Annotated in this window: 198 protein-coding genes and 2 pseudogenes (2 of these 200 running past the window's edge); 99 read left to right on the top strand and 101 right to left on the bottom strand. The window is 61.7% G+C overall.

Going from position 1 to position 230,686, the window contains the following annotated elements:
- The 5 genes from PPGU16_RS36150 to PPGU16_RS36130 form a co-directional block, all read right to left on the bottom strand.
- Positions 1-704, bottom strand: partial view of a fumarylacetoacetate hydrolase family protein gene (locus PPGU16_RS36150; RefSeq protein ID WP_180725631.1) — the 5' portion only. 175 nt of this gene lie to the left of the window's left edge; only the first 704 of its 879 coding nucleotides appear in the window; its start codon is at positions 702-704; its stop codon lies beyond the left edge, outside the window.
- 31 nt (positions 705-735) lie between these two features.
- Complete coding sequence (locus tag PPGU16_RS36145; protein WP_180725630.1) at positions 736-1,662, bottom strand: VOC family protein; 927 nt, start codon at positions 1,660-1,662, stop codon at positions 736-738.
- A gap of 51 nt (positions 1,663-1,713) precedes the next feature.
- Positions 1,714-2,259 carry a flavin reductase family protein gene (locus PPGU16_RS36140; RefSeq protein WP_180725629.1) on the bottom strand — a complete coding sequence of 182 codons (546 nt, stop codon included), beginning with the start codon at positions 2,257-2,259 and terminating at the stop codon, positions 1,714-1,716.
- A gap of 5 nt (positions 2,260-2,264) precedes the next feature.
- Complete coding sequence (locus PPGU16_RS36135; RefSeq protein WP_180725628.1) at positions 2,265-3,476, bottom strand: acyl-CoA dehydrogenase family protein; 1,212 nt, start codon at positions 3,474-3,476, stop codon at positions 2,265-2,267.
- Between the two features lie 325 nt (positions 3,477-3,801).
- The gene (locus PPGU16_RS36130; RefSeq protein ID WP_207795232.1) at positions 3,802-4,347 is read right to left on the bottom strand and encodes a TetR/AcrR family transcriptional regulator; all 546 of its coding nucleotides are present in this window, start codon (positions 4,345-4,347) and stop codon (positions 3,802-3,804) included.
- A 482-nt stretch (positions 4,348-4,829) separates the two neighbouring features.
- On the opposite strand from PPGU16_RS36130, the gene PPGU16_RS36125 reads away from it, so the two are divergent.
- From PPGU16_RS36125 to PPGU16_RS36105, 5 genes are all read left to right on the top strand, one after another.
- The gene (locus tag PPGU16_RS36125) at positions 4,830-6,170 is read left to right on the top strand and encodes an MFS transporter (protein WP_180725626.1); all 1,341 of its coding nucleotides are present in this window, start codon (positions 4,830-4,832) and stop codon (positions 6,168-6,170) included.
- A complete protein-coding gene (locus tag PPGU16_RS36120; RefSeq protein ID WP_180725625.1) occupies positions 6,170-6,778 on the top strand; it encodes a nuclear transport factor 2 family protein in 609 nt (202 codons plus the stop codon). Before PPGU16_RS36125 ends, PPGU16_RS36120 begins: the two co-directional genes overlap by 1 nt.
- Positions 6,779-6,904: 126 nt before the next feature.
- On the top strand, positions 6,905-7,963 hold the full coding sequence (locus PPGU16_RS36115) for a porin (protein ID WP_180725624.1): 1,059 nt from the start codon (positions 6,905-6,907) through the stop codon (positions 7,961-7,963).
- A gap of 14 nt (positions 7,964-7,977) precedes the next feature.
- Positions 7,978-8,331 carry a BON domain-containing protein gene (locus PPGU16_RS36110; RefSeq protein ID WP_180725623.1) on the top strand — a complete coding sequence of 118 codons (354 nt, stop codon included), beginning with the start codon at positions 7,978-7,980 and terminating at the stop codon, positions 8,329-8,331.
- 56 nt (positions 8,332-8,387) lie between these two features.
- Positions 8,388-9,383 (top strand): amidohydrolase family protein, encoded by a 996-nt coding sequence (locus PPGU16_RS36105; protein WP_180725622.1) that lies wholly within the window; start codon positions 8,388-8,390, stop codon positions 9,381-9,383.
- Between the two features lie 151 nt (positions 9,384-9,534).
- Here PPGU16_RS36105 and PPGU16_RS36100 read toward each other — a convergent pair whose 3' ends face one another.
- Positions 9,535-10,494: a helix-turn-helix domain-containing protein gene (locus tag PPGU16_RS36100; RefSeq protein WP_180725621.1), complete on the bottom strand. Its 960-nt coding sequence runs from the start codon at positions 10,492-10,494 to the stop codon at positions 9,535-9,537.
- Between the two features lie 234 nt (positions 10,495-10,728).
- On the opposite strand from PPGU16_RS36100, the gene PPGU16_RS36095 reads away from it, so the two are divergent.
- The 4 genes from PPGU16_RS36095 (at position 10,729) to PPGU16_RS36080 (ending at position 16,409) form a co-directional block, all read left to right on the top strand.
- Complete coding sequence (locus PPGU16_RS36095) at positions 10,729-11,973, top strand: DUF1479 domain-containing protein (RefSeq protein WP_180727190.1); 1,245 nt, start codon at positions 10,729-10,731, stop codon at positions 11,971-11,973.
- 78 nt (positions 11,974-12,051) lie between these two features.
- A complete protein-coding gene (locus PPGU16_RS36090) occupies positions 12,052-13,299 on the top strand; it encodes an ABC transporter substrate-binding protein (protein WP_180725620.1) in 1,248 nt (415 codons plus the stop codon).
- Positions 13,300-13,353: 54 nt separating this feature from the next.
- Entirely contained in the window at positions 13,354-14,370 is a 1,017-nt protein-coding gene (locus PPGU16_RS36085) for an aldo/keto reductase (RefSeq protein ID WP_180725619.1), read from the top strand.
- A gap of 146 nt (positions 14,371-14,516) precedes the next feature.
- On the top strand, positions 14,517-16,409 hold the full coding sequence (locus PPGU16_RS36080; protein WP_180725618.1) for a beta-galactosidase: 1,893 nt from the start codon (positions 14,517-14,519) through the stop codon (positions 16,407-16,409).
- On the opposite strand, the gene PPGU16_RS36075 is transcribed toward PPGU16_RS36080, so the two are convergent.
- From PPGU16_RS36075 to PPGU16_RS36020, 12 genes are all read right to left on the bottom strand, one after another.
- A complete protein-coding gene (locus tag PPGU16_RS36075) occupies positions 16,404-18,344 on the bottom strand; it encodes an alpha-galactosidase (RefSeq protein ID WP_180725617.1) in 1,941 nt (646 codons plus the stop codon). The two genes, PPGU16_RS36080 and PPGU16_RS36075, sit on opposite strands and share 6 nt — an antisense overlap.
- A 15-nt stretch (positions 18,345-18,359) precedes the next feature.
- On the bottom strand, positions 18,360-18,674 hold the full coding sequence (gene hmuQ, locus PPGU16_RS36070; RefSeq protein WP_180725616.1) for a heme-degrading protein HmuQ: 315 nt from the start codon (positions 18,672-18,674) through the stop codon (positions 18,360-18,362).
- A 111-nt stretch (positions 18,675-18,785) separates the two neighbouring features.
- On the bottom strand, positions 18,786-20,048 hold the full coding sequence (locus PPGU16_RS36065) for an MFS transporter (RefSeq protein ID WP_180725615.1): 1,263 nt from the start codon (positions 20,046-20,048) through the stop codon (positions 18,786-18,788).
- Between the two features lie 36 nt (positions 20,049-20,084).
- Positions 20,085-21,299 carry a YbfB/YjiJ family MFS transporter gene (locus PPGU16_RS36060; RefSeq protein ID WP_180725614.1) on the bottom strand — a complete coding sequence of 405 codons (1,215 nt, stop codon included), beginning with the start codon at positions 21,297-21,299 and terminating at the stop codon, positions 20,085-20,087.
- A 135-nt stretch (positions 21,300-21,434) separates the two neighbouring features.
- Positions 21,435-22,145: an SDR family NAD(P)-dependent oxidoreductase gene (locus PPGU16_RS36055; RefSeq protein WP_180725613.1), complete on the bottom strand. Its 711-nt coding sequence runs from the start codon at positions 22,143-22,145 to the stop codon at positions 21,435-21,437.
- A gap of 117 nt (positions 22,146-22,262) precedes the next feature.
- Entirely contained in the window at positions 22,263-23,189 is a 927-nt protein-coding gene (locus PPGU16_RS36050; protein WP_180725612.1) for a LysR family transcriptional regulator, read from the bottom strand.
- 97 nt (positions 23,190-23,286) lie between these two features.
- Positions 23,287-24,111, bottom strand: a complete 825-nt coding sequence (locus tag PPGU16_RS36045) for a serine hydrolase family protein (RefSeq protein ID WP_180725611.1) — start codon at positions 24,109-24,111, stop codon at positions 23,287-23,289.
- Positions 24,112-24,151: 40 nt separating this feature from the next.
- Complete coding sequence (locus PPGU16_RS36040; protein WP_180725610.1) at positions 24,152-25,171, bottom strand: M23 family metallopeptidase; 1,020 nt, start codon at positions 25,169-25,171, stop codon at positions 24,152-24,154.
- A gap of 297 nt (positions 25,172-25,468) precedes the next feature.
- Positions 25,469-26,089 (bottom strand): ubiquinol-cytochrome c reductase iron-sulfur subunit, encoded by a 621-nt coding sequence (gene petA, locus PPGU16_RS36035; RefSeq protein WP_180725609.1) that lies wholly within the window; start codon positions 26,087-26,089, stop codon positions 25,469-25,471.
- Positions 26,086-26,538, bottom strand: a complete 453-nt coding sequence (locus tag PPGU16_RS36030; RefSeq protein WP_180725608.1) for a carboxypeptidase regulatory-like domain-containing protein — start codon at positions 26,536-26,538, stop codon at positions 26,086-26,088. The genes petA and PPGU16_RS36030 overlap by 4 nt, the downstream gene beginning before the upstream one ends.
- 399 nt (positions 26,539-26,937) lie before the next feature.
- Positions 26,938-27,318: a VOC family protein gene (locus PPGU16_RS36025; protein ID WP_180725607.1), complete on the bottom strand. Its 381-nt coding sequence runs from the start codon at positions 27,316-27,318 to the stop codon at positions 26,938-26,940.
- 22 nt (positions 27,319-27,340) lie between these two features.
- Positions 27,341-28,618, bottom strand: a complete 1,278-nt coding sequence (locus tag PPGU16_RS36020) for an MFS transporter (RefSeq protein WP_243460680.1) — start codon at positions 28,616-28,618, stop codon at positions 27,341-27,343.
- Between the two features lie 101 nt (positions 28,619-28,719).
- Between PPGU16_RS36020 and PPGU16_RS36015 the strand changes: the two genes are divergently transcribed.
- Positions 28,720-29,592 carry a LysR family transcriptional regulator gene (locus tag PPGU16_RS36015; protein WP_180725606.1) on the top strand — a complete coding sequence of 291 codons (873 nt, stop codon included), beginning with the start codon at positions 28,720-28,722 and terminating at the stop codon, positions 29,590-29,592.
- 4 nt (positions 29,593-29,596) lie between these two features.
- Here PPGU16_RS36015 and PPGU16_RS36010 read toward each other — a convergent pair whose 3' ends face one another.
- Entirely contained in the window at positions 29,597-29,734 is a 138-nt protein-coding gene (locus tag PPGU16_RS36010; protein ID WP_180725605.1) for a DUF3563 family protein, read from the bottom strand.
- Positions 29,735-30,019: 285 nt separating this feature from the next.
- Here PPGU16_RS36010 and PPGU16_RS36005 point away from each other — a divergent pair, with 285 nt between their 5' ends.
- The 3 genes from PPGU16_RS36005 to PPGU16_RS35995 all read left to right on the top strand — a co-directional run bounded on the left by PPGU16_RS36005 (position 30,020) and on the right by PPGU16_RS35995 (position 34,305).
- The gene (locus PPGU16_RS36005) at positions 30,020-31,747 is read left to right on the top strand and encodes a serine hydrolase (RefSeq protein WP_180725604.1); all 1,728 of its coding nucleotides are present in this window, start codon (positions 30,020-30,022) and stop codon (positions 31,745-31,747) included.
- Positions 31,748-31,754: 7 nt separating this feature from the next.
- Complete coding sequence (locus tag PPGU16_RS36000; RefSeq protein WP_180725603.1) at positions 31,755-32,993, top strand: MFS transporter; 1,239 nt, start codon at positions 31,755-31,757, stop codon at positions 32,991-32,993.
- 493 nt (positions 32,994-33,486) lie between these two features.
- Positions 33,487-34,305: a flagellin domain-containing protein gene (locus tag PPGU16_RS35995; RefSeq protein ID WP_180725602.1), complete on the top strand. Its 819-nt coding sequence runs from the start codon at positions 33,487-33,489 to the stop codon at positions 34,303-34,305.
- 85 nt (positions 34,306-34,390) lie between these two features.
- On the opposite strand, the gene PPGU16_RS35990 is transcribed toward PPGU16_RS35995, so the two are convergent.
- Positions 34,391-35,203, bottom strand: a complete 813-nt coding sequence (locus PPGU16_RS35990) for a TlpA disulfide reductase family protein (protein ID WP_180725601.1) — start codon at positions 35,201-35,203, stop codon at positions 34,391-34,393.
- A 132-nt stretch (positions 35,204-35,335) separates the two neighbouring features.
- Positions 35,336-35,932 (bottom strand): nitroreductase family protein, encoded by a 597-nt coding sequence (locus PPGU16_RS35985; RefSeq protein WP_180725600.1) that lies wholly within the window; start codon positions 35,930-35,932, stop codon positions 35,336-35,338.
- A 259-nt stretch (positions 35,933-36,191) separates the two neighbouring features.
- On the opposite strand from PPGU16_RS35985, the gene PPGU16_RS35980 reads away from it, so the two are divergent.
- The 3 genes from PPGU16_RS35980 to PPGU16_RS35970 all read left to right on the top strand — a co-directional run bounded on the left by PPGU16_RS35980 (position 36,192) and on the right by PPGU16_RS35970 (position 38,898).
- Positions 36,192-37,688 (top strand): MFS transporter, encoded by a 1,497-nt coding sequence (locus tag PPGU16_RS35980; protein WP_180725599.1) that lies wholly within the window; start codon positions 36,192-36,194, stop codon positions 37,686-37,688.
- A 115-nt stretch (positions 37,689-37,803) separates the two neighbouring features.
- Positions 37,804-38,028: a hypothetical protein gene (locus PPGU16_RS35975; RefSeq protein ID WP_180725598.1), complete on the top strand. Its 225-nt coding sequence runs from the start codon at positions 37,804-37,806 to the stop codon at positions 38,026-38,028.
- Between the two features lie 39 nt (positions 38,029-38,067).
- Positions 38,068-38,898: a CmcJ/NvfI family oxidoreductase gene (locus tag PPGU16_RS35970; protein ID WP_180725597.1), complete on the top strand. Its 831-nt coding sequence runs from the start codon at positions 38,068-38,070 to the stop codon at positions 38,896-38,898.
- Positions 38,899-39,009: 111 nt separating this feature from the next.
- Here the strand turns inward: PPGU16_RS35970 and PPGU16_RS35965 are convergent, their stop codons facing one another.
- Positions 39,010-39,396 carry a MerR family transcriptional regulator gene (locus PPGU16_RS35965; RefSeq protein WP_180725596.1) on the bottom strand — a complete coding sequence of 129 codons (387 nt, stop codon included), beginning with the start codon at positions 39,394-39,396 and terminating at the stop codon, positions 39,010-39,012.
- An 83-nt stretch (positions 39,397-39,479) separates the two neighbouring features.
- Between PPGU16_RS35965 and PPGU16_RS35960 the strand changes: the two genes are divergently transcribed.
- The 5 genes from PPGU16_RS35960 to PPGU16_RS35940 all read left to right on the top strand — a co-directional run bounded on the left by PPGU16_RS35960 (position 39,480) and on the right by PPGU16_RS35940 (position 43,146).
- Positions 39,480-40,388, top strand: a complete 909-nt coding sequence (locus tag PPGU16_RS35960; RefSeq protein WP_180725595.1) for an alpha/beta fold hydrolase — start codon at positions 39,480-39,482, stop codon at positions 40,386-40,388.
- Positions 40,389-40,409: 21 nt separating this feature from the next.
- Positions 40,410-41,324 carry an alpha/beta fold hydrolase gene (locus tag PPGU16_RS35955; RefSeq protein ID WP_180725594.1) on the top strand — a complete coding sequence of 305 codons (915 nt, stop codon included), beginning with the start codon at positions 40,410-40,412 and terminating at the stop codon, positions 41,322-41,324.
- Between the two features lie 109 nt (positions 41,325-41,433).
- Entirely contained in the window at positions 41,434-41,787 is a 354-nt protein-coding gene (locus tag PPGU16_RS35950; protein WP_180725593.1) for a winged helix-turn-helix transcriptional regulator, read from the top strand.
- Positions 41,788-41,813: 26 nt separating this feature from the next.
- Positions 41,814-42,854 carry an aldo/keto reductase gene (locus PPGU16_RS35945; protein ID WP_180725592.1) on the top strand — a complete coding sequence of 347 codons (1,041 nt, stop codon included), beginning with the start codon at positions 41,814-41,816 and terminating at the stop codon, positions 42,852-42,854.
- Positions 42,855-42,942: 88 nt separating this feature from the next.
- Entirely contained in the window at positions 42,943-43,146 is a 204-nt protein-coding gene (locus PPGU16_RS35940; protein ID WP_180725591.1) for a hypothetical protein, read from the top strand.
- Between the two features lie 41 nt (positions 43,147-43,187).
- Here PPGU16_RS35940 and PPGU16_RS35935 read toward each other — a convergent pair whose 3' ends face one another.
- Genes PPGU16_RS35935 through PPGU16_RS35925 form a run of 3 tightly spaced genes read right to left on the bottom strand, consistent with a single transcriptional unit; the run spans position 43,188 to position 45,864 of the window.
- Positions 43,188-43,943 (bottom strand): ABC transporter ATP-binding protein, encoded by a 756-nt coding sequence (locus PPGU16_RS35935; RefSeq protein ID WP_180725590.1) that lies wholly within the window; start codon positions 43,941-43,943, stop codon positions 43,188-43,190.
- A complete protein-coding gene (locus PPGU16_RS35930) occupies positions 43,940-44,806 on the bottom strand; it encodes an ABC transporter permease (RefSeq protein ID WP_180725589.1) in 867 nt (288 codons plus the stop codon). Before PPGU16_RS35930 ends, PPGU16_RS35935 begins: the two co-directional genes overlap by 4 nt.
- Before the next feature lie 26 nt (positions 44,807-44,832).
- Entirely contained in the window at positions 44,833-45,864 is a 1,032-nt protein-coding gene (locus tag PPGU16_RS35925; protein ID WP_180725588.1) for an aliphatic sulfonate ABC transporter substrate-binding protein, read from the bottom strand.
- 264 nt (positions 45,865-46,128) lie between these two features.
- On the opposite strand from PPGU16_RS35925, the gene PPGU16_RS35920 reads away from it, so the two are divergent.
- From PPGU16_RS35920 to PPGU16_RS35900, 5 genes are all read left to right on the top strand, one after another.
- The gene (locus PPGU16_RS35920) at positions 46,129-47,313 is read left to right on the top strand and encodes an acyl-CoA dehydrogenase family protein (RefSeq protein WP_180725587.1); all 1,185 of its coding nucleotides are present in this window, start codon (positions 46,129-46,131) and stop codon (positions 47,311-47,313) included.
- Positions 47,314-47,482: 169 nt separating this feature from the next.
- Entirely contained in the window at positions 47,483-48,733 is a 1,251-nt protein-coding gene (locus PPGU16_RS35915; RefSeq protein WP_180725586.1) for an SfnB family sulfur acquisition oxidoreductase, read from the top strand.
- A 3-nt stretch (positions 48,734-48,736) separates the two neighbouring features.
- Positions 48,737-49,975: an SfnB family sulfur acquisition oxidoreductase gene (locus PPGU16_RS35910; RefSeq protein WP_180725585.1), complete on the top strand. Its 1,239-nt coding sequence runs from the start codon at positions 48,737-48,739 to the stop codon at positions 49,973-49,975.
- A complete protein-coding gene (locus PPGU16_RS35905; protein WP_180725584.1) occupies positions 49,975-51,336 on the top strand; it encodes an LLM class flavin-dependent oxidoreductase in 1,362 nt (453 codons plus the stop codon). Before PPGU16_RS35910 ends, PPGU16_RS35905 begins: the two co-directional genes overlap by 1 nt.
- Positions 51,337-52,287: 951 nt before the next feature.
- Positions 52,288-53,364 carry an LLM class flavin-dependent oxidoreductase gene (locus tag PPGU16_RS35900; protein WP_180725583.1) on the top strand — a complete coding sequence of 359 codons (1,077 nt, stop codon included), beginning with the start codon at positions 52,288-52,290 and terminating at the stop codon, positions 53,362-53,364.
- A gap of 27 nt (positions 53,365-53,391) precedes the next feature.
- Here PPGU16_RS35900 and PPGU16_RS35895 read toward each other — a convergent pair whose 3' ends face one another.
- From PPGU16_RS35895 to PPGU16_RS35875, 5 genes are all read right to left on the bottom strand, one after another.
- Positions 53,392-54,630, bottom strand: a complete 1,239-nt coding sequence (locus PPGU16_RS35895; protein WP_180725582.1) for an acyl-CoA dehydrogenase family protein — start codon at positions 54,628-54,630, stop codon at positions 53,392-53,394.
- 3 nt (positions 54,631-54,633) lie between these two features.
- The gene (locus tag PPGU16_RS35890) at positions 54,634-55,638 is read right to left on the bottom strand and encodes an NrtA/SsuA/CpmA family ABC transporter substrate-binding protein (protein ID WP_180725581.1); all 1,005 of its coding nucleotides are present in this window, start codon (positions 55,636-55,638) and stop codon (positions 54,634-54,636) included.
- 35 nt (positions 55,639-55,673) lie between these two features.
- Entirely contained in the window at positions 55,674-56,417 is a 744-nt protein-coding gene (locus PPGU16_RS35885; RefSeq protein ID WP_180725580.1) for an ABC transporter ATP-binding protein, read from the bottom strand.
- Positions 56,414-57,253, bottom strand: coding sequence for an ABC transporter permease subunit (locus tag PPGU16_RS35880; protein ID WP_180727188.1), 840 nt, complete (start codon positions 57,251-57,253; stop codon positions 56,414-56,416). Before PPGU16_RS35880 ends, PPGU16_RS35885 begins: the two co-directional genes overlap by 4 nt.
- A gap of 472 nt (positions 57,254-57,725) precedes the next feature.
- Positions 57,726-58,022 carry a hypothetical protein gene (locus PPGU16_RS35875; RefSeq protein WP_180725579.1) on the bottom strand — a complete coding sequence of 99 codons (297 nt, stop codon included), beginning with the start codon at positions 58,020-58,022 and terminating at the stop codon, positions 57,726-57,728.
- 296 nt (positions 58,023-58,318) lie between these two features.
- On the opposite strand from PPGU16_RS35875, the gene PPGU16_RS35870 reads away from it, so the two are divergent.
- Together PPGU16_RS35870 and PPGU16_RS35865 are read left to right on the top strand one after the other, a co-directional pair.
- Complete coding sequence (locus PPGU16_RS35870) at positions 58,319-58,570, top strand: hypothetical protein (RefSeq protein WP_180725578.1); 252 nt, start codon at positions 58,319-58,321, stop codon at positions 58,568-58,570.
- Between the two features lie 202 nt (positions 58,571-58,772).
- A complete protein-coding gene (locus PPGU16_RS35865) occupies positions 58,773-59,024 on the top strand; it encodes a hypothetical protein (protein WP_180725577.1) in 252 nt (83 codons plus the stop codon).
- 82 nt (positions 59,025-59,106) lie between these two features.
- On the opposite strand, the gene PPGU16_RS35860 is transcribed toward PPGU16_RS35865, so the two are convergent.
- Genes PPGU16_RS35860 through PPGU16_RS35850 form a run of 3 tightly spaced genes read right to left on the bottom strand, consistent with a single transcriptional unit; the run spans position 59,107 to position 59,931 of the window.
- Positions 59,107-59,373: a DUF1488 family protein gene (locus PPGU16_RS35860; protein ID WP_180725576.1), complete on the bottom strand. Its 267-nt coding sequence runs from the start codon at positions 59,371-59,373 to the stop codon at positions 59,107-59,109.
- Complete coding sequence (locus tag PPGU16_RS35855) at positions 59,374-59,559, bottom strand: hypothetical protein (RefSeq protein ID WP_180725575.1); 186 nt, start codon at positions 59,557-59,559, stop codon at positions 59,374-59,376.
- A 54-nt stretch (positions 59,560-59,613) separates the two neighbouring features.
- Positions 59,614-59,931, bottom strand: coding sequence for a hypothetical protein (locus PPGU16_RS35850; RefSeq protein ID WP_180725574.1), 318 nt, complete (start codon positions 59,929-59,931; stop codon positions 59,614-59,616).
- A 281-nt stretch (positions 59,932-60,212) separates the two neighbouring features.
- Here PPGU16_RS35850 and PPGU16_RS35845 point away from each other — a divergent pair, with 281 nt between their 5' ends.
- Together PPGU16_RS35845 and PPGU16_RS35840 are read left to right on the top strand one after the other, a co-directional pair.
- Entirely contained in the window at positions 60,213-61,088 is an 876-nt protein-coding gene (locus PPGU16_RS35845) for a transglutaminase family protein (RefSeq protein WP_180725573.1), read from the top strand.
- Positions 61,089-61,112: 24 nt separating this feature from the next.
- The gene (locus PPGU16_RS35840; RefSeq protein ID WP_180725572.1) at positions 61,113-61,922 is read left to right on the top strand and encodes a transglutaminase-like domain-containing protein; all 810 of its coding nucleotides are present in this window, start codon (positions 61,113-61,115) and stop codon (positions 61,920-61,922) included.
- Between the two features lie 48 nt (positions 61,923-61,970).
- Here the strand turns inward: PPGU16_RS35840 and PPGU16_RS35835 are convergent, their stop codons facing one another.
- The gene (locus PPGU16_RS35835; protein WP_180725571.1) at positions 61,971-62,420 is read right to left on the bottom strand and encodes a type II toxin-antitoxin system HicB family antitoxin; all 450 of its coding nucleotides are present in this window, start codon (positions 62,418-62,420) and stop codon (positions 61,971-61,973) included.
- Between the two features lie 201 nt (positions 62,421-62,621).
- On the opposite strand from PPGU16_RS35835, the gene PPGU16_RS35830 reads away from it, so the two are divergent.
- On the top strand, positions 62,622-62,798 hold the full coding sequence (locus PPGU16_RS35830; RefSeq protein ID WP_180725570.1) for a hypothetical protein: 177 nt from the start codon (positions 62,622-62,624) through the stop codon (positions 62,796-62,798).
- A 486-nt stretch (positions 62,799-63,284) separates the two neighbouring features.
- Positions 63,285-63,542 carry a hypothetical protein gene (locus tag PPGU16_RS35825; protein WP_180725569.1) on the top strand — a complete coding sequence of 86 codons (258 nt, stop codon included), beginning with the start codon at positions 63,285-63,287 and terminating at the stop codon, positions 63,540-63,542.
- Between the two features lie 23 nt (positions 63,543-63,565).
- Here PPGU16_RS35825 and PPGU16_RS35820 read toward each other — a convergent pair whose 3' ends face one another.
- From PPGU16_RS35820 to PPGU16_RS35805, 4 genes are all read right to left on the bottom strand, one after another.
- On the bottom strand, positions 63,566-64,132 hold the full coding sequence (locus PPGU16_RS35820) for a carbonic anhydrase (protein WP_180725568.1): 567 nt from the start codon (positions 64,130-64,132) through the stop codon (positions 63,566-63,568).
- 44 nt (positions 64,133-64,176) lie between these two features.
- Positions 64,177-64,923, bottom strand: a complete 747-nt coding sequence (locus PPGU16_RS35815) for an SDR family NAD(P)-dependent oxidoreductase (protein ID WP_180725567.1) — start codon at positions 64,921-64,923, stop codon at positions 64,177-64,179.
- Between the two features lie 77 nt (positions 64,924-65,000).
- Entirely contained in the window at positions 65,001-65,879 is an 879-nt protein-coding gene (locus tag PPGU16_RS35810) for an NmrA family NAD(P)-binding protein (RefSeq protein WP_180725566.1), read from the bottom strand.
- A 261-nt stretch (positions 65,880-66,140) separates the two neighbouring features.
- Positions 66,141-67,034, bottom strand: coding sequence for an NmrA family NAD(P)-binding protein (locus tag PPGU16_RS35805; RefSeq protein WP_243460679.1), 894 nt, complete (start codon positions 67,032-67,034; stop codon positions 66,141-66,143).
- A 261-nt stretch (positions 67,035-67,295) separates the two neighbouring features.
- Here PPGU16_RS35805 and PPGU16_RS35800 point away from each other — a divergent pair, with 261 nt between their 5' ends.
- The 3 genes from PPGU16_RS35800 to PPGU16_RS35790 all read left to right on the top strand — a co-directional run bounded on the left by PPGU16_RS35800 (position 67,296) and on the right by PPGU16_RS35790 (position 69,278).
- On the top strand, positions 67,296-68,240 hold the full coding sequence (locus PPGU16_RS35800; RefSeq protein ID WP_180725565.1) for a LysR family transcriptional regulator: 945 nt from the start codon (positions 67,296-67,298) through the stop codon (positions 68,238-68,240).
- Positions 68,237-68,668 (top strand): hypothetical protein, encoded by a 432-nt coding sequence (locus PPGU16_RS35795; protein WP_180725564.1) that lies wholly within the window; start codon positions 68,237-68,239, stop codon positions 68,666-68,668. The genes PPGU16_RS35800 and PPGU16_RS35795 overlap by 4 nt, the downstream gene beginning before the upstream one ends.
- 97 nt (positions 68,669-68,765) lie before the next feature.
- Positions 68,766-69,278 (top strand): CPBP family intramembrane glutamic endopeptidase, encoded by a 513-nt coding sequence (locus PPGU16_RS35790; RefSeq protein ID WP_180725563.1) that lies wholly within the window; start codon positions 68,766-68,768, stop codon positions 69,276-69,278.
- A 49-nt stretch (positions 69,279-69,327) separates the two neighbouring features.
- Here PPGU16_RS35790 and PPGU16_RS35785 read toward each other — a convergent pair whose 3' ends face one another.
- Positions 69,328-70,260: a LysR family transcriptional regulator gene (locus PPGU16_RS35785; RefSeq protein WP_180725562.1), complete on the bottom strand. Its 933-nt coding sequence runs from the start codon at positions 70,258-70,260 to the stop codon at positions 69,328-69,330.
- 133 nt (positions 70,261-70,393) lie between these two features.
- Here PPGU16_RS35785 and PPGU16_RS35780 point away from each other — a divergent pair, with 133 nt between their 5' ends.
- The 3 genes from PPGU16_RS35780 to PPGU16_RS35770 all read left to right on the top strand — a co-directional run bounded on the left by PPGU16_RS35780 (position 70,394) and on the right by PPGU16_RS35770 (position 73,918).
- The gene (locus PPGU16_RS35780) at positions 70,394-71,257 is read left to right on the top strand and encodes an amidohydrolase family protein (protein ID WP_180725561.1); all 864 of its coding nucleotides are present in this window, start codon (positions 70,394-70,396) and stop codon (positions 71,255-71,257) included.
- A 151-nt stretch (positions 71,258-71,408) separates the two neighbouring features.
- Positions 71,409-72,710, top strand: a complete 1,302-nt coding sequence (locus PPGU16_RS35775; RefSeq protein WP_180725560.1) for a dicarboxylate/amino acid:cation symporter — start codon at positions 71,409-71,411, stop codon at positions 72,708-72,710.
- A 146-nt stretch (positions 72,711-72,856) separates the two neighbouring features.
- On the top strand, positions 72,857-73,918 hold the full coding sequence (locus PPGU16_RS35770) for a porin (RefSeq protein WP_180727186.1): 1,062 nt from the start codon (positions 72,857-72,859) through the stop codon (positions 73,916-73,918).
- Positions 73,919-74,000: 82 nt separating this feature from the next.
- Here the strand turns inward: PPGU16_RS35770 and PPGU16_RS35765 are convergent, their stop codons facing one another.
- The 3 genes from PPGU16_RS35765 to PPGU16_RS35755 all read right to left on the bottom strand — a co-directional run bounded on the left by PPGU16_RS35765 (position 74,001) and on the right by PPGU16_RS35755 (position 77,145).
- Complete coding sequence (locus PPGU16_RS35765; protein WP_180725559.1) at positions 74,001-74,588, bottom strand: hypothetical protein; 588 nt, start codon at positions 74,586-74,588, stop codon at positions 74,001-74,003.
- 492 nt (positions 74,589-75,080) lie between these two features.
- Positions 75,081-76,481, bottom strand: a complete 1,401-nt coding sequence (locus PPGU16_RS35760) for a mercuric reductase (protein ID WP_180725558.1) — start codon at positions 76,479-76,481, stop codon at positions 75,081-75,083.
- Positions 76,482-76,605: 124 nt separating this feature from the next.
- Entirely contained in the window at positions 76,606-77,145 is a 540-nt protein-coding gene (locus tag PPGU16_RS35755; protein WP_180725557.1) for a carboxymuconolactone decarboxylase family protein, read from the bottom strand.
- Between the two features lie 111 nt (positions 77,146-77,256).
- On the opposite strand from PPGU16_RS35755, the gene PPGU16_RS35750 reads away from it, so the two are divergent.
- The 4 genes from PPGU16_RS35750 to PPGU16_RS35735 all read left to right on the top strand — a co-directional run bounded on the left by PPGU16_RS35750 (position 77,257) and on the right by PPGU16_RS35735 (position 82,417).
- Positions 77,257-78,222 (top strand): cupin domain-containing protein, encoded by a 966-nt coding sequence (locus PPGU16_RS35750; RefSeq protein ID WP_180725556.1) that lies wholly within the window; start codon positions 77,257-77,259, stop codon positions 78,220-78,222.
- 124 nt (positions 78,223-78,346) lie between these two features.
- Entirely contained in the window at positions 78,347-79,405 is a 1,059-nt protein-coding gene (locus PPGU16_RS35745) for a DMT family transporter (RefSeq protein ID WP_180725555.1), read from the top strand.
- Positions 79,406-79,519: 114 nt separating this feature from the next.
- The gene (locus PPGU16_RS35740) at positions 79,520-81,058 is read left to right on the top strand and encodes an ATP-binding response regulator (RefSeq protein ID WP_180725554.1); all 1,539 of its coding nucleotides are present in this window, start codon (positions 79,520-79,522) and stop codon (positions 81,056-81,058) included.
- 222 nt (positions 81,059-81,280) lie between these two features.
- Entirely contained in the window at positions 81,281-82,417 is a 1,137-nt protein-coding gene (locus PPGU16_RS35735) for a cytochrome d ubiquinol oxidase subunit II (RefSeq protein ID WP_243460678.1), read from the top strand.
- 66 nt (positions 82,418-82,483) lie between these two features.
- On the opposite strand, the gene PPGU16_RS35730 is transcribed toward PPGU16_RS35735, so the two are convergent.
- The 6 genes from PPGU16_RS35730 to PPGU16_RS35705 form a co-directional block, all read right to left on the bottom strand.
- Entirely contained in the window at positions 82,484-82,930 is a 447-nt protein-coding gene (locus PPGU16_RS35730) for a D-Ala-D-Ala carboxypeptidase family metallohydrolase (protein ID WP_180725552.1), read from the bottom strand.
- Between the two features lie 25 nt (positions 82,931-82,955).
- Positions 82,956-83,828, bottom strand: a complete 873-nt coding sequence (locus PPGU16_RS35725) for a hypothetical protein (RefSeq protein WP_180725551.1) — start codon at positions 83,826-83,828, stop codon at positions 82,956-82,958.
- Between the two features lie 56 nt (positions 83,829-83,884).
- Positions 83,885-84,241: a hypothetical protein gene (locus tag PPGU16_RS35720; protein ID WP_180725550.1), complete on the bottom strand. Its 357-nt coding sequence runs from the start codon at positions 84,239-84,241 to the stop codon at positions 83,885-83,887.
- A 24-nt stretch (positions 84,242-84,265) separates the two neighbouring features.
- The gene (locus tag PPGU16_RS35715; protein WP_224028979.1) at positions 84,266-84,853 is read right to left on the bottom strand and encodes a hypothetical protein; all 588 of its coding nucleotides are present in this window, start codon (positions 84,851-84,853) and stop codon (positions 84,266-84,268) included.
- Positions 84,854-85,267: 414 nt separating this feature from the next.
- Entirely contained in the window at positions 85,268-87,307 is a 2,040-nt protein-coding gene (locus tag PPGU16_RS35710) for a CHAT domain-containing protein (protein WP_180725548.1), read from the bottom strand.
- Positions 87,304-88,815, bottom strand: coding sequence for a metallophosphoesterase (locus tag PPGU16_RS35705; protein ID WP_180725547.1), 1,512 nt, complete (start codon positions 88,813-88,815; stop codon positions 87,304-87,306). Before PPGU16_RS35705 ends, PPGU16_RS35710 begins: the two co-directional genes overlap by 4 nt.
- Positions 88,816-89,324: 509 nt before the next feature.
- On the opposite strand from PPGU16_RS35705, the gene PPGU16_RS35700 reads away from it, so the two are divergent.
- Together PPGU16_RS35700 and PPGU16_RS35695 are read left to right on the top strand one after the other, a co-directional pair.
- A complete protein-coding gene (locus tag PPGU16_RS35700) occupies positions 89,325-90,398 on the top strand; it encodes an SLATT domain-containing protein (RefSeq protein WP_180725546.1) in 1,074 nt (357 codons plus the stop codon).
- 11 nt (positions 90,399-90,409) lie between these two features.
- Complete coding sequence (locus tag PPGU16_RS35695) at positions 90,410-91,189, top strand: N-acetylmuramidase domain-containing protein (protein WP_180725545.1); 780 nt, start codon at positions 90,410-90,412, stop codon at positions 91,187-91,189.
- A gap of 19 nt (positions 91,190-91,208) precedes the next feature.
- On the opposite strand, the gene PPGU16_RS35690 is transcribed toward PPGU16_RS35695, so the two are convergent.
- Positions 91,209-92,090 (bottom strand): aldo/keto reductase family oxidoreductase, encoded by an 882-nt coding sequence (locus tag PPGU16_RS35690; protein WP_180725544.1) that lies wholly within the window; start codon positions 92,088-92,090, stop codon positions 91,209-91,211.
- A 106-nt stretch (positions 92,091-92,196) separates the two neighbouring features.
- On the opposite strand from PPGU16_RS35690, the gene PPGU16_RS35685 reads away from it, so the two are divergent.
- The gene (locus PPGU16_RS35685) at positions 92,197-93,114 is read left to right on the top strand and encodes a LysR family transcriptional regulator (RefSeq protein ID WP_180725543.1); all 918 of its coding nucleotides are present in this window, start codon (positions 92,197-92,199) and stop codon (positions 93,112-93,114) included.
- An 81-nt stretch (positions 93,115-93,195) separates the two neighbouring features.
- Positions 93,196-94,896: a dihydroxyacetone kinase family protein gene (locus tag PPGU16_RS35680; protein WP_180725542.1), complete on the top strand. Its 1,701-nt coding sequence runs from the start codon at positions 93,196-93,198 to the stop codon at positions 94,894-94,896.
- Between the two features lie 11 nt (positions 94,897-94,907).
- On the opposite strand, the gene PPGU16_RS35675 is transcribed toward PPGU16_RS35680, so the two are convergent.
- On the bottom strand, positions 94,908-95,912 hold the full coding sequence (locus PPGU16_RS35675) for an aliphatic sulfonate ABC transporter substrate-binding protein (RefSeq protein ID WP_180725541.1): 1,005 nt from the start codon (positions 95,910-95,912) through the stop codon (positions 94,908-94,910).
- Between the two features lie 267 nt (positions 95,913-96,179).
- Between PPGU16_RS35675 and PPGU16_RS35670 the strand changes: the two genes are divergently transcribed.
- The 5 genes from PPGU16_RS35670 to PPGU16_RS35650 all read left to right on the top strand — a co-directional run bounded on the left by PPGU16_RS35670 (position 96,180) and on the right by PPGU16_RS35650 (position 101,729).
- A complete protein-coding gene (locus tag PPGU16_RS35670; RefSeq protein ID WP_180725540.1) occupies positions 96,180-97,175 on the top strand; it encodes an ABC transporter substrate-binding protein in 996 nt (331 codons plus the stop codon).
- A 26-nt stretch (positions 97,176-97,201) separates the two neighbouring features.
- On the top strand, positions 97,202-98,248 hold the full coding sequence (locus PPGU16_RS35665; RefSeq protein ID WP_180725539.1) for an ABC transporter permease: 1,047 nt from the start codon (positions 97,202-97,204) through the stop codon (positions 98,246-98,248).
- The gene (locus tag PPGU16_RS35660) at positions 98,242-99,060 is read left to right on the top strand and encodes an ABC transporter ATP-binding protein (RefSeq protein WP_180725538.1); all 819 of its coding nucleotides are present in this window, start codon (positions 98,242-98,244) and stop codon (positions 99,058-99,060) included. Before PPGU16_RS35665 ends, PPGU16_RS35660 begins: the two co-directional genes overlap by 7 nt.
- Positions 99,061-99,100: 40 nt before the next feature.
- On the top strand, positions 99,101-100,141 hold the full coding sequence (locus tag PPGU16_RS35655; protein ID WP_180725537.1) for an ABC transporter substrate-binding protein: 1,041 nt from the start codon (positions 99,101-99,103) through the stop codon (positions 100,139-100,141).
- A gap of 475 nt (positions 100,142-100,616) precedes the next feature.
- Complete coding sequence (locus PPGU16_RS35650; protein WP_224028970.1) at positions 100,617-101,729, top strand: sensor histidine kinase; 1,113 nt, start codon at positions 100,617-100,619, stop codon at positions 101,727-101,729.
- Positions 101,730-101,740: 11 nt separating this feature from the next.
- Here the strand turns inward: PPGU16_RS35650 and PPGU16_RS35645 are convergent, their stop codons facing one another.
- Complete coding sequence (locus PPGU16_RS35645; protein ID WP_243460677.1) at positions 101,741-102,373, bottom strand: DUF1003 domain-containing protein; 633 nt, start codon at positions 102,371-102,373, stop codon at positions 101,741-101,743.
- 305 nt (positions 102,374-102,678) lie between these two features.
- Between PPGU16_RS35645 and PPGU16_RS35640 the strand changes: the two genes are divergently transcribed.
- Complete coding sequence (locus PPGU16_RS35640; protein ID WP_180725535.1) at positions 102,679-103,500, top strand: alpha/beta fold hydrolase; 822 nt, start codon at positions 102,679-102,681, stop codon at positions 103,498-103,500.
- A gap of 93 nt (positions 103,501-103,593) precedes the next feature.
- Here PPGU16_RS35640 and PPGU16_RS35635 read toward each other — a convergent pair whose 3' ends face one another.
- The 3 genes from PPGU16_RS35635 to PPGU16_RS35625 form a co-directional block, all read right to left on the bottom strand.
- Positions 103,594-104,073, bottom strand: a complete 480-nt coding sequence (locus PPGU16_RS35635; protein WP_180725534.1) for a hypothetical protein — start codon at positions 104,071-104,073, stop codon at positions 103,594-103,596.
- A 133-nt stretch (positions 104,074-104,206) separates the two neighbouring features.
- Positions 104,207-105,412 (bottom strand): acyl-CoA dehydrogenase family protein, encoded by a 1,206-nt coding sequence (locus PPGU16_RS35630; RefSeq protein WP_180725533.1) that lies wholly within the window; start codon positions 105,410-105,412, stop codon positions 104,207-104,209.
- Positions 105,413-105,461: 49 nt separating this feature from the next.
- Complete coding sequence (locus PPGU16_RS35625) at positions 105,462-106,394, bottom strand: ABC transporter substrate-binding protein (protein ID WP_180725532.1); 933 nt, start codon at positions 106,392-106,394, stop codon at positions 105,462-105,464.
- A gap of 190 nt (positions 106,395-106,584) precedes the next feature.
- On the opposite strand from PPGU16_RS35625, the gene PPGU16_RS35620 reads away from it, so the two are divergent.
- The gene (locus PPGU16_RS35620) at positions 106,585-107,496 is read left to right on the top strand and encodes a LysR family transcriptional regulator (protein ID WP_180725531.1); all 912 of its coding nucleotides are present in this window, start codon (positions 106,585-106,587) and stop codon (positions 107,494-107,496) included.
- A 30-nt stretch (positions 107,497-107,526) separates the two neighbouring features.
- Here the strand turns inward: PPGU16_RS35620 and PPGU16_RS35615 are convergent, their stop codons facing one another.
- The 13 genes from PPGU16_RS35615 to PPGU16_RS35555 form a co-directional block, all read right to left on the bottom strand.
- Positions 107,527-109,134 (bottom strand): rhodanese-related sulfurtransferase, encoded by a 1,608-nt coding sequence (locus tag PPGU16_RS35615; RefSeq protein ID WP_180725530.1) that lies wholly within the window; start codon positions 109,132-109,134, stop codon positions 107,527-107,529.
- Positions 109,131-109,727: a cysteine dioxygenase family protein gene (locus PPGU16_RS35610; protein WP_180725529.1), complete on the bottom strand. Its 597-nt coding sequence runs from the start codon at positions 109,725-109,727 to the stop codon at positions 109,131-109,133. Before PPGU16_RS35610 ends, PPGU16_RS35615 begins: the two co-directional genes overlap by 4 nt.
- Complete coding sequence (locus tag PPGU16_RS35605) at positions 109,727-110,542, bottom strand: class II aldolase/adducin family protein (protein WP_180725528.1); 816 nt, start codon at positions 110,540-110,542, stop codon at positions 109,727-109,729. The genes PPGU16_RS35610 and PPGU16_RS35605 overlap by 1 nt, the downstream gene beginning before the upstream one ends.
- A 20-nt stretch (positions 110,543-110,562) precedes the next feature.
- Positions 110,563-111,639, bottom strand: coding sequence for an LLM class flavin-dependent oxidoreductase (locus tag PPGU16_RS35600; protein WP_180725527.1), 1,077 nt, complete (start codon positions 111,637-111,639; stop codon positions 110,563-110,565).
- A 170-nt stretch (positions 111,640-111,809) separates the two neighbouring features.
- On the bottom strand, positions 111,810-112,097 hold the full coding sequence (locus PPGU16_RS35595; protein WP_180725526.1) for a gamma-butyrobetaine hydroxylase-like domain-containing protein: 288 nt from the start codon (positions 112,095-112,097) through the stop codon (positions 111,810-111,812).
- Entirely contained in the window at positions 112,094-113,089 is a 996-nt protein-coding gene (locus tag PPGU16_RS35590; RefSeq protein ID WP_180725525.1) for a HEAT repeat domain-containing protein, read from the bottom strand. The genes PPGU16_RS35595 and PPGU16_RS35590 overlap by 4 nt, the downstream gene beginning before the upstream one ends.
- A 29-nt stretch (positions 113,090-113,118) precedes the next feature.
- Complete coding sequence (locus PPGU16_RS35585; RefSeq protein WP_180725524.1) at positions 113,119-113,910, bottom strand: ABC transporter ATP-binding protein; 792 nt, start codon at positions 113,908-113,910, stop codon at positions 113,119-113,121.
- Positions 113,907-114,752 carry an ABC transporter permease gene (locus tag PPGU16_RS35580; protein ID WP_180725523.1) on the bottom strand — a complete coding sequence of 282 codons (846 nt, stop codon included), beginning with the start codon at positions 114,750-114,752 and terminating at the stop codon, positions 113,907-113,909. The genes PPGU16_RS35585 and PPGU16_RS35580 overlap by 4 nt, the downstream gene beginning before the upstream one ends.
- Before the next feature lie 36 nt (positions 114,753-114,788).
- Positions 114,789-116,216 carry an ABC transporter substrate-binding protein gene (locus tag PPGU16_RS35575; RefSeq protein ID WP_180725522.1) on the bottom strand — a complete coding sequence of 476 codons (1,428 nt, stop codon included), beginning with the start codon at positions 116,214-116,216 and terminating at the stop codon, positions 114,789-114,791.
- Positions 116,217-116,243: 27 nt separating this feature from the next.
- Entirely contained in the window at positions 116,244-116,489 is a 246-nt protein-coding gene (locus tag PPGU16_RS35570; protein WP_180725521.1) for a 4Fe-4S dicluster domain-containing protein, read from the bottom strand.
- A 13-nt stretch (positions 116,490-116,502) separates the two neighbouring features.
- Entirely contained in the window at positions 116,503-118,269 is a 1,767-nt protein-coding gene (locus tag PPGU16_RS35565) for a fumarate reductase/succinate dehydrogenase flavoprotein subunit (RefSeq protein ID WP_180725520.1), read from the bottom strand.
- Entirely contained in the window at positions 118,266-119,057 is a 792-nt protein-coding gene (locus PPGU16_RS35560; RefSeq protein WP_180725519.1) for a GntR family transcriptional regulator, read from the bottom strand. The genes PPGU16_RS35565 and PPGU16_RS35560 overlap by 4 nt, the downstream gene beginning before the upstream one ends.
- A gap of 119 nt (positions 119,058-119,176) precedes the next feature.
- Positions 119,177-122,701: an efflux RND transporter permease subunit gene (locus PPGU16_RS35555; RefSeq protein ID WP_180725518.1), complete on the bottom strand. Its 3,525-nt coding sequence runs from the start codon at positions 122,699-122,701 to the stop codon at positions 119,177-119,179.
- Positions 122,702-123,301: 600 nt separating this feature from the next.
- Between PPGU16_RS35555 and PPGU16_RS35550 the strand changes: the two genes are divergently transcribed.
- The 4 genes from PPGU16_RS35550 to PPGU16_RS35535 all read left to right on the top strand — a co-directional run bounded on the left by PPGU16_RS35550 (position 123,302) and on the right by PPGU16_RS35535 (position 126,501).
- Positions 123,302-124,639 carry a tyrosine-type recombinase/integrase gene (locus PPGU16_RS35550; RefSeq protein WP_180725517.1) on the top strand — a complete coding sequence of 446 codons (1,338 nt, stop codon included), beginning with the start codon at positions 123,302-123,304 and terminating at the stop codon, positions 124,637-124,639.
- A 462-nt stretch (positions 124,640-125,101) separates the two neighbouring features.
- Positions 125,102-125,413 carry a hypothetical protein gene (locus tag PPGU16_RS35545; RefSeq protein ID WP_180725516.1) on the top strand — a complete coding sequence of 104 codons (312 nt, stop codon included), beginning with the start codon at positions 125,102-125,104 and terminating at the stop codon, positions 125,411-125,413.
- A 22-nt stretch (positions 125,414-125,435) separates the two neighbouring features.
- Positions 125,436-125,918: a hypothetical protein gene (locus PPGU16_RS35540; protein WP_180725515.1), complete on the top strand. Its 483-nt coding sequence runs from the start codon at positions 125,436-125,438 to the stop codon at positions 125,916-125,918.
- Positions 125,919-126,006: 88 nt separating this feature from the next.
- Positions 126,007-126,501, top strand: a complete 495-nt coding sequence (locus tag PPGU16_RS35535) for a hypothetical protein (protein ID WP_180725514.1) — start codon at positions 126,007-126,009, stop codon at positions 126,499-126,501.
- 139 nt (positions 126,502-126,640) lie between these two features.
- On the opposite strand, the gene PPGU16_RS35530 is transcribed toward PPGU16_RS35535, so the two are convergent.
- The 4 genes from PPGU16_RS35530 to PPGU16_RS35515 all read right to left on the bottom strand — a co-directional run bounded on the left by PPGU16_RS35530 (position 126,641) and on the right by PPGU16_RS35515 (position 134,016).
- Complete coding sequence (locus tag PPGU16_RS35530; protein ID WP_180725513.1) at positions 126,641-129,103, bottom strand: hypothetical protein; 2,463 nt, start codon at positions 129,101-129,103, stop codon at positions 126,641-126,643.
- A 442-nt stretch (positions 129,104-129,545) separates the two neighbouring features.
- Positions 129,546-130,931 carry an HlyD family type I secretion periplasmic adaptor subunit gene (locus PPGU16_RS35525; protein WP_180725512.1) on the bottom strand — a complete coding sequence of 462 codons (1,386 nt, stop codon included), beginning with the start codon at positions 130,929-130,931 and terminating at the stop codon, positions 129,546-129,548.
- Positions 130,928-132,655 (bottom strand): type I secretion system permease/ATPase, encoded by a 1,728-nt coding sequence (locus PPGU16_RS35520; RefSeq protein WP_180725511.1) that lies wholly within the window; start codon positions 132,653-132,655, stop codon positions 130,928-130,930. The genes PPGU16_RS35525 and PPGU16_RS35520 overlap by 4 nt, the downstream gene beginning before the upstream one ends.
- Entirely contained in the window at positions 132,652-134,016 is a 1,365-nt protein-coding gene (locus PPGU16_RS35515) for a TolC family outer membrane protein (RefSeq protein WP_180725510.1), read from the bottom strand. The genes PPGU16_RS35520 and PPGU16_RS35515 overlap by 4 nt, the downstream gene beginning before the upstream one ends.
- 1,547 nt (positions 134,017-135,563) lie before the next feature.
- Between PPGU16_RS35515 and PPGU16_RS35510 the strand changes: the two genes are divergently transcribed.
- Positions 135,564-136,835 (top strand): IS256 family transposase, encoded by a 1,272-nt coding sequence (locus PPGU16_RS35510; RefSeq protein WP_418016271.1) that lies wholly within the window; start codon positions 135,564-135,566, stop codon positions 136,833-136,835.
- A gap of 177 nt (positions 136,836-137,012) precedes the next feature.
- On the opposite strand, the pseudogene gcvA reads toward PPGU16_RS35510, so the two are convergent.
- Positions 137,013-137,882 (bottom strand): annotated as a pseudogene (gene gcvA / locus PPGU16_RS35505) (transcriptional regulator GcvA); the annotation flags it as partial.
- A gap of 200 nt (positions 137,883-138,082) precedes the next feature.
- On the opposite strand from gcvA, the gene PPGU16_RS35500 reads away from it, so the two are divergent.
- The 7 genes from PPGU16_RS35500 to PPGU16_RS35470 all read left to right on the top strand — a co-directional run bounded on the left by PPGU16_RS35500 (position 138,083) and on the right by PPGU16_RS35470 (position 146,882).
- Entirely contained in the window at positions 138,083-138,928 is an 846-nt protein-coding gene (locus PPGU16_RS35500; RefSeq protein ID WP_180725509.1) for a transketolase, read from the top strand.
- On the top strand, positions 138,925-139,923 hold the full coding sequence (locus PPGU16_RS35495) for a transketolase family protein (protein ID WP_180725508.1): 999 nt from the start codon (positions 138,925-138,927) through the stop codon (positions 139,921-139,923). The genes PPGU16_RS35500 and PPGU16_RS35495 overlap by 4 nt, the downstream gene beginning before the upstream one ends.
- 53 nt (positions 139,924-139,976) lie before the next feature.
- Positions 139,977-140,741, top strand: coding sequence for an SDR family NAD(P)-dependent oxidoreductase (locus PPGU16_RS35490; protein WP_180725507.1), 765 nt, complete (start codon positions 139,977-139,979; stop codon positions 140,739-140,741).
- A 159-nt stretch (positions 140,742-140,900) separates the two neighbouring features.
- Positions 140,901-141,944, top strand: coding sequence for a TRAP transporter substrate-binding protein (locus tag PPGU16_RS35485; RefSeq protein WP_180725506.1), 1,044 nt, complete (start codon positions 140,901-140,903; stop codon positions 141,942-141,944).
- A gap of 5 nt (positions 141,945-141,949) precedes the next feature.
- The gene (locus PPGU16_RS35480; protein ID WP_180725505.1) at positions 141,950-143,809 is read left to right on the top strand and encodes a TRAP transporter large permease; all 1,860 of its coding nucleotides are present in this window, start codon (positions 141,950-141,952) and stop codon (positions 143,807-143,809) included.
- Positions 143,810-143,922: 113 nt separating this feature from the next.
- Complete coding sequence (gene tkt, locus PPGU16_RS35475; protein WP_180727184.1) at positions 143,923-145,899, top strand: transketolase; 1,977 nt, start codon at positions 143,923-143,925, stop codon at positions 145,897-145,899.
- 26 nt (positions 145,900-145,925) lie between these two features.
- Complete coding sequence (locus PPGU16_RS35470; protein ID WP_180725504.1) at positions 145,926-146,882, top strand: D-2-hydroxyacid dehydrogenase; 957 nt, start codon at positions 145,926-145,928, stop codon at positions 146,880-146,882.
- A gap of 786 nt (positions 146,883-147,668) precedes the next feature.
- Here PPGU16_RS35470 and kdgD read toward each other — a convergent pair.
- The 5 genes from kdgD to garL all read right to left on the bottom strand — a co-directional run bounded on the left by kdgD (position 147,669) and on the right by garL (position 152,906).
- Complete coding sequence (gene kdgD, locus PPGU16_RS35465; RefSeq protein WP_180725503.1) at positions 147,669-148,586, bottom strand: 5-dehydro-4-deoxyglucarate dehydratase; 918 nt, start codon at positions 148,584-148,586, stop codon at positions 147,669-147,671.
- Positions 148,587-148,678: 92 nt separating this feature from the next.
- Positions 148,679-150,019 (bottom strand): glucarate dehydratase, encoded by a 1,341-nt coding sequence (gudD, locus tag PPGU16_RS35460; RefSeq protein WP_180725502.1) that lies wholly within the window; start codon positions 150,017-150,019, stop codon positions 148,679-148,681.
- A 98-nt stretch (positions 150,020-150,117) separates the two neighbouring features.
- On the bottom strand, positions 150,118-151,179 hold the full coding sequence (locus PPGU16_RS35455) for a lactonase family protein (protein ID WP_180725501.1): 1,062 nt from the start codon (positions 151,177-151,179) through the stop codon (positions 150,118-150,120).
- Entirely contained in the window at positions 151,176-152,069 is an 894-nt protein-coding gene (locus PPGU16_RS35450; RefSeq protein WP_180725500.1) for a 2-hydroxy-3-oxopropionate reductase, read from the bottom strand. The genes PPGU16_RS35455 and PPGU16_RS35450 overlap by 4 nt, the downstream gene beginning before the upstream one ends.
- Positions 152,070-152,120: 51 nt before the next feature.
- Positions 152,121-152,906 (bottom strand): 2-dehydro-3-deoxyglucarate aldolase, encoded by a 786-nt coding sequence (garL, locus tag PPGU16_RS35445; protein WP_180725499.1) that lies wholly within the window; start codon positions 152,904-152,906, stop codon positions 152,121-152,123.
- 229 nt (positions 152,907-153,135) lie between these two features.
- Here garL and PPGU16_RS35440 point away from each other — a divergent pair, with 229 nt between their 5' ends.
- On the top strand, positions 153,136-154,719 hold the full coding sequence (locus tag PPGU16_RS35440; RefSeq protein WP_180725498.1) for an aldehyde dehydrogenase (NADP(+)): 1,584 nt from the start codon (positions 153,136-153,138) through the stop codon (positions 154,717-154,719).
- Positions 154,720-154,794: 75 nt separating this feature from the next.
- Here the strand turns inward: PPGU16_RS35440 and PPGU16_RS35435 are convergent, their stop codons facing one another.
- Positions 154,795-155,556: a FadR/GntR family transcriptional regulator gene (locus PPGU16_RS35435; RefSeq protein ID WP_180725497.1), complete on the bottom strand. Its 762-nt coding sequence runs from the start codon at positions 155,554-155,556 to the stop codon at positions 154,795-154,797.
- A 538-nt stretch (positions 155,557-156,094) separates the two neighbouring features.
- Between PPGU16_RS35435 and PPGU16_RS35430 the strand changes: the two genes are divergently transcribed.
- The 16 genes and pseudogenes from PPGU16_RS35430 to PPGU16_RS35355 all read left to right on the top strand — a co-directional run bounded on the left by PPGU16_RS35430 (position 156,095) and on the right by PPGU16_RS35355 (position 178,454).
- A complete protein-coding gene (locus PPGU16_RS35430) occupies positions 156,095-157,246 on the top strand; it encodes a porin (protein WP_180725496.1) in 1,152 nt (383 codons plus the stop codon).
- A gap of 237 nt (positions 157,247-157,483) precedes the next feature.
- Positions 157,484-158,302, top strand: coding sequence for a flagellin domain-containing protein (locus PPGU16_RS35425; RefSeq protein WP_180725495.1), 819 nt, complete (start codon positions 157,484-157,486; stop codon positions 158,300-158,302).
- 92 nt (positions 158,303-158,394) lie between these two features.
- The gene (locus PPGU16_RS35420) at positions 158,395-159,558 is read left to right on the top strand and encodes a GGDEF domain-containing protein (protein ID WP_180725494.1); all 1,164 of its coding nucleotides are present in this window, start codon (positions 158,395-158,397) and stop codon (positions 159,556-159,558) included.
- A gap of 245 nt (positions 159,559-159,803) precedes the next feature.
- The gene (locus PPGU16_RS35415) at positions 159,804-162,941 is read left to right on the top strand and encodes a type VI secretion system Vgr family protein (protein WP_180725493.1); all 3,138 of its coding nucleotides are present in this window, start codon (positions 159,804-159,806) and stop codon (positions 162,939-162,941) included.
- A gap of 89 nt (positions 162,942-163,030) precedes the next feature.
- Complete coding sequence (locus PPGU16_RS35410; protein WP_180725492.1) at positions 163,031-167,677, top strand: RHS repeat-associated core domain-containing protein; 4,647 nt, start codon at positions 163,031-163,033, stop codon at positions 167,675-167,677.
- A gap of 16 nt (positions 167,678-167,693) precedes the next feature.
- Entirely contained in the window at positions 167,694-168,026 is a 333-nt protein-coding gene (locus tag PPGU16_RS35405) for a DUF7668 domain-containing protein (RefSeq protein ID WP_180725491.1), read from the top strand.
- Between the two features lie 492 nt (positions 168,027-168,518).
- Positions 168,519-169,013, top strand: a complete 495-nt coding sequence (locus PPGU16_RS35400) for a DUF4265 domain-containing protein (RefSeq protein ID WP_180725490.1) — start codon at positions 168,519-168,521, stop codon at positions 169,011-169,013.
- A 117-nt stretch (positions 169,014-169,130) separates the two neighbouring features.
- On the top strand, positions 169,131-169,520 hold the full coding sequence (locus PPGU16_RS35395) for an SMI1/KNR4 family protein (protein WP_180725489.1): 390 nt from the start codon (positions 169,131-169,133) through the stop codon (positions 169,518-169,520).
- A gap of 177 nt (positions 169,521-169,697) precedes the next feature.
- The gene (locus tag PPGU16_RS35390; protein WP_180725488.1) at positions 169,698-170,177 is read left to right on the top strand and encodes a nuclear transport factor 2 family protein; all 480 of its coding nucleotides are present in this window, start codon (positions 169,698-169,700) and stop codon (positions 170,175-170,177) included.
- Between the two features lie 319 nt (positions 170,178-170,496).
- Positions 170,497-171,711: an ABC transporter substrate-binding protein gene (locus PPGU16_RS35385; protein ID WP_180725487.1), complete on the top strand. Its 1,215-nt coding sequence runs from the start codon at positions 170,497-170,499 to the stop codon at positions 171,709-171,711.
- A gap of 107 nt (positions 171,712-171,818) precedes the next feature.
- On the top strand, positions 171,819-172,694 hold the full coding sequence (locus PPGU16_RS35380) for a branched-chain amino acid ABC transporter permease (RefSeq protein WP_035995333.1): 876 nt from the start codon (positions 171,819-171,821) through the stop codon (positions 172,692-172,694).
- Between the two features lie 8 nt (positions 172,695-172,702).
- Positions 172,703-174,630 (top strand): annotated as a pseudogene (locus tag PPGU16_RS35375) (branched-chain amino acid ABC transporter ATP-binding protein/permease).
- A gap of 46 nt (positions 174,631-174,676) precedes the next feature.
- Positions 174,677-175,405 carry an ABC transporter ATP-binding protein gene (locus tag PPGU16_RS35370; RefSeq protein WP_180727183.1) on the top strand — a complete coding sequence of 243 codons (729 nt, stop codon included), beginning with the start codon at positions 174,677-174,679 and terminating at the stop codon, positions 175,403-175,405.
- A 203-nt stretch (positions 175,406-175,608) separates the two neighbouring features.
- Positions 175,609-176,931 carry a TIGR00366 family protein gene (locus tag PPGU16_RS35365; RefSeq protein ID WP_180725486.1) on the top strand — a complete coding sequence of 441 codons (1,323 nt, stop codon included), beginning with the start codon at positions 175,609-175,611 and terminating at the stop codon, positions 176,929-176,931.
- A gap of 63 nt (positions 176,932-176,994) precedes the next feature.
- Positions 176,995-178,026: a histone deacetylase family protein gene (locus PPGU16_RS35360; RefSeq protein ID WP_180725485.1), complete on the top strand. Its 1,032-nt coding sequence runs from the start codon at positions 176,995-176,997 to the stop codon at positions 178,024-178,026.
- Between the two features lie 149 nt (positions 178,027-178,175).
- Positions 178,176-178,454: a hypothetical protein gene (locus PPGU16_RS35355; protein ID WP_035995322.1), complete on the top strand. Its 279-nt coding sequence runs from the start codon at positions 178,176-178,178 to the stop codon at positions 178,452-178,454.
- A gap of 35 nt (positions 178,455-178,489) precedes the next feature.
- On the opposite strand, the gene PPGU16_RS35350 is transcribed toward PPGU16_RS35355, so the two are convergent.
- Positions 178,490-179,098 carry a CDP-alcohol phosphatidyltransferase family protein gene (locus PPGU16_RS35350; RefSeq protein ID WP_180725484.1) on the bottom strand — a complete coding sequence of 203 codons (609 nt, stop codon included), beginning with the start codon at positions 179,096-179,098 and terminating at the stop codon, positions 178,490-178,492.
- A 288-nt stretch (positions 179,099-179,386) separates the two neighbouring features.
- Between PPGU16_RS35350 and PPGU16_RS35345 the strand changes: the two genes are divergently transcribed.
- The 8 genes from PPGU16_RS35345 to PPGU16_RS35310 all read left to right on the top strand — a co-directional run bounded on the left by PPGU16_RS35345 (position 179,387) and on the right by PPGU16_RS35310 (position 189,915).
- Positions 179,387-182,572 carry an efflux RND transporter permease subunit gene (locus PPGU16_RS35345; protein ID WP_180725483.1) on the top strand — a complete coding sequence of 1,062 codons (3,186 nt, stop codon included), beginning with the start codon at positions 179,387-179,389 and terminating at the stop codon, positions 182,570-182,572.
- Positions 182,573-182,621: 49 nt separating this feature from the next.
- Positions 182,622-183,860 (top strand): efflux RND transporter periplasmic adaptor subunit, encoded by a 1,239-nt coding sequence (locus tag PPGU16_RS35340; protein ID WP_180725482.1) that lies wholly within the window; start codon positions 182,622-182,624, stop codon positions 183,858-183,860.
- The gene (locus tag PPGU16_RS35335) at positions 183,857-185,368 is read left to right on the top strand and encodes an efflux transporter outer membrane subunit (protein WP_180725481.1); all 1,512 of its coding nucleotides are present in this window, start codon (positions 183,857-183,859) and stop codon (positions 185,366-185,368) included. The genes PPGU16_RS35340 and PPGU16_RS35335 overlap by 4 nt, the downstream gene beginning before the upstream one ends.
- Before the next feature lie 77 nt (positions 185,369-185,445).
- On the top strand, positions 185,446-186,132 hold the full coding sequence (locus tag PPGU16_RS35330; protein WP_007576885.1) for a heavy metal response regulator transcription factor: 687 nt from the start codon (positions 185,446-185,448) through the stop codon (positions 186,130-186,132).
- A complete protein-coding gene (locus PPGU16_RS35325) occupies positions 186,129-187,589 on the top strand; it encodes a heavy metal sensor histidine kinase (RefSeq protein WP_180725480.1) in 1,461 nt (486 codons plus the stop codon). Before PPGU16_RS35330 ends, PPGU16_RS35325 begins: the two co-directional genes overlap by 4 nt.
- A gap of 144 nt (positions 187,590-187,733) precedes the next feature.
- The gene (locus tag PPGU16_RS35320; protein ID WP_180725479.1) at positions 187,734-187,919 is read left to right on the top strand and encodes a hypothetical protein; all 186 of its coding nucleotides are present in this window, start codon (positions 187,734-187,736) and stop codon (positions 187,917-187,919) included.
- 116 nt (positions 187,920-188,035) lie between these two features.
- Positions 188,036-188,605: a DUF3280 domain-containing protein gene (locus PPGU16_RS35315; protein ID WP_243460676.1), complete on the top strand. Its 570-nt coding sequence runs from the start codon at positions 188,036-188,038 to the stop codon at positions 188,603-188,605.
- Positions 188,606-188,772: 167 nt separating this feature from the next.
- Positions 188,773-189,915: a cytochrome D1 domain-containing protein gene (locus PPGU16_RS35310; protein WP_180725477.1), complete on the top strand. Its 1,143-nt coding sequence runs from the start codon at positions 188,773-188,775 to the stop codon at positions 189,913-189,915.
- Positions 189,916-189,929: 14 nt separating this feature from the next.
- Here the strand turns inward: PPGU16_RS35310 and PPGU16_RS35305 are convergent, their stop codons facing one another.
- From PPGU16_RS35305 to PPGU16_RS35285, 5 genes are all read right to left on the bottom strand, one after another.
- Entirely contained in the window at positions 189,930-191,711 is a 1,782-nt protein-coding gene (locus PPGU16_RS35305; RefSeq protein WP_180725476.1) for a ShlB/FhaC/HecB family hemolysin secretion/activation protein, read from the bottom strand.
- Positions 191,712-191,790: 79 nt separating this feature from the next.
- On the bottom strand, positions 191,791-192,201 hold the full coding sequence (locus PPGU16_RS35300) for a hypothetical protein (protein WP_035995308.1): 411 nt from the start codon (positions 192,199-192,201) through the stop codon (positions 191,791-191,793).
- The gene (locus PPGU16_RS35295) at positions 192,198-192,464 is read right to left on the bottom strand and encodes a hypothetical protein (protein ID WP_180725475.1); all 267 of its coding nucleotides are present in this window, start codon (positions 192,462-192,464) and stop codon (positions 192,198-192,200) included. The genes PPGU16_RS35300 and PPGU16_RS35295 overlap by 4 nt, the downstream gene beginning before the upstream one ends.
- Positions 192,461-201,241 carry a two-partner secretion domain-containing protein gene (locus PPGU16_RS42585; RefSeq protein ID WP_243460675.1) on the bottom strand — a complete coding sequence of 2,927 codons (8,781 nt, stop codon included), beginning with the start codon at positions 201,239-201,241 and terminating at the stop codon, positions 192,461-192,463. The genes PPGU16_RS35295 and PPGU16_RS42585 overlap by 4 nt, the downstream gene beginning before the upstream one ends.
- A 230-nt stretch (positions 201,242-201,471) precedes the next feature.
- On the bottom strand, positions 201,472-203,814 hold the full coding sequence (locus PPGU16_RS35285; protein ID WP_180725474.1) for a TonB-dependent receptor: 2,343 nt from the start codon (positions 203,812-203,814) through the stop codon (positions 201,472-201,474).
- Positions 203,815-204,226: 412 nt separating this feature from the next.
- Between PPGU16_RS35285 and PPGU16_RS35280 the strand changes: the two genes are divergently transcribed.
- Positions 204,227-205,174, top strand: coding sequence for an ATP-binding protein (locus PPGU16_RS35280; protein WP_243460771.1), 948 nt, complete (start codon positions 204,227-204,229; stop codon positions 205,172-205,174).
- Here the strand turns inward: PPGU16_RS35280 and PPGU16_RS35275 are convergent.
- The 11 genes from PPGU16_RS35275 to PPGU16_RS35225 all read right to left on the bottom strand — a co-directional run bounded on the left by PPGU16_RS35275 (position 205,114) and on the right by PPGU16_RS35225 (position 215,668).
- Positions 205,114-205,830, bottom strand: a complete 717-nt coding sequence (locus tag PPGU16_RS35275) for a response regulator transcription factor (RefSeq protein ID WP_180725473.1) — start codon at positions 205,828-205,830, stop codon at positions 205,114-205,116. The genes PPGU16_RS35280 and PPGU16_RS35275 overlap by 61 nt on opposite strands.
- Positions 205,827-207,044, bottom strand: a complete 1,218-nt coding sequence (gene pqqE / locus PPGU16_RS35270; RefSeq protein ID WP_180725472.1) for a pyrroloquinoline quinone biosynthesis protein PqqE — start codon at positions 207,042-207,044, stop codon at positions 205,827-205,829. The genes PPGU16_RS35275 and pqqE overlap by 4 nt, the downstream gene beginning before the upstream one ends.
- A 4-nt stretch (positions 207,045-207,048) precedes the next feature.
- Positions 207,049-207,333 (bottom strand): pyrroloquinoline quinone biosynthesis peptide chaperone PqqD, encoded by a 285-nt coding sequence (gene pqqD / locus PPGU16_RS35265; protein WP_180725471.1) that lies wholly within the window; start codon positions 207,331-207,333, stop codon positions 207,049-207,051.
- The gene (gene pqqC / locus PPGU16_RS35260; protein WP_180725470.1) at positions 207,330-208,037 is read right to left on the bottom strand and encodes a pyrroloquinoline-quinone synthase PqqC; all 708 of its coding nucleotides are present in this window, start codon (positions 208,035-208,037) and stop codon (positions 207,330-207,332) included. The genes pqqD and pqqC overlap by 4 nt, the downstream gene beginning before the upstream one ends.
- A 51-nt stretch (positions 208,038-208,088) precedes the next feature.
- Positions 208,089-209,009, bottom strand: a complete 921-nt coding sequence (gene pqqB, locus PPGU16_RS35255) for a pyrroloquinoline quinone biosynthesis protein PqqB (RefSeq protein ID WP_180725469.1) — start codon at positions 209,007-209,009, stop codon at positions 208,089-208,091.
- Between the two features lie 70 nt (positions 209,010-209,079).
- Positions 209,080-209,646, bottom strand: coding sequence for a cytochrome b (locus PPGU16_RS35250; protein ID WP_180725468.1), 567 nt, complete (start codon positions 209,644-209,646; stop codon positions 209,080-209,082).
- 14 nt (positions 209,647-209,660) lie between these two features.
- Entirely contained in the window at positions 209,661-210,533 is an 873-nt protein-coding gene (locus tag PPGU16_RS35245; protein WP_180725467.1) for a formylmethanofuran dehydrogenase subunit C, read from the bottom strand.
- Complete coding sequence (fhcD, locus tag PPGU16_RS35240) at positions 210,530-211,489, bottom strand: formylmethanofuran--tetrahydromethanopterin N-formyltransferase (RefSeq protein WP_180725466.1); 960 nt, start codon at positions 211,487-211,489, stop codon at positions 210,530-210,532. The genes PPGU16_RS35245 and fhcD overlap by 4 nt, the downstream gene beginning before the upstream one ends.
- 13 nt (positions 211,490-211,502) lie before the next feature.
- Positions 211,503-213,203, bottom strand: a complete 1,701-nt coding sequence (locus PPGU16_RS35235; RefSeq protein WP_180725465.1) for a formylmethanofuran dehydrogenase subunit A — start codon at positions 213,201-213,203, stop codon at positions 211,503-211,505.
- Positions 213,200-214,600, bottom strand: a complete 1,401-nt coding sequence (locus PPGU16_RS35230; RefSeq protein WP_180725464.1) for a molybdopterin-binding domain-containing protein — start codon at positions 214,598-214,600, stop codon at positions 213,200-213,202. The genes PPGU16_RS35235 and PPGU16_RS35230 overlap by 4 nt, the downstream gene beginning before the upstream one ends.
- Positions 214,601-214,891: 291 nt before the next feature.
- A complete protein-coding gene (locus PPGU16_RS35225; protein ID WP_180725463.1) occupies positions 214,892-215,668 on the bottom strand; it encodes a HisA/HisF-related TIM barrel protein in 777 nt (258 codons plus the stop codon).
- 16 nt (positions 215,669-215,684) lie between these two features.
- Between PPGU16_RS35225 and PPGU16_RS35220 the strand changes: the two genes are divergently transcribed.
- From PPGU16_RS35220 to PPGU16_RS35210, 3 genes are all read left to right on the top strand, one after another.
- Positions 215,685-216,710: an ATP-grasp domain-containing protein gene (locus tag PPGU16_RS35220; protein ID WP_180725462.1), complete on the top strand. Its 1,026-nt coding sequence runs from the start codon at positions 215,685-215,687 to the stop codon at positions 216,708-216,710.
- Entirely contained in the window at positions 216,707-217,807 is a 1,101-nt protein-coding gene (locus PPGU16_RS35215) for a hydantoinase/oxoprolinase family protein (protein ID WP_180725461.1), read from the top strand. The genes PPGU16_RS35220 and PPGU16_RS35215 overlap by 4 nt, the downstream gene beginning before the upstream one ends.
- A gap of 158 nt (positions 217,808-217,965) precedes the next feature.
- Positions 217,966-218,556 carry an amino acid kinase family protein gene (locus PPGU16_RS35210; protein WP_180727181.1) on the top strand — a complete coding sequence of 197 codons (591 nt, stop codon included), beginning with the start codon at positions 217,966-217,968 and terminating at the stop codon, positions 218,554-218,556.
- Positions 218,557-218,581: 25 nt separating this feature from the next.
- Here PPGU16_RS35210 and PPGU16_RS35205 read toward each other — a convergent pair whose 3' ends face one another.
- From PPGU16_RS35205 to pqqA, 3 genes are all read right to left on the bottom strand, one after another.
- Entirely contained in the window at positions 218,582-219,289 is a 708-nt protein-coding gene (locus PPGU16_RS35205; protein WP_180725460.1) for a (5-formylfuran-3-yl)methyl phosphate synthase, read from the bottom strand.
- A gap of 11 nt (positions 219,290-219,300) precedes the next feature.
- Positions 219,301-219,894 carry a DUF447 domain-containing protein gene (locus PPGU16_RS35200; RefSeq protein ID WP_180727180.1) on the bottom strand — a complete coding sequence of 198 codons (594 nt, stop codon included), beginning with the start codon at positions 219,892-219,894 and terminating at the stop codon, positions 219,301-219,303.
- 870 nt (positions 219,895-220,764) lie between these two features.
- Positions 220,765-220,839: a pyrroloquinoline quinone precursor peptide PqqA gene (gene pqqA / locus PPGU16_RS35195; protein ID WP_007576927.1), complete on the bottom strand. Its 75-nt coding sequence runs from the start codon at positions 220,837-220,839 to the stop codon at positions 220,765-220,767.
- A 406-nt stretch (positions 220,840-221,245) separates the two neighbouring features.
- Between pqqA and PPGU16_RS35190 the strand changes: the two genes are divergently transcribed.
- The 5 genes from PPGU16_RS35190 to PPGU16_RS35170 are packed head-to-tail and all read left to right on the top strand — an operon-like array spanning position 221,246 to position 226,230.
- Positions 221,246-222,739 carry a form I ribulose bisphosphate carboxylase large subunit gene (locus tag PPGU16_RS35190; protein WP_180725459.1) on the top strand — a complete coding sequence of 498 codons (1,494 nt, stop codon included), beginning with the start codon at positions 221,246-221,248 and terminating at the stop codon, positions 222,737-222,739.
- A 44-nt stretch (positions 222,740-222,783) separates the two neighbouring features.
- The gene (locus PPGU16_RS35185; RefSeq protein WP_180725458.1) at positions 222,784-223,185 is read left to right on the top strand and encodes a ribulose bisphosphate carboxylase small subunit; all 402 of its coding nucleotides are present in this window, start codon (positions 222,784-222,786) and stop codon (positions 223,183-223,185) included.
- A 53-nt stretch (positions 223,186-223,238) separates the two neighbouring features.
- Complete coding sequence (gene cbbX / locus PPGU16_RS35180; protein ID WP_180725457.1) at positions 223,239-224,210, top strand: CbbX protein; 972 nt, start codon at positions 223,239-223,241, stop codon at positions 224,208-224,210.
- A 9-nt stretch (positions 224,211-224,219) separates the two neighbouring features.
- Positions 224,220-225,329 carry a class 1 fructose-bisphosphatase gene (locus PPGU16_RS35175; protein ID WP_180725456.1) on the top strand — a complete coding sequence of 370 codons (1,110 nt, stop codon included), beginning with the start codon at positions 224,220-224,222 and terminating at the stop codon, positions 225,327-225,329.
- A 28-nt stretch (positions 225,330-225,357) separates the two neighbouring features.
- Positions 225,358-226,230, top strand: a complete 873-nt coding sequence (locus tag PPGU16_RS35170; RefSeq protein ID WP_180725455.1) for a phosphoribulokinase — start codon at positions 225,358-225,360, stop codon at positions 226,228-226,230.
- Between the two features lie 859 nt (positions 226,231-227,089).
- Here the strand turns inward: PPGU16_RS35170 and PPGU16_RS35165 are convergent.
- The 3 genes in view from PPGU16_RS35165 to PPGU16_RS35155 are tightly spaced (at most 29 nt apart) and all read right to left on the bottom strand, a layout consistent with a single transcriptional unit that may run on beyond the window.
- On the bottom strand, positions 227,090-228,478 hold the full coding sequence (locus PPGU16_RS35165; protein WP_180725454.1) for a DUF6513 domain-containing protein: 1,389 nt from the start codon (positions 228,476-228,478) through the stop codon (positions 227,090-227,092).
- Positions 228,457-229,056, bottom strand: coding sequence for a flavoprotein (locus tag PPGU16_RS35160; protein WP_180725453.1), 600 nt, complete (start codon positions 229,054-229,056; stop codon positions 228,457-228,459). Before PPGU16_RS35160 ends, PPGU16_RS35165 begins: the two co-directional genes overlap by 22 nt.
- A gap of 29 nt (positions 229,057-229,085) precedes the next feature.
- A protein-coding gene (locus PPGU16_RS35155; protein ID WP_180725452.1) for a sigma-54-dependent Fis family transcriptional regulator crosses the window boundary here: on the bottom strand, positions 229,086-230,686 show its 3' portion. It continues 505 nt past the right edge of the window; the window shows 1,601 of its 2,106 coding nt (coding positions 506-2,106); its start codon lies beyond the right edge, outside the window; its stop codon occupies positions 229,086-229,088.

The following is a 230,686-nucleotide window of genomic DNA, read 5'->3' as shown; positions in this document are numbered from 1 at the left end:
TGGCTCAGGTACGCGATCTGTCGGGCGATGGGATACGTCATCAGGCTCGTCGACGATTGCTGGCGCACTTCGCCGTTCACCAGCAGACGGATGGCAAGGTTCTGCGGATCGGCGATCTCGTCTGCCGTCACGACCCACGGGCCGATGGGGCCGTGTGTATCGAACGATTTACCCAGCGTCCACGTCGGGCTTTTTGCCTGCCAGTCGCGCGCTGTCACGTCGTTCGCGACGAAATATCCCCCGACGTGCGCGAGCGCATCCTCTTCGGAAATGTAGCGCCCCGCCTTGCCGATCACGACGCCCAGTTCCGCTTCATAGTCGAGCTTTTCGCAAACGTCGGGATGATGTACGTCATCGAAAGGTCCGTTGATGCACGAGACCTGCTTGTTGAACCACACTTGTGAAGGCGGAATGGGTACGCCGTGGCGGCGCGCTTCCGCTTCATGATCCTTGTAATTCATGCCCAGCGCGAGGAATTTGCCGGGATGAATGATGGGCGCTTCGAGGCGCACTTCAGACAGCGCGACGCTGCCTGCCTGTTCGACCGTGAGCTGCCTGGCGCGGCTCAACGCTTCGGGCGACGAAAGCAGTGTCGTGAGATCGTCGGGAAGCCATGCGTCCGTTACGTGAAGGTCGATCACGCGATCGCCTTCGATCTTGCCAATCGAGGTCTTGCTCTTGTACGTATATCGTGCGAGTTTCATGTTGTGCCTGAAATCAGGTTGAAGAGAATAATCAAAGAAAGTCGGCGGGCAGCGGCGGCGCCCATTGCGCGAGCGCGTCGGGGGAGAGCGGCTCGTGTCCGACAGGGGTTTCTTCGTTGACGAGATCGCCGTCGGTCCAATGTTCGATCTTGTTGCCAAATGGGTCGCGCCAGTAGTCGAATACCTGACTGCCCTGCACATGACGCCCGATGCCCCACGAATGTCGATGGCCTTTCTCAGCGAGAAAGCGATTGCCGTTCGCGAGGTCATCCCAATCGATGACCTCGAACGCGCAGTGATCGAAATCGATGTCTTGCGCGCCGAGTCCGATCAGTGCCACCGTGTGGTGATCGGTGAAAGTGCGACCCAGGCCGCAGTGCAAAAACGCTGCAACGGTCGCATCGGGCTTTTGCGCGTAATAGCTGTCGGACACAGCGAAGCCGAGCACGTCCTGATAAAAGCGCATCATTGCGGGAAAATCGCGCGTCTTGAGCACGACATGTCCGAGGCGCATCACATGTGAGGGCCCAGCGGCGATGCGATTGGTCACGCCGCGACGGGTCCGTTGCCCGGTTGCATTGAGCGCGAGCGGCGCGCGCACCGCACGGGGCGCAATCACGTCGCCGCCATGCAGCAGATCGATTCTGAAGCCGTCGGGGTCTGAGATCGTGACGATCGAGCCAGCATCGAGTTCGTCATTCGGCCGCACTGGCTGGTCGAACTTTGCGGCGGCCGCGTCGAGGTCATCAAGCGAATCGACGATAAAACCAACGCCGAGCGCGCGGTTGTCGCCACGTTGTCCGATCCAGGCGGGATAGCCGCCGCCATGCGTCGCCATCTGTAGCGTGTCGTCGGTGTGGCGGTGCGTGGTCAGGCCGAAGTCGCCCAGAAACGCTGCCTGCACGTTCAGATCGGGCACCTGATAACGCACATAGGCGATGTCGCGTACTTTGATCATCTGCTTTGTCTCCCGGCGCGTGAACGCCTGTATGTTGTCGAATGCCAAAAGTCAGTGGTCGGCGTTCGCGTCGTTCCAGCAATGTGTCGGATCGAGGGCGAACAGTGCCTTGTATTTGCCCGTATAGAACAGCAATGGCGGCCCGTCTGACTCGTGCACGTGCAGCACGTGCGCCGTGTAGATCTGGTGATCGCCGCCCGTATGAATGGCGGCAACGCGCGCGACGATGCGAACCAGCGCCGCGCGAAGCAGCGGCGCACCGTCGATTCGCTCGAATGGGTCGGGCAATGCCGCGTTGGGCTGTCCGCCGAAATGACGGCTGAGTGCTTCCTGCTCCTTGTCGAGAAAGCTCACGCCGAATGCATCGCCGCTGGCGACCGACTGTGCAAAGCGCGACTGCGAACGCGCGGCGACCAGGATCATGGGTGGATCGACGGACAGCGACATGAAGGCGTTCGCTGTCATCCCCGCAGGCTTGCCCTGATGCTCGAAGGTGACGACGGTCACGCCCGTCGCGAACTTGCCCATCGCGCGCCTGAATTGCGTGGCGTCGAGCGCAGAGGTAGGCTCGTCGATGTAAGGGAGGGTCGTGTCCATGACGTTCAGATCAGCGGCGTGTCGGCGGGCTGGCCACACGCGAGCCGCCCGTACATCTCGAAGTTGGTGGCCGGCACGACGATGCCATGCAGGGACGCGACACGCGCATCGTGCCACACGCGCGCAAACGGATTGCCGAGCGACGCGAGCGAGCCGCCCGATGCCGTCGCGAGCGAATCGACGCCTTCCCACACGAGCTTTTCCGCGAGACCGACGTCGCGCCGGACTTTCGCGCGCTCCATATAGGGCATGTACTCGCCGGATGCGGCATAGCGATCCATCGCATCGGCGTGCCGCTCGATGATCGCGCGCGCGGCGTCGAGTTTCGCCGACGCTTCGCCGACCTGCAGATGGGTGACAGCCGCTTCCGCCTGGCGCGTGTACCACGTGTACTGGATGCCGCGGCGCGGCAGCAATTCCAGGAAGGTGTCGAGCGCGGCGCTGGCGATTCCGAGCGCCGGAAACGTCAGAATGATCGAGAGCATCGGCATGCAGGCGACACGATAGAGCGGCTCATCGGCGAGATGGCTGGCGCCGTATTTGCCTTCTATCGCTGCGCTCATCGAGGCGACGCGCGAGTCCGGCACGAACAGGTTGCTGACGGCGACGCTCGAGCTGCCCGTGCCGCGCAATGCCATCACGTTCCAGTCGTTGAGGATGCGCAGATCGGATGCGGGAATGAGCGCGATACCCTGATCGACGACTTTGCCGCTCGCGTCGACAAGTGGAATGCCGAGCATGTCCCAATTCGCGTGGTAAATGCCCGAATTGAAGCCCCACATGCCTTCTTCGATCAGATAGCCGCCGTCGACCCTCTTGACGATCGCCTTGCGCGGCGACAGCACGCCCGCCACGCGGGCAGGTTTGGCGCCGCCAAAAACGTCGTCTGCTGTCTTTTCGTCGAACAACGCGGCGGCCGCCCAGGTGGTGACGTTCAGCAGCGCAGCAACCCAGGCGGTCGATGCATCGCCGCGTCCCAGTTCCGAAACGACTTCGAGAAAGGTCCGCACCGATGTCTGCTGACCGCCATAGCGTCGCGGCGTGGTCAATGCGAACAGGCCGCCGTCCGAGAGTTCGTCGATGGTCGCCTGCGGTAGTCGGCCCAGCTGGTCGACTTCCGCAGTGCGGCTCTTGAGCGAAGGCACAAGGGAGGTTGCATAACGGATCAGATCGCTTTCCGACGTGGTGGTACCGAAGAACTGTGGATTTGCATTCAAGGTGTCGTCTCCTGACGTAATACAAGACCGGGTTGGCTTCGTGTTTTTGATATTGTTATCAAATATGATGTAAACATCAATGTAGCGGTTCCCAGGGGTTTCCCGAACGACAGCGTGTTCTGTGGGCGCGCAAAGGGGCACACGTGCAGGAGTACGTGTGCGGCGTGGGTAGTGATGTGTCGAGTGCGCGCGGGTGCTGCGCAGAGCGAAGATGCGGCAGGGCGCTGAAGAAAACGGGAAGACGCGTCTGCCGCGTCATCCGGTAATGGCGGCGTGTGAGCCGCGAAGAATTGCTGGAGGGTGCGTTGCTAAACCGGGTGCGCCGTCACTTTACGTTCAATTTGCGCGACGCTTTCACGACGCGGGCCGCTTCTTCCTGGCTGACGCCGAGGCCGCGCAGCGCGAAAGCAACGAACTGGTCGATAGCCGTAGCGGGGCGGCGCTCTTCCAGTACCTGCCGAAGGATGCGTAATGCACCGCCCAGGATGCTGTCGGCGCTGGTCGGGACGTCGGCGGAACAGAACTGGCCGGACTTCACGCCAGTACGGATATCGCGTGCGAGCCGCTCCAGCATGTCTTCCATCAGATCGCCCACGCTCGAGGCGGTGTGAATCAGGAACCAGCCCCAGATCGGGTCGGTGATCGCATGGCGGAGCGTCCACTGGATATTGAATCCCGTGATCAGGACGATGTCTTCTTCGGTTGGACGATTCCGGTCCAGCATGTCGGCGACAGCCGTCACGTCTTCGACGAAGATGGCGCGCGCGACTTCTTCCTTGCTGGAAAAGTAGTTATAGAACGAGCCGAACGCGACTTGCGCTTCGTCGGTGATGTCGTTGATCGCCGTGCCTTCGATTCCCTTGCGGGACATCACGGCCCGTGCGGCGGTCATGAGCCGGGAGCGCATCCGCGCCCGCACTTTTTCGTTTGGCCGCCGTGTGGGCTGAGCGGGTGTATCCGTCGCGGCCGGCTCCACGACCGTGGAGCCCGATTTCCTTGGCCTGGCGGTTTTAGCTGCGACCGCTTTGCGTTGCGTCTTCTGTTCCGGCATCTCTCTCACGTTTCCAGGTAGTCCGCTTGCGTTCTGGCGAAGCCCTTCTGGCTTGCGAGGTCGATCTTACCATCGGCGTAATTCTCGTCGTCCCCACGCCGAGCGAACTGCCGACGCTTGCGGGAATACACCTAAACGCTTTTTATTGATGTAATCATCAAAAATGACAAGAATATCAACCGTGCGGAATGCCGGTCCGGCACGGATGAAAATCGCGGGTAAGAACGGCACAGGACGCGCGAATCGCTGCAGGCGGCGTTACATGCATGCAGACCATCGCCAATGAGGAGCAGGAGACAACAATGCTGAACAGACGGGAAGCACGCATGGTGGGCCTCGCAGCCCTCGGCGCGATGCTGGAGTTTTACGATTTCGTGGTGTATCTCTTCGTCGCCACGGCCTTGGGTGACGCGTTCTTTCCACCCGACGTCTCGCCGTGGACCCGACAGATCGAAACGTTCGCGATCTTTGCGATCGGTTATCTGGTGCGTCCTGTCGCAGGTATCGTCATGGCGCATTTCGGCGACACCGTCGGGCGCAAGAAGATGTTTATTTTCCTGATCATTCTGATGGCCGTGCCGACCTTCCTCATCGGCGTGCTGCCGACGTATGAGCAGGCGGGCATGCTGGCGCCCATCATGTTGTTGACGCTGCGCGCTTTGCAAGGTTGCGCGGTAGGCGGTGAACTGCCGGGTGCAGCCGTGTTTGCCGCTGAGCACGCATCGCCGACGCGGCTTGGCGCGACGAGCGGCACGCTGCATGGCGTCGTGCATCTGGGTCTTGTACTGGGCACGGGCGCCGCGGCGCTGGCGGCGATCATCGCGGCAAAGCTGGACATGCCGTCGCTCGCGTGGCGTCTGCCGTTTCTCGCGGGTGGCGTGTTCGGGCTGGCGGCGGCCTGGCTGCGCAGGCATCTCGAAGAATCGCCTCTGTATGCGCAGATGCGTCAAGTGGAGCGGAAACCCGCAGCGACGCCATTGAAGGCGGTGCTGACCGACCACGCAGGGGCGTGCCTGTTCGGTCTTTCGCTGATGTTCGTGATGGCGGTTCTGGTGACGCTCTTTTTCCAGTTCGTGCCTGCAATGATCGTCACGGCCTGGCAGGTGCCACGCCAGGATGTATTGCATGCCAATATCTGGGGCACGCTCGCGCTCGCAGTCAGCATGCCGCTGTGGGGGCGCGTCAGCGATCGTCTGGGATGGGCGCGGATGCTTGCAATCGGCGCTGTGCTGAACCTGCTGGCTGCCATCTGGTTCTTTCACATGCTGCCGGGTGTCGTGGCGGCGCACGACGCGCTGGCTCCGTTGTTCTGCGTGGAAGGCGCGGCGGTGGCCTCGATCATCGCCCAGGTTCCGGGGCTGACGGCATCGCTGTTTCCCACGAGTGTCCGGCAAAGCGGCTACGCCGTGCCTTATAACGTCGGCGCTGCGCTGTTTGCCGGCTTGTGTCCCGTCGTGCTGTCGTGGCTGGTTCGCGAGTTTGGATTATCCGCGCCGTTGTATCCCGTGATCGTGGCTGTCATCGTGAGTGGCTGTCTCGCGATCGGATTGCCGCGTGTGCGCCTGTATCTGGGAAGCGGCGCGTTACGCATGATGCCAGTCAGCACCGAGACAACCCTACCTGATTATAAAAAGGAAATGTGATGGAGACGAAACTGCAACAACTCATCGACAAGGCCGAGATCACCGAGGTCGTGCAACGCGAACGCGCATATCGCGATCAGTCGCGCTGGGACGACATGCAGAGGATGTATCACGACGATGCAGTGGTCGATCTATCCTGGTTCCAAGGCAGCGGTGGGGAGTTCGTCGCGGCATCGCGGCGCTTATACGAAGCGGGCCGTCATTCGGCGCATCAGATGGGGCCGACGCTGGTGTCGCTCAACGGCAAGCGTGCGCTGGCGATGACGGGCTGCGCCGTGTGCCTGCGTACGCAACTGGATGGCGTCGAACTCGAGTTGACGGCGCATTCGCGACTGCACGAAAGACTGGAGAGGCGCGACGGCGAGTGGCGTATTTCGCGGATGGGCATTGTGTATTTGCGCGATCTTCTGGTACCCGTCAGTCCGTCGCAGCACGTCGCACTCGACGAGGTGCGGCTTGCACGCTATCGCTCCAGTTATCGCTTTCTGTCATATCTGCTGGAGCAAACGGGCGTCGCACCACGCGACGATCTTCCCGGCGAAGATCGCCCCGAGACGGTTCAGCCGCTTCTCCTCGCCGACGAGCGTTGGCTCAAGGAAACCCGCTGATGTAGCAGCCTGTTTCGACGGCCGGTATTCACAACCGCGAATACCGGCGCCATAAACGCAATATAGAGCCCGATCGCTCCCGTTAAAACGTGGGGCAGGTATCGTCACGTTCGTTAGGATGACTATATGAATAAGCGGATGCTGGTGTTGTCGTTGGTGATGGTGGCAGGAAGCGGACACGCGCAGTCGATCGTCACGTTGTACGGTGCGGCGGGCGGCGGCGTCCGATGGGTGAACAACCTGAAGGGCGGCAGCGCGGTCCAGTTTTCGAGCATCGAGAGCAAGAACCGCTTCGGGCTTCGCGGCGTCGAGGATCTCGGCGACGGCATCAGTGCGATCTTTCTGCTGGAGAACAGCTTTTCGACGGGCACAGGCGCACTCGGCAAGACCGACACGCTGTTCGACGCCGCTGCTTATGTCGGTGTAACGGGCAAGTTTGGGCAGCTGACCTTGGGGCGGCAGCTGAACGTCGCAGAAGATCTGATTGTCGATCTCGACCCGAGCCGCGTGATCGGATCGACGGCTGCGATCACGCCGGACGCTTTGACGGGGACGAACTTCTTCGTCGGCGATACGCGTTTCAACAACATGGTGAAGTACAAGACGCGGATTGGCGGCGCAGGCCTCGGCGCGAGTTACTCGTTCGGCGGCGTCGCGGGCAACACGCGCGCGGGGAGTAATTACGCGGTGTCGCTCACCTATCAGACAGGACCGTTGTATGGCGGCGCGAGCTATCAAAGAACGTATAGCGCCGATGCGTCACAGTTCGCGCAAACCTGGCAGGCCGGCGGCTACTGGCAGATCGGCCCCGCGCGTCTCTACATGTCGTATTTCCAGTTGATGGTGAGCGGCGGCGAGGGCGCCAACAGTTCGCAACGCCGGGACAGCGTGCCGCAGGGCGGGGTCATGTGGCAGGTGACGCCCGCGCTCGTGCTGACGGCTGCGTACTACGACGATATCGCAAGCAATCTCGGTAACGTGCGCGGCGCGAGCGGGCACAAGAACACGTACTACGGCATCGTCGACTATTTTCTGTCGAAACGCACCAACGTCTATCTGGAGGTGGATCGCAACACGTTCACAGGCGCCTACCGCACGGAGCCGCTCAATCTCGCGCTGTTCTCGCGCAGCCCGTCGAGCACGGCGAGCACAGGCGTGACGATCGGCATGACGACCCGCTTCTGACACACAGGACCAACATGAAAACAATCAGACTTCTGACGATGACTGTCGTCCTCATTGCCGCATCGGCCGGCCAGCTGGCGATGGCGCAACCGGCATCAGCGGGGGGCAACGCCGCATCCGGCGCGGTGTCCGGGAAGGCGGCCCGTGCGGAGAACCGTCTTCTCGCGAAGCGTGTGCTCAAGGCGCTCGCTCGCACACGCGGCCTCGATTCGACGGGGCTGTTCGTCAAGGCGGTGAATGGCAATGTGATCCTGACGGGTGCAGTGCCCGACGCCAGCCAGATTCCGCTTGCTGTCGAAAGCGCACGTCGCGTCGATGGCGTAAAGGCGGTTCGCGACGACATCCGGCTGCAGGACCGGCCTTACTGACGCCAGGCGCGATCCACTCAAGCCTCATCGCTGATCATTCAACCCGGAGATAACGTATGAATCATCCCACAGCGTCCGCGCACGACGCATCACCGAAGCCGCAGAAAAAGATCGACGTCCACGCGCATTTCATTCCGTCGTTTTATCGCGAGGCGCTGATTCGCGCGGGGCAGCAGAACCCGGATGGCATGCCCTATTTGCCCGAGTGGACCGCGGAACAGCATCTGGAAACGATGGACAGGCTCGGCGTGTCGACATCGATATTGTCGGCATCGTCGCCGGGTGTGCATTTCGGGAATGACGAGGATGCGCGACGTCTCAGCAGACGCATCAACGAAGAGGGAAGGCGGCTTACCCAGGCACACGCGGGGCGGTTCGGTTTCTTCGCCTCCGTGCCGTTGCCGGATACCGGGAGCGCCGTTACGGAAGCGCTCTACGCGCTCGACGTACTGCACGCCGATGGCATCGTCGTGGAAACGAATCATCACGGCATGTATCTGGGCGATCCGCGTCTCGAACGGTTTTATGCCGGGCTGAATAGCCGGCGCGCGGTGGTGTTCGTGCATCCGACGTCAGCGTCATGCCAGTGCTGTGCGCGCCTCGACGAACGCTATCCGCGTCCGATGCTCGAATTCATGTTCGAAACCACGCGTTCGATTACGGACCTGGTGCTTTCAGGTGTGCCGCTTCGCTATCCCGAGATCCGATTCATCGTGCCGCATGCGGGCGCTGCGCTGCCTGCGCTAGCCGAGCGTGTCGAAATGTTCCGTCCGCTGCTACAGAAAGGCGATGAGGAAGTGCCGTCGATGCGCGACGCGATGCGAAAGCTGCACTTCGATCTCGCGGGCGCGCCAGTTCCGACGTTGTTATCGGCGCTGCTGCAAGTCGCCGATCCGGCGCGCGTGCACTATGGCAGCGACTATCCATTCACGCCTGCGCCCGTGTGCGAGGCATTGCTGGCGCGTATCGACGGGACAGATGTACTCGATGCCGCAACTCGCACGAGCATCTTCTACGACAATTCGATTCGCCTGTTCCCGCAGTATGCATAGCCGTTGAACGCGCGCGTGTCCGCTTTGGCTTTCTGCGATGGCCTCTTCCGGGTCGCGCGTAGTCGTTCACTCGGTACCTGACATTCGAGGCTACGATAGCGTGAACGGCGGCCAAGCGCGTCTCAACTGTCTCACCCTGGTTCAGGTACGGTTACGTGGGAGCGCGGCTGCGTCGTTTCGACACTCTTTGCTTCGAATCAAGAGAAGGTGATCGCTCTGTGAGCGACGGTGACGCTTCGTTCTTCGTTCCGGAAAATTGCTTCCTGTATACGATTGGAGTCATCTGTTTCGTCATCTTGAACTGGCGGTTAAAGTTTGCCAGATTTGGAAACCCCGATCGACTAGCGACTACCGATATTGGCAACGCTGTGTCTGCCAACATCCGACACGCGTGACCGATGCGCACGCGAGCAATGTATGCGCCTACGCTTTCCCCGAGGTGCTGAGTAAAGTGCCTCGTCAACGTTCGTTCAGACATCCCGGCGGCCTTCGCGAGTGTCCCGAGCTTCAGTGGATGCGTGAATTGCGTGTCGATCAACGACAGCACCCGGTTGAGCCGGTCCGGCCCGTATGCCGAAGTCGTGCCTGCGCGCGCGTCGAAGGCGCTTGGCGACGTTAGCGCTTCGCCTGGCAAGTCCGAAAGCAGGATGAGAATATCGAGCACAGCGGTCAGCCGTTCTCGCGCGTTGGCCGAGAGCAACCGGTCGAGCTGCGCGCGCATCTGCGTACCGGCGCCTTGCTGGAAACTCAGTCCGCAAGCGGCGCGCCGGAGAAGGTTGCGCAGGTCGGCGTACTCCGGGCACAGGTCGGCAAGCCGTTGCACCCACCCGCCATCAAACCATACGACGATAGCTACTTGCGGCTGTAAAGGGTCGATGGAGCGGTTCGACGACCATGTGTGAGGCAAATCTGGCGGGACAAGCACCAGATCGTCGTCGCCATAGACTGCGACCGAGTCTCCGATGTAGCGCTTGCCCTGGCTGTTCATCGTCAGAGTCAGCTCGTACTCAGGGTGGTGGTGCCGCTCGAATGGAATTCGAGGCAGGCGGCGGTTGTACACCCTGACTGAACAACTTGCGCCGAAGTCGACGTGTTCATAGGTGGCTTTCATGGACGGAAGAGAGTTTTCGTCGATTTACTTCCCGAAACGCTAAAAATTCAGTCTCCCGGGCTGGAATACGCGGAAGCCGCCGATGGTAAACCCGGACCGAACAGTCCTCGCCGACTCGACATGCTCGTAGGCCGGCTTTATGGCCGAAAACGCAAATGAATTGCCTGAATAGTATCACTACGGCTTGCGTACGCGTCTTATGCTACCGGACACGAAATGCAAACGGAGACGATCATGGCGCTGGAAATCGATGACTTGCCGGGCGCAATCCGGCAGGCAAAAAAGGAGCTACGCGCGGCATTGCCGAATTACCGCGAGGTCTTCGCCGAAGTCGAGAAAGCGATCGGCGAAGAGGCGAAGCGGATTGCCGGGCAGCGCGATCGTGGGGAAAACGTCATTCCCGAGATTCAGTTCTCCGACATCGCCGGGCAATGTGTGACTGCGGAGCAGATCGCGCTCGTCAAGTCACGCGGCGCGTGTGTGATTCGTAATGTCTTTCCCCGCGCGCTGGTGCAGAGCTGGGACGACGATATCGCCCACTACGTCGAGCGAAACCATCTCGACAAGCGCCTCGAAAACCGCGCCGAGGACAAATATTTCGGCCAGTTGGCATCGAGCAAGCCGCAGATCTACGGCGTGTACTGGTCGAAGCCGCAAGTGCTGGCGCGTCAGTCGGAATCGCTGACGGCCGCACGCGTGTTCCTCAACAAACTCTGGCGAAACGAAAGCGACGGACGTGTTCATTTCAATCCGGAGCATGTGCCCGTGTATGCCGACCGTCTGCGTCGGCGGCCGCCTGGCTCGGCGTCGCTCGGCTTGTCGGCGCACTGCGACGGCGGGTCGGTCGAGCGTTGGATCGAGAGCAATTTTCGCAAGGTGTACCGCCACGTGTTTTCGGGCAACTGGCGCGATTACGATGCGTTCGACGCCGCTTTCCGGACCGATGTAGAGGAGATCGCGTCGCCCGCCGTCTGCTCGATGTTCCGCACCTTCCAGGGCTGGACGGCCTTGACGCCGCAAGGCCCTGGCGACGGCACGCTGCAACTCGTGCCGATTGCGAATTCGATGGTGTACATCCTGCTGCGAGCACTTCAGGACGATGTCGCCGAGGACGATCTTTGCGGGGCCATGCCGGGGCGGGCGCTCTCGATCAAGCCGGAATTTCATGCACCCCTGTTCGAGGCGCTGTCGTCGATTCCCAAAATGGAAGCGGGCGACACCGTGTTCTGGCACAGCGACGTCATCCATGCAGTCGAAGACGAGCATAAGGGCGCGGGTTACAGCAATGTGATGTATATCGCCTCGGTGCCGGCGTGCGCCAAGAACGACGCGTATCTGAAGCGTCAGTTGCCGAGCTTCCTGAAAGGCGAAAGCCCGCCTGATTTCCCGACTGACCATTTTGAAGTCGATTTCACCGGCCGCGCGGCAACCGACGACCTGACGCCGCTTGGCAAGGCCCAACTCGGGTTCGATCTGTAATTGAAATGGGCACGCACGCGGGGTCATTCTGATTGCGCATGCGTCGCTCAAACCATAAAGAAAAATTCGGAGACTGCAATGAAACGATCACTGACATCGGTGGCGACGGCTGCCGCGCTGCTTATCGCCGGTACGCATGGTGTACTCGCCGCCGAACAGATCTCGGTATTGCACTGGTGGACCTCGGGCGGCGAATCGAAAGCAATCCGGGTGCTCAAGGACGATATGAGCAAACAGGGCTACGAGTGGAAAGACTTCGCCATCGCGGGAGGCGCGGGTGCGGCGGCCATGACGGCACTGAAGACGCAGGTTATCTCGGGCAACGCGCCGTCGGCCGCGCAGATCAAGGGGCCGCTGATTCAGGACTGGGCGGAGCAGGGCTCGCTGGTCACAATCGACCAGTCCGCGACCGATTGGAAAGCGCATACGCCTGCGCGTATAGACAGTTCCGTGAAGGCGGGCGGTCACTATGTGGCCGCGCCTTTCTCCGTGCATCGTATCAACTGGCTGTGGATCAACAAGGCGGACCTCGACAAAGTCGGCGGTAAGCCGCCCACGACGTGGCCGGAGTTCTTCGCGCTCGCGGACAAGTTTCGCGCCGCGGGCATCACGCCCGTCGCGCACGGCGGTCAACCCTGGCAGGATATGACGATCTGGGAGACGGTCGTGCTGTCACAGGGCGCGGACTTCTACCGCAAAGCACTCGTCGATCTCGATCAGAAGACGCTGACGTCACCGCAGATGGTGCAGGTGTTCGAGACTGTCCAGAAGATCCGGACATACTTCGATAAGGGGTATCACGGCCGCGACTGGAATCTCGCAACGGCGATGGTGATTTCCGGCTCGGGCGGCATGCAGTTCATGGGCGACTGGGCAAAGGGCGAGTTCGCCAATGCGAACAAGAAGGCGGATGTCGACTATATCTGCGCGGCGGCGCCCGGCACGTCGAATGCCTACACATACACGGCGGACACATTCGTGTTCTATCAGCAGAACGGCAAAAAGGATGCGACACCGGGACAGCTTGCGCTTGCCAAAACGATCATGTCCGTCGATTTTCAGCAGCAGTTCAGTCTGTACAAGGGTTCTATTCCTGTGAGGCTGGATGTGCCGATGGACAAGTTCGATAGCTGCGCAAAAAAATCACGCGCAGACGAGCAGGCGACGATTCAATCTGGCGGGTTCCTGCCGTCGTTGGCCTTCGGTGAACTCCAGTCGCCGGTTACCGCGGGTGCCATTACCGACGTCGTGACGAATTTCATGAACTCGAACGAAGATCCCAAAGAGGGCGTGCGCAAGCTGGCTGCCGCTGCAAAGGTCAAGTGAAGGGCGTTTGTACCATCACACAACGCGCAACTTCAACCATGAAAGAGGACAAGGATGAATCCCGTAGCGAAGCGTAAATGGCCACGTTCAGGGCTTGAGACAACCGTAATGGGCTTCGGCGCCGCGCCGATCGGCAATATCTTCAGGCCGATCAGCGAAGAGGATTCGGCCTCGTTGATCAAGGCGGCGTGGGATGCGGGCGTACGCTACTTCGACACCGCCCCGATGTATGGGCATGGGTTGAGCGAGGCGCGATGCGGGCAGGGACTGCGCTGGTATCCACGCGACCAGTTTGTGCTGTCCACGAAGGTAGGGCGAATTCTGAAGCCGCGCAAGCGCGCCGAAATCGACTTCGCGCCGTGGGTCGATGGGCTGCCATTTGAACTCGTTTTCGACTACAGCTACGACGGTACGATGCGCTCTATCGAAGACAGTCTGCAGCGTCTTGCGCTGGAGCACATCGATATCGCGTTGATCCACGACATCGATGTCTTCACCCACGGAGCGCGCCAGCCCGAGATGTTCGAGGCTGCGATGGCGGGCGCGTCGAAAGCATTGCTGAAGCTCCGTGATGAAGGTGTCGTGAAGGCGGTAGGGCTCGGTGTCAACGAGTGGCAGGTCGCGCACGAAGCCATTCGCCGCCAGGATTTCGACTGCCTGCTGCTGGCCGGCCGCTACACGCTGCTCGAGCAGGACGCGCTGGACGGCTTTCTGCCGCTATGCGAAGAGAAGCAAGTGTCGGTGATTCTCGGCGGCGGCTACAACAGCGGCATTCTCGCGACGGGCGCGGTGCCCGGCGCGAAATACAACTACGCGCCAGCGCCGGAACCCATTCTGGAACGCGTGCGCAAGATGGAGCAGGTGTGCCGGGATTACTCGGTCCCGCTCAAGGCCGCTGCACTGCAATTCGTCCTCGGCCATCCTGCGATTCCTACCAACATTCCTGGTGTGCGCACGGTTGCACAGCTCGAAGACAACCTTCAAACCTTCCGGGCCGACATACCAGCAGAATTCTGGGCCGAACTGAAGCGCCGCCAATTGATCCGTGAGGACGCACCGACGCCTCAATAGCGTTTGCCCAAGCGTGCTGTAGTTGCCGTCGCCGCCGACGGGTTTATCCTGATACTCTGCTCGAACATGCGTTCTGGCATCGCCGGCTTTGCAAGCCGATTGCCAATGCAACGTAAGTCAGTCTTCCGTCTGCGGAGCAGAGTGACATGAAAAAACAAGCGTCCACGCAAGAGGCAAGCACGGTCGGGCCGAATGGACCGCACGTCTTCAGTTTTGCTGCGAACGGCGATGGCTTCTTGCTCGACGGCACACCATTTCAGATCCGAAGTGGTGAATTGCATCCTGCGCGCATTCCCGTTGAATACTGGCGGCATCGCATCCAGATGGCGAAGGCAATGGGGATGAACACCATTGCGTTGTATGTGATGTGGAATTATCACGAGCCAACCGAAGGTACGTTCGACTTTCACACGGACAATCGCGACATCGAGGCATTCATCCGCCTTTGCCAGGCGGAGAACATGTGGGTGCTGTTCAGACCCGGTCCTTACGTGTGCGCGGAATGGGATCTTGGCGGCATTCCGTCCTGGTTGTTGAAGTATCCGAATATCCGGCTGCGCACGGACCGCGCTACGGATCCGCGCTACATGCACGCTGTCGAGCGCTATATCAACGAACTCTCGCCGCGCGTCAAACCCCTGCTGGCGGAAAATGGTGGCCCGATTCTGATGATCCAGATCGAAAATGAGTTCGGATCATTCGACAGTAATGCCGCGTATCTGGAGGAAATAAGGCAATTCTGGATTCATGGCGGAATCCATGGACCGTTCTTTACGGAAGACGGTCTCGTTCAATTGCAGCAGAACCGGTCGAATGTCGCCGGTGGCGCGATTGCATTGAGCAACGGCAACGCGGCGCAGATCGAAGCCGCGCGCAAGGCGTTTCCGTCCGTGCCGGCGATGGCCGGCGAGGTGTATCCGGGTTGGCTCACACACTGGGGCGAGCATGCATTTCAAGGCACCTCCGTCGATCTTTCCGCCACGCTCGATGAATTGATGCGCAAGAACCTGTCGTTCAATCTCTATGTGATTCATGGCGGCACGAGCTTTGGCTTTTATGCAGGCGCGAACGTGGATGCGGACTCGGGCGAGTATCAGCCCGACATCACCAGCTACGATTATGCGGCGCCTGTCAGCGAACAAGGTGTGGCCACAAAACGCTATATGAAGTACCGCAGCATCATTGCCAGATATCTGTCGACGCCTTTGCCGCCAGTGCCTTCGCCTATCGCAACGATTGCTGTGACGGACGCGAACGGGACTCGCCAGTTGATGCCGCAACGCTATGCATCCATCTGGGACAATCTTCCCGTTGCTCTCCCTTCCGCACAAACAACGCATCCGCAGTCATTTGAAATGTATGGTCAGGCGTTTGGTTTTGTACTGTATCGAAAGAGTCTTGTGCTCAATGAAAGCGGTTCTCTCGACATCAGCGATGTTCACGACTACGCGACCGTTTTTATCGACGATCGATACGCAGGAGGCGTGTCGCGCACGCGTATGCCGGAAGAACGCGCGTTGCCGCTGAAGGTGGTGTATCGCGAGCCGGTTACGTTGCCTGGTGCTTCATCAGTGGCGGATGAATCCCCAATGCTGGAGATTCTTGTCGAAGGCATGGGGCGGGTGAACTACGGGCATTCGATGATCGACCGGAAGGGCATTACCGGACCGGTCGTCCTGCATCGTGCCACGGGTGCGCGCGAGGTGCTGACAGAGTGGAAGGTCGTGCTCCTGCCGATGGATCGAACGTTTGTCGAGAACTTGCGCCCGCTGTGTTCAAAGCCCGATAAAGCGGGACTCTTCTTCATTGCGACACTGTCAATCGATACGATCGGTGACGTCTATTTCGACGTGAGCGAATGGACCAAAGGCATGGTCTGGGTCAACGGGCATAATCTCGGCCGCTACTGGAATATTGGCCCGCAGAAGCGGCTCTATTGCCCGGCGCCGTGGCTGAAGCCTGGCGACAATACGGTGTTGATCTTCGATCTGCATCAGTTGGAAGCAAAGCCGGTCAGTCTGGCATCGACTCTCTCATAGGCCGCCAGATGATATTGGTGACAATTCGATCGTCAGAACCTGAAATGGATCGAGGCGAATCGCTTGCGGGCGGTCCGCGCTCCATAGCGTCGGCACGTTCGCCTCACGGTCGAAAAACGGAAAGCGTGCGGAGAACGGGCCTTGAACACCATCCGGCAGTTCGAGATGCGTCCTCAGATCGAGCACAAAGTCGTTCGCGCGATCATCCGGATTGCGCAATGTGACGATCGCCTTAGATGGCGTCCACGCAGCCCATCCGTAGATTTCAAGCTCGTCCGGCGCGCCGCCGATCCAGTGGCAATCGCTCAGTACGTCAGCATTGGCGCGCGCCCAGCGGGCAGCCTGCGCGAGCACGTCCCAGTCATGCTCATCGAGCAGGGACGGCGTGACATACAGTTCCTGCAATTGCGTGCCGCTGCCGAAATACGATTGCACTTCATGCGGAAATGCATGAGTGGGATCGCTATTGAGACGGGTATTTTCCTGTGCGTAGATGATGCCGTGAAGCATCAGCGAATTGAGTGGGAACAGCGAACTTCGACACACGACATTCCGATACGTTTGCGCATCACGATACGTGATCCAGCGCTCGCGATCACTGCCTGTGCCGGCAAAACCATAATCCGCGCCGTCGCGCCAGATCGAATCGACATGGCGCAGCCAGAACGGCGACGCCAGTGTACCTGTCGAGAGATTGACGAACACATCGTGCTTGACGCGGCGCATTGCTTCGATGAGTTCGACAGCCGCGTCCCAATCGCTGTTGAAGCGGCTGCCTGGCACGACCGTGTTCGCGTTGCCCGTGCCGTCGAGCTTGAAGTGATTGACGCCGTGCCGCGTGAGCAGATCCATCGCAACTTCATGGAAGCGGCGATAGTACTTCGGGCCCGAGAGCGGGAATCCGTCGCCAATGGTCTCGTATCCGGCTGCACGGCCACGCGTCACGCGTTCCGTTCGCGGCGGCCCGTAGCCGCCCCATGGCGACAACCAGACGCCAGGCTCGGCGCCATATCGCGCGGTGGCGTCTTTCAAAGGCAGGAAACCATCGGGAAACGCAGGGCTGAATGACCAGTTGCCGCTGTAGTCGTCCCAGCCATCGTCGAACAGGAAGGAATCGAGTTGCACGCCGCGCTTTTCGTGCAGTTCATGGCCGATGGCGTGAATGCGTTCGATGGCCTGATTCTGCGTGTACGTCGTCAGAAAGCCGATGTCGTACCACGAGTTGTAGTGCAGAAACGGACGGTAGGGACGCGCCCGTTCGCGCTCGATATAGACCGCGAAGTCGCGGCGCAACTGGCCTTCGCGAAACACACCGGCGACTGTCGAATAAGCGAGCGTTTTCCCTTTTTCGAGCGGCAGCGCGCGGCTTACGGTGAAGCGGGCAACGCCGTCACGCACCTCGGCTTCCGACATCGGAAGCTCCAAGCCCAGGTAGAGATTGCCGTCGATAATCGGCACGGCTGCGAGGTCGCCGGCTTTTCTTGCATCGGACGTCTGCGCATGCAATAGCGAAACAGACGCGATCTGCTCGTCCTGCGATAGCGCAGTAATGGACAGACACTGACGAAGATAGCGCGAGTCCTCGCGCTGCTCCACACTCCATTCGACACGCAAACGACGCTCGTTATCACCGAGCGTGGCAATGACGCGTGTTCCAGCAACCCGTTCGGCTTTCCTCAGCGCATCTGGATTCGCAGGCAGTGCTTCTTCGCGCAGCGGCGCGACGAGTCGCAAACTGGCTGCGTCAAGCGTGCGGCCATCGGCAAAGGTGAGAACGAACGGTGCATCGATAACCGACGTGCGTTCGTGCGCGCGATCGACCAGGGAAACATCGCATAGAGAGCGGTCGGCAATCGTCCAGTGCAGCGCAATCGCGGAATTGCCGAACGCGTAACGATCGTCTTGCGTCTGAAAAACGGGAGGGCCCGCGTGCACGATGTCCGCCACGCGTCACTTGACGGTCTGAAGCACCTCGAATCCCTCGAACTCCGGATGCCCGAGATAGAGCGCACGCGTCTCGGTCCCCGCATTCCGGTGTGCGGCGCGAAACGCGTCCGACTGCGTCCACGCCTCGAACGCCGGGCGATTCGCCCACACGGTGTGACTCGAATACAGCACGTGGTCGTCGCGTTGCGGTCCCTTCAACAGATGAAATTCGATGAAGCCGGGCACGTCCTTCAAATGCGTGTCCCGCGTAGTCCATACTTCCTCGAAGGCGCTTTCCGAACCCAACGCCACTTTGAACCGGTTCATTGCAATGAACATGACTGTCGCTCCCGAATGACTGCGATGTCGCGAAGTTGCGGATGCTTCGAAAGTCTACCCGCGAAGTATACGCACAAGATCGCCAACGCGTGCATCCAGGAGCAAACGCAGTTAGCGTCCGCGCGCCCATTGCGCGAACCCCGCGCACACCACCAGCAGCGAGCCGGTGACGAAGAACACGGAATGCATGCCGAAGTGGACGGCAATCTGTCCACCGATCACCGGGCCGATCACCTGTCCGCTGAACTGCGCGGATTGCAGATAGCCAAGCATCTGACCCGTCTTGCTTTCATCCACGGCATGGCGCGCGAGCTTCGCGATGGCGGGCAACAGGCCCGCGAGCGACATGCCCATCAACGCGCGCAGCGCCGCCAGCTGCCACCATTGATGAACGAACGCTTGCGGCAGCATCACGAGGCCCGTAACGATCAGGCAACCAATGATCACATTCCACCCGCCGATCCGGTCCGCGAGCGCGCCGAGCCGCGCTGCCGTCAGCATGCTGCCGAACGCGGAGCACGCCATCACGACACCCGCGATGCGCGCCAGTTGATCCGGCCCGACGCCGAGGCTGCCGACGTACACGGTAATCACCGGCTCGATCGACATGTTGGCGAGCAGCACCATCATGGCCGTCGCGAGCAATGCGCCGATTACCGCATAGTGAGTGCGAGTCGAGTGCGCGGCCGTCGCGCCGCTGGCGGCTTTGCGCTTCGAATCGGTAGCGGGGCGGAAGTCTTCCTTGACGACGAAGATCGTCAGCAGCGCCGCCACGGCGATCACCGCGCCGCCCGCGAAAAACGTGCCGCGGATGCCGAGCCAGCCCGGCAGAAAACCGCCGATCAGCGGTCCGACCAGCGCGCCTGCGAGCGCGCCCGTCGACAGCAGGCCGAGCGCCCAGCCGGCGCGCTCGCGCGGCGCCTGCGTGCCGACCATGACGGTCGATGCCGACGCGTAGCCGCCCACCAGACCCGCGATCAGACGCAGGCCGACGAGTTCGTACACGTTGTGCGCCATGCCGATCAGCGACATCACCACGGCCATGCCGACGGCGGCGCGAATCAGCATCGGCTTGCGGCCATAACGGTCGGCCAGACGTCCCCACAGCGGCGCGGTGACGGCCGTGCCGAGGAACGTTGCGCCGAACGCGACGCCGGACCACTGGATGACTTCCGCCTGCGATTCGACGCCGAGCTGCTTCACATAGAGCGGCAGAAACGGCAGCAGCATGCTGAGGCTGACAAGCGTCGTGAAAGAGCCGAATACGCAGACAAACAGGTTGCGCATCCAGTGCTGCTGATTGCGCTCCGTGTAGCCGGGTGAGGCGACTTCCGGCGCGGTGCGCATCGCAACGGTGGTCGTGGGCTGGTTCATGCTGAGATTCCTTCGATCAAGTGTTGCAGGAAAGCCTTAACTGTTCTTCGGGTCGCCGCGCAGCGCGGCGAACAGGTCGAGGGACAGCGCAAGTGCGAGCGCCGCCGCGCCGATCGCGAACAACATCTGATAATTGCCGCCGTTCTGCGTGAAGAGGAATGACATGCCGTAGGCAGCGCCCGCCTGCAACACTGCGAAGCCGGTGGTGGCCGTGCTCCATGCGCCTTTTTGCGCGGCAGGATGATGTGCGAGCAGTTCGTTCACGCGGCCGAGCGCGAGCGGCACGATGCCCGGCACCGAGGCGCCCATCAGCACGCTGGACACGATCAGCAGAGGAGGGCTCGTGCCGATCAGCGGCAAAGCGACAGCGACGATCTGGATCACGAACGCGACACGCAGCGCAGGGCCGAAGCCCGCGCGGTCGGCGAGGTGTCCGCTCAACAGCGGACCGGCGATGGCGCCGAGGCCGAACAACACCCAGTATTGCGCGCCCGTATCGAGCCCCTTGCCGAGACCGCGCGACACGAAATCGACGAGAAACAACATGTGCGGAACGAGGCCGATCGCGTTGAGCGCGTACTCCGCGTACAGCGCGCGCAAGGTGAAGCCGCTGTGCTTCCGGTGCTTCGTATGATGCGTGGGCGCTGCGTGAGCCGGCGTGTCATGCTTCGGCCAGCCGTTCCATGCGGCAAGGGTCAGCAGCAGTGCAATCGCTGCGAGGCCGAGCCAGGTTTGCGTGACGCCTTCGCGAAGCAGCAGCGGCACGATCGTGCCGGATGCCGCGATGCCAAGGCCGATGCCCGCGAAGATCGCGCCGCTCACCAGGCCGCGGCGCGACGGCGGCACATGCGCGAGCACGGTCGGCGCAGCCAGCACCATCAGTGCGCCGCCCGAAAGACCCGACGCGAAGCGCCATACGAAGAACCACGAGAACGACAGCGGAAACGCGCACGCGACGAAGGCAATCGTCGCGAGCAGCATCATCACTCGCAATACGTGTGTCGCATTGGCGCGCTTCGCGAGATAGCCGCCGAGCAGCGCGCCCGCCAGATAGCCGCCCAGGTTCGCTGCGCCGAGATATGCGGCCGTCGATGCTGCAAACCAGTGCGCGTCGATGATGGCAGGCAGCAGTGGCGTGTACGCGAAGCGCGCGAGGCCAATCCCGACGAGACTCGCGCTCGCGCCTGCCACAGTGCCGCGCGCAATGTTGAAGGTGGGTGGCTTCGTGATCCTGATCGCTGCGTCCTGCATGGTTATCTCCGTGCTGCTGTCGCGACTGCCTGCTGCGACTCCTCAAAATTAAACATTTACTTCAAGTGAGGGCTAAATAATATGGCATCCGAACTAACTAACAACGAGGATGCCATTCAGGGGATGTTCGATCTCTCAGGAACCGACGTTGCTGCCGCCGTCGACGTGCAAGATCTCGCCCGTCACGAAACCCGCCGATTCCAGATAAAGCACGGCTTCCGCAATATCCGTCACTTCACCGAGATGCCCGATCGGATGAAAGCGCGCGAGGGCTTCGTGGCGTTCGCGCGGATGCATCGGCGTTTTGATGACGCCGGGCGCGACGGCATTCACGCGAATGCCCAGCGGCGCATATTCGATTGCCAGCGATCGCGTCACGGCGTTCAACCCGCCTTTGGTCAACGCGGCCATCGCTGCGGGCAGTCCAGCGCGCGGCCGGTCCACGAGGCTCGCCGTGATGTTCACCACATGGCCGCTGCGTTTCTTTTTCATCTCCGACAGCACGCGCTGCGTGATATGAAAGAAGCCATTGACGTTGGTCGCCATGACGGCGTCGTAGTCTTCGGGCGTGTAGGCGTCGAAGGGCTTCGCGATGAAAATGCCGGCGTTGTTGACCAGCGTATCGATCCGGCCAAAACGCTCCAGCGCGATCGCGACGACCTGCTGCGCGGTCTTCGCATCGGCGATGTCGCCTTGCACGGTGGCGATGTCAGGATCGTCGCCTGGCTTGATCGAGCGGGACGTCGCGACGACGCGGAAATTGCGGTCGCGATACGCTTTGACCAGTCCCGCGCCAATGCCTTGCGACGCGCCCGTGACGATCACCACTTTCTGTTCGGCACCCATTCACCTGCTCCTTTATCCAGTTGGGCCGCGCGGCCCGATGTCGATGGAGCAAGTCTAGATTGAGTCGATCACAGAGAGAATCCACGCGACACGGCAGACATTCTTCCGTAAAACGGTTCAATGTGCGTCGGTGATGCGCTGTAACTGCTTGAAATGCCGGCGCAAACGCGGCGTGGCGAAATCGACGAAAGCGCGCACTTTCGGTACCGAGAGTCGCCCGTGCGGGGTCAGAAGATGAACGGGTAACGGCGCGTGTTCACTGTCGCGCAACACGATGCGCAGCTGTCCGTCCTTCACCTGCTGCGCGACGTGGTAGGAGAACATGCGCGTGACGCCACGCCCTTCGACGGCGGACGCCACGGCGGCGTCGATGCTGTTGACGATCAGACGCGGCGAGAAATGGACGACCTGCGCGACGGTCGAGCCCTCGGCAGACGGGAAGCTCCACGAGTCGACGCCGAAGTGCGTCATCGAAATGATCTGATGCTGTTCGAGGTCCGCTGGCTCGCGGATCTGCGGGTGTTTCGACAGATAGCGCGGCGACGCCGTCACGACGCGCCGCACTTCGCCGACGGGAATCGCGATCAGCGTCGAATCGGGCAGATGCGCGATGCGCAGCGCGACGTCGATGCCTTCGTCGACGAGACTGACGGGGCGGTCGAGCATATGCAGGCGCACCGACACGGCCGGGTACTCGTCGATGAAGTCGTCGAGGATCGAGCGGAGCATGTCCTGCCCCGCGGCGACGGGCGCGGTGATGTTCAGCAGGCCGCGCGGCGCGGAGCGCTCGGCCGCCACCAGCAGGTCGGCTTCTTCCAGATCGGTCAGGATCCGCCGGCACGCGGCGGCATAGCGTTCGCCCGCCTCGCTGAGCTTGATGGTGCGCGTGGTGCGGTGCAGGAGCGGCGAGCCGACGTGCGCTTCGAGAAAGGCAATGGCGCGGCTCACCGCGGCGGGCGAACGGCCGAGCCGGCGGCTCGCGCCCGCCAGACTGCCTTCGTCCAGCGTCGCGACGAACACCTTCATTGCGTCGATGCGGTCCATGGTGCATTGCTCGGGGAAATCGTCGGCGAGCGACGTTGCCCGGAAGTGTACAGCGGCGCGCGTGTTCAGGCCCTTCAAAGGCCGCGCGGTGCGTCCGCTAACGCTGCGCCGTCATGAGCCAGCGGCGCAAAGCGACGGCGTCCTGGAAGTGCGCCTGCGCGTTGGGGGCGCCGAGCACGACGATCAGCACGGGATGGCCGCGCACCATCGTGACGACGATCAGGCAGTGTCCGGCTTCGTTGGTGAAGCCGGTTTTCTGCAGCCCGACGTGCCACGACGCGCGATGCACGAGCGGGTCCGTGTTCCGGTAGATCAACGGACCGTCGCCGCCCAGCACCAGCTTCTGGTGCGCCGTCGAATACTGGCGGATGACGGGGTAGCGGTACGCGGCGCGCACGAGCCGCGTGAGGTCGCGCGCCGTCGATACGTTGTGCGGCGACAGGCCCGTCGGATCGACGAAATGGCTGCGGGTCATACGCAGGCGCTGCGCCGTGTGGTTCATCGCGCGCACGAAGCCTGGCCGCCCGCCCGGATAGTCGCGGCTCAACGCAAAGGCCGCACGGTTTTCCGACGACATCAGCGCGATATGCAACAGCGTGCTGCGCAACAGCAGCGAATGAACGGGCAGGCGCGAGCGCGACCATTTCAACCGGTCGACGTCGGCATCGGTGACGCGCAGCGGTTTGATCATCGGGCGTTTTGCGTCGAGCGTGACCATCGCTGTCAACAGCTTCGTCAGCGAGGCGATGGGCCGGCGTTCGTCGGCGTGTTTCGCGTAGAGCGTACGGCCCGTCGTCATATCGACGACGATAGCAGCGCGTGCCTGTACGGCGGGTTTGAAGGCGGCACGCTTTGCGTGCGCAATCGCGGGCAAGAGGCTCGCGATCAGCAAAAGCGTGAGGAACAGATGAAGTTTCAGCACGTCGGTGAGGGGTTTGCTGCGAATGAATAGATGCGCTCACTCAAAGCAGCGCGGCGAGACGGTCGGCGTCCTTTGCGAACTGCGCGCGTTCGGTCGCATCGAGCGGATTGTTGCCCGGAAGCGCGACCGTCAACGGGTCCTTCGGCACGGAATCGACATGCACCTCATAGTGCAGATGCGGACCCGTTGCCCAACCTGTCGATCCGACATAGCCGATCACCTGGCCGCGATGCACCTGTGCGCCACGATGCAGGCCCTTCGCAAAGCGTGACAGGTGCGCGAACACGGTCTGATACGGCGGCGGATTGCGCAGCACGACCACTTTCCCATAGCCCGTCTGCCGCCCGATGAACGCGACCGTGCCGCGTGCCGTCGCATGAACGGGCGTGCCGGCGGGCGCGGCGAGATCGACGCCGTCGTGGCTTTGCCAGCGGTGCGTGACGGGGTCGAGCCGGTGCAGCGCGAAATCGGACGACACGCGCTCGTAGGCGAGCGGATAGCGCGTGAAGGTGGGCGTCGTGCTTGCACCATCCTTCGTGTAATAGAACGGCTTGCCGTCCAGATTGCGATAGAGAAACAGATCATGCGATGTCGTGCCCGTTGCGATGCGCACGGCGAGCGGCGTGGTGGAAGGCGCTTGCGCCGTTGCTTCGGCTTCCGGCGGATCGACGACGAGGCTGATCGTGTTGCCCGGCTTGAGATCGCGGTGAAAGTCGATCTCGCCGGAGAACGCGTGCGCGAGCAAGGCCGTGGTGCGGCTGTCGAGACCGAGACGCTGCGCCGCTTCCGCAAAGCTGCTCTTGACGGTCGCCGATCTGACGACGGGTTGCGGCGCGGCTTCAACAGCAGAGGCAGGCGATGCAGGCTGCGCGTGACGCGTCGTATCGACGGCTTCGCGGTTCAGCGAAGCGGATTGCGCGCCCGCTGCGTCATCCTGATCGGCGGCATGCTTCGCGCGGTTCGGCGAAAAGATCAATGCTGCGCAAACGGAGCTGACGGCGCACACCAGAATGACTTTGCCACTACGCGCCGACGGCGCAACGAATGCGGGAAAGGGCATGATCGAAAAAGCAGAGCGAGGGGTACAGCGAAGGCAATTGCGCAGAGCGACTAACGCGTGCGCGATCGAACTGATAGACGCGTTGCGTCCAGAGGTGGAGATGAAGCGGGTGTTGCCGTTATTCGAGCTGCAAACAGAGCGCAGTAAAAATGACGGCAAACCTGAAGGGCATTTCGAGCGGCATGTAAAAAGTGCGGCGAGGCTGCCGCGCAGTGACAGGCGACGGAGCGGACACGTTAGCGGCCAACACTTAAACGAAACTTAAAGGGGCCGTTGACGAACATCAATGCTGCACGATTACGCTTCGCCCTGTTCGTCTGCGCCGATCACGACATGACTTGCGGACTCGAATCGATAACGCGGCACATCGAGATTTTGCGGCGCAGGTTTGTCCTTGAATACGCGGCCTGCGAGGTCATAGGTCGAGCCGTGACATGGGCAGAGAAATCCGCCTGGCCAGTCGTCGGGAAGACTCGTTTGCGGCCCAGGCTGGAAACGCGGACTCGGTGTGCAGCCGAGATGTGTGCACACGCCGACCACCACGAGCAGATTGCCATGCTCCGCACGCGAGCGGAACTCGTTGTTGCAGTAGGGCGGCAGCGGCATCGAAAAAGGCCGCGTCGTGTGCGGGTCGGCAACGAACTGATCGGCGGCGCGCACATCGGCGAGCATCGCGTCGGTGCGATTGACGATGAAGACGGGCTTGCCGCGCCATGCCGCCGTCAGCATGTCGCCGGGCTGCAGACGGCTGATGTCGACTGTGACAGGCGCGCCCGCCGCCAGGGCGGACGCCGATGGCTTGAACGATTCGACGAACGGCGTAACGACGGCTACGCCCGCGATGCCGCCCGCCACCGACGTCGCAATCATCCATCGACGGCGTGCTTCGTCGACGGACGCATCGGCATCGGCGCTCATGATGTGCTCCCTTCCTGCTGCGTCGGCCAGACGAACATGGCGCGAACGTGTCCCGACGCGTTGACGTCGACGACACGCTGCTGGGTCTTGCCGTCATGGCGCGCGGTGATCTTGTAGCGCCCGTCCGGAAGCGATGCGAGCATGAAGGGTCCGTGCGAGGTCGCGTTCAACAGCGTTTTGCCGTGCATGTCGGCGATATGAACGGGAATGTCGGCGAGATACTCATTTCCCTGACGCGTTGCGCCCGTAAATTCGAGTACGAGCGGGTAGTCGTGCATGGCGTCCTTGAGCGCAGCGGATTGATCGCTGCCCACGCCACCCGAAAGATACGTGACCTCGCCTTGCTGATGAAGCTGGGGTAGATTCGTCGCCGCAAAAGCGACGCTGGTTGCGGATTGCGCGAACACGAGCGCGATGGCAACGAGACCTGCTTTGGTGAATGTGTTCATGACGGTTCTCCATCTGGAAGATCAAAGCCGTTTATTGCGGATGTTCTGGAGCGCATGCCCAGCGACGTTCAACGAACGTTTCGCCTTCGCCTGCCATCGCCGGAGCGGATGCATCGTGAGCGCAACCTGGCCCGTCGACAGGCAAGCCGCGTGCGCGACACAGAGGACGAACGCGAACGCGTGCGCACAACGCGACATCGCAAGGGTTTGAGATTCAAGGCATTCACGATGCGACCTCAAAGTCTTCGTGTCTGCAATGTAGGCAACGCGAATTAAAGGAGAATTAAGGCGCGTGATACAGACGAGTACGGGGAATACCCGTCGTCGGGAGAGAGGGCGAATAGACGACGCCGCGCAGTTGCTGATTTCGGTGACGGCCGGCTTCGGTGCCGAGCCTGCTCAGCCCATCAGTTCGGAAATCTCGATCAGGTTCAGATCAGGGTCCCGCACATAGACGGAGCGGATCTTCTGTGTCGCGCCCGTTCGTTCGACAGGCCCTTCGATAATCGGCCAGTTGCATGCGCCGAGATGCGCGATGACCTGATCGAGCGGCACCGAGGCGATGAAGCACAGGTCCAGCGCACCCGGCACGGGCAAATGCGCCTTCGGCTCGAATTCGCTGCCGCGTACATGCAGATTGATCTTCTGGTTGCCGAAGCGAAAGGCGATACGGCCAGCGCCGAATGTTTCCAGTTGCATCTGCATGACCCGCGTGTAGAAGGCCGTCGTGGCTTCTGCATCGGTGCAGGTCAGCACCAGATGGTCGAGATGGTCGATCATGACGAGGTCCTTTTTCTGGAAGTCAGCGTACGCGCGCATTTGCACGCGCATGCACGCGCGCCACGTACAGCGTGAGCGTGCCGCATACGGCGAGCATCGCGAAGCCAAATCCGGCGACGGACGGCCATGCGCCGTTTTGCCAGAACCAGCCGCCCCACGATCCGAGCACGCTCGAACCGAGATAGTACGCAAGCAGATACAGCGAGGTCGCGTGACCCTTTGCGCCGTCGGCGAGTTGTCCGACCCAGCCGCTCGCGACCGAGTGCGTGATGAAAAAGCCGATAGTCAGCACGATGATGCCGAGCACGACAGGCACGAGCGCATGCATCAGCGTCAACGCGAGTCCCAACGCGGCCACCACGACGCCCGTCATCAGGACAGGCCCGCGCCCGCAGCGATCGGCCAGCGCGCCCGCGCCGGATGCGGCGACGATACCGAACAGATACGAGCAGAAAATCAGGCCCGTTTGCGTCGCGCTGAGATCGAACGGCGGCGCCATCAGCCGGAAACCCGCGTAGTTGTAAACGGTCACGAACACGCCCATGACGAGGCATCCCGTTGCGAAGACGGCGGGCAATGTCGCGGCCGTCAGATGCTTGCGCCACAGCGCGATGTGATGGACAGCCGTGAGGTCCGTGCGTTTGACGAAATTGCGTGAGCCTGGCAACAGCAACACGAACGCGACAGCCGCCACCACGTCGACGATGCCGATGGTCAGCATCGCCGTGCGCCACGACAGATGATCGCTCATGTAACTCATGCCGACGCGGCCGATCATTCCGCCGAACGCGGTGCCGCCCACATAGAGCCCCATCGAAAGCCCCAGCCCGCGCGGATCGATTTCCTCCGCGAGATACGCCATCGCGACGGCGGGCACGCCGCCGAGCGCCAGCCCTTCCAGCGCGCGGGCCACGAGGATGCTGTGCCAGTCCGCTTCGAGCGCGGCGCAGACGTTGAAGAGCGCGGCCAGCGTCATCGATGCGAAGATCAGGCCGCGTCTGCCGAAGCGCTCCGATAGCGCGCCAGCGCAGAGAATCGAGAATGCGAGAAAGCCGGTCGAGAGCGACAGCGCCAACGAACTTTGCGCCGCGCCGACATGGAATTCGCTGGCGAAAACGGGCAGCAACGGCTGCACGCAATACAGCAGTGAGAACGTGGAGAAGCCCGCAAGAAAAAGCGCGATGCTGATGCGGCGAAAGTCCGCCGAGCCGGGCCGTACGCCGGATACGACGGTGGTATGGGAAGGTGTGCTGGATGTCTGGATGCGAGCGGGCGTCGCAACGGATGAGTCGGAGTTCATGGACGAGATCTGCGGTCGGCTGTGACGCAGGAATTGTCCTGCGTCACAGCTATACTGTCCAATATATGAAACTGGCTAACCCGATATGTTTGAGCACTAGCATGGAACTGCGTCATTTGCGTTATTTCGTCGAGGTTGCGAGCGAGCGCAACTTCACGCGCGCCGCTGAAAACCTCGGCATTGGACAGCCGCCGCTCAGTCAGCAGATCAAGAGCCTGGAGCGCGAACTGGGCGTCGAACTGTTTCGCCGCACCCCGCATGGCGCGGAACTGACGGGCGCGGGCGAAGCGTTTCTGATCGAGGCGCAACGCGTGCTGGGCGGCGCGCAACGCGCGGCGCAAGCGGCGCAGCGTGCGGCGCGTGGCGAGACCGGAAGGCTGCGAATCGGCTTCACGGGATCGGCGGCGTTCAATCCCGTTGTGCCCGCGCTGATCCAGCGCTTCAAGAGCCGCTATCCGACCGTCGATCTGACGCTCGAAGAAGCGAATACGCCTGCGCTGCTGCAGCGCCTGCTCGATGACGGGCTCGATGCCGTGTTTTTCAGGCCCGGGACCACGTCGCCGGAGAACGTGCAGACCCATCGTTTCGCGGACGAAGCGATGAAAATCGTGCTGCCGTCGACGCATCCGCTTGCCGCAAAGAAGCGTCTGCCGTTGACGGCGCTGGCCGACGAACCGTTCGTGCTCGTGCCGGGTCCGGCGGGTGTCACGCTGCACGACGAAATAGTCCGCGCGTGCGGCGAGGCGGGTTTCAGTCCGCAACTCGCGCAGCCCGCGCCGCAGGTGTCATCGGTGATCAACCTGGTGGCGGCGGGCCTCGGTGTGTCCATCGTGCCCGCCGCGATTGCGCAGGTTCAGGTGAAGGGCGTGCGTTACGTCGACGTGCAGGGTGCGAAACTGCGGGCGCGACTTGCGCTGGGATGGCGTGAAGGGGACGCCTCCGCGACGCTCGGCAACCTGGTTGGCTTGCTGTGACAGGCTAGTCGGCCGACTCGATCAGCCGCATGCGGCGCTCGAGTTCGAAGATATCGACGGCGGACGCGAGGTACGTATCGCGGCGGTGATGTTCGGCGCGGTCCAGCAGGTCGATGATGACCCGGAAGAAGTATGCGAACATGGCGTGCTCCTGGTGCGTTGGCTCTGGGGCAACCCTGTGCATCGAGCGTGCCATTTCGACGAAGTCCTTGTCCGGTCGGCTTGCGGCTTATCTGGCCGCGACCAGCGGATGCTGAAGTGTTCGGGTAGCACCAACTTTCGCCCGACAACAGTTTGCTTTCGCCATGCTTCCATGCGGATAACCGCTTTGCGAATGCGGCCGCATTTCGACAGCACACATTTGGCAGGCACGACTTCGAGCACGCAGAAAGCCGGTTCATGAACATTCGACGCAAGGAGAATCCGATTGACGCCGCAGGAAAGACTCGAAGGCTTCGACGACAACATCGCATCGCTATTGCAGCAATGGAATGCGCCCGCCATCGGCGTCGCTGTCGTCGTCGATGAGGTGCCCGTCCTCACACGCGGATATGGCTTTCGCGACTACGACAAGCGCCTGCCGTTCGATGCGTCGACGCGCTTTCCCATCGCGTCGAACACGAAGCTGTTCGTCGCGCTGGCCGCCGGCATGCTCGTCGAAGAAGGCAAGCTCACGTTCGACACACCGCTTTGCGATCATCTGCCGGAACTGCGCTTTCATAACGACATACTGACGCGATCCGTCACGCTGCGCGATCTGCTCGCGCACCGCACGGGCATCACGCGTCACGACATGATGACCTACGGCGCAGCGGCGACGCCGAAGCAGGTATTCGAGCGCCTGCATCTGATGAAGCCGAGCGCCGGCTTGCGCGAAACGTTCATCTACAACAACGTGATGTACTACGCGGTGGCGCATGTGATCGAACGCTTGGGCGGCATGTCATGGACCGATCTGGTCCGCGAGCGCATGCTCGAACCGGCGGCCATGCGCGATACGTCGTTTCTCTATTCGGATCTGCTCGACGAGCCGAATCTGGCCATCGGCTACACCGGGTACCGCGACCGCCGCGAACTGCGCAAGCTCGATACCAGGCGGAAAAGCGATCCGCCGTGGCCGTCCGGCAGCATGGTATCGACGCTCGGCGACATGTCGCGCTGGTTGTCGCTGCTCGTCAACGACGGCAAGATCGACGACACGCAGGTGATATCGAAGAGCCTGCTGCGCGAGACGATGGCGCCCGCGATACCGCTGCCGAACCCGGCGCCGGAGCTACACGGCTGGTGGGAATCGCTCGGCGGCGCGTACGGTTTGGGAAGGCAAACGGAAGTCTATCGCGGGCATCTGTTGGCCTCGCATGGCGGCGATATCCCCGGCTTTCATTCGAAGGTCTCGGTCATGCCGAAAGAGCGGATCGGCGTGAGCGTGTTCGTGATCGGCGACCATTGCGCGGCATTGCGCGACGTCGTGCACTATCAGCTCTATGAGCGTTTGCTGGGCCTCGAACTCACGCCCTGGAACGAGCGTCTGCTCGAGCTGCTGGAACCCGCGCGGCAAGCGATGTCGAAAGCGCGCAGCAGCCGCTACGAAGACCGCATCGAGGGCACGAAACCATCGCATCCGCTGGAAGACTACGCGGGCGACTTCGCGCATGAGGCCTATGGCACGATCGCGATTGCGTTTGAGAACGACCATCTACGCCTGAAGTTTCGCGATCACGATTTGCAGTTGAAGCACTATCACTACGACCGCTTCGACGCCGAAGTCGAAGATCCCGAGGACGACGCACGCTGGCGCATCAATTTTCAGGCGACACACGAAGGCGATATCGACCGCTTCGTCACGAAGATGGTCGAGAACGAAGTCGTATTCGTGCGCAAGGAATTCGCTCATGTGCCTGCAGTATTGCAGAGCTTTACGGGAGCCTATGAAACGGCCGTCGGCGGTCGCGTCGACGTGATTCAACGCGATGACGGCACCTTGTGGCTGCGTGTACCCGGACAACGCGATGAGCGCTTCATTGCCGCGCGTGATCGCGTGTTTCGCATTGCGTCCGCGCCAGGCTCGACGTTCGAGTTCATCGAGCGCGACGCACAGATCGTCTCGCTCGATCAGATGACCGGGGCGGGGCGTTTCGTTCTTCGCAAGGTGTGACGGGTCTATGGACGAGGATCCTGCTTCCCGGGAACAGCCAGCGTCCGGCCGGTCCCGCGTCAGCACGCTTCGGCAGATACCCGGCAGCGTCTGGGTGTTGGGCTGCGTGAGCCTGTTGATGGACATCTCATCGGAGATCATCCACAGCCTGCTGCCGATGTTCATGCTGGCGAGCCTCGGCGCGAGCGCGACGACGATCGGATTGATCGAGGGCATTGCCGAGGCGACGGCGCCCATCGTCAAGGTCTTCTCCGGCGCGCTCAGCGATTACCTCGGCAATCGCAAGTGGCTCGCCGTCGCGGGCTACGGGCTGGGCGCGCTGAGCAAACCGTTGTTCGCGATTGCGCCGACCCTCGGCCTCGTCGTGACGGCGCGCGTCATAGACCGGATCGGCAAAGGCATTCGCGGCGCACCACGCGATGCGCTCGTCGCCGATGTCACGCCGCCGGACCTGCGCGGCGCCGCGTTCGGATTGCGGCAGTCGCTCGATACGGTGGGCGCGTTTCTCGGGCCCTTGCTCGCGGCCGCGATCATGCTGGTCTGGGCGAATGACTTCCGGCTGGCGTTCTGGCTCGCCGTCATTCCGGCAGTGCTGGCCGTTGCGTTGCTGACGGTCGGCATCAAAGAACCCGCGCGCGAGGCGGGCGCGAAGCGCGTCAATCCGATCCGGCGCGACAGCATTCGTCAACTCGATAACACCTTCTGGTGGATCGTCACCGTCGGCGCCGCGTTCGCACTCGCGCGCTTCAGCGAGGCGTTTCTCGTATTGCGCGCGCTGGCCAGCGGTGTGCCCGTTGCGCTGGTGCCGCTCGTGATGGTCGCGATGAACATCGTGTATTCGCTATCGGCTTATCCGCTCGGCAAGCTTGCCGACTCGATGAGCCATGTCAGGTTGCTGGTCGTCGGGCTCGTGATACTGGGCGTGTCCGATATCGTGCTTGCGCACGCGCTGCACTGGGGCATTCTGCTCGCGGGCATCGTGCTGTGGGGCCTGCATATGGGCATGACGCAAGGGCTGCTCGCGACGATGGTGTCGCACAGCGCGCCTGCGCATTTGCGCGGCACGGCGTTCGGTCTGTTCAATCTCGCGAGCGGACTGGTGACGCTGATCTCGAGCGTGATCGCGGGCGCGTTGTGGGACACGATAGGCGCGGCTGCGACCTTCCATGCGGGCGCGGCATTCTGCGTGGTCACGATCGTGCTGCTGCTGGCAAGTCCCGCGCGACGCGTCGGGCCGCGCGGTTAACCGGCGCGGGCGAGCGAGGCTTACATTGCCTCGCTGTGAAATAACTTTGCTAACCCCGCGCGGCATGCAACAGGTTGTCTGCCTGAAAGATTTGCGGATAGATTGGCAACCGGATTGTCAGTCAAAGTTATTACCGCGTTAGCGATAAACGAGGTTTTATCGATTCATGCTTTCATGATGCTATAAAGCTTGCATAATTATTCGTAACAATAAAATCAAAGATGTTCTCTTTGTAATGCCTGTGAATGAAAATGGAAGAAGTAAGGCTTGGGTTAATAAATAGATATATGTATCAGTATGTTGCAGCGTTTTTGCTTGGCATAAATGGGTGGCGTCAACGTTGTAATCTCACATCGTTTTCGAGCGAGTATTACCGCGAGAAACCTAAAGCAATATTTGGAGGCGTCGTAAACCCCATCGAGTAGTGGCGCAAAGCAATGAATAAAACGCGCTGCCGCTCATGTCGATCTTTCCAGAACCGAAAGGGGTTGAAATGCTGAACATCAATACGAACATCATGTCGCTGACGGCGCAGAACAATCTGTCGGGTTCGCAAAATGCGCTCTCGCAGGCGATCAACCGTCTGTCGTCGGGCAAGCGCATCAACACGGCCGCTGACGACGCGGCGGGCCTCGCGATCGCAACCTCGCAGACGGCTTCGATCAATGCGTTGACGCAGGGCGCTGCAAACGCGAACAACGGCATTTCGATGGTGCAGACCACGAACGGCGCGCTGCAATCGATCGTCGACAACCTGCAACGCATCCGTCAGCTGGCAGTGGAAGCAGGCGACGGTTCGCTCGACTCGAACGCGCTCGCCAACCTGCAGGCCGAAGTGTCGACGCGTCTGACGGAAATCACGCGCGTTGCGCAACAGACTACGTTCAACGGTCAGGCAGTGCTGAACGGTGTCGGCTCGGTCAACTTCCAGATCGGCGCGTTCAATGGCCAGCAGATCACCGCGAACTTCGGCACGCAGAGCTGGGACTCGAACTCGCTCGGCATCAGCGGTTTGAGCGTGGCGACGGCTTCGGGTGCACAAGCCGCCATGAGCTCGATCGATAACGTGCTGACGAGCGTGAACACGTTCCAGGCCACGCTCGGCGCCACGCAGAACACGTTCCAGGCCGCCATTTCGACGACACAAACGGAAGCGACCAATATGAGCGCCGCCGAATCGCAGATCACCGACGCGGACTTCGCGACGGAAACGGCCAATCTGTCGAAGGCTCAGGTGTTGCAGCAAGCGGGCATCTCGGTGCTCGCGCAAGCGAACTCGATGCCGCAGCAGGTGCTGAAGCTTCTGCAGTAACGGGAACGGCATTGTGCATCCTGTGTCGGGCGAGCGGGATGCACGGTGTTGCCTGATGGGATCATCTTTAAGTTCGCCAATGCGCTTAAGGTCTCGACGATTCGAGCGACGGGTAAAGGCGCGCAAGCATTGCATCGAACGTTGCTTCCGATACGCGCCCCAAGTGCTTTTCCAGCAATCGCCCGTTGGCGTCGTAAAAGAGCGTGGTCGGATAAGCGGTGACATTCACGCTTTTCGCGAGCGCCAGTTGCGGATCGAAATAGGCGTTGTCGATGTGCAACTTGAGGTCTGCCAGAAATGTCTGGACCGTGTGGCGGTCTTCGCCCTGATTCACGAAAACCAGATCGAGTTCGGGATGTCTTGCCTGCTCGCTGGCCAGCACGGGCATTTCCCCTCGACAGGGTCCGCACCATGTCGCCCACAGATTGACGACAAGTGGTTTGCCGTTATTGCGCGCAAGTGGTTGCGGCATGCCGGCTTCGTCGGATAGCGATATCGCAGGCACGTGCGAGGGCTGATCGGATCGTTCGGCGACTTCGCCAGCGATGCCCCACGCGATCAGCCCCGATATCGCTGCGATGGCGAGCGGGCGTCGTATTGCCGATCGTCGTATCGCGGCAATGCCCGCGACGGCAATGCCCGCCACGATGCCCGGTATCACTGCGAATCCCGCGTCCCGGATATCGAGCATTGGCAGGAAGTTGCCGCGATAGCTCGGCAGATATTGAAGGACGAACGCCACCCGCGCGACGACCAGGCCAATGACTAACGCCGTCAAGAGGGCACGCTCGACTTCCGATCGCTTCTCGCCAGCGAACCTGCTGACGAATAACGCTACGGCAATGCCGATGAACAGTGCAAGAGGGCCGGCGGGAAGCGCCAGGGGACCGATATTCATTCGTTTGTTCCAGGTGCGTCATTGCGTGTCTAATGACCCGCAATATAGCGCCTGGCGTGCAAGTTGATGAATACCCTTAAGGCTCAGGAATATGCTCGTTCGTCTCGTTTCGGGCCGCTCGTGCTCTCGCGATCAGAATGCGAACTGTCCTTCCGCGGCGAACGTGGAGAGGGGATTGCGCGGACTTGGCGTTTCGCGCTTCTGCAATCCTTCCGGCAACGACGACTTGTCACCGGCACGGCCGATCGCGATCGCCGCTTCGACGGCATAGTCGTCGGGAACGGCCAGTTCCTCTCGGATGCGCTCGCGTTCGATCCCGGCAAGGCCATGAGCCTTCCAGCCGGACAGGCTCGCCTGCAGCGCGAAATAACCCCATGCGGCACCCGTATCGAACGAATGCGACGCTAGCGCGACTGCTTCGGTTGCGCCCGGCGGCGTGAATGACCGCTTCGACAGTACGATCAGGATAGCGGCGGCGTGTTGCGCCCAGCCTCGGTTGAACTCATTGAGAAAACTGAGAAAGCGGGTCCAGTGCTCTGTATCGCGTCGCGCATAGACGAAGCGCCATGGCTGCGAGTTATACGAAGAAGGCGCCCAGCGTGCTGCCTCGAGGAAAGTCAGCAGCGAGGAGTCCGGAATCGTGTCCTGCGCGAAGGCGCGAGGCGACCAGCGTTCCAGAAATTGCCTGTCGATGGGATGCTCGGCCGTACGTGAATTCGATGAAGTCATGATCGTGATGTGTCGCGTTTGCTCGTCGGCGTGTCGTGTATCGGGATATTCCGGCTCACGACCTTAAGTCGACACATGCACGAATCCAAACAATGTTTGCGCATATCGAAAGCAGCGAATGGACGATATGAGAAGCGCACAGCGCGAAGCGGAACGCATCGTAGCAGCCTCAATTTACATATATGCAATCGTCGTTTGGAAGACGTGATGGGCGTCGCTAGCATGCAGGGACTTTCTGACTTCCTGTTCGACATCCATCATGTCTACCGTTGCGATTCCATCCACGCCGCTGGACGCGTCCATTCCACACGAGGCCGCTCGTCCCGCTGTTATCCGGTCCGCCCAGGACGTATCGCGCATCGTCAACGCGGGCGCGGTGAAGGGCAGCAATGCGCGCATCGTGATCGCGATTGCGCTTGGCGGTGTTTTTCTCGATGCCTATGATCTGACCTCGCTCGCGTACGGCATCAAGGACATCGCGAAACAGTTTTCACTGACACCCGTGCAGGTCGGTTTCGTTTCTTCGGCGATTACGTTCGGCGCGATTCTCGGCGCGTTGTTCGGCGGCTATCTGACCGATCGGATCGGACGTTATCGCGTGTTCATGGCGGACATGCTGTTCTTCGTCGTCGCCGCGATTGCGGCCGGTCTCGCGCCCAATGCATGGGTGCTCGGCGGCGCGCGTTTCCTGATGGGGTTCGGCGTCGGGCTCGATCTGCCCGTTGCGATGGCGTTTCTGGCGGAGTTCTCGCGGGTGGCGGGAAGGGGCAATAAAGCGGCCAGCGTCGCTGCGTGGTGTCCCGCCTGGTACGCCGCGACGAGTACATGCTATCTGCTGATTCTCGGGCTGTACGCGATCCTGCCCGAGCACCAGCTCGGCTGGCTGTGGCGGCTCACGCTCGCATTCGGCGCGGTGCCCGCTATCGTCATCATTCTGGTGCGCAGCCGCTATATCAGCGAATCGCCTGTGTGGGCAGCGAACCAGGGCGACCTGGAAGGCGCCGCGCGCATCCTGAAGCGCTCGTATGGCGTCGATGCCGTCGTCGAACGCGCGACTGCGCCCGTCGCACAACCGCGCCGGGCTTCGTGGCGCAACTATGGCGTGCTGTTCAACGCCACGTACCGGCGCCGCACGATTCTCGCGGCGGTGATCGGCAGCGCATCGTCGTTCGGTTATAACGCGATCATCTTTGGCTTGCCTGTCATCATCACGAGCTTTTTCGCGCAAGGGCCGCTGACGACGATCGTCGCGTCGCTCGCGCTCAATCTGTTGTTCGCATTCGTAGGCGGCCTGATCGGCGTGCGGACTGCGCCGACAATCGGTGCATGGAAAATGACGGTACTCGGTCATTCGCTGCAATTCGCTTCGTTGATCGGACTCGCGCTGATCGGTCGTCCGAGCGGCACGGCGCTCGTGGCGGCAGCCATTCTGCTGCTGGGCGGCTATCTGTTCGGGCAGGGCTTCGGGCCCGGATCGCATTCGATGACCTACGCATCGCTCAGTTACCCGACTTCGCTGCGCGGTATCGGCGTGGGGTTCAATCAGACGCTGGTGCGCACGGCGTCGACGATCTCGCTGTTTCTGTTCCCGGTGCTGGCGGGCGCACTCGGCACGAAGGTGTTCTGGGTCATTGCGATCGCTCCACTGACGTCGCTGCTGGTGCTGCTCGCGATCCGCTGGGAGCCGTCTGGCTACGATATCGATGGCGAGGACTATGTGAGCGCACCGACCGTCACGGAGCGCGCAGGCGCCTGAGTGGCCAGCGCATCCATTGGCCGTGCGTTGCAAAGCATTGCACAAATGCTTGTTTGTGCAATGTCTCGCCTCTGACTAGATTCAATGAATATTGCTACGAGCAGGAGGGCGCATCATGTCGATGAACCTCGCATCGCTTTATCGTCAGGCCGTATTTCATCCGTTCAACGCTGTTCGTCAGCGGTGGCAGGCGCGACCCGTCGACGCCGCTGCGACACAATCGCCACCCGATGCGGGCGAGCGCCTCGAGCGTATTGCCGTCTATGCGCGTGCGGGCTACTTCAACATGGGCTACACGTTCGAGATGTTTCATGTGATCGGTGAAATCGCGCCGGACTAATGGAGTCGCGGAGTCGTGCGCATGGATGGAGCGTAAGCAATGAGCGATATCGTCGTCGAACAGCCAGCCGTTGTCGAAGCCGCGTTGAACTATCTCGTCGCAACGGGAGAAAAGCCCGCCACGTATGCCTACGAGCCGCCTGCAGGCGAGCCGCAGCGCAGCGGCGTGTATCGGACGCAGCGCGTGAATATCGTCAACGCGCGCGTGTCGCCGCCGCCCGGAGGTTTATCGCTGGATCGCAATGGCTTTGAACTGCGGCAGCACGCGAGCGCGCTCAGCGATTTCTCGGACCCTGCCGCGATCGAACGCGTCTACTACCCTGAGGCCGAAGCATTGCTCAGACGCTGGACGGGTGCGCAGCGCGTCGTCATCTTCGATCACACGCTTCGTGACGGCCAGGCGGCGCGAGCGAGCGGTGTGCGCGAGCCTGTCAAATTCATTCACAACGATCAGACGTTCGTCTCGGGTCCGCGCCGCGTGCGCGATCATCTGCCGCCGGATGAAGCGGAAGAACTGCTGAAGGGAAGAGTGGCGATCGTCAATCTGTGGCGTCCCGTCGGATCGACAGTCGAATCGTCGCCGCTCGCATTGTGCGATTCGCGCAGTATCGCGCTGAACGATCTCGTGCCGTCGGATCTGATCTATCCGGACAAGGTTGGCGAGACCTACGCATTCGTGTTCAATCCGCGGCACCGCTGGTACTACTTTCCGTTGATGTCGCCGGAAGAAGTCCTGCTGCTGAAGATCTACGATTCCGCAGGCGACGATATCGCACGGCTGACGGCGCATACCGCATTCGACGATCCGTCGTCGCCGCCCGATGCAAGGGCGCGGCGAAGCATCGAACTGCGCTCGTTGCTGTTCTTCTGAACTTGCGCTCGGGGCGTAAGACGATCCAGCCCGCAAAACCACAACGGTTACATAGACCGCGTTGCGCTCGAACAAGAGGGCGCCAAGGCCCCGGCCTGTTCTCCCGCCACCTCACTCGACGGGCGGAATCGCACCTTCCGACAATGTCTTCAGCAAGCGCGCGCGGCGGCGTTCCAGATCTGCGATCTGACGGTCGATTGTTTCGAGACGTTTGCGCTGCACGTCGCTGATCTGATCGCACGAACGGGCGCCTTCGATCAGCAGCATGCAGTCGGGAAAGGCGCGGATGTCGTCGATGGTGAAGCCGGTCGCAATCATGCGCTGGATCTGGCGGACCTGCGTCGTCGCCTTCTCAGGAAACATACGGTAGCCATTGCTCGCGCGCACCGACGCGAGCAGGCCGTGCTCGTCGTAGTGGCGGATCGACCGCACGCTCGCACCCGTGATCCGCGCCAGCTCGCCGATGGACAACAGCTTCTGTGATGGCAGTTTGCTCATTCGAAAAGGATAGCAGATTCTGCTTGACTCTCACATCAGTGTGAGGGTTGAGACTGAAGGCTGTCTATCCAGAAGAGGTTGTCATGTTTGCGCGAATGTTCCGTCATGTGCTGCTTGCCGCTGTCTCAACCGGTACGCTATTTGCAGCTTCATTCGATGCCGTTGCTGCTGCTTCGAGCTACACCGTCACGTCGGCGGACGGCGTGAGGATCGCCGTTCAGGAGAGCGGCAATCCTGACGGGCCGCCCATCGTCTTCATTCATGGCCTGCTCGGCAGCCGTCTGAACTGGGACGCGCAGACGCAGAGCCCGGAACTGCGCCAGTACCGCATCATTACGTATGATCTGCGCGGTCATGGACTGTCCGACAAGCCTTCGGGCAGCGAGCCCTATCATGATGGGCGTCGCTGGGCCGACGATCTCGCGGCGGTCATCAAGGGCTCGCATGCGAGAAAGCCCGTGCTGGTCGGATGGTCGCTGGGTGGCGTCGTGATATCGAACTACCTGGCGGCGTATGGCGATAAGGATCTTGCAGGCGCCGTGTATGTGGACGGCGTAGTCGAACTGGCGCCGGGTCAGATCGTGGCGCATCCTGACGTGTATCGCGACATGACTTCAGAAGATCTGAAAACGCATCTGGATGGCGAGCGCGCCTTCGTTGGCTTGTGCTTCAACCGGCAGCCCGATGCGGAGAGTTTCGCACGGCTGCTGGCCAATGCCGCGATGGCGTCATGGGACATGCAACGCGCAGTGCCTTCGATGACGGTGTTTGCGGCCGAGGGACTGCGCAACGCACATGTCCCCTTGCTGTTCATCTACGGTGGCCGCGACGCGCTCGTCGATACCCGACTGACGCTCATGCGCGCCGCTGAACTGAATCCGCGCATTGCCAGCAAGGTGTACCCCGAATCGGGCCATGCGCCATTCATCGAGGAACCTGATCGCTTCAATCGCGATCTGACCGACTTCGTCCGGGCCGTATCGCGGCGCTAAACGACGCATAAGGAGGTGAGCATGACGCAGGACAATGCCCGGACTGCCGCAAGCAGTTTTTTTCCCGGTTTTTCGACACTCGACGTCGATGCGGACGACGTGTCATTCAGCGGCGTGACGGGTGGTTCCGGGCCTCCCATCCTGCTGCTGCACGGCTATCCGCAAACCCACATCGCATGGCGAAAGATTGCGCCGACGCTCGCGCAAACCCATACCGTCGTCGTGCCCGATTTGCCGGGATACGGCGACAGCCGCACGCGACACGATCAGCCGCGATGGACCAAACGTCGCGTTGCGCAAGCGCTCGTGGCGTTGATGGATCGCCTGGGGCATGAACGGTTCGCCGTCGTCGGGCATGACCGTGGTGCGCGCGTCGGATACCGGCTGGCGCTCGATCATCCTGCGCGCGTCGCGGCCTATGCGTCGCTCACGGTGATTCCCACGCTGGACGCCTTCGCGGGCGTCGACAAGACCTTCGCGCTGAATGCATGGCACTGGTTCTTTCTCGCGCAACCTTTCGATCTTCCAGAGCGCATGCTGGATGCGGAAACCGACGCATTTATCGATGCGGCACTGTCGAAGATGGCAGGCGGACTCGACGGGATCGATCCGCTGGCGCTCGATGCCTATCGAGCCGCGTTTCGCAAGCCCGAAGTGCGTCATGCGATTTGCGAGGACTATCGCGCTGCGACGGTAGAGGATCTTCAGTACGACACGGCCGATTTCGAGGCAGGGAACAAACTCACATGTCCGGTGCTCGTGCTGTGGAGCGAGCGGGAGCAGCGGGCAGGAAAGGCGCTGCCCACCGATGTGTGGTCGAAATGGGCCTCGCAGGTGACGGGAAGGGCGCTGCCCGGCGGTCACCTGCTGCCTGAGGATGCGCCGCAAGAAGTGCTGTCGGCCCTCGTGCCGTTTCTCGAGCCGCTTCGAACGTAAACTTGCAAAACGCAAGTGATGGTGCTACTTTGTCACTTGCATTTTGCAAGTGGAGGCGGAAAACCATCCGCCCCATGCGCGCGAACATCCCAATCACCACATGGCGATCATGAAGGAACGAACCCAAAGCACGTGTCCGCTGTGCTATTCGCTCGATGTATTCGGCGACAAGTGGACCTTGCTGATCATTCGGGATGTGCTGCTGGGCGAGAAGCGAAATTACCGGGATTTCGCGAAATCGTCGGAGGGCATCGCCACGAACATTCTCGCCGACCGGCTCAAACATCTGGTCGAGCAAGGCATGTTGATACGCGAGGACGATCCCGGGAGCGGCACGCAGACGCTGTATCTGCCGACGGAAAAAGCGCTTGCCTTGATGCCGGTGATCGATGCGATGACCAAGTGGGGACTGGAACACGGCCCGGACCGGCTGAAGCCGCCAGCGGGCTGGAGTCTCGAATAGCCAACACCTTTGAACGGAGTGTCGTGATGCGTTACCGCGTTTTCGGTCGTACGGGTCTCAAGGTTTCCGCGCTGGCGCTGGGCGCGGGCATGTTCGGTACGGGCTGGGGTTACGGTTCGGAACGGGAAGCGTCAAAAGCCATGTTCGACGCCTATCGTTCGGCTGGCGGCAACTTCATCGACACGGCGGACAGCTACCAGTTCGGCCAGTCCGAGTCGATGCTCGACGAGTTCATCCAGGCCGAGCGGGACGACATCGTGCTCGCCACCAAGTTTTCGCTGGGCGCGTCGCCGTCGGCGGGGCTGCAAGGGACGGGCAATAGCCGCAAGGCGATGATGCAATCCGTCGATGCCAGTCTGCGGCGCCTCGGCACCGATCGCATCGATCTGCTGTGGGTTCATATGCCGGACGGCGTGACGCCCAGTGAAGAGATCGCGCGCGGCCTCGACGACCTGGTGCGCGGCGGCAAGATCCTGTATGCGGGACTATCCGATTTTCCGGCGTGGCGCGTCGCCACGGCTGCGACGATCGCGGAACTGCGCGGCTGGGCGCCGATTTCGGCGCTGCAGATCGAATACAGCCTGGTCGAACGTTCCGTGGAGAGCGAATTGCTGCCGATGGCCGCAGGATTCGGTCTCGGCACGGTCGGCTGGTCGCCGCTTGCGGGTGGCCTGCTGACGGGAAAATATCGTCAGGGCGAGACGGGTCGCAAGCAGGGGCTGGGTGCCGTGATCCACGACGAAAGCGACGCGCGCAAGACCGCTATCGTCGACGCCGTGCTTGCCGTCGCTGGCGAACTGGGCGTGTCGCCGGGGCAGGTAGCGATTGCCTGGGTGCTCGCCAAAGGGGTGTTGCCGATCATCGGTCCGCGTACCGCTGAGCAACTGGCCGACAATCTGGGGGCACTGTCTGTGAGCCTCGATCCTGCGCACGTGGCCCGGCTCGATGCAGCGAGTGCCATCCCGCTGGGATTTCCGCACGACATGTTGATGACCGAGCGCAACCGCAGCCGTCTGGCAGGCGGTAAGGCGGATCTGGTGGACTATCCAGCATGGCCGCTGCGGTAGCGCGAAGCCCGCATCAGGTCCGTCGCGCGTTTATGTATAATTGCGAACGATTCTCAATAACGCGCGCGGGCATCGTCGCTGAACCACTATGCAAAACTTTTTCTGTAAGGATCTGATCGAGCGCTTCGGTTACGGCATGGCCGTCTACATCGCGGCAAAGGCCGATGCGATGCAGCGAAGCATCGATGCCATCAATGACGAACGCCGCGCAGTTGGCCGCCGCTTGCTGGAGAACGCGAGCATCGACGAGGTCGTCTCCGTGCTGCGCAGGAAGGGCAAGCTGCCGGCTTGACGCACGCGCATCCGTCCGTTGCGTGAATGACGTGTGCAAATCTAGATCGGACTCGATGCGATACCGTCCAGCAAGGTATCTCGCAGCGCGTCCATCGCAGGGTCGCGCAGGTTTCGAGGCCGTGGCGCATCGACATGTATTTCGCGCGCAATGCGGCCCGGCAGATCATCGCCGGGTGGCGACAGCAACAGAACACGATCGGACAGGTGAAGCGCTTCGTCCAGATCATGCGTGACGAGCAGTATCGTCGTTCCGTGTGCGTGCGCGAGTGCAAGCAGGACACGCTGAAGTCGCGAGCGTGTGATGGCGTCGACGGCGCTGAACGGTTCATCGAGCAACAACAGGTCCGGCTCCGCGAACAGTCCGCGCGCCAGCGCGACGCGTTGTGCCATGCCGCCCGACAACTGTTTCGGCAGCGCGTCGCGCACGCCCGACAGTCCGACTTCTGCAAGCAAGGTGTCGACGCGCGGATCATGTCCCTGTCGAGGCCCGGCAGCGAACGCGATATTGTCGGCGACACTGAGCCAGGGCAACAACCGCGGTTCCTGAAAGATGACGCCGATCCTGTCGGACGGACCGCGCTGCAACTGCTGCTCCAGCAGCACCGAACCCTCCGCGTGCCCGTGGAGGCCCGCAATCGCCCGCAACAGCGTGCTCTTTCCACATCCGCTCGGCCCGACCAGACTGACGATCTCGCCGCGTGCCAGATCGAACGATACCTGCTCGAATACCGTGCGCCGCCCGAAGCGCCGCGCGAGGCCACGCACTCGCAGCAAAGGCGCGGACGATGGGCTCATGGCGCGTCTCCTGAAACATGGCGCGCATCGCGCCACGACAACGCGCGCGTTTCGATGAGCTTGAATGCGCCGTCGCTCAGTTTACCGAGCAGCGCCAGCAACAGGATCGCGCCGAACACGAGATCGGGTCTGCCCGTTTCGCGGCCGTCGCTGAGCAGGTAGCCGAGGCCGCGCGTCGCGGCGATCAGTTCGGCGGCAACCATGAACATCCAGGCGAGGCTCAGTCCCGTGCGCAGTCCCGTGAAAATCTGCGGCATCGACGCGGGCAACAGAATGCGCGTGAACATCGCGCGCGGGGTCAGACGGTTGAGTTCGCCGAATTCGATCAGTTTGCGGTCGACGCCATGAATGCCAGCGACCACACTCAGTTGCACGGGAAAGAACGCGCCGATCGCGATCAGCGTGATCTTGGGCGCTTCGTCGATGCCCATCCACAGCAACAGGATCGGCACCCATGCGAGCGATGGAATGGCGCGCAGTGCCTGAAACGCGGGGTCGAGCAGCGCATCGACGCGACGGCTCAATCCCATCGCGGCGCCGACCAGCAACGCGAGCGCCGAGCCGAGCGCGAAGCCGGCGTACACGCGCGCGACGCTCGCGCCGATATGTCGCGCGACGCGTGCGCCCCCCAGGTCCCACAGCGTTTGTGCGATCGTGCTGGGAGCGGGGACGAGATGCATCGGCAACACGGACGCGCGCACCAGCACTTCGATCACGGCGAGAAAGACGACGGGCAACGCATAGCCTGCATAGCGCCACAACCGCAAGGCATCGTGCGGCCGCTTGCGCGATGCGCGTTCGCGCGGCGAGCGCGCATGTGAATCGCGCGTATCGAGCGCGAGTGTCTGTTCAGTGGCAGCCATGATTCAGGAGAGTCGTGTTGCGCGCATCACTTCGCGCCGTTGCTCGCGATGACGGGCTGCGCGATGTTCGGATCGATCAGCGCGTCGATGACCTGATTGAGATCGGTGCCGCTTTTCACCAGCTGCTCGTCGACGAGAATCGGCGCGGCTGCCTTGAGCGCGGCGATCTGTTGCGCGCCGGGCTGCGGATGACCGAAGTCGTTGCGGCTGAGTTGCAGCTTCGCGACCGCGAGCGATACCTTCGATTCCTCCGAGACGATCTTCGCCGTATCGTCGGGATGCGCGGCAATCCACACGCGTGCTTGTTCATAGACCTTCAATACGCGGGCCAGTTGCTCCGGATGCTCGCGGATAAAGTCCTCGCGTGCGTTAAGCAGGCCCCACGTATTGAAATCGACATTGCGATAAAGCAGGCGCGCGCCGTCGTCGATCTGCGCGGCCGCCATGTGCGGGTCGAGTCCGGCCCACGCGTCGACCTGACTGTTCGCGAGCGCCGTGCGGCCGTCCGGATGCTGGAGATTCACGATTTCGACGTCATCGCGCGAGAGGCCCACGGTATGCAGTGCGCGCAAGGTGAAGAGGAACGGATCGGTGCCCTTGGTGGCCGCAATCTTCTTGCCTTTCAGGTCGGCAAGGTTCTTGATGGGCGAGTCCTTGCGCACCACGAGGGCGGTCCATTCAGGGCGGGAAAACACATACACCGCACGGATCGGATTACCGTTTGCCTTGCCGAGCACGGCAGCGAGACCCGCGGTCGAGCCGATATCGATGGCGCCGCTATTCAGGTACTCCAGTGCGCGGTTGCTTCCCAGGCTCAGTACCCATTTGACCTGCGTGTGATCGGCGGCGAACGCCTGTTCCAGCCAGCCATTGCGTTTGATGACGAGGCTCTCCGGCGAGTAGTACGCGTAGTCGAGCTTCAGCTCGTTGAGCGGCGCAGCCTGCGTGCTGCCGAAATAGCAGAGCGCCAGCGCGGCGGCTGCCGTCGTCATGATGTTGCGCAGAACGTGCGCGCGGCGCGCCCGCGCGAAGAATGCCAAGCCCCGGATCGATGCCATCGATTGTCCTTATGGTCGCGTGTGATTTGAGCTTCAATGTAACGAAGTGAATCGCATCGGGGAACCAATTAAAGTTCAGAATCAAAGCAGTCCTGGCGCTATTGCAGAAGCGCATTTCTGTTCCGGCAGATAATGTGCTGCACGATTCGCGTTGGCGGCATGCATCCAAAGCAGAAATTCGCATAAGCATTCAAGCACTCGATAGTATGTGTTGCCGTCGTGGCTTTCTTAAACTTGCCAGTCATCTTTCCGGCCTTGCTCATCATGTCGACATACGTTGAATCCAATCCCGCTTCGCAGATCCAGACCGCGCAGGCGCTCGCGCAGCAATTTGCCGCGAGTGCGGTCGAACGCGACGAAAAGGGCGGCACGCCCAAGGCCGAGCGCGACGCGATCAGGGCCAGCGGCCTGCTGGCGCTGTCCATTCCCCAACAGTACGGCGGAACAGGCGCGAACTGGACCCAGACGCTCGATGTCGTCAGGACGTTCGCGCGGGTCGACAGTTCGATTGCGCATGTGTTCGGCTTTCATCATCTGCTGCTTGCGACCGTCCGGCTATTCGGACGCCCGGATCAATGGGAGCCGTGGTTCGAGCAGACCGCGCAGAAGAACTGGTTCTGGGGCAACACGCTGAATCCGTTGGATACGCGCACCGTCGTGCAACGCGTGGGCGACGGGTACGAATTCTCAGGCAGGAAGAGCTTTTGTTCGGGTGCACTCGATTCCGACATGCTGGTCGCGTCCGGGCTGGACGCCGTCAGCCGCAAGTTGCTGATCGCGGCCATTCCCACGTCCCGTTCCGGTATCACGTTGAATCACGACTGGAACAGCTTCGGACAGCGGCAGACGGATAGCGGCAGCGCGCTGTTCGAGAACGTGCGCGTTGAAGAAAGCGAACTGCTGCTCGAGCCGGGTCCGTTGAGTACGCCCTTCGCGTGCCTGCGTCCGTTGTTGGCGCAACTGATTTTTACGCAGATGTTTCTTGGAATCGGCGAAGGCGTCTTTGCGGAGATGAAGCACTACACGCGCCATGAATCGCGCCCGTGGTTCAAATCGCCTGCGGAGCAGGCGAGCAAGGATCCTCATACGTTGCGTCACTACGGCGAGTTCTGGGTTGGGCTGGAAAGCGTCCGTCTGCTGGCCGGGCGCGCGGTGCAACTGTTCGACGAGGCCTGGGCGCGTGGCGCCGAACTCGACGAAACGACACGCGGACATGTTGCCGTTGCGATCGCCACGGCCAAGGTTGCCGCCACGCGCGTCGGTCTCGACCTGACCAGCCGGATGTTCGAAGTGGCGGGCGCGCGCGCTACGCATGGCGCGCTGCGGCTCGACCGGTTCTGGCGCAATCTGCGCACGCAAACGCTGCATGATCCCGTCGACTATAAGTTGCAGGAACTCGGCGAGTGGGCGGTGAACGACGAATTGCCCACGCCGTCGTTCTATTCCTGAGCATTCGATGCCATTGACCGAATTCGAAACCTGAACCTGTCATAAGCAATGTCAAATTCGATAGTAGGCCAGGCTCGCACGGGCTGATCCAATACGGGATTGGCCCTGTCCGCAGCGCGCCGCAACGGCGCGTCGCGAGCGTAGGGCTTCATCGTTCGTATGAGCCAACATGTCTACAGTCGAATCCTCATTGGCGGCAACGCAATTGCCGCGGCGTCCCGACCCCGCGCGCGTGAAGCGCATTACCGACGACTCCGAGGCGCTCGAAGCCGCTCATGCGCTAGCGGGCGTCTTTGCAACAGGCGCGGCTGAGCGCGATCGCCAGCGCATCCTGCCGTGGGCCGAACTCGATCTATGGTCCGAAAGCGGACTGGGTGCGATCACGGTGCCGCGTCAATACGGTGGCGCGGATGTGTCGTTCGCGACGCTGGCTGAAGTGTTCGTGATTCTCTGCACGGCCGATCCCGCGCTGGGCCAGATACCGCAGAATCATTTCGGCGTGTTGGGCGTATTGCGCGAAATCGGCACGCCGGCGCAGAAAGCGCGCCTGTATGGCGAAGTGCTGACGGGTCATCGGCTCGGCAATGCGGGCCCGGAACGGCGTTCGGCTTCTGCAGCCACGGTGCTGCAGGGCACGACGCGGTTGCGCGCGACAGGAGACGGGCTGCGTCTGGACGGCAAGCGTTTCTATTCCACTGGCGCGCTGTTCGCTCATCGCGTGCCGGCGCGTGCGACGGACGATGCAGGCCGTGCCGTTCAAGTGTGGGTGCCGCGCGATGCAGCGGGTCTCACGGTGATCGACGACTGGAGTTCGTTCGGTCAACGCACGACGGCGAGCGGCACGGTGATCTTCGAGAACGTCCCCGTCGATCCGCAGGATGTGCTGCCGATCTGGCAGCTAGCTGACCGACCAGGCCTCTTCGGTCCAACCTCGCAACTGATCCAGGCGGCTATCGATCAGGGCATCGCCGAGGCCGCTGTCGCCGATGCACTCGCATTCGTGCGCGAGCGGGCGCGGCCGTGGATCGACTCGGGTCTGGAGCACGCGACGGACGATCCCTACATCATCGCCGACGTCGGCCGCCTGCAGATCGATTTGCACGCCGCACGCGAGGTGTTGCTGGAGGCGGGCCGAACACTCGATGCAGTCGCCGCCGCGCCCATCGATGCCGAGGCCAGCGCGCGGGCTTCCGTTGCGGTGGCCGAGGCGAAGGTGCTGACCACACGCATCGCCCTTGAAGCGAGCGAAAAGCTGTTCGAGCTGGCAGGTTCCGCTTCCACACGCGCCGTCCATCATCTCGACCGTCATTGGCGCAATGCGCGCACGCATACGCTGCATGACCCGGTGCGCTGGAAGCTTCATCTGCTCGGCAACTATCACCTGAATCATGTGCTGCCTGCGCGGCATTCGTGGAACTGAAGCATGAGCCTCGATATCTCAGAAGAGACGCGCGATACCGCGCTGGCGGAACGGACGAGTCCGGACCGCATTACCGACGATGCGCACGCGCTGCGTATCGCGAAGCAACTCGCTGAAGCCTTCGCGCCAGATGCGGCGGCACGCGATCGCGAGCGGCGCTTGCCGTGGGCGGAACTGGACGCGTTCGTTGCGAGCGGCCTGTGGGGCATCACGGTGCCGCGTGAATTCGGCGGCGCGGGCGTGAGCAGTGGGACGCTGGCTGAAGTGACCGCGACGATTTCAGCCGCCGACGGCTCACTCGGGCAGATTCCGCAAAACCACTATTACGCGCTCGAAGTATTGCGAGTCGGTGGCAGCCGCGAACAGCAGCGCTTTTTCTACGATCGGGTACTGGCAGGCGAGCGCTTCGGCAATGCGCTGGCTGAAACGGGCCACAAGGATTTCAAGCGACGCACGCGGCTTGCGCGCACGGCGGCCGGCTGGCATATCGACGGCCGCAAGTTCTATTGCACGGGTGCGCTGTACGCTCACTGGATTCCCACGCTGGTGATCACGGAAGAGAAAGGACGCGACATCACGTGGCTCGCGTTCGTGCCGCGCGATGCCGACGGCGTCGAAGTGATCGACGATTGGGATGGTTTCGGTCAGCGTGTCACGGGCAGCGGGTCGGTGCAGTTCAGTCATGTGCGCGTCGAGCCGGAATGGGTCGTGCCGTTTCAGGCATCGTTCGAACGTCCGACGACGATCGGACCGCTCGCGCAGATCATTCACGCGGCCATCGATCTCGGTCAGGCGCGCGGTGCGTTCCAGGCCGCGTTGCAGTTCGTGCGTGAGCATTCGCGACCGTGGATCGACGCGAAGGTCGAGCGTGCCGCCGACGACCCGCTGACCATCGCGCAGATCGGCGATCTCGCGGTGCGCCTGCGCGCGGCGGAGGCCATGCTGCGCCGCGCGGGACGCTTCGTCGATGCCGCGCAGTCGCAACCGACTGAGCGGTCGGTGGCGGAGGCATCGGTTGCCGTTGCGGAGGCGCGCGTGCTCACCACGACCGTATCGCTCGATGCGGGTTCGCGGCTGTTCGAACTCGCCGGCACGTCGGCGACGCTCGACGGTCTCGGCCTCGACCGGTTCTGGCGCAATGCGCGCACGCATACGCTGCACGACCCGGTGCGCTGGAAATATCACGCCGTAGGCAACTACATTCTCAACGACAAGCTGCCGCCCCGGCATGGAGCTTTGTGATGGCGAGGAAACAGATTCTGCTCAACGCGTTCAACATGAATTGCGTGGGCCATATCAACCATGGTTTGTGGACGCATCCGCGCGACCGGTCGACCGACTACCGGCTGTTGCCGTACTGGACCGATCTCGCCCGCACGCTGGAGCGTGGATTATTCGATGGTCTCTTTCTCGCCGATATCGTCGGTGTGTATGACGTTTATCAGCACAACGTCGACGTGACACTGCGCGAGTCGATCCAGTTACCCGTCAACGATCCTTTGCTGCTCGTTTCGGCGATGGCTGCCGTGACGGAACATCTGGGCTTTGGCGTGACCGTGAATCTCACGTATGAACAGCCGTATCTGCTCGCACGCCGTTTCTCGACGCTCGATCATCTGACGCAGGGACGCGTTGGCTGGAATATCGTCACGGGCTATCTGGACAGCGCGGCGCGTGCGATGGGGTTGAGCGAGCAGCTTCCTCACGACGAACGTTATGAACGCGCCGACGAATATCTCGAAGTGCTCTACAAGCTGTGGGAGGGCAGTTGGGAAGCGGATGCCGTGCGGCGCGACAAGGCCGCACGCGTGTATGCCGATCCCGCGAAGGTTCATGAGGTTCGGCACGCGGGGCGCTACTACAACGTCGAAGGCTACCACCTTGCGGAGCCGTCGCCGCAACGCACGCCTGTGCTCTTCCAGGCGGGTAGTTCCGGGCGTGGCCAGCGCTTTGCTGCGCGACATGCCGAATGCGTATTCATCTCGCCGCCGAACCGGAATGCTGCGCGGGAGACGGTGAAGGCATTGCGGGAGCAACTGGTGCTGGCCGGGCGTCGGCCGGACGACGTCAAGGTGTTTGCCGGGGCGGCTGTGGTTGCGGGTGCTACCGAGCGCGAGGCGCGTGAGAAGTACGCGGATTATTTGCAGTATGCGAGCCGCGAGGCGGGGCTAGCGCATTTTGCTGCCAGTACTGGCATTGATTACGCTCAATATGATCTCGACGCGCCTGTTGATTACGCGCCAGGCAATGCCATTGAGTCGGCTACGCGGACAGCGAAGCAGCATGGGTGGACGCGGCGCAAGCTGCTCGAGATGTTTGAGCTTGGCGGGCGGTATCCGGCGATTGTGGGCAGCGCTGCCCAGGTCGCGGATGAGCTGGAGGGGTGGATCGAGGAGACGGGGATCGATGGGTTCAATCTGAGCCGGACTGTCGTGCCCGAGAGTTATGAGGATTTTATCGATCTCGTTGTGCCGGAGTTGCAGAGCCGTGGGCTTTATAAGACTGCGTATGGCGAGGGCACATTGCGGAACAGGTTGTTCGGGGAGGGGGATTATTTGCCTGCAAGGCATGCGGCGGGTGGGTTCAGGCGGTTCTCGGCGTAGCCGTTGCCGTTCGGTTGTTTTGGGTTTTTGGGCTTTTCGCTGGCATCTGCGTTGTGGTGTTTGTCGTTCGGTGTTCTTGTCTTTGTGCTGGCATCCGCGTGATGTTATTGGTTCGCAAGCGTTGCCCCTGTGCGGGGCGGCACCTACTTTTCTTTGCCGCCGCAAAGAAAAGTAGGCAAAAGAAAGCGGCTCACACCGCCAGTTCTAGTATTTGCCTGAGGGCCCCCACAGGTTCTTACGCTTCACACGGCAACCATGTGACCCACGTTCGTTGCCAGCGTTCTTGCGGTGCGCCTCACCCGCTTCACTCCCCCGCGCTACAGCATGCCGTACCAGACAGTCCACGGCCGCCCAGGTGGCAAACTGTGTGTAGGCCGTAGTACCTCACACGCATCACTTCGGACCGATTGCGCAAGCGTCCCACGCTGTAAGAGCGCCAGGCTATACGAAGCGACAACCTACACACAGTTTGCCACCTGGGCGGCAGATACCACTCGCTGCCGCTTGTTTTGGTGCGGGTGCCTGAAGCGGGTGAGGCCTCTATTCAAAGGGTTAGCAACGAGCGCGAACAGAAATGCTGCCGTGTGAAGGATGGGGACGTTGGGGGCCCGTGGATAAGGACATGGGCTGGCGGTGTTAGCCGCTTTCTTTTGCCTACTTTTCTTTGCGGCGGCAAAGAAAAGTAGGTGCCGCCCCGCACAGGGGCAACGCTAGCGAACCAATCACATCACGCGGATGCCAGCAAAAATCCCAACCAGGAAAACCAGCTTGCGCAGCAACCCCATATCCCGGATGCCAGTGAAAACAAAAACAAACCACCCGCGTCGCAGACAAACAAAAACACACCCGGCTACCAGCGATCGAATAGAAACCATATGACCACAAGTTAGAACGCAATCGCCTGCCACGGCGGTAGCATACACGTCCCCAACGAACGCACATCGAGCATCGATGCCCACCCCAACCGCAGTCAAACCATTCCCACGCTTCGGCATATGGGCCCTCGTCCACGGCAGCCGTGCCGCGCTCCAGGACCCAAACGAGCCCTACGACGCCTCCTGGACCCGCAACAAGGCATTAGTGCTGGAAGCCGAACAGCTAGGCTACGATTCAGTGCTCGTCGCACAACATACCGTCAACCCCCACGACCCATCGCTCGATCAACTCGAAGCATGGACAGCATCGGCCGCGCTCGCGGCATTGACCTCCCGCATCGAGATCATCGCGGCAATCAAGCCCTACCTCTATCATCCCGTCGTACTGGCCAAGATGGCTCAACAGATCGAGCACATCAGCGGCGGGCGCTTTGCAATCAATCTGGTGAACGCATGGAACCGTCCAGAACTCGAACGCGCTGGTATCGGCTTTCCTGAACACGACGAACGCTATGCATACGGGCGCGAGTGGATTGAAGTCGTCGACGCGTTGCTGCGCGGCGAAACGCTGAACCATCACGGCAACAACTTCCGCATCGACGAATACCGGCTTCGGCCCGCCGATCCGTTTCGCGCGCGTCCGCGTATCTACGTCGGCGGTGAGTCGGAGCCCGCGCGCGAGCTGGTGGCCGCGCACGGCGACGTCTGGTTTATCAATGGCCAACCCTTCGACGATGTCGCGCGTCTGATCGCCGACGTGGCCTCACGTACGCGACGGGCGGGGCACGCACCGCTGCGCTTCGGCCTGTCGGCGTTCGTCATCGCGCGGCGGACTCAGGCCGAGGCAGAAGCGCACCTTGAACATCTCTTTGAGCTGGCCGAACTGGACAAGCCGCTGCGCGAGCGGCAGAAAGCGAATATCGATCCGAACGTGGTGATGATCCAGACCTTCGCGCAGTCGCCGCGCGTCGGTTCCAATGGCGGCACGGCCGCGGGGCTGGTCGGCGATTACGACACGGTGGCGAAGCGGATCGCGGAATTTCACCGTGCCGGTATCGAGTTGTTCATGCTGCAGTTCCAGCCCTTTGAGGCCGACATGCGCGGCTTTGCGGAAGAAGTCGCGCCGCGCGTGCGCCGTCTGCTGTCTGCCTGATCGCGCCGGGGTAGCGGCAGGCAGCGATCAGAAGAAGGCGCCTGTCGGCGGCAGATGTCCGTTCAGCAGATGCTTTCCGAGCAGGCTCTCCTTGTAGAGCCGCGGATTATGCGACGCAATGACCTTGATGTTGCGCCAATGCCGGTCCAACGCTGCCACGCGCGAGACGACGGAGCCCGATCCGAGATCGATCAGCCAGCTGGCTATCTGCGGCGCGAGATCGTCGATCACGACCTTGGCCTCCGACGCCGCCATCGTCGCGGCAAGCGTAGCCTCGTACTCGTCACGCAAGCCATGGCGGTCCCACGCACGTTGGAGCGCGCCGACCGCGCGGTCCGCAGTGGCTTCGATACTCGCGGCATACGCGCGGATGCGGCCAAGCAGCGCTTGCAGCACAGGCTCGTCGGCAGGATGCGCGGCTTCGCCATGATAGAAGTTGCGCTTGCGCGCGCGCAAAACCTCCACGGCGTCCAGCGCGATTCGGCGCGCGATGCCTGCAATGCAGTTGGTGAGATAAACCTGATGAAAGGTATATCCCCAAGGCGCCGCATCTTCGGCGCGTGGCGGGTCCTGCGGATAAACATGCGCGGCGGGCACGCTCACGGCGCGAAACTTCGCAGTGCCCGAGCCTGTCAGTCGCTGACCGAACCCCTGCCAGTCGTCGTCGTTGCTGACTCCGTCGCTCCTCGCGAGCACATATTGCACGGTCTTTCCCGCACGGCTCTCGACAGCGAGACCGATGAACGCATCGTTATACAGATTGCCCGTCGCGTAGACCTTGTCGCCGGAGCCGAGATAGACCTGCCGCGCTTCGTCCCATTCGAGCCGGCTCAGCACGCGGCCCGGCCGGGCGCCTGCGGCCGGCGCATCGGTTTCCGTGAAACTGAGCCCGATGGTTTTATGCTGTGCCGCCAGAGCGAGCACATGGGCGTGGAATGGGTGGTCCCGGCGTCTGAGCGCCGCTTCGACTTGCCACAGATGATTACGAAACGCATGCGCAATGTTCGAATCTGCTGCGGCAATATCGCGGGCTACGACAAGAAGCTCGCTCACGGTCGACCCCTGACCACCTGAATCTGCCGGCAGGCGCAGTGCACCAAAGCCATGCGCCTTGAGCGTCGCGATCTCGTCGTATGGCAAACGGTGCGTCCGTTCGCGCTCCGCCGCAGTCGACGCGATATCGCCGATGATCTCCGCCAGGCCAAGGGCGGTGGACAGGGGCGAGACAAGCTTCAGTTCGCCGCCGCCGAACGTTGTATCAGACATCCGTCAAACCTTGATACTGTAATCCGCGACCTTGATTCGCGAGTTGATGATCTTGCGTTCGGCAAGCCAGTCGGCGGCGCGTTGAAGCTGCGCGACGAAGGCGGCATCGTCGGGCTCGTGGAACTGGTTGACGCGTTTGAGGCTCGCCAGATAGTCGCGCACCTGATCCGGATATTTCGCCTCCCGCTGCACGAGCTGTTCGGCGTCGACCGGATGTGTGGACTGCCACGATCCCTCGACGTAGTAAGCATCGATCACCGCGCGAATCAGTTCGGAGTTCTCTTCGGTGAATTTACGGCGCGTCACCAGCGAGCTGTAGTCGATCAGGAATTCGAGGTCGCGTCCTTCGTTGAAGATGTCTTTTGCGTCGTTCGAAAAGCGCGCGATATCGACGGCGGGCGACCACATCGACCACGCGTCCACTCTGCCTTGCGCGAATGCCGGTGCTGCATCGGGCGGATTGAGGTAGACGAACTGAACCTTGTCGCGGTCGATGCGATTCTTTTCCAGCGCGGCAATCAGCAGAAACTCGCCGAGTCCCGAACGGTTGACGGCGACCTTGCGACCGACGAGGTCGGACACCGAATTGATGCCGCTCGACTTCTTCACGATGAGGGCCGTCGAGCGCGGCGAATAAACGTCGAACGCATTGAACACGATGGGCGAACCGGCCAGCATCGCGGCCATTGCGGGCGTTGTCGATCCCCAGAAGCCAAAGTCCGCGCTGCCGCCGACTACGGCCTGGATCGACGGAGCGTGGTTCGGGAACGGGCCAACCCATTCGACCTTGATTCCCTTGGCCGCGAGCGTCTTCTCGAACACGCCGCGTTGCTTCGCGATGTCGGGAAGGCTGCCGTAGCCCCAACCGATTCGAACCGTGTCGGTGTTGCGTGTCAGCTTGCGCGGCTCGGCTGCGCGAGCGGGCAGTACGCTGCCGGCGGCGAGGCCGGCCAGCAGTCCACCTGCCGCGCGCAACAGCTGGCGGCGGCCAGATGAGTGATCGTTCATTGTTGTCAGGTCCTTGGTGTGATGCAGGAAAGCGATCAGTGAGTTCGCACGCCCAACTCTTCGAGCAGGACAGAGCGCAATTCCTGTGACGTGTGGTTTTTCGGTTGGAAGGAAGCAGCGATGCGTCCCGCGCGCATGACGAGGATCCGGTCGGCAAGCGTGAGCGCTTCGTCGACATCGTGCGTGACGATCAGCACACCTGGCTGATGGCGGGCAACGAGTTCCTTGACGAGCCCGTGCATCTTGATCCGGGTCAGCGCGTCGAGCGCCGCGAACGGTTCATCCAGCAGCAGGAGCGCTGGGTCGCGCACGAGCGCGCGCGCCAATGCCACGCGTTGCGCCTGACCGCCCGACAGGTTGCGCGGCCAGTCGTCCTCGCGGCCGGACAGACCGACCTCAGCCAGCGCATGGGCCGCGCCCGTCCGTCCAATGGTCGTTTCATGGCCGAGCGCGACGTTCTCCGACAACGTGGCCCAGGGCAGCAGGCGGTGCTCCTGAAACACGACGGAATGCCGCTCGGGCGCGCGGATCTGTCCCGCGTCAGGCTGGTCGAGTCCAGCCAGCGCCCGCAACAGCGTGGTCTTGCCGCATCCGCTTTCACCGAGCAGTGCGACGAACTCGCCCTTGTGAATGTCGAGATCCAGCGCATCGATGACGACCCGCTTGCCGTAGCGTCGCTGCAGGCCACGTACCGATACCGCCAGCGCGGATCTGCCGGCGCGATCCTCGACGAATGCCGAGGCATGTGAATCCGGGAAAAGCGCAATGCTCGCGGTCACTTGTGCACTCCTTTGGCATAGTTCGCGTGCCACGACAGGAAGCGGGCCTCGAGTGAGCGCACCAGTGCGTCTGCCGCGACGCCGATGACCGCGTAGACGATCATGGTCAACACGATCACGTTGGTTTGCAGGAACTCGCGGGCATCCATGGCCAGAAAGCCGATGCCTTTGGTCGTCGCGAGTGTTTCGGCAATGACGAGGGCGAGCCACGCATGAGCGAGCGCGTAGCGCACACCCGTGAGGATCGAGGGCATGGCGCCCGGCAGGATGATGCGTCGCACGGTAGCGGGCCAGCTCAGCCCGATCACCTTGGCGAGTTCCATCAGCTTCGGGTCGATCTGACGGATACCGAGCATCGTGTTGATATAGATGGGAAAGAGGACCGCGAGTGCGACAAGGAAAATCTTCGCGACTTCGCCGACGCCGAACCACACGATGACGAGCGGCAGCATCGCCAGGAAGGGCACGGCGCGCACCATCTGGATCGAGCGGTCGAAAAGCGCCTGAGCGAGCGGCGAGAAGCCGACCATGATGCCAAGCGCAAGGCCGATGGCCCCGCCGATGACGAAGCCGGCTACGGCACGCAAAAGCGAAACTCCGAGGTGGACGAAAAGCTCACCGTCTCTGGCCAGATCAAACGCGGTTCCGAGCACACTGCTTGGGGCGGGCAGCACCTGTGGCGTGATCGCGCCGATGCGGCACGCCGCCTCCCAGAACACCACGAACAGCGCTGGAATGAGCCATGAAAGCCACCGGTACAGCGCGGCTCTGGATATGCCCGATCCCGTTCTCGTCGAAGAGACATGGCTGTTGGGAGAAGAAATTAGATCAGCCACGTGAGTTCCATGATAGCGAAGGAAAGAGGGCGCTCGAATGCGATGCCAATGCGCGAGATTCAATGTCGTGACAGAGGAAACGTCTAAAACGATATGTGCATCTCGTGAATGCGAGCTTGCTATTAAAAGCGCATTCGCGTCATGATCACAAACGCTTTTTTATGCTTTGCTTTTCAGTTTCAGAGTGAATATGCAATAGCGCTTTTCGAAACGAGGGCAGGCTCCGTGTCCTCCCCGTCGGCGATCGCGGAAATCAGATTTCGTAGCGCGTTATCCACGTCCCTGCGAAATCGTGAATCGATATTGGCTAAAACGCGGCGCCGCTGCTGATGATGGGTCGCGAACCTTGCGCTGCGGGTCGCAGGCGCGAGTTCGTCTCGAAGCGCAATGAACTTGAACGACCGTATCGGGATGTGAGGGCCGTCAGCCGCTGCCGAAGCTGCCCTGCGGAATGAAGCGCTGACGTCGTGACTTATGCGGCCGCCACGGGTTTGGGATGAAACTGCGCATCGGCGGTTTGCGTGCAATCAGGTGTGACGTCCTCGACCATTCGGATCAGACGCGCTTTGTCTGCCTGATAGAGGTCCGAGTTCATCCGGCTAGCAAGAAGCATCCACACGAACAGCGCCTCGTTTGCGGCTGCGGCAAAGAAATCCCGTTCGCTTTCCTCAAGTCGCGACCGCTTTTTCTTCGCGGCTTTCAGGTGAGTGGCAATGCGCTTTTCCATCACCAGCGTTAGCGCTTCATAGTCTATGGTGTTGGTGTTCATTGCCTTGCTCGTCTCCTGTCTGGCAGTCGCGGCAATGATAGAAGGGAATCACGGCCTGACTTGACAGTGCGTCTCAGTTTGCATGCAAACAAAAAGCCAGAACGCAGCAGATCGAAGTGACGCCCGCGTTTTTCCCTCGGACGGCACAGCGATTGCACTGATCGAGATCATCACGACGCTATGTCGCTAATCGCCGGGCGCTACATCGGAACCAGCAGACGCAGCATCGCCCGACGATTCGTGTCATGCTGGGGTCATCTCGTCCCCGAAGTGCGCCGTCTTTTACTGGAACCACAATGGATCGGGTGATTACGTATAGAGGGTTTGAAATTCATGTCACGTTGACTCCCTCGGGCGAAGATTTGTATGAGGTGACAATGCAGATCAAAGGCGACCACAAACTGAGCATCATCGGCGAGAGGGGAGAGGTCGTCAAACTTCGACATGGTCCCTTCACCCGCCGATGGGCCTACCTGATCGGAGAGGTGGCTGGCCAGGCAGCAATAGACGTCCTGCGAGGAGCCTCGGCCGCGACAAGCGGCTCATGATTGGCATACAGGAATTCAAATGAAACGATGGATGCTGGCGTACCAGGGATTGGTGTGGCTGAGCGCGGCGCTGCTTTCAATCATCGGTTTCGCGTGAGTGACGGCGCGCATGCCTCGGGCACGAACGGGAGAGGTCGGCCGCAATCGCTGTGGATTCGTTTATCGATCAACGGAATGTGGGCATTCAGGAAGGGAGCACAGCATGGACACGGAAAAGCCCATCATCACGCCGGAGGAATTCGTCGATGAAGTCAACCGCCGCCTGCCGGATCACGATTGCTATACGCAAGGCTTACAGATGTTTCTCGTTCCGAGAGGCGCGATGCCCGATGAGGCCATTGGAATCGACTGGGAGCCGCGAGATGCACGCAATGGCGTGATCGCAGTCAGTGAGGTCCATCGAGAGGTTGCAAGCGAGTTTTCTGTCAGCAAGCACCTCGGGCGCCGGCACTAGGGAGCGACGCTTTGCTCCATGCGTGAATGGAGCAGCAACCGGCCGCACGAGCGGTGCGCATGCATTCGGCGAATTTCGTCGATCACGAGATGGTGTATCTGTTTTGAGGGCCGCCGGTATACACCGTTCTTGCGATCTCCAGGATTTTTTCGCGGTTGCGGTCGAATGCGGCGAGCAACGAGGATTCGTCAGAATCCCTGTTGGGGTTCAGTTTGGCCAGCACCACATCATCGACCTGGAAGACGATCTCACGAGCATTGTCATAACCCCAGAAGCACACACAATGTCTTGACGCGTCGTGGATCCGGGCCGGATTGGGGAAGTTGATCACCACGCTGGCTTTTGCCATTTATTCACCCTTACAGACATATCGCCACTTGCTCGCGTTGACATCGAGACGGGCATCCATCTCAAGACGTTTCTGCGCGCGTTCGTTTTCTGCCTTCTGTTGTGCGGAGACACGCGCTGCCTGCTGGCTGGCGTAGTCGCTTTGCTTGACGGGCGGGGCCGGGTACACCTTGGTTTGCTTTTGCATATTGATTCCAGAAAGTAGTTGCAGAATGTTTTTGATGCTGTGAGACGAAAGACTTTATGGCATTGGCCGCTTCATTCCCTCCGCCTCGATTGCAGCGTTGAGTTCCTCGCTCGCCTCAACGGGTTCCATTGACTCGTCGAGAGAAGCTGTCGCCCGTTCTGTGACAGACCTCGCTTCATCCAAAGCTGCGCCGGATGCTTCGTCGTCGTCGACAGGAGGCGCCAGCATGTCGGTGAGCATCGCGTCCAGTTCGGGCGTGTCCCAGGGCGCGCTGTGTTGCTTTTGCCGCTTTATGTAATGTCGTACTTCCGCGTCCTGTTCGGCGGTCAGTGGGAGGCCGCGAAACGTGCTTTGAGGCGTGGCTTCAACCATGAGAGCCTCCTTGAGTCACATGCTTCGAGTGTAATCCTATTGTTCGACGAGCGCGAACTGTTGGTGATCGTGCAGCGTATTCCCTTCGTTTGCAGACCAGCGTATCGGCTTCAAATGCGCAATCTATACCGATTCCAGCGCAATACCCGCGATTTACCGATGCTATACGTGCCGCGGTATCACCGGAGATGCGATCCGAAAGAATTGAGGAGTTTTGACTTTGTAAAGCAGTGTATGCTGAATAGCAGATCTGTCCGACGGGCGGATAGGGAAGAAAAGACATGAATGGACCGCGATGCCTCACGGTGCGGCACAAGAGCGTTTATCGCTATTCCGAGCCCGTGAGCTTCGGCGAGCACAGAATGATGTTTCGCCCGAGGTCCAGCCATGATTTGCGTCTGGTCAGTTCGGAATTGCGTATTGTGCCGACGCCTGAGCGTCTGCACTGGATGCACGATGTCTTCGACAATTCAGTCGCAATCGCGACTTTCTCCGAAGAAGCGTCCGAACTCGTATTCGATAGTAGCGTCACCCTCGAGCATTACGAAGCCCCCATGCCCGAGTATGCGATCGAACCGTATGCCGCAACGTGGCCATTCGTGTACACCAACGACGAAGCATCGGAACTGGTCAACGCGCGAAGCCGGCGGCATCCCGATGCGGATGTCGACAAATGGGCCCAGTCTTTTATTGCACATGGCCGCGACACGTCGACGATGACGTTGCTCAGAGACATGACGGCAGAAATAAAAGAGCAGTTTCTTTACGCCCGACGCACGGAGAAAGGCGTCTACCGTCCGGCTGACACGCTGAGTTTTCGTAGTGGAAGTTGCCGGGATTTCGCGGTTCTGATGATCGATGCCGTACGTTCTCTCGGCCTCGCCGCGCGGTTCGTCAGTGGCTACATTTTTGTTCCGGATCATGACGCAACGTCAGGGGGCGGTTCCACTCACGCGTGGTTGCAGATATTTTTGCCTGGCGCAGGGTGGGTGGATTTCGACCCGACCAACAGCATTATCGGAAATCAGCATTTGATACGGGTCGCCGTGGCCTGGGACCAGCACCAGGCGTTGCCCTTATGGGGAACATGGACGGGTGCACCCGCATCGTTCCGGGGGCTGGAGGTCGACGTCAGTGTCACTGAGGACGGCTGTTGATTTTTTCTTCGAGGGGCCGCTGCAATGATGCTTCGCGTAGGCTACAGACTGATTTACGAGTGCGAGCAGCATACGCCAATGATGCTGATGCTCAACACGCATTACTCCTGTGCGCAAAATGTGCTGTCAGCGGATCTTCTCGTTGTTGATCCGCCTGTTGGCATTGCTCAGTATCGGGATGGTTTCGGTAACCTCTGCAGCCGGATCGTCGCGCCGCCGGGCCGGATCGAGATGTCGACGACCGCATTGCTCGATATCTCCGATCAGCCCGAGGAAACAGCACTGCCGGGTCATCAGCACCCCGTCGAGGAATTACCTGACGAATGCATGGTGTTTCTGCTGGGTAGTCGTTACTGCGAGACCGATTTGTTGTCCGACGTTGCCTGGGAGCTGTTCGGTGACGTCCCGCCGGGCCGCGACCGCGTGCAGGCAATCTGTGATTTCGTCCATCGGCATATCGTCTTCGGCTATGAGTTTGCCCGATCGACGAAGACTGCATGTCACGTCTATCGCGAACGACGCGGCGTGTGTCGAGACTTCGCGCACCTGGCCGTCACGTTCTGTCGCGCGATGAATATTCCCGCACGGTACTGCACGGGGTATATCAGTGACGTCGGTGTGCCGCCGCCGCATAGTGCGATGGATTTCGCGGCCTGGTTCGAAGCGTATGTGGGCGGAAGCTGGCAAACATTCGATCCGCGCAATAACGTGCCACGCATTGGGCGGATATTGATGGCCCGAGGACGGGATGCTGCCGACGTCGCGATCAGCAACACGTTCGGTCCGGCAAAGCTCGTCGAGTTCACGGTGCATTGCGCCCCTGAAGAGGGCTAGACGGAGGGACAACGGGACATGTAGCGCGGCTCCCGCGCGCAAGTATCGTCATCCGTCTATGAAGCGCCGCAGGGAGCCGGGTGCAGTCGCCGACTGCGCACCATAACGACTGTGAAGCTCGTGCATGGCGGCAAGCGCAATGTACGCGGAGCGAGTCATGTGGCGCTCCTTCGCGTCACCATCGATTTGCCGTAACACATCTTCGAGCAGACTGATCTGTACGCCGACTGCTTTCGACGTCACGCGCGCGAGATTGATGTCGATAAACATCCAGATGCCTTCCCCGTCGTCCATATCGAGTTCGTGCAATTCCGACGTGCTGCTGGTGGGCGCAGGTATGAGTTGCTCGCTTTGGTCATACATCAACTCGACGACCTTTTGCGCATTGTGCTTCAGTTCGCCAAACGACTTTCCTTGCGCTTCGGCCCGAGGGAAATCCGGAAAACTGGCGCGAAAGCCAGCGTCGCCATCGCGGCATACGTAAACGGGATATTGCATAAGTGCTCCTCAAATGATCTTGGCAGCGTGCAATCTTGCGGATCGGAAACGGGAAATAACAGGAAAGCGAGGGAACGAATTGACGATGCGCGTAAAGCAGAAGAAACGCAAATTAAATCGCGAAGTCTGGCGGGAACGTCCATTGCGCTAATGTTTTCCTTTACCTGCTACCAGGAACTCCCGTGATTGGGAGGCACACTCATGAGAAATCCATGGCTGAAAAAGAACCCGTTTCTGAGCATGTGGCTGAGTGGCGCGAACGCCGTGGCTGGTTCCGCGCGCGGCCGCGTGGCAGCCGCTGCGAAGCGTGAGACGGTCAACTTCTGGACCGCCGCGCTGACGCCGCCAAAACCGAAGAACCGGCGGGCGCGTCGTTGATCGATGCCGTACTTCGTCAACTGGTCGGAATGCCCGGAGGGAATAAACGGCGTCAGCAAATAATTCGCGACAGCCGTTATAAATGCGCACAGAATGAGGGGATAACGTTGCCGCACCCGCGGCTGTGCGAAATGGGAGAATGATGATGGCAAAGGGTCAACTGCGCGGTAATCGCGAGGCAAAGAAGCCTAAACAACCGAAAAAGCCGGCCCCTGCGGCGAGTCTTTCCAGCTGGAAGACCGCACCGAAGGCAACCGCACGAGTCGAAGAAAGCGCAAACAAGAAATAATCTGTGGCTCCTGGCAAGAAGAACGTGGGCGTTCTGATGCATTCGCCGGGAGTGGATTCTCGCAAGCACTCCCGGTTCCCCGCACCTTATTCCTATCACGATTCAACTTTTTCCTCCTGACTTCGCGACGCAGTTTCGCGCTATCGAAAAGGCGTAAATGCCCGCCGACCTTATGTTGCCTTCATAAGGAAGTCATCATGAGTAGCCAGTCCTGCCCTGCCTATCGCGGCTACAGCATAGATGTTGAAGTCACGGCCAACAACGTCGTCTCGCTCAGCGGTCGAGAGCTTCGCTACTCAGTGTCGTGGTCGATCATCTCACTCAACGTGCTATCCACACCGATTGCGAGTCTTCCTGAGCGACTCGATTTTTTATCGCCAGATGACGCTTTCTCATACGGCGAACGGCGGGCGCGAACGTTTATCGACGGTTCCTTGCTGTCCGATGTTCAATGAACTGATGTGAGGCGACAGCCCGTTCAACCTGGACGAGCCTGGCGCTGATCCTGCCCGGGCCGCAGCGGCGCGGGAGGAACGACTGTCTCGACGCGACCGGTCTTTACGTCATAGACGAGACCTGTCACCGTGAATCCGCCCGGCAGATTCGGGTTGGCTTTCAGCGAGGCCACGTCGAGCGCCACTGCCTTGTACGGATCGGTGATGGCGAGATCGTCCAGCTTGTCGTCTGCCACGCCCATATACTTCGACAGCAATGTCGGCGCGTGATGGTAGCAACCATTGATGCCGCAATCGGTATGCTGAAGCACGATCAGCTTCCAGCCTTCGCCGACGGCTTCTCCCGCCGCGCGCGACACCGCGCCGAGGATCGCCATCGTGTCGAGCAGCGCCGGGTTCACGCGTCCGCCCACGTTGCGGATGATGGCCGCTTCGCCCGGCGCCAGCTTGAGCACGTCCATGGGATCGACGCGCGGATCGACACAACCGATGATCATCGTGCGTTGCGACGGCAGCATCTCCAGATCGGCATTAAAGCCCGTTCCCGCGTATTCAGCGTTACGGTGAGAGAGCGTTTCGAAAAAGTCCATGACTACCTCTATCGTTTGTCGTGAGAAATTGGGTAAGGCGGGAATTACGCGCGTTGTGGCAACCGCGTGGACATCTTCGCCTGCAAGCCTTTCGGATCTGCAGTGAAGGCTGCGTGAATACCGCGAGATTGATCGCCAGCGACGATCTCGTCGTTGGTGCCTGCCTGAATCGCATCGAGCGCATCCGTGACGACTTCCTGCGGCGTCATGCGCGGCTCGGGCAGTTTCGCGCCCATTTCCGTTTCGGTCTGAACGGCAAGAACGCCGACCACCTGCGTACCCTGTGCGCCGAGTTCAGCGCGCACGCTGCGGGTCAGCGACAGGCTCGCCGCCTTGGAGGCCGAGTAGGTCGCGGCCACGGGCAGGCTGATCAGCGAGAGCATCGACAGCATGTTGAGCAGTGCGCCACCACCGTTGCTGGCCAATACGGGAGCGAACGCGCGGGTTAGCGCCAAGGTGCCGAAATAATTGACTTCCATCTCCTCGCGGGCAAGGTCGATGCCGGACGCGGAAATGGCGCCTTCGAACGCGGCGTAGCCCGCGTTATTGATCAGGAGCGTCACGTCCGATGCAATGACTGCGGCAGCCGCTACCTGATCGGGGTCGGTGACGTCGAGCGGAAGCGGTACGAGCCGTCGATCGCCATCTTTGAGAAGCGCTTTGAGCGATGTGGTGTCACGCGCGGCGACATAGATCTTCGACACACCTCGCTTGAGCAGTTCGGCGACGAATACGCGCCCAATGCCACGATTTGCGCCGGTGACGAGCACGACAGATTGAGAAAGTTGCATGATGATGACCTTTCGAATTCGATTGAAAATAATGGTGGGTTCCCGTTTTCGAAGAAGCGGTTGGGAACCCGTGGACGTCATTTGCCGTCGAGCTTGTCAGCGTGAAGGCGGGCGAATTCGCCAACGGTCATCGACCTGCGGCCCGTCAGCTTTTCGACGTTGTCATCCGCGCCGGACATACGGCCATTCTGGTAATCGGCCATTGCGCCGCCCAGATGCTGGACGATATAAGGCGGTACGCCCATCGCTTCGATCGAGCTGCAATATTCATCAATCGGCAGATCCTGAAAGACGATCTTGCGACCGAGCGCCTCGGACAATTCCGCTGCCATCTGCTCGTGGTCCATTTCGACGGGACCGGAAAGCGGGATCGTGGTACCGATATGGCCTTCCGGATTCTTCAGCAGCGCGGCAATGGTGCGGCCCTGATCGTCGGCTGCGATCGGCGAGTGACGACCCTTGCCGACGGGCATGCGCAGAATGCCTTGTTGCAGATACGGAAGTTGCCAGGGATAGAGCAGCCACTCGAGGAAGTAAGTGGGACGAAGGTGAATGACGGGCAGGCCCGACCAGTTGAGAATTTCTTCCGCGATGAACGTGTCGCGGCACGAATCGCTGGTGGACTCGCGGTTGGCTGAGCGCTGCGAGAGGTTGATGACGGTCTTGACGCCTGTTTCTTTGGCGGCTTGCGCGAAGTTCACCGTGGCGTTGATCAATCCGGGCTGCACGGGCCAGACCAGATAAGCCGCGTCCACACCTGTCATGGCGTCGCGAACGGTATTGATCTCGAGAAGATCGCCGACGACCACTTCAGCGCCGAGCGCTTCGAGCGCCGCCGACCGGTCGTCTTTACGATGCACCATCGCACGCACACTGAGACCGAGCGCGATCGACTCACGAACCGCGGCGCGACCCGTATCGCCCGTGGCACCTGTAATCAGAACTTTCTTGGACATGGTTAATATTCCTTAGTAAATAGAGTTGAATGATTTCGAAGCTGTACCGTCGTGACCCACGCGAATGGCATGCATCACAGAGACCAACCTGGTGAATCGCTTTCTTGCAATCGGCGATTGGCTTCCCTGGTTCTCAATATCGTGTATTGCAGCGAAGCGCGGTAGCCGTCGTTTGAAGCTATCACCTATCCTGGAACAGCATGAATCGGTTCGAGCGCCGTCCGGAGCGTCTGAACGCGCTTCCGGACGTCCCGCACCGGATTAGTGCGTTGAGGTTTGCAGCGGGTACTCGATGACGAACTTCGACAGATTCGCGTGGATGAACTGCTCGACCGTCGTCAGCGGCTGGCCGATGATTTCCGTACCGGTGCTGTCGGTGCCTGCCAGCAGTCCTTCCTGCTGATCGATCGTGACGGCTTCGAAATGGCGACGCATCGCATCGGCATGCTGGAGACCGAACAGTTCGAGAAACGTCGATACGGTGACATGCTCATAGGGAAGAGTTTTATCGAGCACGCGGCTCACTTCGGCGGCGAGTTCTTCATGGCTGTATTCGACGGGCCCGTGAAGCGCCAGTGCCTTTCCGACGTAAGGGGCCGCATTGTCGACAATGCCCGCGATGATGCGCGCAATGTCGCTACCGGCGATGGGTGCGAAGCGGCTGTCCTTGTTGTAGGGCATCACATAGCGGCCATAGCGGATCTGTGGCGCGATATACAGCAGCCACTCGGCAAAGAACGTGACACGCAGATGCACCGAAGGCACGCCGGACCAGTTGAATATCTGCTCGGAGAGCCAGTGGTTTTGCGTCGCCTTGCTGCGCGCCGCGGGACGCGACTGCTTATGCGACATGTTCACGATCAGTTCCAGATCCTGCTCTTTTGCGGCCTGTGCGAAGATCACTGCCGCTTCGACCAGCCCTTCGGCGAGTGGAAAGCAGAAATAGGCGCGCTGGACGCCGGCCATGGCGAGGCGAATATCGCGCAGGCTCATCATGTCGCCGAATACGACCTCGGCGCCCAGATCGCGCAGCCGCTGCGCGCGATGGTCATCCTTGCGCACAAGCGCGCGGACATGAAAACCCTTCTCGAGCAGACGCTCGACGGTCGGACGGCCGGTGTCGCCAGAAGCGCCGGTCACGAGGACTGTGGTCATGATCAATTTCTCCAGATACGAAGCCGCAGCGGGTAAAAGTAGCGGCGGACTTCGGTTGCAGGGCGGTGAGGACATCGGAAGCCGGGCCCTTGCATGGTTCCGATCAGGGTGCGGCAATCAATGCCGCGCCATGTCGACAATTTGGCGTTTTCGCTTCAATTCCGGTAGCCACTGGATTCGGCTAACATTTATGCTGGAGTTGCATCGATGCGAGCCGGAGCGGTCAATCGGCCCTGTGGTCCGCTTGAGAAAGGAGGGAGCTTGAAGGACGTCCTTACGTTCAGGCTTTACACCCGCGTCGCACGGCTCGGCAGCTTTTCGGCGGCTGCGCGGGAATGCGGACTGGCGCAATCGCAAGTGTCGAGAATGATCGCCGAACTCGAAGCGGGCCTTGGCGCCCGCTTGCTGACGCGAACAACGCGCGCCGTGGTGCCGACGGAAGCCGGTCTGGAATTTCTGGCCCGCATGGAGCCGATCCTGGCGGCCATCGACGACGCGGAGAACAGTGTTCGTGAGACGGGCGAATTGCGCGGCGTGCTGCGTGTCGCGATGCCTTCGACGATGGCCATCTGCGTGATCCTGCCGCGCCTTTCCGCCTTTACTGAACGTCACCCGTCGCTCAGAGTCGAGGTCATGCTCGACGACCGGTGGCAGGACATGATTCGCGAAGCAGTCGACGTCGGCATCCGGGTGGGCAGCCTGCCGGACTCCGCGGGTACGGCCAGATTGATTGGCACGATGCACCGCGTTGTCGTGGCTTCGCCTGCGTATGTCGAGCGGCACGGGACACCGGTGTTGCCGGAAGATATCGCCAGGCATCGCATCGTCGGCGGACCGGCCGGGGGGCACGTGTCTTCATGGCAATTCGAGCGCGATGGCGAGACGACATCGGTCGACGTGCAGCCGCATGTTTCGACCAACGACACCGCGGGCGCGCTTGCAGCGGCGGCTTCCGGGCTTGGAATCGTGTCGACGACATCGTGGGCGTGTCGATCGCAAGTCGAAGATGGAACGCTCGTGCACCTGCTGCCCGACTGGAAGATGGCGGAACTGCCTGTGCATGCCTATTTCCCGATGGGGCGTGCCAGCCGTCTCGCAGCGCGTGCGTTTGTCGAGTTCATCGCGACCGAACTAAAAAATGAACCACTCGACTTTATTGGCCGGTGCCTTGTAGTCGGGGCTAACGCGGAATCTGGAAGAAGATGAAACGACGACTACTTGCTGCACTCGCAGCCTGCCTGGTCACGACTTGCGTTCATGCGCAAAGCAATGCGTCTGGCCCGTTCGTCACGCCCTCGGGAACGCTGCAATTCTCGCGCGCAGATCGTGACTTCTTGGGGATGCTCGACAAGGTTATTTTCGATCGCTTCGGCGCTAACACGCTCACGCATTTCGATGAGGTCGACGACGCCAGTCAAACTGTCTCTCGCGCGCTTGTGCAGACCGATTCCGGGCCGGTGCTGTACGACTTTCGCCATCAACCGCCGCTTGTGCAGCGCTCGAACAAACGCATGACGGTCAAGCGCGTGTTCTGGCAAGGTGACGAAGTCGTGATGCAAAGCTCACAGGGGTGGTTCCGGTTCAAAGGTGGCGTGTTGACGAAACTTCAGTCGTCCAGGACCATTTACCATTGATTGCGCGTAAACACGTGCTCGCGAGCCACGGCTTGATACGAGGTAATGCCGAGCCGGGGAAATGAGCTGCCAATAACTAGAATAGACGGGAGAGAGCATGCGATCACCAGATGCGGGAGCATCGTCATTTATTGGCGATACGTTATTTGAACGCGGACTGAATACACCGCCATGGCTAATGATTCCTTTGGCGCTGCTCGCTACTGAACTATTACCGCTGCCGCTCGACTTCATTGCCAATGTGCTTTTTCCGGGCCAGCCGATTGGCGGTCCGGGTCTGGGCTCACACGGTATCGTCTCTGCCCTCGCTCTCGGGTGTCTGATTGCACCTCTGGCCGAAACCGCATTCAACCAGTGGGGATGCATTACGTTACTTCGCAACAAGCTCGGTGCAGGCCCCTGGACCGCGATCGTGCTGTCCGCGGCACTGTTTGCGGCCATGCATACCTATAGCTGGAAATACGTGCTCACTACGTTTCCGATTGGTATCGTATTGGGTTATGTATTCGTCGTCGAAAAGATGCGTCGGGGCCAGGCCTTCTGGATGGTCGCGTTGATTCATTCGTTGCGAAACGCCATTTCTATCGCAGCTCTCTATTGTCTGCGGTGATGACCTGAACCGCCCTATGCCGTCGTACTTGTGAGCACGCGCACACACCTCACATGGCATTGCCATACAACGGCAGAATCTTCGCTTCAAGCATCGCAATTGCCTGAACGGCCAGTTGTGACAACGTGTGCTTGCTGCTGGTCGCTATCGCGAGGCGGCTGAAGAGTGTCGGTTCAGTGATTCGCATGACCTGGAAGCGGCGCTTGAGCGCATCGCTTGCAGTCGCGTTCAGCGATAGCACCGCGTACCCGATGCCCTCGGTAACGAGGTCGAGAATCGACGTGACGGCATCGACCTCCAGTTCGATCCGCAAACGCACGCCTTGCTCCGCCGCTGCCGATTCGACCATCCGCCTGATCGCATGCATGCGGCCGGGGATCACGAGCGGATAACGCGCAATCTCACGCAATGGAACGGCGGCAAGAGGCGCAAGAGGCGCAAGGGGCGCATCGCCGGCTGCGTCGCCCGTATCCGGGCCAATCAAAAACAACTCTTCGGTAAAGATGGTTCGCTTGTCGATCAACGGCGTATCGAACGTGTCGTACATGACCGCGACATCGATCCTGCCCATCATCAGCCATTCGATCAGATAGGTGGACAGACCCTGCGCCACGGAGATGGTGGCGCCTGGGAACGTCGTCCGAAAGCTCTTGACGAGTTCGTGCGTCGCGACCTTCGCGAAACTGGGTGTGATGCCGATGCCGAAATGACCGCCGGGCGCGCCATGCAATCCGTCGAGGTCCTGCGACGCACGTTGCACTTGCTGAAGGATGCCTTTCGCGTGTGCGAGCATCCGCTGACCGGCGGGCGTCGGCGTCACGCCGCGTCCGTTGCGTTCGAGCAGCGTGTGGCGCAATTCGACTTCCAGTTGCCGCACGAGCCGGCTCAGAGCGGGCTGGTTGGTATCCAGCGTGATCGCAGCGCGCGTGAAGCTTCCAAGTTCAGCGACCTGAACGAATGCCTCGAGCTGTTTCAGTTCCATTGAGAGGTATGTGAATTTCACATATCAGCTAGTTGGGTATGGCAATTGTAGACAGAACCATGCGCCGTCACAATCCGCTCACCCAATGGAAATCCGCGCTGCACGCGGAACACGCACAAAGAGACGACGTTCGATGAAATCCTGTTTGCCGCCCGATCCCCATCCCGTTCAACCTGCCCATGCGCTGCCCGCTGGCGCCTGCGACGCCCATTGCCACGTATTCGGCCCCGCGGATGTCTTCCCGTATGCGCCGGACCGCAGCTATACGCCGCCCGACGCGCCGTTCGAGCGTCTCGCCGCGTTGCATGATTTTCTCGGCGCGAGCCGGGGTGTGATCGTGCAGGCCAGTTGCCACGGCACCGACAACACGGCGATGCTCGACGCGATTGCGCGCGGCGAGGGGCGCTATCGCGGCGTCGCGATCGTCGACGGCAATGTCACCGACGAACAGCTTGCTCATCTGGACGCACACGGCGTGCGCGGGGTGCGCTTCAACTTCGTCGCGCATCTGGGCGGCGCGCCGGATCTCGACGTATTCGACTCCGTGCTGGAGCGTATCGAACGGCTCGGCTGGCATGTGGTGCTGCATCTGGACGCGCAGGACATCCTGCAATACGCGGAGCGGATCGCACGTATCAAGGTGCCGTTCGTGATCGACCACATGGGGCGCGTGCGTGCCGAAGCCGGGCTGGATCAGCAGCCGTTCAGGCAACTGCTCGAGCTCATGCGCAATCCGCTCGCATGGGTTAAGGTCTGCGGCGCAGAACGCGTGTCCGCAGGGCGGCGACCTTTCGACGACGCAATTCCCTTTGCACGCACGCTGATCGAAGCGGCGCCGGACCGCGTGCTGTGGGGCACCGACTGGCCGCATCCGAACATCAGCAAGGACATGCCGAACGACGGCGAACTGGTCGATCTGCTGTTCCGTTTCTGTCCAGACGCTGCGCTGCGCGAGAAGCTGCTGGTGACGAATCCCGCGCGGCTTTACGGGTTCTGAGAGCCCCGGCGACACACGATGCGTTGAACTGCCACGTCCGATGGCAGACAGACGGGGAAGCAGGATGCCCCCGTCCTTTCGCTAACAATCCATGGTCAGGAGACACGATGATTCAGATGTTCTGGCAAGCCCTCCGTCGAGGAGCGACGTCATGAGTAATGGTGCAGTCATGACGTCGCGCACGACGGCGACGAAGAAGCCTTTCTATCGCGCGCTGTATTTTCATGTGCTCGTCGCGATTCTGCTCGGCGTGCTGCTCGGCCATTTCATGCCGACGCTCGCTGTGCAAATGAAGCCACTCGGCGATGCGTTCATCAAGCTGATCAAGATGGTGATCGGCCCGATCATCTTTTGTACCGTCGTCACGGGCATTGCGGGCATGGGCGACATGAAGAAGGTCGGTCGCGTGGGCGGCAAGGCGCTGCTGTATTTCGAAGTGGTGTCGACGCTGTCGCTCGTAGTCGGTCTCGTCGCCGGGCATCTGTTTCATCCCGGCAGCGGTTTCAACCTGGACCCGGCAAAGATCGATACGAAAGCATTGACGGGTTACACCACGGCCGCGCATCAGCAGAACACGGTCGAGTTTCTGATGCACATCATTCCCGACACGGTCTCGGGTGCGTTCACGTCTGGCAATGTGCTGCAAATCCTGCTGGTCTCGGTGTTGTTCGGCGCGGCGCTTGCGGCGGCCGGCGAACGCGGACGGCCGCTCGTCACGATGATCGAAGGCTTCGCGCATACGTTCTTCGGCATCGTGCACATCATCATGAAGGTCGCGGCAATTGGCGCATTCGGCTCGATTGCCTTCACGATCGGCACGTACGGCATTGGCGCGGTACTGCCGTTGCTGAAGCTGATCGGTGCGTTTTATCTGACGCTCGTCGTCTTCGTGCTGGTGGTGCTCGGTGCCATTTCGCGGCTGCTCGGTTTCAGCATCCTGCGTTTCATGGGTTATATCCGGGAAGAAATCCTGATCGTGCTTGGCACGAGTTCATCCGAGGCCGCGTTGCCGCAGATGCTCGAAAAGCTGGAACGTCTCGGCTGTTCGAAATCGGTGGTGGGGCTCGTCATTCCAGCGGGCTATTCATTCAACCTCGACGGTACGAACATCTACCTGACGATGGCCGTGCTCTTCATCGCGCAGGCCTTCAATGTCGATCTCAGCCTGACGCAGCAACTGACGCTGGTTGGCGTCGCGATGCTGACGTCGAAGGGCGCGAGCGGTGTTGCGGGCGCCGCGTTCGTCATGCTCACGTCGACGCTGCTGGTGTTCCCGCTGATTCCGGTATCGGGGATGGTGCTGATTCTCGGTATTCACCGCTTCATGGGGACCGGTCTCGCGATCGTCAACACGATCGGAAACGGCGTCGCGACGCTGGTCGTGTCCGCATGGGAACACGAACTCGATCGTTCGAAACTGAACGCCGAAATGCTGCGCCGACGCGCGGGATGACCGGCTAGCCAAACGAAAAATCGCCTGAGTGTTTCGTGGTCTGCGTGTGCGTCGAGCACACGCAGCGGGACAACTCGCGCCTGAAAAATACAAACCGTCTGGAGACGCAGTTGAAGTCAACTAGAAAAAGTAATCAGCAAAACGGGCTGGGTTTCAATGTCCGTTGTATTCGTTGTGCCGCAGCAGCGTGGCTGGCGGCCGCGGCGGGCGTCGCCCATGCCGACGCTTCGCAGGCCGCAGCGGGCGCGGCGACGATGACGTCGCCGGGCGTTCAGATGTACGGGCTGATCGGGATGTATATCGACAGTTCGAAACTCAGCACGACGCGCGCGAGCACGGTTCAGATGGGCGGCGGCGGGATGACGACATCGTTCTGGGGCATGCGCGGACGCGAGGATATCGGCGGGGGGAATGCGGTGGTCTTCTCGCTCGAAAGCTTCTTTAGACCGAACACGGGGCAAAACGGGCGCAATACGACGGATGGTCTGTTCTCGCGCAACGCGTATGTCGGCCTGACGGGCGCATTCGGCACGGTGAAGCTTGGCGAGCAGACCAACCCGACCTATATCAACCAGCAGTTCGTCAATCCGTTTGGTTCGTCTGTGGTGTTTTCGCCGTTGATCGTGCAGTCGTACACGGCGAGCTACAACAACACGCAGATCGGCGACACGGTCTGGCAAAACGCTGTCGAATATGTATCGCCCAGTTTTGGCGGACTCACGGGCACCGCGATCTATGGCGTGAGCAGCACGACCGGGCATCAGGGGCGGGACAATCTCGGCTTGCATCTGACCTACGTGAACGGACCAGTGACGGCCGTATTCTCCGCACAACGGGTTCGCTCAGTTGCCGTTGCGCCGTCGACGGGACAGTACCTGTATCTGGTGGGCGCCGCCTACGATGCCCGCTTCGTCAAGGTGTACGGCGCCGCGCAGATGACCAGCAATAACGACGTGGAAACGGGCTCGCATACATACGAGTTGGGCGTGTCGGTTCCGCTGTCGCCGTCGAACGTGATTCTCGCCGAGTGGGCCCGCACGAAACACAGCGCGCCACTCGATCGCAGCGATGTACGCAATACGGGCACCCTCGCGTACGACTATATTCTTTCGAAGCGTACCTATGTGTATGCGGTCTACTCCTATGACAAGCTGACGGGCAATCCTTCCGGCAGTACTTATGGAGTCGGCATGCAGCACAGTTTCTAGGCTGCAGTCATTTCGCGGAAGGCGCAGGCTTTAAAGTGAAAGCCTGCGCCGATGGTCAGGCATGTACCCATTCGCGACTCGACTAGCGGAAGCCGTAGACCAGGATCTTTCTCCCCTCGAAGTACTCTTGCACACCTTGCTCGCAGTTCTTTGGACACATGACATTGCCGTCCCCGCTCTTACCTGACACGGTGACTGCCCTGTAGACAACGGATTCGACGAGCGTCCCGTCGGAAGCAATGACGATGTTCAGATCGGTCTCGACGCCGGCCGGCACGGCGCCACCGGGCTTATAGACGATTTTCATGGTGCCGGTGCAATCGGGGTTCACCGTGTAAGAACCTTCCTGTTTCGGATTGAATGATGTCTGTCCCCCTTTCGGCAATCCGCCGATCATGCCGAAGTCGGTGCGGTCGAATTTGCCCGCACCGTCGAACGTCACCAGGGCGACGTCGTCGAGGATCGAAGGGGCGGAGTACGGATGCAACACACCATCGTCATCTTTCAATCCAAGTATCACGCCGTGACCGATAAACTCGAACGCTCCCTTTAGCGTTGCGTTCGAGCAAAGGCCGCCGTGTCCGTCGTGGTCGCCGGCCTGCACGGCACCACTGAGCAAGAGAAGTGCAACGGCTGTCGCCGATAAAATGCTTGCATGCTTGATCTTCATGGTCATCTCCTTGTTACCGGATCGGGCGCGTGAGATCACGGCGCGCAGTGGCCCATTGCTGGTTGCAGTAGGCGCCCAATTCAAACAACTGAACTTGAAAATGGCCGCAGTGATACTGCGCTGCCGCCATCTGCGGAGCGAGCTATGAGAGAGAACGATGGGCCGTCAGTGCGGCCAGGTGTTCTGGAGTAGGAAGCAGGAAAGACTTAAGCGTGGGCCAAAGTAATGAATGGCGAAACGCTTCACCAAGCGGTCATTTTTTCACTCGGTGTCGGCAGACACGTGCAGAAAGGGTGCACGAAATTCCGCTCGATGATGACTTCGTGGGTCGGCTATGCTTTAAGGTCGCGTAGCTGAATTGAGTGTAATCCACGATATTCGCGGGTGCCAGATGGATTTGGCATAAGCGGGCCAGTGCTTCGCAATAGTCGGCGTCTCGAGAAGATGTGGCGCGCGTCGACTATGGCGCGCCACACCTGGACCTCAGAAGTTCTACTCCGCTGCTCTCGCCGGCACGTTCGACAGAAGCGGCCCCAAACCTTCAGCGAAGGTCAGGTGCGAGATGACGGCGTCGCGCAGTTTCTGATACGGAAGCGCCGCGAGCATCGCGGTCTGCATCGAGGCCATCACTTCGCCCGCTTCCGCGCCGAGCATCGTGAATCCCAGGATGCGATCATCCCTGGCACTCACGAGAACCTTCATAAAGCCTTGCGTCTCATCCGTCGCTTCGGTTCGCAGGACATGGCTCATCGGCAGTATTGCCACCCGAACCGCGATACCGTGACGCAGCGCATCGCTTTCATTCAACCCCACGCGCGCGAGCGGCGGATCGGTGAAGAGCGTGTAGGGAACCAGCCGGTCGCTCGTCTTGCGATCGCCGCCAGACATGTTGTCGCGCACGATCCTGAAGTCGTCCACCGAAACATGCGTGAACTGCGGACTGCCCGCGACTTCGCCGATCGCCCACACGCCGGGCGCCGAAGCCTGCAGGCGCTCATTGACGCGAATATATCCGCGATCGTCGAGCGCGATGCCTGCCTGCTCCAGACCGATGCCGGCCGTGTTCGGAACCCGCCCTGCCGCGACGAGAATGTCGCTGCCGTCAATCGCCAGTTCGCCGGAAGCGGTGCGCAATACGATGCGCACATGCGTTCCGGAACGACCTTCCACACTGACCGTTTCCGCATTCAGCACGACATCGATGCCTTCCGCACGCAGAATGCGAAGCATCTCGTCGCTGACGTCCGCGTCTTCGCGCGTCATCAGCCGTGCACCGCGCTCGATGATCGTCACGCGGCTGCCAAAGCGGCGATACGCCTGCGCCATCTCGATGCCGATGTAACCGCCGCCGAGCACGACCAGATGCGTTGGTGCGTAGTCGAGGTCAAGCGCGCCGATATGCGTCAACGGCTCGGCGGCGCGCAATCCCGGCACATCGGGAATGGCAGCGTGCGTGCCGACATTGACGACCGCCTGATCGCCGCTGAGCGTGCGTGTGCCGCCATCGTTGAGTTGCACCTCGATCGTCTTCGGGCCAACGAACCGGCCAACGCCCATGATGAGTTCCGCGCCGCTCGATGCATACGCCTGCACATGAAATGCCGCTTCGCGTTCGACCATGCTGCGCTTGCGTTCGCGCACCTTGGCCATGTCGACGGCGACGGGGCCCGTCGTCGTACCAAAGTCGGCGGCATGTCGCGCCAGATGCGCAACGCGCGCGCTCCAGATTTCGTTCTTGCTGGGCAGACAGGCGACGGCGGGGCATGAACCGCCCACCCACTGCCGCTCGACCACGGCGACGCGTTGTCCCGCGCGTCCCAGATGCCATGCCAGAAGCTTGCCGCCCTGGCCGCTGCCGAGAATCAACGTATCGAAATGTTCAACTTGAGACATGACATTTTCCTATTCATTTGCGAGTGAATGTGGCCGGTGCGGCAGTGACCGCGCTTTCCGCCTGACGGCAATGAAGAACCGGGCGGCGCGTCTCACCTGACGCATCCGCCCGACTACGCATGCGTTACTTGACGGGCGGAAAATCGACGGCCGTGTCGTTGATGCGGTTGAACGTATTGGTGAAAATCGTCATCGCGATTGCCAGCGAAATTTCGGCTAGCTGCGTGTCCGTGTAACCGGCAGCGCGAATGGCTGCGAGTTCGCTTTCGCCGATCGTGCCGCGCGTGGTCTGCAGGTTCAGCACGAAGTGGATGAGCGCATCGCGCCTCGCATCGCCTGTCGCCTTGCCCGCGCGAATCTGGCGAAGCGCGTCGGGCGAGAGGCCCGTCATCTTCCCCAACATGACGTGCGCGGCTACACAGTAGTCACAACCCGTCTGCTCGCTGACGAGCAGCTTGATGGTTTCCAGATCCTGCTTGCTGAGACTGCTGGATGCCAGCGCGTCTTCGGCATCCAGCGCGCCATTCAATGTCGCGGGTGCGAGATGACCCAGCGCCGCGAACAGGTTCGGTACGCTGCCGCCAGCGATTTTCCGGACCCGTGCATAGACTTCGGCGGTAGCGCCCGTGGCGTTCGTGACAGCAGGGATAGCGATGCGACTCATGATCGACCTCATTCAGTGGTGGTTAGGAGCCTCCACTTTAGGGTCGTCACATGATCTTGTTGAGCTTGTAGATTAGCAATATCATGCTCGAAAGTATCAAGTGAGGTCGATATGTCACCACCCCTCGACTGGCTCAGCCGTCTGCTCGGCATGATGACGGTGCGCGGCCAGCTGGAACTGCGATGCGCTTATGGCGCGCCGTGGCAGGTCATCTACGGCGATTCGGATGCCGGGGAGATGCCGTATCACATCGTGCTCGGCGGAACGGCGATTCTGGAAACGCCGGGCACAGGCAAACCGCAGCATCTGGGTGCCGGCGATATCGTCATGTTGACGCACGGCTCCGCTCATGTTCTTCACGATGGCGGCGGCGCGAGGCCGAAGCCTGCACGTGAACGCGAAGCCTTGAATCTGATCATCAGCGAAAACAAAGGCACGGGTCAGCGCCTGGATATGCTCTGCGGTCGAATCGTGCTGGCGCCGCCCCATGACCGCTTTATTCGTGCGTACCTGCCGCCGCGGCTCGTGATCCGGACATCGGACGCAAAGGGTTCCGCTCACGGCGAGACGCTGACCCAGCTAAAAGCGCTGATGGCGCTCATGCAAGCGGAGTCGGGCGCGGACAACCTGGGCGGCTATGCGATGCTCAATGCGCTGTCGACGGCGCTGTTCGCGCTGGCGCTGCGCATGTCCAGCGAATCCGACGAAGCGCCCACGGGGCTACTGGCGCTCGCTGGGCATCCGCGTCTGGCGCCTGCGCTTGCAGCCATATTCAACCAGCCGGCCCGGCCGTGGACGCTCGCTGAGTTGTCCGGGCTCTGCAGCATGTCGCGCGCGACCTTGCTTCGCCACTTCCACGACAAGGTGGGCCGCTCGCCCAACGACCTGTTAGCGGATGTCCGCATGGCGCTGGCCGCCAACGCGTTGAAAAAGCCCGGCGTGTCCACCGAGGTCGTCGCCGAGAGCGTCGGCTATCAATCCGTGGCTGCGTTCAGGCGCGCCTTTACGCAACACCTCGGCATGACGCCAGCCGACTGGCGCCGTTCGGAGCTGGAGAAGCAGCGGGGCGGTGCATGACTTGAAGCAGGGTTGGGATGATCCCGCGCGACGGTGCAAAAGCATTGGGACGATCGCGCATCTGACGGTGCGCTACACTGGTTGTTCAGGCGCTCGTTGCGCACCTTGTACCGTTCCCGATCCCATGAATTCCCGCTCCAGCGCGATCTTCACCGCGCTTGCCGCCGCAGCGCTGTTTGGCGCTGCGACGCCGCTCGCCAAGGCCCTGCTCGGGTCGATGTCCGCATTTCTGGTTGCCGGCCTGTTCTACCTCGGCAGTGGCATCGGGCTGGGTACTGGCATCATCGTCCGGCGATTGCGAGCGTCCGCCGGGGAAAGCGACAGTCACGGCATCAGCCGGACCGAACTGCCATGGCTGCTCGGCGCCATTGCTGCTGGCGGCGTCGCCGGCCCTGCGCTGCTGATGCTTGGGCTGTCGAGTACGCCGGCTGCGACCAGTTCGCTGCTGCTGAATCTCGAGGGCGTGCTCACGGCCGTGATCGCATGGGTCGTGTTTCGCGAGAACGTCGACGTCCAGGTATTTCTTGGCATGGCGGCGATCGTCGCGGGTGGTGTGATGCTGTCGTGGCAACCGGGCGGGGCAGGCATCCCCGGCGGCGCGCTGCTGATCGTCGCAGCCTGTCTGTGCTGGGCGATCGACAATAACCTCACGCGCAAGGTTTCGACCAACGACGCGATGGTGATCGCCTGTCTGAAGGGGCTGATTGCCGGGCCGGTGAACCTCGCGATTGCGTTCGCGACGGGCGCCTCGCTCCCCGCTGCGGGCATGGTCGGTGCCGCGATGGCAACGGGACTTGCCGGCTATGGCGTCAGCCTCGTGCTGTTCGTGATCGCGCTGCGTCACCTCGGGACGGCACGCACTGGCGCGTACTTTTCCGTCGCGCCGCTGTTCGGTGTGGCGCTCTCGCTCCTAATCTGGCCCGAACTGCCGCAGCTGTCCTTCTGGATAGCCGCGGCCCTGATGGCGCTGGGTATCTGGCTGCACGTCCGCGAGCGGCACGAACATCAACACACGCACGAGCGGCTGGAGCATACGCATCGGCATCGACATGACGAACATCATCAGCACGAGCACGACTTTGCCTATGCCGGTGATGAGCCGCACACGCATCCCCATGTGCATCTGCCCATTACCCATTCACACGCGCATTTCCCCGATGTTCACCATCGACATTCGCATTAGTGCGGAGAAGATCGTGAAATGACGCTGATCAGGCGCGCTGTCGTGCTACCCTTGGCCGGAGCCTGACCGGTTCCTGTGACACTGGCCCACCCCGGCAACGACTGGCAATGGTGCATGCACAACCCACCGGAAACAGACCCGCCGCTCGCCGGCCGGTCGGAACTGATTCTCAACGTCGACGACAATGATGCCGCGCGGCTTGCGAAAACGCGCGTGCTGACCCGTGCGGGCTTCGACGTGCTCGAGGCATCGACGGGTGAGCAGGCGCTATCGTTTGTCGTATCGCGCAAGCCCGCCGTCGTCCTGCTCGACGTACGGCTGCCGGACAGCGACGGTGTGCACGTGTGCAAGCGGATCAAACAGAATCCCTTGACGCGGTCGGTACTGGTCCTTCAAACCTCCGCGGTCCTGCTGACCGCCTCCGACAGAATTCGCGCCCTGGACAGCGGCGCGGACAGCTATCTCACCGAACCCGTCGAAGCACCTGAACTCGTCGCCAACGTACGGGCGCTGCTGCGCCTCTGGCGCGCCGAGCGCGCGCTTCGCGAGGCGGACCAGCGCAAGTCCCAGTTTCTCGCGACGCTTGCTCACGAATTGCGCAACCCGCTCGCCCCAATGCGCAACGCGCTGGAACTGATGGAACCGAGATTCCAGCCGAGCCCCGCCGCAGCGCGGGCGGCATGGCAGACGGTAGGGCGACAGGTCGAGCACCTGTCGCGGCTCGTCGACGATCTGCTCGACGTGTCGCGTCTGGCGCATGGGCGACTCACACTCGAGCGCACATCGATCCATGTGGGATCGGCCATTGCCGCGGCAGTCGACGCCAACCGGCGCGAGATCGATACGAGGCGGCAACGGGTTTCCATATGTCTGGAGAATGAGGCCTGCGCCGTATTTGGCGACGACGCTCGGGTCGTCCAGATGCTCGACAACCTCGTGTCCAATGCGACGAAGTACGCGCCAGACGAAAGCGAGATCGAAATCGACGTCGGGCAGTCGCAAGGCATGGTGTCGATCAGGGTCCGTAACCAGGGCGTCGGCATTTTGCCGGAAGAACAGGAAGCGATCTTCGAGCCATTCATCCAGTCGCGGCGAAGCATTGCTGCGTCGCAGGGCGGTCTCGGGATCGGCCTGTCTCTGGTCCGGGCGCTTGCCGCATTGCATGGCGGAACGGTGTCGGCCCGCTCGAAGGGAGCGGGGACGGGTGCCGATTTCGTGCTGCGTCTGCCTGAATTCGTGGGTTCGACGTCGCTCGTGTCTCCACAGGCAGAGGGCGCGTCGATGGGCCACGCTCGCGCTCGACACATCCTGATCGTGGACGACAGGCTCGACAACGCCACGGCGCTTGCCGCGTTGCTCGAATCGCGCGGACACCGGGTGCATATCGCGGCCTCCGGAAACGCCGCACTGATCCTCAACGGGCAGATCACGCTCGATGTCGCGATCATCGATATCGGCGTTCCACCTCCAGACGGTTATCAGATTGCCCGGACTATTCGGGCACACCCGATCAGCGGAAGTGCCGTACTCATTGCCGTTTCAGACTCAGCGCAAGCCCGCGACGGGCGTGACTGGCGGGCGGCGGGCTTCGACCATCATCTCGTCAAACCGGTGGCGCTTGCCGACATATTGCGGCTTGTCGACGGGGCGTGAGCGGGGTGGAACATGAGGCGTTCCGTTTCTACGCCAGTGGCCATCATCCTCACGCAATGGCCGGTCGACCTCATTTAATGCCCGCGCGGACTGATGCGCTTGGTCCAAAGGTCATGAACGGTTATTTCTCAACTGGACCAATCAAACTGGTGGGAACCGGATCAATCGCCAATCCGTGTGATCGCGACAATGGAGCTTCGGAAACTACAACCGGACTCCATGATGGATATCGCGACTTGCTGGGCCGCTATCATTGCCTTCGGGCTCGGTATGTATGTCGTACTTGACGGATTTGATCTCGGCATAGGGATTCTCCTACCGTTCTTTTCGTCCGAAAGCGAACGCGAGCGTCTATTCGGCAGTCGTTCGCCCGGGTGGCGCGGCAATGCGATCTGGATGGTCTTCGGCGGCGCGTCGCTTTACGCTGCGTTTCCCACAGTCTGTTCAGTTTTGCTTTCCGCGCTTTACCTGCCGTTGGTCACGATGGTGATTTGCATGATCGTCCGGGGCGTGGCTTTTCAGATCCGCGAAAAGGTCGAAAGGTCTCGTCAGTGGTGGAATGGGGTGTTCATTTGCGGATCGGTGGGCTCGACCTTTTTTCAGGGCGTCATGCTTGGCGACTGGCTGGCGGGAGTGCGTGCAGAAAATGGACATGTAGTCGGGACCCGGTTCGATTGGCTCACACCTTTTTGCCTGTTCACGGGTCTTGCACTGCTGATGACGTATGCGCTGCTCGGCTGCTGCTGGCTGATTGCGAAGACCGACGGGGCATTGCAGCGCAAGCTCTACCAATTTTTCTTGCCGTTGACGGTGCTCCAGCTTCTTACGGTGATTGGACTGCTCACCGGTCTTGTGTCAATGGTGATGTATGCGCTTCTTGGCTGTTGCTGGCTCATTGCAAAGAGTAAAGGAGAGTTGCAGCGCAAGCTCTATCAAGTTGTTCTGCCGCTGGCTGCATTCCAACTGCTTATGATCGTCTGGCTTGGTTTGAATACGCAGATGAACACTCCGATGCCTGCGGCGCGATGGTTTGACTGGAACGTTCTGCGTTGGCTTTGTCCTGTGCCGCTGCTGCTCGCGGCGGCTCTATTCGGCATGCAACGTGGTGTCGATGCACTTCGCAGCATCGCGCCTATTGTCGTCGCACTGCCTTTTCTGTTACTCGGCTATATTGGCTTGCTTATCGACATATGGCCTGTGTCCATCTTCGCCCGAGTGAATATCTGGCATGCAACGCCTGTGCGGTCTAGTGAGCTTTTCAAGCTCGCCGCTGCCGCGATGACTATTCTTCTCTTGCTGGCCTACACTCTGCCGGGCTACCGGTTTGCCTGGCACGGGAGAGACCGTTGCGACCTTTAGGACCGGCCGAGGCCATTGCCCTGTCCGTACTGAGGCAGTCGACGCGTTCAGCCGCTGCCTGAGCCCTTACGCGAACCCCACCGTATAGGTCGTCGGCCCGCCGCCGAAATGCGCCGTCAGCAGTTGCCGGCGATTGGGTGCGCCGTTCTTCGGCAGACCGAGGTGAACCCAGGTATGTTCGAAGATCAGTTGATCGAATACGAGCGCGGAAGTCTGCAAGAGCCGGCAAATGTCGATCGGCGTGCCGTATTGCGGCGCAATGAAATCCACGGCGAGACCATAAATGTGCGCACTGTCGATGGCGCCTTTGACGGCCCTGTTCAACTCGGGTGAACGATAGCCTGACGAAATGATGATCGGTTTTCCGAGAAGCGCACGCAACTTTTCCAGCGCCTGTGCAGTCGCCGTGAGATTGACGACGATGTCGGGACCGGGGACGTTTGGGATGTTATTGCGTGACGCGGTCTGACTCGCCACGAACTCTTCCAATGTGAAATGTGGGCTTAGGTTCATGATTGCTACCTCGCTAACATCAGTCTCAAGCCAGGATATTCCTCGCGGCCACGTCCGCGCAAAAGCGCTCGCCAATCTGCCCGTATCCCGAGGAAGTAGGATGAATTTCGTTAAGCCAGTCGGGACTGCTGATCTGCGGATCCGCGTCGGCAGGCGTCAGTATTCCGAGTGTCCGGATGACATGGAAATTCTTGAGGGGCAGTCCGCTCACGAGAGCAAAGAGCCGGTCGATGAATTCCTTCGCCAGCATTTTCCAGTCGTCCGGCGGCACCTCGTACGCCTGCAACGCCGGATACAGCCACGGCCCGAAATGCAGGCCCGCACCCACGTCGCGCGGCATCGGATAGTCGTAGGTGTGCGCGATGATGGGCATGTTCTGGTTGGTCTTGCTGGCGGCGCGCATGGCATCCAGCGCGGCGTACTGGGCACGAAGATGCTGGTCGAAAAGTGCCCAGCCGTCTTCGGAAACATATGTTTTGCCTGGCTGCGCGCGCTCGGACTTCGTCAGCAAGAGTCGATCGCCGGGGCTGTGTGGCGTTCCGTGAGCATCCGTCGGGAGGACACCGAGCGCGTCGATCAGATCATTGCCGCCAGCCGACAGCAGCATGGCGTCCCACGCACGTTCCCGCGGCCCGCACAGATAGCTCGCAAACCACGGGTCGCGACGCCATTCGACCATATGGGCGAGCGTATCGCCCGGGTCCGCGCAGTTCACGATGATCGCAGAGTGCCCGAAATCCAGATGTGGCAGCAACGACGACGCCCGAAACAGGTTCAGCCCGTTGATCGAGAACCACGAATCGCCTTGCGCCAGTATCCGGTATCGGACTGACGAGAAGTCCGGCGCCATTTCGCTGTCAACCTGCGACGCCGGCACAATCTGCGGTCTGTTCGGCATGACGTCTCCACCTGAAATCGTTCATGCTTGCACGGCATACGGGATACGGACGCTTTTCAAGGTGCGCCCGGAACGGCCAGCTTCACGCCCGCCAGCGTGCCGATGGAGTCGTAGATCGCTTTCACCACCGCGTTGTAGATCTTTTCGATTTCAACTTCGACGATCTGCACAAACGTATTCACGAAACCTCTCGCCATCTGATCGAGTCCGTCCAGATAGAACATCCTCTCGGCAGCCGTAAAGGCATTGACCTCGATCATGCCCGCAACCAGTGCGGACTGTTGCGCGAGAGCTTGCAGTTGCGTCTGTGAAAAGCCGGCGATCAACCTGACGTCACTACCCGTGACCGTTTTGACAGTCGAAGAAATGCTCTGCGTGAACATATCGGCTGCTTGCGTGAGATCCAGTGCCATGGCGACTCCTTGAACGTGTGCATCTCAACGTTGCAAGAAGTTCTCGTAAAAGAGAGCTTCTGAAACGAAGTACTGTGTGTAGCCTTTGTTCGCAGCCACTTGTCCATTATTCAATCCGTGTGCGCAGTCGGTATCCCTGAGCAGGCTCATGGCCCGCGACACCTGTTTGAGCGCCATCGCGCTGGCAGGGACGTACTGTCGGGTGTCCGCCTGGGCCATCGGCATGGGCATCGTGAGAGCGGGCGCGCGCTTGATCTTGCGTGCGTCGGCACATTCGGCGGCGGCGAGGCTCAGCGCCTCGTCGCGCCCTGCGGGTGGCGTCGGGTTCGATGCGAGCCATTGCCCGAGCGCCTGCTCGACCTTGTCGCGGATCGCGCTATCGGGGACCGGTCGGCTTTGCGACTCCAAAGCAAGCGCATCGACAGCGCCGATGATCCTGTTGTATTCATCGACGCGATCCGGGAAGGTCGCCTTGTCGACCCCCATCCCGGTTGTCGCGTAGAGCTGCATGATGTCGCTGTTGACGGCGCGGATTCCGTTCACCAGTGCCGGATCATAGGCGGGTGCCAACTGGATCGTGCAGGCCGTGACGGCGACGGTCGTGGCGAGCACGATCGACGTCGTCCATTGCCATAGCTGAACTCTACGGAGCAGGAAAGACATCGGTTGTCCCCTCGACAGTCAGTAAGTGGACGGCGCATGCACACTAGAGGTGGCTTCGTGTTCAGCGCATCGCGACGCGAGAGGACAGCATGCTGACTGTTCACCCGAAAGGGCGTTCTCGCAAAACGTACTTTGCAGCACAAGAGATGAGTGACGAATGGACTCATCGCTTGTCGATGAATGATTGACTTTGGATTCCTTTGCTTCATTGAAGCGTAGGAAACTTCAGGTTAGGACGTATATCGGCGTTTTTCGAGTGATGTGTCACCGCCAACTGCGAAGTTGTGTGCGGTGAAGAACATTCGGCGAATGACTAAAGATGTGCCGGACGTTCATCCCCTGGTTGGGACGAGATGGTTGCGCTCAATAGTCCCAATCCGGTTCATCACAGGCGGGCAGTACCGTGAGTAATTGCCTCGCCAGTGCCTCGATGTCGTATGCGCCTGCGGCCATCGGCACGAACCAGTTGAGATAGCGCACGACCTGGCGCCGCATCGAGAAGACTTCGAACGAGGTCGAGCCGGTCAGCGAGACCAGCTTACGCGCCGCTTCAAGCGCCTTGTTGGTGATCTGGTCGCCGCAAAAGGCGGGCGGCAAGCCGTCGATGTGCCTCGCGATCAGATACAGTTCCGTCAGATTTCCATACGCCCACGCGCGAGTGCATTGCTCGCCATGATCCGCATCGTTGAGCGATTGCACGTGAGCGCTCAACCAGATCGATGTCATATCCTGATCGGGCTGATCGAGTGGTCTTGGCAGGCGGCCAAGGTGTTGCAGAAGAAGCGTCAGCGAAAGAAATTGAACCAGTTGTGAAGGGCTCTTGCGCTGCTTCAGATAGCTTGACCAATAGTGGTTTCTCGACGTTTCGAGCTTGTTGATCAGTTGCAGGCCTTCTTTCGAACCGGGATCGAATTTTCCTTGTTGCGTCGAGTGATAGATCATCTGCGCTTCGCGCTTTTCGGTGCTTGCCAGTAGTTCGAGAATACGGGCTTCCTGCTCGGGATACTCGTCGATCGCCAGTTGCAGGCGCGCCTTTGCGTCGGTTACCTGCTGTTGCGCTCTGGCCAGCGCATCGCGGTGCGCGTGCTTGTCGGCGCTCGAAGCAGTTGGCGGAAGTAGCGAATCCGAGGTCAAAAATGCGCTCATCGCGCGGTCGGCGATGCTGAGCGCAATGGAGATGCAATCCATCGACTGCTGGATGCGTGCGTCCGCAAGCTGTGCGTCGAAATTAGGCGGCAAGGATGCATACGTGACGATACTCGCCCAGTCGTGCTTGTCCTTGAAGTACGAATGCAACCGTCTGCGCATGCCGACGACCAGCTTGCGCGGGTCCTCTCCCCACAACAGTCCCTCGTACATGTCCTTCACGAACACCACCGAGCCGCCAAACGACAGCGGATACTGACTCGCAATCACGAGCGGGACGCCGGCCTCGTGCAGCGCATGGGCGATGCTGGCGCCAACGCCCGTCACCGAGCCGACGTTGCCGGCGTTACAGCTTGCGAGCGTGACGACGGCAGGGCGCGTGAACCGGCCCGGCTGGTTATGGCGTGGCGTGCGCAAGATGGTCGCCAGCCGGTCGCCGGAAATCGCTTCCATGCCGTCAGGGTGCCGGTCGGAATGAAACGCGAGACCGAAGCGGCTGTCGTAGGGCGTGTTCGTTTGAATGCCGTGCGCCAGAATGTGCACATGCGTGTAGTCGTTCTTCGCGCAGGCCGCTTCGAGGCTTTCGGCAGATGCGTTCGGCAGCACCGACAGCCGTTTGCCGACGATTGCCAGACGCTTCTCCTCGTCGTAGTCATCGGAGAGCGCAAGCCATGGCGTCAGCGCCTCGCGCAATGCCAGCAGGTGCGCCTCGGCAGGCACCGCTTCCATGTCGGGCGGAGAGGCGAAAGCAAACAGAATGTGCGGTCTGCGCGGCCAGCGCATGTATTCCTGAGGAACCCGCCGTGTTTCGCGCGTAATGCAGACAGGTTGCTCGGTCTGCAGAGAAAGCGCTTGCCCCGCGCCGGGGAAGCCGTTGGGAGCGGTCGCCAGTTCGAAGGGAAGCAGCGCGAGTTCCGACGCGGACATGATCAGTCGCAGGTGCGTGACCTGCTCGGCCGTGCTGCCGTCGCTCGTGCTGGTTTTTTGCCGGTTGAGATCGGCGGTCAGGCCGGGAATCTCTCCAAGCAACTGGCCGAGCACACGTGCGGTATCTCCCATCTGGAATTCACGCGCTTCGGGCCCGAGCTGATAGCTCAACGCGCGCAGCCGATAGAGCATCTGGTTGTGCTCGAACGGAACGTGCAACGTGACGGCGCTATGGTTTTCGCACAACGCGATGTATTCGGTGAGAGGCGACAGCAACTGATTATGAGGCGGCCCGTGACGCAGCAATTCGAGTGTTATTTTGCGCATCATCGAATCTCCATGCAGCTTGCCGGCAGGTCCGCGTCGAGTACTGTTTTACCGTCGATGGTTTTTACGTGGCGAAGCTCCGCCTTGACACTGTCCGCTGCATCGCGCCATACGACCACGACCGTGCAGGACTTGATGACCAGATCGGGCGTGTTGTCGAGATCAGCCATGCTGCCGCGCCTGAGCGCCGCGAAGACTTGCGCGAACTGTTGCGGGTCGGCACGCACCTCGGCCCTGATGCGAATCAGGCGCGCCCATGTGCCGCTGTTGAAATAGAAGCCGCGCCCATTTCTGCGACGTATCGCGCGTTCCAGATGGGTGTGTCCGGCCACGACGACGTCGATGTCCGGTGACACTTCGGCATCGAGCTGCACCGCGGTGTCGTCGCGCTCGGCAATGTCGAAGCTGCGATCGCGGTCGAGGTTTTCGAGCGCCTCGCGCAAGACCTCGCTGGTCGACTCCTTCCGGGACCATTTGACCAGCGCGCCGAGCGCGTCGAGCTGAAGGGCCTCGGCGCCCGCAACGAGGTCGATGGCGGTGACGCCGCGCCGCGCCCGGTCATCGGCCATACGCAACATCTCGTTTGCCTGAAGCGCGGCCTGCTGCGACCTCGCGGCCAAGGCGACGGGCGCACGTGCTGTGTCGTTCGCGGCGGGTGCCGCTTCGTCTTCCGGCTGGGTTGCGCCCAGCATGCCATCGGGTTTGCGCACGCCAGCCCATACACGAGTCAGTGCGACCGACGCGAGTTTCTTCGCCCGATCGAGTTCGCTGACCAGTTGCGGCGCGCATGCCGCGAGCGTCGGCGCGACAGCCGCCTGTTCCGGCTTCAGCAGATCGACGAAAGGGTATTCGCGCTTCACGGGATTCATCACGTCGATCACCATCTTGCTGCCCGCATTCGGAATCCACGGTTCGACCACCCGGCCAATCTGCACATCGCGTGCTATTTCGCGGATCCTCTCGAAGTTCGCCGGGTTCCAGCGATCGACCTCGTTGCCGTGCAAACAGAGCACCGAGCGCCCACCGACGCTACACAGCACGCCGCTGCCGTCGAACACCAGATACAGGCGCGAGTGGGCGCCGGGCGCGGCCGACTGTCCTCCCGTCAGAATCTGCACGAGGCGGTCGCGCACCCACGGCAACGCGAGTTCGAGATCGTGATTGCCGAGATTGACGATCAGCCGCCGCCGTTCCTTGCCGAGAAAATAAGGAAAGGCCTCGAAGACGGGGCGAAACGTGTCGTCCTTGAGGGTGATGCGTTCGAGCTTATGGATCGCGCCGTGCGGGTCGAAATAGGTCGCGTCTTCTTCGGCGAGAAAATCGACGAAATCTCCATTGATGACGAGCGCGACTTCATCGCCGGGATCCTGGTCTGCAAGCAGCCGGATGAGTCCCGCCAGCTCGGCGCTCGAGCCGAAAATCTGAAATCCAGGCGGCCCGCCAAGGTGGAGATCGGAAATGACGTAGAGCCTGTCGACGTGGTGGATCGGCTGCACGGCAGTCTTCTCCATGATCAGAGCCCGCGGGGGCAAGCGGATTTCGCACGACTTGCGGCACGCCTGCAATAACGTAGACGATCAGGACCCGTCGTATTGGAATGCTCGCGCTGACATACACCGCTCACGTGCTCTCATAACATAGTTGAGGCAAGCTTCTTTTGCCGATCTTTCGAACACGGAAGCCAGTCACCATGACCACGTTGAAATCCATTTGCCGGCTTGATGTACTTATGGAGCTTTTTAAAAGCATGTATTCATGCGCCTGACGGTTTACTGCTTTCAGAAATGCGTCAGATGTCTCGTCTTTCATATCAGCGGCACGGTGCGCTACCGAACATAACCACAAAACAAGAATGTCCTAGGCTAGCTTACTGACGAACATCGGCATCGACATGTTCGCGTTCGCTGCTTCATGGTGAGAGGCTGGCGAGAGGTTTGATAAAGAACTCCGCAATGAATAAAAGTACATGCCTCAGGGTTCTTTGGTTTTCTCCTGTGCATCAGTTCATTGCGAGAGCACGATGGATATTCCGAATGAAGCACATGGTGGCGCATATCGGCAATTTCCCACCCGTCCGGAACAATACCGGGGCGACGCGTGGGACGGAACGCTAAGTGAGTTGTTTTCCACGGCCGTGACGCATGCGACCGATCGTATCGACTGGTACGACGCGAAAGCGGCAGAGCGAGCAGCGGTCGCCAAGCGAATCCGCTTCATGTCCTTGCTGCTGTTTGCGCTCGGAACACTCGCTCCCATTCTGCTCACTTTTCTGATCAAGATCGCGGCCGTCGGCAAGACGCCGAACACGCCTTCGAGCTGGCTCGACATGATCGCGGCGCTGCCGCTTGCGGAGATCGGCTATGTGCTGCTGGCGATAGCGGGCGCGCTGGTGGTCTTCGACCAGTTCTTCGACGCATCCGGCTCATGGATTCGCTTTCGTCAATCACAGGCAAGGCTCGAAGTTCTGCTGGCGGATTTTCGCTTCAGCTGGGCTCAGGCGATGGCGCAGGCACAAGGGTCCGTCATCGGCAAAGAACCGCTGCCGCCGTTCACGTCGATCTTGCGGGATTTCGTCATCAAGGTCGAATGGCTGGCGGAGGACGAAACCAAGCAATGGGCGAAGCGGTTCAGCCAGATGATCGATACATTCGATCGCAACCCGAATCTCAAGGTGTCGCTAGGCGGTACGCCGGGCGACCAGACTGGCGCAGCTGGAGAACCGAATGCGGGTGACGCAGGCGCCGCCGCGGGCGCCAGCGGTAGCGGCAAAAGCGCGGCGTCAGCTCCCCAAGGCGCCGCGCCCGCATCGGCATCCGCGTCCGTACAGGCGACGACGGACGAGCATGAGCCGACCGTCAACGCGCGCCTTGCGATCGACGGCATTGACACACTCGACGCGGGCTCGCTGCGTCTCGTAGTGGACGGGGCGCAGATCGACGTGCCTGACGATGGATTTGTCGAACTGCAGTTCGACCCTGGACGCGACCACATCATCGTCGCGAGCGGACAGCGTGGCGGGCAAGCGGTGCAAGCCGAACTGCAGGAGAACCTGACGAGCGAAGACGATAACAAGCCGCTCACCCTCAAGCTATGACGGAGGTTGGTATGAACAGCGCGTTTGTGGGAAAAGCGTCACCGATGACGCAAAACGGATTCGACAACGTACTCGGTCAGCTCGGTGTCGATGCTGCTTCGCTATGGGCACTCGTCACGGTGGAAACCAAAGGTTTTGGATTTCTCGCTGACCGGCGTCCGAAGATTCTCTTCGAACGCCACGTCTTTCATAACCGCACGGGCGGGCGCTTCAGTGCGTCGAACCCCGACATCAGCTCCAGTACACCGGGCGGCTACAGCGGCGGAGCGGCCGAGTACGACCGTCTTGCGCGCGCGATGCAGCTCGACCGGAGAGCCGCGCTCGAGAGCGCGTCATGGGGCTTGCCGCAGATAATGGGGTTCAACGCATCGAAGCTGAGCTACGCAAACGCCGAAGCCATGGTCCAGGCCTTCATCGTCGACGAAGATGCGCAGCTTGACGGCGCGCGACGCTTCATCATGAGCAACGAGTCGTTGGCATTGGCACTCAGGCAAAAGGCGTGGGCACGCGTCGCGTTCTTTTATAACGGCAAGGACTACAAGAAAAACGCCTATGACGACAAGCTGCTGCATTACCAGCAACTCTATTCGATCAAGGGCACGCCGAGCATCGAAATACGTACGGCACAGGCTTCTTTGACGTACCTGGGCTTCGACACGCGCGGTGTCGATGGCGTGGTTGGCGACGGCACGCGCACGGCCGCCATCGCCTTTCAGCGTGCCAAAGGGCTACACGTCTCGGCTGAGCTGGACGATCCGACGCTCGCGGCGCTCAAGGCGGCCATGCCCTGAGTTCACGGTGCCGCTGAACTTAGTGGCCGCCGCTCGCACGTCCAATCGAATCGAGTTCGGCGAGCACGTCATCGCTCAGGCGCAGTTGAGCCGCCTGCATGTTCTCGCGCAGATGCGCGACCGATGAAGTGCCGGGGATCAGCAGAATATTCGGCGACCGATGCAGAAGCCACGCGAGCGCCACCTGCATCGGCGTCGCGTTCAACGTGTGCGCGAGGTCCGACAGCGCGGACGACTGAATCGGCGTAAAGCCGCCCAGCGGAAAGAACGGCACATACGCGATGCCTTGCGCGGCCAGTTGATCGACGAGCGCATCGTCTTCGCGCTGCACGAGGTTGTAGTGATTCTGCACGCAGACGATCGGCACGATGCGCTGTGCTTCGGCAATCTGCGTGGCCGTCACGTTGCTCAGGCCGATGTGCTTCACGAGCCCGTCGCGCTGCAATTCCGCGAGCGCAACGACCTGCTCCTCGATCGATCCCTCCGCCGGGCTATGGACGTTCCCCATGACGCGAATGTTCACGACATCCAGCACGTCGAGGCCGAGGTTGCGAAGATTGTCGTGCACGCCGCGCCGCAGGTCGTCCGGCTCACGCGCGGAAAGCCACGCACCGTCGTCGCCGCGGACGGCGCCCAGTTTGGTGACGATCGTCAGGTCATCGGGATACGGATGCAGCGCCTCGCGAATGATCTGGTTGGTGATGTGCGGCCCGTAGAAGTCGCTGGTGTCGATGTGATTGACGCCGGAGGCAACGGCCTCGCGCAAGACAGCAAGGCACGCGTCGCGGTCCTTCGGCGGCCCGAATACGCCCGGTCCGGCCAGTTGCATCGCGCCGTAACCCATGCGGCGCACGGGACGGCCCGCCAGCGGGAAAGTGTCGGTGGAATTGAAGTTCGGCATTGCGCGCTCCCTGGTAGTCGATGAGCCACAGTGTGCTCGGATTGCGCTGTTGAATAAACCCATCTAAAGTGTACGGGCTGTTGAAAATCTTGAACAATGGCCCTCCATGGAACTGAACGACCTTGCCGCCTTCGTGTCGGTAGCGCGCGCAGGCGGCTTCCGCGACGCGGCGCGCATGAGCGGCGTCTCCGCATCAAGCCTGAGCATCGCCGTGCGCCGCCTCGAAACGAAGCTCGGCCTGCGGCTGCTCAACCGCACCACGCGCAGCGTCGCGCCCACGGAAGCGGGGCTGCGGCTGATCGAAAAGCTCACGCCGCTCTTCAGTGAGATGGAAGCGGCGCTCGACGTCCTCAACGTGTTCCGCGACAAGCCGAGCGGCACGCTCAAGCTCAATGTGCCTTCCAGCGCCGCGCGCATCGTGCTGCCTTCCTTTATCGCGCCGTTCCTGAAAACCTATCCCGACATCCGCGTCGAGGTCGTGGTCGAAGACGGCTTTGCCGATGTGCTGTCCATAGGTTGCGATGCCGGCATTCGCTACGAAGAGCGGCTCGAGCAGGACATGATCGCGATTCCCATCGGCCCGCGCGTGCAGCGTTTCGCGACGGCCGCGACGCCCGACTACCTCGATGCACATGGCAGGCCCGAGCATCCGCGCGATCTGCTCGATCACGCGTGCCTGCGCGGCCAGTTTGCCGGCGGTGCGATGCCTACGTGGGATTTCGAGCGCGACGGCGAAGTGGTGCGGCTCGATCCGTCGGGGCCGCTGGTGGTCAGGCCGGGCGCGGCCATCGAGCTTGCCGTCAGCGCCGCGCTGGCGGGCGTCGGCGTGATTCATCTGTTCGAAGGGATGCTGAGCCAGCATCTGGACAGCGGCGCGCTGGAGCCGATTCTTCAAACATGGTGGCAGCCGTTTTCCGGGCCGTTTCTCTACTATCCGGGGCGACGTCATTTGCCCGCGCCTTTGCGCGCTTTCGTCGATTTCGTCAAGGCGCAGGGTTCGGCCGATGCGCCGGCGGCGCGCTGAGGCTAAAGTGTGCCCTTCGGGCCGCTCGCGGTCCAACCGCTTATCCGTCACCCGAATTCGAATTCACCGAGGTTCAAAGCCATGAAAAAGCTGCTGAACGATCCGTCGCATGTCGTGCGCGAGATGCTCGAAGGTCTTGCGATGCTCGCGCCCGATACCGCCTTGCTGCGCGACGCGAATGTCGTCGTGCGGCGTGATCTGCCTGAGCCGCATGCGCGGCGCGTCGCGATCATTTCGGGCGGCGGCAGCGGCCACGAGCCCGCGCACGCGGGCTATGTCGGCGACGGCATGCTGGCGGCGGCCGTGTGCGGCGAGGTGTTCACGTCGCCTTCGACGGATGCCGTGCTCGCGGCGATCCGCGCGTCGGCGGGACCGAACGGGGCGCTGCTGGTCGTCAAGAACTACACGGGCGACCGCCTGAATTTCGGCCTCGCGGCCGAACTGGCGCGCGCCGAAGGGATACCCGTCGAAGTCGTCGTCGTGGCCGACGACGTGTCGCTGCGCAATACCGTCGGGCGCGGGCGGCGGCGCGGCATTGCGGGAACGGTGTTCGTGCACAAGATCGCGGGCGCGGCAGCGGCGGCGGGCAAGACGCTCGCGGACGTAGCGGCGCTTGCGCGCAGTGCGGCCGATGCGATCGGCACGATGGGCGTCGCGCTCGACGGCTGCACGCTGCCCGCGACGCAACAGTCGAGCTTCAGTCTCGCGGACGACGAGATCGAACTGGGCCTTGGCATTCATGGCGAGAAGGGCGTGCAACGCACGAAGCCGATGCCTGCCGATCAACTCACGGATACCTTGCTCACGGCGATCACCGACGATCTGCGACTGTCGGGCGGCGAGCGCGTTGCGCTGCTGATCAATGGTCTGGGCGCAACGACGCCGATGGAACTGGCCGTCGTCGCGCGCGCGGCGATCAATGGACTCAGGCAACGCGGGCTGCGTATCGAGCGCGCATGGTGCGGCACGCTGCTGTCCGCGCTGAACATGCCGGGCTGCTCGATCTCGGTGATGCGCGTCGACGACGAGCGCCTTGCGCTACTCGACGCCCCGACGAAGGTAGCGACATGGCCGGGCGCGGGACGCGTGAATGTCGACGGCGCGACGGGCATCGCGGCGGGCGCAGCGGAAGACGCCGTTGCGTCGTCGAATCAGGCAGCGGCACAACGCACGCCGTTGCAACTTGCGTTCGACGCCGCCGCGCGCGCATTGATCGACGATGAAGCGCGGCTGACCGAACTCGATTCGAAAGCGGGCGACGGCGACCTCGGCTCCAGCATGAAGCGCGCGGGCGAAGCCGTGCTGGCGATTCCTGCGACGGCATGGCCATCGGCGGCCGATGCGCTTGCCGACCTCGCCGTCACGCTGCGTCGCGCGATAGCGGGCAGTTCCGGGCCGTTCTATGCAACGGCATTGCTGCGCGCGTCGCGCCGTCTCGGTGAGAGCGATGCGCCCGCTGCACCGGATTGGGCCGCTGCGTTCGATCTGGCCGTCAAAGCGATCTCCGAGCTAGGCGGCGCCCAGCCCGGCGAGCGCACGATGCTCGATGCGTTGCGGCCTGCGTCGGACGCGTTCACTGCCGCTGTCGATCGAGGCGAGCCGCTTGCCGCCGCGTGGGCTGCCACAGTCGATGCGGCGGAGAAGGGCGCGGCATCGACGGCTTCGATGATGCCGCGCGTCGGGCGTGCGAGCTATCTCGGCGAGCGCGCCGTGGGCGAACCCGACGGCGGCGCGGTGGCCGTGGTGTGCTGGCTGCGTGCGTTGACGCCGTTCGTGCGCTAACCGTTCCTGCGCTAACTACCGATGGCTTTCGCCCGTTTGGTAGTGAAGTCCCACAACTGCGCCTGATTCGTCTCGACGCGGGCGGGCAGCAGACCATTCTTGTAGAACGCATCGGCAATGATCTGCTGCTCGCTGTAGTTCTGGACGGCAACGGCCCGAACCAGATAACTGCGCCGCGCATTGGCGCGTTCGATTGTCGTCGCGTCGAGGCCCCAGATCGGCGCAAGTGTTTTCGCGGCGTCGTCGGGATGCGCGCGCAGCCATTCACCCGCTTCCTTCAGTTGCTCGAATACGACCTGAACGACTTCGGGATGCGCACTGGCGAACGTGCTCGACGCGAGATAGTAGCGCTGATACGAAGCCAGCCCGTCGCCATTCGCAAGGATTCGCACGTCGGCGTTCTTGTCGACGGATGCGACATACGGGTCCCACGTAATCCATGCATCGACGCTGCCGCGCTCGAACGCCGCGCGACCGTCCGCAGGTGTGAGATAGCTGATCTTCACATCGGTCGATGCAAGCCCCGCTTTGTTCAACGCCGCAAGCAGCAGATAGTGGCTGCCCGCCGCTTTCGTCACTGCGATGCGCTTGCCCTTCAGGTCGGCAAGCGTGTGCAATGGAGTGTCCTTCTTGACGATGATTGCCTGCGCGCCGGGCGAAGGCGCTTCCTGTGCGACATACACGAAGCGCGCATGCGCGGCCTGCGCGAAGATCGGCACGGTGTCGGCGACGTCAGCGCTGAAATCGACGGCGTCGACGTTGAGCGCTTCCGTCAACGGCAGGCCGCTTGTGAACTCGTTCCACGAAACGCGCACGTTGAGTGGCGCGAGTGCTTTTTCGAGCGAGCCGCGTGTCTTGAGCAGCGTAATGAGTGTCGACGATTTCTGGTAACCGATGCGCAACGAAACAGGCGCGCCATTCGCGTTGGACGCTTGCGCGAAACTCTGCGCCGATGTCAGTGCCAACAGGGAAACCAGTGCGATGCGGGCAAAGGCCCGTCGTGAGATAGACGCCATACGTATATTCCGTTGTCTGTGTTGAATCGGGCGAAGCAATGGATCGATTCGCCATCGTAGCAACGGAATCGACGCTTCCTAAGCGAATGTTTCAGCTATGGATTGCACGCTTATCGATAAGCATCGACGTGATGTTCATCGTGTCAGACACGCCATTCAAAAGATGCAAAACATAAATATTGCCGTGAGATAAACATATATAAATAGAATAATTCTCACGGTGGTCCTTCGTCGCTACGCTTGCCTGCATATCGACTGTGAGGGCCTATGAGCGCTTCTGTTCCAACGTTTTTTTCCACGCGACGGCGGGTACTTCGCGCACTCGCGGCGGCGCCTGCCGCTGCTGTGTTGTCCGCATCGATCGCGCGCGATGCGCAAGCAGCCGACGCGGTATCGACCACGATCGTGCTCGGCGATCAGGCGGGCGGCACGCGCGCGCTCGCCGAAGCCGCGAAGGTACTCGACGGCACGCCATACGCGTTTCGCTGGGCCAACTTCCAGGGTGCGGCGCCGCTTTTCGAAGCGCAACGCGCGGGCGCGGTCGATCTCGCGCCTGCGGGCGATCTGCCCGTGCTCGCAGCGGCCGTTGGCGATCCGACCTTGAAGATCGTCGCGACGCGCGTCGGCTCCGGCGCGCAACTCGGCATTCTCGTCGCGCAGGATTCGAAGATCCGCACGGTCGCGGACCTGAAGGGTCGCACGGTGTTCATTTCGTCTGCGCGCGGCAGCATTTCGCAGTTCCAGTTATATGGCGCGCTCGCCGAGGCGGGGTTGTCGAAGGACGACGTATCCGTGCGCTTCATCTTGCCCGTCGATGCATTCGCGGCGTTCACGTCCGGTTCGATCGAAGTGTGGGCGACCTTCGATCCGTACTATGGCATCGCGGTGCAACGCGGCGCGCGCGTTCTGCGTGACGGCACGGGCATCAACAGCGGTCTGGGTTTCATCACGGCCTCGGGTGCCGCGCTTGCGGATGCGCGCAAGCGCGCAGCCATCGCGGATGTGTTGCTGCGTTATCAGCGCGCGGGCGACTGGGCAGTCGCGAACGCCGACGCCTACGCGCAAATCTACGCAACCCTCACGCGCTCACCGCTCGATGCCGCGAAGCAGATCACGAGGCGCGCGTCGCTCAAACAGCACTTCGTCTCCGACGCCGACATCGCGGCGCTGCAAAAGGTGGCCGACGCCGCGTATCGCGATGCGATCCTGCCGCGCCGCATCGACGTGCGCGCGATTTCGGATACGACCATCGGCAACGCTTGAGCCGCACTTTCAAGGAGCGTATCGACATGTCCTCACACACTCAGGCAATCGATCTTGCGGGCCTGCAGGCAGACGATGCCGCTGCGCCGCGCGAGATCCGCGGGCCGCTCGTCGCCGCGCTGGCGGCGCTTGCGTGGCTCGGCGGCGCGGCCGTGACGCAATGGTGGCCCGCACTCGACGACTGGCCGTACACGCGTGAACTGCTGATTCTGAAGCTCGCGGTGGCCGCGTTGTCGGCGGCAATCGGCGCGCGCGCGTGGCTGACCAACGGGTCCGTCAGGCCGCAACCCGACACGAAGCGCGCACGCATCGACAGATGGATCGCAGCGTCGCCGTGGCTGCTCGCGCTCGCCATCGGCATTACCGCGTGGGAACTCGTCACGGCGCAACTCGAATGGTTGCCGCGCCCGTTCTTCGCGCCGCCTCAGGCACTGATCGCGGTGTATTTCGACGACCTCCCGAGACTTGCGTCGAGCGTCGGGCATTCGTTCGTGTTGCTCGCTTATGGCTATGCACTCGGCGCGCTGACGGGCTTCACGATTGGCGTGAGCATCGGCTGGTCGCGTGCCGTGGGTTACTGGCTGCACCCTGTGCTGCGTCTGATCGGCCCGTTGCCAGCGACCGCGTGGTTGCCGCTCGCGTTCTTCTTTTTCCCGTCGAGCTTCAGCGCAAGTGTCTTTCTGATCGCGCTCGCTACTGCGTTCCCCGTCGCGGTGCTGACGTGGTCCGGGGTCGCGGGCGTGAACTCGGCTTACTACGACGTCGCGCGCACGCTCGGCGCACGCGCGTCGTTCCTGATCTTGCGCGTGGCGATTCCTGCCGCGCTGCCGTCGGTGTTCGTCGGATTGTTCATGGGACTGGGCGCATCGTTCTCGGTGCTGATCGTCGCCGAGATGATGGGCGTGAAGGCGGGGCTGGGCTGGTATCTGCAATGGGCGCAAGGCTGGGCCGCGTACTCGAACATGTATGCCGCGCTGCTCGTGATGGCGCTGATGTGCTCCGGTCTGATCACGCTGCTGTTCAAGGTGCGCGACCGTCTGTTGGCCTGGCAAAAGGGATTGCTCAAATGGTAGCCGCTACTCAGGTGTCGCACGCGCACGCGCAGGCAGATATGCGGCAGGGCGCGCGCATCGACGTGCGCAACGTCAGTCATCGCTTTGCCTTGCGCGGCGAAGCGCTTGCCGTGCTCGACGACATCAGCCTTACTGTCGAGCCGGGCGAATTCGTCGCGCTGCTCGGGCCGAGCGGCTGCGGCAAGTCGACCTTGCTGCGTCTCGTCGCGGGCCTCGACACACCGGCTCGCGGCGCGCTGCATGCGAACGGCGAGCCGATTGCCGGGCCGGACCCGTCGCGCGTCGTGGTGTTTCAGGACCCCACGCTGTTCCCGTGGCGCACCGTGCGCGACAACGTCGGCCTCGGCCCCGAAGCGCAGCGTACGGGACGCGATCGCGCCTCGCGTGACAGCGCGGCGGCGCGCATCGACGCCGCGCTCGAACTGGTCGGACTCGATCAGTTCGCCGATGCGTTTCCGCATCAGCTGTCGGGCGGCATGGCGCAGCGCGCGGCGCTGGCACGTGCGCTCGTCAACGATCCGCAACTGCTCGTGCTCGACGAGCCGTTCGGCAAGCTCGATTCGCTGACGCGCATCCGCATGCAAGGGGAACTCGTGCGTCTATGGCAGGCCGCGCGCTTTTCGGTGCTGCTCGTTACGCACGACGTCGAAGAGGCGTTGTATGTGGCGAACCGCGTGATCGTGCTGAGCGAACGGCCGGCGCGCATCGTCGCGGAAGTGCGCAACGACGCGCCGTATCCGCGGCATCGCGACGACCCGAAACTCGTCGCGCTGCGCCGCGAGGTATTGGCGCAACTTGGCCTCGTCGCATGACGCTGCAGATAACCACACTACGCATTGGAAAAACAACGACATGAAAACCGACGATAACCTCGATCATCCAGAACCCGCCAACGCATCACGTCGCGCATGGCTGCGCAAGACCGCGTGGACGGCGGGCGCTGCGGCACTGGGCGGCGCATCGTTCCTGCCGGGCATGCGCGCCATCGCCGATGAAAACCTCAAGCCGCTCAAGCTCTCGTGGAATGCGGGCGCAATCTGCACGGCGCCCGTGCCCGTTGCCGTCAAGCAAGGGTTCTTTCGCAAGCATGGCCTCGACGTCGAGCTGATCAACTTCGCCGGTTCGACGGACCAGTTACTCGAAGCGATCGCCACGGGCAAATCGGATGCGGGCGTCGGCATGGCGCTGCGCTGGATCAAGCCGCTGGAACAGGGCTTCGACGTGAAGCTGACGGCGGGCATCCACGGCGGCTGCATGCGGCTGCTCGCGACGAAAGCGTCGGGCATCGTCGATCTGCAAGGGCTGAAAGGCCGCACGGTCGGCGTCAGCGATATGGCGAGCCCTGCAAAGAACTTCTTTGCGATCACGCTCAAGAAGCTCGGTGTCGATCCCGATAACGACGTGCGCTGGCGGCAATACCCTGCGACGCTGCTTGGCGAGGCGCTGAAAAAAGGCGAAGTGCAGGCCATTGCCGATGGCGATCCGACCATCTGGACGCTGCGCGAGACCGATCATCTGCAGGAAGTGTCGAACAACCTGTGCGGCGAGTACGCGACCCGCGTGTGCTGCGTGCTGGGCGTGCGCGGCTCGCTGATCCGCAAGGACCGCGCGACCGCGCAGGCATTGACGCAGGCGCTTCTCGAAGCGACCGAGTGGACGGCGAATCATCCCGCCGAAGCGGCGACGATTTTCTCTTCGAATGCGCCGGGCGCGGACGTCGCGCAATTGACGGCGATGCTGAAGAGTCACACCGACCACCATCATCCCGTCGGCGACGCGTTCAAGAAAGAGATTGCGTTGTATGCCGACGACCTGAAGTCGGTCGGCGTGATCAACGCGGGAACGGACTCGAACCGTTTCGCGACCCGCGTGTTCTCGGACGTGCTCGCCTGAGCGTCTGGGAGTGGCTGGCGGCACGCAACGTGCCGTCAGTTTCAAGGCGCTGCATGCGCCTCTGATGACGGTGCAATGTCGAACTCAGCTTACGTCGACATGTAAGCTACCGTGCAAATCCGATAAAAGTTCCCACTCGACGAAAGCTCGCGCGACGCGCGCGCGTCATATTAGCGGCCATCGACAGGTTCGGCTTCAATTCTGCTTTCAGTGCCTGTCAAGTCGCACACCTTTCCCGGCATTGGAATAAATGCCGGCAAGCGATGTTAACGAGAGTTCGGGACGCATCACGCGAGACTCGCGCCCCGCCCGGACAGCCTTGCGCGAACCGCCTGCAACGAGCAGCGGTTCGACGCACGGTCCGCTATCCGGGGTGAGCTGCGCTGCGAAGCTGGACGCCGTGGGCTTGTGCCGCGTTGCCGTCCCCGCGTAGAGCGCGATTTGTCAAATCCGATTCTCCGCTCTCGACATGAACATGGAACGCGTGTCTTTCCTCGGCAAGCAGAACCCCACACTGACGCTGGCGCTCGCAGGCGGATTGGCGCTGATCGTTTTTCTGATCGATTCGTTCGGTCACTTCGCCACGGCGATCATGGTGTTGTACTCGATCGTCGTGATGCTGGTGGCCACTGTCCTGTCGCGCCGCGGCACGCTGCTCGTCGCGATCGCCTGCATCTGGGCGACGGTGATCGGCTTTCTGATCGGGCATCTCAACGAAGAGTCTTTCTCCGCGCTTGCACGCGCCACGGTGGCCTGTCTGTCGATCATCGCGACCACCGCGCTGACGTTGCGCATCCAGGCCGATGCCGCGCGTCTCGCAGAGCAGGTCCGCGAACTGCACGAGACACACGAAGCGCTGAACCGTTCGACAACCGAGCTTGCGCACGCCACGCGCGTGACGATGCTCGGCGAGCTTGCGGCATCGATTGCCCATGAAGTGAGCCAGCCGCTCGCCGCGATCACGACGCACGCCGAAGCGGGGCTGCGCTGGTTGCGGCGCGAAACGCCGAATCTCGAAGAAGCGTGCCACGCGTTCGATGCCATGGCCAGCAATGCGCGGCGTTCGAGCGAGATCATTCGCCGCATACGCGCGATGGCCAGCAAGAGCGAGCCGACGTTTGCGCCGCTTGGCATCAACGGCCTCGTGGTCGAAACGATCGACTTGCTGGATCGCGAGGTCAAGCGATACGGCGCCGTCGTGAAGATGAGTCTCGCGCCGGGCGAGTTGACGGTGAACGGCGACCGCGTGCAATTGCAGCAGGTGCTGATCAATCTGGCCGTCAACGGATTGCAGGCGATGTCGTCGATTCAGGACCGCCCGCGCGAACTCAGATTGCAGACACGCATCGAGGAAGGGCAGCGGGTCTCGATTACCGTCGAAGACTCCGGCGTGGGCATTTCACCCGAGGTCGCAGCGAAACTCTTCAGCGCTTTCTTTACGACGAAAACAGAGGGAATGGGTTTGGGGTTGTCGATTTGCCGCTCGATCGTCGAGGGACATGGCGGCTCCATCTCGTGCGCGACACCGTCGACGCGCGGCGCAAGCATGCAAATTTCGCTTCCTGTGCCCGTTTTTGCCGAGGCGTGAGCCGCGCGAGGTTACGTTGCTTTCGCGTGCTTGTCGCGAGTGAGTTTCTCGTGAACGTCCTGCGTGAGCCGCGCGATCTGTTCGGTGAGATCACGCGTCAATTCGGTTAGTTCGGTGTTCTGCCGCAGTAGCGCCTGCATCTGCTCGGTCTGATGCGCGAGCGCCTTGTCGCGCCGTTCCGCCGCAAGCGCCAATGCTTCGCGATGACGCGCGTCGGCGTCCGCATGCGCCTTGTCGCGGTCGGCCTGGCGCGTTTGTGCGAGCAGGATCAACGGCGCTGCATAAGCCGATTGAAGGCTGAACGCCAGATTCAACAGAACGAACGGATACACGTCGAAGCGTGTCACGCCGCACACGTTCAATCCAATCCATATCGCGACGATCACGGTTTGCGACAACAGAAACGTCGGCGTGCCGAAGAAGCGCGCGAACGATTCCGCCTTCAGCGCAAACCAGTCGTTACCGAAGACAGTCGAAAGATGCGCATAAGGCAGCTGAAAACGCAGATGATCGCGCGGCGGGTCATCGTGCTCGTGATGTTTTTCTGCCTTGTCGTTTTGCGAGGCAAGATCCTTGATGTTGCTGTCCATGATCGTGGCAATGAATGCTGGAGTGGAATAACGGATGCACGAGGTTTTGCGCATCGAATATAGGCAGACTGTAGAGCTTCGTTGCCACGCCCGGTTATACAAACGCACGCCGTGATTCAAGTGCGCACGGCCCGTGCGCGCGTGGTCTGCACGCGTCAAACGCGAATGGTCGTGCAGATACCAAAGTGTCGGGGCGATACACAACGCACGTCTTCCGATAGCCTGGATACTGGATTGGTACGCGATGCACTGGCCGCGATGAAGTCGCGCAGCGCCAGGCGCGTATTTCGCCGTGTTGCGTTCGTCGGATCGACAGAACGGGCGACGGCTGAATCGGCATCAATTCAGGAGTTCAGGTAATGGCTACGTTTGTATTGAAAGATGGCACCCAGCTTTTCTATAAGGATTGGGGTTCGGGTCAACCGGTCGTGTTCTCGCATGGCTGGCCGTTGAATGCCGACGCGTGGGACGCGCAGATGATGTATCTCGCGGAAAAGGGCTATCGGGTGATTGCGCATGACCGGCGCGGGCATGGGCGTTCGAGCCAGCCGTGGGACGGCAACGACATGAGCCGCTACGCGGACGATCTCGCGGAACTGATCGAGCATCTCGATCTGAAGGACGCGGTGCTGGTCGGCCATTCGACGGGCGGCGGCGAAGTCGCGCGCTATATCGGACGGCACGGCACCCAACGCGTGCGCAAGGCCGTGCTGATCTCCGCCGTGCCGCCGCTGATGCTGAAAACGCCCGCCAATCCGGGCGGCCTGCCGATTTCGGTGTTCGACGACATCCGCAAGGGCGTGATCGAAAACCGCTCGCAGTTCTTCAAGGATCTGGCACTGCCGTTCTATGGCTTCAATCGCGAAGGCGCGAAGCCGTCGCAGGGCACGATCGACGCGTTCTGGTATGCCGGCATGCAATGTTCGATCAAGGGCGCGTACGACTGCATCAAGGCATTCTCGGAAACGGACTTCACGGAAGACCTGAAGAAGATGACGGTGCCGACGCTGGTGCTGCAAGGCGACGCGGATCAGATCGTGCCACTGGACGATTCCGGCAAGCTGTCGTCGAAGCTCGTGCCGAATGGCAAGCTGAAGATCTACGAAGGCGCGCCGCATGGCATGTGCACGACGCATGCGCATCTCGTCAACGCCGACCTGCTGCAGTTCATCCAGGAATAACAGCTCAGGTGTGCCAGTCCTGCCGGTTATCCGGGCACCGGCAGGATTGGACCGTTACCCGTGACGCAAATCATTGCGTCACGGGTAACGGCGTTATTGCTGCTGCTCGTCGCGTGATGTGCGCATCTTTAGGTGATCGCTATATAAGCCGTAGGCGCGAGCCTCGTCGATGTCGACGATACGCAATCCAGTCGAAGTAAACGGGCGTGCCTGAACGGAGTGTGCATGCCGCCGCGTCATCATGGCTACGATGCCCGCGAATGACGCGCCGATCATCGTGCCGGCCACGCCGCAAATCAGCGAAGCCAGTGCCTGTTTGATGTCGGCTTCGAAGCCCGTGCCCGTCGCGGAATAAAAGAGTGTTGGGCCGCATAGCAGGCCCGACGCGCCGCCCCAGAATGCGCCCGTTGCGGTCCAGTATTTAAGGCGCGTTCGTGCGGAATCATATGAGCCTCGCAAATCGAACGGGCATGCAGACCGTTCGGGAATCGGCGATTCCTCCGATACCTTAAGGCATGTGCCCGTTGGGCGCCGCGTCGACACAAGGGTCAACCGTTTGCTTCGATCGTTCACGACCGTCTCCTGACTGTCTGATTCGCATGGCGCCGCATCGATGCCGCGCGGCGGTGTGTGAATGCATTGTCAGGTGAATGGAAGCTCGCAAATGTCGGATTGACACGGCGTTCAAGCGGTATGCACGTTCGCGCTAGTGGCGCGACGCGAATGCCGCGCGTCCGAGATTGCCGAGCACCGTATCGTTCTGCGGCGTGTGAATGCGCGCGCACAGTACGTCGCGATAATGGCGTTCGAGCGCGTTGTTGCGGCTCAGGCCCGGATTGCTGCTCGCTTCGAGTGCGAACTCGACGGCTTCGATCGCATGCTGGCTGACCAGGTACTTGATCGTCGGTGCTTCCGTCGGGCTGACATGGCCGGCCGCGCCCGCATCGAGCAATACGCGGTTGTTGAAGAGCAAGGCGTCGATACGTCCTGCCGTCTGCTGAAAACTGTCGAGGCTCGACAGCCGCGCATTCAGGCTGGACGGCACGCGTTGCGCGGTCCACTGCACGAACCAGTCGCGCGCCGCACGTGCGACGCCGTCGTAGATCGAAGGCAACAGGACGTTCATCCAGAGGCTGGTGACGGGGTCCATGCCGTTCGAAGGACCGGGCGCTTGCAGATCGACGGCGTGATCGAATGGCACGCGCACATTGTCGAAGATGACTTCGTGACTGCCTGTCGCACGCATGCCGAGATGATTCCACGGTTCGCCGAAACGGATGCCCGGCGTGTCGCGATGCACGAGCCATGTGCCGACGCGCGGCGACGCTTCATCCGTGCGGCCCCAGACGGCGAACCACGTCAGCCCCGGGCTGCCCGTCGAATAGAGCTTCCGTCCGTTCAGTATCCAGTGATCGCTTTGCTGTTTGCCGACGGTGCCCGGCAGTCCGCCGCGCGATGGCGAACCGAGTTCCGGCTCGACGCGCAGCGAATTGATCAGCGCGCCGCGCTCGACGGCATCACGCGCAATGCGTTCCTTGAGTGCGAGCGGCCAGTTGGGATTCGCCTGCAAACGCAGATGATATAGACACTGCATCACGACGATCAATGCGGTTGACGGCTCGCCGCGCGCAATTGCACGGATGACCTTCAACGTCTGCGCGAGCGTCGCCTCGTGGCCGCCGAGCGCACGCGGCACCGTCAACGCAAGCAACCCTGCGCGACGCAGCTTCGCGAGGTTGTCGTGAGGAAAGTGCGGACCTGCGTCGAGTGCGGCGGCGCTCGCGGCGAAGTCATCCGTCAATGCGGCGAGCCAGGCGTCGGCCTGCGGACTGTCGAGGTCCGCGAGCGCATCGAGGGCATCGGCGTCGCGCTCGATATCGATGAGCGCATGGTCGGGATGGCGGCGTGTCATAGTGGGCTGTGGGTATCCATAAAGCGTGACGACAAAGCGCGGCGCGAGCTCACGGTGCATCCAGCGGAAACTGACGGTCGAAACTCGGCGCGACGTCGAGTCGCGTCTTGATGACGTCGGCGCGGTGATAGAGATCGGCGGTCTTTTGCTGTTCCGCGACTACATGGTCGTCGATGGCGATGGGGTGCAGTTGCGCGCGCTGATAGACGGTCTTCAACACGTCGGGCGGCAAGCCGGTCACACGCGATTGCATCGCCGCGACTTCATCGGGATGCGACAGCGCCCAACGCTGTCCGGCCGCGACGCGTTTCAGGAAGTCGGCGATTTCCGCGCGCTTGGCCTTGATCGAGTCTTCCGTTGCGGCCTGGAAGCTCAGTCCCGACGAGAGATTCACGCCGTTCGCGATGCTGCGGTCGTGATCGCGCTGTTCGGCGAGCGCGACGTACGGGTCCCACGTGGACCACGCATCGACGTTGCCCGACGCGAGCGCCGCCTTGGCATCGGCGGGCTGCATGAAGCGCAGCGAGACATCGGAGAGCTTGATGCCCGCGCGCTCCAGCGTGGCGATAGCGAGGTAATGGCCAATCGAGCCGCGCGTCGTGGCGATGCGCTTGCCCTTCAGATCGGCGGCGCTTTTGATGGGCGATTGATCCGGAACGATGATCGCGAGGTCGATGGGCTGCGAGCGCGTGACCGCGACGGCGCGCACTTTCGCGCCGGCGGCATAGGCGAAGATCAACGGCGCGTCGCCGAGTCCGCCGACATCGATCGCACCCGCATTCAACGCTTCGCCAAGCGGCTGTGCAGCGGGAAAGTTGAACCATTCGATCTTGTACGGCACGTCTTTCAGTTGCCCGGATGCTTCGAGAATGCCGCGCGTCTGCAATTGCTGATCGCCGACCTTGAGGGTCGTGTCGGCATGAGCGGCAAACGGCGCGGCGGATAACGCAATGAGAAGAAGGCGGGCAAGCAGACGGTGCATGATGGATCGTGATGGACGCGAAAGAGTATGAAAAGCCTACGATACGCAGCCGGTTTTTATAAGGCAAACGCATTGTTCTGCTTTGCTAATATGCGAGATCGAAATGCGTGTTCGGCCTTGAATGCGATACGTCAATCACGCTAAGCTCGACACATCAGTCGTCAATCCTTCATCAAGCGGAAAGCATTCAATGAAACTCGATGAGATCGAGGCCTTTGTCGCTGTCGTGCGCAGCCAGTCGCTGAACCAGGCGGCGAATTCGCTGGCGCTCACGCAACCTGCCGTGACGCGTCGCATCCAGAACTTCGAGGAAGCGCTCGGCGTGGCCTTGCTCGACCGCAACACCAAGCCGTTGAAGACCACGCCGATGGGGCGCGCCGTCTACGAGCAATGCCGTGCGATCGTGCGCGAAGTCGAAGCCCTCAGGCATCTCGTCACCGACGATGCGCCACTCGCAGGCGTGCTGCGTCTCGGCGTCGCGCAGACGGTCGCCGACGTCGCGATGCTCAAGGCCTTGCATGCATTGCGTGAAGCTCACCCGGAGTTACAGGCGCGTGTCTCGACGGGTTGGGGCAATCCGCTGCTGCAAAAGGTCGAAGACGGGGAACTGGATGCGGCCGTCGTGCTGCTGCCCGCCAATCGTGCGTTGCCGGAAGCGTTAGTGGGCGAGTCGCTCGGTCCGTTGAAGCTGGCCGTCGTCGCGCGCAAGGGGAGCTTGAAAAAGCGCGTGCACACGCTGGCCGAATGTCAGGCGTATGGCTGGGTGCTGAACCCCGATGGCTGCGGTTTTCGCGCGGGGCTGCAGCATGCGCTTGCCGCGCAGGGCTATGCATTGAAACTGAATCTGGAAACGCTCGGCACCGAGCTTCAACTCGGCCTCGTCGCCGACGGCGTCGGGCTGGGTCTCGTGCCGTTGCCGTTGCTGAATGCAAGCGCGCACGCGGCGCAACTCGACGTGATCCAGCTCAGCGACTTCAAGCCTGAAATCGCGGTATGGATGGTGCGTTCACGCGCGCTCGGCAAGATGCAGTCGGCGTTGACGGTGGTGTCGGACAGCATCGAAAAGAGCTTCAAGGCCGCGCGTTTGTCGCGCGCGGCTTGAGCTTATTGGCTGACGCTTGACGAGCGCCGATCAGATCACGAAGAACCCATGTGTGCCGTCGCGTTCCAGTTGCGCGACTAACCCGTATTCCCATTCCAGATACGCGTTCATCGCTTCGCGCGCATTGTCGGTGCCTTCATAAGGACGCCGGTAACGGTCGATGCGCGGAGAAGCGAGATGCGCGTCGCCGCTCTCGACAGGCAAACCCGCGCGTATCCACGCCGACGTTCCGCCATCGAGCACCTGCACGGGCTTGCCCGTCAACGCCGCGACTTCCGGCGCGATGTACGGCGCGAGCGCATTCGTGCCGCACGTGACCACGTAGCGTTTGGCATCGGGCAACGCGCGCAGATCGTCGAAGGCATTCGACAGGCGCGAGCGCACGATCCAGTGTGCGCCCGGTATATGCGCCTTCACGTGATTGGCGCTCGACGTCACATCGAGCACGACGGTGCCGCTCGCCGAGTCCGCGAGCAGCGCGGCGAGTTCCTGTGGCGCGAGCGATTGCGTCGAAGCAGGCTGCGGCTTTGCCACTTGCCACGGGCCGTTTGCGGTCAGGTCTTCCGGCGAAGCGGCGTCCACCACGTACGTATCGATGTTCATCTGCGCGAGCCACGAGGCCGTCATGTTCGCGCGCACGCCGTCGTCGTCGAACAGCACGACACGCGCGCCGCGCACGGGCGCAAACATGTCCGTCTCCTGCACGAGCTGCCCACCCGGCGCGCCCTGAAATCCGGGTGCGTGGGCGCGTTCGTACTCGGCGGGGGTGCGCACGTCGAAGCGATACGTGGTGCGCGACGCGTCGGCGGCCCAGCCCGCGGCTTCGTCGAGCGTGGTGCGGCTCACGCCCGCGCGTTGCGCGAGCGCGAGTGCGGCGCGCTGCGATGCGTCGATGTCCGCCGCGTCGAGCCCCGCTTGCGGATCGAAGCGCCGCTCGCTGCCATGCTCGAGCTGCTGGCCCGCGAGCGTCCAGCCGATCGTACCGTTGCGCAGCGCAGCGACGGGATTCGGCAGCCCCGCATTGACGAGCGATTGCGTACCGATGATGCTGCGCGTGCGGCCCGCGCAATTGACGATCACGCGCGTAGTCGGCTTCGGCGCGAGGGCGCGCGCGCGCAGCACCAGTTCCGCGCCGGGCACGCTGATGCTGCCGGGAATGTTCATCGTCTGATACTCGTCGAAGCGGCGCGCGTCGAGCACGACGACGTCGTCGCCATTTTTCAGCAACGCATCGACGGCTTCCGCCGAAAGCGAAGGCGTGTGCCGCTGCGCTTCGACGAATTCGCCGAATGCCTTGCTCGGCACATTCACGTCGCGAAACACTTCGCCGCCAGCCTGTATCCATCCGTCCAGCCCGCCCGCGAGCAACGCGACGTTCGTGTAGCCGAGCGACGTCAGTGTGTCGGCGGCGCGCTCCGCGTAGCCTTCGCCCGCATCGAAAAGAACGATCGGCACGTCGCGGCGCGGCAGTCGCGTCCATGCGTCCAGTTCGATGCGCGACAGCGAGAGATTCGCCGCAAAAAGCGGGTGACACTGCGCATGCGGATCTTCTTCGCGCACATCGAGCAGGGCGATTTCACGCTTGGCGAGCAGCGCTTCGCGCACGTCTTCATAGGTGCGCACGGGATATGACTTCATGACTGACGACGTTCCTTGCTGAGGTCCCACAGGTTCGGGATGGTTTCGTTCGAATAGCCGGAGATGAAAGGCCTGGCCAGGCCCTCGGGCGCGTAGGTCGAGCGCAGCACCGCGCCGATATTCGCGCCATAGACGTGAATGCTGACGGACACGCGATCATCATACGCATTGCGCACGCGGTGAATATCGCCGATTGCCGGCGAGACCGCCTCGACAGTGCCTTTTTCGAGGCGTATTTCGTCGCCGGTCTGGCGCAGTGTGCCGTCGTTGTCGCGGGAAAAAGGGGCGGCGAGTTCCGCGCCGCGCAGCACGCCGATCAAGCCCCACACCGTGTGATCGTGGATCGGCGTCTGTTGTCCGGGCCCCCAGACGAAGCTGACAACCGAGAAGCGTTGCTGCACGTCGGCATACAACAGGTACTGCTGATAGCGCTCGGTGGACGGTTGTGCGTAGGTATCGGGCAGCCAGTCATCCGTATGGACCAGTTCGCGCAATGCTTGCCCGCCACGTTCGAGCAGTTCGGGTTCCGCGGTATCAGCATCGACGAGCGCCGCGATCTCACCGACGAATTGACGCAGTTTGTGAATCGCCATCAGTCGAGCAGCTCCCGTTCCTCTTCGACGAGCCCTTCGTACAGGCTTTCGAACGAATGCTGCGCGCCGCCCGGACGGCCGACCTGCTGATGCGTCAATGTGGCGATGTCGTGCGGGATCGGCTGCGGCGTGCCGGCTGCTTCGGCGAGCAGTTGCGCATGGCAGGCGTTGTCGAGCGCGATGTACCACCATGCAGCGGCTTCGACGCTCGGCCCGGCCGTCAGAATGCCGTGGTTCTTCAGGATCACCGCCTTGTGCTGGCCAAGCGCATCGGCGATGCGCGCGCCTTCGTCCGTATCGAGCACCACGCCTCTGAAGTCGTCGAACAGCGCGTGATCCTCATAGAAGGAGCACGCGTCCTGTGTCAACGGATCGAGCTTGCGTCCCAATGTGGACCACGCTTTGCCATACAGCGAATGCGTGTGCGCAGCGGCGACGACATCGGGCCGGGCTTCATGAATGGCCGCGTGAATCGCGAACGCCGCCTGATTCACGGGACCCTCGCCGACAACGATCTCGCCGTGACGATTGACCAGCAGCAGGTCCGACACGCGAATGCGGCCGAAATGTTTGCCGAGCGGGTTGACCCAGAAATGATCGGTCCATTCGGGATCGCGCGCGGTGATGTGACCCGCGAGTCCTTGCGCGAAACCATATCGGGCGAACAGACGGAATGCCCCTGCAAGGCGCTCCTGCCGATGGCGGCGTTCCTGCTCGAGCGTGCGTTGCGGCGCGGTGTCGTCGTCGAACCAGAACTTGCGCACGGGTGTCGAGCGGAAGGCGAGCGTGGGCGTATCGTGGAGTGCAGTGCTCATGTGTTTGTCGGCTCCCGTCGTCACGCGGCGCGGCGGATGCGGGCGGTCAATTCACGCGTCGCGGGGATCAGCTCGCGGCCGTAGTCGATTGCGTCTTCGAGCGGATCGAACCCGCGAACCAGGAAGGTCGTCACGCCAAGTTCGTAGTACTCGGAGAGCGTTTGCGCGACCTGTGCCGGCGTGCCGACGAGCGCCGTCGAATTCGAGCGTCCGCCGATTTCCTTGGCAACGGCCGTCCACAGGCGGTCGTCGGCGCGCACGCCGGCGCCCGATGCGGCCAGCAGGCGCTTCGCGCCTTCGCTCTGTTGCGGACCACCGCGCGAGAAACCCTGTTCGACGCGCAGACGGCGCGTCTCGTCGAGAATGTGCTCGGCGCGTTCCCACGCTGCCTTTTCCGTCGACGCGAGAATCGGACGGAACGACACCGAGAAGCGCACGTTGCGGCCATGCTTCGCCGCTTCGGCGCGCACACGCGCAATCAGTTCCGCGACCTGCTGTTTCGATTCGCCCCACAGCGCGTAGACATCGGCATGCTTGCCCGCGACGGCGAGGGCAGCTTCGGATGCGCCGCCGAAATAGATCGGCACATGCGGCGTCTGCTTCGGCTTCACATCCGAGAAGGCCTTTTCAAAGCGATAGAAGCGGCCTTCATGATCGAACGGCTCGTTCTCGGTCCAGACGCGCCGCAGGATCTGCAGATACTCGTCGGTACGCGCATAGCGTTCGTCGTGCGAGAGATAGTCGCCGTCGCGGCGCTGGTCTTCGTCGCTGCCGCCAGAGATGAAGTGGACAGCAAGACGTCCGCCCGAGAAATGATCGAGCGTGGCGAGTTGCCGCGCGGCCAGCGTCGGCGCGACGAAGCCGGGGCGGTGCGCGAGCATGAAGTGCACGCGCGACGTGACGCTCGCGGCATAGGCAATCGTGATGGTCGCATCAGGGCTCGTCGAGCTGTGCGGCACCAGTATGCGGTCGAAGCCCGCGTTCTCGTGGGCCTGCGCAAAGGCGCGCACGTAGTCGGTATCGATCGCGGGGCCTTGCGGCAGATGCGTTTCCGATACCTTGCGCTGCTGGATCATGCCGATGAATTCGACGCTCACGTTGGCTCCTTGCCGTATGTTCCGCTTCGACGGACGATTGGATGTGAAAGCAGACGCACTCGGCGTCTGCGGGTCGAAATCAGGCTATCACTGCGTTATGCAGAATTTAAATAGTAAATTCAGATAAAGATATCGAGTGCGCATGTTAGACGTGGCTCGATATGCGCGGATCAGGCAGTGGCTGGCAGGCGTTCCAGAAACGCCCACGGGAAAATGCCGCGTTCGTGGCTGTCGCTGAACAGCAGCTGGACGCCGTATCCGGCGGGGCGAACGTCCAGTACGGCGATGTCGTCCGGCACGAGGGGTGTGTCACCACGCAAGCGCAGACGCTTGCATTCGGCGCAAGGGCAATGCTGCCGCAACACGCGATGCGCGACGTGTTGCGTCACGCCGTCGGGCCAATGCAGCGTCAACGTCTGCGCCGTGCGGTCGATCTCGATATGCCGGGGCGTTCTCATCGCGCGCCTGCTCCGATCTGCTGCAACGCGATCCGCACAGCCTTGCGGACTTCGGGGTCGGCGTCGTCGAGTGCATGTTCCAGTGCGGCGAGTGTCGATGGATCGCGCAGTTCGCCCAGTGCGAGTGCGGCTTCCTTGCGCAGGTTGCTGATGGCATGCGACAGCAGCGCGATGAGCGCCTGCGCGGCGGCGCGGTCGCCGAGTTGACCCAAGGCTCGCGCCGCGCGCAGGCGCACTTGCCAGTAGTCGTCACCAAGCGCGGCGATCAGTGCATCACGAGCGGAATGCGCACGTAGCTTGCCTAGCGTCGTGGCGGCTTCTTCGCGTACTTGCCACGCGGGATCGGCAAGCGCATGCAGCAGCGCGTCCGGTATCGCGGCATCGTCCGCTGACGCGAAACCCAATGCGCCAACTGCCGCGCGGCGAATCTCCGCGCTGGCGTCACGCGTCGCGACACGCGCGAGCGGCACGAGTGCGCGCGCATCCTTGAGCCAGCCGAGCACGCCGACGGCTTCGATGCGCACGCCTGAGTCGTCGTGATCGAGCGCGCGTACTGCCGCTGAAAAGGCATCGGCATAACGCAATTCGCGCAACGCGCGCAGGATGGCGGCTTGCACGAACGGCTCGGGATGATCGACCCATCCGCATAACACGTCACCGGAAGACGCGGCCTTCAATGCCGACAGACTCGATGCGGCGGCTTCGCGCACATCGCGTTGCGCGTCGGTCAACGCCTCGCACAACGCGGCGACGATCTCCCGCTGCTCCCATGCGCCGAGCACGCGCGCCGCTTCGCTGCGGACGTCGGCGGATGCGTCGTGCTTCAGCGCGGCGACGATGGGTTGCAGCGCGTCGGGGTCTTCGAGGTCGGCGAGTTCGAGCAGCGCGATGCGTCGCACGGCGGCATCGGCATCCGCGAGACGCGGCAGCAATGCTGCCGCTTCCGGCGCGAGCGTTTGGGGATCGTAGGTCAGAATGGTCGGGTCGGTCATGGACGATCAAAGTGTGAAGTAGCGCGGCGTCAGGCCGACTCGCGCAGCAGCGCGAGGCACTGGCGCTTGATATCGATGAAGGCGGGGTCGAGTGTCGTATCGTCGCGACGCGGGCGCTCCAGCAGCACGGGGATATCGGCGACCACGCGTGCCGGGCGCTGCGACAACATCAGGATGCGGTCGGCGAGAAACAGCGCTTCTTCGATGTCGTGCGTGACGAACACGACGGTGGTGCGCACCTTCGCCCAGATATCGAGCAGCAGCGTCTGCATCATGCGGCGCGTCTGCGCGTCGAGCGCGCCGAACGGCTCGTCCATCAGCAGCACGCGCGGCCGGTTGATCAGTACGCGTGCGATCTCGACGCGCTGCTGCATGCCGCCCGACAGCTGCGCGGGGTAATGCGCATCGAAGCCGCCCAATCCGACGAGTTCCAGCAGTTCAGCCGCCTGCCTGCGCCGCTCGCTCGCGCCGAGTCCCTTCATCTTGAGACCGAATGCGACGTTGTCGATCACGCGTTTCCACGGAAACAGCGTGTGCTGCTGAAACACGAGGCCGCGCTCGGGATGCGGACGGTCGACGGTTTCATCGTCGACGGCAATCGTGCCGTGCGTCGCGGCGATGTGGCCCGCGATCGCGCCGAGCAAGGTCGACTTGCCGCAGCCCGAAGGGCCGAGTACGCAGACGAACTGACCGGGCGCGATATCGACGTCGAGGCCGTCGAGCGTCGCGATACGTGCATGCGGCGGACCGACTTCGACGCCCAGTCCGCGCACGCGGATGCTGGCCGCCGCAGAGGCGGCTTCAATGGCGACGCTGCTCATCGGCGGGTCTCCTGCAGTCTGTACCACGGCGTCAGCGCGATGCCCAACCGTTTGACGAGTACGCTGCTGCCCATCCCGAGCGCGCCGATCAGCGCCATGCCGACGACGATATCGGGGTAGTTCTGCAGCGTGTACGATTCCCACGTGAAATAACCGATCCCGTATTGGCCTGCAATCATTTCTGCCGTCACGAGACAGAACCACGCGGTCCCCATGCCGATCGCGAGGCCCGTGAAGATCGCGGGCGCGGCGCTGGGCAGTATGACTTCGGTATACAGCGCGAGCGGTTTCGTGCCGAGGCTGCGAGCGGTCGCGACGAGCCGTGGATCGACGCCTTCCACGCCGTGCACGGTGTTGAGCAGGATCGGAAACAGCGCGCCGATGAACGTGATGAACATCATGCTGAGTTCCGATGACGGAAACATCAGGATCGCGAGCGGTATCCACGCGACGGCGGGAATCGGGCGCAGCACTTCGAGCGCGGGCAGCGCGGTATCTTCGACGGCACGGTAACGTCCGATCGCCAGACCCAGGCCGACGCCGACCACAGCCGCGACACAGAAGCCCGCCAGCACGCGCCAGATGCTCGCGGCCAGATGCATCGGCAGCTTTGGCGAATGCAGCAGCGACCACAGCGCGGGCAGCGCATCGGAGGGCGCGGGCACGTTCGCGAACGTGATGAACCCCGCCGACAGCCTGAAGTGCACGGCCAGTTGCCAGAGCGCGACGCATGCGGCGAGCGACGCCGCGCGCCACGCGCGGCGTTGGGTCGAAGGTGCAAAGAGAGGTGCGCGTCGGCGCCCCGATTCGCGTCTGTCGTGGAGTTCAAAAGTGGCGGCCATAGACGTTTTCCCGATAAGGCGTGACGATGAACGCGCTCAGCGCGACGCGACGGCTTGCGCCGCGCCCGTTTTCGCGGCGGCAAAATCGACAACCGAGCCTGAGACCTGCTGCGCGTACTGGTCGGCACCCGCTTTCAGCAGGAACGCCGTGATCGCGCCATGCGCGTCCTTCACGTACCACGCCTGGCTGGCGAACAGCTTGAGGCCGCTTGCATGATCGTGAACGAACACCGCACGCGCCTTGCCGCCCGACTGCTCGATCTTGCCGAGTGCCGCGAACGCTTCATCCGCCGATGCGTAATTGCGGACCTTCGCTTCGTTGTCGAGCCACACCTGAGCGACGTCGTTGAAGTCGCGGATTGGCTTGCCTGTTACGACGTCGTTGGCGACGAGCGGCTGCTTCGCGTAGTTCTTCAGCGCGGCGTCGTAGTCGAGCCCGGATTCCTTGAATGCCTGGCGGATATAGCGGTCGTCGATGAACGTGTTCACGTCCAGATCGACATCGGTTTTCTTCAGCAGCTTGAGCGTTTCGATTGCGGTCGCCGTGGCCTGACGGTACTCCGGCTTCCATGTGAGGTCGCGTGTCTGCAGACCGAGCGGGCCGTGATACAGATAATCGACGGGGGCTTCGATGCCCGTCGTCTTCTGGATCAGCAGGCTGTATTTCTCGGGGTCTTGCGCGATCAGGCGGTTCGCCTCGATGGCGGCGCGCAGATACGCGACAACCACTTCGGGGTACTTCTGCGCGTAGGCCGCATCGACGAGTGCGCCGTGATACGTGGGCACATGACTTTGCGCGCCGTCGTAAATCTTGCGCGCAATGCCGCGATAAGGAAACAGATCCGCGAACGGCACGAAGTCCGCATGCGCATCGATCTTGTTCGCCTTCAACGCGCTGCCCGCCACCTCCGGTGCCTGCGTGATGATGTTCACGTCGGTTTCGGGATTCCAGCCTTGCGCCTTGATCGCACGCAGCAGCATGCCGTGCGACGTCGATGCGAACGGCACGGAAATCGTTTTGCCCTTGAGGTCGGCGATCGAACGGATGGACGAATTCTCCGGCACGACGATGCCGTTGCCGCTGCCATCCACGCTGCCCGACAACACGGTAATGAACACGCTCTTGCGTCCCGCTTTCTGGAACGCCGCGCCATTCAGCGAGCCCGGGAAATCCGCCATCACGCCGAAATCGAGCTTGCCCGCGACCATCTCGTTCGTGATGGGCGCGCCGGACGTGAAGTCCTTCCATTGCACGTCATAGCTCACGTCCTTGTATTTGCCCGTATGCGGCAGATACTTGTCGAGCAGATTCAGTTCGCGGATCAGCAGGCCGCCTGTCGCGCAGTTGATCGTCGTGTCCTGCGTGCCGATGGCGACGCGGATCGTTTCGGCATTCGCCGTGCCCGCAGCGAATGCGAGCGCGGCGATGGAAATGAAGTGAGGTAGAGCGTAGCGAATGGTCATGATGTCGGCTCTTGGGTGGGTGGCTTGCTAGCGCAGCAGATAGGGGATATCGACTTTCACGGCGCCCGTCGGGCAATCCTGTTCGCACGGCATGCAGTACCAGCATTCGTCGAACTGCATGTAGGCCTTGCCTTTGCTGACGTCGATCGCGAGCAGATCGAGTGGGCACACATCGACGCATACCGTGCAGCCTTTATCGGCGATGCATCTGCTTTCGTCGATCGTGACGGGTGCCGCGCTTCGATGAAGAATGTCGTGGGGTGTGAAGGACATCGCAGTGCTCCTGTCAGGCGGTGACGTCGGCGAGCGCCTGGGCGTTCGCGCGCAGATCGGGTTTGTCGTCGTGAATGCGCAGGTTGCTGTATGAGCCGCGCTCGCGTTCGTCGAGCGGCACGATGTACGGCTCGACAGCGCGTTTTTCGCTGGTCATGCGGCCCGATGCATCCTTGCGAAGATGTGTATGGCAGAACCAGTCGGCGTCATTGCGCTGCGGATAATCGACGCGATGGTGATACAGACCCCAGCGGCTCTCCGTGCGAAACAGCGACGCGCGCGCAGCCATTTCGGCGCAATCGCGAATCGCGCGCACTTCGGCGGCGCGCATCAGTTCATGCGGATGCGTGGCCTTGATCGACGCGATGTCGTCGGTGATTTCATCGAAGCGTTGCAGGCCGATCTCCATCTTGCGTGTCACCTTGGGCGGCTGCAGATAATCGTTGACCATGCGGCGCAGCTTGTACTCGACCTGCGCAGGCGCAAGCCCATGTTCGCGTTCGAGTGGCGCATAGACGCGCGCGCGTTCGGCATCGATCTGTTCCTGATCGACGGGTGTATGTTCGCGGCCCGCAACGAAAGCGGCTGCGCTCTGGCCGGCAAACCAGCCGTACGTGAACGCGCCGAGCATGTAGTTGTGCGGCACGGCCGCCATGTCGCCGGCGGCGTAAAGGCCGCCCACTGTCGTCTCCGCGCGCTCATTGACATACACGCCCGACGCGCTGTGTCCGCTGCAAAATCCGATCTCGGAGATATGCATCTCGACCATCTGCTGCCGGTAATCGGTGCCGCGTCCCGCGTGAAAGCGCCCACGGCTCGGACGTTCGTTGGTGTGCAGGATCTGTTCGATGGTCTGGATGGTTTCTTCGGCGAGGTGGTCTAGCTTCAGAAACACGGGGCCGTTGCCGCTCTGGAGTTCCTGGTAGAACTCCCACATCATCTGCCCGCTCCAGTAATCGCATTCGATAAAGCGTTCGCCTTTGCCGTTCGCCGTGAAGCCGCCCAGTGGCCCCGTCACATACGCACAGGCGGGACCGTTGTAGTCCTTGATCAACGGGTTGATCTGGAAGCATTCGAGATTCGCGAGCGCCGCGCCCGCGTGATAGGCCATCGCATAGCCGTCGCCCGCGTTGGTCGGGTTCTCGTAGGTGCCCATCAGGTAGCCGGATGCGGGCAGGCCGAGCCGGCCCGCCGCGCCGCACGACAGAATCACCGCTTTCGCGCGAACCACGTAGAACTCGGCCGTGCGGCAATCGAAGCCCATGACACCGTTCACATTGCCCTGTGCATCGGTCAACAGGCGCGTCGCGACGATGCGATTCGTGATCGCGATGCGGGCGCGTTTCAGTTGCCGGTACAGTACTTTCTTGATGTCGTGTCCTTCGGGCATCGGCAGCACATACGAGCCCATGTGGTGCACTTTCTTCACCGCGTAATCGCCCGTGCCGTCCTTTTCGAACTTCACGCCCCAACGGTCGAGTTCTTCGATCGTTTTGAAACTGTGCCTCGCGTATGCGTAGACGGCGGCCTGGTCGACGATGCCGTCGTTGGCGATCGTGATTTCGCGCGTGTATTGCTCGGGTGTCGCGTGGCCGGGAATGACGGCATTGTTCAGGCCGTCCATGCCCATCGAGATCGCGCCGCTGCGTTTGACGTTGGCTTTTTCGAGCAGCAAGACCTTCAGGTTCGGATTGGCTTCCTTCGCCTTGACAGCGGCCATCGGCCCCGCCGTTCCACCGCCGACCACGACGATGTCGTATTCGAGTACATGGGTGTTCATCGCGCTTTCCTCGTTGCGTTGTGCCTTGCGTTTTTGCCCGCCTTTTCCCGGTCGATACGGAAGCGGTACTGAAACGCATCGCCGCGAAAGTACAGATGTTCGTAGTCGATCGGCGTGCCTGCCGCGTCGTGCGTGAGCCGGTCGATGCGCAGCACGGGACTGCCTTCCTCGACCCGCAACGCGTCGACGATTTCGTCGTCGGCGAGGATCGCGTCGATCGCGACATCCGCATGGCCGAGCGGCACGCCGCAGTCGTTTTCGAGGATCAGGAAGATGTCGCGCGTCACGAGATCGGCGTTCGCGAGACGCGTGCCGAGCGCTTCGGGAAGCCACGTCAGTTCGAGCGATACCGGCTCGCGATTGAGCAGCCGCACGCGATGGATTTCCGTGACGGGCGCGCCTTCTTCGAGCCCAAGGCGCGCGGCCACATGACGATTGGCTTCGACGACACGAAAGCTGCGCAACTGGTTGACGATCTCATAGCCCATCGACGACATCGCTTCCGCAAAGCCCTGCAGCGAACTCACGTTCTGAAAGGCCTTGGGTTTCGACACGAACGTGCCTTTGCCGTGCAGCTTGAACAACAGACCTTCTTTTTGCAGGTCGCCGAGCGCCTGGCGCACGGTGATGCGGCTCACGCCGTACATCGCGCAGAGTTCGTGCTCGGACGGCATCTGCGAATGCGGCGCGTAGGTGCCGTCGAGAATCTGCACGCGCAGCGCATCTTTGATCTGCGCGTAGAGCGGCACGGAGGCGACGGGGGCAAGGGGGCTGGCCGGTTTCGACATGGCTCAACTTGTTATGACAAGATGAGTTGCAGTCTAGTGAACGCTTTCTGGCGGCCAAACCAACTATTTCTGCTATCTATTTGAGCAAACGGCGGGAATGGATCGTGTGACGCGAATATTTACTGGATCGCTCGCCGCGCAAACCGCAAGCGCAGCCATACGCCGAAACGATCGACATACAGATACACCACGGGCGTCGTATACAACGTCAGTATCTGACTCACGATCAGCCCGCCGACGATCGAAATACCGAGCGGCCGCCGCAGATCGGCGCCTTCGCTGCTGCCGAGCGCCAGCGGCAGCGCGCCGAGCAGGGCGGCGCAGGTCGTCATCATGATCGGGCGGAAGCGCATCAGGCTCGCGTGGTAGATCGCATCGCGCGGCGACATGCCCGAGCGCGACGCGTCGATCGCGAAGTCGACCATCATGATCGCGTTCTTCTTGACGATCCCGATCAGCAGAATGACGCCGATCAGCGACATCACGGTGAACTCGACGTGAAACAGCATCAGCGCGAGCAGCGCGCCGACGCCCGCCGAAGGCAGCGTCGACAGAATGGTCAGCGGATGCGCGTAGCTTTCGTACAGCACGCCGAGCACGATATACACGGACAGCAGCGCGGCGACCACGAGCAAAGGTTCGTCCGACAGCGACTGCTGGAAGGTGCGCGCCGTGCCTTCGAAGCTCGCGTGAAGCGATGCGGGCATGCCGATATCGGTCATCGTGCGATTGATGGCCGTCATCGCTGTGGAGAGCGATTCATGCGGCGCCAGGTTGAACGAGATCGTCGTGGCGACGAAGTTGCCCTGATGGTTCACGCCAAGCGCTGTGTGGCCCGGTTTGAAGCTCGCGAACGCGCTGAAGGGGATCATGGTTTCCTGCGCGGTGCTGACGGACGTCCCCGCCGATGCGCTGGAATGGCCGCTTGCCGCAAGCGAATTGATCGCGAGATTGCGGGCAGAGTCGGCGGCGACGGTGGCGGCGCTGCTCGTCGTGGAGGAGGCCGTGGCGCTCGTACTCGTGCTGTTCAGCGCGGGAACGGCTAGTGCGAACGGGGTGGCGGCCGCTGCGGGAAGCGTGACGGCGACGTCGAATGCGGCGCTCGTGCTGCTGGCTGCATCGGCGATCGTCGCGGACGCGGCGATGGGTTGCGTGGGCGTCGCGGTGCCGCCTGGCGTGGTGACCGCCTGCGCAATGCCGGCAACCTGCGCGGCATTCGAACTGCTTTGCGACGTGCTCGCAGCGGTCGGGCCGCTTACGGTTCCCGCGACGAAGTTGGTCGACTGTGTGCCGCTCGGCGAGCCGCCCGAAGTGCTGACATACAGATCGTTCAGCGTTTCCGGATGCTGCCAGTAACGCGGCGCGACTTCCATCACCACATAGTACTGGTTCATCGGGTTGTAGATCGTCGAGACGAGCCGTTGACCGAACGCGTCGTACAGCGTGTTGTCGATCTGCGCGGGCGTGATGCCGAGGCGCGCAGCGGTCGGGCGATCGATATCGATATCGGCTTCGAGTCCGCTTTGTTGCTGGTCCGAGTTGACGTCTTCGAGTTCCGGCAACCTCTGCAGCGCCTGTGTCAGACGCGGCGCCCATTTGTACACGTCGGCGCTCGTGTCGCCCAGCAACGTCAACTGATATTGCGCGTTGCTCTGCCTGCCGCCGACGCGAATGTCCTGCACGGGTTGCAGATAGAGACGCGCGCCCGCCACTTCGTTCAACTCGGGACGCAACCGCGCGATCACTTCATCGGCGGTCTTGTCGCGTTGTGACAGCGGTTTCAGCGACACGAACACGAACCCCGTATTGGTCTGACGTCCGCCTGTGAAGCCAACCACGCTCGCTACGGCCGGGTCCGCGCGGACGATCTGCATCAGTTGCTCGAGCTTCGTTTCCATCGCCTGAAACGACACGCTCTGATCGCCCTGAATGCCGCCGATCAACCGGCCCGTGTCTTCCTGCGGAAAAAAGCCCTTGGGAATCGCGATGTAGAGAAACACGTTCAATGCGATGGTGACGAGGAGCAGCGACATCATCAGCAACGGGTGACGTAGCGACCAGTCGAGCGTGCGCGCGTAACCGTCCCGCATGCGTTGCAGCGGCTGCGTGAGCCAATGCGCGAGACGCTGCATACGCGATGCTTCTCGGCCGACTTCGCGCTTCGTGTTCGCAAGCAACCTCGAGCACATCATGGGTGTCGTCGTCAGCGATACTGCGAGCGAGACGAGTATTACAACGGACAGCGTCACCGCGAACTCGCGGAACAGCCGTCCGATGATGCCACCCATCAGCAGGATCGGAATGAACACGGCGATCAGTGAGATCGAAATCGACAGCACAGTGAAGCCGACTTCGCGTGCGCCGAGCAGTGCTGCCTGCATGCGCGACTTGCCCGCTTCGAGATGACGCGCAATGTTTTCGAGCACGACGATCGCGTCGTCGACGACGAAGCCGGTCGCCACGGTTAAGGCCATCAACGACAGATTGTCGATCGAATAGCCGAGCAGATACATGATTGCAAACGTGCCGACGATCGAGACCGGCACGGCGGCGCACGGAATCAACGCGGCCCGCGCGCTGCCGAGAAAGAAGAACACGACGAGTATCACCAGCGCGACGGCGATCAGCAGGGTGGCTTCCGTGTCGCGCAGCGAGGCGCGGATGGTCGTCGAGCGATCCGAGGCTTCGAGTATGTCGACATCGGCGGGCAGGGCGGGTTTGAGTTGCGCGACGGTCGCGCGGATGCCGTCGACGGTACTGATGATGTTCGCGCCCGGCTGCCGGTAAAGCATCACCAGCACCGACGGCTGATTGTCGCCTGCGAGGCCGAGATTGCGCAGATCCTCGACGGAATCGACCACGTCGGCAACATCGGAAAGGCGCACGGCCGCGCCGTCGCGATAGGCGATCACCAGGCCTTTGTATTGCGCGGCGGTGCGTGCCTGATCGTTCGCATAGAGTTGAAAGCGGCGGCCTTCGCTTTCGATGATCCCTTTCGGACTGTTGGCATTCGCCGAGGCGAGCGCCGCGCGAACGTCTTCAAGACCGATGCCGTAGTGATAGAGCGCGGTCGGATTCAGTTCGACGCGCACGGCGGGATTGGCCGAGCCGTTCACATCCACTTCGCCGACGCCGGGCAATTGGGACAGCGACTGCACGAGTATCGTCGACGCGAGATCGTAGAGCTTTGCCTGGGTCAACGTGTGCGACGTGAGCGAGAGGATGAGGACGGGTGCGTCGGCGGGATTGACCTTGCGGTAGGTCGGATTGCTCTTGAGGCTCGACGGCAGATCGGCCCGTGCCGCGTTAATGGCGGCTTGCACGTCGCGCGCGGCGCCGTCGATATTGCGGTCGAGGCCGAATTGCAGCGTGATGCGCGTCATGCCGACGGAGCTTTGCGAGGTCATTTCCGTGACGTCGGCGATCTGTCCGAGATGACATTCGAGCGGACTCGCGACGCTGTTCGCAACGGTGTCGGGACTGGCGCCGGGCAGGCTGGCCTGTACGGAGATGGTCGGGAAATCGACTTGCGGCAGCGGCGCAACGGGAAGCCTGGCGAAAGCGAACGTGCCTGCGAGCGCGATGCCGAGCGACAACAGCGTCGTCGCCACCGGGCGTTCGATAAAGGGACGCGAAAGGTTCATCAACAGTTGTCGGAGACAGCCCGTGCGCGCGGGCATGCGGCGGGCGAGATGACAACGATGCTAGGGCGGGCCGCCTGATGGCGGGTTACGGGGGTGTTGCTGTGCGTTACCGCTTGTCGCGGGGGAAACAGATGTCAGGTTTTGATGTTCGGGGCGGGTGGATGTCTGTCTGCGACGCTTTTGTTCTGCTGGCCTTTGTTTGGCTGTTGGCGGCTGATGCGGGGCGCGTGCGGTTGATGTGGGTGGATGTGGTGCCCACACGCGGTTTTGTGTTGGACGTAAGCGGTCGTCGTGGGTTTTGCAAGCCGCGCGATGGCGGTTCGTCAGAGTTCGTGTGGCACCTTCGCGGTGCAGGCGGTTTGGTTTTGGGTTTTGCGTTGGCATCCGCGTTTTGTTATCGGTGCTTCACGCGTTGCCCCTGTGCGGGGCATTTCTACTGTTGCATAGAGTTGCTTAGAGTGTCATAAGCCATAAAAATCAAGCCCTTACGTTGCATAGAGTTGCATAGGGTTGCATAGAGTGTCATACGGAAAGTGTCCTCTATGTGTCCTACGCTGCCCTGTGCGACGGTCGATCAACGACCTAGGGAGAGGGCTAAAAATGGCACGCGTCACCATCAACCGCGATTATCTGCTGGGCGTGGAAGGCAATGGAAAGTTGCGCTACATTCCCGACGAAAAGCTGCGCGGGTTCTGTATCAAGGTATCGCCGACCGGCTCGGTCGCTTTCTATTACCGCTGGGACAAACCGCGCACCGCTGACGGCAAGCGACAGCAAGGCAGCAAGTTCATCGCGAACTGGCCGGGAACCGAACCCGGCAAGGCGCGCGACATGGCGGCGAAGTTCGCCGCGACGGTCGAGCATAGCACCGACGACAACCGCACCATTCTCGCCAAACGCGACCAGCGCGCGAAAGAAGCCGACCGGGCCAAGGTGGTCCCGACATTGGGGGAGTACTTGGCCGACACGTACGGCCCGTTCGTAAAGGCTGAACGGGCGACCGGCGCGCGCATCATCGCGGACATTCAAAAGACATTCTCGTCGTGGCTCGACCGCCCGCTGGACCAGATCACGATCAAAGAAATTTCAGACTGGAAAACGGCCGAACTGTCGCGCGTGCTGCGCCCCGCCGCGAATGGTCTGCCGGAGAAGCGTGTCAAGCCCGCAACGATGAACGGCAAGCTCAACAAGCTCAAGGGGCTTTTCAGTCACGCATTCGAGAACATCGTTATCTCCACCAATCCGGCAGAGAACGTGACGAAAACCGATGAAGGACCGGAGCGAGTCCGATGGCTGCATTGGGACGAAGCGCAGCGGCTACATCAGGCGCTTGACGAGCGTGAGACCCAACTGTGGGTCGAACGTGAGCGCATCAACACCGATCCGCGTCACGGTTCCGTGTCGGCAACTCATGCAACTTTTGCGGACTGTGTGAAGCCTGCGGTCCTGTTCGCGCTCAACTCGGGACTGCGCCGCAAGGAACAGCTTTCCCTGCTCTGGACTGACATTGATATGTACGGCCGCGAGATTACTGTACGCACGAGCAAGACGAAGCGCTCTCGCGTCGTGCCGATCAATGACGAACTGTTTGCCGTGCTGACGGCGTGGCGCGCGCAGTGTTTCGGCGGAAGCGTTTATCCGCTGCTGGTTTTTCCGAGCACAACCGGCGACGCGCAACGGGAAGTCAAGGCATTCGACGATGTTCGGCGCGCTGCAAAAATCCACAACTTTCGCTGGCACGATCTGAGACATACATTCGCGACGTGGGCGGTCGCGGGCGGCGCGCCACTCGATGTCGTCAGCCGCTGGCTCGGGCACAGCCGCATCGAACAGACGATGCGCTATGCACACCGCTCGCCCGAGTTCGCGGCGCGCGCCATCAACGCGGTATCACTCGGGCACGTGGCGGCTAATGGTGTTGCTCTCAAAGCGGCTTGATAACCATGCACCTTGCAATCACCCATATCGAACCGCGAAAGAGCAATTGTGGCTAGGCTGTTGACCATGTTGACGGCGATTGCGCCGCACGATATCCGCGTGCAAATCGCCAACAATGATGCGAGCGACGACGCGACGATTGGGCGCCTCAGTCGTCGCGACCATCTCCTTCCGTATCGAGAAAAGCACAATACTTCTGCTATCTCAAACCCTCTTTCTGATTTTCGGGGACTCCATAAACTCAAGGCCGAGTGCCTTTAACTTCTGGGTGACAACGTAGTTCCCCGCATGCCCGCAAGGGTGTGCGGCTGCTTGCGGTCGTCCCTATGTTTCTTCAATGGGCGGGCCGTGGCAGGGAGACTCACGTCTGCCGGAATTGGGAACTACGCCGGTCCGCCAACCCTGTCATGTGCCCGCTCACCCTCCCGTTGGGTGCGGGCTTCCCTTGACACAGGAGAGGCCATGTCCACCACCGAATCCATTTCCACCGAAGAACTCGCGCTGCGTAACAAGATGCTGCGCGACGCGAGCGCTATCGCGCTCGATACAGTTCAACGCTATCAGCAAAATCTCAAGAAGATCCGCGCAGTACGACGAGCGACCGCATTGATTGATACCGCTGACGCGGACCATTATCTGTTAATCGACGTGCTAGGTGATCTGGTCCAGAGCGCTGAACTGGAAGTCGATGGCGAACTGCTGCTGCTCGAATTGCAGCTTGGCCGCGTCAATGAGGCGGAAAGCGACAAGGTCAATCTGTCAATCGTCCACTAGGCAATCGAACAGGACGATGACAATGAACAGTCAGATAGTCGAATTCACGACCGAACCAGACGACAAGCCGCTCACTGTCGATGAAAAATATAAACGGCTTGCTGCCTGCTCGCTTCAACGTGGCGCTCAGGTAGCGGGTCGGTTTCGTGTCATCCGCGTTCTTCTGGACGACGCGATTCATCGACAGGTGAAGACCAAACGCGATCGGGATCGCATCAACGCGATATTGTCGCTCACCCTTGAGAAGGTCGAGGACTTTGAACAGGACGCAAACGAATTCGTTGATCCGTCCACGTTCATATGCATGGACGCATCCGGGTTTGATATACCGCAAGGGGCCTTGCTCGAAGCGTTGCAACTGATGTCCGACTCGCATGCCCCACGGGAGCGATCGGATGCGACACGCGTCAATCCCTTCGATGTCAGCGCCACGGACGCAGCCACGCGCAGCCATGCGTGTACCTGTTGTCGAAACAGGAACGACGACGCCACGGCGCGGCATTAAGCCCATCGGCCGCGCCGAGCGGCACGGTCACATTCCCTATCAGGTACACATACATTCCATGCTTTCAGGCATCGGGAAGGACGAACCAATGAACCAGCAGAACTCCGTACAGAAAGACAAGCAGACCAACGAACTGCTCTCGGTCGACGAGAAGTATAAGCAGCTCGCACAGGCTACGCTCCAGCGCGGCGCGCAGTTCAGCGCACGCCTACGGGCCATTCGAATTCTGCTTGACGATCTTCACTATCGACCGGCAATCACCACGGACGACCGGGAGCGAGCCGACGCAATATTGTCCGTAATGCGGAAAAGTGTCGAAGTCTACGAGAACCAGGCGGAGGACTTCGTTCAACTCTCAACGGTCGTCTGCTTGAGCGCAACCGGCCACGACGTACCGAACAAGGACGTAGCCGAGTCGTTGCGCCTCATGGCAGATCCGACACTGCCGGGAAGCCGGCCAGGGCTACCGACCTATGTCCGGTGCAGGGGTGCGAAAAATGCAGCCAACGACGCAAGCGCCAGTCGTGCTCTCGCTGGCGTTCGCCGCCCAAAGCGGACGCACAAGTCACCGGCCGCGCAGTAGAAGCACAAAGAGAGGTCAAACTCCCCTCGGGTAATTCTTGTGAGGGTAGCGCAGTTGCATGATCTGTAGTGCGAAACATGTATGTCGAAATATTCGGCATACATGCTCGTTACTCTATGTTCCTATGAACGTTATTGAATCACCAGAATGTACCGAAGTCCGTAGTGAACCCATAGCTGTTGTCGAAAGACGTACCCCAATCGAAGTCTGACCCACTATCGTACTCATCGCCGAGCGTGAAATCGTACTGGCCGCCGCCGTATGAAGTCATTTGGCCACCACTACCGTAGTCGGCCCAACCAAGCTCGTATCCGGTCGGTCCGTACGCGATCGCATCGTAACCGCCACCGGCGCCGTACGTAAATTGCGTGAAGCCAGTCAGCTTGCCACTGGTATCGTACGAATCGTACTCCATCTCTTGGCCATTGCCATTGAAGATGATGGCGTTCTGCGAACTGTCTGAGTTGAATAGGTGCGCGACCATCGAACCGTCATTTCCATAATGATCGTACTCTGTTTCGCGTCCTGTCGACCCATCGTAAAAGTAGTCGTCCGTCTTCCCACCACCGGAATTGAACTGCGCAAACTCGACCTCTCTACCGAGATCGTTATAGACGGTAGCCGTCTGAGTGCCGTCCGAGTTGAAAACATGGACAGTTGCTCCACCTGCAGCATAGTCGGTACGCTGCGTTTCCACTCCATTCCGGTCAAAGAGTGAGTCACTTACGATTTGCCTATTGGCCCCGTAGGTCGCCCACTCAGATACATGTCCTGATGGATCAAACACGGCCGCGTTTTGGGTGCCGTCTGCATTGAAGACGTGCGCGACGCCACCGCCCGAACTGTCGTAGTCGGTTTCCTGCAGCTCGCGACCTGAGGCGGCATCGAAGGTGAGATCTTGCGTAATTTTGCCATCAGTGCCGAAGGTCGCCTGTTCGGTTTCGTGACCTTGCGCATTGAACGCGTAGGCTGTCTGCCTACCGTTTGCGCTGTAGACTCGATCAACTTCGCTGCCATCGGCGTTGATGTCGGACTCCTGCGTCAAGCGCCCCGAGGTCGCATCGTAGAGCAGATCCTGAGTCATCTTGCCGTTAGTACCGAACGTTGCCTGCTCGGTTTCATGGCCTTGCGCGTTGAACGCGTAAGCTGTCTGGGTACCGTTTGCGTTGTAGACTCGATCAACCTCGCTGCCATCGGCGTTGATGTCGTACTCTTGCGTCAAACGCCCAGAGGTCGCATCGTAAAGCAGATCCTGAGTCATCTTGCCGTTAGTACCGAACGTTGCCTGCTCGGTTTCGTGGCCCTGGGCGTTGAAGACAAATGCGGTTTGAGTACCGTTGGCGTTGAAGAGGTGATCTACTTGGCTGCCGTCAGCGTTGATGTCGTTCTCTTGCGTCTCACGCCCGGTCGAACTGTCAAAAAAGACGTCTTGGGTCATCTTGCCGTTGGTGCCGTACGTGGCCTGCTCGGTTTCATGGCCCTGGGCGTTGAACACATATGCGGTCTGAGTACCGTTGGCATTGAAGAGATGATCTACTTGGCTGCCGTCAGCGTTGATGTCGTTTTCTTGGGTCAAACGTCCCGACGTTGCATCGTAGAACAGATCTTGGCTCAGTTTTCCGCCGCTACCAAACGTCGCCTGTTCTGTTTCGTGTCCCAACGTGTTATAGGTTTCGACGGTTTGAGAGCCATGTGTATCCACCGAAAATACATCGGTTGATCCGGCGTTGATCTTGCTGCCGTTTGCCCCGGTAACGACCCCGTTGGCAACGGTGTATGTGTCTCCGGATACGCCATTGTGAATAGTGTTAGCCTGTGTCGCGTCCATCACAATGCTGGAACCTTGCTCTAGCGTGATGGAATTCCCGCTTCCTTCAACTACCAATTGGAGACCCGGTCCCGACAGGCCTGGTGAGACAATAAGGTCTCGACCGGAGGTGGCGTCACCCACGAGCACAGTCGCCACATTATTGGAGTCGACGTAAATCTGTGGAAGATCCGATCCGACATTGTTTCCTTTCACGATATCAAACATAGTAGAGGCATTGCTTGCATCGCAAATAAAGTTTGAACTACTCAGTGACGAGGCAGAATAGTTTCCTTGGGAGTCAGGTGTCAGTCCTAGTGACTCAAATTGCTGCTGGACGATGCTGACGATAGTGCTGGAATCGATGCCCGCACCGATAGCAGTAGTAAGGAACCCCAACCCGTTAATTACCTGTCCTGCTGTGAAAGTCATTCCACCTGCTAGTAGATTCAGCTTCATCTCGCTCAATCCGTAGAATGACACTCCCTGCCCAGCAAGAGTAATAAGTTCACCGGCTATTGCTGTGACCGCGCTCGCAATATCCATTTTGCTCATCGTCGTCTGATTCAGAGCAAGATTGTTGATATTCGCGATTATTGCGTTGCCTGCGAAAGCCGCACCTTCACCTTGGAGTCCAGCAGTGAACGTTGCAGCTGCATTCGCAAGTGCGGCGTCATACGCGGCCGTGAGTTTGGGGTCGCCAGGATTCTTGTTCAGACTTGCTGCTGCATCCGCAACAGCAGTTACGCCATCGAGTCCGCCAATGCTATATCCTGCTACCGAAAGTGTTGTCATTTAAAGTCCGGAAAAGTTTGATTACTACGTTAGCAACGCATACCACTATCAGATGACGCTCCGGGATCCTCCGGTTTTGTTAAAATCAGTTGCACATTTTTCTTGATACGAAAACTAAGGCCAACAAAAGTACCCCGACCCCTGCGAGGAAATACCGACCGAGAGTCCCTGAGATAACCGGTTCTCGACCTGAGGGTTTCTTCGCGAACAATCTGAACAGCGTGATTGCTGCACCGACAACCGAGGCCGCAGTGAGAAACGCGGGTGTCAGCGCGGCTAGAAGAAAGAGACTTGTGGGTAGCGCCCTTATATCTAATGGGCCGCAACTGACAATTAGTATCGATCCAAGGGAAAAAGGAATAAGTAGTAGAAACGCAAAGAAAACGACGTATGACTTGGTTCTTTCATTCATAATGTTTTGAGACACGTATGTAGTCGCCTTCTAGTCTCGCATCGATTTTTGTATCCCGTCCCAAACAGGCGCCAACATGTAGTCGAATGCGGTGCGGGTCTTTGTTTTAATGAAAACGTCGGCGCGCAGTCCGGGGCTGAGGACAATTGAGTCGCGCGCTAAACGGTTGGAGTGCGCGAGTTCTTCGGGCGTGATCTCAATACGAGCCAGGTAGAACTGCTGATGTGTATCCTTGTCGCCAAGTGAATCGGCAGAAAGATATGCCACCTTACCCCTTAGAGTGGGAGAGCTTCGTGGGTTGTAGGCCGTTAGGCGGATTTCGGCGCTGCCCCCTACAACGATCTCCCGTACGTTATCTGGTTTTATTTTTGCCTCGATAATCAACGGCGCTCCTATCGGCACAAGATCAAGGATTGGTTCACGCGGTCCGATGGCTGCACCGATCGTGTGTACGCGCAAAGCAACAACTTCACCCGCGACTGGAGCCATCACGCGCGTGCGTGCGTCGACATCCTGCGCTGGTCGAAGCTGCTCAGTTAATTGAAGAATTTTTTCATTGGTGTCCTTCAATTGAGCGTCGGCTGATTTGACATAGTCGTTTCGAAGCGCCACAACTTTTAGGGTGAGGTCCGTGAGGCGCTGCCGTGAGCGGATCAGTTCCGCGGTATCTGACTGCTGTCGCGACTCATAATCGGCCGCCGTACGCCGTAGTTCCATCATCTTCGTTTCTGTAACATATCCCTCACTGCGCAACGGCTGGTTCATATCAAGTTCTTGCTTCGCAAGCCGCAGGCTTTGCGCGCTGGTGCCGATCAGTGCCGCCTCGGTCCCGATTTCTTCGCGTGTCTGTGCGATTTGCTGCTGTAAAAGGGAGACCTGATCTTCCAGAGTGAGGCGCTCCGAATCGAAGAGGGTTCTTTCGCGTCGAAGCAGCGCGGCGACGATTGAGTCGCTTTGACGTGACACAAGACTCGACGGAAATGCGACCGACTTCTGCAGGTCGCGTTCCGCCAGCAGTCGCGCTGACTTTGCCTCGTTGTCATCTAGTTGGGATTGCAACGCGTTCAGTTCGGCGTTAGGCCGAACGTTGTCGAGAGAAACCAACACCTGGCCCACTTTCACATGGTCGCCATCCTTCACAAAAATGGCATGCACTATGCCACCTTCCTGGTGCTGGATCGTCTTACGCTCGCCCTCGTCGCGAACCATGCCCTCTGCTACAACGGCACCCGAGAGCGGTGCTACTGCCGCCCAGAGAGATAGCGCACCAATACCTAAAACGACTGAGAGACAGCCGAGCGCGATCACATTGCCTGGCAAACGAAGCCTATCGTCTGCGGCGCTTGATATGCTCGTCGAGGTCAGCGTTGACTGAAGATATGCAACTAGGCTCTGAACATGGAATCGGAATTTCATGCTTTGGATACCTCCTGGCTGGCAGCTCGGGGCTTCGCTTCTGTTGGCTTCGCACGAGCCTGCATCCAGCCTTGCACCTGTTCACGCGTCCCAAAACAGTCGATGCGCCCAGCTCGCATCACCAAAACGCGATCGGCGAGCGCAAGCAATCCTTGTCGGTGTGTCACGACCACGGCGGTAATCCCTTCGGATTTGAGGCGATGCAACGCCAAATTCAGCCTACGTTCCCCATCAGCATCGAGGTTAGAATTCGGTTCATCGAGTAGCACTAGCCGGGGGTCTCCGTAGAGCGCACGAGCCAGCGCAATCGACTGTCGTTGCCCACCCGATAGTGTGAGTCCAGATTCGCCGATATCGGTCTGATAGCCGTCCGGCAGCTCCAGGACCAGATCATGCACACCAGCACGCTGAGCGGCCCGAATGATTGCAGCCGAATCGTGCTGTGAGGCGTCAGGGTTGCGAGCAATGTTCGCGGCGACACTACCCGCAAACAGTTCAACATCCTGCGGCACGTAGCCCAGATAGCGGCCAAGCGACTCATGCGACCATTGCGAAACGTCCGCGCCGTCGAGCCGTACCACGCCCGCATTTGGCTTCCACACGCCGGCGAGCAGTCGCAGCAGGGTTGATTTACCGGATGCGCTCGCGCCGACAATCACAAGTAGCTGGCCTGCATCGAGCGCAAAAGCGATATTGCTTAGCAACGCGCGACTCTGAGTTCTACCCGCCACGGGCGAATAGAAACTGAGCGCTTCAACCGAAATGCGGCCACGCGGTCGCGGCAGTTCGACTGTCGGCGTTGCACGCGCCTGTCGATAGAGGTCATCCAGACGGCTCCATGCCTGACGGACTTCGGTCAACTGTTTCCAGCTACCAAGGAGTTGATCCACGGGTGCGAGCGCTTTCCCGAGCAGCATCGTGGTCGCAATCATGATGCCACCTGTTGCGTAGTCGTTGATAACGAGCCAGGCACCGGCCGCCATCATGATCACCTGGATGGCTTGCCGTGCAACCTTGCCGATGTTGCGATTCAACATCGATGTATCGGCAACGGAAGTCTGGGCGTCAACATCAACGCGCTTTCGCTCAGCCCATGCCGAGAGCCAAGTTTCGTGCATCCCCATGACTGTTACGACTTCGGCATTCCTGGAGATCTGGGCATAAAGTTGATCCGTCTCGCGTTGGCGTAGTGAGACGGTATGGATGCGTTTCTTCGTCAACCTGTCATTCATGACCGTTAATCCGATCAGCAATATGGCACTTGCTGTTGCGATCAAGCCAAGAATCCAGTGAAAGACGAACACAAGCCCCACATAGACAAACAGCCACGGCAAATCGAGCAAAGCGGTGATACCTGATCCCGAGAAGAAGGAACGAAGCGACACGATATCCGCAGGCGTGGCTAGCGTTGGTATAAGAGTCTTGCGCGCCTGCGCGTCGATGCGCGCACCGAGCGCTAAACGGTCAAGCCTGTCGCCGAGCTGTCGCGCGAGGTCGCTGAAGATACGGCTCCGCACGACATCAACGATCAGCATCATCGCGAGCACAATACCCATGAATATCACAAGCATAGCAAGCGTTTCGATGCTCCGACTTGGCAGAACCCGGTCGTAGACCTGAAGCAGATAGATCGTCGGTGCGAGAATCAGTACATTGCTGGCGATACCGAAAGCACTCGCGATCAAAAGGTGTCGCCTGATTGCATGAAGCATGACTTGGTTCATTCCGCGCTTGCTTGTTGGGATGTCACGGCATTGCCAGTCAACGCGGCAAGTGAAGCGTCGTCCAATTGAGCCACGCTGGCCTTCAGACGTATGTATTGCAACAAGGTGTCGTATCTCGCTTTTGCCAGGTTTCGCCGCGTACTAAACAGTTTTTCTTCAGCGTTGAGCACGTCCGCGTTGATCCGGACCCCTGTGCGAAACCCTTTCTGGTTGGACCGAAGCGATGTCTCTGCTGACACCTGGGCGGTCCGAAGTGCCGCGATCTGGGCTATTCCCTCCTGGACTCCGAGGAATGACTGACGAGCATCGAGTGCTGCTGATCGACGGATGTCTTCTAGATCGCTGTGCGCTTTATCCTCTAATGCCAGCATTTCCGTCTTCTTGCTGTGCGTCTCAAGGCCATCAAACAACGGTATGCTAATTTGAACGCCGATCTCACCGGACGTCGCTCGGTTTGCCCCCGTATAGAAATTCGTCTGTCCGTTGATAAACGCAGCATTGCCGTGATTGACATTACCTACGATCGATATGCTAGGGAGGTAACCGGCATTGACCTTGCTCACTTCACGAGCTGCAATCTCAAGTGCAATCTCCTGCTGCTTGACGTCCCAAGACTGAACGACGGCAGCGTCGATCCACGCATCGGCGCTTTCAGCGGAAAGCATAGGTGCGTCTACATCAGCGGCAAGCGATTCAACTCCATCCACAGGATGACCCACTATCTTTTCTAGTGCAGCATACCGTCGTAAAACCTCGGCATCAGCGCGTAGCTGATCCGCTTGGGCGGCGTCAAACCCCGCCTGCGCTTCATTCAGATCGACGACTGTGGAAGCACCAAGCGCAAAACTCCGTCTACTCATTGCAAGCTGTTCTGAGAGAGTTAGTGTGTGTTCGCGCGCGAGTGCAGCTTCGTCTTGAGCGCCAAGCGCGTCGAGGTACGCTTGCATGATCCTGAGAAGTACATCCTGTCGCGCGGCGGCGAGAACGAAGCCAGCGTTGATCGCAACGAGTTTGCTTTCTCGGTACGTCTCCCAATCGTCCCATTTCAAAACTGATTGATTCAGCGAGAGCGTTGTGCCTAGAGTTGAATAAGGCGCGGCAGGTTTACCAGGTACGTGAATCGCATTCCTGAAATCAGATTGCGTCAAGGCAAGGTGAGGCAAGAACGCGGCGCGCGCTTCAGGCTCCCTTTGCAGATTCGCGCGAAACTGCGCGTCGGCGCTGGAAAATTTGGCGTCGTTGGCGATAGCATCTTCGATCAGTTGTGGCAACGATTCAGCAAAACTCACAGATGCGAAAACCAGAAAAATGCTCGATGCAACGCCTCTTATCACAAGGTGATGAGGAAAGAATTCACGCAATTTAATATCTGGACCCCTGATCTATTGGCTTTTTGGTAAGCTGAGGTGCGTCACTCAATGGCAGCGTCGATAGAGTGGAAATTGCTATCGATCAATAATATGAAGAATGCCTGAAACGGAGCAATCTGTCGTTAAGCGAACTCTTAACAGCGTTACATGTTGCTTGCAGTTAATTTGCGTGATGAAAGGTATCGCTTAAGCAAACCTAGCACTGAATTTCGGTTACCCGAGGCGTTTTCCTCAAGAGCGGCAATGCGCAAATGCTCAAACATCGGCAATGCGCGGATATACCTCAAAACTTGGAGCGAAAAAAACCCCGCTCATGGCGGGCTGGAAAACGGCCGTGTATTCCGGACATGATCGTCAGCGGCCGAGACCGTGCGCGGGGTCGCGCGGTCAGAGCGGTAACGTATCCGTCACTGAGTGAGGGGCCATGAGGTCGCAGCATCCATATTGGCGTTATGGAGGATGCGAGTGCCAGTCTCGAACAGGGAGGGATGGCGTATATATAAGGTTTGCTGACGTTCGCGGCGGCGTCGTTCGACGCCCGTCACTAAAGGCTTTGCGGGCTATGGAAAGCCGAGCGACGGACCTCTGTCCTGGTTTTGTTGCGGGAAGGCCCGTACGTTGGCACGTCAAACAAATGGATTCGCTCGGTTCGCAAAACCGGAGCACAATGTGTCCTGTGGGTGTCCTGCGAAATAGGTGAAATCTGCTCTGGATAAGGGGACCGATTCAGAAGCCTTGCTGGACAAACCGTTCCGGGAACGAGGGTTTCCCCGGAAAATGCCCCTGTGCGGGGCGGCACCAGCGTTGCGGCTTCGCGGCGCGCACGGTTTGGTTTGCTTGTGGTTGCGCTGGCATCCGCGGTTTGCTTTTGGTTTGCTAGCGTTGCCCCTGTGCGGGGCGGCACCTACTTTTCTTTGCCGCCGCAAAGAAAAGTAGGCAAAAGAAAGCGGCTAACACCGCCAGTGCTTGTATTTGCCTGAGGGCCCCCACAGGTTCTTACGCTTCACACGGCAACCACGTGACACACGTCCGTTGCCAGCGCGTTTGCAGTGCGCCTCACCCGCCTCACGCTCCCGCACTACAGCACGCCGTGCCAGCTATTCCACCGCCGCCAAGGTGGCAAACTGTGTGTAGGCCGTAGTGCCTCACACGCATCACTTCGGACCGATAGCACACGCGCCCACCCTGTAAGAGCGTTACCTATACGACGCGACAACCTACACACAGTTTGCCACCTGGGCGGCACTTACCGTTCGCTGCCACTTGCCGTTGTACGGATGCCTGAAGCGGGTGATGCGATTCTTCGAAGCGTTGGCGACGAGCACCAGCCAGGGCGCTGCCGTGCGAAGGATGGGGACGTTGAGGGCCCGTGGAAAGGAACACGGGCTGGCGGTGTGAGCCGCTTTCTTTTGCCTACTTTTCTTTGCGGCGGCAAAGAAAAGTAGGTGCCGCCCCGCACAGGGGCATCGCGTGAAGCACCAAGGGCCTATCCGTCATTTTGTGGGCGAGGCATATCATGAGAGGTAAAAGTCATGGATATGCCAATGAAGAAGAAACGCACGGTGGCGTCTCAGGCAGCGGCCCGAGGGCCGCTGCCTGAACTGCCCAAGGCACTGCTGGACGAACTGGTCAAAGGGCCGATGACGCCAGGCGAGGTGCAGGATCTGATGCTGGCGTTTAACAAGGCGATTATCGAACGCGCGATGGGTGCGGAGATGAATCTGCATCTGGGGTATCCGCCGGGCGAATCCAAACCCGCTGGCCAGGCCAACGAGCGCAACGGCGCCAGCCGCAAGACGGTCATCACCGATCGTGGCGTCGTCCGGGTCGAGTTGCCGCGCGACCGCGACGGCAGCTTCGAGCCGATCCTGATCCCCAAACACGAACGCCGCTTCACCGGCTTTGACGAGCGCATCATCGCGATGTACGCGCGTGGCATGAGCGTGCGTGAGATCCAGGCCTTTCTGGCCGAGAGCTACGGCACCGAGGTGTCGCCCGATTTCATCAGTTCGGTCACCGACGAGGTGATGGCCGAAACGCTGGCCTGGCAGAACCGTCCGCTCGAGACGATGTACCCGGTGGTCTTCTTCGACGCGTTGCGGGTCAAGATCCGCGATGACGGTGTGGTCAGCAACAAGGCGGTGTATCTGGCTCTGGGCATTCAGGCGGACGGCCAGCGCGATGTGCTGGGCCTGTGGATCGAGCAGACCGAGGGCGCGAAGTTCTGGCTCAAGGTGTTCAACGAACTCAAGACCCGCGGCTGCCAGGACATCCTGATTGCGGTCGTTGACGGCCTGAAGGGGCTGACCGACGCGATCGGCGCGGCTTATCCGAAGACGGCGGTGCAAACCTGCATCGTGCATCTGATCCGCAACAGCCTGGAATACGCGGGCTGGAAGGACCGCAAGGCCGTCGCCCAGGCGCTGCGTCCGATCTACGCAGCGGCCAGCGAAGAGGCCGCGAAGCAGGCTCTGCAAGCCTTCGCTGATGGGCCATGGGGCGCGAAATACCCGAGCATCGTGCAGTCCTGGCAGCGCGCATGGGAGCACGTCACGCCGTTCTTCGTGTTTCCACCCGAGATCCGACGGGTCGTGTACACCACGAACGCCATTGAGAGTCTGAACATGCAGTTACGCAAGATCATCAAGACCCGCGGTCACTTCCCCAATGACGATGCTGCCATCAAGCTACTCTGGCTGGCATTGCGCAACGTCCTGGCCAAAAACGTGCGCTCAGCCTTCGACTGGAAGTCAGCCATGAACCAGTTTGCTATTCTGTTTGGCGATCGATTCACGCAGGCGCGCGGCTAACGATTCCTTTAACCGCCTCGCCCACAAAAATGCGGACAGGCTCAGCACCAATAACAAAACGCGGATGCCAGCACACAACACAAGCAAACCACCAAAACCGCAGAGACGAACGCGAAAAAAATCCAAAATCCCGCACAGCGTCGCAGACAAAAAAAACCCTTTACCCCAACTCCCCAACAACCAATCCTGAAAACTCCTAACCTTAGGCAAATCCGCCCGCGACTTAAGCAAATTCATGGTATAGCCATTCACCCGTAAACCATCTAAACCTAAAGGCGCAACGAGCGCCCCAGCCTTCAACTCCCTCTGCGCAAGCAACAAACTCTCAAGACACACTCCGAGCCCATCAACAGCAGCCGAAATCGCCATAAAAGAGCGATCAAACCTTGGCCCCCGCGTAATATCCAGCACAACCTTCCGATGCAAGCGCATCCAGTCCCGCCATCCCACGAGACACCCTTCACTATGAATCAACGTGTGATGCCTTAAATCCGCAACAGCGCGAATCGGATGCTCTCCATCCGCCAACCGTGGCGCACACAACGGCACAATCGTCTCCAAAGGCAAATCGAGCACCATCGTCCCCGCCGGCTGCAATCGCCGCGCGCCATACCGGATGTCGATATCCACCGCCTCCTTGATCAGATCGACAGCCGCCGAAGACGCATTGAGCCGCACATCGATATCCGGATGCAACGCACTGAAGCGCGCCAGCCTCGGCATCAGCCATTGCGTCGCGATGCTCGGCGTCGCATGCACCGTCAGAATGTCGCTCTTCTCAATACGCCCAATGTCCCGCGTGGCCTTGTCGATCCGCGCAAACGCCGCGCCGATTTCTTCTGCATATTGCCGCCCCGTGTCCGTCAGGATCACCGCGCGATGCACGCGATGAAACAGCCGCACGCTCAACTGATCCTCCAGAAGCTTGATCTGATGACTGATCGCGGAAGGCGTCACGAACAGTTCGTCTGCTGCACGCGCGAACGACGAGAGTCGCGCGGCGGCCTCGAAAGCCTGTATCGACTTGAGTGTGGCCCGGTTGTGCATAGCAATATCCACATGAAATGAATTCACCGATAAGCCACTTTAATTCGTTTGAGCCAATGCTTTCAAGTCGATACGCTTGTCTTACTCGCAGCACACATCAAACAAGGGATTACCCGGATCTGCGAGCTGCACGAAGCATCCCGCCATGAATCATCGAGCGCCCGGCCTCCATCGAGCCTGACGCCACAAAGGAGACACGCGTGAATACGAGCGAAGCCGGGCAGACCGCCCAACTCGCGGAACACGCCTACCGCATCCGCCGCAACGCGCTGCTGATGGGCGAAGTACAGGGCCAGGGCTATATCGGCCAGGCGCTCGACATTGCCGACGCGCTCGCCGTCGCCTACTTCGGCGCGATGCGCTACCGCCCCGAAGATCCCGAATGGGAAGGCCGCGACCGCTTCCTGCTGTCGAATGGTCACTACGCGATTGCGCTGTACGCCGCGCTCTTCGAAGCCGGCATCCTGCCCGCCGACGAACTCGAAACCTACGGCAGCGACGACAGCCGTCTGCCGATGTCCGGCATGGCGAGCTACACGCCCGGCATGGAAATGTCGGGCGGCTCGCTCGGCCACGGTCTGACGATTGCCGTCGGCCGCTGCCTCGGACTGAAGCGCAAGAACTCGGATGCATTCGTCTACACGCTCTTCTCCGATGGCGAACTCGACGAGGGCTCGATCTGGGAAGGCCTCATGTCCGCCGCGCACTGGAAGCTCGACAACCTGATCGCGATCGTCGATGTGAACAACCAGCAGGCCGACGGCCCGTCGACGCAGATCATGGCCTTCGAGCCGCTCGTCGAAAAACTCGAAGCGTTCGGCTGGTACACGCAGCGCGTGAACGGCAACGACATCGATGCCGTCAAGCAGGCGTTCGACAACGCCCGCCATCACGACAAGCCGCAACCGCGCATCATCGTCTGCGATACGAAGATGGGCTGCGGTGTGCCGTTCCTCGAAGAACGCGAGAAGAACCATTTCATCCGCGTCGACGCACACGAGTGGAAGCTCGCGCTCGAAGCACTCGAAGCCGGGAGACAAGCATGAGCACCGTTATGAAGAAGCCGCGCCTGAAGACATCGGCGATGATCGCGTCGATCGCAGGCGAAGGCCAGGTCACGCGTTCCGCGCCGTTCGGCCACGCGCTCGCTGAACTGGCGCGCTCGAAGAGCAACGTGGTCGGCATGACGGCCGATCTCGGCAAGTACACCGACCTGCATATCTTCTGCAAAGAGTTTCCGGACCGTTACTATCAGATGGGCATGGCCGAGCAACTGCTGATGGGCGCTGCCGCTGGCTTCGCACATGAAGGCGCGCAACCGTTCGTGACGACCTACGCCGTATTCGCCACGCGCCGCGCGTATGACTTCATCCATCAGACGATCGCCGAAGACAACCTCGACGTGAAGATCGTCGCCGCGCTGCCCGGCCTCACGACAGGCTACGGCCCGAGCCACCAGGCCGCCGAAGATCTCGCGTTGATGCGCGCGATGCCGAACATGACGGTGATCGATCCGTGCGACGCGCTCGATATCGAGCAGATGGTGCCCGCAATCGCCGCGCACAAAGGCCCTGTCTACGCACGCCTGTTACGTGGCAACGTGCCCGCCGTGCTCGACGAGTACGACTACAGGTTCGAACTCGGCAAGGCCAAGCTGCTGCGCGACGGCGCGGAGGTGCTGCTGATCTCGTCGGGGATCATGACGATGCGCTCGCTCGAAGTCGCCAAGGCACTCGAAGCGGACAACATCGGCGTCGGCGTGCTGCACGTGCCGACCATCAAACCGCTCGATACCGCCACCATCCTGCGCGAAGCAAAGCGCACGGGCCGCATGGTGATCGTCGCGGAGAACCATACGGTGATCGGCGGTCTGGGTGAAGCCGTGGCGCGCACCCTGCTCGGCGCGGGCGTCACGCCGCCGTTCCGACAGATCGCACTGCCCGACGAGTTCCTCGATGCAGGCGCCCTGCCCACGCTGCACGACCGCTACGGCATTTCGACGGAAGCGATGTGCGACACCATCAAAGGCTGGCTCGGCTAACAGCCGGTCGCAACACCACAACCCCAAACTGAAGCATCCAGGAGAACAGCATCATGTCAGAATCGCGTCTTCTCGACGGCAAGGTCGCCGTCATTTCCGGCGCCGCATCGCCGCGTGGCATCGGCATGGCCACCGCGCGCATGTTTGCACAGCACGGCGCGAAAATCGCGATCCTTGATCTCGACGCGTCGGCGGCACGCGATGCGGCGGCATCCATCGGCCCCGAACATCGCGGCTACGTGTGCAACGTCACCGACAAACAGGCGTGCCAAAGCGCCGTCGAACAGATCGTCGCCGACTTCGGCGCGATCGACGTGCTCATCAATAACGCAGGCATCACGCAGGCCGTGAAGCTGCTCGATATCGACTCCGAAAGCTGGGACCGCATTCTCGACGTGAATCTGCGCGGCGTGCTGTATCTGTCGCAAGCCGTCGTGCCGCAGATGAAGAAGCAGAAGAGCGGCTCGATCGGCTGCATGTCCTCGGTATCGGCGCAGCGCGGCGGCGGCATTCTCGGCGGCCCGCACTATTCGGCAGCGAAAGCGGGCGTGCTCGGACTCGCCAAGGCGATGGCGCGCGAACTCGGTCCCGATGGCATCCGCGTGAACTGCGTGACGCCTGGCCTGATTCAAACCGACATCAACGCAGGCAAGATTCCCGACGACAAACGCGGCGAGATTCTTGCTGGTATTCCGCTAAACCGGCTTGGTGTGCCCGACGACGTAGCAGGCGCATTTCTGTTTCTCGCGTCGCCGATTTCGTCGTACATCACGGGCGCCGTCATCGACGTAAACGGCGGCATGCTGATCCACGGCTGATGCACAGATAACCCCAACGATGCGCGGCCGGGTCCGGCCAGCCGCGCGCGACAACGCAGTTGCTGGACAGAGACAAACGCGCCACAGAGCGCGTTGTCCGCGAATACAACGCGAATACAACTATACCGATGCATCACATCCGTATTGGAGGAAGACATCATGAGCAACCGCACGACTATCCGCCGCGGCATCGACCGACGCACCTTTCTGAAAGCCGGCGCGAGCGTCGCTGCCGCGGGGCCGCTCTGGGGCCTGTCGATCCGCCGCGCGTCGGCTGCCGACTTCTCGTACAAGCTCGCCACGGGCCAGGACCCGACCCACCCGGTCAACATCCGCGCCCAACAGGCCTGCGACAAGATCCGCGCCGCAACCAACGGCAAACTCGATATCAAGGTATTCCCGTCCAATCAGCTCGGCTCGGATACCGATCTGCTGTCGCAGGTGCGCAGCGGCGGCGTCGAGTTCTTCAACCAGGCATCGTCGATTCTCGCGACGCTCGCGCCCGCTGCGGGCATCGTCAACACGGGCTTCGCGTTCCCCGACTACGATACCGTCTGGAAAGCAATGGACGGCGACCTCGGCGCATATGTCCGCGCGCAGATCGAGAAGACGGGCATCGTGACCGTATCGAAGGTATGGGACAACGGTTTCCGCCAGGTCAGTTCGTCGACACGCGTCATCAAGACGCCGACGGACCTGAAGGGCTTCAAGATCCGCGTGCCGCAGGCGCCGATGCTCACGTCGCTCTTCAAGGCGCTCGACGCGGGCCCCGCCCCCATCAATTTCAACGAACTGTATTCGGCGTTGCAAACGGGCGTCGTCGAAGGACAGGAAAACGCGCTGCCCATCATCGCGACGGCCAAGCTGTACGAAGTGCAGAAGTCCATCAGCCTCACGTCGCACGTGTGGGACGGTTACTGGATTCTCGGCAACCGCCGCGCGTGGGAAAAGCTGCCGCCCGACATGCGCGCGATCGTCACGCGCGAATTCGAAGCGGCCGGGATGCTGCAACGCGCGGACATCGCGAAGCTCAACGGCTCGCTGCGCAACGATCTGAAGGCCAAGGGCGTCAATCTCGTCGACGTGGACCGCCCGGCGTTTCGCGACGCGCTGCGCAAAACGAGCTTCTATAGCGACTGGAAAGGGAAATACGGCGACCAGGGCTGGAGCCTGCTCGAAAAGTACGTCGGCAAACTGGTGTAAACGCCATGCACACCATCTCTTTCCCGCATCCGTCGCCGCGCCGCATCGTCAGCGTAATCGACCACGTGCTCGCGCATCTCGTCGAGATTCCGGCGGCACTGCTCGTCGTCGCCGAGATCTTCGTGCTGCTCGCCGGCGTCACGAGCCGCTATCTGCTGCACACGCCGCTCGTCTGGTCTGACGAACTCGCGTCGATGCTGTTCCTCTGGCTTGCGATGCTCGGCGCCGTCATCGCCTTGCGTCGCGGCGAGCATATGCGGATGACGGCGCTCGTCGGCAAGGCGTCGCCCGCCGTGCGCGCGTTTCTCGATGTGGTCGCCATCGCCGCACCGTTGGCGTTTCTACTGCTGGTGATCGGACCCGCCGTCGAGTTCGCGCAGGACGAAGGCTTCATCACGACGCCCGCGCTCGAAATCTCGAACTCGTGGCGTGCCGCGGCGCTGCCCGTCGGCTGCGCATTGATGCTGGCCGTCGCCTGCCTGCGCCTGATCCGCACGTCCAACTGGCAGATGACGATTGCGGCGCTTGCGCTGGTCGCGGCCATCGCGGGCGGCTTCGTCGCCGTGAGCCCGCTGCTGCACGACCTGGGCAACGTGAACCTGCTGATTTTCTTCGTCGGCCTCGTCGCGTTGTGCGTGCTGTCGGGCGTGCCCATCGCGTTCTCGTTCGGGCTCGCGACCTTCGGGTATCTCGCGCTGACGACGAGCACGCCGCTCAGCGTGGTGGTCGGCCGCATGGACGAAGGCATGTCGCATCTGATCCTGCTGTCCGTGCCGCTCTTCGTGTTCCTCGGGCAACTGATCGAAATGACGGGCATGGCCAACGCGATGATCGCGTTTCTCGCCAGCCTGCTCGGCCACGTGCGCGGCGGGCTCTCGTATGTGCTGGTCGGCGCGATGTATCTGGTGTCGGGTATCTCCGGCTCGAAAGCGGCTGACATGGCCGCCATCGCGCCCGTGCTGTTCCCCGAGATGAAGGCGCGCGGCGCGAAGCCCGGCGACCTCGTCGCGCTGCTCGCCGCCACGGGCGCGCAGACCGAGACGATTCCGCCGAGCCTCGTGCTGATCACACTCGGCTCGGTGACGGGCGTGTCGATCTCCGCGCTCTTCACGGGCGGCATGCTGCCCGGCATCGTGCTCGCCATTACCTTGTGCGGCGTGGTCTGGTGGCGCTATCGCAGCGACGATCTGTCGGCCGTGCGTCGCGCGACACGCAGCGAAATCCTGCGCAAGCTCGCGATCGCCGTGCCTGCGCTCGCGCTGCCCTTCGTGATCCGGCTCGCCGTGGTCGAAGGCGTGGCAACGGCGACGGAAGTGTCGACGATCGGCATTGCGTATGCGGTGCTCGCGGGCCTGCTGATCTATCGCCGCTTCGAATGGGCACGCCTCAAGCCGATGCTGATCGACACGGCCGCGCTGTCGGGCGCGATCCTGCTGATCATCGGCGCGGCGACGGGCATGGCGTGGGCGCTCACGCAATCCGGCTTCTCGGGCCAGCTCGCGCAGACGCTGGGCGGCTTGCCCGGCGGCGCCGCGATGTTCATGGCCGCGTCGATGCTGGTGTTCATCGTGCTCGGCAGCGTGCTCGAAGGCATCCCCGCGATCGTGCTGTTCGGCCCGCTGATGTTCCCCATCGCGCGGCAAATGGGCATTCACGACGTGCACTACGCGATGGTCGTGATTCTGTCGATGGGCGTGGGCCTGTTCGCGCCGCCGTTCGGCGTCGGTTACTACTCGGCGTGCGCGGTGAGCCGCATTCATCCCGACGAGGGCATGAAGCCGATCGTCGGCTATATCGCCGCGCTGATCGTCGGTCTGATCGTCGTCGCCGCCGTGCCGTGGATCTCGATCGGGTTCCTGCACTGACGCATTGCGCTGCGTCCCTAGCAGAACGCAGCGCGCTTCTTTTTCACTCTGTCCAACCTGCGATAGCCGCCGCGCGATGCGCGCAGCGGCAAGGAGAAGTCATGTCCGCACTCATGCCGTCGGTCGAAACGCGACCGCTTGCCAACGCGATCCGCTTTCTGGCCATCGACGCCATCGTGCGCGCCGGCGAAGGCCATCAGGGCGTGCCGCTCGGCATGGCCGAGATCGCGACGGCCCTGTTCACGCAGCACCTGAAGTTCAATCCCGCCGATCCGCAATGGCCCGACCGCGACCGCTTCGTTTTGTCGAACGGACATGGCTCGATGCTGCTCTATGCGCTGCTGCATCTGACGGGTTACGCGCAGTTCGGCATCGATCAGATCCGCTCGTTCCGCGACATGGGCTCGCATTGCGAGGGGCATCCCGAGTTCAATACGGCCGCCGGCATCGAAGTCACGACCGGGCCGCTCGGGCAAGGCATCGCGAACGCGTTCGGCATGGCCGTCGCCGAAGCGTATCTGAACGCGAAATTCGGCGATGCAATCGTCAACCATCACACCTATGCGTTCGTCGGCGATGGCTGCCTGCAGGAAGGCGTCGGTCAGGAAATGATTTCGCTTGCCGGGCATCTGAAGCTCGGCAAGCTGATCCTCTGCTGGGACGACAACCGCATCACCGACGACGGCAGTACCACGCTGTCGATCAGCGAAGACGTGAGCGAACGTTTTCGCGTCGCCGGCTGGCATGTGATCGAAGTCGACGGCCACGATCTCGACGCGCTCGCCACCGCACTCGCAGAAGCGAAGTGCGATCCGCGCCCGTCGATGCTCGCCTGCCGCACGGTGATCGCGCGCGGCATCGCGCGTCTGCAAGGACAACGCGGCGGTCACAGCGGCAAGCTGTTCGAAGCCGATGCCAACGCGGCGCGCAACGAACTGGACTGGCCGCACGCATCGTTCGAGATTCCGCGCGACGTGCTCGACGAATGGCGCGCAGCAGGCCGACGCAGCGAACGCGAATACCTCGCGTGGCACGAACGTCTTGCCGCGTTGCCCGATGACGCACGCGACGAGTTCGAGCGCATCCAGGCGGGCCGCCTGCCCGAAGGCTGGCAGCGCGTGCTGGACGACTACAAGAAGCAGGTCATCGAAAAAGGCGAAGGCCAGGCGGGCATCATGATTTCCGCCGAGATCAACGATCTGCTCGCGCAACTGCCCGAGCGCATGGTCGGTTGCGCGGACCTCGAAGCGCCGACGAGCCACAAGCGCAGCCTGCACGCCTTCACCGCCGAAGATCGCAGCGGCGCATACGTGCATTGCGGCGTGCGCGAGCACGTGATGGGCTCGATGGCGAACGGCATGGCCGCGCACGGCGGCGTGATTCCGCTGGCCGTCACCTATCTCGCGTTCGCCGACTACGAGCGTCCCGCGATGCGGATGGCTGCGCTGATGGGTTTGCCCGTGAAATTCGTGTTCAGCCACGATTCGATTGGCGTCGGCAAGAACGGGCCGACGCACCAGCCGGTGGAGATACTCGCCTCGTTGCGCGCCATGCCGAACATGCGCGTGTTCCGTCCCGCCGATGCCGTCGAAGCCGCCGAATGCTGGGCGCTCGCGTACGAGCATCGCAGCGGCCCGAGCACGATGGTGTTCGCCCGACAGACCTTGCCGCTCGTGCGCACGCGTTTGAGCGCGGACAACCTGTGCGCACTCGGCGGCTACGTGCTCGCTGAAGCCGAAGGCGGCAAGCGCGCTGTCACCTTGCTCGCGACGGGTTCGGAAGTCGCGCTGGCGGTTGCGGCGCGCGAACGCCTGCAACAGGAAGGCATTCCGACTGCCGTCGTCTCGTTGCCCTGCTGGGAACTGTTCGACGAACAGGACCACGCGTATCGCCGCGCGGTGCTAGGCGTGGACACGGTGCGCGTCGGCGTCGAGGCGGCCGTGCGATTCGGCTGGGACCGCTATCTCGGCGAGCGCAGCGGCTTTGTCGGCATGACGGGATTTGGCGCGTCGGGTCCGGCAGAAGCGTTGTACGAGCACTTCGGCATTACGCCCGCGCATATCGTCGCGGAAGTCAGGCGTCATTTCTGACCGATCAGACATCAACAGGAACCAGCATGCAGAAGATCGTCTTTCTCGACCGCGCGACACTCGCGCCACAAATCCGGCTCACGCGGCCGTCATTCGAACACGAGTTCATCGAGTACGACCATACCCAGGCGGACCAGGTCGCCTCGCGTCTGGAAGGCGCGACCATCGCCATCACGAACAAGGTGCCGCTCACGGCCGATACGCTCGCCCGCTTGCCGTCGCTGAAACTCGTGGCCGTCGCCGCGACAGGGACCGACTGCGTCGACAAGGATGCGTGCGAGAAGCACGGCATCCACGTGTCGAACATTCGCGGCTACGCGGTGAACACCGTGCCGGAGCATACTTTCGCATTGATGCTCGCGTTGCGGCGCAATCTGATCGCGTATCGCGACGACGTGTTGAATGGCGAATGGCAGAAGTCCGGGCAGTTCTGTTTCTTCAATCATGCGATACATGATCTCGGCGGCATGACGCTCGGGATCATTGGCGAAGGCGTGCTTGGGCAGCGGGTTGCCGAGATCGGCAAGGCGTTTGGGATGCGGGCGCTGTTTGCGGCGCATAAGGGCCGCGAGGGGCTGGGTCCGCTTTATACGCCGTGGGATGAAGTGCTTGCGACGAGTGACATCATCACGATTCATAGTCCGTTGACGCCGCAGACGCGGGGCATGCTCTCGATGGCGGAGTTTCGCGCTATGCGGCGCAAGCCGCTCATTATTAATACCGCCCGCGGTGTGCTGGTCGATGAGGATGCGCTGGTGCGCGCGCTCGATGAAGGGTTGATCAGCGGGATTGGGTTCGATGTGCTGTCTGGCGAGCCGCCTGCCGATGATAATCCGCTGATGCATATCGCGAAGCGGCCCAACGTCATTGTCACGCCGCATGTGGCGTGGGCATCGGATGAGGCGCAGCAGGCGCTGGCGGATCAGTTGATGGATAACATCGCGAGGTTTGTTGCTGGCGCGCCGGTGAATGTTGTGGTGTAGCGCGAGGCTTTTTTCTTGTCTGCGACGCTGGGGGTGTTTTCGGTTTTTCGCTGGCATCCGCGTTTTGTTATCGGTGCTTCACGCGTTGCCCCTGTGCGGGGCGGCACCTACTTTTCTTTGCCGCCGCAAAGAAAAGTAGGCAAAAGAAAGCGGCTCACACCGCCAGTGCTTGTTCCTGCCTGAGGGCCCCCACAGGTTCTTACGCTTCACACGGCAACATCTCTGTCGGCGCTCGTTGCTAACGCTTCGAACACATGCCTCACCCGCTTCAGACACCCACACAAGGGCTCGCGGCAGCGAATGGTTTCTGCAGCCCAGGTGGCAAACTGTGTGTAGGTTGTCGCGTCGTGTAGCTTGGCGCTCTGACAACGTGGGACGCGTGCGCAGGCGGTCCGGAGCGAGGCGTATGAGGTACTACGACCTACACACAGTTTGCCACCTGGGCGGCGGCGGACTGTCTGGCGCGGCGTGCTGTAGTGCCGGTGTGTGACGCGGGTGAGGCGCACTGCAAGAGCGCTGGCAACGAACGCGAACAGGAACGTTGCCGTGTGAAGCGTAAGAACCTGTGGGGGCCCTCAGGCAAACACAAGAACTGGCGGTGTGAGCCGTTTTCTTTTGCCTACTTTTCTTTGCGGCGGCAAAGAAAAGTAGGTGCCGCCCCGCACAGGGGCAACGCGTGAAGGGGTAAGTCATAACGCGGATGCCAGCGAAAGAATAAGCAAACCAACCAGCACTGGCACCACCGCAAAAAGGCAAATCCCCCCAGCGTCGCAGACGAAAAAAAACCTACTGCGCTCCAAGCTTCTTGATAAGCACATCGAGCTGCGCGAGCTCGTCTTCATTCAGATCGATGAGAGGCGCCCGCACCGGCCCAGCATCATGACCAACGAGCTTGGCCCCAGCCTTAACGATACTCACCGCATAACCTTGCCGCCGATTCCGAATCGCCAGATAAGGCAAAAAGAACTCATCCAGCAACTTGCCCGTAGTGACATGATCATCCGCAGCAATCGCGCGATAAAACTCCATCGCCGTCTTAGGAATGAAATTAAACACAGCAGAAGAATAAACGGGCACGCCCAGTGCCTTATAAGCAGCGGCATAAACTTCAGCCGTCGGCAGACCACCAAGATAAGAGAACCGATCGCCCATGCGACGCCGAATGGTCACCATGCTCTCGATATCGCCCACGCCATCCTTGAACCCGATCAGGTTCGGACACTTGTCCGCGAGCCGCTCCAGCGAATCAGCACCGAGCTTCGAATTGGCACGGTTATACACGATCACGCCCATGTTCTTCACCGCCTTGCACACCTGCTCGACGTGCGCGGCGATCCCTTCCTGCGACGCCTCTGTCAGATAGTGCGGCATCAGCAGCACACCTTGCGCGCCATTGCGCTCCGCTTCCTGCGCATATTCGATCGCGACACGCGTCGGGCCGCCCGCGCCCGCCAGAATCGGTACCTTGCCCTTGCAGGTCTCCGTCGCAGTGCGTATCACATTCGAATACTCCGACTTCGTCAGCGAGAAGAACTCGCCCGTGCCGCCCGCAGCGAAGAGCGCAGTCGCGCCATACGGTGCAAGCCACTCCAGGCGCGCGGCATACGTGTCGGGACGAAAGTCGCCGTTGCGGTCGAAATCGGTGACGGGGAACGACAGAAGGCCTTCGGATACGATCGCTTTGAGTTCTTGTGGCGTGGTCATGTTTGAGTTCGCTTGGGTGTGTCAGTCAGTGTTGAAGGAGTGGCGGCCACGCAGGCCGCGTCGTTCCGGAATGGTTCCAGTCGCCAGAAGAATCAGCGAACGAGGCAAGGGCGCTTGTTGTCGAACTTCCAGTTCGGGATCAGGTACTGCATCGCGACGCCATCGTCGCGCGCGCCGAGTCCGTGCTGCTGATACAGCGCGTGTGCCTTTTCGAGCGCGTCCATGTCGAGTTCGACGCCAAGGCCCGGCCTGGTCGGCACCTTCACCTTGCCGCCGACGATCTGCAGCGGATCGCGCGTCAGATACTGGCCGTCCTGCCAGATCCAGTGCGTGTCGATTGCGGTGATCTTGCCCGGCGCCGCTGCCGCGACATGCGTGAACATCGCGAGCGAAACGTCGAAGTGATTGTTCGAATGCGAGCCCCACGTGAGGCCCCAGTCGTTGCACATCTGCGCGACGCGCACCGAGCCCTGCATCGTCCAGAAGTGCGGGTCGGCAAGCGGAATGTCGACCGATTGCAACTGGATGGCGTGGCCCATCTGGCGCCAGTCGGTGGCAATCATGTTGGTGGCCGTCGGCAGGCCCGTCGCGCGGCGGAACTCCGCCATCACTTCGCGGCCCGAGTAGCCGTTTTCCGCGCCGCACGGATCTTCCGCGTATGCGAGCACGTCGTGCTGGTCGCGGCACAGGCGGATCGCCTCGGCAAGCGACCAGGCGCCGTTCGGATCGAGCGTCACGCGCGCTTCAGGGAAGCGTTCGGCGAGTGCCGTCACCGCTTCGATTTCGGCATCGCCCGCGAGCACGCCGCCCTTGAGCTTGAAATCGTTGAAGCCGTAACGCGCCTGCGCGGCTTCGGCCAGACGCACGACGGTTTCCGGCGTCAGCGCTTCTTCCGTGCGCAGACGCTCCCAGTCGTCGCGTCCTTCGGCGCCGCTCGCGTACGGCAGGTCCGTCTTCTTTCGGTCGCCGATGTAGAACAGATAGCCGAGCATTTCGACTTCGTCGCGCTGCTGGCCTTCGCCGAGCAACGCCGCGACAGGCACGCCCAGGTGCTGGCCGAGCAGGTCGAGGAAGGCCGCTTCGAGCGCCGTCACGGCGTGGATCGTGGTGCGCAGATCGAAGGTCTGCAAGCCGCGGCCGCCCGCGTCGCGATCGGCAAACTGCTTGCGCACCTTGTTGAGCACCGCCTGCAGATTCCCGATCGACTGACCGACTACGAACGGACGCGCATCGTCGATCGTCTTGCGGATGTTCTCGCCGCCCGGCACTTCGCCCACGCCGGTGTTGCCCGCGCTGTCGCGCAGAATCACGATGTTGCGCGTGAAGAACGGGCCGTGCGCGCCGCTCAGGTTCATCAGCATGCTGTCGCGGCCGGCAACGGGGACGACGCGCAATTCGGTGACGGTTGGGGCGCCTTGGGTAATCGTAGACATGTGAGTCGGTCCTGGGGTTGGGTCCCAAAAGTGGCCTGTGATGGGCCTGTGGAATTCAATGAAAGAGGTTCGCGCGCTGCCGCGTCATGCGTGAACCGCTACGTCTGCATGACGATCTCGACCCAGTTCGCGCCGCGTCCGCCTTCGCAGCGCGAGACGGCGGAGAGGGCACCTGAGTCGGCGTCGATCGCGTACACGACGACCTGCGCGGACCTCTCGCCGCACGCGACGAGGAAGCGGCCCGACGGGTCGATCCTGAAGCCGCGCGGTTGCGCTTCCGTATCGGTGAATCCGGCGTATTCGAGCGAGCCTTCGCGGGTCGCGCGGTAGGCGATCAGACGGCTCGACGTGCGCTCGGCGACGTAGACGAAGCGGCCATCGGGTGTCAGCTGGATATCGGCGCCCCAGACGAGCGTCGCGGCTGTCGCCGCGTCGATTTGCGCAGTGCGCAAGCAGCCGTCGTTCAGATGCGCGAGCGACGGGGCGCGCGGCGACACGCTGCGGGCCGACAACGCGCCCGTTTCGTCATCGCGCGAAAACACGGCGACGGTCGCGCGAAATTCGCTCGATACATACAGCGTTTTTTCATCCGGCGACAAGCGCAGATGACGCGGACCGAAGCCTGCTTCCACGGGCACCTTCTGCACGAGTTCGAGCGCTGCGTCGTTCGCCTCGCGGACGATCGAAAAACAGAACACCGTGTCGGAGCCAAGCGACGTCGCATACGCGAAGCGGCCATCCGCCGACGCGATCACTGCGTGCGCATGCACGAAGCCTTCGACCACCTGGCGCGGCCTGATTTCAGTACTGTCCAATGGGCTGGCGGGATACAGGCTCACGGACGACTCGCCGTACGACGCGCCGAGCAACCAGTCGTCCGACGGCGTCAGCGACAGATACGCAAGACTCGGCTCGATCGACGCGGTACGCAGATGCGTGAGACCGCCCGTGTGCGGATCGACCGAATACGTGACGATGCTCCGTTGCGCGCCGCGGGTGGCGGCATGCAGCACGCGGCCATCGGCCGAGAGAGCGAGCGGCATCACGGTGTCGCCGGCCGGATGGCGCGCGACGGGTTCGATGCCGCCCGTCGATCCATCGACGCGGAATACGGCGAGATCGCCATCCTCCGCGTTCGAGACGATTGCAAAAAACGTCATGTCTGCTGTTGCCCGATTTCGTGGTCGGCGAGATATTCAAGCGCGCGCACCATGCCCGAGTGGTCCCACGCCTTGCCGCCGTGCGCCGCACAGGCATTGAACAGCGCCTGGCAGGTGGCCGTGTTCGGCAGCGAAACGCCGAGCGCTTGCGCCGTGGATAGCGCGAGGTTCAAGTCTTTCTGATGCAGTTCGATGCGGAAGCCTGGATCGAACGTGCGCTTGGTCATGCGCTCGCCGTGCACTTCGAGAATGCGCGACGAAGCGAAGCCGCCCATCAATGCCTTGCGCACTTTCTCCGCGTCGACGCCGGCCTTCGATGCCAGCAGCAGCGCTTCGCCAACGGCCTCGATCGTCGCGGCGACGATCACCTGGTTCGCCACCTTGCAGATCTGGCCCGCGCCCACTTCGCCGATCAGCGACACGTTCTTGCCCATCATGTCGAACAGCGGCTTGACCTTGTCGAACGTGGCTTGCGCGCCGCCGACCATGATGGTCAGCGAAGCGGCCTTCGCGCCGACCTCGCCGCCCGATACGGGCGCGTCGAGATAGTCCGCGCCTTTCTCGCGCACGCGTGCCGCGAAGTCGCGCGTGGCGATGGGCGAGATCGAGCTCATGTCGACGACGATCTGCCCCTGGTGCAGCTTGCTCGCGACGCCGTTCTCGCCGAACAGCACGCGCTCGACGTCCGGCGTGTCCGGCACCATGATGAAGATCACGTCCGCTTTCGCCGCGACATCCGCGGGGCTAGCGGATGCCGTCACGCCCGCTTGCGTCAGTTCGTCGGGCACGCCGCTGCGCGTGAAGGCCGTGAGATCGACGCCGTTCTTGCGGAGATTAGCTGCCATGGGCTTGCCCATGATGCCGAGTCCGATGAAGCCTGCTGTTTGCATTCGCTACTCCCGATAATGTGATGTGAGGTGACGGCCGTGAGTTCAGGCCGATCAGGCCGGCATGAAGTGCTGGCGGACATTGAGCGCGCCGCTGCGCAACAGGCCCATGTCGGCGCACACGGAGACCAGTGTGGCACCCATGCCGAGATAGCGCTCGGCGTCCTGCTGCACGTGCGCGAGGATGCCGGACGGCTTGCCCGCGGCTTTCGCGCGGTCGAAGACATGGGCGATGGCCTGCTGAACATCGGCGTGACCGGCGTTGCCCAGTTGGCCATGCGCGGCGGCGAGGTCGGAAGGGCCGATGAAAACACCGTCGACGCCATCGACCGCGAGAATCTCGTCGATTGCAGCGACGGCCGCGCGGCTCTCGATCTGCACGATGACGCAGATGTTGTCGTTGACCACCTGCAGATAGTCCGTCACCGCACCATATCGATTTCCGCGCTGGCCCACCGACACGCCGCGAATGCCGTGCGGCGGGTAGCGGGTCGCGGCCACGGCGCGGCGCGCATCGTCTGCGCTGTCGACGAACGGGATCAGGAAGTTGAAGAAGCCCGCGTCGAGCATGCGCTTGATGATGACGTTGTCGTTGGACGGCGGCCGCACGATGGGTGCCGAGCGGCTGTCTTTCAGGGCCATCAGTTGCGGTATCAGCGTGAGTTCGTCATTGGGCGCGTGCTCGGCGTCGAGCAGGATCCAGTCGAAGCCCACGGTGCCGAGCAGTTCGGTCGTGATCGGGCTGGCCAGCGACGCCCAGCAGCCGATCAGGCGCTCGCGGTTTTTGACGGCGGCGCGAAAGCCGTTCGGTAACGGTTGATACGGTGACGACGAAGCCATCTCGATCTCCTGGGACGGGCGCTGCCCGCCCGGCAAAGTACGTCTTGCGAACTATGGTATGTCATAGGACGTCTGAACACAAGATACGTTGTCAGTTGACCGCGAGAAAGAATGGTAAACCCTGAAAGCTTGTGGCAAGCGCCGCGCCGGTGAAGGTGGTCATTGCGTCAGCGTCGGCGTATGTTGTACGATGACCGATGTTAAACCAGCCAAATGGAGAAGAGACATCGTGCAATTGACGGGTGACATGCTGATCGGACGGCAGGCGGTTCATGGCGCGGACAGGGCGCTGCGCGCATTCAATCCATCGACGGGCGAGGAGATCGACACACCTGTATTCGGCAGCGGTACGGTCGAAGACGTCTCGCGTGCCTGCGAACTGGCGCCGCAGGCTTTCGACACCTACCGGCATCTTCCGCTTTCGCTGCGGGCCGAGTTTCTCGAGCGGATCGCGGACGGCATCACGGCGCTCGGCGATGCGTTGATCGAACGCGCGCACGCCGAATCCGGGCTGCCGAAGGCGCGGCTGGAAGGCGAGCGCGCACGGACGACGGGGCAATTGAAGCTGTTCGCCAATGAAGTGCGCGCGGGCCAATGGCTCGCGGCGACGCTCGATTCGCCGTTGCCCGAGCGCAAGCCCTTGCCGCGCCCGGATCTGCGCATGCAGAAGATTCCCGTTGGGCCGGTGGCCGTGTTCGGCGCAAGCAATTTTCCGCTTGCGTTCTCGGTGGCGGGCGGCGACACGGCGGCAGCGCTGGCCGCCGGATGTCCGGTCGTCGTCAAGGCGCATCGTGCTCATCTCGGGACATCGGAGATGGTCGGGCGCGTCATTCAGCGCGTGGCGGCAGACATGAACCTGCCCGAAGGCGTGTTCTCGATGATCGTCGGGGCGGGCAGCACGGTCGGCGAGGCACTCGTCGCGCATCCGGCCATCAAGGCGGTTGGCTTCACGGGTTCGCGCGCGGGCGGCACGTCGCTGATGAAGGTCGCGGCGAATCGTCCCGAGCCGATTCCCGTCTACGCGGAAATGAGCAGCATCAATCCCGTGTTTCTGTTACCCGTTGCACTGGCTGCGCGCGCCGGGACGATCGCGCGGGGATTCGTCGATTCGCTCGCGCTCGGCGCGGGGCAGTTCTGCACGAATCCTGGGCTGGTGATCGGTATCGACGGCCCCGAATTGCGCGCATTCACACAAGCTGCGGCGCAGGCGCTCGATCAGAAGCCTGCGCAGACGATGCTCACGTCGGGCATTCATGCCGCGTATCAGGAGGGCGAGGCGAGACTCGCTGCAATCGAAGGCGTCGAGCCGGTTGCGCACGGTCTCGAATCGACAGGGCCGACCCAGGCGCGCGCGGCACTGTTCGTCACCGAAGCCGCCGTCTTTCTGAAAAAAGCCGAACTGGAAGACGAGGTGTTCGGTCCCGCATCGACGATCGTGCGGTGCAAGGACGAGCGGGAGTTGCTCGCAGTCGCCGAGCACTTCGCGGGGCAACTGACGGCCACGATTGCAATGGATCGCGACGATGTGCAACTCGCGAAGAAACTGGTGCCGATTCTGGAACGCAAGGCGGGACGTCTGCTCGTCAACGGTTTCCCGACGGGCGTCGAAGTGTGTCACGCGATGGTGCACGGCGGGCCGTTCCCGGCAACGGCCGACAGCCGCGTGACGTCGGTCGGTTCGACGTCGATCGACCGTTTTCTGCGTCCTGTGTGTTATCAGGATTTTCCGGTAGAACTGCTGCCCGATGCGCTGGCTGACGGCAATCCACTCGGACTCTGGCGTCGTCGCGATGGGGAGATCGTCAACGCGTGATCGTCTGACGCGAATGGCGTTGTAATGAAAAAAGCGGCCATGCTGGCCGCTTTCCCGTTGATTCGATGCAGTGCTTTAAAGCGCGCGTGTCGACGCGGCTTCTTCCGCCTGCGCGCTGGCGCGGCGCAGTCGTTCGCGGCTGCTCGACAGATGCATGCGCATCGCCGCGCGCGCACCGTCAGGGTCTTTGCGCGCGATCGCATCGAGAATGTTTTCGTGTTCGAGATTGACTCGCGCCATATAGGCGTTGGGATCGCTTTGCGCGAGCCCCGCCGAATCCACGCGATGCCGTGGAATCAGCGCCGTCCCCAATTGCGTGAGAATGTCGACGAAATAGCGGTTGCCTGTCGCGTTCGCAATCGAAATATGAAAGCGCAGATCGGCGGCCGTACTGTCGCCGCCGGCGCGGGTCGTTTCTTCGACGGCATCGAGCGCCGAGCGAATCTTCGCGATATCGCGTTCGCTCGCGCGCTGCGCGGCAAGCCCCGCGCATTCCGTCTCGAGGCTGATGCGCAGTTCCAGCACTGACAGCACGTCGTTCAATGTGGTGGCAGGGACCATGTCAAGACCAAGCGGCTCGCGGCGCGGTTCCAGAACGAAACTGCCGATTCCGTGGCGCGTTTCGATCACGCTATTGGCCTGCAGACGCGAAATGGCTTCACGTACGACGGTGCGGCTGACACCGAGCAAGGACATCAGCGTTGTTTCCGTCGGCAGTTGATCGCCGGGCTTGAGCGCGTGCGAGGCAACCTGCTCGTTGACATAAGCGACGACCTGGTCAGCGAGGCTCCCGCGTACCCGCCGTGGGGTCGAACCTGGTGCTGCAGACGCGGCCATGTAACGCTCCTGGGGATTTTCGAGATTTATCTCCATTATACGTTGTCCTACAACGAAAGGCCGGGTTTAGCCTGCGAGCCGCGGCGGCTGTGAAGCGCTTGCGTCCTTGCGTCGGACGAATTAACGGGATAGGTCGGACTGGCTTGTCGGACATCGCAACGCTTTCGCGCATGCTGCCGAAGGCATCGCTTGAACATCCCTCGCGCTGCAGCCGCCAACACGCTGGTTCAGCGAAATCAATCCGACTACCCGCAGCAAGAAAGAAAGATTGGGAAACGCGTCATCGACTTGCACGCGTTGACTTCAAAAATCACGTCACCTAGATTGGCGCCTGTCTGGAAATCGCTTCATATTCTCTCTTTCCACGCAGATGAATAATGATTCCGGGCTTCGGCTATGTGTATTCACATGGCCTTTTTTACTTTGTAAAAGGCAGGATAGCTAACCAGTTGCATATAACCAACAAGTAATTTATCTATTTTTAAGCGCCTGTATTCTCGCGGTCGCAATACATTTTTAACGAGTGATAGAGGAACAGATGAAAAGAACTGCAATTGCGGCTGTTGCATTCACGTTGAGTTCGATGACGATCGCGGCTCATGCACAGAACAGCGTCACGCTCTACGGGCTCATCGATGCGGGCATCGGCTACGTGCACAACGCCGATTCGAACAACAACCTGACGGGCATGATCAACGGCAACCTCAGCGGCGACCGCTGGGGCCTGAAGGGCAGTGAAGACCTCGGCGGCGGCCTGAAGACGATCTTCGCACTGGAAAGCGGCTTCGACGTCGGCACGGGCAAGATGGGCCAGGGCTCGCGCCTGTTCGGCCGCCAGGCTTACGTGGGCTTCGAGGGCGACAAGTGGGGCACCGTCACGCTGGGCCGTCAGTACGATCCGATTACGGATACGGTGCAGGCCGTCACTGCCGACAACTACTTCGGCTCCACGTTCGCGACGCCGGGCGACGTCGACAACAACGACAACAGCGCGCGCGTGTCGAACGCCGTCAAGTATGTCTCGCCGAACTACGCGGGCTTCCAGTTCGAAGGCCTGTATGCGTTCAGCGGCGTGGCTGGCCAGACGGGACAAGGCTACACGTATAGCGGCGCGGCGACGTACTCGGTCGGCGGTTTGTCGCTGGCGGCAGGCTATCTGCGCGCAACGAACAACTCCGCGACGGGCGGGCGCACCAGCTGGGCGAGCAGCACGACGGACTCGATCTTCGACAGTCACATCAACGACGGTTACGTGAGCGCGAAATCGGTCAGCATCGCGCAACTGGGCGGCCAGTACGTACTCGGCTCGGTGACGCTGGGCGCGTCGTACAGCAACACGCAACTGAAGGCCGACGCGAGCTCGAACTTCTCGACGACCGAGAAGTACAACAGCGGCAAGGCATTCGTCGCGTACCAGGCAACGCCTGCTTTGATCGCTGGCGTGGGCTACGCGTATACGGCTGCATCGGGCGATACGTCGGCGCATTACCATCAGGTCAGCCTGGGCGCGGACTACAACCTGTCGAAGCGCACCGACCTCTACGCCGTCGCAGCGTATCAGCACGCCAACGGCACGCAGCGTCTCTCCGATGGCACGACGCAGGCGGCGCAGGCATCGATCGGTTCGTACGGCTATAACGGCACGAGCACGCAAGAGATCGCGATTGTGGGTATTCGCCACAAGTTCTGATGTATTGCATCTGACAAAGCCCGCATGCGTCATTCGGCATGCGGGTTTTTTTTATGTCTTTTAAAAATATCCGGTAAGAAAGTTGAAGTAAGCATAAACGACATGAATGAAAGGCTTTGCGCCCTTAATTTCGGCCTTATCGAACCGTTAGAAAAGAAGCAACGCCACGAATGCACGCATTTATGCATCGGCGATGCGAAGGTCTTTAATGGCAGTTATTGAGTAACGAGGAAGCGAATGCTGAACATCAACACCAACATCATGTCGCTGACGGCGCAGAACAACCTGTCGGGCTCGCAAAGCGCGCTCTCGCAGGCGATCAGCCGTCTGTCGTCGGGCAAGCGCGTGAATACGGCAGCCGACGATGCGGCCGGTCTCGCGATTTCGACGACGCAAACGGCGTCGATCAATGCACTGACACAAGGGGCGGCGAATGCGAACAACGGCATTTCGATGGTGCAGACGACGAACGGCGCGCTGCAATCGATCGTCAGTAACCTGCAGCGTATTCGCCAGCTCGCAGTGGAAGCGGGCGACGGCTCGCTCGACTCGAACGCGCTGGCGAACCTGCAGTCGGAAGTGACGACCCGCCTGACGGAAATCACGCGCGTCGCGCAACAGACCACCTTCAACGGCCAGTCCGTTCTGAACGGCGTTGGTACGATCAACTTCCAGATCGGCGCATTCGACAACCAGCAGATCTCGGCCGACTTCGGCTCGCAGAAATGGGATGCAAGCAGCCTCGGCATCAGCGGCCTGTCGGTTTCGTCGGCATCGGGCGCGCAGGCCGCGATGAGCACGATCGACAGCGTTCTCACGAGCGTCAACACCTTCCAGGCCACGCTCGGCGCAACGCAGAACACGTTCCAGGCTGCCATCTCGACGACGAACACGCAAGCCACGAACATGAGTTCCGCGCGTTCGCAAATCACCGACGCGGACTTCGCGACCGAAACGGCGAATCTGTCGAAGGCGCAAGTGCTGCAGCAGGCAGGCATCTCGGTGCTGGCGCAAGCCAACTCGATGCCGCAGACCGTGCTGAAACTGCTGGACTAACTGAGGCGCGGGCTGAGGTATATTGCGAGGTTCTCTCGCCAGCGCACGTGAAACGGATGAGTTTCATATCGCGAGCCCGCCTCCGGAGCCGTATGCCAGCCTTCGATCTTCGCACCGTCATTCTGATGTCGTCAGTCATGCCAGGCTTGATGGCGCTCGTCATGTTTTCGCTGGGGCGCGGGTTTCCGGCAAACATTCGCGGTGTCGGGCATTGGGCGTGGGGTGCGCTGGTCGTGTCGATGTCGGCGATGCTGCTTGCGTTGCGCGGCAGCATCGGCGACTGGCTTTCGATTGTCGTCGCCAACGTCGGCCTGATACTCGGCACGGGGCTATGGCTGATCGGCAGCCAGCTGTTTTTTGGCTTGCGTCCTTCGCGCCGCTTCGTGGCGTTGCTGCTCGTGATCGGCGTGATCGCGATGAGCTGGATGACGTGGGTGCATCCCTCTGTGGCGGGACGCACGCTGTGCATGTCGGCCATTCTCACGGTGACGTTTGGTTTGAACAGTTTCACGATGCTGCGGTTCGGCAAAGGCAGCAATACGGCGATCTTCGTCGGCTCGATGCAACTGGTGCAGACCGTCGCGACGGCGGCGCGCGGCATGTCGATGTTCGTGCCCGCGTGGGCGAGCACCGGCCTGTTTGCTCCCGACCTCATCCAGAAGATCTATCTGATTACGGGCGCGTTGATGTCGCTGACGGTGACGGTTGGCTTGCTGTTCGTCGCGATGGACCGGCTGCGCAACCACCTCGAACAGCAGTCGTTCATGGACCCGCTGACGGGACTGCTGAATCGTCGCGCATTTCTGAGCGCGCATCAGCAGGAACGCGAGAAGACGATGCGCACGGGCGGATTGCTGTCGCTGCTGCTGATCGATCTCGATCACTTCAAACGGGTGAACGACACATATGGGCATGCAACAGGCGATCGCATCCTGATCGACTTCGCGAAGCGCGTCGCAGAGATGTTGCCGGCGCCGGGCCACGTCGCGCGCTGGGGCGGCGAGGAGTTCGCCGTGCTGCTGCCGCGCGTGCGTCCCGATGAGGCGAGGGACCACGCGGAGCGTATCCGTCAGCGCATTGCGCAGAAAGACGACGCGACGCTGCCTGGCTATACATGCAGTATCGGTGTCGCGTGCATGGCCGCAAGCGACGCGACCATCGAGCAACTGGCGCGTGACGCCGACGAAGCGCTGTATAGCGCAAAGCGCGGCGGACGCAATTGCGTCCAGCTCAGCGATCATGTGATTCTGATCTAGGCCCGACTGCTGCCTATGAGATTGGCGAATGATCCGGCATTGAGGATTTTTCTCTATCGTCCGAATGAATTGTTAAATCCACATTCTCGGGATTGAGTTAATTTTTCCGATATGCAATAAGCATCCAATAATCCGGCAATTACGACCTGATACACATTGCCTTTAAAATACGATTGCGATTTACGTCTTCATTTCTGTATTATCGCGCGGTAGCGCGTGGCGCAATCGGATTAAAAAGAGGCGGTATGGGGGCGCAGGACATAATCGCGGCAATGACTGGCGGGGTAATGCAGACCGATCGGCTGCTCAGGCTCGATACGCCGCTGGGCGCCGATGTCCTGCTGCCGCAGCGCGCGCTCGGCCATGCGCGGCTGGGCCGCGAGAGCGCTTTTACGGTCGACGTGGTTTCATTGCGCGACGGCATCGAACTCAAATCGCTGATTGCGCAGTCTGTCACGTTATGGATCCAGCAGGCCGACCGGACTTACCATCCGCATCACGGTTATGTGCATACCGCGCGAAGACTGGGTTCCGACAGTTCGCTCACCAGTTATCAGATCGGCTTTACGTCGTGGCTGCATTTTCTGCGCTTCAGAAAGGATGCCCGCATATGGCAGGATAAAACTGCCGATGCCATTCTCACTGATGTATTCAATGCCCATCCACAGGCGCAGGGCGCATTTCGCTTTGCATTGAGTCAACCGCTCGCGCAGCGCTCGTTCTGCGTGCAATACGAAAGCGACTGGAATTTCTGTCAGCGGCTGATAGAAGCGGAAGGGCTGTTCAGCTATGTCGAACAGGCCGACGACGGCAAGTCGCACACGCTCGTCATCACGGACGATATCGGCACGCTCAAGCCGCTGAGTCCGCAGACGGTGAACTTCTATCGGGCGGGCACGAACAGCGAAACGGATGCGTTCGTACAGTGGAGCGGCACGCGCACGCTGCAAAGCACGACGCTCACCACGCGCACGTTCGACTACAAGTCGCCTGCAGGCGCGGCGAATCCCAAAGGCACGTTCGTGCCGACGATGACCACGCAGGGCAATCTGCCCGCGCAGGCCGAGGTTTACGAGTACACGGGTGCGTATACATATGGCGCGCAGGATCGCGGCGATCATCTGTCGAAAGTGCGCATGGAAGAGTGGGAATCACGCGCCCGGCGCTTCGATGGTGTGGGCGCGGTGCGTGGCGTCGATGCGGGCCGCTGGTTCGAACTGGCGAATCACCCGGAGCATAGCGAACGCGGCGCGCAGGAACGGCAGTTCGCGGTGGTCGCTGTCGAGTGGGTGATCGAGAACAATCTGCCTGTCTCCAGTGGCACGACGGATTTCCCGCACAGCCTGAAGGACGTGATCGCGGCGGCGCGTGCGCAGCATGGCGCAGAGTCGCTGAACTCAACGGCCAGCGACGGCAGCGAAGGGTTTTATTTGGCGCGCGTCGAGGCGCAGCGCAAGATCATCCCGTACCGCAGTCCGTTCGAGCATCACAAGCCGGAGATGCGGTTGCAGACGGCGACCGTCGTCGGACCTTCGAATGAAGAGGTGTATACCGACGAACTGAACCGTATCAAGGTGCGCTTTCACTGGGACAGGTTGAACCAGGGCGACGAGAACGCCTCGTGCTGGGTGCGTGTGGCGATGTCGGATACGGGCGGCGGGTATGGCAGCGTGCACGTGCCGCGCATCGGCGAGGAGGTGATCGTCAGTTGGCTCGATGGCGATTGCGACCGGCCCGTCGTCACGGGCCGCGTCTATAACGGCGCCAAGACGCCGCAATGGCATTCCAACGGCATTCTGTCGGGCTATCGCTCGAAGGAGTACCAGGGCAGCGGCTACAACCAGATGGTGATGGACGATGCGACCGGGCAGAACCGCGTGCAGCTCTATAGCAGCAGCGCGAATTCGTTCCTGCATCTGGGCTATCTGGTTGCGCAGAACGACAATACGCGCGGCGCGTACCTGGGCAGCGGCTTCGATCTGAAATCGGATGCGTATGGGGCGGTGCGGGCATCGCAGGGATTGTATGTGTCCACGCATCCGTCGACGGGCACGGCAAGCCAGCCGCTCGATGCGAGCGCGGCGCGCACGCAACTGGCGAACTCGCGGAGTGTGATCGATGCGATGTCGTCGGCGAGCGAGACACATCAGGCTGAATCGTTAAAAGACGGCACGGATGCGCTCACGGCGTTCAACGACGCGACGCAGAACAGCGTGGCAGGATCGGGCAGCAGCGGCGGCAACACGGCAGGCGGTGGAACGGGCAACGCGAACGCGTTCAAGGAACCGATCATGCTGTTCGCGACGCCATCCGGTCTCGCGATGTCGACGCAGCAATCCGCGCATTTCGCATCGACACAGCACACGACTATCGTCAGCGGTCAGAGCACGCACATTGCCGCGGGCAAGTCGCTGATCGCGAGCGTCGGCGAGAAGATCAGCCTGTTCGCGCAGAACGCGGGCATGAAGCTGTTCGCGGCAAAGGGCAAGGTCGAAGTGCAGGCGCAGTCGGATAACGTCGAGATCACCGCGCAGAAGACGCTGAAGCTGCTGTCCGCGACCGAAAAAATCGAAGCCGCCGCCGATCAGGGCATTCTCGTGACGGCAGCCGGCGCGTACATCCGCATCCAGGGCGGCAACATCGAGATTCATGCGCCTGGCAAGATCGATATCAAGGGGGCGCAGCATGCGTTTGCGGGGCCTGCGAGCCAGGGCTATCCGCTGCCGTCCGCGCGTCCCGATCAGCCGGGACAACTCGATTTGCTGCATCAATACGCGAACGGCGAGCCAGTCAAAGGCGGCAAGTTCTCGGTGCTCGACGCGAACGGTTCAGTGCTGCGCCAGGGCGCGCTCGATGCGAGCGGCCGCACGACCGTCAGCGGTTTGCCGCCAGGCGCCGCGCATGTCAACTTCGGCGTCGACCCGCGTGACCCGTCGCAACCTGCCAACTACTTCAAGAGCGCGCAGTGGCCAGCCGAGCCGTTGACGGCTTCGGGCGACAGCGCTGCCGCATCGCAAATGGCGTCGCTGTTGCCCGGCGTCGCGGGCGCGGGGTCGGTGGCGAGTTCGGCGGCGAGTCTCGTCACGGGTGCATCGGGCAATGCGGGCGCTGCGTCGCTTGCAGGGACGTTGGGGCAAGCGGTGGGCGGCGCGTCGCAGATTGCGAGTGTCGCCAGCGCGGCATCGGCGGGCACGAGCGGACTTACTTCGCTTGCGCAGAGCCAGGCGCAAGGGTTCGCGCAAAACGCACTCACTCATGCGCTGCCTGCGCAGGCGAGCGCGGCCGTCACGCAGGCCAATCAGCTAGCCGGCGCAGCGAAAGAAGTCAGTTCGATCGCGCAGTCCGCACGCAGTGCATTGCCAGCCCTCAAGGGCTTCGCCTGACCCGATGCATGGAAAGCGACAACGTCCGCGATGCTCGCCATCGCGACGACGGTCTCTTCAACAATAACGCAATCACCGACTGATCCAGCATGAGCGCAGCCGCCCCGACCCCTGTCCAGCAAACTGAAGTCGCGATCGCGCCACTGAACACCATCGTCAAGGAAGACGCGGGTTCCGCGCTCGAGCAGTTCGACGCCTGGCTCAAGAGCGTCAGCGACGGCTATGTGACGCTTCAACGCGTCGAGCAACTGGCGAATGTCATTCCCGTCGTCTCGAACATTCTCTCGGCGATCGACGTGGTGCTCGATATCAAGCGGCTGATGCAGTCGCAATCGAAAGACGCATTCGATTACCTGAACCTCGGCATCGATCTGATCGGCGTGATTCCGGTGCCGCCCGTGATGGGCGAGTTCCGCATGGGCGCACGGCCCATGATGAAGCTCGCGCGCGAAGAACTGATGAAGAGCGGCCGGGCCGTCGCGGAAGGCGGCGCGCAGATGATCGCGGATGCCGTGATCTCCGCGATGGTCGCGCATCTGAGCGCGAAATTCGCAGGCGAGATCGAGGGCTTCGTCAAGGAAGTGCAGGCGAAGCTCGCAGAGTTGCTGAACGACTGCGCGAATCATGCGCATCAGTTGCTCGAAGGACTGGCGCAAATATTCGAGCGGGCGGCATCGGGTAGTCTCTTCGATACGTCCGGCAACTATCGTGCGGCCGATAGACATCTCGACCAGATGTCGGCCGGATTCGCGGCGCACGACGCGGGCAAGGTCGCGGAGAACCTGTGGTCCTATCTGAAGGACGGCGGCAAAGTGCTGGTGAAGGACACGGCCAATCTCGCGACCCAGGCGGCCAATGCGATCTCGCCGTCGACCAATCAACGCCTGAAGGCACTGGCAGCCGAAGCGCGTCACGCGATTCCGCTCGTGACCACGAAGATCAGAGGGCTCAACAGCGCGGACGTCGGCGGACTGATGTGGCTGTTGAACATGCTGACGATGGCCGTCGCGAAGTGGCGCGCGGCGCAACAGCATCGCGGCGCGCAGGCGGTTGGGATCAAGCCCGCGGGCAAAGTCGAAGCCGAACTGAAAAAGACGGAAGGCGAACTGGAGTCGCTGTCCGCGCAAGCGAAAGCAAAGCATCCCGGCGCGAACGATTGCAAGAGTTGCGGTCTTGGCCGCAGCGGTGCGTCGATTGGCTACGCGCTCGGCGACGAACGCTTCGATCACGACGACTTCTTGCTGCCGGGCGCGATGCCCATTGCGTGGACACGCACGTATCGTTCTTTTCTCGATGCGTATGACGAAGGCGAACTTGGCGCTCGCTGGATCACGCCGTATACGACGCGCTTCGATATCCATGCGACGAAGCTCGTCTATCACGATCCTACTGGCCGAAGCATCGAGTATCCGCTGCTGAAGGCGGGACAGACGCACGACGATCGCGGCGAAGATCTGACGCTTGCCCGTCTCGACGATCATTGGTTGACGCTGATGCGCGGGCATGAACTGCTCGAAGCTTATGAACAGCGTGGCGACGCGTTCCGTCTTGCATTCATCAAAGATCGCGCGGGAAACCAGATCACGTTCGTTTATGACACGGCGGACCGGTTGACGCGAATCAGCACGTCCGTGGCGAGTGTCGTCTTTTCGCATGATGCTGCGGGGCGTATCACGGAAGCCGTTCACGTCGACGACGAAGGCGAACGCGTCGAAACGCTTGCACGGTACACGTACGATGCAGAAGGCGATCTGATCGCAGCGACCGACCGCTATGGCAACCGACGTGAGTATGCCTATCGCCACCATCTCGTGACCCGTTATACGGATCGCACCGGTCGCGGCATGAATCTCGAATGGGATGGCCGCGACGCAAAGTCGAAATGCGTACGCGAGTATGCCGACGACGGCAGCGATGAAACGCGGCTCGCCTGGCATCCGGATATCCGTCTCGTGCAGGTCACGGATGCGATGGGTAGCGTGACGCGTTACTACTTCGATATCGATGGGTACACGTATCGGATCGTTCAGCCCGATGGACTCGAAGAATGGTTCTATCGCGACGCGCATCACAATCTGACGCAGCATATCTTTCCCGATGGCAGCGCCGAGCGTTTCTCGTACGACGCTCGCGGCAATATGGTCGAGCAGATTCGCGCGGACGGCAGCGTAGTGCGAATGGAGTACGACGACAAGGATCAGATGACGGCGATCGTCGATCCGCTTTCGTACAGATGGGAACGGAAGTACGACGACGCGGGCCACTTGGTCGCGCAGATCGATCCGCTCGGGCACGAAACGAAATACAGCTATGACAAGCAGGGTTTGCCCATCGAAATCGTCGATGCGAAGGGCGGCGCGAAGAAGCTCGAATACGACGCTGCGGGGCAGCTCACGAGCTATACCGATTGCTCAGGCAAGACAACGGCGTGGCGCTACGACGAACGTGGGCGCCTGCTCGAAGAGAAGAATGCAGCGGGTCAAAACGCTTCATACCGTTATGCCAGCAACGGACAGTTGACGGCCGTCGAATCGTCGGGGGGTACCGAGAAGCTCGAGTACGATGCGGAAGGCCGGTTGCTCACGCACATCGATGCGTTAGGCCGCATGACGCGCTTCGTGTACGACAGGGCGGGGCGCATTGCACAGCGCGCGGATGCATTGGGTAATACGCTTTCGTACCGTTACGACCTGCGTGGGCGTCTCACGGCATTGACGGATGCGAACCACGCGACGTTCAGCTTCCGCTATGACCCTGTTGGGCGCTTGCTCGAGCAGATCGGTTTCGATGGCAGTTCCGTTCGTTACCGGTACGAACCCGAGAGCGGGCGCTTGCAGTCGTCCGAAGAAGCGGGACTCGAAACGACTTACGACTTCGACATTGCGGGTCGCACGACGCGCCGCACTGCGGGCGCGAGCGAGATGCGCATGGCGTATGACGGCAATGGCCGTCTCGTCGATGCACGCAACGATGTGAGCCACACGCAGCATTTCTTCGACGCGGTGGGCAACCTGGTGCGCGAGCATCACGCTTATCAGTTGTTCGGCGAGCGCCGCAGCTATGTGTGGCACCACGCTTACGATGAAATCGGCACGCGCATCAAAACCGTGCGGCCGGATGGCCATGCGATCGACTGGCTCGTGTACGGCTCGGGACATGTGCACGGCATGATGCTCGATGGACGAGAGCTGATCGGATTTCAGCGCGACGATCTGCATCGCGAGACGCAGCGCAATCTGTCGAACACCATCGAGCAGGCGACGCACTATGACATGGCTGGGCGCGTCGATATGCAGTCGCTGCGGCGTCACGGTGCGCCAGCGATGCTCGCGGCGCGGCGGTATCGCTATGACGCGGCGGGGCAGCTCAAGGAGATCGACGATAGCCGTCGTGGGGTGACGACGTATGGTTACGATCCCGTTGGTCGGTTGATCGAGGCGATTAGTCCGCTTGCGACCGAGCGCTTTGCGTTCGATCCCGCGAGCAATATCGTCGATGCCGGCAGTCCGCGTCATGCGCGATCGGGTGGCGGATATGAGTCGAATACATTACCGGCCGATGTGCCGAAGATCGTCGGCAATCTGCTGAAGGAGTATGCGGGCGAGCATTACGCATACGATGCGCGCGGCAATCTCGTTGCGAAGCAGTCGGCTGGCAGCGAGCAACGGTATGAGTGGGATGGGTTTAACCGGCTTGGCGCGGTGAATGCGCGCAGTCCTGCTGGTGCGCGGCAGGCGCAGTACTTTTATGATGCGTTCGGGCGACGTATTGCTAAAGACGTCGACGGTGTAAGGACAGTGTTTGGTTGGGATGGTGATCGGCTGGCGTATGAAGTTGCGGGATCGCACAGTACGCATTACGTGTATGAAGCGGGATCGTTCGTGCCGCTTGCGCAGTTTGTCGCGGCGCCTGTCGAGGGATTAGAGACGCCGCAGCGGCGGGAGTCGGATCGGTATACGCCGGAAGATGATCCGTTGATGAAAGTGCCATCGCCGAATGAGCAGGCGCAGGTGTATTACTACCACTGCGATGTGATCGGCACGCCGCAGATGCTCACGGATGATGCCGGTGAGATTGTCTGGGAGGCGCGTTATAAGGCGTGGGGCGAAGCGGTAGAGGTGATTGCGCGCGTCTCGGCGGCGACTCAGGCGCAAGTGCGGAATCCGATACGGTTTCAGGGCCAGCAGGCAGATGATGAGACGGGGCTGCATTACAATCGGTATCGGTATTATGATCCGGCGAGTGGGCGGTTTGTATCGAAGGATCCGATTGGGTTGGCGGGCGGGATCAACGCGTTTCAGTATGCGCCGAATCCAGTTTCCTGGATTGACCCGCTTGGCCTTGCCAAGCGTCTGTGCCCGTGTGATTGCGAGAGCATTCTTAAGGAGTCGGGGCGCGACTATGGCACTTATAGTGAAGTCGATCCTGATTCGCATCACATCATCCAAAATGCAGCAGTGAGAGATGTAACGGACTACTCGCGTTCTCAGGCGCCAGCAGTTCAATTGAATGGGCCGTCTACGTCAATTGGATCGGAACACTACATCGCTACGCAAGTACAGCGGCAGGCAGGAGGGGGGACTTATGCCGCGGAGCGTCGCATAGGTTATAAGGCGCTGAGAAGAGCGGGTTTGTCGCAAGATGAAGCACGTTGCCATATTGCTCGCGCTGATAAATATTTCTCAAACCTTGGCGTTGGTCCGAATACGGTTTTGCGTGTACCAGGAAACAGGTGATCTAATGGATTTGCGAATGATTGAGGATGTAGTGCGGCAAATCGTGTTGCTGCTGGTTCATGGAGAGTTTGAAAAACTCGAAAACATGAAGATGTTGGGACCAAGTACACGTGAGGAATATGCTCTCGCATTGCAAAATTATCTTCGTGGACGCGAAGTTCTATGCGAGCCACCACCGGAAGCGTTTAGTCAACTGGAGGTTGACAAGACTCGGGACGCTAAAAGATGGCGTGTTGACTTTGACTTGTGGACTGATCGCGGTCGGAGCGATCTGACTGCTCAAATATATGTGGAAGAAGTTAGTCCAGGTGTCGGGCATGGCGTGCTATATGATCTCAGGGTGCTTTGACCATGGGGGCCGCTAACGTGGCCCTCGTCACATTTACTTTCTGATCCGTACGGCGGGTTCCAATCAACCACTCCAAAAAGGACTTGGTTGGCATCATTAGCGGCGGAAAGAACAGTCAACTTTCTTTTGACCATCTCCTGAGTGTCCGGGTCTGGAACGCTATGGAATCAAGTTGCGCACAGTCGAAAGGATCGAGAAACGACCCACCAGACATGAAACTGCTGGAAAAAGCGCTGGCACGAAATCCGTGCAAGTAAATGAGGCGGTGCGGGCGAACCCATATGAACTGACGGCGACGCGGCTACGATTTGGTATCCGCATCTGCCAGGCCAACTGCCGCGCGACGCCTGGATGCCTTTCAACGCAGGGTTTGGTGGCAAATCGAACCGACTCCTGAGAGCCGCATTGTCAGGCTTTGGTTCGTCTAAGCGTGATCGGGCGCAATAGTTGCGCACGGTGCGGTACGACGTATCCTGTGTCGAACGGGGAGCTATGGAACTACGTATCGGCGTTGAGAACGAATGCTGCTTGATCAATGTCTACGCGGGCAAGAACGATTCGGGGCCTGTGTACGAGGAACTTCCGGCAAAGTATATCGAAGGTGATATTTATAAACTACTTGCTTCTCCCGGGCTCGCGCTCAATTTGGCGAAAGGAGATGTGATTCGAATCGGCGACGCAGGTCGACCTGCTGACGTGTTGGAACGCGGTGGGAATTTCTGTATTCAGATATACACAGACGAAGTATCGAACGATGAGATCGAGCGGTTAAGGTCCGGAGTCAGTCAGGAACTCGGGGGGAGCCTGGATGGCGTGAACGGTGGGAGTCTTGCACTGTCGGTTCCATCAAGCAATGGCGTGGAAGCAATCAATCAATTCTTTGACGATTTCAAAATGCGAACCGGGATCGAATGGTATTACGCGAATATCTATAAGAATTTTGATGACCATAACGACGAGACACTTCTGAACTGGTGGATGCACTAGAGAGTTTTTTCTTCATCGACGGTACTATGAATGGTTGCACATTATTCGAGTGACAGAACAACTCTAGAAATTCGCCAAGAAAATTATTTCAGTGGTCGGATAAGGAGCTTTCGCGAAATGAACTTCTCAAACATAGCTAATTTGAATGGATTCAACCGAAGAGCTCTTTTGGAAGAAATTGCTCTGGTGGAATCTTCAATGAGAGTTCAATTTCCAGTTGCGTACAAAGAAGTACTCTTGTATTCAGACGGCGCCTTGTTGGACAGCGGCGTCACGCTATATAGACTGGAAGATCTCGTTGAGAGAAATGAAACCTACGAGGTTGGAGATTACTGCAGCGGTTATCTTCTAATCGGCGATGATGGAGGGGGAAGGGGGTTCTTGATCGCACTCGAAAATGACGATCCTTTGGTAGTTAGCTCAGGACTAGGAGATCTCGATCCAGTGGATTTCTCACCTGTTGCGACCACTTTGCAAGAATGGGTCAACCGGGGTTTAAGTGTGTGAGGAAGAGACCGCATGGACGGCCCTGCCGCCAGCTACCTAAAAGGACGGGCGTCGAGCAACGGTGAGCTTCCAAACGACCACCGTGCAAATCCAACAAACCCCACACTTCCCGACACGACAAAACTTCCCATTTGCGAATAATGACCACACCGTCACCATTCACAAAGAGAGAAGTCGATGTCGAGCACTACCGAAGTCCGTCCGCCGCTGCCGCCGTTCACGCGCGAAACCGCCGCACAGAAAGTACGCCAGGCCGAAGACGGCTGGAACTCACGCGATGCTGCAAAAGTCGCGCTGGTCTATTCCACCGACACCTGGTGGCGCAACAGAGCCGAATTCGTACAAGGTCGTGAAGAAGCGCGCGCATTTCTCGAGCGCAAATGGAGCAAGGAATTCGAGTACCGTCTGATCAAGGAACTGTGGGCCTTCACCGACAATCGCATCGCGGTCCGCTTCGCTTACGAGTGGCGCGACGATGCTGGCAACTGGTTCCGCTCATACGGCAACGAAAACTGGGAGTTCGGTCCCGATGGCCTGATGCATCATCGTCACGCGAGCATCAACGACCTGCCCATCAAGGAAAGCGAACGCAAGTTCCACTGGCCACTCGGCCGTCGCCCCGACGATCATCCCGGCCTGAGCGATCTGGGTCTTTGATCGGTCGTTCTGACCCGTAATCCTTCATCACCTGCACTTAGCCGACATCCACATGTCGGCTAGCCGCGCTTCCATTCCCCGTTGCACGCACAACCAGCAGGTCGTTGCGCCTGCACCGATACAGTGCGTACGTGCGTAAGCACACTGAACGTGTTGTTTCTTACGGGTAACTCCGCATAGTGGCAAAAAGCTTACGATTTCTATACTAGGTTGCCGTTTCGTATCAAGGCGATATAAAGCACGCCGTTATACGAATCAGGCGGCGTCGGGAGACAGCCCGCGCCCGTCGAAAATAAAGAAACATGCTACGGAGACGAACATGGTACTTCGCCTGAAGAGCGTTGTTGCTGCTCTCGCATTGTGTGTGGTCGCAACGGGTAGCTATGCGGCCGATCCGATCAAGATCGGTGTCGATGGTCCTTTCACAGGCGGTTCGTCGTCGATGGGCGTCAGCATGCGCGACGGCGTGCGGCTTGCGGCCGCTGAGATCAACAAATCGGGCGGCGTGCTGGGCCGGCAGATCGAACTCGTCGAACGCGACGACGAAGCAAAGAACGAACGCGGCGTACAGATCGCACAGGAACTCATCAACAAGGAAAAGGTAGTCGCAGTGGTCGGCTACATCAATACGGGTGTCGCGCTCGCATCGCAGCGCTTCTTCCAGGAAGCGAAAATCCCTGTGTTCAACAACGTCGCGACGGGCAGTATCGTCACGAAGCAGTTCGCGGACCAGCCGGATAACTACGTGTTCCGCAACGCAGCCGCCGACCGCATTCAGGCGCCGATGATCGTCGAGGAAGCCGTCACCAAACGCGGCTTCAAGAAGGTCGCCATTCTCGCCGATTCAACCAACTACGGACAACTCGGCCGCGAGGATCTGGAAAAGGCGCTCGCTGCTAAAGGCGTGAAGCCGGTTGCCGTGGAGAAATTCAACATCAAGGACGTCGACATGACGGCCCAGTTGCTGAAGGCCAAAGACGCCGGCGCGGAAGCCGTTCTGACCTACGGCATCGGACCTGAACTCGCGCAGATCGCCAACGGCATGGCCAAGCTCGGCTGGAAGGTGCCGCTGATCGGCAGCTGGACCTTGTCGATGGCGAACTACATCGACAACGCGGGTTCCAACGGCGAAGGCGCGCGCATGCCGCAGACCTTCATCCAGGAACCCAACACGCCGAAGCGTAAGGCCTTCATCGAGGCCTATATGAAGGAATTCAAGCCGAAGAACAGCCGCATCGATTCGCCCGTGTCGGCGGCGCAAGGCTACGACTCGGTCTATCTGCTCGCCGCCGCGATTACGCAGGCAGGCACGACGGACGGCCCGAAGGTGCGCGCCGCGCTGGAAAACCTCAACACGAAGGTCGAAGGCGTCGTGATGGCGTACGACAAGCCGTTCTCGCACGACGACCACGAGGCGATCAGCCCGAACGTGCCCGTCGTTGGCGAAGTGAAGGGCGGCCGTGTGATCTACGCATACGACAACGACAAGAAAGGCGGCGGACAACTGCGCACCAAGCAGGCATCCGCAAACTGAGCACAGCATGAATAGCGAAGCCGCGCCCGCCCGACCGGCGGGGGCGGCTTTGTGCTGCATGGCTCACGGCATCATCTACGGGGCGTTGCGATCGAGGCAATTGGACTATGGCCATTCTTCTTCAGCTCATCTATAGCGGCATCGCGCTCGGCATGATTTACGCCGTGATCGCGTTCGGCTACCAACTCACGTTCGCGACATCGGGCACGCTGAACTTCGGCCAGGGCGATGCGCTGATGCTCGGTGCGCTCGTCGGTCTCACGCTCGTCACGCTGGGCGTCAACTACTGGCTGATGATTCCCCTCGTGTGCGTATTCGGCCTGTTGCAGGGCGCATTCGTCGAACGGATCGGCGTGCGGCCCGCTATCAAGATCAAGTCGGAGTTCGGCTGGATCATGTCGACCATCGCGCTCGGCATCATCTTCAAGAACGTCGCGGAGAATGTCTGGGGCCGCGACGATCTGCGCTTTCCGTCGCCGCTGCCGGAAGCGCCTATCAAGGTGTTCGGCGCAAATGTTCTGCCGATGGAACTGCTGGTAGTAGGCGGCGCCCTCGTGCTGATGCTGGCTGTCGAGTTCTTCAACCGGCGCAGTATCTTCGGCAAGGCGGTTGTCGCCACGTCGAATGACCGCGATGCCGCCGCGCTGATGGGCATCAACACCGGCCTCGTCATCACGTTCTCGTATGCGCTGTCGTCGCTGACGGCGGCCTTCGCCGGCGTGCTGATTGCGCCGCTCACGCTGACGGGCGCGACGATGGGCGCGGTGCTCGGCCTCAAGGCGTTCGCGGTGGCGATCATCGGCGGATTGTCGAGCGGACTCGGCATCGTGGTCGGCGGCGTGATACTCGGCATTGCCGAGACGACGACCGGCTTCTACATTTCGACGGGCTACAAGGATGTGCCCGGACTCGTGCTGCTGCTGATCGTGCTCGCCTTGCGTCCGGCAGGTCTGTTCGGCAAAACCGCGATCAAGAAGGTGTGAGGTCCGCCGTGAAAAAGAAAAACCTCATCGGCGCGCTGCTCGGGCTGGTCGCACTCGCGATCTTCCCGGTGCTGTCGGGCAATCCGTACTACATCCACCTCGTCGAAACGATCATGATCTACGCGATCCTGCTCTTCGGTCTCGACATCGTGGTCGGTTACACGGGCAGGTCTCGCTGGGACACGCGGGGCTGTTCGGCGTCGGCGCGTACACGGCGGGCGTGCTGTTCATCAAGCTCGGCATGCCGTTCTACGTGACCGTGCCGATGGCAATCGTGGTCACGGCCGCGTTCGGCGCAATTCTCGCGCTGCCCGCACTGCGCGTGTCCGGCCCGTATCTCGCGATGGTCACGCTCGCGTTCGGCACGATCATCCAGATCCTGATCAACGAAATGGATTTCCTCACCAGCGGGCCGATGGGCATCAAGATCACGAAGCCCGTGATCGCGGGCCATAGGCTCGATGAAACCCAATACTATTGGGTCGTGGCGGCGCTGCTCGTGGTGTCGCTCGTGGTCGTGCATCGCGTGCTGAAGTCGCATCTGGGCCGCGCATTCGAGGCGTTGCGCGACAGTCCGATCGCATCCGACTGCATGGGCGTCTCGGTGTATCGGCACAAGGTGTACGCGTTCGTGATCAGCGCGGGCTTCGCCGGGCTCGCGGGCTGTCTGTACTCGTACTCGGAGCAGTACATTTCGCCGAACACGTACAACTTCGAGCTGACCATCCTGTTCCTGCTCGCGATCATCATGGGTGGCCGCAAGACGCGCACGGGTGCGCTGATCGGTTCGACGATCATCGTGCTGCTTCCCAAGCTGCTCGACGACATCTCGATGTTCCGTATGGTCGCGACGGCGCTTGCCGTTATCGTCGTGGCGGGTGCGCTGTTCTCCATTGCGCGCAAGAGCGTGACGCCGCGCAAGGTTGCGATCCCGATGGTGGGCACGGTTGGCCTCGCAGTGTTCTCGTACTGGATCGATGCGCTGACCGATTGGCGGCTGACGATTTTCGGTTTGATGATTCTGCTGGTCGTCTACTACCTGCAGGACGGCGTGGTCGGCTTCGTGCGCAAGTTCTTCACGCATGGCCGCGTGCGCACCGTGACCGTCGATACCGAAAAGCCCGCGGAAATCACCGCCGATGCCGTGCTCGACGTGCACGCCAAAGGTAACGAAACCATTCTCGACGTGCGCGGCGTGCTGATGCAGTTCAGCGGCCTGAAGGCGCTGAACAACGTGAACCTGAACGTGCGGCGCGGCACGATACATGGTCTGATCGGACCGAACGGCTCGGGCAAGAGCACGATGATGAACGTGCTGACGGGCATCTATATACCGACGGCGGGCGCGATCGAGTATCGGGGCGAATCGATTGCGGGGCGCACGTCTTCGTCGATCGCGCTGTCGGGCATTGCGCGCACGTTCCAGAACGTGCAACTGTTCGGCGAAATGACCGCGCTCGAAAACGTGCTCGTCGGTCTGCATCATACGTTCCGCTCGAACTTCGCCGATATCGGCCTGATGACGTCGCGCTATCGACAGGAAGAACGTACGGCGCGCGAGCGCGCGTTCGGCATGCTGCGCTTTGTCGGTCTCGATAATGTCGCGGCGGAAGAAGCGCGCAATCTGCCCTACGGCAAGCAGCGTTTGCTCGAAATCGCCCGCGCGCTCGCACTCGATCCACAAGTGCTGTTGCTCGACGAACCCGCGGCGGGTCTCACTGCACCCGATATCAAGGAACTGGTGCGCATCATTCGCAAGGTCCGCGATCACGGTATTACGGTGGTGCTGATCGAGCATCACATGGACGTGGTGATGTCGGTGTGCGATACGGTATCGGTACTCGACTTCGGGCAGAAGATCGCCGAGGGCAAGCCGTCCGAGATCCAGGAAAACGAAAAAGTCATCGAGGCGTATCTGGGCGGCGTGGCCGCCTGAGACTACGCATCGTTTGAACGACAACGGCATGAATGGGGAACACGCGATGTTATCGATCCGCAATCTGCATGCGGGCTACGGCAAGGTACAGGTGCTGCACGGCATTTCGATGGACGTGCCGAAGGCTTCCGTCGTCACGCTGATCGGCTCGAACGGCGCGGGCAAGACTACGACGATGCGCGCCGTATCCGGCATGATCCGTCCGAGCGGCGGCGAAATCACGATGGGCGAGGGCGCATCGGCCAAACGCATCGATTCGCTCGATTCGCACCGTATCGCGCGGCTCGGTCTCGCGCATTCGCCCGAAGGCCGGCGCGTGTTCTCGACGATGACGGTCACCGACAATCTGTTGCTAGGCGCGTTTCCGCGTCTGACGTGGGCGCGTCCGCGCGGCGACATCAACGCGGATCTCGAGCGCGCGATCGACCTGTTTCCGCGCCTCAAGGAGCGCCGCAACCAACTGGCGGGCACGCTGTCGGGCGGCGAGCAGCAGATGCTCGCCATGGCGCGCGCGATCATGCTGAACCCCGATCTCGTGTTGCTCGACGAACCGTCAATGGGACTCGCGCCGATTCTCGTCGATGAGGTCTTCCGGATCATCGAGCGTCTGAAAGTGCAGGGCGTGACGATGCTGCTCGTCGAGCAGTTTGCAGCCGCCGCGTTGAATGTCGCCGATTACGGCTACGTGCTGGAAAACGGACGCATCGCAACGCATGGATCGGCTGCGCAGTTGCGTAACGATCCGATGGTCAAGGCCGCTTATCTGGGGCATTGAACCGCGCGCGCCGTCAGCGGCGGCGCGCATTACACGCATTTCTTTAAGGTCGTTGAAAGCTTCAATTCAGCGACCTGTCCGCACTCTTTCCTCTCCAACAGAACGTAAAGCGGCTGCTTGTGCAGTTCGCCGACTCGTTACGCATAGCTGTGGCAGAATCTCGCGCGCATCCAACGAACAATTGAACAAGTGCCGGAGACGTCGTGATTCAAGGTATTGCCCGCTTCTTTACGCAGGTGGTTCATCGCTTTCTACCTGATCCTCTTATTTTCGCGCTGCTTCTGACGGCGATCACCTTTGCGCTGGCATTGGGCCTCACGCCGCAGTCACCCGGCGATCTCGTCTATATGTGGGGCAGCGGGTTCTGGAACCTGCTCGCATTCACGATGCAGATGGCAATGATCCTCGTGACGGGGCATGCCCTCGCGACCTCGGGTCCCGTCAAGCGGGTGCTGTCCGGTCTCGGCGGTCTGGCGAAAACACCGGTGCAAGGCACGATGCTCGTCGCGTTCGTGAGCGGCGTGGCCTGCGCGATCAACTGGGGCTTCGGTCTCGTACTCGGCGCCATGTTCGCGCGAGAGGTCGCGAGACGCGTGCGCGGCGTCGACTACCGGCTGCTGGTAGCGGCTGCATACATGGGCTTCCTCACCTGGCACGGTGGCCTGTCGGGTTCGGTGCCGCTCGTCGCGGCCACCAGGGGCAATCCGATGGAAAAGGTGATTGGCCTGATTCCCGTGTCGCAGACGCTCTTCACGGGATACAACCTCTTCATCACCGCTGCGCTGATCATCGCGTTGCCGCTGCTGGTGCGCGCGATGATGCCGCGAGCCGAAGATGTCGTTTCCGTCGATCCCGCGCTCCTCGTCGACGAACCTGTGCAGGAACGCAAGATCACGGCGCAATCGACGCCGGCGGAACGTATCGAAGAGAGCCGCATTCTGTCTATTCTGGTGGCGCTGCTGATCGTCGCCTATCTGGTGATCCGCTTCACGAAGAAAGGCTTCAGCCTCGACATCGATACCGTCAATATCGTCTTTCTCGCAGCGGGCATTCTGCTGCACAAGACGCCGATGGGTTACGCGCGTGCAATCGGCAATGCGGCGCGCGGCACGGCGGGGATCATGATCCAGTTTCCATTCTATGCGGGCATTCAGGCCACGATGGACCACTCGGGTCTTGCGGGCGTGATCACCAACTGGTTCATCGAAATTGCAAACGTCCATACGTTCCCGCTGCTGACGTTCCTGAGTTCGGCTGTCATCAACTTCGCGGTGCCGAGCGGCGGCGGCCACTGGGTCGTGCAGGGCCCGTTCGTGATGCCCGCTGCGAAGGCGATCGGCGCGGACCTCGGCAAGTCTGCAATGGCGATTGCCTACGGCGAAGCGTGGACCAACATGGCGCAACCGTTCTGGGCGCTGCCGGCACTCGCGATTGCCGGGCTCGGAGTGCGCGACATCATGGGCTATTGCGTGACGGCGCTGCTGTTCTCGGGTGTGATTTTCGTCGCCGGGCTGTATCTTTTCTGACGTCGTTCGCAACGCGGTGTCGCAACGGTAGACTGTGCGTTCCTTTCTGCGGCGTACAGAACCATGCAAACCATCTACAGCAGCGATCACCGCTTGCATCAAGGCGTCGAACTCAAGGACGGCGCCGTCTCCGATTCCTTCGAAAAACCCATCCGCGCAGAGACCGTGCTCAAGCAGGTCAGAGCCGCGGGCCTGGGCGATGTTCTCGCGCCGAACGTCTATGACCGTGCGTGCTATGTCGGCGCGCATAGCGGACGTTACGTCGAATTTCTCGCATCGGCATGGGACGAGTGGGCCGCAACCGGGCGCACGTGCCAGGCGCTGCCGCTCGTTTGGCCGGTACGTGGCTTGCCTTCCACAGCGATGCCGCAATTCATCGACGGCAAGCTCGGCTTCTTTTCGATGGATGCCGGTTCGCCCATCAACGCAGGAACGTGGAGCGCGGTGTCGTCGAGCGCGAACTCGGCGCTGACGGGCATCGATGCGCTCGCACGCGGAGACAAGGCCGTCTTTGCGCTGTGTCGCCCGCCGGGGCATCACGCAGGCCGCGAGTACATGGGCGGCTATTGCTATCTGAACAACGCTGCGATTGCCGCGCAACGCTGCATCGCGCAAGGCGCGAAGCGCGTCGCCGTGCTCGATATCGATTTCCATCACGGAAACGGCACACAGGATATTTTCTACGATCGCAAGGACGTGTTGTTCGTGTCGATACACGGCGATCCGGGCGTATCGTTTCCCTACTTCTCGGGTTTTGCCGACGAGCGCGGCATGGGTGAAGGCGAGGGCTTCAATCTGAATCTGCCGTTGGCGAAGGGCACGACAATGGAACAGTACGGGCCTGCGTTACAGCACGCAGGTTCGGCAATCGCCCATCATGCGCCCGACGCGCTCGTTGTTTCACTGGGCGTGGATACATTCGAGGGCGATCCCATCAGCCATTTCCGCTTGCGCACGCCGGACTATCTGCGACTCGGTGAAATGCTCGCGCGCTTTGATTTGCCGACGCTCTTCGTCATGGAAGGCGGGTACATGGTCGATGAGATCGGCATCAATGCCGTCAACGTTCTGTTGGGTTTCGAAGGGCGGGCATAACACCGCCGCGAATCTGGCAGCTTCGTCATACTTATGCCAGCATTGCGCCACTCTTGAAGCGTAGAGTTAATACAGCCGTCGTAGACACCGCGAGCCGTCTGCGGCGACTGTATTCGCTGCACAGTCTCTCGCGATCAAGGAGCCTTGAAATGAAGCAACTTCTTCTCAGTCTCGTGGTAACGGCGGGCGTAGCAGCCATGTCGAGCGCATACGCGCAACAAATGCCGACCGATCAACCGATGGACCAGACCCAGGCGCAATCGGCCGCGCCAGCGGACACGGGTCAGGGCGGCGTCAATTGGGGCAGCGCGGCGCAAGGCGCCCGTAACGTCCCGGAGACGCGTCAGGATGTGCGCCAGCAATTGATACAGTCCGAGCGTGACGGGCAACTGCAAACGCTCAATCGCACCGTTTACAACGGCAATTGATCGCGCAGCGCGTGCCTGACAATCCGGGCATTGAATCAGGGCTTGGGAATACGGATGCGGCTGATCATCAGCGATCCGGAAATGCCGTAGACCAGCGTCAACGGATGCAGCACATGCCCTGCAATCCGCCATTCGCCGAACCATAATTGCGGACCGAGAGCCCCTTGCCATGCGGCGATGGCGAGCAGCAGCACGATTGCGAACGATGTCGGTATAGGCGTGCCCTCGAAGTGAGTCACTTTCCCCGTCGCGCCCGACATCGTTTCTGCCGTCACGTTATAGCGCGCGAGCCGCGACACGCCGCACGCCACGAAGTACGCCAGCAGAACGCGGTCATACAGGCCGCGCATCCCGCATCCATAACCGATGATGGCCGGCGCCACGCCGAACGAGATCACATCGGCTAGCGAATCCAGTTCCTTCCCCAGCAGTGAAGCCTTTTGCCGCCAGCGCGCGATGCGTCCATCCAGCACGTCGAACACCAGTGCCGCAAACACGAGCGCACTGGCGAAGTAGACATGCATGACGTTCGCGCTGCCGATATAGCTCATCATCGAAAACAGTGCGCCCGTGCCGCACACGGCGTTGCCGAGCGTAAACCAGTCGGCGAGATGAAACTCGCGAATCATCGAAAAGCGCTTCATATTGGCCTTTTTGTCGAGCAGTGGGACGAGTATAGCCGTCGCGATTGCACCTCGTGCCTGCAAGACACGTGCCGCAAAAACGCGTGTGCGCTGAAACAGACGGTAATACGTGCATGCACTACAAATAGCATTCCGCGCCGAAAATGGCAAAGCTGCCATTTTGGCGCCATCAGTTCGTTGGGCCGGGCGCACTAGCATTTACACCTGGTTGCCGCGGACGCGCAGAAAGACACTGACGCCGCTGCCTCACGTCACTCTTGCGCGCTTCTCTCGGATACCAACACCTGTATGTGGATCGTCAATCTCGCATTGAAGCGGCCGTACACGTTCATCGTGATGGCCATATTGATCGTGCTGGCGACGCCATTCGTGCTGTTCACGACGCCTGTCGATGTGCTGCCGGAAATCAACATTCCCGTTGTCAGCATCATCTGGAATTACACGGGTCTGTCCGCCGAGGACATGGCGAACCGCATCACGTCCGTCAACGAACGCAGCCTGACGACCACCGTCAACGACATCGAGCACATCGAATCGCAATCGCTTGCGGGCATTTCGATCATCAAGCTCTTTCTGCAACCGAACGCGAACATCCAGACAGCCATCGCGCAGACCGTTGCCGTCGAGCAGGCGCAGCTGAAACAGATGCCGCCCGGCGCGACGCCGCCGCTCGTCATCAGCTACTCGGCGTCGAGCATTCCCGTGATTCAGCTGGGGCTGTCGAGCCCGCGTCTGTCCGAGCAGGATCTGAACGACACGGCGCTCAACTTTCTGCGTCCGCAACTCGTGACGATTCCGGGCGCAGCCGTGCCGTATCCCTACGGCGGCAAGAGCCGTCTGATTTCCGTCGATCTCGACACGCGCGCGCTGCTTGCCAAGGGACTGACGCCGCTCGACGTCGTCAACGCCGTCAACGCGCAAAACCTGATTCTGCCCACGGGCACGGCCAAGATCGGACCGAAGGAATACACGATCAACATGAACGGCTCGCCGACCACCGTCGCGGGCCTGAACGACATTCCCGTGCGCACGGTCAACGGCGCGACCACGTATCTGCGCGAAGTGGCGCACGTGCGCGACGGCTTTTCTCCGCAGACGAACATCGTGCGCGAAAACGGCCGGCGCGGCGTGCTGATTTCGATTCTGAAGACGGGCAGCGCGTCGACGCTCTCGATCGTCAACACACTACGCGGGCTGTTGCCAAACGCAGTGGCCGCGCTGCCGCCCGATCTCAAGGTCACGCCGCTGTTCGACCAATCGGTGTTCGTGAAAGCCGCCATTCAGGGCGTGGTGCGCGAAGCCCTGATCGCCGCCGCGCTGACGGCCGCGATGATCCTGCTGTTTCTCGGCAACTGGCGCAGCACCTGCATCATCGCCATTTCGATTCCGCTGTCCATTCTGACGTCGCTGATTGCCCTGCATGCGCTTGGGCAGACCATCAACATCATGACGCTGGGCGGCCTCGCGCTCGCGGTCGGGATCCTGGTCGACGACGCGACGGTCACGATCGAGAACATCGAGCGGCATCTGCACATGGGCACGAATCTGCACGATGCGATTCTCGACGGCGCGGGCGAGATTGCGATTCCTGCGCTCGTGTCGACACTGTGCATCTGTATCGTGTTCGTGCCGATGTTCTTCCTGACGGGCGTTGCGCGCTATCTGTTCGTGCCGCTCGCGGAAGCCGTGGTGTTCGCGATGCTCGCGTCGTACGTGCTGTCGAGAACCCTCGTGCCGACGCTCGCCATGCTGCTGATGGGCCACGCGCACAAGCGCGACGCGAATGCCCGGCCCAATCTGTTCATGCGGATGTATCACCGTTTCGACCGCGGCTTCGAGACGATGCGCGCCGCGTACATCATGGTGCTCAGCAGCCTGCTGGTGCGGCGTCGGATGTTCGGCACCTTGTTTCTCGGCTTCTGTGTGGTGTCCCTGGGCCTGGCATTCGTGTTGGGCGAAGACTTCTTCCCACGCGTCGACGCCGGCGAGATACGCCTGCATATGCGTGCGCCGACGGGCACGCGGATCGAAGAAACGGCACGGCTCGCCGATCAGGTCGAGAAGGTGGTGCGCGAGGTGATTCCGCCAGACGAACTCGGCACGGTGCTCGACAACCTCGGCTTGCCGTATAGCGGCATCAATCTCTCGTACAGCAACGCGGGGACGATCGGCACGCTCGACGGCGAGATCCTGCTCGCGCTCAACGAAAATCACAAACCGAGCCTCGGCTATGTCGACCGTTTGCGGGCGATCTTGCCGCAGCGTTTTCCGGGCACCGAGTTCTTCTTTCAACCGGCCGATATCGTCACGCAGATTCTCAACTTCGGTTTGCCCGCCGCTGTCGATGTGCAGGTGGTCGGGGCGAATCAGGAGGGCAATCTTGAGGTCGCGCGCAAGCTACTCAAGCAGATCCGCGCCATTCCGGGCGCCGTCGATGCGCACATCCAGCAGAAGCTAGACGAGCCCGTCATCAATCTGCAGATGGACCGCACGCGTTTGCAGCAATTGAATCTCAACGCGAACAATGTCGCGCAGAACGTGTTGATTTCGCTGTCGGGCAGTTCGCAGACGTCGCCGGGATTCTGGTTCAATCCGCGCAACGGCGTCGAATACAACCTTGCTGTGCAGACGCCGCAATATCAGATCTCGTCGGTGGATCAGCTGCTGCGCACGCCTGTATCCGCATCGTCGACCGGGCCGACGCAACTGCTCGGCAATCTCGTGCAGGTCTCGCCGCAAACCCAGTTTGCGATGGTCACGCATTACAACATCCGTCCTGTCATCGACGTGTTCGTGAGCGTCGAAGGGAGCGATCTGGGCAGTGTCGACAGGCAGGTCGAAAAACTCGTCGATCAGGCGCGCGCGACGCTGCCGCGCGGCAGCCAGATCACGATACGCGGCCAGGTCCAGACCATGCGCACGTCGTACTTCGGCCTCGGCATCGGCGTGGCGATGGCGATCGTGCTCGTTTATCTGCTGATCGTCGTGAATTTCCAGTCGTGGATCGATCCGCTGATCATCGTCAGCGCATTGCCGGCTGCGCTCGCGGGCATCGTGTGGATGCTGTTCCTGACGGGCACGCATCTGAGCGTGCCGGCGCTGACGGGCGCGATCATGACGATGGGCGTCGCGACGGCGAACAGCATTCTGATGGTGTCGTTCGCGCGTCAACGTCTGACGGCAGGCGCGCCGCCACTCACGGCCGCGCTCGAAGCAGGCGCGAGCCGGATCCGGCCGGTGCTGATGACCGCCTTCGCGATGATCATCGGCATGATCCCAATGGCGCTCGGACTCGGCGAAGGCGCCGAACAGAACGCGCCGCTCGGGCGCGCGGTGATTGGCGGCCTGCTGTTCGCGACGGTATCGACGCTTTTCTTCGTGCCCTTGCTGTTTGCGGGCATTCATAGCCGGCTCTCGCATCGCAAGGCGACACGCGATCAAGACGAGCAACAGCACGGTGACGCGCATGGATGACATGGCCGAGACGACGAGCACGGACACAGCCCGAACACGGACGAATGAGATGACTGAAAAAACGCATTCTTCGCTAGCGATCCCCGCACGGGAGACCCCGGACGGCCACGCGCTGCCGCCGCGCCATCGCGAATGGCGGCGCGCGAAGATCGCGGTGGTGATCGTGCTGATCCTGCTGGCGATCGGCGCGTTGCGCACGGTAGTGGCGAACATCATGCAAAGCCACTCGATTGCGCAAACCACGCAGCAAAACGCGAAGCAATATGTCGACGTGGTGACGCCGAAGCAGACGGATGGCAGCGCAGGTGTCACGGTCCTGCCGGGCACCTTGCGCGGCTACGTCGAGTCGCCCATCTTCGCGCGGGCGACGGGTTATCTGCTGCACTGGTATGCGGATATCGGCGCGCGCGTGCAGGAAGGGCAATTGCTCGCGGAACTGGATACGCCGGAGATCGATCAGGAACTCGCGCAAGCCGTGGCGCAGCGCGATCAGATCCAGTCGAGCCTCGGCCTCGCAAAGAGCTCGTACGAGCGCTGGCAGCAACTGCGTCAACGCGACGCCGTCTCGCAACAGGAACTCGACGAACGGCAAAGCACCTACTCGCAGGATGTCGCCAATCTTGCCGCCGCCGAGGCCAACGTGAAGCGGCTGCGCCAGCTCGAAAGCTTCAAGCGTATCGTCGCGCCGTTCGCGGGCGTGGTCACGCAGCGCAATGTCGATGTCGGCGATCTGATCGACGCGGGCAGCGGCACGAGCCGCGCGTTGTTCGCGCTTGCGCAGTCTGATCCGTTGCGGGTCTTCGTGCAATTGCCGCAGGCCTACGCGCAGAACATCAAGGTCGGCGAGGACGTGGTCGTCACGCAGGCGGAACTGCCGGGCCAGCAGTTCAATGGACGCATCACGCACATTTCCGGCGCGATCGACGTGCCGACGCGTTCATTGCAGGTCGAAGTGACGCTGCCCAATCCCGACGGCAAGCTGAGGCCGGGCGCCTACGTGCAGGTCGCGCTGCCGTCGGGCGCGCGCGCGCAGCTAACGGTGCCGGGCAATGCGTTGCTGTTCCGCGCGGAAGGGCCGCGCGTGGCGGTCGTCGATAACGATGGCGTCGTGCATCTGCGCAAGGTGACGATCGCGCAGGATCTTGGGCAGACGCTCGAAATCGAAAACGGCATCGAGCCGAACGACCGTGTGATCATCAACCCGAGCGATTCGATCGAGGACGGCGACCATGTCGTGGTGACGCGTCCTCAATCGCAATCGCAGGCCAAGGGCAAGGCGGCGTCGTGAATGCGCTCATCCATGCCGCACGCGTGAGCGCCCTGGCGTTGGCGGCGACACTGTGCGCGTGCACGGTCGGCCCCGACTACAAGACGCCGATGACGGATGCGCCGCCCACATGGCGCACGGACTCCTACTGGCGTCTTGCGCAGCCCTCGCATGCGCCGCTCGCGCCGGACTGGTGGCAGGCATTCGGCGACACGGCGCTCGATCGCCTCGAAACGCAGGCGCTCGCGGAAAACCAGACGCTCGCCGCCGCCAGCGCGCATTACGCGCAGGCGCGCGCCACGCTCGCCAACACGCGTGCGCAACTGATTCCCGAAGTTGATCTGTCGGCCTCGGCGGCGCGCCAGCGCATTTCGAAGAACCGGCCCGCCACGAGCTTCACGGTGCCGAACCAGTCGATGGTGCAAAACGACTTGCAGATCGGCCCGACGATCAACTACGACGTCGATCTGTTCGGCCGCATCCGCCGTGAAGTGGAGGGCGCGCGGGCGTCGGCGGAACAGTCGCGCGACGATCTCGCGAATGCGCGGCTCGTACTCACCACCGATCTCGCCACCGACTATTTCTCGCTGCGTGAACTCGATGCGGAAATCGACGTATTGAACCGCTCGGTCCAGTTGCAACAGAAAGCGCTCGACTACGTGACGACCGAGCACGATCTCGGCTCCGTCTCCGGACTCGACGTGTTGCAGCAGAAGTCGCTGCTCGACCAGACGCGCGTGCAGGCGCAGCTTCTCGTCACACAGCGCGAGGCGTTCGCGCATGCGATCGCCGCGCTCGTCGCGGTGCCCGCGCCGCAGTTCTCGATCGAGCCGAAAGTGGTCGAGTATGCCGTGCCGGCGATTCCGCTTGGTTTGCCGAGCGATGTACTGCAGCGCCGCCCGGATATTGCATCGGCGGAACGCGCGATGGCGGCGGCGAATGCGCAGATCGGCGTCGCGAAGGCAGCCTTCTTTCCGAGCCTGACGCTGACGCCGGGCATCGGCTGGCAAAGCACGGACCTCGCGAGCCTGTTTAGCGCGCCGAGCCTGGTGTGGACACTAGGCACGGCGGTGAGTCAGGTCGTGTTCGACGGCGGGCGGCGCGCGGCCAATGTCGATTTCGCCAGCGAGGGCTACCAGGCTGCGCAGGCCAATTACCGGCAAGCGGTGTTGACGGCGTTCCAGCAGGTGCAGGATGGCATCACGGGGCTTTCCGTTCTGGATAGCGCCGCATCCCAGTCGCGCGATGCCGTCGCCGATGCGCAGCGGCTGCTGTCGCTCGCCAACGACCGCTATTCGGGCGGACTCGTCGCGTATCTGGACGTCATCACCGCGCAGCAATCATTGCTGACGAGCCAGCGTACGGATGTGCAGATTCACGGCCAGCAGATGACGACGGCTGTCGCGCTGGTGAAGGCGCTTGGCGGCGGCTGGGACGTGCAGCAAGCGGATGCGCAGCGCGTGCCGGGCGATGCGGCGAAAGACGCCTCGAACGATAACGGCACATCCACGACGCATCCACCGGATTGAAAGCAAACTGTAGAGGACGGGCTGAACAGGTTTGAAAAGCCTACTTATAATGAAGAGGACAATACAAAGGAGCGCCCATGAAGCTGCTCATCGTGGAGGATGAATTCAAGGTGGTCGACTATCTGCGCCGTGGCCTGACGGAGCAGGGCTGGGTCGTCGACGTCGCGCTGGACGGCGAAGAGGGCCTGCATCTCGCGTCCGAGTTCGACTACGACATCATCGTGCTCGACGTGATGCTGCCCAAGCGCGATGGACTCAGCGTGCTCAAGGCGTTGCGCATGCGCAAGTCGACGCCCGTCATCATGCTGACCGCGCGCGATCACGTGAACGACCGCGTGCGTGGCTTGCGCGAAGGCGCCGACGATTATCTGACCAAGCCCTTTTCGTTTCTCGAACTGGTCGAGCGGCTGCACGCGCTCGCACGGCGCACACGCGTGCAGGAATCGACGCTGATCTGCGTCGGCGACCTGTATGTCGACCTGATCGGCAGGCGGGCGACGCGCAGCGGCGTGCGGCTCGATCTGACGGCGAAAGAGTTCCAGTTGCTCAGCGTGCTCGCGCGCCGTCAGGGGGATATCCTGTCGAAAGCGATCATCACGGAACTCGTCTGGGACGTGAATTTCGACAGCCACACGAACGTCGTCGAGACGGCGATCAAGCGGCTGCGCGCGAAGCTCGACGGCCCGTTCCAGACCAAGCTGCTGCACACCATGCGCGGCATGGGCTACGTGCTCGAAGTCCGCGAGGAAGCGGAGGCATCATGACTCGCCCGACCCGTTCCATCGCACGACGTCTCGCGCTGCTGTTCGCGCTCGTCGCGCTCTCGGTTTTCACGCTGGTGGACACGGGGCTGTTTCTCGTGCTGCGCTCGCAACTCGAACAGCGCCTGCGCGATTCGCTCGATAGCCGCACGGAGGTCGCGCGGATCATCGTGCATCACGCGATCAACCGCGACAAGTGGCGCATCGCGCAAGAGAAGCTCACGGACATGACGCCGCGTGACGGCACGAGTGGCTATTCGATTTCGAGCACGAACCCTGTGTTCAATTACGGCCACCTGGTGACGGGCACGATCGCGCAGCAATGGCGCGGCGACTATGCGCGCGTCACGCACAACGGCACCGACCACGATCTGCTGACGCGCACGCTGACCATTCCGCCCAACGGAGAGCGTCCGCAGGTGCAGTTGCAGGTGGCGACCAGTTACGGGCCGACCGAGCAGGCGTTGCGCGAGTTCGGCCTTGCGTTGGCGGCGCTGTCGGCACTGGGCGCGTTCGGCGCGTCGCTATTGAGCTACTGGGTCACGCGGATCGGCCTCGCGCCCTTGCGCAGATTGACGGTGGACGCATCCGAAGTGAGCGCCGATAACCGCTCGCAGCGATTGCGCACCACCGAGCTGCCGTTCGAGCTGAACGATCTCGCGCATTCGTTCAACGGCGCGCTGGAGCGGCTCGATCAGGCCTACGTGCGCCTCGAGTCGTTCAACGCCGACGTCGCGCACGAGTTGCGCACGCCCGTGACGATCCTGATCGGGCAGACCCAGGTGGCGTTGACCCGCAACCGTTCCGTCGACGACCTGCGCCGTACGCTGCAATCGAACCTGGAAGAGTTCGAACGGATGCGCGGCATCATCAACGACATGCTGTTTCTGGCGCGCGCCGATCAGGGCGAGCGGGCGACCGAACTGGTCGAAGTCTCGCTGGCGACGGAGATTGCGCGCACCGTCGAGTTCCTCGAAATGCCGATGGAAGAGGCGCAGGTGCAGGCGGAACTGCACGGCGATGCGGTGGCGCGCGTCAACCGTTCGCTGTTCGGCCGGGCTTTCGCCAACCTGCTGATCAACGCGATCCACCATACGGCCCCCGGCGCGATGATCCGCGTGACGGTGTCGCGCGAAGCGGGCCGCGTGTGGGTCGCCGTGGCCAATCCCGGCGCGCCGATCATGCGGGACGTGCTCGATCACGCGTTCGACCGCTTCTATCGCGCGGAACTGTCGCGAACGAACAGCCGCGAGAATCACGGCCTCGGGCTGGCGATCGTCAAGGCGGTCGCCGATATGCACGGCGGCGTGGTGTTCGCGCGCAGCCTGGACGGTGTGAACACGTTCGGGTTCTCGATCATGAGCCCCGAGACGGCGCGTTCGCCGAAAGCCGAGCCGTCAGCAAAGGACGCACAACTGGCGTCGCGGCCCGTGGTGTCGGCGCCGCTCAAATCGCCCTGAGTGTGCGCACGGGCTCGCCGGTGAGTCCGACGTCGAAACAGGTAAATTGATCCGCTTCATGGCCTCTGTTCAGGGGAATGACGGTCAAATTGACTGGGTACGCTGGTGTTGTCGCGTGAGAGCGTATCCGGCAAGGAGATTCAGGTGGATCTGATCGAAATGGCTAAGAAGTCCGGCATGCAGGTGTTGCTGGACGCGCAGATCGGCAGTCAGATGTATCACAGCGTCTGCGGGCCACTTTCTTCGTTGCAGCGATTTGCGGAAGAGGTTGGTAAGGCGCTGGCCGCGGAATCGGCGGCGCAGACTGCGGATTCCGTTTCCGAAACCTGACCTGCCGCCAACGCGCCGCAGCATTCAGGCCCGGTATCTGCTTCACGATCGTCGCGAAGGCGGGCGCATCGGTGCGCCTGCGCCATGCGCATATCGATCGTGGAGGGCTTACCGCGTTGACCGCTTGCCGATCCAACGCCGACAGCGGCAGACTGCGGCGCGCATGCGCGCTGTGCCGTCTGCTCGTTGCGAGCGCCGCACTCTGTACCGTTTCGGTGACAGTCGCTGCCGCGCCGCCCGCCATCGCGCTGCTCGACTGCGTCGTGATCGACGACAACGCGGCGTACAACGATGCCTCCGTCACCCAGTCGCAACAGGCGCGTGCCGCGATGGCGAGCACCGAGTTGCGCACGCGCGTCGACCAGCGCGGCCTGTTCAAGGTCGCGGACAATCGTCCGGCGGCGGCGCTGATCGACGGCTTCACGAAGACGCAGGACCTGAGCGCCTGCAACGGCTGCGAGCTGGAAATCGGCCGAAAGCTCGGCGTGCAACGCGTCGGCGTGTGCTGGGTGCAGAAAATCAGCAACCTGATCCTCAACATCAACCTGCGCATCGAAGACACGGCGAGCGGGCAGGTCGTGTTCCAGCGCTCCGTCGATATCCGCGGCAATACGGACCAGTCGTGGCGGCGCGGCGTCGACGCACTTGTCGGCCTGCTCGCGTCAGAACCGGAAGCCGCGCATTGAGCCGCGCGCATCCATCGATTTCGGGAAAAACTCCCGGCCCTCCAAGCTGTCATCCCGACGCGCGATGCGCTAACTTGAGCCTGGGTGAATCTGCCCTTGCGGCACAACGAACATGGCTCGCGCGATTCGACGCGGCCCCGTCGAACAACACTCCGCAGGAGACATCGATGCATTGCACGACCAGACATACACGCGTGGCGATATCCGTCGCGCTCGCCGTTCTGTTGGGCGCGGGTATCGGACAGGCATCGGCCGCGTCCGTCGCGTACGTGACGAGCGAGACGAACGGCGTCGGCGTGATCGACCTCGACCAGATGACGCTGAAGAAAACCATCGGACTCGGCAAGGACGGCCCGCGCGGGCTGAGCCTGACGTCGGACGGCAGCAAGCTATTGGTGGCGAACAAGACGGGCGATCTGTCGGTGATCGATACGTCGACGGACAAGGTGATCGCGCGCGTGAAGATCGGCAAGAACCCGGAGTTCGTGCGGGTGCATCGCGGGTTTGCTTACGTGACCTATGAACCGGGTGAGAGCGGGCCGCCGCCGCAGGTGCTGGCGGCGAATCAGGGAACGCAGGGTGCCGAGGGCGCAGGCAAACCGGAAGGCAAGCCCGAAGCCGGAGCGGGCGGCGGGCCGGGGAAGGGCCACGACGACGATGACGACGCGAACAGCCCGCCCGCCGAAGTCGCCATCGTCGATCTGAAGACGATGAAGGTGGTGCGCTCGGTGAAGAGCGGGCACGAGACAGAGGGCGTCGAGTTTTCGCCGGATGGGCGCGAGCTGCTCGTCACTAACGAAGGCGACGATACGGTGTCGGTGTATCGCACCGGCACGGGCAAGCTCGTGCGCACGGTGAAGATGGACAAGGGTTCGCGGCCGCGCGGCATCAAGGCGTCGCCGGACCACAAGCAGTATGTGGTGACGCTGGAGAACACCAACAAGTTCGTCGTGCTGGACGCGGCGACGTTGAAGACACTGAAGACGGTCGATACGAAGATGGGTCCGTACGGCGTCGCGTTCGATCCCGAGGGCAAGCATCTGCTCGTCGCCGCCGCGCGCGACAAGACCTTGCAGGTGTTCGATGCGAAGACGTATGAGCATGTGGCCGACGCGCCCGTCGGGCAGCGCTGCTGGCATTTCAGCTTTACGCCGGATGGGTCGAAGGTGCTGATGGCGTGCGGGCGCTCGAATGCCGTGTTCGTGCTCGATGCGAAGAGCTATCAGACGGTCGGGCAGATTGGCGATTTGCCGCTCGCGTGGGGCATCGTGACGTCGCCGCCGAGTCAGGGGTCGATTGAGTCGCGGTGAGGCGGGGCGTTGCGCTAGAACTGGATCGTCGCCTGTACACCTGCCGTGACGCGTGCAGTTGGAAATCCCGCTGGTTTGTAGATGGGCGTGCCCGCGAACAGGTCATACGAGAATGCTGCGTACGTCGCCGGCATGCCGCCACGAATGCCGAGCACCGCGCCTGCGAGTTGGGTGCCCGCCAGAATCGCGGTGTTCGGGCCGTACACGCGTCCGTAGTCGATGCCGGCGTATAGCGTCTGTCCTGTCTGGACGATGGGCCATTGCAGTTCGTTGCGCCAATAGAGGCCTTTCTCTGCTGCGAGCATCGTTTCGCCGTCGAAGCCGCGTACCGTGTAGCGGCTGCCGATGGTCAAGTCGTCGATGTAGAACAGCAGGTCGTTGGTGAACTGTCCGTGGAAGGTCGTCACGTAGCGGACATTCTGTGATGCGATGGCGAACGGTATCGACAGATTGGCGTCGAGTACGGCCATCTCGTAGAGATAGGTGGGATGCGGCGTGTTCTGCGTGGTTGGGTCGTAGAGGTACGGGTTCGGATCGCCGGTTGCGCCCAGGCCGCGAACGCCTTGACGGTAGGCAAGCGTGCCGTCGAACTGCGCCGCGCCGAAGAAATGGCGGTCGGTCGCGCCCGCTTCGATGAACGTGTTGTTGCGGTCCTGAATCGGGATCGTCGTGCCTTCGATGAAGCTCTCGCCGAAACGCTTCGACAGCTGGAGATACGCGCCGAGCACGTCGCTCTGGCTGCGCGAGAGTACGCGCGCGAGCCTGAATGCGGTTGTCCGCGCGTTGCCGCTGGACACGAACGTCTGGTTCACGCCCGCGACGTTCTGGTAGTACGTGTTCGTGTTGCCCGATAGCGTCGCCGTCCAGTAACCCCACGGCACGGAATACGAGCCGTTGAAACCATGCGAGCCGAGCGTCTTGTTGCCGAACGACAGATCCTGGTTCGCGCCGACCATGAACACGTCGTTCAGGCCGAGCGGGTTGTCGATGCCGAGGCTCACGTTGCCTTGCCATTTGCCCGTTGCGTTTGTACCCGAGTTGTCGGCCGATACGACGAACCTCCATGGCTTCGCGCGTTTGACGTTCAGAACGATGTCGCTTTCGCCTGGCGCGTCAGTCGGTTCGATCTTCATGTCAACGTCTTGCGACGCGACGCGCTTCATCTGCTCCAGCCCTTGCTCCAGATCGCGCAGGTTCAGCAGGTCGTCGTCGCGCGCTGGAAATGCGGATTTCCATGTGCCGCGCATGTCGGGATCGGCAAAACGTAGATGCCGCACGACACCCGGCACGAGCGCGACTTTCAGCGTGCCCGTCGACATGTCCTGTTCGGGCAGCAGCACGCGTGTCGTCACGTAGCCGCGCGACAGGATCATCTGCTGCAATCCCTTCGTGAGTATGTCGAGTCTCGCCTTGCCGATACACTCGCCCCTGTAGTGATCGAGCCATTCGCGCGCGAACCAGAAAGGATCAAGCGGGAGATTGGACGCGCCATGCTTGCGCGCGACATCGGGGAGCGTGGCCGGTACGTCGAGCGCGAACGTGTCGATGCGAAAGCACGGCGATTCGCGCGGAAGGTCGGGATATACCCCGGCCTTCGGCACGGTGGAGCGCACGGTGGCCGCAGTGACGGTCTGTTCCCGCTGCTGTGCGTCGCGCTGCTGCTGTAGTTGCTGGTTCTGTTCCGCGTTCGCGCGTGCGGCTGCTGCTTCGTCTGCCGGCGAAGGCGCGCGTTGTGCAGACGCGAGTGTGACCAGGGCTGTGAGCGGCAAAGCCGCCAGCCTGTTCCTGATTTTCATTGGTGAATTGGTCTATGATTTTGCGTGTGGCGAGGCAAGCGGCCATGAGACCGCTGCCGCAATAGAATCGCTCTGAGACTTATGGTTTGACGGCTTTACGCCGGTTCCATAGCGAACCAATCCCCGCTACAGAGAGGCAACAGATCAGTACTGGCCCCGGGCCTGGCTGCACGACAACTAGCACTGCGTTTAGGCCGAGGTTCATCAGGAGTAGAGCCAAGGCGATGCGCCACACCAGACTCGTGCAACGTTTGAGGTAACGGGCGACCATGACGTAGGCGACGGCAAAGCAGAGGATGTTGACCACTGCCGCGAGGGTCACTGCGGCACGCTGCATAGTTGTTGCCGACTGTGCCAGATTGATCGGTAGAGAACCCGTCGCCATCATCAATGCAGAAATAATCTGTAGCACCGAGAGCATGTAAAACACTACTTCCGCAACTGCAAACTTGTCATCAATGTAGACGTCGTCTGATTGTTGCGTACTCATTTCCTTTCCTCGTTGTCGTTGCTCTCGTAGGTCTTGCGTGCTTTCTTGTAGCTGTTGTCGAAGGGTTTGATATTCAGCAATTTAGCCCGACTAGCCATTCCACCGATTAGTACGAGAAAAAAGCCACCTAATAATAGAACCCTCGCCCAAACGTTCGGAAGATCGTATTCAATCGCAACAGTGCCAAACACCAGCCCAACTACGATTAGTGCCAAGCGAAGCCACGACGATAAGTTGCCGTTGTCGATAAACTGGATTTTCATTTTTTCCCATTGGAGGGTTGAGGTCCAAGAATGGAGTTTATTTTGCCCTGAGCGTTTGTAGCGATACCGCTCCCGTTAACTAAATTGACCAACTCATTCACGATAGGGGTGAAACGGGGCTGAGCAGCTGATATCCAGTTCGACGCGAGAGACGTAGAACCGTTGAAAATATACTGCCCGTTGTCGTGGTTAGCCAATTGTCCGACTGCGTCGGCGGCGGTCCCTAGAATTGTTCCAGCAAATGCAATCCCATCACAGACGACAGAACAAGGCGTTATTGCTCCGCCTGCTGCTGCAACGGCCGATACGCGTCCAGCATTCGTCGAGATCATCGACGACACGTCCGCCGTTGTGTTCCTCACGAAATTAACATCGGACTTGTCCATCCTGGTAAAAGGACCAGCTATGTTTGTCGAGCCGGTTCCCGATGGCCGATCATAGGTGAACTGGCTAGGCACGCCGCCCGGCGACGCTGATCCATAGTTTGCGAGAATGTAAACCTGCAAATCTGGATTCGCCTGCGCTGTAACCTGCGTCAGAATCGGTTTGCCGTCCGCCGTCGTTCCGCCCGAAATCCATTGCGCACCTGAATCAGTCGGTGCCTGCCCGATCAGTGTTGCGGGTGCTCCCGATTCGGACGTGCCGTTCGTGCTTACACCCATGATGTGCAATTGGTCTTCGATCTGCGCCTGGGTATATTTGCCGCCACTCTTGTCTGCGAGTTGCTTCGCTAGCGTCTTTTCCTCGGGGTGCAACTGCCGGTTGTAACGGTCCACGTCGTACCCAGAGAACGCGCCCGCATTGCCTCCGACCGCCGCGCCCGCTCCAGTAGCAATCGCGTTCGCCACGATGTTGCCGAGTGCCTGGTTCATATCCGCATTGCCGGTCGGATTCGATCCTGCAATCGCACCGCTCAGTTCGTTCAGCTTGCCCGCAGCAATCGACGCAATCCCCGCACCGGCTGCGCCGCCGAGCGCATTACCGCCCGCGAGACCGGCGACGAGCGCTCCGCCTGCCGCCTGCATTTCAGCCCGCGCCGTGCCTCCTTCCTTCCACGCGTCGATGCCTGCCTGGTCACCCGCTGCCTGTGCTTCCTTGAGTTTCGAGTTTGCGTAATCGCCCACGCGCCGCGATACCGCTTCACCCGCCGCGCTCGCCGCCGCCATCATGTCAGCCTGTTTGTCCAGCAGGTTGTTCACGTCCGGCAACGTCGCGACCGTGCCGTTCGTATTCGACGTATCGCGGTTCAGGCCCGCCACATCCTGCGTCTGGTGCGCGCTGTCCGTGACATTGATCGTGCCCGCGCTGATGCCGCTGCGCGTCGTGGCGCTGTCGCTGCCGCTGTCGTTCTGACTCAACATCGGCGCGCCGCCGCCCGCGTTCTTGCCGGAAGCAGGGCCGTGCGTCGTGTAGTTCGAGCCGCCGTCACCCGTCGTCGCGCCCGCGCTGAACCCGCCCGAATGCGCGTCGTAGCTGGACTGGTTCTGTATGTCGGAATAGGTGAGTGTGCCTGTCGACAGATTATTCTTCGACGCATCCGCATCGCTCGCGATAATCGCGCCGTTCAGGTCCGTATTGCCTTTGACGTTGACGTTGAACCCACCGTCGCCCGACCGGATGCCTGCCTGTTCGTTCACGCCCGTATAGCTGCCGCTCGCATTGCCGTGCTGCGAACTAAAGCTCCCACTGCCGCCGCCCTGACTGACGCTGAAACCGCCTCCCATGCTTTCCTGATGCGCGCTGCTCGCCATCGTGTCCTGCACGCTCGCGATGTTCAGGTTGCCGCCGACATCGGCGTTCACCTGACGGCCATTCACATTCGCGCCGATGATGTTCGTATCGCCGCCCGAAATAATGGTCGCGGTATTTGCCGCCGTGACATGCGTGTTGCTCTGCATCGTCGCGTCGCTGTTTGCGTCGCCGTGCGCCTTCGCCATCGACGCCGACACGCCGAATCCCTGCGTGCCATACGACACGCCGACACTCGCGCTGCTTGACTGGTTCATGCTGCGCGTCGTGTCGGTATCGGTCGTATTGACGAGATTGACCTGGTTTTTCGCCGCAAGAATCACGTCGTTCGCGTTCACGTTAGAACCGGCAATTGTCACGTTGCCGCTCGCGGTCTGGCCATTGCCCGTCGCGACGAATGCCGCTGTGCCGCCCGCCGTGACGCTCGAACCCCGGTTCATCGTGCTGTCTTCGGTGAACGTGTTCTTGCTATGGCTGCTGCCGTAGCTGAGTTCGATCTTGGCCGACGGCGTCTGACCGTTGGCGAGTTCGCCCATTGCGCCGCCCGCTGCGCCGATGGAGTCGAGCGCGCCACTTGCCGCCGCCATGCCATGCAACGCCGCCGCGCGATCATCCTGACTGTGGCCCGCCGCCCGCGCCTGGTCGATGGTGTTCGAAATGGCGTCGATGACGGGCGCTTTCACGGCCAGCGTGAAACCGCTCTTGCTGACTTCCTGCGTCTCGTCGTGGTGCGCGGTGTTCGTCGCCGCGTCGATAATGACGTTCGCACCCGCACCCGTCACGTTCTGAGCCGCAATGAGATCGCTGCCTGTCACATGCAGATCCGCGCCCGCCGTCAGATTCACGCTGCCGCCCGTGCTCCCGATCATGCTGGCGTTGTTCGTCACCGAACTGTCGTTCGTCGTGTCCTTCGTGTCGACCTTGCCGTAGGAGATGCCGATACCACCCGAACTGCCGAGGCCTGTCTTCACTTCCTGATGAAAGTGACTCGAATCGCTCGTATCCTGCGACGTGTTGACCGTCAGGTTGTTCGCTGCGGACAGGTTCACGTCGTGTGTGGCCGCGACCGTCGAGCCGCTAATCGTCATGTCGTGACCGGCTGCGCCCGTGACCCTATCGCCCGATATCGTCGAGCCGTTCGCGATAACCTGGTGCGAACTCGTCGTATCCGTGTCCTTTTGTTTCGACAGAAACCCGGAGTGCTCGTTATGCGACCAGCTTTGCGAGTCATGTGTTTCAGTGACACTGCCGATGGTCACATCGCCCGTCGAGACGAGTTTGACGCCGCCTGCATCCGTCGCGACGGTCGAGCCGAGAATCGCAAGGTTGCCATTACCGGACAGACCGGCCGCAAGCGTCGCATTGCCACCCGCGCTGACGCTCGAACCCTGTACCTGTTCGTCATAGGACGAGCTGGTCAACTGGCTCTTGCTGTTGCTCATCGACTGTTCACTATGCGTATGAACGTCCTTCGTCGCTGTCACCGTCAGGTCACCACCCGCAACCATCGACACATCACCGCCCGCGCGAACCGTGGCGTTGGTGAGCGTTGTGTCTCGGCCCGACACCGTTACCACGTCGCCGCCCGCGACAATCGCGCTACCAAGGTTTTGCGTCTGCCTTTCGTGCCGGAAGTCCTGACCACCGTAACCGCTCGAATCCTTCGTCGCGGTGAGTTCGACCGTGCCGACATTCAGGTCGCGGCCCGCTGCAATGGCTGCACTGCCGCCAGCCTGCACCAGTGCGCCATTGAGGTTCACGTCGCGGCCTGCGGTCACCGTCGCGCTGTTCGTTGCGGAAATCGTGCCGAGGGCATCGACGGCCGTACCCGTAGCGCCACCGGCATAGTGCCCGTCAGTGAAGGACTTCGATACACCGTAGGTCTGCGTCTCGTTGATGACATCGCGACCGGCCTGCACGATGACATCGGCCCCGCCGATGCGACCGCTCGAATTGCGCACGTCCTGCACGGCTGCAACGGCCGTCGTGCCCGCGCTGCCGATCATGCCGCTGTTCGTGATGCTGTTGCCGATCACGGTCGTCGCGACGTTGCTGACGATATGCCCACTGTTGTTCACGTCGCCGCTCGCGTTCAGGTTCACCGCGTTACCCGCGACGAGTGCGCCGCTGCGCGTGAGGTCGACCGTGCTGGATTGCGCGAGATACACCTGGGGCACGAGTACGCTCTGATGCGAACCGTCCGGCAGGGTCACGTCCTGCGACACTAACCAGACCATGTCAGTCGTGAGTTGCGCCATTTGCGCGGGCGTCAGCGCAATGCCCGGTTCCAGCCCGAACGCCTTCGCATACGTGACGCCGTGGTTCATCAGCGCCGTGTATTCGTCGAGATTGTCGGTGAAGCCTGCGAGGAACGCGCGGCCCGTGAGTTGGGTCACCTGGTTGCGGATCAGCGTAGTTTCATACAGTCCGTCACCGAGTCGTTTCTCGATAGTCGACGGGTCGTAGCCCAACTGCTTGAGCAGGTAGTCGCTCGAAATGAAATTCGCGTACTGCGTGAATCGCGGATCGGTTGCAATCAGGTACGTCGTTCCGGGCGCGGTGTTGTACGTGTACAGGCCATTGACAGGCAGTTTCAGATTCGGGATGCCGCCCGTCGCGCCGCCGACCGTCTGCGGCCGGTTCGACTGGCCGCTGATGGTGCCCGTCTGCGTGCCGTCCGCGCTGCCGCCCGTGACGCCCGATCCGGCAACCGTCTGCCCCTGACGGTCGACTGAGTTGATGCTGATGGTCTGCGCATCGGTCTGCACGTTCTGGTTCGACGAGGCAATCGCGGGCAGGGCATCGACGGTCGTCGTGTACTGCGTCACGCCGTCATACTTGCCGTCGTTGCGGGGTTCCGTCGTACTGTTGCTGCCGCCTGTTTTCTGGTGCCAGTAAAAGACCGATTCCGTACTCGTGACAACCGCCTGCTGAAGGACCGTGCCCGTGTCGTTGACGATGCCGCCGCCGTCCGCGCGCCGGACGAGGTTTCCGCCCGCCGCCATCGTCGACGATTCGTTGCTGATGCTGCCGCCGTCCGCGTTGATGCGGATTGCGTCTTGCGCCTGGATCGTTGCGACGTTGCCCGCGCTGACGAGCTGGTCGGTCGTGGTGGTGGTTTGCGTGGCGCGCGACTTTTCGACGTAGTCGTGATTGCCGATGTCCCATCTCACTTCGGCCTGGTCAGGACGAATGTTCCTGTTCGGATCGAAGTCGGGCCAGAAGGTGATCGACACCGTACCATCGGCGTTGGTCGTCAGGCTGTTGTACCACTGCGTTGCGTTGGTCGTAATGTCGCGTGCAACGATAGTCGAGCCGGATTGATAGTGGTCATAGATTGGCTGCGTCAGGGAGAACGTCTGCGCGCTCGTGTCGATGTTCGTCACCTGCGAGGCGGGAACCTTGATCGTGATGGGATTCGCCAGCGCATAGATGGTCTTGTCGCCAATGCCCGCGCCCAGGCTCCAGTTCCATTCAGGAAAATCCAGGCTATGGTAGTTGCCGAATACGCCCGCTGACAGGTCGCTTCCGAGGCCCGCCGTCCACAGTGTGAGCGTGGTGGTACCAGCGTCCTGCGGCGTGCCTGGTGCCGTCTGTACGCCCGTCCTTATGTTGCTGACCGTGTGCGCGGCAATGTCGATATCGCCGTCCGCTTCGATGGTCCCGGCGCTGTTGGTGAGCGTGCCTGTCTGGTTGGCGAGCATGCCGGAGCCGTCGCGCGTGCCGTCCTTCGCAATCTCCAGACTGCCCGCGCTGTAGATCAGCGCGCCGTCCGCGTTGGTCACGGCGTTCTGCGCGTAGACATGGACGCTGTTCGCGCCCGCGATGACGGCCGCCGCGCCCGTGTTCTGCACATCGTTCGCATTGACTGTCACGTCATTGCCGATGACCGTTCCGGTATTGGCGAGCGTCGCGCTGTGCGTCGTGACCGCGTCGCCTTCGATACGTCCGGCATTGCTCAATGTGCCCGCTGCGCTGACGGTCGTGTTCGTCGAATTGATGTCCGCGCCCATCGCGTTGACGACATTCGCGCCCGTCGCGGTGAGTGCGCCATTGGCTGCGAGCGTGCCCGTATTCGTGAGCGTGCCCGTCGCGCTGAGCGTCATGTCGCCGTCCGCGTGCAGGTTGTTCGATGCGCCGCTCGTGTAGTCGCCGTTGACGGCCAGCCCGAGATTGCGGCCCGCGATCATGTCGCCGTCGCCGGATACGATGCCGCTTGCCGCGATGTCCCGGTTCGCACGGATCGCGCCGCTCGCATTCGACAGCGACGCGACATTGACCGACACATCCAGTCCGCCGAGGATCGTGCCGCTGTCGTTGATGACGGCCGCGCCCGCCTGCTTCAGCGTCAGGCCCGTGCCGCCGTAGAGCGTGCCGCCCGCATTGTTCACACGTTGCGTGACGTTCAGGTGGGCCGCGCCGCCTGCGACGAGGTTCGCGCCTGCATCGTTCGTCAGCGTCTGTGCGTTGACCGTCACGTCGCCGTTGCCGCCGAGTGTGCCACCCGTATTCGTGACACTGAACGCCGTGACAGTCGTCGCACCGTCGCCCGCGTTGGTCAGCTTGCCTTTGGTGTTATCGACGCTCGCGGCCGACAGATTGACCGCACCATGCGCGCCGTTTGCTGAAATCGTGCCTCGTGCGTTCGAGAGTGCACCGCCCGCCGTCACGGACAGGGCGCCCGCCGACTGTGCCGAGCCGCCCGTGTTGTCGATGTCGCCCTGTGTCGAAACGGTCAGCCCTTTGGCGCCGTACACCGTGCCGTTGCGGTTGACGAAGCCTGAGTCCGCATTCACCTGAGCGGCCTGCTGCGCGGTGAGTGTGCCGCCGCTGTTGTCCAGCTTCGCGCCGGACACGGTCAGCGCGCCATTCGTCTGCACCTTGCCGCCGATGTTCGACAGCGCGCCCGATGCCTTGATCTTGAGCATGCCCGCGCCCGCATGCTGGAGCGTGCCGCTGTCGTTGGTGATGCTATTCGCGGAGACGGTCAGACCGTTCGCATTCGACGCTATCGTGCCGCCTGTAGTGTCGAGCGCGCCGCCCGCGCTGATTGTCTGGTCGGCCGTGCCGTACTGCGTCAGCCTGCCGTTGCGGTTGACGAGGTCGCCCGATGACATGACGGCGAGCGTGTCGCCGTCGATGCTCCCGCTCGTGTTGTCGATGGATGAAGCGTTGACGGTTGTCGCCGCGCCTGACAGCGTGCCGCCCGAGTTACTGAGTGCGCCCGTTGCCGACGCGTTCAATGCGCCGCCCGCCGTTACCGTGCCGCTGTTGGTCAGGTTCCACGCACGCAGCACTGCGTCGCGCAGCGCGTTCGCCTTGCCCTGGTTCGTGAACGTGGACGCGCTCACCTGGACATTGCCGTTGCCGCCGATAGTGCCGCCGACGCCATTCAGCAGTGTGCCCGTCACCCCGAGGTTCAGGCCGTCGCCGTTTAGCGAGAGGATCTGGCCGCCCGTGTTGTCGAGCGAAGCCGCGTTCACGGTCGCGCTGCCCGCCGACTGGATGACACCCTGACGGTTCGCGAGCGCGCCCGCCGTGGAAAGCCCAACCGTCGAGCCTGACACGATCTGACCGCCCGTGTTCGAGACGTTCGCCGCCGACGCCTGAACCGAACCACCGGACAGCTTGCCGTTGTCGTTCGTTAGCGTGCCCGATGCGCTTGCATTGAGCGCGCCAGCTGCCGTCGTGCTCGCGCCCGACAGGTTCAGGTCGCCGTTGCTGGCGGCGAGCGTCAGCATTCCGTTAGCCGACGTGTTGCTGCCAGTGAGATTGACGGCCGCACCCTGAATCGTCGTATTGCCGCCGCCCTGGTTCCGGCCCGTGGCCGCGACTGAGCCGGTCGCAGTGACAGACAGGTCGCCGGAACCGGCAATCGTCCCGTCGCCATTCACACCCGCGCCGAACGTGCCCGTCGATGTGACGCTGCCCGCGCTGATAATCGTGTTCTGCTGCGCGGCAAACGTGCCGCTGTTGGCGAGCACACCCAAAGTATTCGCGCCGACACTCTGCTGCGCGTATGTCGTGCCGCTGTTGTCGATGCCATCGCGCGCGTTCGCCGTGATGTTGCCGCTTGCGTTCGTTTGACCGGCCAGCACCAACTTGCCCTGTGTCGTCAGGATCAGGTCGCCCGCCTGCGCCGCGAGCACGCCCTTGTTCGACACGCCGACGCCGTTCTCCGCGCCGACCAGCACGATGCGGTTCGCATACATGCCGCCAAGGTTGCTCACGTCGATGGAGACACCCGGTGCGGGGGCGCTGCCCGCAATGGGCGTCGCGGCAAGCGTGTTGTAATCGACGGCATTCGCGCCTGTTACGACGTTCAGGTTCCTGGCGTAGATCGCGGCATTGGCCTGCACCGCACGCGCCAGAAGGTCGACCTGGTCAATATTCGACCCGTTGAACCCCGCGCCCTGCACGGTGATATTGCCACCCGTCACGTTGAAACCCGCGAGCGATCCATCGGCAGCAAAGTTGGGCATACCCGTCGTGAGCGTCGCGCGCGACGTATTGATGAAACCGCCGCCGTCGACCAGCAACCCATTCGGATTAGCGACGACAACCTGCGCGCTCCTGCCCGCGACTTCAAGAAAACCGCGCAACTGCGACGGTGCAGCGCCGTTGACCTGGTTGACGATCACACGCGCGGCATCGTTCGCCCCGAAATTTGGATTGCCGTTGATATAACCGGCCTGCTGCGTATTGACGATAGTCGGCGAGTTGTTGAGGATTGCACCGTTTTTCTGAACATCGAACTGGTTGTAGGTGTTCATCGACACACCCGAACCAGCGGGCCTGTTGATGTTGACCTGTGGGATGCCGTTCTGCGTGGTCACGACGCCAGGCGCGTGCGAACCGCCCGGTACGATCTGCGCTGACGCCATGAGCGATGAAAGGGTAAGCAGCGCGGTCAGCGCAAGCTGACGCAACGACAGGCATATCGCCAGCGCCTTGGGTGTGCGGCCCGTCGCACGTGTTTCTCCTGCCTTGCCCGCTGCCGTGGCGGTTTCCTCGACGGCGACAAGCATTCCTCTGAACCGGCTAAATACGAGCCGATATGCCTTCTGATTCACTTTGTTCGTTTTGCTTATTATTGGGTCCGTAAAAGTATCGTGAATCCCGACGACTATTCGTTGATAACTGTCAAGGCGAGAACGAATACAACAGAACCGGGTAAATCAGTCTTGTCTGATTGCAGGCGAAAAAAAGCCCGCTAGCAGCGGGCAGAAACATCGGTAAGTAATCCAGCGCAACGCATTCACTTCCACGCATACCTCAACCCGACCCACACCCCACGCGGCGCGCCGATCCCAAGAAACTGCTCATTGCTGATCGCGCCCGGATCGAACGTATGGTTCGGTCCATTGAAGAAGTTCTCGCCGAGAATCGCAAAGTTCGCGTAGTGCTTGTTCAGCAGATTCTTGACAGTAGCAAACACCTGAAGCTGCTTCGTCACGTTATACGTCGTATCGAGATCGACAAGAAAATAGCCGGCGACCGTGCCGTTCACATCCTGATTGTTCTCGTCACCGCGTGCAAAAATGCTGCCGCGATACGTGAGGCTCGTGCCGATATTCCATGCCGCGAACGGCGTGTAGTCGACGCGCAGCTTCACCGTGTTCTGCGGAATGCCGGGGATGTGGTCGCCGGGCTTCACCGTGATGTTGCCGTTCGCATCCGCACTCGAATTGCTCGCGCTGCTCTCGGTCCACGTCGACTGATACGTCGCGTCGATATAGCTATAGCTCGCGCTCACGCCAACCGGCCCGTACTTCGTGCGGCCCGCGAGTTCGAAGCCTTGCCGGCGCGTCTTGCCGACGTTCTGGAAGAAGCCGAGCGAACTCGCCGCGCCATTGCTGCTGATGAACTGGATATCGTCGTCGAGTGTCGTGCGATACAGTGCCGCGCTCCACGTCGTGTTGCTACCGATGCGCCCGCGTGCGCCGATTTCGAACGTCTTCGAAATGACGGGCTTCAATGACGGGTCTGCAATGAAGTCGTTCGGCAGCGAGCAGGGAGCATCGGGGTCCGCGCACGCCAGTTCGATCGATGTCGGCGAGCGCATGCCTTCGTTGTAAGTGAAGTACGCGGTGAGCGTATCGGTCGGATTGTAGGTAATGCCGACAGCCGGGTTGAAGCGCGAAAACACATGACGTCCATCCAGTAGCGGCTGCACGCCGCTCTCGTCGCCGATCGTCGTGCGGGACCAGTTGTAGCGCCCCGCGAACGTCATCGCCCATTGATCGGTGAACGAGAATGTATCGGTGAAATAGACGCCGTAGGTTTCATTGCGTGTCTTCGCATCCGTCGTCGATACGAATGGACCTGTGCCGACCGTCGCGCGCGTGTCGGTGAACGTCGCATCTTGCGCGGATTGCGTGAAATGCGTGTTCGCGAGATCGGCGGCGACCCCGAGCGTCAGTTCATTGCGCTTGCCGAACAGGTTCTGCAACAGCGCCAGTTGCAGACTGCCCCCGTAGCTCTGGGTGAACACCGTCGACTGTACGTTGGTGGCGGGCGGTGCATCGTCGGGGTCATCGGGATCGAAGTCGTCGTTCACGTTGCTGCTGACATTCTTGTTGCGATAGTGGCGATAGTAGAGCGTGCCGCTCAACTGCACGTTGGGCGTGAAATAGTGTTCGCCCGCAATCGTCAGATAGCCGACCGTGTTGTCGTTCTGATCGGGAAACGTGTACGCCTGCTTGCGGTTGTCGAGAAACGAGCGCGGAATCGTCTGCGAACCGTCGAGCGTGTTGTCCGCACCGCCACCGGATATCGACAGCGTCGTGTCGGCATCGTGATAGCGCAGCTTGCCGAAAGCCTGGCGCAGACGGCTGCCGTTGTGATCGGCCCAGCCGTCTTCGTTGGCCGCGTTCGCGGTGAAGTAGTAGTCGAGGTTGCTGCCGATCATCCCGCCTTGCTGGATCTGCGCGCTCTTGCGTCCAAACGACCCGCCGCTGATTTCCGCTTCGCCGCCCGGCGAATTGCTGCCGTTCTTCGTCGTGATGGCAATTGCACCGCCGAGCGTATTGAGGCCGAAGGTCGGATTGGAGCCGGGAATCAGCTGGATCGTGTCGATTGCGGCCTGCGGTATCAGGTCCCAGTTGACGACATCGCCGAACGGCTCGTTGATGCGCACGCCGTCCATGAACACGGACAGCCCCTGCGGCGTGCCGAGCAGCGGTGAAGCCGTGAAGCCCCGATAGCTGATGTCCATTTGCGACGGGTTGCCCTGTGCGTCGTTGATGTCGACGCTTTGCAGATTGGTCGCGAAGTAGTCGGTCAGCGTGTTCGGATGCTGCTGGTCGATCTCGCGGCCGCGGATGGTCTGCACGTTGGCGGGCACCAGTTCGATCGCGGTGCCGATGCCGATCAGCGGTGTCGTGCCGATCACCAGAATGGACGGCATTTCGGCTTCCTGCGTCGTATTTTGCGCGGTCTGCTGCACGTCGGCGGGCGGTGTATCGGCGGGCGGCGGCGCGGCCTCCTGCGACCAGGCAGCCGTGCACAGACTGGCCAATGCGCTGCTGAATATCAGTTGGAATGCGCGCTTGCGAGGAAGCAGACGGGCACGTCGCGACTTGCGCCGTGAGGGTTTCATCGTTGTCGTCTCCAGCAGTTTGTTTTAGCCTTGTTTCGGCGCCGCTTTCGCGAGTTGCGCATGCCTGTCTCTGTGTCGCTTCGCCGCTGCTTGCAGCGTCGCATATCGAAGGCGCGTCGTGCCCGGGAAGCTTTCCCGATTCTTTCGGGAGGCCTTCCCAAACCTGCAAAAAGCAACACGAACTGCACCCGTTCGGTGGTTAGAATGAGTGACCGCTTCCATCGATACGCTCATGCCCGAAGCTCTCTCCTCAGCCAGACCGGCAGACCCGAAGCCGGACCAGCGGCAAGCAGCAGACAGTCGCGCGGACGCCTCGGGCGCGGCGGAGCCATCGCGCGAGCCGCAGCGGCCCGCGGCGGGCAAAAGCGCCACCCGGGCCATAGAGTCGCACTCCGTCGCGTGGCGCGACTTCATGTGCGTCGTGGTGCTGACGGTGATCGTCGGCGCGCTGTGCTCGATCTTCGATGTCTCCGAGATCGCGTACCGCTGGAGCCGCCGCGCCGAGCGCTATCAGCTCGACGAGTTGCCCGTCACGCTGTTCGTGCTCGCGGCTGGGCTGGCGTGGTTTTCGTGGCGGCGCTACCGGGATTCGCAGAAGGAATTGCAGCGCCGCCGCGCGGCGGAGGAAGAGGCGGCGCGGCTGCTCGCCGAGAACCGGCGCCTCGCGACGCAGGGCATCGAGGCGCAGGAAGCCGAGCGTCGCCATCTCGCGCGCGAGTTGCACGACGAACTGGGGCAATACCTGAACGCAATCGCCCTCGATGCCGCGCGGATTCGCGACCTGTCGGCGCAAAACGACGAGGTGCATCGCGCGTCGCTCGCGGTGATGCAAAGCGCGGGATTCGTGTATCGGCAGATTGGCGGAATGATCCGCAAGCTGAGGCCCATCGGCCTCGACGAGCTAGGCTTGCCGAGCGCGCTCGAACATTGTGTGGAAGGCTGGCGCGAGCGGCTGCCCGACGCGTCGTTCAAGCTGACCATCGACGGCGACTTCGACGGCTTCACCGACGCCCTGAACATCACGCTCTACCGGCTCGTGCAGGAAGCACTGACGAACGTGTCGAAGTTCGCGCGCGAATCGAACGTCGAAATCTATCTGGTGAGGGCACCCGCCAGCCGCGAGCGGGTTGAAGAGATCGTCGTCACGGTCGCCGACGATGGCCCCGGCGTCGATCTGTCGAAGCCGCGCATCGGGCTAGGGTTGATCGGCATGCGCGAGCGCGTCGAAGCGCTAGGCGGCGAGTTTCATGTCGCGAGCGAGCCGGCGCGCGGCTTTCTGCTGTGCGCGCGCGTGCCGGCTCAGCCCGGGCTGCCTGAACCGAGCGCTTCCATCGATCCCGCCGAACCGAAAAGCTCGTGAGGCGCGGCAAGCTCGGAGAACTGCAAACCGAGGCGCTGTGCGATCTGCACGAGTTGCACGCCGTTGTTCGCGCCGAACTTCTGCCGGATCGCGGACTGATGATTCGCAATCGTCTTCTGGCTCAGTCCGAGCCTTTCCGCGATCACAGGCAGCGTAAAGCCTTGCACCAGCAGGCGCAGCACTTCGAACTCGCGCGCGGAAAGCTGCCGTCCGGGCGGCCCTTCGCTGAACATCGTCCGTAGTGCGAGCGCATGCGAGACATCGGCGCTCAGATAGCGCACGCGCCGCGCGACGGCACGCACCGCTTCGACGAGCACATCGGGCGCGCTCGCTTTCGTCACATAACCGCAGGCGCCCGCATCGAACGCGCGTCGCACGAAAAGCGTCTCTTCGTGCACGCTGAAAATGAGCACGCGCGCTTCCGGCTCTCTCGCGAGCATGCGCCGCATCGCTTCGATTCCGCTCGCGCCGGGCAACGCGAGATCCATCACGACGACATCCGGCTGCAACGCGCAAAAGCGCTGGTAAGCCTGCGTCGCGTCGGCGGCTTCGCCCGCGACGCGCACATCGGGGCTCAGTTCGAGCAGCCTTCGGTAGCCTTCGCGCACGACGGCATGATCGTCGACGAGAAGCACGGAAATAGCGGGCGTCGTCATGATCGCGTTCTCTCGGTGTGAGGCGTCGCTGTCATCTCGCGCGCGTCGGCGCTGAGTCGCTTCGAGTTTGCGTCGTTGCGGAACGTGACGGGCTGTTCGTTGGGCGCAAGCGTCGCCGGACGTTGGGCCGCATCGCGCACCACGCGCACGACCTGCTCGTGATGCGGAGACTTGTCGCAGACGGGATCGGCGTTGGCGGCGTCGAGCGTCAACAGATACGCCTGGCAGCGGCAGCCGCCGAGGTCGTGGGTCTTTTCGTCGCAACTCCGGCAAGGCTCCTTCATCCAGTCGAAGCCGCGAAAGCGGTTGAACGCGTCGCTGTCGTACCAGATGTGTTCGAGCGGCGTGTCCTTCACGTTCGGAAACGTGAGGCCCGGCAGCGAGCGCGCCGAATGGCAGGGCAGCGCGGCGCCATCGGGCGCGACGCCGAGGAACACCGAGCCCCAGCCGTTCATGCAGCGCTTGGGCCGCGTTTCGAAGTAGTCGGGCACGACGAAGAAAATCTTGCAGCGGTTGCCGATCTCCTTCCGGTACCGCTCGACGACGGCTTCCGCTTCCTGCAGTTGCCCGGCGGTCGGCATCAGTTGCGCGCGGTTCGTGTGCGCCCAGCCGTAGTACTGCGTGTTCGCAAGCTCCAGATATTCGGCGCCCATGGCTAGCGCCATGTCGATGATCTTGTCGACATGCGGCAGGTTGTAGCGATGCAGCACGCAGTTGAGCACCATCGGAAAGCCATGCGCCTTGATCGAGCGCGCGACGCGGTTCTTCAGGTCGAAGGTGCGCGTGCTGCTGAGGAAGTCGTTGAGTTCCTGGGTCGAGTCCTGAAACGACAGTTGAATGTGATCGAGCCCGTTGGCCTTCAGCGTATCGAGCCGCGCATCCGTCAAACCGACACCCGACGTGATGAGGTTCGTGTAAAAGCCGAGGCCGTGTGCTTCCGCAACGAGTTCTTCGAGATCGTCACGCATCAGCGGCTCGCCGCCGGAGAAACCCAGTTGCGCGGCGCCGAGCTTGCGGCCCTGTCGCAATACATCGACCCATTGCGCGGTGCTCAATTCGTCGCGATGGCTCGTGTAGTCGACGGGGTTGTAGCAGAACGCGCAATGCAGCGGGCAACGGTACGTCAGCTCCGCCAGCAGCCACAGCGGCGGACCCACGCCGCTGCGTGCGGCCTGTTGCGTGTGCTCCTGTGTGGGTGTCGAGAGGTCGGTCATGCTGTCACTCCAGCCAGCCGCGCGAACGCGCGTGGTCGACGAAGGCTTCGACTTCGGGCGTCAGTCCGGTTGCATTGAACGCCGCTTCCAGTTCCGCGACGAGCGTCGGGATGTCGCGCGTGCCGTCGCAACGCAACAGGATTTGCGCGGCGCTCTGGTTCAGCTTCACCATGCCTTCGGGATACAGCAGCACATGCGCGTCCTGTGCCGGTTCCCATTGCAGGCGAAACAGGCTGTTCAGCTTCGGGCCGCGTTTGTCCGTGTCTTGCGCGTTGTCATGTGGGTTCATGCCGGGAACGCCTTTTCTATCGCATCGAGCATCGTCCAGAGAATGTCGAGCTTGAATTGCAAAATGTCGAGCGCGCGTTCCTGCTGCTCGCGCGTGCGGAAATGATCGAGCGTGACGGCGAGGCCATGTTCGACATCGCGTTGCGCGAGCGAAATGCGCGAACGGAAATACGCAAGACCTTCGGGCTTGATCCACGGGTAATGCTCGGGCCACGTCGACAGCCGGTCTTTGTGGATCTGCGGCGCGAAGATTTCCGTGAGCGACGAGCACACGGCTTCCTGCCACGGCGCGCGGCGCGCAAAGTTCACATACGCGTCGACGGCGAAGCGCACGCCAGGCACCACATGTTCCAGCGACCACAATTCATCGCGCGACAAGCCGACGGCATCGCCCAGCCGCGCCCACGTTTCGATCCCGCCTTCGTCTTCGCCATAGCCGTCGTGATCGAGAATGCGCAGCACCCAGCGGCGGCGCGTTTCCCGGTCGGGGCAGTTCGACAGAACAGCGGCATCCTTCAGCGGAATGTTGATCTGGTAATAAAAGCGGTTCGCGACCCAGCCGCGAATCTGCTCGCGCGAGCATCCGCCGCTGTTCATCTTCACGTTGAACGGGTGATGGATGTGATACGCCTGTCCCTTCGCACGTAGTTGCGCTTCGAATTCTTCCCGGGTCCATGCCGGGCCGATGTCGCCTTTGACACTCATCGATCGCGTCTCCGTATCAGTGGTCTGTTTCTGCGTTTCTCTGTGCGTGGCTCACAACTCGAACAGCATGCCGTCGTGCGCGACTTCGATGCCGTGCTGCGCCAGCGTGCGCCGCTCGGGGCCGTCGTCGATCAGGATCGGGTTCGTGTTGTTGATATGTATTAGCACCTTTCGCGCGTTCGGCCTATCGAGCGTATCCAGCACGTCGATCATGCCGCCCGGACCCGTTTGCGCCAGATGGCCCATATCGGCGGCCGTCTTCTTCGACAGGCCGAGTTCGATCATTTCACCGCTGGTCCACAGCGTGCCGTCGACGAGCAGCAGGTCCGCGCTGCGCATCGCATCGCGGATGTGCGGTTCGAGCACGCCGAGGCCGGGCGCATAGAACACGCGCTTGCCGGAACCGGGCGCTGTCATCAGCAGACCGATGTTGTCGCCGCGCTGCGGCGCCGCGCGATGCGGCGAGTAGGGCGGCGCCTTGCTCGACAGCGGCAGCGCCTCGATGCGCACGCCGGGCAGCGCGGCAATCTCGAACGGACCGTTATCGAGCGCAATGGTGTGACGTTCGACGCCGCAGTAGTGCGAGAGGATGGATACGACGGGAAAACCCGTCGACAGGTCTTGCCAGACGGCATCCGTCGCATGCAGCGGCAACGGCGCGCTGTTTTCGCGCAGCATCAGCAGCCCTGTTACGTGATCGATCTGCGCATCCATCAGCAGTACGGCCGCGATACCTGTGTCGCGCGCGTGTCGCCCGGGTTGCATTTCCGGGTTCGCAGCGATCTGCGCGAGGATATCGGGCGATGCGTTCACGAGCAGCCACGCCACGCCATCGACGCTCACCGCAATCGACGACTGCGTGCGCCGCCGCGCCGCGATCGTGCCTTTGCGCACGCCATCGCAATTGCGGCAGTTGCAGTTCCATTGCGGAAAGCCGCCGCCCGCCGACGAACCGAGCACCTTGACCTTCATCGTCCCCTTGCTCCCGAAAGAATCCGCAAAAACGCCCTTGAAACAGGCCTCGATTGATGCATACCGCGCATCACGGCAACATTCTGCGCAACAGCCCGTCGCGGTCGATCAGTTGATGCTTGAGCGCGCCCGCCACGTGTAATGCGATCAACGCAATGAAGATCCATGCGGTGATTTCATGAATGGTGAACCAGAAGTGGCGCAAACCTTTGTCGTCCCAGCCCCACTTCGGCAGCATCAAGCCCCAGAAACGCGTGCCGTAAGTGTTGAACGACGAGCCCAGATAGCCCGTCACCGGCATCACGATCATTGCGGCGTATAAAAGAACCTGCGTAGCGCTCGCGGCGGCGCGTTGCCACGCTCGCATCGGCGGCAACGGCGGCCTGCCGGATACCATGAGAACTCCGATGCGCATCAGCACCAGCAGGAAAATCGTCAAGCCAAGCGACTTGTGAAAGTTGATCAGCGTGGCCTTGAACGGCAGGCCGCGCGGCAGTCCGACCATATAGAGGCCGATACCCAGCATCACGATGATGCAGATCGCGATCAGCCAATGCAGCACGATCAGCGCCATCGGGAAGCGCTCGGGCCTCTCTCTGCTGCTGCGCGCGATATCGGTCGAGCGTGTCGCGTTCATGTCGGTTCCCTCGATCATTCGACGATCAGCAGTTCGCCGCGTCCATCGACTGCAAGATCGCCCGCGTAGCGCTGCGGCGGCGTGCGGGCGTCGAGTGCCGCAAACGGCGCGAGGCGCTGCGCCATGGCCGCCATCGCCGTGCTGATAGCGGACGCCGCATCGCATTGCGCGGCAAGCGCCCGCGTGAGCAGCGACCAGAACACGTCGAAGCCGCGTCCACCCGTCGTGAACGTGGGCGGAATGCGCTCAGGTCGTTGCAACATCAACAGCGTGCCGCGCCGCATGCCGTAACCATAGTGTGCGCCGACCCGGCCCGCAATGCCGATCGTCCCGGCAACGATGCGGGAGGCGGCGTAGTCGCCCGCGTCGCCGCCGATCAGCAACGTGCCGCGCCGCATCCGGTCGCCAAGCCGTGCCCCCGCGTTGCCCGAGACGATCAGCGTGCCGCCCGTCATGCCTTCCATGCCGCCCGGCAGCGCGCCTGCCGCGAAGTCGCCGCAATCACCCGCCACGACGAGCGTTCCGCCGCGCATTTCGCAACCCGCGAAATCACCGGTGCCGCCCGCTATGTCGAGCGTACCGCCCGTCATGCGCAGGCCCGCGTAATCGCCCGTCGCGCCGCTGATGCGCAGACTGCCTGCGTCGAGCTGCGCGCCCAGCCGGTCCAGCCAGCTTGCGTCGCCTTCGATCACCAGACGCGCATCGTCGCCGTTCGTCTCGACTGCGACGTCGAACAGATCGCCGATTGCGCAGGCTTCGTTGCCCGCAGGCAGCATCCGATGCGCAATCTCCGCGCCCGACAGCGCCGATAGCGCGGACGGCAACAGCGGCGAGCCGTCCACACGACAACCCGGCGCGGCTTTCACGCGCAACGTGATCGTGCTCATGTCGCGCCGTCCGCAGGGCTGTCTTTCTGGCGCTGCACAATGCCCGCCGCCAGTTCGCGCAGCTTGAAATGATAGGGCCCGAGCTTGCCGCCATAGTTCCCGGCGGAAATGCGCACCACACCCTGGCCGGCAGCGGCGGCTGCCTCGATGCCCGCCGTCATCGCCGCGCCGACGTCCGCGTCCGTCAGGCCGTCGATCACGATTTCCAGCACGCAGCCCGTCTGCGCATCGAGTTCGCTGCGCTGCGACAAGCCGGTGAGGGTCGGGCAGAACGCATCGTTGGTCGACGCGACGGCGCCTTTGTATTTCGAGCCGATCTTCGATCCCGACCGCACGACGCCACCCGGAAACGGCGTAATCACGTTCGCGAGCCGGTGCATCGCGGCGACGGCCGCCTCGGCGCCCGCCAGGGCGCTATCCAGATCGCGCGCGAGCAGCAGCAGGTTGCCGCCGCCGACGGCCTTGACGGTCTGCACCGATTCTTCGCAGACGAATTCGCCATCCATCACGGGCACGCGCCAGTAGCGCACGCCGCCGAGCACTTTCGAGATCTGCCAGCCATCGCCGAAAAACCGCAGCGAGCCGCCGAGCGGCGCGACATCGGACAGCGGCGCGCGTGTCGTCGCGGGATCGATGCCGTTGTAGACGGCCGTGGTCGGGCAGGTCAGCACGCATTGGCCGACGCGCCGCGCGATCTGCTTCACCAGTTCCTTCGAGGACACCGCAAAAATCAGGACCGAAATACCGGGACGGCCATCGGGCGTCGCGTCGGCGGCGATCTCGTGCTCGATGCCCGCCTCGCAGCCGCAGTCGATCACCGAGGTCGCGAATCCCGTCAGCGAATCCGCCGCCGCGCGCGCCCAGCGCGGCGTATGCGCGGTGATGACGAGACGCGTCGCCTTCATCGGGAAGGCTTCCGCGAAGGTGTCGTCGATCAGGGTGTCGTTGATCTGCATCGCGCGTCCGCCTTCATGCTCGCGCGAGGCACGCGACGGGCAGCAGCCGTCCGCCGCGGCAGCATGCGCAGATTTCGTCGTCGCTGATCGCCGCGTGCGCGAAGTTCGTGGCCAGATTCGCGTCGCTGTACTGGCGCAAGGTCCTTTCGATGCTCCTGTCGTAGTCGGGCGAGACGAAGTGGATGCCGCCCGTCGGGGTCGACACGAGGTTGCCGTCGCGCGCGACCAGTTCGCCGTCCTTGAACACATAGGCGGGCGACGTGAACATCCGCTCGCGGTCCGCGTCGTCGCGATACACGGCGATATCGGCCGCGGCGCCCGGCGCGAGATGGCCGCGATCCTTGAGTCCGAGCAGGCGCGCCGGGCCGGCGCGCGTGATGATCGCGATGTCGTACAGCGAAAACTCGCGCTTCAGTTCGGGCAACGCGCTCGCCACCTTCGCTTCCGGGTGCAGCCGGTCGATCTGCGCGTCGCGGAACGGCTTGTCCATCAGCAGGCGGATCAGATGCGGATAGCTCGTGAACGGGCCGCCGTTCGGATGATCGGTCGTCATCGACACGCGCCACGGGTCGTTCACCAGCAGAAAGATTTCCAACCCGATGATCCATTGCAGCGCATTCACATAGCTTTGCTCGCGATAGCGGAACGGCACGACGCCGCATCCCGCATCGCATTCGATATCGCCGACGATCCACTTGTGCGGACGCGCGAGCGGCGCGTTACTGAACTGCATCATCGTGTCGCCGGACGCCGTGACCGTCTGCCCGAAGATGATCTGGCCCACGTCGATCGATACGTTAGGCCGTGCGTTGACCGCATCGGCAATCGCGCGCGCGCCTGAAGAAAACTTGCGCGGGCCTTCCGTGCCGTAGCTGTGAAACTGGATGTGCGTGAGATGAATGGGCAGGCCGTCGGCGGCGTCCATCGTTGCGATGGTCGAATCGATATTACCCGGCACGCCCAGGTTGCTCGCGTGCACGTGCAGCGGATGCGGCACGCGCAGTTCGGTCAGCGCGCGGGTCAGCGTGCGCAACACGTCGCGTGGCGTAATGCCGTAATGCGCGTGCGCTTCGTCGACATCGAGCGAGCGCTGGTTGAACTTGAACGCCGAGATGCCGCCTGGATTGACCACTTTCACGCCGAGCGCGCGGCTCGCGTGCATCGTCCAGCCGACGTAATCGCGCACCCGCTCGAAGTCGTCTTTCGCGGCGAGCATCTGCAGCAGCAGTTCGTCGTTGCCGAGCATCACGTAGGCGCCGTGATCGATGATCGGCGTGTCGCCCATTTCCAGATGCGCGTGGCGTGCGTTCGACGCGATCATCGCGGGCTCGAAGGCCGCCGTGTAGCCCATTTCCGCGTAACGGTAGCCGGTGGCGAGTGTGCCGGGCGCGCAGACGCCGCACGACGGCATGCGCAGATAGCGGCCCCGTTCGTCCTGCACGGCTTCGTACGATGCGTCGCGCGGCGCGTCGTCGCGATGATCTTCGGGCAACAGCAGCCGCGACAGGTTGGTCTTGCCGCCGCCGATATGCGAATGCAGATCGATGCCGCCCGCCATCACGATCATGCCGTGCGCGTCGTAGTCGCGATCGACGGCGCCGTCGGTGGGCGCCTCGACGATGCGGCCATCGCGGATATAGACGTCGCGCTGCTCGCCGTCGACGCCGTTCGCCGGATCATAGACGCGGCCGCCTCTGAGTCGCGCGATGCTCATGCCGGGCTCCGTGCCTGCGCGGCGCGTGTCGCGAGCGCCTCGGCAAGATGCGTCGCGATGAACGCAACCGTTGGCAGCGCAACATGCCGCGCCGCATGCAGGGGCACGACGACGGATGTATCAACGCGAAACAGATGACCGTCGCTGTCGATACCGGGCGTCGCGACGGGAATGAAGATCGTCTTTGCTCTGCGCGTTTGCAGATCGGGCGCAGAGCCGAGTGCGGGCGTGCCGAGCACGATCAGGGGCGTGTTTGCGTCGAGCGTGGAGGGTGGTGGATGCGTGTCGAAGCTGGCCGTCCACAGCAACGCATCCGCTTCGCCCGCAGCCAGCAGACGTTCAGTGCGATAGCGATAAGGATCGTGGTCGAGCGGCGCCGTGCCCGGCGGCCGGTCGGGCTTCGACACGCGCGTGCGCAACGGAAAGCCCGACAGCCACGTGATGGTCTGGTTGACGCTCAGCGTGCCGTCTGCGCCGCCGAGCGTCAGGACGCCCGCGCGGCTCGTGCGGTTGATCGCCTTGACGATCCGGTGCAGCGCCTCGATCAGCAGCGCTGCATGCGGCTGCGGCAGTTCGGCCGGCTCGATCACGAACGCCGTGTAGCGCGCTTCGGCGATGCGCGCCATCAACGAAGCGAGTGCTGTCGCGATGCCCGCGCCGTCATCGAACGATTCGGCTGTGCGGCCTTCGGCAATAGCCGACCACAGCGCGAGCACGTCGTGCGGCGAAGCATCGGCTAGAAGCGAAGTGCTGCGCGTGTCGTCAGCCTGACTGGCGGCCGGATCGGTGTCGCAACAGACGAAGCGGATCTCGCGCTGCATCGACGTGCCGCTCGCAATGCGCTCGTAAAAGCGCGGATGCTGCGCGGAAGGCTGGCAAGCAAACACGATCAGCAGATCGGCGCGCGAACGCACTTCGGACAAGGTCGTGAAGAACGCGCCGCGATCCTGTAGCGCCAGCGTCGAGGCGCTCAGCGCGTCGCCATGCAGCGAATCGAGGATCGCGCCGCAGCCGGCAGCGAGCGCATAGAGCGCGCGTGCACCGGCAATATCCGTTGCGCAGCCGCCAAAGAGCGGCCTGCGTGCCTGCGCGAGTACGGCGGCGGCTGCATCGAGCGCGGTATCGAGTGACACGGGGGCGCCGTCGACGGCAGGCGAGCAGACGTTGTCGCTGGCGTCATGGCGCGTCAGCGCATCGGCGAGCCGCGCGCATTGCGTGGCGGGCGCGGCGATCGTCTGATCGCGTGAGACGTGGGCCTCGATGTCGTCGCACAGCAGCGGGCAGAAGGGGCAGGTCCAGTCGTGAGTCGTCGAAACGGATGGCAATGGCCCATCGGCGGCCGATGTCGCGTTGGCGTGCGTGACGTTGGACGTGGAGGGGGACGTGGACTCGTGCATAAGACCCCGATCAGCAAGGTCCGTGCCGATCTCGTCGTCGGCTTGCAGCGGGCTCGTGCAAGCACGGTTGCCCGGCATTTCAGATGAGCGCGTGGCAAACGGCTCGCTGCGTCGAACGTGAACACCTCATGAGCGGCCCAATATGTCCGCCGCGCGCCGGGCCGGGCGCAGCACAGTATGTGCTTCGCGCTGCAACAGTGTGTCACTTGAGGACAGTGCGCGGCCCACTGCGCATGCGAGCCGCGCCGTTGCTGCAACGCGGTCCGCGTGGCATGGATATTGTTTCGCGGATCACGCTGCGGCGTCTGAGCGCGTTGTTTGCGCGGTGCGAAGCCTGCCGTCGTGAAGGGCCGATGCGATCAGCCATGCATGCGCGCCGTTGCGTGCGGCTGCATCGAGATCGTCGCGATGGCGGATACCGCCTGCGCCGATGACCGGGCGCTGGCCCGCTTGCGCGTGGATCAGGTTGAACGTCTCGAGGTCGGGGCCGGCGTCGGCGCCGACCTGATCGAGCGTCATGACGATCACGCGCGACGGCCATGACGCCGGCGAGCGTAGTGCCTGCGCGAGTTCGGGGGCCGCGATCAGCTCTCGGCCGCGATGATCGAGCGACAGGATGGGCGCGTAGCCGGCCGCTTCGGCTTCGCGCAGCGCGTCGAGCGAGTGCAGCGACTCGGAGCCGAACACGGGGACGATGCGGGTTTCCGTGGGGCCGGTTGCCGTGGCGATGCGCGCGAGATGGGCAAGCATCGACGGGAAATCGGCGAAGCCCGCGTCGAGCCAGATTTCGAACGGGCCGCTGTGTGGCCCGATATGCGCATGCGGATGCGCGAGGTTCGCGGCGAGCGCGGCCACTGTCGACGGATCGGCTTCGCGCGACATGATTGCGCCGAGGTCCGCGACGTACAGCGCAGGCGCGGCCGTCGCGGCAACGAGCGCGCGCGCGACGGGCAGCGGCTCGCTCGTCGCGCACAGCGATGACTGGATGGGTCGATAGTTCGCGCGGTCGCCGCGTATCGCGCGCACTGCGTGGCCGTCGAGCAGATCGAGAACCGGGATCACCTGCATGCGGAGACGTTCCTTGATGAAGCTCTGGGTTTATGAGTATCTCACTGGCGGCGGCATCGACGCGCAACTCGCGGGCGCCAGCAGCCTCGCGGATCTGAGCGCGCTCGTGGTCGAAGGGCGCGTGATGCGCGATGCGATTGTCGGCGATCTGCGGCAGCTCGACGGCGTGCAGGTCAGCTTTGCGAGTTCGCGCTTCGAGCATGTGCCTGAGGGCGTCGCGCATTGCCGCGCGAAGCCGGGCGAATCGATGCTGGAGTTCGTCTCGCGGGCCGCGCGCGAACACGACTATGCATGGATCGTCGCGCCCGAGTGCGATGGCCTGATGCTCGATCTCGCCGATGCCGTCGGTCCCGCGCGCTGGATCGGTTGCACGAAGGAAGCCATCGCGCTCGCCTCGAGCAAGCGCGCGACGGCGGCGCGGCTCGCGTCGCGCGGCATTGCCGTGACGCCTGCGCTCGAACCGGCGCAGGTCGATCCGCGCACGCAGCACCGCTGGGTCGTCAAGCCCGACGACGGCGCGGGCGGACTCGATACGCTCGCGTTCGACGACGCCGACGCGGCGCGCGCCGAATATGCGGCGCGCCGCGCGGCGCAGCGCGAAACGGTGCTGCAGGCGTGGGTGGATGGCGACGCACTGAGCCTGTCGCTGATCTGCGATGCAGCGGGTGCGACGCTCATCAGCATCAACCGGCAGAGGATAGACGTGGCTGCCCCCGTCGTAGGCCATGCCGGGCGGGTGGTCGGCTTCGACGGCGTGGATATCGACCAGATCGACCGCGACAGCGCGCAAGGCCGCACGCTCGATGCGCTCGCGCAGCAGGTCGCGGCGTCGCTGCCCGGCTTGCGCGGGTTTGCCGGGATCGATGTCGTGTGGCATCCGTCGCGCGGCCCTGTCGTGATCGAAGTGAATCCGCGTGCGACCGTCGCGTATGCCGGATTGTCCGCGCGGCTCGGACGCAATCTCGCTGCCGACGTGCTCGCGGCGCATGGTCTGCAGGTCGCGGGGCGTCCGGCGTTGTCCGCATGCGGAGCGGGATCATGAGCGCGTCCATGGCTTCGATGGCCGGGCCTGTCGTGTTCGGCTGGGACGTCGGCGGCGCGCACGTGAAGGTGTCGCGCGTCGACGCGGACGGTATCGTCACCGATATCGCGCAATGGGCGTGTCCGCTGTGGCAAGGGCTCGACCATCTGCATCGCGCGATCGATTCGGCGGCGGAACGCTGGCCCGATCTCACCCAGGCGAGCGCGCGCCACGCAGTCACGATGACGGGCGAAATGGTCGATCTGTTCGCCGACCGCGAGCATGGCGTGCGTGCGCTCGTCGATGCGCTGGCCGCGCGGCTCGGCGCCGATACGGCATTCTTCGCGGGGGCTTCCGGCTGGCTGGATGCCGCGCAAAGCATCGCGCACTGGCGCGCCGTCGCGTCGGCGAACTGGCTGGCGACGGCGCAGCATGTCGCGACCCGCATCCGCGACTGCGTGCTGATCGATATCGGCAGCACGACGACCGACATCGTGCCCGTTGCCGACGCGCGCGTCGCGGCGCGCGGCGTCAGCGACGCGACGCGGCTCGTAACCGGCGAACTCGCGTATCACGGCGTGGTGCGCACGCCGTTGTGCGGCATCGCGCATCGGATCGCGTTTCGCGGCGAGACGGCGAGCGTGATGAACGAATGGTTCGCGACAAGCGCCGACATCTACCGGCTGACGGGCGAACTGTGGCCGCCGCACGATCAGCATCCAAGCGCCGACAACGGACCGAAGACGTTCGCCGCGAGCTGCGCGCGGCTGGCGAGAACGATCGGCCGCGATGCAGGCGACGCGACCGAAGACGAATGGCGCGAGTTCGCCCACGCATGGCGCGACGCGCAATTGCGCGCGATCGGCGCGAGCTTCGAGCAGGTGTGTGCGGCGCATCCGTCGCTGGCGCGGGCGCCTGTCGTCGGCGCGGGTTGCGGGCGCTTTCTGGCGGCGGCGCTGGCGAAGGCCCATGCGCGCGATTACGTGGATTTCGGCGCGCTCACACAGATCGCGCACGACGCGCCAGCGGATGCCGCCGAATGGATCGCGACCTGCGCGCCGAGCGTCGCCGTCGCGTGGCTGATGACTGCGAGGAGGCGAGAACAGCGCGCCGCGTGAAGCGGCGGCAACGGGCTTGCGACGCGTGAGGCGCAGCACCATCGATGCGCGCGCGGTATGCGCGGCGCAGACTCGCGATGGCGCGGCGAGCGCAGGGCTGACGCGGGCGGGCCGTCGGGCGTGCCATCGTGAGGTCGAACGAGAGCGAGGTAACGGACATGTGGGTGGTGAAGATCGGGGGCAGCCTGAGTCACGACCCGTCGCTGCGGGACTGGCTCACGCAGTTGTGGGAGGTCGGCGGCGGGCGCGTGGTGATCGTGCCGGGCGGCGGGGATTTTGCGGACAGCGTGCGCGTGTATCAGCAGGAATGGCAGTTCGACGATCTTGCCGCCCACAACATGTGCCTGCTCGCGATGACGCAGTACGCACTGATGATGCAGGCCGTGCTGCCCGACCTCGTGCTGGCGACCAACGAAGAACTGATCCGGCGCGCGCTGCGCAAGGGCAAGGTTGCCGTGTGGATGCCCGTGAGCCTGATGCGCGTCACGCCCAACGCGATGACCAACTGGGACACGACCTCCGACAGCCTGGCCGCGTGGCTGTCCACATCGCTGAATGCGGAGCGTCTGATGGTCGTGAAGTCATGCCCGGTCGGCGCGAACGTGCCGCTCGTGACGCTCGCATCGAACGGTGTCATCGATGCGAGCTTCGTCCATTACGTGAAAGAGGCGAATTACGAAGTCGAGTTGTTCAGCAAGACGGATGTCGCGCTGGTGCGCGAGCGACTCTTGAATGCATCGGCCGTGTGAGCGCGCGATGGCGCGCTGTCTACGCTTACGCGGCGGCCGTCGATGCGACGGGAGCCGCGTGATGCAGCGCGTCGGCCCATTGCGCGACGCGGCGCGGATCGAGGCGCGAGGTGCGGCCGTTCTCGCATAGCGCGGTGCGAAAGCCGGCAACATCGGGCGCCAGCGCGCGGATCGCGTCGAGTTGTGTCCAGCCGAGCGAACCGGCGATGCAGGCCATGGCGCCCGACGCGCGAATCGTCGTGATGTAGCGCGCGAGCGTTGCGCCGTCGATGCAATCGAGCAGCGTGCGGCCCGTCTTGCCTGCCGTATCGAACACGATGCCTGCGAAGCCGAGCGAGACGGCGTGTTCGACGAGTTCTGCATCGACGCCGTCGTCGCACAACAGCACAGGCAAGACGTTGGCATTCAGGCCAGCGATGCGCGTGAGGCAATCGCGCGCATGCGGTCCCGGCACGACGCCGGCTTTCACGAAATCCACGCCTGTTTCGCCGACTTCGTCGATGCGCGCCGCGATGGCGTCGAGCGCGTCGGGCGGCAGGTCGCCGATCGTCGCGCTGATGGGTTTCACCGGGTAGCGCGAGCGCAGCGTGCGCGCGATGCGCCAGATGTTGTCGATCGACACGCCGCCGAGTGCGCCTGCGAGCGGCTCTTTGAGATCGATCAGGTCGGCGCCGGCGCCGGCTGCGTCGAACGCTTCTTCCGCCGAGCGGACGCTTGCGAGCAATGCGGTCATCGAGGTCTCCGTCAGGAAGCAGTTTTTTTGTCGGCGGCGTCGCCGGTGGTGCGAAAGCGTTCTACTGCTGCTGTGATCCATTGCCATGCGACGAGTTCGTCGGGGCCGGCGGTTTTATCGATGGCGATCTGCAGGTAGGCGAATTCGCGGTCGATCTTGTCGGCGGGCAGCATGAAAAGCCGGCTCACGAGGATGGCGCCTTCTATTACCGCCGCCTGTGCGCGGTTGAAGCCCGCGAATGGGGCGTGGTTTTCCGTGTGCACGGAGCGCATGTGGAGGACGGGACGCTGCGGGTCGTCTTGTGTGATGTGATCGAGGGTGAGTTCGGTGTGGGCCAGTGAGTTTTTTAGCCTGAGGCTGGGGACTTGGGTCGCCGGGCTTGTCGGCCAGTCGCGTTGGGTGCCCGTGACGCAACCGGCGAAGACGCGGACGTCGGTTGTGAAGTTGATCACCGCTGCGCGGGTGGCTAGTACGTTGTCCAACGTTCTCGATGGCCTGAACGGGGCCAGGATCGTCAGGCCGTTTTCGTCGTGACGGATGCCCATTGGGGCGATATGGGCGACACCGTCGATGGAGCATGTTGTGATGATGGTTTCGTGGATCAGCATTTGGTTTTTTGCCTTTGGCGGCAGGCCGTTTGGTGATCTGTTTTTTTGTTTGCTGCGCAGGCGGTTTGGTTTGCTTGTTTGTTCGCTGGCATCCGCGTGATGTTATTGGTGCTTCAGGCGTCGCCCCTGTGCGGGGCGGCACCTACTTTTCTTTGCCGCCGCAAAGAAAAGTAGGCAAAAGAAAGCGGCTCACACCGCCAATTCTAGTCCCCGCCTGAGGGCCCCCAAAGGGTCTTACGCTCCACACGGCAGCGTAGCTTTGTGCGTTCGTTGCCAGCGTTCTCTCTATACGCATCACCCACTTCACACTCCGGAGTCGCGGCACGCCGTGCCAGATAGTCCTCCGCCGCCCAGGTGGCAAACTGTGTGTAGGCTTTCGCGCCATCGGCGCATCACTCCGGACGGTAAAGCAAGATTGGTGTTTCTGGTAAGGCACTGACCGGTACGGTACGACGACCTACACACAGTTTGCCACCTGGGCGGCACATGCGATTTGCTGCCGCTTGTCTGAATACGGGTACTCGAAGCGGGTGAGGCGTTCATTCGAAGCGTTGGCAACGCACACAAACAAAGACGTTGCCGTGTGAAGTGTAAGAACCGTTGGGGGCCCTCGGGCAAACACAAGAACTGGCGGTGTGAGCCGCTTTCTTTTGCCTACTTTTCTTTGCGGCGGCAAAGAAAAGTAGGTGCCGCCCCGCACAGGGGCAACGCTAGCGAACCAATAACATCACGCGGATGCCTGCGCGAACCACCCGCGCGGCCCGAAAGCAAAAAGCAGAAAACCAAAACCTCCTGCGGCACCGCACAAAAAACAAACGGGGCCGGCCCGGCAAAAACCTCACCGAAACCAGCCCCGCACGGGCCACTTCACCTTGTGGCGATATACATCGTAATTTCAAACCCGAAACGCATATCGGTATAACCAGGGGTAGTCCACTGCATGTTCGTCCTCCTTTAGCGATTGAAGAAAACAAAACGGCGGTCCCATTGCGAAAAAAGCACCCGCGTGCACGCACGCAAACGCCCAATCGCCTCGGCCCATGTTGCTGATGCAACTGTCGTACCAGTTACAGCCCTACGGGGAAGGGCGCGCCGTTTACGCGCCTTACTGTAGCGGAACCGCAGCAAAGTGTTCCACGAGCCGATAACCCATTGTGGACGCATTTTGCATTCCGTGCACGCGTGTTAACGGATCACTTAAGCCTGCTGAAAAAAATCGTGAATTCACTTCATCCGGGCATCCGCCTACATTGACCTGCAAGGCCGGCGACTTTCGATGCACGCCAGCTTCCACCCCAAGGCGTGCGCAGCATCAGAGGCGCGCCGCGATCCATATCGAGGCAGCCCGATGAACGATTTCAGCAAGGAAGCCGTGAAGCCCGCAGGCAGCGAAAGCACTCAACCACGCTCGCGCTATTCGGCGGGTGTCCTCAAGTATCGCGAGATGGGCTACTGGCAACCGGACTACACGCCAAAAGACACCGACATCATCGCGCTGTTCCGCATCACGCCGCAGCCGGGCGTCGAGCCCGAAGAAGCCGCCGCCGCCGTGGCGGGCGAATCGTCGACGGCCACCTGGACCGTGGTCTGGACCGATCGCCTGACCGCGTGCGACATGTACCGCGCCAAGGCGTTTCGCGTCGAACCCGTGCCCAACGCGAGCGAAAGCGAGCCGCAATATTTCGCGTTCATCGCCTATGACCTCGATCTGTTCGAGGAAGGATCGGTCGCGAACCTGACGGCCTCGATCATCGGCAACGTGTTCGGCTTCAAGCCCCTGAAAGCGCTGCGGCTCGAAGACATGCGCATTCCCGTCGCGTATCTGAAGACCTTTCAGGGTCCGCCGACAGGCATCGTCGTCGAACGCGAACGGCTCGACAAATACGGCCGCCCGCTGCTCGGCGCCACCGTCAAGCCGAAGCTCGGGCTGTCGGGCAAGAACTATGGACGCGTCGTGTACGAGGGCCTCAAGGGCGGTCTCGACTTTCTGAAGGATGACGAAAACATCAATTCGCAGCCCTTCATGCACTGGCGCGACCGCTATCTGTTCGCGATGGAAGCGGTAGCCCGCGCGCAAGCCGAGACAGGCGAACTGAAAGGCCATTACCTGAACGTCACGGCGGGCACGATGGAGGACATGTACGAGCGCGCCGAATTCGCGAAGGAACTCGGCTCGTGCATCGTGATGATCGACCTGGTGATCGGCTGGACGGCCATTACATCGATGGGACGCTGGGCGCGCAAGAACGACATGATCCTGCATCTGCACCGCGCGGGGCATGGCACGTACACGCGGCAGCGCAATCACGGCATTTCGTTTCGTGTGATCGCGAAGTGGTTGCGCATGGCAGGCGTCGATCATGCGCATGCGGGCACCGCTGTCGGCAAGCTCGATGGCGATCCGCTGTCGGTACAGGGCTACTACAACGTGCTGCGCGAGTCCCACAACCCCGTCGATCTCACGCGCGGCCTCTATTTCGATCAGCCATGGGCGAGCCTGCGCAAGGTGATGCCCGTCGCGTCGGGCGGCATTCACGCGGGGCAGATGCATCAGCTGCTCGATCTGTTCGGCGACGATGCGATCCTGCAGTTCGGCGGCGGCACGATCGGCCATCCTTCCGGAATTCAGGCCGGCGCGACGGCCAACCGCGTCGCGCTCGAAACGATGGTCAAGGCGCGCAACGAAGGCCGCGACATCGCGAACGAAGGCCCCGATCTGCTCGAAGCGGCCGCGCGTCATTGCACGCCGCTCAAGCAGGCGCTCGATACATGGGGCGATATCACCTTCAACTACACGCCGACGGATACACCTGATTTCGCCGTCACGCCGAGCGTGGCCTGAGCCATCGCGCGCCGTACACGCCGAATCCGAATGAGGAGCCTGCCATGCGTATCACCCAGGGAACGTTTTCCTTCCTGCCCGACCTGACCGACGACGAAATCCGCCTGCAGATCCAGTACGCGTTGAGCCAGGGCTGGTCGTGCTCGGTCGAATTCACCGACGACCCGCATCCGCGCAACACGTACTGGGAAATGTGGGGCCTGCCGATGTTCGATCTGCGCGACGCGGCGGGCGTAATGATGGAAGTGACGAGGTGCCGCGACGCGTATCCGCAGCACTACATCAAGGTGAATGCGTTCGATTCGGTGCGCGGCTTCGAGACGATGCGGCTGTCGTTCATCGTGAATCGTCCGGAAGTCGAACCGACGTTCGCGCTGGGACGTCAGGACGACCGCTCGCGCGTGCAGCGCTATTCGCTCACGGCGGTGCGCGCCGCGCCGCGCTAGCGGCGGCAGCACGCCAGTAGCGCAGACCAGAACACGAACAGGGAGACATCGTAATGAACGCCGTCGTAACGGAGCCGCTGGCGCAACAGGAAACGCAAACGCCGCGCGTCGACCTGCTTGCGCTGTTTCGCGAGTCGGGCATCGCCGACGTGCTCGACGAACTCGACCGCGATCTGGTCGGACTTGCGCCCGTGAAAACGCGCATCCGCGAAGTCGCCGCGCAACTGCTCGTGGGCCGCGCGCGCGAGGCGCTCGGCATCGAAAGCGGGGCGCCGACGCTGCACATGTGCTTCAGCGGCAATCCCGGCACGGGCAAGACCACCGTTGCGCTGCGCATGGCGGACGTGCTGTTCCGGCTCGGCTATATCCGGCGCAATCATCTGGTGTCGGTGACGCGCGACGATCTGGTCGGCCAGTACATCGGCCACACCGCGCCGAAAACGCGCGAAGTGCTCAAGCGCGCGATGGGCGGCGTGCTGTTCATCGACGAAGCGTATTACCTGTATCGCCCGGAAAACGAGCGCGATTACGGGCAGGAGTCGATCGAGATCCTGCTTCAGACCATGGAAAACCAGCGTGACGATCTGGTCGTGATTCTGGCCGGCTACGCCGCGCGGATGGATACCTTCTTTCGCAGCAATCCGGGCTTTCGCTCGCGGATTGCGCACCACCTGTCGTTTCCCGACTATGCACCCGACGAACTGCTGCTGATTGCCGAGCGCATGCTCGACACGATGCATTACCGGTTCGATGCCGACGCACGCCGCGCTTTCGAGGATTACCTCGCGCGGCGCGTGCGTCAGCCGAACTTCGCGAACGCGCGCTCGGTGCGCAACGCGCTCGACCGCGCGCGCCTGCGCCAGGCGAATCGCCTGTTCGCGCATGCGCTGGGCGGGGGCGCGAGCGCCGATCCCGCCGCGCTGACGCTGCTGAGCGCCGCCGATATCCGCGCGAGCAGCGTGTTCTCCGAATCAGGCGGCGCCGGGGCGGAACCCGGCGCCGCGACAGAATTCCCCACTTCGTAGGAGAGCATCATGCGTCACGCAAACATCACGCTCACGAGGTTTCTGGCCGGCGACGCGGACCATCTGATGTCGATGCGGCCGCCGACCGCGTTGCAAGTCGTGCTGCACGACGTCGCGGCGTCGGTGAAGACGATCGGTGCGGCGCTCGCGCGCGGCACGCTGGGCGACAGCGCAGAGGTGGATTCGGTGGCGGGCGGCGCGGTGCTCGCGTATTCCACGCGACGCCGCAAGCTCGCCGAAGCGGCCGTGCGCAGCGCGCGGGCGGAGCAAATGGACACTGCGGTCACGCCCGAGTACCAGCTTGCCTTCGATCCGCTGAACTGCCCGTGGAATGCGGACATCAACGGCACGGCGGGTTCGATCTTTTCGGTGATGCGGGTGCAGTCGCAGGGCAGCGCGGTGAACGGCAACGACGCGCGAGCCGAAGCCTACGGCGAACTGGACTGCGAATCCTGTGGCGAAGCCTACGGCGCGCCGTTCCTCCAACCTGGCCGCGAACAGGCGGCAGCGGGCTACACCATCTACGGCCCGGCGACGATGCTCGTCATCACGCTGGGCGAGGGCACGCACGGCTTCACGCTCGATAGCCAGACGGACGAGTTCATGCTCACGCACCCGTCGATCCGCATTCCGGACGAGACGGGCGAGATTGCCGTCGATGCGTCCAATGAGCGCTTCTGGGAGCCGCCCGTGCGCCGCTACGTGCACGAGTGCCGCGAAGGCCGCGCGGGCTGCCGCGAGCGCGATTTCAGCCTGCGCTGGAGCGACGCGCTGGTGCCGGAAGTGCATCGCATCCTGATGCGCGGTGGCCTGTTCCTGATGCCGCGCGACTACCGCACGCGTTCGGCGATGCGCGGCCGCCTGTCCGCCGTCTACGACGCGAGCCCGCTCGGTTTCCTCGTCGAGCAGGCGGGCGGCATGGCGACGACGGGCCGCGAACGCGTGCTCGACGGCGCGCCGCGCACATTTCATGAACGCATGCCGCTGATACTCGGCTCGTCGAACGAGGTGGCGCGTATTGGCCGCTATCACCGCGAGCACGATCTGGGTATCGACATGCCTTTTACGTCGCCGCTTTTTCGTGAGCGCTCATTGTTCCTTCCGGAAACCTCGGTCTGACTCTTGACCTGTAACCAGGAGACTGCGCATGTCAGTCAGACATCCGATCGTTGCCGTAACGGGGTCGAGCGGCGCGGGCACGACCACTGTCATGAGGAGCTTCACGCACATTTTTCGCAGGGAGAAGATCAATGCGCAGATTGTCGAAGGCGATGCGTTCCATCGGTACGACCGGCTCGGCATGCGCGAAGCGCTGCGGCAGAGCGAGCGTGACGGCGTGCGCGACTTCAGCCACTTCGGGCCCGATGCGAATCTGCTCGAAGAACTGGAGCAGCTGTTCGCGAGCTACGGGAACTCGGGCGGCGGGAAGTTCCGGCGTTACGTGCACGATGAAGCGGACGCGGTGGTGTACAAGCAGGACCCGGGGACATTCACGCCATGGGAGGATATTTCGCCGGGCACGGACATGATGTTTTACGAAGGGCTGCATGGTGCGGCCGTGACCAGCAAGGTCGACATCGCACAGCATGCGGATCTGCTCGTCGGCGTGGTGCCGATCATTAATCTGGAGTGGATCCAAAAGCTGCATCGTGACCAGACGCTGCGCGGTTATTCGCACGAGGCTGTCGTCGATACGATTTTGCGGCGGATGCCGGATTATGTGAATTACATCTGTCCGCAGTTTTCGCGTACGCATGTGAATTTTCAACGTGTTCCCACTGTTGATACTTCTAATCCTTTTACTGCTCGGGAGATTCCGCAGCCTGATGAGAGTTTTGTTGTTATTCGGTTCTCCAAGCCGAAGGGCATTGATTTTCCTTATCTGCTTACGATGTTGCATGACTCTTTTATGTCCCGTCCTAACGTTATCGTTGTGCCCGGCGGCAAGATGGGGCTCGCTATGCAGTTGATTTTTACGCCTATGATTTTGCAATTGCGGGATCGGAAGTCACGTGCGTGACTGGGTTCTGGCGGGGCCGTAGTGTTGTGGCTCAGGTGTGTGTGTTGGCTGACGGCCCTGGAGGTTGTGGCCCCGCGTGGGTCGTCAGTTTTTTTTTGGTTTTTCGTTTTGGTTTGCTTTTGGTTTTCGCTGGCATCCGCGGTTTGCTCTTTCGCGGGCATCCGCGTTATGCATTTGGTCTGCAAGCGTTGCCCCTGTGCGGGGCGGCACCTACTTTTCTTTGCCGCCGCAAAGAAAAGTAGGCAAAAGAAAGCGGCTCACACCGCCAGCACGTGTTTTTGCCTGAGGGCCCCCAACGGGTCTTACGCTTCACACGGCAACTTTCCTGTTCGCGTCCGTTGCCAGCGCCCTTGCGGTGCGCGTCACCCGCTTCACGCTCCCGCACTTCAGCAGGCCGCGCCAGACAGCCACCGCCGCCCAGGTGGCAAACTGTGTGTCGGCCCAGGTACTCCACACGCCTGACTCCGGACCGATAGCGCACGCGTCCCACCCTGTAAGAGCGCCGAGCTATACGACGCGACAACCTGCACACAGTTTGCCACCTGGGCGGCGCATAACATTCGCTGCCGCTTGCCGTTGTACGAGTGCCTGAAGCGGGTGATGCCATTGTTCAAAGCGTTGGCAACGAGCACTAACCAGGGCACTGCCGTGTGAAGGATGGGGACGTTGGGGGCCCGTGGATAGGAACATGGGCTGGCGGTGTGAGCCGCTTTCTTTTGCCTACTTTTCTTTGCGGCGGCAAAGAAAAGTAGGTGCCGCCCCGCACAGGGGCAACGCTAGCGAACCAAATGCATAACGCGGATGCCAGCACACACAAACACCCGCAAACCAAACCGCTTGCGCAGCAAACAAACCCTCGCTATTTAGCCGCTTTAACCTTCGTCGTGCCAGGCGCACACCAGACATCGAGGTCTTCAGCACCTCTCTCCACCTGACATCCCCAATCCAGCACCTGATCCTGATCGAACCGTTTCCCGAGCCGCCAGGCGATCTCCGCCCGTGCCGTCTGCACGCCCATATAGAAAGCATGCCCACCATCATTCTCAAGCTTCAGATACGGATACAAAGCAAACGGATCGCCTTCAACAACATGCACATCACGGTTATAAACATGAATCCCATCCGTGGTGACCTGCACACGAAAATTCGGATCTCGCACTTGCGCGGCGAACGCAGCGATCTCATCAGCGTCATAAGGAAAAGGCCGCTTCGCATGCAGCGCAGAAAGATCAGAATCGATACCTTTAGGCAGCACCTGCGCTTCATAAGCCGCATGCATCACACGCCGGGCAACATCGGCCTCACGCACAGCCCGCCGCGCATGCAGACTAACCGAAGTAGTCAGCACAGCAGAGACCCGCAACTCAGCAGCAACACCGAGCAGCACCGCATTGATCCCGCTAGTATCAGCTTCAGTGAGTTCAGTAAGATTCCCAACCCCAAGCATGATCGCAACATCAGGATACCGCTCGCGCAACGCGACATACCTCGCAATAGAAGCAGCAAAACCAAACGGAATCGGATCGAGAATAGGATCAGCGAGAAACGGCTTGCCACGCGCGACGAGCGCATCGATTGCCTGATGCAAGGAAGCCATATCGTGCGGCTCGCGCGCCACGACAACGGGCGTCGACGATACTTCATCAGCGACCCACAACGTGTCGACGTTGAGACTCATCAGATAATCGGCCCCCGCGCGCCCGCCGCGCAGAAGTTCATCCGTCACCATCGAGTCGACGCTCACGCGATAACCGTCAGCCTTCAGCATCCGCACGGCATCCTCGAGATGCGGAAACGGCGTATCAGGCAGACAGCCCACGTCGATCACATCCGCACCTTGCTCCGCGTAATGCCTGGCGCGCGCAGCGATACCCTCGAGATCGAGCCTAGGCGCATCGACGATCTCCGCAAAAATCTCCGTCGAGTACCGCGACAGATCGAACTTCCGCGCGGCGTGGCCGAAGTGCAGCGGCAGATCCTTCGCTTCCTCGGGACCACGTTCGACGGGCAATCCGAAATGCTCGCTCAACGCGGCAAGGTCCCCGCGACAACGCCCCGGCACGATCATCCGGTCCGCGCGCAGCGGCAACGTCACGCGCCGCCGGATCATGTCCGCCGTCATCAGCGCGGCAACCTGCAAGCCGATCTCGCGCACTTCCCACGTGAACGGCGCGTTCGTCATGCCCTCCAGCACCTGCACGACGCTTTTTTCGGCGAGCCTGCCAGTCAGGAAGACGATGTGTTCCATGCGAGCCCGAGGTTCGATAGCCGTTCGCTCAATGCCGCGCGCAATTCGTCGAGCGAGCGCGCGACGGTCGTGTATTCGATGCGCGCCAGCCGCTCGACGTTCTCCAGCTCGATCGCGCGCGGACGCACTTCGACCCATTCGTGCGGGCTTTGTGTGATGACGCTCGGCTCGGTGTCGCATGCGAAAACGATGCCGGGCACGCATTGCTTGCCCGCCTGCGCATAGAGGTTGGTCGGCAGCGTGTCGGAGATGCCGAGCGCGCATTTGGCAACTGTGTTGCTGGTAGCCGGCGCGATCACGACCGTGTGATAAAGGCCCTCGTACAGCATGCCGACGGGCACGCTGCTCGCGCTGTTGTCGCGCACCACGCGGAAATGCTCGCGCAGCTTAGGCACGGGCCAGCCGTAAAGCGGCAATACTTCTTCGCCGGCAGAGGACAGAAACAGATCGACGCCCGGCAACGCAAGCGCGATGTCGATCGATTCTTCCAGCATGTGTCCCGAGCCCGTGATGCACCACGCGAAGCGCGCGTAGGGGCGAAAAACGCCAGGGCGGCGGGCGGGCGACGGTGCGCTCATGCGTGGGTCAGGTATGGATCATGTGTGGGTCACTTGCCGCATGCGTCGTCGACGGAGGCCTGCGAGGCGTCGTGCGACAGCCGGATGTGCAGTCTGTGCATCTTCCGGTACAGGGTGTTGCGGCTGATGCCGAGCGTCTTCGCGACGTTGCTCACGTTCCAGCGATGTTCGTCCAGCATCGCAAGCACCGTTTCGCGCTCCTTGACCTGGATCGCGTTGAGGGCCGACAGGTCTGCCTCGTCGTCGAACGGTGTTGCGGCGGCATTGGCCTGTTGTGCCAGCGGTCCCGTCGCCGAAGCTCGGGCGGGCGCGCCGCCACGCATCTCGTCGACGATTTCCGCCGGCAGATGCGCGCAGCGTATTTCCGGTCCGTCGCACAGCGCAATCGCCATTTGCAGCACGTGCCGCAACTGGCGAATGTTGCCGGGCCACGCATAGTTCGCCAGCGCTTGCCGCGCTTCGGCACTGAGTTCGGGTGGGTCCTCGGCTTCGCTTTCGAGTATGTGCTGGACGAGCGGCAGCAGATCGGCGCGCTCGCATAGCGGCGGCAAATTGATCTCGATGCCGTTGAGCCGGTAGTACAGATCTTCGCGGAACAGGCCGCGCTGCACGAGATCGAGCAGGTTGCGGTGGCTCGCGCTGATCAGCTGGAAATCGACCTTGATCGTGGTTTCGGCGCCGAGCGGCGTGACCTCGCGTTCTTCGATCACGCGCAGCAGGCGCGCCTGCAAGGCCATCGGCATGTCGCCGATTTCATCGAGGAACAGCGTGCCGTTGTTCGCCTGCACGATCTTGCCGCGCCGTCCTTCGCGTTGCGCGCCTGTGAATGCGCCCGCGCGATAGCCGAACAGCTCGCTTTCGATCAGCGTCTCGGGCAGCGACGCGCAGTTCACCGCGACGAACGCGCCCGCCGCGTTTGGACTGATGCTGTGCAGCGCGTTGGCGAACACTTCCTTGCCGGTGCCCGTCTGGCCTCTGAGGATGATCGGGATTTTCCGCTGGATCACGCGCGCGGCCAGCTGGCTCTGCGCGGCCATGCGGGGATCGCCGAATTCCAGATGCGAGAGCTTGTCGAGCCCGGCTGCCGCCGGCTTCGCGTCGCGTGTTTCGCGTGAGGTTTTGGCGCGAGAAACGCGGTTGATCGATACATCGCTCCACTGTCCGCGCGCGCTCGTCGCCACCTGGTTCGCGTTGCCGAACGACGTTGCGTCGCGCGGCGTCTGTGCGATCACGAAGAAGCGGTTGCTGGCGTGCGCGCTGTACACGGTGATCGGGTGGAACGAGCCGCGAATGCTGCGCGCGATCATGTCTTCGAGCGTCGCGCTGAACGCTTCTTCGATGCGCTTGCCGCACAACTGGTCGGGCGAACGCAGGTCGAGCTGGAACAGCGCGCTGCGATTGGCGGCGAGCACGATGCCGTCGTCGTCGACAGCGAGCTTGCCAGCGTGCAGCGTGCCGACGAATTCAGGACGGCTATGAAAGTGGACCGTGTTGGCGCGCCGGTAGCGCGAATCGATCAGCCGGTTCTCGATCATCTGCCGCGACATGCCGACCAGCACGAGCGAATGCTGCTGCAGCATGCGCGAGCGGCTCGTCACGTCGAGCACGCCGACGATCGCGCCGCGTTCGT

This window comes from Paraburkholderia largidicola (assembly GCF_013426895.1).
Classification (GTDB): Bacteria; Pseudomonadota; Gammaproteobacteria; order Burkholderiales; family Burkholderiaceae; genus Paraburkholderia; species Paraburkholderia largidicola.
Note: the sequence above shows the minus strand (reverse complement) of the source record. Positions and strands in the feature narration are given on the sequence as shown.

What these genes read in the sequence shown, in the direction of transcription:
- PPGU16_RS36145 (WP_180725630.1), bottom strand. Translation starts at nt 1,662, where the DNA reads ATGATCAAAGTACGCGACATCGCCTATGTGCGTTATCAGGTGCCCGAT.
- PPGU16_RS36140 (WP_180725629.1), bottom strand. Translation starts at nt 2,259, where the DNA reads ATGGACACGACCCTCCCTTACATCGACGAGCCTACCTCTGCGCTCGAC.
- PPGU16_RS36130 (WP_207795232.1), bottom strand. Translation starts at nt 4,347, where the DNA reads ATGTCCCGCAAGGGAATCGAAGGCACGGCGATCAACGACATCACCGAC.
- PPGU16_RS36125 (WP_180725626.1), top strand. Translation starts at nt 4,830, where the DNA reads ATGCTGAACAGACGGGAAGCACGCATGGTGGGCCTCGCAGCCCTCGGC.
- PPGU16_RS36120 (WP_180725625.1), top strand. Translation starts at nt 6,170, where the DNA reads ATGGAGACGAAACTGCAACAACTCATCGACAAGGCCGAGATCACCGAG.
- PPGU16_RS36115 (WP_180725624.1), top strand. Translation starts at nt 6,905, where the DNA reads ATGAATAAGCGGATGCTGGTGTTGTCGTTGGTGATGGTGGCAGGAAGC.
- PPGU16_RS36110 (WP_180725623.1), top strand. Translation starts at nt 7,978, where the DNA reads ATGAAAACAATCAGACTTCTGACGATGACTGTCGTCCTCATTGCCGCA.
- PPGU16_RS36105 (WP_180725622.1), top strand. Translation starts at nt 8,388, where the DNA reads ATGAATCATCCCACAGCGTCCGCGCACGACGCATCACCGAAGCCGCAG.
- PPGU16_RS36100 (WP_180725621.1), bottom strand. Translation starts at nt 10,494, where the DNA reads ATGAAAGCCACCTATGAACACGTCGACTTCGGCGCAAGTTGTTCAGTC.
- PPGU16_RS36095 (WP_180727190.1), top strand. Translation starts at nt 10,729, where the DNA reads ATGGCGCTGGAAATCGATGACTTGCCGGGCGCAATCCGGCAGGCAAAA.
- PPGU16_RS36090 (WP_180725620.1), top strand. Translation starts at nt 12,052, where the DNA reads ATGAAACGATCACTGACATCGGTGGCGACGGCTGCCGCGCTGCTTATC.
- PPGU16_RS36085 (WP_180725619.1), top strand. Translation starts at nt 13,354, where the DNA reads ATGAATCCCGTAGCGAAGCGTAAATGGCCACGTTCAGGGCTTGAGACA.
- PPGU16_RS36080 (WP_180725618.1), top strand. Translation starts at nt 14,517, where the DNA reads ATGAAAAAACAAGCGTCCACGCAAGAGGCAAGCACGGTCGGGCCGAAT.
- hmuQ (WP_180725616.1), bottom strand. Translation starts at nt 18,674, where the DNA reads ATGTTCATTGCAATGAACCGGTTCAAAGTGGCGTTGGGTTCGGAAAGC.
- PPGU16_RS36065 (WP_180725615.1), bottom strand. Translation starts at nt 20,048, where the DNA reads ATGAACCAGCCCACGACCACCGTTGCGATGCGCACCGCGCCGGAAGTC.
- PPGU16_RS36060 (WP_180725614.1), bottom strand. Translation starts at nt 21,299, where the DNA reads ATGCAGGACGCAGCGATCAGGATCACGAAGCCACCCACCTTCAACATT.
- PPGU16_RS36055 (WP_180725613.1), bottom strand. Translation starts at nt 22,145, where the DNA reads ATGGGTGCCGAACAGAAAGTGGTGATCGTCACGGGCGCGTCGCAAGGC.
- PPGU16_RS36050 (WP_180725612.1), bottom strand. Translation starts at nt 23,189, where the DNA reads ATGGACCGCATCGACGCAATGAAGGTGTTCGTCGCGACGCTGGACGAA.
- PPGU16_RS36040 (WP_180725610.1), bottom strand. Translation starts at nt 25,171, where the DNA reads ATGCCCTTTCCCGCATTCGTTGCGCCGTCGGCGCGTAGTGGCAAAGTC.
- petA (WP_180725609.1), bottom strand. Translation starts at nt 26,089, where the DNA reads ATGAGCGCCGATGCCGATGCGTCCGTCGACGAAGCACGCCGTCGATGG.
- PPGU16_RS36030 (WP_180725608.1), bottom strand. Translation starts at nt 26,538, where the DNA reads ATGAACACATTCACCAAAGCAGGTCTCGTTGCCATCGCGCTCGTGTTC.
- PPGU16_RS36025 (WP_180725607.1), bottom strand. Translation starts at nt 27,318, where the DNA reads ATGATCGACCATCTCGACCATCTGGTGCTGACCTGCACCGATGCAGAA.
- PPGU16_RS36020 (WP_243460680.1), bottom strand. Translation starts at nt 28,618, where the DNA reads ATGAACTCCGACTCATCCGTTGCGACGCCCGCTCGCATCCAGACATCC.
- PPGU16_RS36015 (WP_180725606.1), top strand. Translation starts at nt 28,720, where the DNA reads ATGGAACTGCGTCATTTGCGTTATTTCGTCGAGGTTGCGAGCGAGCGC.
- PPGU16_RS36010 (WP_180725605.1), bottom strand. Translation starts at nt 29,734, where the DNA reads ATGTTCGCATACTTCTTCCGGGTCATCATCGACCTGCTGGACCGCGCC.
- PPGU16_RS36000 (WP_180725603.1), top strand. Translation starts at nt 31,755, where the DNA reads ATGGACGAGGATCCTGCTTCCCGGGAACAGCCAGCGTCCGGCCGGTCC.
- PPGU16_RS35995 (WP_180725602.1), top strand. Translation starts at nt 33,487, where the DNA reads ATGCTGAACATCAATACGAACATCATGTCGCTGACGGCGCAGAACAAT.
- PPGU16_RS35990 (WP_180725601.1), bottom strand. Translation starts at nt 35,203, where the DNA reads ATGAATATCGGTCCCCTGGCGCTTCCCGCCGGCCCTCTTGCACTGTTC.
- PPGU16_RS35985 (WP_180725600.1), bottom strand. Translation starts at nt 35,932, where the DNA reads ATGACTTCATCGAATTCACGTACGGCCGAGCATCCCATCGACAGGCAA.
- PPGU16_RS35980 (WP_180725599.1), top strand. Translation starts at nt 36,192, where the DNA reads ATGTCTACCGTTGCGATTCCATCCACGCCGCTGGACGCGTCCATTCCA.
- PPGU16_RS35975 (WP_180725598.1), top strand. Translation starts at nt 37,804, where the DNA reads ATGTCGATGAACCTCGCATCGCTTTATCGTCAGGCCGTATTTCATCCG.
- PPGU16_RS35970 (WP_180725597.1), top strand. Translation starts at nt 38,068, where the DNA reads ATGAGCGATATCGTCGTCGAACAGCCAGCCGTTGTCGAAGCCGCGTTG.
- PPGU16_RS35965 (WP_180725596.1), bottom strand. Translation starts at nt 39,396, where the DNA reads ATGAGCAAACTGCCATCACAGAAGCTGTTGTCCATCGGCGAGCTGGCG.
- PPGU16_RS35960 (WP_180725595.1), top strand. Translation starts at nt 39,480, where the DNA reads ATGTTTGCGCGAATGTTCCGTCATGTGCTGCTTGCCGCTGTCTCAACC.
- PPGU16_RS35955 (WP_180725594.1), top strand. Translation starts at nt 40,410, where the DNA reads ATGACGCAGGACAATGCCCGGACTGCCGCAAGCAGTTTTTTTCCCGGT.
- PPGU16_RS35950 (WP_180725593.1), top strand. Translation starts at nt 41,434, where the DNA reads ATGAAGGAACGAACCCAAAGCACGTGTCCGCTGTGCTATTCGCTCGAT.
- PPGU16_RS35945 (WP_180725592.1), top strand. Translation starts at nt 41,814, where the DNA reads ATGCGTTACCGCGTTTTCGGTCGTACGGGTCTCAAGGTTTCCGCGCTG.
- PPGU16_RS35940 (WP_180725591.1), top strand. Translation starts at nt 42,943, where the DNA reads ATGCAAAACTTTTTCTGTAAGGATCTGATCGAGCGCTTCGGTTACGGC.
- PPGU16_RS35935 (WP_180725590.1), bottom strand. Translation starts at nt 43,943, where the DNA reads ATGAGCCCATCGTCCGCGCCTTTGCTGCGAGTGCGTGGCCTCGCGCGG.
- PPGU16_RS35930 (WP_180725589.1), bottom strand. Translation starts at nt 44,806, where the DNA reads ATGGCTGCCACTGAACAGACACTCGCGCTCGATACGCGCGATTCACAT.
- PPGU16_RS35925 (WP_180725588.1), bottom strand. Translation starts at nt 45,864, where the DNA reads ATGGCATCGATCCGGGGCTTGGCATTCTTCGCGCGGGCGCGCCGCGCG.
- PPGU16_RS35920 (WP_180725587.1), top strand. Translation starts at nt 46,129, where the DNA reads ATGTCGACATACGTTGAATCCAATCCCGCTTCGCAGATCCAGACCGCG.
- PPGU16_RS35915 (WP_180725586.1), top strand. Translation starts at nt 47,483, where the DNA reads ATGTCTACAGTCGAATCCTCATTGGCGGCAACGCAATTGCCGCGGCGT.
- PPGU16_RS35910 (WP_180725585.1), top strand. Translation starts at nt 48,737, where the DNA reads ATGAGCCTCGATATCTCAGAAGAGACGCGCGATACCGCGCTGGCGGAA.
- PPGU16_RS35905 (WP_180725584.1), top strand. Translation starts at nt 49,975, where the DNA reads ATGGCGAGGAAACAGATTCTGCTCAACGCGTTCAACATGAATTGCGTG.
- PPGU16_RS35900 (WP_180725583.1), top strand. Translation starts at nt 52,288, where the DNA reads ATGCCCACCCCAACCGCAGTCAAACCATTCCCACGCTTCGGCATATGG.
- PPGU16_RS35895 (WP_180725582.1), bottom strand. Translation starts at nt 54,630, where the DNA reads ATGTCTGATACAACGTTCGGCGGCGGCGAACTGAAGCTTGTCTCGCCC.
- PPGU16_RS35890 (WP_180725581.1), bottom strand. Translation starts at nt 55,638, where the DNA reads ATGAACGATCACTCATCTGGCCGCCGCCAGCTGTTGCGCGCGGCAGGT.
- PPGU16_RS35875 (WP_180725579.1), bottom strand. Translation starts at nt 58,022, where the DNA reads ATGAACACCAACACCATAGACTATGAAGCGCTAACGCTGGTGATGGAA.
- PPGU16_RS35870 (WP_180725578.1), top strand. Translation starts at nt 58,319, where the DNA reads ATGGATCGGGTGATTACGTATAGAGGGTTTGAAATTCATGTCACGTTG.
- PPGU16_RS35865 (WP_180725577.1), top strand. Translation starts at nt 58,773, where the DNA reads ATGGACACGGAAAAGCCCATCATCACGCCGGAGGAATTCGTCGATGAA.
- PPGU16_RS35860 (WP_180725576.1), bottom strand. Translation starts at nt 59,373, where the DNA reads ATGGCAAAAGCCAGCGTGGTGATCAACTTCCCCAATCCGGCCCGGATC.
- PPGU16_RS35855 (WP_180725575.1), bottom strand. Translation starts at nt 59,559, where the DNA reads ATGCAAAAGCAAACCAAGGTGTACCCGGCCCCGCCCGTCAAGCAAAGC.
- PPGU16_RS35850 (WP_180725574.1), bottom strand. Translation starts at nt 59,931, where the DNA reads ATGGTTGAAGCCACGCCTCAAAGCACGTTTCGCGGCCTCCCACTGACC.
- PPGU16_RS35845 (WP_180725573.1), top strand. Translation starts at nt 60,213, where the DNA reads ATGAATGGACCGCGATGCCTCACGGTGCGGCACAAGAGCGTTTATCGC.
- PPGU16_RS35840 (WP_180725572.1), top strand. Translation starts at nt 61,113, where the DNA reads ATGATGCTTCGCGTAGGCTACAGACTGATTTACGAGTGCGAGCAGCAT.
- PPGU16_RS35835 (WP_180725571.1), bottom strand. Translation starts at nt 62,420, where the DNA reads ATGCAATATCCCGTTTACGTATGCCGCGATGGCGACGCTGGCTTTCGC.
- PPGU16_RS35830 (WP_180725570.1), top strand. Translation starts at nt 62,622, where the DNA reads ATGAGAAATCCATGGCTGAAAAAGAACCCGTTTCTGAGCATGTGGCTG.
- PPGU16_RS35825 (WP_180725569.1), top strand. Translation starts at nt 63,285, where the DNA reads ATGAGTAGCCAGTCCTGCCCTGCCTATCGCGGCTACAGCATAGATGTT.
- PPGU16_RS35820 (WP_180725568.1), bottom strand. Translation starts at nt 64,132, where the DNA reads ATGGACTTTTTCGAAACGCTCTCTCACCGTAACGCTGAATACGCGGGA.
- PPGU16_RS35815 (WP_180725567.1), bottom strand. Translation starts at nt 64,923, where the DNA reads ATGCAACTTTCTCAATCTGTCGTGCTCGTCACCGGCGCAAATCGTGGC.
- PPGU16_RS35810 (WP_180725566.1), bottom strand. Translation starts at nt 65,879, where the DNA reads ATGTCCAAGAAAGTTCTGATTACAGGTGCCACGGGCGATACGGGTCGC.
- PPGU16_RS35805 (WP_243460679.1), bottom strand. Translation starts at nt 67,034, where the DNA reads ATGACCACAGTCCTCGTGACCGGCGCTTCTGGCGACACCGGCCGTCCG.
- PPGU16_RS35795 (WP_180725564.1), top strand. Translation starts at nt 68,237, where the DNA reads ATGAAACGACGACTACTTGCTGCACTCGCAGCCTGCCTGGTCACGACT.
- PPGU16_RS35790 (WP_180725563.1), top strand. Translation starts at nt 68,766, where the DNA reads ATGCGATCACCAGATGCGGGAGCATCGTCATTTATTGGCGATACGTTA.
- PPGU16_RS35785 (WP_180725562.1), bottom strand. Translation starts at nt 70,260, where the DNA reads ATGGAACTGAAACAGCTCGAGGCATTCGTTCAGGTCGCTGAACTTGGA.
- PPGU16_RS35780 (WP_180725561.1), top strand. Translation starts at nt 70,394, where the DNA reads ATGAAATCCTGTTTGCCGCCCGATCCCCATCCCGTTCAACCTGCCCAT.
- PPGU16_RS35775 (WP_180725560.1), top strand. Translation starts at nt 71,409, where the DNA reads ATGAGTAATGGTGCAGTCATGACGTCGCGCACGACGGCGACGAAGAAG.
- PPGU16_RS35765 (WP_180725559.1), bottom strand. Translation starts at nt 74,588, where the DNA reads ATGAAGATCAAGCATGCAAGCATTTTATCGGCGACAGCCGTTGCACTT.
- PPGU16_RS35760 (WP_180725558.1), bottom strand. Translation starts at nt 76,481, where the DNA reads ATGTCTCAAGTTGAACATTTCGATACGTTGATTCTCGGCAGCGGCCAG.
- PPGU16_RS35755 (WP_180725557.1), bottom strand. Translation starts at nt 77,145, where the DNA reads ATGAGTCGCATCGCTATCCCTGCTGTCACGAACGCCACGGGCGCTACC.
- PPGU16_RS35750 (WP_180725556.1), top strand. Translation starts at nt 77,257, where the DNA reads ATGTCACCACCCCTCGACTGGCTCAGCCGTCTGCTCGGCATGATGACG.
- PPGU16_RS35745 (WP_180725555.1), top strand. Translation starts at nt 78,347, where the DNA reads ATGAATTCCCGCTCCAGCGCGATCTTCACCGCGCTTGCCGCCGCAGCG.
- PPGU16_RS35740 (WP_180725554.1), top strand. Translation starts at nt 79,520, where the DNA reads ATGCACAACCCACCGGAAACAGACCCGCCGCTCGCCGGCCGGTCGGAA.
- PPGU16_RS35735 (WP_243460678.1), top strand. Translation starts at nt 81,281, where the DNA reads ATGGATATCGCGACTTGCTGGGCCGCTATCATTGCCTTCGGGCTCGGT.
- PPGU16_RS35730 (WP_180725552.1), bottom strand. Translation starts at nt 82,930, where the DNA reads ATGAACCTAAGCCCACATTTCACATTGGAAGAGTTCGTGGCGAGTCAG.
- PPGU16_RS35725 (WP_180725551.1), bottom strand. Translation starts at nt 83,828, where the DNA reads ATGCCGAACAGACCGCAGATTGTGCCGGCGTCGCAGGTTGACAGCGAA.
- PPGU16_RS35720 (WP_180725550.1), bottom strand. Translation starts at nt 84,241, where the DNA reads ATGGCACTGGATCTCACGCAAGCAGCCGATATGTTCACGCAGAGCATT.
- PPGU16_RS35710 (WP_180725548.1), bottom strand. Translation starts at nt 87,307, where the DNA reads ATGATGCGCAAAATAACACTCGAATTGCTGCGTCACGGGCCGCCTCAT.
- PPGU16_RS35705 (WP_180725547.1), bottom strand. Translation starts at nt 88,815, where the DNA reads ATGGAGAAGACTGCCGTGCAGCCGATCCACCACGTCGACAGGCTCTAC.
- PPGU16_RS35700 (WP_180725546.1), top strand. Translation starts at nt 89,325, where the DNA reads ATGGATATTCCGAATGAAGCACATGGTGGCGCATATCGGCAATTTCCC.
- PPGU16_RS35695 (WP_180725545.1), top strand. Translation starts at nt 90,410, where the DNA reads ATGAACAGCGCGTTTGTGGGAAAAGCGTCACCGATGACGCAAAACGGA.
- PPGU16_RS35690 (WP_180725544.1), bottom strand. Translation starts at nt 92,090, where the DNA reads ATGCCGAACTTCAATTCCACCGACACTTTCCCGCTGGCGGGCCGTCCC.
- PPGU16_RS35685 (WP_180725543.1), top strand. Translation starts at nt 92,197, where the DNA reads ATGGAACTGAACGACCTTGCCGCCTTCGTGTCGGTAGCGCGCGCAGGC.
- PPGU16_RS35680 (WP_180725542.1), top strand. Translation starts at nt 93,196, where the DNA reads ATGAAAAAGCTGCTGAACGATCCGTCGCATGTCGTGCGCGAGATGCTC.
- PPGU16_RS35675 (WP_180725541.1), bottom strand. Translation starts at nt 95,912, where the DNA reads ATGGCGTCTATCTCACGACGGGCCTTTGCCCGCATCGCACTGGTTTCC.
- PPGU16_RS35670 (WP_180725540.1), top strand. Translation starts at nt 96,180, where the DNA reads ATGAGCGCTTCTGTTCCAACGTTTTTTTCCACGCGACGGCGGGTACTT.
- PPGU16_RS35665 (WP_180725539.1), top strand. Translation starts at nt 97,202, where the DNA reads ATGTCCTCACACACTCAGGCAATCGATCTTGCGGGCCTGCAGGCAGAC.
- PPGU16_RS35660 (WP_180725538.1), top strand. Translation starts at nt 98,242, where the DNA reads ATGGTAGCCGCTACTCAGGTGTCGCACGCGCACGCGCAGGCAGATATG.
- PPGU16_RS35655 (WP_180725537.1), top strand. Translation starts at nt 99,101, where the DNA reads ATGAAAACCGACGATAACCTCGATCATCCAGAACCCGCCAACGCATCA.
- PPGU16_RS35650 (WP_224028970.1), top strand. Translation starts at nt 100,617, where the DNA reads ATGGAACGCGTGTCTTTCCTCGGCAAGCAGAACCCCACACTGACGCTG.
- PPGU16_RS35645 (WP_243460677.1), bottom strand. Translation starts at nt 102,373, where the DNA reads ATGCGCAAAACCTCGTGCATCCGTTATTCCACTCCAGCATTCATTGCC.
- PPGU16_RS35640 (WP_180725535.1), top strand. Translation starts at nt 102,679, where the DNA reads ATGGCTACGTTTGTATTGAAAGATGGCACCCAGCTTTTCTATAAGGAT.
- PPGU16_RS35630 (WP_180725533.1), bottom strand. Translation starts at nt 105,412, where the DNA reads ATGACACGCCGCCATCCCGACCATGCGCTCATCGATATCGAGCGCGAC.
- PPGU16_RS35625 (WP_180725532.1), bottom strand. Translation starts at nt 106,394, where the DNA reads ATGCACCGTCTGCTTGCCCGCCTTCTTCTCATTGCGTTATCCGCCGCG.
- PPGU16_RS35620 (WP_180725531.1), top strand. Translation starts at nt 106,585, where the DNA reads ATGAAACTCGATGAGATCGAGGCCTTTGTCGCTGTCGTGCGCAGCCAG.
- PPGU16_RS35615 (WP_180725530.1), bottom strand. Translation starts at nt 109,134, where the DNA reads ATGAAGTCATATCCCGTGCGCACCTATGAAGACGTGCGCGAAGCGCTG.
- PPGU16_RS35610 (WP_180725529.1), bottom strand. Translation starts at nt 109,727, where the DNA reads ATGGCGATTCACAAACTGCGTCAATTCGTCGGTGAGATCGCGGCGCTC.
- PPGU16_RS35605 (WP_180725528.1), bottom strand. Translation starts at nt 110,542, where the DNA reads ATGAGCACTGCACTCCACGATACGCCCACGCTCGCCTTCCGCTCGACA.
- PPGU16_RS35595 (WP_180725526.1), bottom strand. Translation starts at nt 112,097, where the DNA reads ATGAGAACGCCCCGGCATATCGAGATCGACCGCACGGCGCAGACGTTG.
- PPGU16_RS35590 (WP_180725525.1), bottom strand. Translation starts at nt 113,089, where the DNA reads ATGACCGACCCGACCATTCTGACCTACGATCCCCAAACGCTCGCGCCG.
- PPGU16_RS35585 (WP_180725524.1), bottom strand. Translation starts at nt 113,910, where the DNA reads ATGAGCAGCGTCGCCATTGAAGCCGCCTCTGCGGCGGCCAGCATCCGC.
- PPGU16_RS35580 (WP_180725523.1), bottom strand. Translation starts at nt 114,752, where the DNA reads ATGGCCGCCACTTTTGAACTCCACGACAGACGCGAATCGGGGCGCCGA.
- PPGU16_RS35575 (WP_180725522.1), bottom strand. Translation starts at nt 116,216, where the DNA reads ATGACCATTCGCTACGCTCTACCTCACTTCATTTCCATCGCCGCGCTC.
- PPGU16_RS35570 (WP_180725521.1), bottom strand. Translation starts at nt 116,489, where the DNA reads ATGTCCTTCACACCCCACGACATTCTTCATCGAAGCGCGGCACCCGTC.
- PPGU16_RS35565 (WP_180725520.1), bottom strand. Translation starts at nt 118,269, where the DNA reads ATGAACACCCATGTACTCGAATACGACATCGTCGTGGTCGGCGGTGGA.
- PPGU16_RS35560 (WP_180725519.1), bottom strand. Translation starts at nt 119,057, where the DNA reads ATGTCGAAACCGGCCAGCCCCCTTGCCCCCGTCGCCTCCGTGCCGCTC.
- PPGU16_RS35555 (WP_180725518.1), bottom strand. Translation starts at nt 122,701, where the DNA reads ATGAACCTTTCGCGTCCCTTTATCGAACGCCCGGTGGCGACGACGCTG.
- PPGU16_RS35550 (WP_180725517.1), top strand. Translation starts at nt 123,302, where the DNA reads ATGGCACGCGTCACCATCAACCGCGATTATCTGCTGGGCGTGGAAGGC.
- PPGU16_RS35545 (WP_180725516.1), top strand. Translation starts at nt 125,102, where the DNA reads ATGTCCACCACCGAATCCATTTCCACCGAAGAACTCGCGCTGCGTAAC.
- PPGU16_RS35540 (WP_180725515.1), top strand. Translation starts at nt 125,436, where the DNA reads ATGAACAGTCAGATAGTCGAATTCACGACCGAACCAGACGACAAGCCG.
- PPGU16_RS35535 (WP_180725514.1), top strand. Translation starts at nt 126,007, where the DNA reads ATGAACCAGCAGAACTCCGTACAGAAAGACAAGCAGACCAACGAACTG.
- PPGU16_RS35530 (WP_180725513.1), bottom strand. Translation starts at nt 129,103, where the DNA reads ATGACAACACTTTCGGTAGCAGGATATAGCATTGGCGGACTCGATGGC.
- PPGU16_RS35525 (WP_180725512.1), bottom strand. Translation starts at nt 130,931, where the DNA reads ATGAAATTCCGATTCCATGTTCAGAGCCTAGTTGCATATCTTCAGTCA.
- PPGU16_RS35520 (WP_180725511.1), bottom strand. Translation starts at nt 132,655, where the DNA reads ATGAACCAAGTCATGCTTCATGCAATCAGGCGACACCTTTTGATCGCG.
- PPGU16_RS35510 (WP_418016271.1), top strand. Translation starts at nt 135,564, where the DNA reads ATGCCAATGAAGAAGAAACGCACGGTGGCGTCTCAGGCAGCGGCCCGA.
- PPGU16_RS35495 (WP_180725508.1), top strand. Translation starts at nt 138,925, where the DNA reads ATGAGCACCGTTATGAAGAAGCCGCGCCTGAAGACATCGGCGATGATC.
- PPGU16_RS35490 (WP_180725507.1), top strand. Translation starts at nt 139,977, where the DNA reads ATGTCAGAATCGCGTCTTCTCGACGGCAAGGTCGCCGTCATTTCCGGC.
- PPGU16_RS35485 (WP_180725506.1), top strand. Translation starts at nt 140,901, where the DNA reads ATGAGCAACCGCACGACTATCCGCCGCGGCATCGACCGACGCACCTTT.
- PPGU16_RS35480 (WP_180725505.1), top strand. Translation starts at nt 141,950, where the DNA reads ATGCACACCATCTCTTTCCCGCATCCGTCGCCGCGCCGCATCGTCAGC.
- tkt (WP_180727184.1), top strand. Translation starts at nt 143,923, where the DNA reads ATGCCGTCGGTCGAAACGCGACCGCTTGCCAACGCGATCCGCTTTCTG.
- PPGU16_RS35470 (WP_180725504.1), top strand. Translation starts at nt 145,926, where the DNA reads ATGCAGAAGATCGTCTTTCTCGACCGCGCGACACTCGCGCCACAAATC.
- kdgD (WP_180725503.1), bottom strand. Translation starts at nt 148,586, where the DNA reads ATGACCACGCCACAAGAACTCAAAGCGATCGTATCCGAAGGCCTTCTG.
- gudD (WP_180725502.1), bottom strand. Translation starts at nt 150,019, where the DNA reads ATGTCTACGATTACCCAAGGCGCCCCAACCGTCACCGAATTGCGCGTC.
- PPGU16_RS35455 (WP_180725501.1), bottom strand. Translation starts at nt 151,179, where the DNA reads ATGACGTTTTTTGCAATCGTCTCGAACGCGGAGGATGGCGATCTCGCC.
- PPGU16_RS35450 (WP_180725500.1), bottom strand. Translation starts at nt 152,069, where the DNA reads ATGCAAACAGCAGGCTTCATCGGACTCGGCATCATGGGCAAGCCCATG.
- garL (WP_180725499.1), bottom strand. Translation starts at nt 152,906, where the DNA reads ATGGCTTCGTCGTCACCGTATCAACCGTTACCGAACGGCTTTCGCGCC.
- PPGU16_RS35435 (WP_180725497.1), bottom strand. Translation starts at nt 155,556, where the DNA reads ATGGCCGCGTCTGCAGCACCAGGTTCGACCCCACGGCGGGTACGCGGG.
- PPGU16_RS35430 (WP_180725496.1), top strand. Translation starts at nt 156,095, where the DNA reads ATGAAAAGAACTGCAATTGCGGCTGTTGCATTCACGTTGAGTTCGATG.
- PPGU16_RS35425 (WP_180725495.1), top strand. Translation starts at nt 157,484, where the DNA reads ATGCTGAACATCAACACCAACATCATGTCGCTGACGGCGCAGAACAAC.
- PPGU16_RS35420 (WP_180725494.1), top strand. Translation starts at nt 158,395, where the DNA reads ATGCCAGCCTTCGATCTTCGCACCGTCATTCTGATGTCGTCAGTCATG.
- PPGU16_RS35415 (WP_180725493.1), top strand. Translation starts at nt 159,804, where the DNA reads ATGGGGGCGCAGGACATAATCGCGGCAATGACTGGCGGGGTAATGCAG.
- PPGU16_RS35410 (WP_180725492.1), top strand. Translation starts at nt 163,031, where the DNA reads ATGAGCGCAGCCGCCCCGACCCCTGTCCAGCAAACTGAAGTCGCGATC.
- PPGU16_RS35405 (WP_180725491.1), top strand. Translation starts at nt 167,694, where the DNA reads ATGATTGAGGATGTAGTGCGGCAAATCGTGTTGCTGCTGGTTCATGGA.
- PPGU16_RS35400 (WP_180725490.1), top strand. Translation starts at nt 168,519, where the DNA reads ATGGAACTACGTATCGGCGTTGAGAACGAATGCTGCTTGATCAATGTC.
- PPGU16_RS35395 (WP_180725489.1), top strand. Translation starts at nt 169,131, where the DNA reads ATGAACTTCTCAAACATAGCTAATTTGAATGGATTCAACCGAAGAGCT.
- PPGU16_RS35390 (WP_180725488.1), top strand. Translation starts at nt 169,698, where the DNA reads ATGTCGAGCACTACCGAAGTCCGTCCGCCGCTGCCGCCGTTCACGCGC.
- PPGU16_RS35385 (WP_180725487.1), top strand. Translation starts at nt 170,497, where the DNA reads ATGGTACTTCGCCTGAAGAGCGTTGTTGCTGCTCTCGCATTGTGTGTG.
- PPGU16_RS35380 (WP_035995333.1), top strand. Translation starts at nt 171,819, where the DNA reads ATGGCCATTCTTCTTCAGCTCATCTATAGCGGCATCGCGCTCGGCATG.
- PPGU16_RS35370 (WP_180727183.1), top strand. Translation starts at nt 174,677, where the DNA reads ATGTTATCGATCCGCAATCTGCATGCGGGCTACGGCAAGGTACAGGTG.
- PPGU16_RS35360 (WP_180725485.1), top strand. Translation starts at nt 176,995, where the DNA reads ATGCAAACCATCTACAGCAGCGATCACCGCTTGCATCAAGGCGTCGAA.
- PPGU16_RS35355 (WP_035995322.1), top strand. Translation starts at nt 178,176, where the DNA reads ATGAAGCAACTTCTTCTCAGTCTCGTGGTAACGGCGGGCGTAGCAGCC.
- PPGU16_RS35350 (WP_180725484.1), bottom strand. Translation starts at nt 179,098, where the DNA reads ATGAAGCGCTTTTCGATGATTCGCGAGTTTCATCTCGCCGACTGGTTT.
- PPGU16_RS35345 (WP_180725483.1), top strand. Translation starts at nt 179,387, where the DNA reads ATGTGGATCGTCAATCTCGCATTGAAGCGGCCGTACACGTTCATCGTG.
- PPGU16_RS35340 (WP_180725482.1), top strand. Translation starts at nt 182,622, where the DNA reads ATGACTGAAAAAACGCATTCTTCGCTAGCGATCCCCGCACGGGAGACC.
- PPGU16_RS35330 (WP_007576885.1), top strand. Translation starts at nt 185,446, where the DNA reads ATGAAGCTGCTCATCGTGGAGGATGAATTCAAGGTGGTCGACTATCTG.
- PPGU16_RS35325 (WP_180725480.1), top strand. Translation starts at nt 186,129, where the DNA reads ATGACTCGCCCGACCCGTTCCATCGCACGACGTCTCGCGCTGCTGTTC.
- PPGU16_RS35310 (WP_180725477.1), top strand. Translation starts at nt 188,773, where the DNA reads ATGCATTGCACGACCAGACATACACGCGTGGCGATATCCGTCGCGCTC.
- PPGU16_RS35305 (WP_180725476.1), bottom strand. Translation starts at nt 191,711, where the DNA reads ATGAAAATCAGGAACAGGCTGGCGGCTTTGCCGCTCACAGCCCTGGTC.
- PPGU16_RS35300 (WP_035995308.1), bottom strand. Translation starts at nt 192,201, where the DNA reads ATGAGTACGCAACAATCAGACGACGTCTACATTGATGACAAGTTTGCA.
- PPGU16_RS35295 (WP_180725475.1), bottom strand. Translation starts at nt 192,464, where the DNA reads ATGAAAATCCAGTTTATCGACAACGGCAACTTATCGTCGTGGCTTCGC.
- PPGU16_RS42585 (WP_243460675.1), bottom strand. Translation starts at nt 201,241, where the DNA reads ATGCTTGTCGCCGTCGAGGAAACCGCCACGGCAGCGGGCAAGGCAGGA.
- PPGU16_RS35285 (WP_180725474.1), bottom strand. Translation starts at nt 203,814, where the DNA reads ATGAAACCCTCACGGCGCAAGTCGCGACGTGCCCGTCTGCTTCCTCGC.
- PPGU16_RS35280 (WP_243460771.1), top strand. Translation starts at nt 204,227, where the DNA reads ATGTGCGTCGTGGTGCTGACGGTGATCGTCGGCGCGCTGTGCTCGATC.
- PPGU16_RS35275 (WP_180725473.1), bottom strand. Translation starts at nt 205,830, where the DNA reads ATGACGACGCCCGCTATTTCCGTGCTTCTCGTCGACGATCATGCCGTC.
- pqqE (WP_180725472.1), bottom strand. Translation starts at nt 207,044, where the DNA reads ATGACCGACCTCTCGACACCCACACAGGAGCACACGCAACAGGCCGCA.
- pqqD (WP_180725471.1), bottom strand. Translation starts at nt 207,333, where the DNA reads ATGAACCCACATGACAACGCGCAAGACACGGACAAACGCGGCCCGAAG.
- pqqC (WP_180725470.1), bottom strand. Translation starts at nt 208,037, where the DNA reads ATGAGTGTCAAAGGCGACATCGGCCCGGCATGGACCCGGGAAGAATTC.
- pqqB (WP_180725469.1), bottom strand. Translation starts at nt 209,009, where the DNA reads ATGAAGGTCAAGGTGCTCGGTTCGTCGGCGGGCGGCGGCTTTCCGCAA.
- PPGU16_RS35250 (WP_180725468.1), bottom strand. Translation starts at nt 209,646, where the DNA reads ATGAACGCGACACGCTCGACCGATATCGCGCGCAGCAGCAGAGAGAGG.
- PPGU16_RS35245 (WP_180725467.1), bottom strand. Translation starts at nt 210,533, where the DNA reads ATGAGCACGATCACGTTGCGCGTGAAAGCCGCGCCGGGTTGTCGTGTG.
- fhcD (WP_180725466.1), bottom strand. Translation starts at nt 211,489, where the DNA reads ATGCAGATCAACGACACCCTGATCGACGACACCTTCGCGGAAGCCTTC.
- PPGU16_RS35235 (WP_180725465.1), bottom strand. Translation starts at nt 213,203, where the DNA reads ATGAGCATCGCGCGACTCAGAGGCGGCCGCGTCTATGATCCGGCGAAC.
- PPGU16_RS35230 (WP_180725464.1), bottom strand. Translation starts at nt 214,600, where the DNA reads ATGCACGAGTCCACGTCCCCCTCCACGTCCAACGTCACGCACGCCAAC.
- PPGU16_RS35225 (WP_180725463.1), bottom strand. Translation starts at nt 215,668, where the DNA reads ATGCAGGTGATCCCGGTTCTCGATCTGCTCGACGGCCACGCAGTGCGC.
- PPGU16_RS35220 (WP_180725462.1), top strand. Translation starts at nt 215,685, where the DNA reads ATGAAGCTCTGGGTTTATGAGTATCTCACTGGCGGCGGCATCGACGCG.
- PPGU16_RS35215 (WP_180725461.1), top strand. Translation starts at nt 216,707, where the DNA reads ATGAGCGCGTCCATGGCTTCGATGGCCGGGCCTGTCGTGTTCGGCTGG.
- PPGU16_RS35210 (WP_180727181.1), top strand. Translation starts at nt 217,966, where the DNA reads ATGTGGGTGGTGAAGATCGGGGGCAGCCTGAGTCACGACCCGTCGCTG.
- PPGU16_RS35205 (WP_180725460.1), bottom strand. Translation starts at nt 219,289, where the DNA reads ATGACCGCATTGCTCGCAAGCGTCCGCTCGGCGGAAGAAGCGTTCGAC.
- PPGU16_RS35190 (WP_180725459.1), top strand. Translation starts at nt 221,246, where the DNA reads ATGAACGATTTCAGCAAGGAAGCCGTGAAGCCCGCAGGCAGCGAAAGC.
- PPGU16_RS35185 (WP_180725458.1), top strand. Translation starts at nt 222,784, where the DNA reads ATGCGTATCACCCAGGGAACGTTTTCCTTCCTGCCCGACCTGACCGAC.
- cbbX (WP_180725457.1), top strand. Translation starts at nt 223,239, where the DNA reads ATGAACGCCGTCGTAACGGAGCCGCTGGCGCAACAGGAAACGCAAACG.
- PPGU16_RS35175 (WP_180725456.1), top strand. Translation starts at nt 224,220, where the DNA reads ATGCGTCACGCAAACATCACGCTCACGAGGTTTCTGGCCGGCGACGCG.
- PPGU16_RS35170 (WP_180725455.1), top strand. Translation starts at nt 225,358, where the DNA reads ATGTCAGTCAGACATCCGATCGTTGCCGTAACGGGGTCGAGCGGCGCG.
- PPGU16_RS35165 (WP_180725454.1), bottom strand. Translation starts at nt 228,478, where the DNA reads ATGGAACACATCGTCTTCCTGACTGGCAGGCTCGCCGAAAAAAGCGTC.
- PPGU16_RS35160 (WP_180725453.1), bottom strand. Translation starts at nt 229,056, where the DNA reads ATGAGCGCACCGTCGCCCGCCCGCCGCCCTGGCGTTTTTCGCCCCTAC.